Here is a 224,099-nt window from a genome sequence, read left to right as displayed (position 1 = left end):
TCGCCCATAGCTACCCGCTGGTCGGCCGTCGCGAAGACGAACTACTGACGCTGCTGACCGGCTATGAGAAGGGCGGCTCGATCGCCGTCGGTATCTTCTTCGTCATGAGCGGCTACCTGATCGCCTCGTCCTGGCTGGCCAGCAGCAGCCCGAAGAGCTTCCTGATCAAGCGTGCACTGCGCATCTTCCCGGCGCTGATCGTCGCGGTGCTGCTGTCGGTCTTCGTCATCGGACCGATGGTCACGCAGTTCAGCCTCGGTCGCTATCTGGCCGCCGACGGTACCTGGACCTACCTGCAGAACATCCTGCTGGTGACGCGCTACGAACTGCCTGGCGTGTTCACCGGCAACATCTATCCCGATGTGGTCAACGGTTCGCTGTGGACGTTGCCGCTGGAAGTGCTGATGTACATCGGCGTGATGATTCTCGGCCTGACCGGCTTTCTCAAGCGCCGCCTGATCTTCCTGCCGATCGTGGTGCTGGCGGTCGGGCACTTCTGGCTGCTGGGCAAGCTGGGTATCGAGTCCTACTTCATCAAGAACATCTTCAAGCTCGGTCTGCTGTATTACAGCGGCTCGGCACTGTTCCTCTATCGCGACGACATTCCCTGGCGCGGCTGGATCGCGGCGCTGCTGTTCGCCGCGCTGGTGGCGACCTTCCGCACCGACATCGGCCCGCTGGTGTACTTCGTCGCGCTGCCATACCTGGTGCTCTACCTGGCCTACGCGCCGCTGCCCTGGGTGTCGCGTTTCGGCAAGTACGGCGACTTCTCCTACGGCCTGTATATCTACGCCTTCCCGTTCCAGCAGCTCACCGTCTACCTGTTCGGTCCGCAGGTCGGCGTGCTCGGCCTGACGCTGATCGCCTTCGTGCCGACGCTGATCCTCGCCGCGCTGTCCTGGCACCTGATCGAAGCGCCGGCGATGAAGCTCAAGCGCCTGTTTGCCTCGCCACCGCAGCCGGGACGGGCGACGCCGAAGGTTGAGGGCTGAGCGAGCCTGGCACCGAAAAAGAACCCGCCACTCGGCGGGTTCTTTTTTATCAGCGGTGCGGCTGCGTAAGCGCTGGCGTGGCGGTGACCGCTGTCTGTCGTGAGGCCGCGAAGCAGAATCGTTCGGCGTGCGCCTTCACCTCCGGCGCACCTGCAGATCACGATAACCGGCGGCGGGGTCGCCCCGTAATTCCAGATGCCCCGCGGTAGTCAGCTCGCGGGCGCGCCAGTAGAGGAAGAGGTCGGTGGCGAAGAAACCGTCGCAATGGCCCATGACCTCGGCCATCGCACGCGCCAGCGGTGCGAATTCATCCGGGCTGGCGGCGATCAGCGCCGCGTCGATCAATTGATAGTCTTCGCCGCTAAAGGTCCCATTGTCCCAGCGCCGAATGCCATAGGTGCCGGCGCATTGCTGATGCCAGACCGCGGCAAGCTCGGTCTGGCGGGACACCGAAACGGCCTGTGGCCGGTAGAGCGCCGCCAGCGCCTCGGGCGAATGCATGGACACCGCTTTGCGCCGACCGGCGCGGCTGTCGCCTGTACCGCAGGCCACTTCTTGCAACCGGCAGCCCTGCAACGCCGCGCAGACCCGTGCCAGCAGCAGCTGTTCGGACGCACTGTCGCCATGCCAGACGATCACGCCGTCGGCTTGCCCGGCGAGCTCTGCCAGCCAGCGCGCATCGGCAGCCAGGTCGTGGGCGAACAGCGGGCGCGGCGTCAGCTCGTCAGGCCACAGCTGCTCCCAGAAGGCGACACGGGCGGCGCACGGCGGGCTGTCCACATCGCTCAGCGGGCCGACTGCCAGGTCATCGCGCAGCACCCGGACCTCCGCACCCGGTTCGCGGTCGGCCAGCAGGTTGCGAACACCATCGCCGGCCAGGTCACCGCAGGTCAGGTGCAGCACCCCTTACTCCGGCTTCTTCAACTTCGGATTAGGAAAAAACTGCACCGACTGCACCTGCGGGTTGGCCGGCTTGGGCTGGACCTTGTTCACTCGTGTGCCCAGCTCCATGGGTACCGACTGGCCCTGGGCGTTGAGGGTGTCGGCATAGCCGCAGTCGATGCATTCGCGGTGCGGGACACCGTCGACATCCCACATCTTGATGCAGTCCGTGCCGCTGCACGCCGGGCATACGGCCCCGGCGATGAAGCGCTTGGTCGTGACTCGGGATACTTCGTTGCTCATGCTGCGGCCTCCGCTACCAGCCCGAGGTGGCGCAGCAGGGCGTCGATGGACGGCTCGCGGCCTCGGAAATCGACGAACAGTACCATCGGCTCCTGGGAGCCGCCACGCGCCAGGATGGCCTCTCGGAAGGCGCGGCCGGTCTCGGCGTTGAACACCCCTTCCTCCTCGAAGCGCGAGAAGGCGTCGGACGACAGCACTTCGGCCCACTTGTAGCTGTAGTAACCGGCGGCGTAACCGCCGGAGAAGATGTGCGCGAAGCTGTTGGGGAAGCGGTTGTAGGCCGGCGGCCGCATCACCGAAACCTCATCGCGGATGTGTTCGAGCACCTCCAGCACGCTGCGACCGTCACCGTGGGTGGCGTGCAGTTCGAAGTCGAACAGGGAGAACTCCAACTGGCGCGCCATCATCATGCCGGACTGGAAGTTCTTCGCCGCCAGCATCATGTCCAGCTTGTCCTGTGGCAGGGCTTCGCCGGTCTGGTAGTGACCGGAGATCAGTGCCAGGCCTTCGGGATCCCAGCACCAATTCTCCATGAACTGGCTGGGCAGCTCCACCGCATCCCAGGCCACGCCGTTGATGCCCGACGCACCAGCGTGCTCGACCTGGGTCAGCAGGTGGTGCAGGCCGTGGCCGAATTCGTGGAACAGCGTGGTGACCTCGTCATGGGTCAAGAGCGCCGGGCGCTCGCCCACCGGCGGGGTGAAGTTGCAGACCAGGTTGGCCACCGGCGTCTGCAGCGTGCCGTCTGCGGTGCGGCGCTTGTCGCGGGCGCCGTCCATCCAGGCGCCGCCGCGCTTGTTCGGCCGCGCGTAGAGGTCGAAGAAGAAGCGCCCGACGTGCTCGCCGTTCTCGGTGATCTCGAACAGCCGCACGTCCGGGTGCCAGCCGTCGAACTGCTCCAGTTCATGGATCTGGATGCCATACAGGCGCTGGACGATGCCGAACAGCCCGGACAGCACCTTGTCGATCGGGAAGTAGGCGCGCAGCTCTTCCTGGTTCAGGCTGTAGCGCTGCTGGCGCAGCTTCTCGGCGTAGTAGCCCAGGTCCCAGCTCTGCAGGTCATCCAGACCCTGCTCGGCGGCGAAGGCGCGCAGTTCGGCCAGGTCGCGTTCGGCGAACGGCTTGCTGCGCACCGCCAGGTCGCGCAGAAAGCTCAGTACCTGCTCGGTGGATTCGGCCATCTTGGTCGCCAGCGACAGCTCCGCGAAGTTGCGATAGCCCAGCAGGCCGGCCAGCTCGTGACGCAGCTCGAGGATCTCGGCCATCACCGGGCCGTTGTCGAACTGCCCGGCATTCGGGCCCTGGTCCGAGGCGCGGGTGCAGTAGGCGGTGTAGACCTCCTCGCGCAGTCCGCGGTCGTCGGCATAGGTCATCACCGCGTAGTAGCTGGGGAATTCCAGGGTGATCAGCCAGCCGTCGAGGCCCTTGGCCTTGGCCGCCTCGGCCATCTGCGCCTTGGCCGAGTCGGTGATGCCGGCCAGCAGGCCCTCGTCGGTGATGTGCCGGGTCCAGGCCTGCGTGGCGTCCAGCAGCTGGTTGGAGAACTTGCTGCCCAGCTCGGCAAGCTTCATCTGGATGGCGCCGAAGCGCTGCTGCTCGACCGGCGGCAGGTCGATACCGGACAGGCGGAAGTCGCGCAGCGAATGCTCGAGGATGGTCTTCTGTGCCACCTCGAAACCGGCCGCCGCGGGGCCGGAGGCAAGCGCCTGGTAGGCCTCGAACAGCGCGCGGTTCTGCCCCAGTTCCGTGTAGTAGGCCGACAGCTTGGGCAGGCAGGCCTCGTAGGCGGTGCGCAATTCCGGGCTGTTGCACACGGAGTTGAGGTGACCGACCGGCCCCCAGGCACGGGCGAGGCGATCATTCAGCTCGTCCAGCCCGACCACCAGGGTCTGCCAGTCCAGGCTTTCGGCCGGGCGGCTGAGCAGCTCCTGGATCGCCACGCGGTTGTCGCCGAGGATGGTGTCGACGGCCGGCTCGACGTGTTCCGGACGGATTTCGGAATAGGGCGGCAGGTCGAATTGTTGCAGCAGGGGATTGTTCGCGCTCACGGGGACACCTTGTGACGAAGAGGGTTGCAGGCCGCTCGCTGGAGCGAGGCCGGACGTGGCAGGCAGATGTCCTAGATGGACGCGCTGTCGTGCTTTTTCAACGCCGGTCGGCCGGTTGTTACTCTGACCACGGCGGGCGGCATGCTGCTCAGCCCGGCTCCGCAGCGGCAATGCCGGCCATCTTAATTACAATCGACCCTTCCCGCAGCCAAAGAGGTTTCTATCGTGGCGATACGCAGCTACCAAAACAGCACTCCGACACTGGGCGAGCGCGTGTTCGTCGACGACTCCGCCGTGGTCATCGGCGATGTGGAAATCGGCGCCGACAGCTCGGTGTGGCCGCTCACGGTGATCCGCGGCGACATGCACCGCATCCGCATCGGGGCGCGCTCGAGCATCCAGGACGGCAGCGTGCTGCACATCACCCATGCCGGGCCGTACAACCCGGACGGCTTCCCGCTGACCATCGGCGACGAGGTCACGGTCGGGCACAAGGTCACGCTGCACGGCTGCACCCTGGGCAACCGAATTCTGGTGGGCATGGGCTCGATCGTGATGGACGGCGTGGTGGTCGAGGACGAGGTGATCATCGGCGCCGGCAGCCTGGTGCCACCGGGCAAGACGCTCGAGTCGGGCTACCTCTATGTCGGCAGCCCGGTGAAGCAGGCGCGCCCGCTGACCGACAAGGAGCGCAGCTTCTTCAGCTATACCGCCGGCAACTACGTCAAGCTCAAGGACCAGCACCTTGCCGAGCGCGGCTGATCCCCCTCACTTGGCGAACAGCTGGCCGATGTCCTTGAACGCCTTGAACTCCAGGGCGTTGCCGCAGGGGTCGAGCAGGAACATGGTCGCCTGTTCGCCGACCTGGCCCTGGAAGCGCACGTAGGGCTCGATCACGAAGCGCGTGCCGCGCGCCTTCAGCCGCTCGGCCAGCGCCTCCCATTGCTCCCAGCCGAGTACCACGCCGAAGTGCGGCACCGGCACGTCGTGGCCATCCACCGGGTTGCTGTGCGCCGCCTCCTGATGCGGCATCTTCGGCGCCTCGTGGATCACCAGCTGGTGGCCGAAGAAATCGAAATCCACCCAGTGATCGCTGCTGCGGCCCTCGGTACAGCCGAACGCCTCGCCGTAGAAGGCACGGGCGGCGGCCAGATCGTAGACGGGAATGGCGAGATGGAAGGGCGAAAGCGTCATCGGGTCGTACTCCGGAAATGGCAAGACGTTTCGAGTGTAGAGGCTTTCTGGCCGTACCGAGCATCGCCGGTGGGCTTCAGCCCGGTAGAAGCGCCTTGATTCACAACCGTCCCTAGAGCCTTTTTCCGCCGATCGGCCTACCCTGCAGCAGACCGGAGACGAAAGGAGAGACGTCGATGCGTGCCATGTTGCTGGAACAGATTGGCCAACCCTTGCAGCTGCGCGAGCTGCCCGTGCCGCAACCGGGGCCTGGCGAGGTCCGCGTGCGGGTGTTGGCCTGCGGTGTCTGTCGCACCGACTTGCACGTGGTGGATGGCGAGTTGCCGGAGGCGCCGCTGCCGATCATTCCCGGCCACGAGATCGTCGGGCGGGTCGACGCCTTGGGCGAGGGCGTGACGGGCTTCGAGCCGGGCCAGCGGGTCGGCATTCCCTGGCTGGGGCACACCTGCGGCACCTGCAGCTACTGCCAGCACGCCGAGGAAAACCTCTGCGACGCGCCGCAGTTCACCGGTTACACGCGGCCCGGCGGCTACGCCGAATACGTGGTGGCCGACGCACGCTTCGCCTTTGCCCTCGGTGAGGAGGGCGACCCCGTGGCGCTGGCACCGCTGCTCTGCGCCGGGCTGATCGGCTGGCGTTCGCTGGTCAAGGCCGGTGACGGCAAGCGTCTCGGGCTGTACGGCTTCGGTGCCGCGGCGCATATCGTCATGCAGGTGGCGCGCTGGCAGGGGCGTGATGTCTACGCCTTCAGCCGCCCCGGTGACCTGGCGGCACAGGACTTCGCCCGCTCGCTGGGCGCGGTCTGGGCCGGTGATTCGGGCGAGCTGCCGCCGGTGCCGCTGGATGCCGCGATCATCTATGCGCCGGCGGGCGAGCTGGTGCCGGCCGCGTTGCGCGCGCTGCGCAAGGGTGGCCGGGTGGTCTGCGCCGGCATCCACATGAGCGATATCCCGAGCTTTCCCTACGACATCCTCTGGCAGGAGCGCGAGGTGGTCTCGGTGGCCAATCTCACCCGCCAGGACGGCCTGGAGTTCTTTCCGGTGGCCGCCCAGGTCGGCATCCATACCGAAACCCACGCCTACCCGCTGGAGCAGGCCAACCAGGCGCTGGATGACCTGCGCAACGGGCGTTTCCAGGGTGCTGCGGTGCTGGTGCCCTAGCGAGATGCGCCAGGGCGCAAAGCCCTGGCGCGGTGCGGCGAACGGCAAGGATCGGATTGGCGATGGCGCAGTCACACTCCAGACAGCCAATGCCAAATGAAGGAGCCCCGCCATGAGCGTTACCGTGAGCAAGCTCCAGGGCGACGAGATTCCCGAGCATCTGCGTGGGCCGGATATCCGGGTGGTCTACCGGGTGACCGATGCCGAGGGCCACAGCCGCTACCTCACCGACGAAGTCGAAGCTGCACAGCTGGCGGTCAGCATCAGCGACCGCCAGCAGCGATAGCCCGGCGTGGGGCCGTGAGCCTCAGCCGGCCAGCACCGAGTCCACCAGCGCCTTGGCATCGGCCTGGATGCGTGCCAGGTGCGCTTCGCCCTCGAAGCTCTCGGCGTAGATCTTGTACACGTCCTCGGTGCCGGACGGCCGCGCGGCGAACCAGCCGTTCGCCGTTTCCACCTTCAGCCCGCCGATGGCTGCACCGTTGCCCGGTGCTTCGGTGAGGATGCGCGTGATCGGCTGGCCGGCCAGCTCCTTCGCCGAGACCTGCGATGCCGACAGCTTGCCCAGGCGTGCCTTCTGCTCGCGATTGGCCGCAGCGTCGATGCGCTGGTACACCGGCGCGCCGAAGCGGTCGGTCAGCGCCTGGTAGCGTTCGCTCGGGTCCTTGCCGGTGACTGCGGTGATCTCCGCCGCCAGCAGACCGAGGATCAGCCCGTCCTTGTCGGTGGACCAGGCGCCGCCCTGCTTGTCGAGGAACGAAGCGCCGGCCGACTCCTCGCCGCCGAAGCCCAGGCTGCCATCCATCAGGCCGTCGACGAACCACTTGAAGCCCACCGGTACCTCCACCAGACGGCGGTCGATGCCGGCGGCAACACGGTCGATCATCGACGAAGACACCAGCGTCTTGCCGATGCCGGCCTCGGCGCTCCAGCCCGGGCGATGGGTGAACAGGTATTCGATGGCCACCGCCAGGTAATGGTTGGGGTTCATCAGCCCGCCGGAGCGGGTGACGATGCCGTGGCGGTCGTGGTCGGTGTCGCAGGCGAAGGCCACGTCGAAGCGGTCCTTGTTCTCGATCAGCCCGGCCATGGCGTGCGGCGAGCTGCAGTCCATGCGGATCTTGCCGTCCCAGTCCAGGCGCATGAAGCGGAAGGTCGGGTCGACCACCGTGGACAGCACCTCCAGCGGCAGGCCGAAGCGCTCGGCGATGCGCGGCCAGTAGTGCACACCGGCGCCGCCCAGCGGGTCGACGGCGAACTTCAGGCCCGAGCCGCGGATGGCGTCGAGGTCGATCACCCGCTCGAGCCCGCCGACATAGGCGTCGATGAAATCGAAGCGCTGGGTCGTGGCGGCCTTGAGCGCCTGGCGGTAATCCATGCGCTTGACGCCATCGAGACCGGCGACCAGCAGCGCATTGGCGCGCTCCTGAATCCACTTGGTCACGCCGGTGTCGGCCGGGCCGCCATTGGTGGGGTTGTACTTGAAGCCGCCATCGCCCGGCGGGTTGTGCGACGGCGTGATGACGATGCCGTCGGCCAGCCCGCTCGCGCGGCCGCGGTTGTAGCTGAGGATCGCGTTGGAGATCGCGGGGGTCGGGGTATAGCCCGGCTCGCCGCCGGTTTCCGGGCAACCGGCGTCGATGCACGTCTCGATGCCGTTGGCCGCCAGCACTTCCAGCGCCGAGACGAACGCCGGCTCGGACAGCGCATGGGTGTCCATGCCCATGAACAGCGGGCCGTCGATGCCTTCCTGGCGGCGGTAATCGCAGATCGCCTGGGTGGTGGCGAGGATGTGCCACTCGTTGAAGCTGCCCTTGAGCGAGGAACCGCGATGCCCGGAGGTGCCGAACGCCACCTGCTGCGCCGGGTCGGACGGGTCCGGTCGGTCGCTGTAGTAGCGCGCCACCAGGCGCGGCAGGTGGGTCAGGGTGTGCGGGTCGGGCAGGCGTCCGGCGTTGGGGGCGATGCTCATGGGGCGGTCCTTTGTGAAGAAGGCGATGCGCCGGCCGATCCGGGCGCGGCGAAGAGCGAATGAAACGCCAGTCGGCGTCGTTTATCCAGAGCTAAGACCGCAGCGACGGTGGCGGTTCCCTGATCGGCAGGTCACGCGCTGCTGCGTCCCGGCCAAGCGCGCTCGTCGCCCCGCCGGAACCTGTAGCGGGCCGGCCTTTCTTCTGCTTAACGGCCGGCAATTCGCCGGCCCGTTACCCGGAGATTTCAGCCATGAACGTCGACGAACGCATCCGCCAGCGCGCCTATGAAATATGGGAAGCCGAGGGCCGCCCCGAAGGCCAGGAAGCCGACCACTGGCAGCGCGCCCGGGACGAGATCGAACCCTTCTACAAGGAAGGCAACGCCGAAGCCGGCGGCATCGAAAGCAGCGTGGCCATTCCGATGCCGAAATCGGGTGGCGACCGATAGCGGCGCCGGCAGGGCGGCGAGGACGCGGCACGCGTCGTCCCGCCCGAATCTGCTGCGACGTTCTCAGCCTTTTCATCCGGATGCCTGGTGCGCTGGAGCCTGTCGAGGCGCGCTGCTAGAGTGCCGCCGCTTGCCAACCACCGGCTGACAGGACGTCTGCCCAGCCGCCGCACAGGATGCTTCCATGAAAAAGCTCGCGCTCGCCGTAGCCGTACCCCTGGCGCTCTTCGGGGCCGCCACTTTCTACACCAGCACTCAGGTCGAATCGACCGCCCGCGATGCCGTCGACCAGGCCAACCTCAAGTTGCGCGAGATGGGCGTCGGCGCCGGTGCCGATGTCAGCCTCACCCTGCTCAGCTTCGAACGCGGCCTGCTGTCCAGCACCGCGCGCTACCAGATCGACATCGACGTAGCGGATGACGAAGGCAACACCGAGCACTACGCCCTGCTGCTGAACGATCGCCTCGAACATGGCCCCTTTCCCGTCTCGCGCCTGAGCCGCGGCCAGCTGATGCCGGTCGCCGCGCAGAGCCACTTCGAACTCGAACGCACACCGCTGACGCAGAAGCTGTTCGACGCCGCCTCCGGCGAAGTGCCGCTGGTGGGCGAGGTGACCATCGGCTACGACGGCGGCCAGGCCGGCGATCTGCGCACGGCCGCGCTGAATATCGAAGACGAGGACGGCAGCGTGCGCATCGCCCCCGCCAACCTCAACTTCGAGGCGAACAGGGACGGCAGCGACGTACGCATGGACGGCGAGCTGGCGGAAATCGATATCGACCTGCAGCGCAGCGACAGTGGCCAGCCGGTACAGGTGAGCCTGCGCGGCATCGGCCTGAGCGCCGACAAGCAGGATTACGACGCCGGTTTCGGCTTCGGACCGTCCGCCATCACCCTGCAGCGCATGGAAATCAAGGCCGGCGACGAACCCGCCGTGGTCATCCAGCAGGCCTCCGTCGAGGAGGCACTGAGCCGCGGCAGCCGTGGCCTCGATCAGACCATCGGCTACCGCATCGGCGAGGTCAGCGCCAAAGGCCAGACCTTCCGCAACCTCGCCCTCGTCTTCAGCCTGCGCAACCTCGAGGAAAGCAGCCTCAAGGCCCTGGTGGCGAGCTACAAGGACATCCTCGACCAGAGCGCCACCCCGCAGGAATCCTTCGCCGGCATGACCAGCGCCCAGCAGCAGGCACTGCAGGCCCACGGCCTGCGGCTGCTCGAACACAAGCCCACCCTGGCCCTCGACGAGTTCGGCTTCGAAACCACCCACGGCGCGGCCCGCCTGTCGGTCGTGCTCGACCTGCAATCGCCGAGCGCAGAAGCCTTCACCCCGGACGCGATGATCACCAGCATGCTCGCCTCGCTCAAGGCCGACGCCGGCATCGACAGGAACCTGGTGCGAGACATCGCCGGGCTGGTCGTGCAGAACAACGCGCGTGACGGCCAGCTCGACCAGGCGGCACTGCAGCAGGAAACCGAGGCTGCCACCGAGCTGTTCAGCGGCATGGCGCTGAACACCGGCTGGTCGCGTCTGGAAGGCGAGCGGCTGGTCAGTTCGCTGCACTACGCCAATGACAAGGTGACCTTCAACGGTCGCGAGATGAGCGTGCCGGAGTTCCTCGGCTTTGCCTTCGGCTCCGTACAGAACGCCGGCCTGCTGGGGCAATAGTCGGCGCTACTGACGCACCTGGGAAACGGCCCTGCCATCGGTGACCGATGGACAGGGCCGTTTCACTTCCTGGCGTTCGACCGGCGCCACCGCTGTGGATACCCGGACGCGCGACCCATGCTCAGTCGTGCGGGGCGCCGGCTCCCAGGCGCTCACTCAGATAATCCAGAAAACAGGTGATGCGCGAAGCCAGCGCGGTGTTGCGGTAGTACACCGCGTTGATCGGCTGGCGCACGTCGACCCGCTGTGCCGCCAGCACCTCCACCAGCTCGCCGCGCTGGCGGTCCCGGCCAGTCATGAAGTCCGACAGGCTGGCGATCCCTTCGCCGGCCAGCGCCAGCTCGCGCACGGTGTCGCCGCTGGAGGCGCGTAGCGCCGGGTTGATCCGCCAGCTCTCGCCGAGCGCGTGGCGCAGCGGCCAGTCGTTGAGACGATCCGGCTCGGTAAAGCCAATCAGGCTGTGCTCCGCCAGGTCCTCGACCTGTTGCGGCGTGCCATGCCGCGCCAGATAGGCCGGGCTCGCCAGCACCCGGCGCGTGGTATGGCACAGCGGCCGTGCATGCAGGCTGGAATCGGGCAGCGGGCCGATGCGGATGGCCAGATCGATGCGCCGCTCCAACAAATCGACGATACGGTCATCGCTATGCAGCTCCAGCTCGATCAGCGGATAGCGCGCGCGGAAATCGCCGATCAGCGGGACGATCACATGCAGCATGAACGGCGACGCGGTATTGACCCGCAAGCGCCCGGCCGGCGCCTGCCGCCGCAGCGCCATCTGCTCCTCGGCTTCCTCGACGCTGGCCAGAATCCGCCGCGCCTGCGCCAGGAACGCCTCGCCTTCCTCGGTCAGCTCGAGGCGCCGCGTGGTGCGGCGCAACAGTGTCACCGCCAGCTTGTCCTCCAGCCGACTCAACGCCCGGCTAACGCCCGAGGCGGTCTGTTCCAGCTGCTCGGCCGCAGCGCTGATCGAGCCACTGTCGACCACGCTGACAAAGGCGAGCATTTCGTCGAGGTTGGTTTTCATCGGTGGGAATCGCATCGAAGGGCGGGAACAACGAGTCTGGCGGCAGCGCCGCGCGGCGGCAACCGGACCGGCGCGGGCCCCCGGCGGCGGATCCGTCGATCAGCCGCTGGCGAAAGGGGCCACGGCCTCAAACGCCCTTTTCATTCGGCCCCGGCACATTCACCCCGTCCAGCGTGGAACGGCTGTCGCCGGCGCCATCGGTGATCACGCTGAAACTGCCATCGGTTTCCAGCACCACCGCCTCGATGCCATCCAGCGCGGCCAGGCCCTGGCTGCGCGCCGCAGCCCGCACCTCATCCTTGGTCACCCGCGCCACGCGCATGGCATCGCCGAGAAAACGCCCGCGAAAGAACAGCAGCGCCGGCTCGCCCGTCACCGTACGCCGCACCCACGCCACCCGCACACTGGACCAGGTGACGGCGTACTGCAGCCCGATCAACAGCGCCAATGCCAGCACCCCCTCGGCCAGCGACACATCGCGATTGAGCAGAATCGTCGCGAAGGTCGAGCCCAGCGCCACCGTTACCACCAGATCGAACGCATTCATCTTCGACAACGTCCGCCGCCCGGACAGGCGCAACAGCAACACCAGGCTGATATAGGCCAGCACACCCACCACCAGCGTGCGTATCAATGTCGTTGCGCTACTGAAAAACATGCCTTCCACGATCACCTCCGCAACTGAGCCATGCAGGGGTGGACAGGGTAGGCGGCGGGAAAGTGCAAACGGCGCGAATGGCCGCGCGTCTGGCGACAGTATGAGAGTCGAGGATTAATCCATCGTCTGCTTTACCCATGCGGAAGCAGTCGCTAATGTGCCAGCACGCGCAGGAATTGCGATTTGTTCGTGGTTCCGCTGTGACATTACGAGCTACTCCGGCCCTTTTGCGCTCGCGGCTCCATCATCAGGGCCAGCGCCCGAGCGAAAGCGGTGGTGCATAAAAAGCAATACGAGCGCTGATATCGCTATTGCCCAAGCTCGGGCAGGGCTGTGCGAAACGAAGAGAATGCTATACACCAAGCCCATTCGGCGTGTTATGCACAAATTGGTGTCTAACTATAGTTATAAGCTCAAGGAAGCATCGTGAGTAAGCCAAAGAAGATCATTGACAATCCGACAAGTGCGGAACTGTTAAAGCAGTTCGCGGCATTTGAAAACTTGGAGACTCTATACAAGGCTCTTCCTTTTGCTCGCAGGCTTTTCCCTAAAATGGAAGATGCCTTCAATGAATTCCTGAAGATTAAAAAACAAGCAGAAATATTGAAGGTGCCAGATCAGTTCAACGAGCGTTTTGCGAACTTAGGCTGGATCGCATATGAATCAATGAACATGGAAGTGATGCAAAAAGCAATAAATGTTCATGACGCTGAAGGAAAGGATGCGGCGGAAAAACTTCTAGCCGATTCGTATGACGAAGAAACATTAAATTGGGGAATATTACGATTCAATGGAAATCGTGATTTTAGAAAAAGAATAAGGCTCACGGAGTTGGCCAGAGAGGATTACTTAGCTGGCAGATATCATGGGTGCATACCTCTATTGCTGAGCTTGCTTGATGGTCTCGTAAACGATGTATCGAAGCACGTAGGCTTTTTTGCTGCGAACGTGGATCTGACGGCTTGGGATTGCATTGCAGCTCATGAGACAGGCCTTCAGACATTAGCTTCAATTCTCACTAAAGGCAGAAATAAAACGAATGAAGATGGCATATCCATTCCATACAGGAACGGGATTCTTCATGGTCGAGAGCTAGGCTTCGATAATAAATTAGTGGCAGCAAAGTGCTGGGCTGCTCTCTTTGCAGCGAGAGACTGGGCCGGAGCGCTTGATGAGGGGAAAAAGGAGCCAAAACCAAAAGAAGAGGTGAGCTGGCGACAGCTATTTAAGCAAATTTCTGAAACAAACCTTATGAAGAAATCCATTGAGGAATGGAAGCCAAGACTATCTGAGGATATTCCATATCTTCCATTTGAAGGGGATATTTCCAGTCTGCCTGAAAACACACCTGAATATGCAGTGGCTGCCTTTTTAGATCATTGGCGCAATAAGCGATTTGGCCCTATCGCTGACGCCCTTTTATACTTTACCGACACTCCTAAGGGAAAAAAAGCCGGCATGGCACGGGAAGATTTTGGTAAGCATGTGCCGATTTCTTTCAAAATATTGAGCGTGGATGACCAAGCTGCTGCCGTCACCCATGTAATAGCAGAGCTTCGTTTTAAAGTTGATGATCAAGAAAAGCTAAAGGAAGTTTCGGTACGCGCAATATACCAAGACTTAGAAAATAACCCTTCTGTCCGATCTATGCCCGGAGGCCACTGGAGAATAGTTCAAAATTCTTTCACTGGCATCATATACGCGCCCAGCTTATAACTAGTGGTTCAAATCGTTCGCTCCGCTCACTGGGACGGGCTAAAGCCCGCCTCTTAACCAAACGTTAAGGGGAAAAGGGAACAGATTTATTTTTCAGGTGGCTACCTTCGTAGACACCCTGTCATTTTCTTCGACGTAGCTCTCCGTAAGGCTAAACCCATGCAGCTAACAACCCTCCTCGTCCCAACCTACACCCAAATGCTCAAGACCCTCTCCGGCTGGCTAAAGAAGGCGCAGGCCCAGCTACCGGAAGCGGAGGCGCAGGCGTTGTTATCCGCGCGGCTGGCGCCGGATATGTTTCCGCTGTCGACCCAGATTCGCTTTGCCTGCGTGCAGGCGCGAGAGGCGGTGTGCCGGCTGAGGGGAGAGGTTTTCCCGACTGTGATCAACGAGTTGCTGGACGAGGGGAGGCAGGCGGGTGAGCGGCCGGGCACGCTGGCCGATGCCTATGCCCGGATCGATGAAACGGTGGCGGTGCTCGACGGCCTTGCAGCCGATGCGCTGGATATGGACGCGGACAAGCCCATCGCCCACGAGCTGGCGAATGGAATGATCTTCGACCTGACCGCGGAGCAATACGCCCGTGACTGGACGCTGGCGCAGTTCTATTTCCACGTGATGACCGCGTATTCGATCCTGCGTAAGGAAGGTATCGAGCTGGGCAAGGCGGACTACGTGGCCCATATGCTGCCCTGTCTGCGGCCGGAATCGGTTCCGAAGGGGTAGCGGCGGCGCTTCCGTCTTTTACGGCCAGCGGATGTATTTTGTGGCTCAGCCGTTCGGTACGACCTCGTAGGGCGTATTGCTGAAGAAAATGTTGCGCCAATCCGGGCGCCATTGAGGGATGCTCAGGGTAAAGGCTTGGGTGTGCTTGTCGAAGGCTATCCAGGTCACGCCCAGGTTTTGGCTGTCCTCGCTCGCCCGCATATCCACCGACCGCGTGGTAAACAGCGGGCTGCGAAATACCTTCGACCCATCCGTACGGTCGACGATGCGTAGATAGGACAGTCCTCCACCGGGAGCTAGGAGGCCCCGTACCGGCACGCTCTCTATGAGATGACCACCTTGCGGGCTGACTTGTGACACCGACGGAGGCGCGTTCAGAACATCGTTCAGGCTCCAGCCAAAGAGCAGGGCGAACGCGGCGAGAAGGCTGCAGACGGTGAGAGCGGGTTTCTTCATATCAGCGTTTCGGCAGGGTGATGGCGGGCGTGCCGGGTGCAAAGGTTTGCGTAGGAGATCGGAGAATACTCGGAAGTCTCCGCTTCGTTATGTATCTGGCCCGGAGTCGGGGAAATGACTGTTCAGCACAAGCAATGCAGCGAGGTGGTCTGAACGTAACGCGTGGAAAAGGCTTCGCCGTTTTCCACCCTACGCGTGCGCGGTGTCGGCAGAGGAGGCCGAGTGGCGTAGGGTGGACAACGCTCTGCTTGTCCACCAATGCGAATCGACGGGCAGGGTAGGTGGTTGGCGAAACGCTCGCGGGTTCGGGGCGTCCAACCGGATGCCGCGCCCGAGCGGTCGAATTCGGGAAAGACGCCCGCCCACCCCGCCACAAAGCAGACCTCCCATGTTGTTCCGCCGTTTCGAAAACCTGATCGATGTCTTCAAGCCCAGCCCGGACGTTGCGCCGCCGGCCGGAATGCTGCGCTTCTATGCCCATTACCTGAGGCAGGTCTGGCCGTTGATGACGGCCGTGCTGGTGGTGGGCTTCTTCGCGGCGCTGATCGAGGTGGCGCTGTTCAGCTTTCTCGGCCAGTTGATCGATATGGCTCAGGCGACCGATGACGCGCGGACCTTCTTTGCCGAGCACCGCAACGCGCTGCTGTGGATGGCAGCGGTGGCGCTGGTCATCCGGCCCCTGGTATTCGGCCTGCACAACCTGCTGACGCATCAGGCGATCAACCCGGGGCTGACCAACCTGATCCGCTGGCAGAACCATCGCTATGTGCTCAAGCAGAGCCTGAACTTCTTCCAGAACGACTTTGCCGGGCGCATCGCCCAGCGGGTGATGCAGACCGGGCCGTCGCTGCGCGATTCGGCCATGCAGGTGATCGATGCGCTGTGGCATGTGGTGGTCTATGCCGGCAGCGCGCTGTATCTGTTCGCCGCCGCCGATCTGCGCCTGATCGTGCCGTTGCTGCTGTGGATCGTCGGCTACAGCGCCGCGCTCTGGTACTTCGTGCCGCGTATCCGTGCGCGCTCGGCGGCGGCGTCCGCGGCGCGTTCGAAGGTGATGGGGCGGGTGGTAGACGGCTACAGCAACGTCGCCACGCTCAAGCTGTTCGCCCACTCGCGGGAGGAGGAGAGCTACGCCCGCGAGGCGATGCAGGAGCTGCTCGGCAAGTTCCGCCTGCAGTCGCGGGTGATCACCAGCCTGGATTTCCTCATCACCTGCATGAACGGCCTGTTGATCGTCGGCACCGGCGCGCTGGCGCTGTGGCTGTGGAGCGAGGCGCTGATCACCACAGGCGCCATCGCCCTGGCGCTGGGCCTGGTGATCCGCATCAACAACATGGCCGAGTGGATCATGTGGGTGGTCAACGGCATCTTCGAGAATGTCGGCACCGTGCAGGACGGCATGAAGAGCATCGTCCGGCCGCGCGATGTGCTCGACCCCGAGGACGCCAGGCCGCTGCAGGTGGAGCAGGGCGGCGTGCGCTTCGAGGATGTGCATTTCCACTACGGCAAGCAGGGCGGGGTGATCAGCGGGCTGACCATCGACATCCGCCCGGGCGAGAAGATCGGCCTGGTCGGGCCGTCGGGTGCGGGCAAGTCGACGCTGGTCAACCTGCTGCTGCGTCTCTATGACCTGGAGAGCGGGCGCATCCTGATCGACGGGCAGAACGTCGCCGAGGTCAGCCAGGAAAGCCTGCGCGCCAATATCGGCGTGGTCACCCAGGACACCTCGCTGCTGCACCGTTCCATCCGCGACAACCTGCGCTACGGCAAGCCCGACGCCACCGAGGAAGAACTCTGGGCCGCGGCGCGCAAGGCCCGTGCGGATGCGTTCATCAAGACCCTGGACGACAGCCAGGGCGGCAAGGGCTTCGAGGCGATGGTGGGCGAGCGCGGCGTGAAGCTCTCCGGCGGGCAACGGCAGCGCATCGCCATCGCCCGGGTGCTGCTCAAGGACGCGCCGATCCTGGTGCTCGACGAAGCCACCTCGGCGCTGGATTCGGAGGTCGAGGCGGCGATTCAGGAGAGCCTGGATACCCTGATGGAAGGCAAGACGGTGATCGCCATCGCCCACCGGCTGTCGACCATCGCGCGCATGGATCGGCTGGTGGTGATCGACAAGGGGCAGGTGATCGAGACCGGCACCCACGCCGAGTTGATCGCCCGCGGTGGCCTCTATGCGCGGCTGTGGCAGCACCAGACCGGTGGCTTTGTCGGGGTGGATTGATAGGAAACGGGCAAGCCAGGGGTTTTTCGCCCACTCTGCTTGTCGGCCTGTTGGAAGGCGCGGCGCGGCGCGGCAGCGCTGAGCTGTCCCGCCGTGTTCTCAATAACCAGGGGCGGGGTGGGCGAGCCTGAATCCAGTCGAGCGCAGAGGTGCATATGAACATTTTCCTGACATCCTCCTTTGCTGAAGTCGTGGACTTGTTTGTCAGGTTCACCGGAGGCGAGTGCAGCGGCAGGACGGTTACGTTGATTCCTACCGCAAGTCTTGTTGAGGAGGTCAATTCCTACCTTGTTGCGGCCAGGGAGGCGCTCGTCGAAGCCGGTCTGGTGATCGATGAACTCGAGGTTTCAACCGCAACTCAGGACGAAATCGTCAGCAAGCTCGAACGCGGCGATTACATCTATGTGTCCGGCGGCAACACCTTCTTTCTGCTGCAGGAGCTGAAGCGCACAGGCGCGGACCTGCTGATCGCCGAACACGTCAGAGCCGGGAAGTGCTACATCGGCGAATCCGCCGGCTCCGCGATACTCGCCCCCAGCATCGAATACATAATGGCGCTGGACGATGTTTCTGCCGCGCCTGATCTCGGGTCCTATGCCGCCTTGGGGTTGGTCGATTTCTACCCGCTGCCGCATTACCGAAACGAGCCGTTTGCCGAGGCTGTCGAGCAGGTGCTGAAAGAGCATGGGGATGCGCTGGATCTCCGACCATTCAGCAATAACCAGGCGATCGCCTTGTCGGGCGGCCATGCCGAGCTTCAAACCAGCGGTGATTGAGTTTCATACCCGGCCCGAGCCTACTTGCGGCCCACCTTGGGCGACTCGGCGCAGGGCGTTTCGTCGTCGATCCATCTGAACCCTCCCACACTGCGTCCACTCGTACCTCTAGCCACAGCCAAAGAACCGAGAGGGAATCTGCCATGACCGATAAACAAGCCAGCGTCCGCCACGATGCTGCGCAGCAGCGCTATGAACTGCTGGTGGAGGGCCAGCCACTCGGCTTCGCTGCGTACAGCGAGCAGGGCGAGCGGATGGTCTTCACCCATACCGAGGTCGACCCCAGCCTGTCCGGGCAGGGGCTGGGTAGCGTGCTGGCCAAGGGCGCGCTGGACGATGCACGGCGGCGCGGCAAGCGCGTGGTGCCGCAGTGCGAGTTCATCGCCAGGTACATCGAGCGCCACGAGGAATGGCAGGACCTGGTCGATCCGCTCTGAGGTCGATATGCAGCGGCGGGCTTCAGCCCGCCAACGGTCGCGACCGGGGTGATGGTCGTGGTGTGCCGCCTGGCTTAGCAGAGGGCAATCGCGTGGATGGTCGAGAGTTTGTCTGGGCGCATTTCAAGCTCAATGCCGAGCAGCGCCTGCGGGGCTTCAACTTCTTCGTGGTGCTGGCGATCTTTGCCGATGGCGGTGTGCTGGCGGCCCTGCAGCAGGGCTTCTCGCCGGGGCTGCTGATTCTGCTGGGCGCCTTCACCGTCTTGCTGGCGCAGGTGTTCTGGCTGGTGGACGCGCGCAGCCGGCAACTGCTGGAGCTGACCATCGTCGCACTCAAGGAGATGGAGGCCGACTATCCCGAGAGTTACCGGCTGTTCGCCGCCGATGCGCTGGGGCAGAGCCGGGTGATCAGCTACACCTTCGCCATCCGCGCACTGCTGCTGGCGCAGATGGGCTTCGGCCTGGGTGTGGTCGGCTACGGACTCTGGCAATGGTGATGGCGCCGCGCGACCTGTGGCGGGTCACGCGGCGATGGCGCGGTAGCTCGTTGCAGCTACGCGGGGGATGGCGGGTGGGCTGACGCCCGGCCCTACGGGGTGTCGGCCTCGTTTGTTCCGGCTTCAATCCACCCGCTGGATACGCCCCTCGACGCTGGCGCTGAACGGTTGCGGCAGGGCTTCGATGTAGCCCACCAGCGCATCCAGATCCACCGGGCCGACGACGCGGTTCTGGCCTTCGTTGAGGATGGTGAAGTTGTCGCCGCCGCCGGCCAGGAAGGAGTTCACCGTGACGCGATAGGTTGCCGCCGGGTTGATGGGGGCGCCGCTGGCGTCGCGCATTTCGATCACGCGGTTGCCCTCGGGGCGGTTCGCGGCCCAGCTGTACAGGATGCCGGAAGGCTTGAGCAGACGCGGGTAGCTCTGGCCGATCCACTGCTGTTCGAGCAGGGTCTTGATCTGCGCGCCGGTGAGGTCCATCGAGACCAGGTCGTTGGCGAACGGCTGGATGGCGAACAGTTCGCCCCAGGTCACTTCGCCGCCGTCGAGATCCGCGCGGATGCCGCCCGGGTTCATGAAGCTGATCTGCGCATCGGTGGCCACGCGCTGGGCGTCGGCAATCAGGTTGCCCAGTGCGGATTCACCGGCGGGTGTCTCGGTGCGGGTGATGGCCCCTTGCGCCAGGCCGACCACCCGCGCCACCAGCGGCTCGACGCGGGCATCGGCCTGGGCCACCAGCGCGGCGACTTGCGGGTCCGGCGTGAGGCCTGCGCCCTGGTCGGCCCAGGTGGTGGGGATCGCAGCGGATTTTTCGACGACGTCGCGGCTGCGGCGGCTGACCAGAAGCTCGATGTCGGCATAGGCGGTGCCCGCCGAGAAGGCCTGCGTCACCAGGATCGGCTTGCCGTTGGCGTTGGGTAGCAGCGCGTTGGTGAAGCCGTGGGCATGGCCGGAGATGACCACGTCCACCTCGTCATCCAGGCGCTTGACGATATCGACCACCGGGCCGACCACGGTGTCCGCCTCGGCGTTGGTCGGGCCGTTGTAGCTGGTCTGCTGGCCGCCCTGGTGCAGCGCGACGATGATGGCGCGCACGCCCTGGCGGCGCAGTTGTGCCACCGAACGGTTGATGGCGGCCGCTTCGTCGATGAAGCGCAGGCCGGCCACGCCGCTGGGCGAGACGATGGAGGGGGTTTCCTTCAGCGCGGCGCCGATCACGCCGATGCGTACGCCGCCGGCGTTGTAGATGGTGTGCGGCGGCAACAGCGATCGGCCGCTCGACTGATTGATGACGTTGCTCGACACCGTGGGGTAGCGCGCGCCCTGCCAGTTCTCTTCGAGGTAGGGACCATTGGCATGGTTGCCACCGGTGAGCTGGCGCAGCAGCTCATTCTTGCCATAGTCGAACTCGTGGTTGCCAAGGGTGCCGACCACGTTGCAGCGCTGCTGGGCGAGGGGCTGGGCGCTGCGGGGCAGCTTCATCTGCCAGCTGAACGGACGGCAGAACGGATTGGCCAGCAGATTGAGCAGGCTGATCGCTGGTTCGTCGCGTAGCAGGGCGGAGTTGGGTGGCGAGGCGCCGACCTGGTCGCCGTCGTGAACGATGAGGGTGTACTCGCGGCTGGCCGATCTGAGGTAGGACGCCAGCACCGCCGCGCCGCCTGCCGGCCTCCCGGCAACGGTGCGCGGCGACAGCTGACCGTGGAAGTCGTTGATGCCGAGGATGTTCACCGACACCACCGGCTCGGGGCGCCAATTCGGTGCGCGCCAGCGGCGTCGCTCGCTGGCCTGCTGCCGGGCCTGCAGTCCTTCCTGGCGCTCCTCGCGGTAGTCCTGCTCGGTGGAACCGTGCTCGGGCTGATTCTGGGTCTGGGCCAGCGTTGGGGCGGCAAGGCCGATCAGGCCTGCGGCGAACAACCAATCCAATACGCGCATACGCATTGTTGTTTTCCTCGGGTGCGGTGGGATGGGCAGGGACCGAAACTAGGAAGCTCAGGTGGCAGGTTGATGACGGCCGGTTTGCGTTATGACGAGCGCCGACGTGCGGCTTCGTAGCGAAGTGCCATGTCTGTCGCGTCCTGGTGTCGCCCGTCGATGCCCGGCAGATGGCGCCGAACGCCTGCTGCCCAAGGCCGGTCGGTATTAGCAACCACCGGGAGATCTGACGATGTCGACTTCGAGCAATCTGATATGGGCCGCGCTGGCGATCGGGGCGGTGACGGGCATGCGCAGCATGCTGGCGCCGACGCTGGTCAGCCGGGCGTTGAGCGAGCGCGATGATCTTGCCGGGGCGGGGGAGGCCGCGCAGTTGCTCACATCGGATACGGCGCAGACCTTCCTGCCAGTGCTCGCGGCCAGCGAGATGATCGGCGACAAGATGCCCTTCGCGCCGGACCGCACCATCGTGCCGTCGATGATGTTCCGCGCGCTTTCCGGCGGTGCGAGTGCGGCGGCGCTGGCGGGTGTGCGCCGCGAGCCCGTGCTGCTGCCCGCGTTGCTCGGTGCGACGGCGGCGCTGGTCGCCGCCAGGGTCGGGCTGGGTCTGCGCAAGCCGTATCAGCCCAGGCCGCTGGTCAATGCCGCGCTGGGTGCAGTCGAGGAGTGCCTGGCGTTGACGGTTGGTCGAGCCGGGCTGCGGCGCGCATTGGGAGACGGCCGGGGCGAACGTTGAGGCGTGCGAAAGGTGGAAACGGCGCTGCCGTTCCCCCCTGGGCGTTTGCCGGGCCTCAGTCGGCGCGGCGGCCGGGCTTGTGCGGGTTGCTGCCTAGCAGACGCGTGTTCGCATCCGGGTAGCGATAGGCAAAGAGGGCGTGCTGCTTGGCCAGTTCGGCCTGCATGGCTTGCTGCTCGTGGGCGGGCAGCTTGGCCAGGTATTTCCGGATGATGGCGTACTTGGCGAACATCAGTTCGTCGAAGGCTTCCTGCTGTTCGATCTCGTACGCTCTGGCGCGGCGCTCGCGCAGTGCGGCCTGGTCGGTGTGCATGTTGCCGCCCTCGTGCAATACGAACGCACGCTGCGAATCGCCTTCGGTCTGCTCCATGGCAAGCCGGGCGGCCCAGGCAGTCGGGACGAAGGATAGACAGAGCAGCAGGCAGACAGTGGTTCTCGGCGCAAGCATGGCGCGGCCCTCGGCAAACACGCGGCCGACGGGCCGCTCGAGGTGCAGATTACGCCAGCCCCGAGCTGCGCTTCACTCACGCTGGCTGATGCCAATCGCCGCAGGGTGGCAGCGGCGACGACAGGGTGGGCTGCAGCCCACCCACGCCGTTCCTCGCTCACGCCTGGCGACGACCGCTTCAGCTCGGTCGCTGGATCACGCAGATCCGGTCACGGCACAGCCCGGCTTCGCGCGTGCCGACGCCGGGCGCGATCTCCGGCGCATCGCTGTTGCTGCCGTGGCCGGTGATGCCGGCACCGGTCGGGTGGCTGGTGGCGGTGGTTTCCGGGTAGTCGGTGCCGGCGCGCTTGGCCGCGCTGCCGATGTCGTAGCGCCCGGTGTCGGCGGTGTTGCTGTCGTGGTAGGCGCTGGGGGTGGAGGCGTGGGCACCGACTTCGGCCGCAGCGCCGGTGCCGGCGTTGTCACCGAAGCGTTCGCTGGCCGAGTGCAGGCCGGCGCCGGTGGTGGCGCCCGTCGTGCCGCTTGTGGGTCGGATGAAGTGCTTGTCCAGGTGGCTGTCGCCGCCGGTGGCGCCGGCGTAGGGGCTGCTGGGGCCGGGATAACCGTCTGCGGTGTCGCTGCCGCCGTGCTCGTCGATATCGATAGCGCCGTTGTACTCCAGCGCATCCCGCGCCCTGGCCAGCTGGTCCTCGTCGACCACGTCCACCGCTATCACCAGGGCGCCGCGGCGTACCGCGTCGGGATAGGCGGTCGCGTAATGACGGTGTTGTTCATGGGGCTCGTGGCCGAACAGCGATTTGAAGAAGTGCGCGACCTTCGATTCGTGCTCATGGCGGTCCACCGGGACGTCCGGGCTGGTGCCGTAGGGTGCGTCGTAGGCATGGATATCGGCGCTTTCGGCGCCCACCGCATGGATCTGCTCGCGGGGAATGCCCCGCGCCATCAGGTCGCCGCGGGTGCGATTGGCATCGGTCAGCGTGGCGAACGCTGCTACCAGTGTGTGTTTCATGGTTCACCTCACGTTGTGTCGAACAACCGGGTTTGCGAGCACGGCGGGGCATCGGCCAACGCGGCGCTCATAGAGGTTGGGTCGAGGCGTACCGGCAGAGTTCAGCGGCGGGGATCAGCGGTCGGCGCTGAGGGAGAGGGCGTGCGCGCGTCCGGCGCATGTGGAACAGGCAGGCCGTTGCTGACCTGCACACCGATGCGGGTGGGCGACGCCGCGCCACCCGCAGGGAAGTGATCAGTCGAGGTCGGCGGCGCTGTGACGCTCGGGCGCCTGTTCGGATTCGTCGCCCCAGGTGCGGTTGACCTTGCGTCCGCGGATGACCGCCGGGCGCTCGGCAATCTCGCGGGCCCAGCGCTGCACATGCTGGTACTCGTGCACCGAGAGGAACTCGCCGGCGCCGTACAGCTCGCCCAGCACCAGCCCGCCGTACCAGGGCCAGATGGCCATGTCGGCGATGCTGTAGTCGTCGCCGGCCACGTAGCGATGCTCCGCCAGCTGACGGTCGAGCACGTCGAGCTGACGCTTGACCTCCATGGCGTAGCGGTTGATCGGGTATTCGTATTTTTCCGGTGCGTAGGCGTAGAAGTGGCCGAAGCCGCCGCCGAGGAAGGGCGCCGATCCCATCTGCCAGAACAGCCAGTTCAGCGTCTCGGTGCGTGCACGGACCTCGGTCGGCAGAAAGGCGCCGAACTTCTCGGCGAGGTAGACCAGGATCGAGCCGGATTCGAACACCCGCAACGGCTCGCCGTCGATGCTGCGGTCCACCAGCGCGGGGATCTTCGAGTTCGGGTTGATCTCGACGAAGCCGCTGCCGAACTGGTCGCCTTCGCCGATGTTGATCAGCCAGGCGTCGTATTCGGCACCGCGGTGACCGAGGGCGAGCAGCTCCTCGAGCATGATGTTCACCTTCACCCCGTTGGGCGTGGCCAGCGAATAGAGCTGCAGCGGGTGCTGGCCCACCGGAAGCGCCTTCTCCTCGCGCGCACCGGCGGTCGGTGCGTTGATGCTGGCGAACTTGCCGCCCGACGGGGCGTCGTGGGTCCAGACCTTCGGCGGTACGTAGGGGGTATCAGGCATGGCGATCTCCTCGAACGGGAAACGGGGGATGTGCCGGGCATGCTACGCGCTCTGCCGGCATGGTCGAAATCGAGCCGGTCGATATTGGTCATCGACGGAGGATGATTCGTTCGTCGTGAAGGCGCGGGCGAGCCCTCGGTTTACCGGTCCGATCTGGCCGTTTCGCTGAACTTCCGCGCTGCTTCGCGGGCCTCAGTCAGACAGGAAGCGTCATCAATCGAGCCGGAGGCTCCTCAGACCAGAAGGGGACATTCATGTCGGATCATCACACCTACAAGAAGGTTGAAATCGTCGGTTCCTCGCGTAACAGCGTCGACGAGGCAATTCAGAACGGTATCGCCGAGGCCTCCAAGTCGCTGCAGAACGTCGAGTGGTTCGAGGTCGGCGAAATCCGCGGCCATGTCGAGAACGGCAAGGTCGGGCATTTCCAGGTCACCATGAAGGTCGGCTTCCGCCTCGCCAACAGCTGACCTGCCTGCAGGCGACCCGCGGCTGGCCAGTCGGCCGCGCGGGATGGCGTCTCAACCGTGGCGGGTAGGCGCCTGGCCACGGCTGCGTTCGTAGCGCCGCAGCAGCGGCTGGGTGCTGAGGCCGTGGATCAGGATGCTCAGCGCCACCACCGAGATCACCAGGGAAATGATCACTTCCGTCTCGTCCGGCAGCAGCCCGTGGGTGACCGCGTAGCTCAGGTAGTAGAGGCTGCCGATGCCGCGGATGCCGAACCAGCCTACCGTCAGGCACTGGCCACGATCCAGGTAGCGCCGTGGCATCAGCAGCCAGACGGCGAGCGGGCGGATCAGCAGGAACAGCGCCAGCGCCAGGGGTATCGCCCGCCAGTCCCAGTGCACCGAGACCAGCACGCCGAGCATGGTCACCAGCAGCACTTCCAGGCTGCGTTCCATCTGCCCGCCGAAGGTCAGGATGTCGCCCATCATCACCCCGGCGGCGACCTTGGGCTCGGCGATCTTCTGACCTTCCAGCGGCAGTTCCCGTGGCGACAGTCCGCCTTCGACCAGGTGCGGCACGGCGTGGGCGATCAGCTCTTCGGAGGGCGTGTCCGATTCGTGGGCGGCGTCCTTTTCCGCATGGCGCAGGCCGAGGCCGGCGGCGAACACCGCGAGAAAGCCCCAGGCACCGATCAGCTCGGCGCCGACGTAGGCAAGCGCGATCAGCGCCAGGGCGAGGGAGTCGTTGGGTGACATGGAGGTGTCGGCGTGCCGCGCGCGCAGGTAGATCGCCAGCTTGCCGATCAGCCGCCCGAGCAGGTAACCGAAGCCCAGGCCCGCCGGCACCGCCCACAGCAACCGGTGCAAGGCCCAGTCGCCGACCCAGCCGGACGACAGGCTGCCCTGTTCGATCAGCAGCAGGCCGAAGACGACGAAGGGAAAGGCGGTGCCGTCGTTGAAGCCGGCCTCGCCGGACAGCCCGTAGCGCACGTGGTCGCTGTCACGCGAGTTGTTGACCTGCACCAGGCTGGCGAGCACCGGGTCGGTGGGCGCGAGGATGGCGCCGATCAGCACGGCGATGCCCCAGGGCAGCCCGAAGAGGTAATGGCAGAACGCGGCGACCCCGGCGATGCAGGCCAGCATCACCGGGCCGGCCAGCACGTAGGCGCTCTTCCAGGCCGGGTGGCGCAGCGGCATGCGCAGCTTCAGGCCGCTGACGAACAGCGACACCAGCACGGCGATTTCGGTGAGGTGCTCCATCCAGCTGGCGATGTGCAGGAATTCCATTTCCCACAGGCCGACGCCGAGCTGGCCGATCAGTAGGCCGAAGCCCAGGTAGATCAGCGAGGTGGTGACCGGCAGCCAGCGCAGATAGGCCGATGCCAGCGCGAGGATCAGCAACAGGATGCCGAGAACGGCCATCCATTCGAGAAAGCTCATGGGGGATTCCGATGGCGGGGCGTGCAGTGCCCGGAGGCTGTGTAGCCATTGGAACGGAGGCCGGCGGCAGGGTTCGCCGCCGGCACCGAGGCAGGCCGCCGCCGGTCAGGTCGCGGGCGGTTACGCGCGCAGGCCGGCGACGATCTCGAAGGCGCGGTGGCGGTCGGCGGTCTCGTAGAGGTCGCAGGTGAAGATCAGCTCGTCGGCCTGGGTCTGCTCCAGCAACACGTCGAGGCGCGCGCGCACCTTTTCCGGGCCGCCGATCAGCGCGAGGCCGAGAAAATCGCCCACGGCCTGCTGCTCGTGGGGCAGCCACAGACCGTGCATGCTCTCCACCGGCGGGCGCAGCACCAGGGACTGACCGCGGATCAGCGAGAGGATGCGCTGGTAGACGCTGGTGGCCAGGTGTTCGGCCTGCTCGTCACTGTCGGCGGCGATCAGCGGCACGCCGAGCATCACGTAGGGTTTGTCGAGCACGGCCGAAGGCTGGAAGTTGTCGCGGTAGAGCCTGATCGCCTGATGCATGTAGCGCGGCGCGAAGTGCGAGGCGAAGGCATAGGGCAGACCCTTGGCGGCGGCCAGCTGAGCGCTGAACAGGCTCGAACCGAGCAGCCAGATCGGCACGTTGCTGTCCACCCCGGGCATGGCGATCACGCGCTGATTGGGCTGCCGCGGGCCGAGCAGCAGCTCCAGTTCCTCGACATCCTGCGGAAAGTCGTCGGCACTGCCCATACGGTCGCGGCGCAGGGCGTGGGCGGTGAACTGGTCGGCGCCCGGTGCACGGCCAAGGCCCAGGTCGATGCGGCCGGGATACAGCGCCTCCAGCGTGCCGAACTGTTCGGCGATCACCAGCGGCGCATGGTTGGGCAGCATCACCCCGCCGGCACCGAGGCGGATGCGCGTGGTGTTGGCCGCCAGATAACCGATCAGCACGGCGGTGGCGGCGCTGGCGATGCCGTCCATGTTGTGGTGTTCGGCGACCCAGAAACGCTGGAAGCCGAGCCCTTCCACGTGCCGCGCCAGCGCCAGCGCGTTGTGCAGCGCCTGGGCCGGCGTGCCGTCGTCACGGATCGGTGCCAGGTCGAGGGCGGAAAAGCGGGTCTGGGCAATGCGGGACATCGGTAACCTCATGCGGATGGCGGACCTGGACGCGCGCGTTCAGGTTCGGTCGGTTGGCGCTGGCGTGCCGGCTCTAGCGGCAGTGCTCGGCCTTGGCTTCGACCAGCACGTTGCGCTCCTCGTCGAGCAGCCAGCCCTGCGGCGTGAAGCCCAGCGAGCGGGCCTGGAACAGGTAGCGCTTGCCCGCTTCGAACTGGTCGTAGCGCACCACCATGGTGCAGCGCATGGTCTGGGTTTCGGCGAACAGGTTTGGCCCGCCGCCACTGACTTCGAATTCATAGTTGGCTTCGAGTTCATGGCTGCCCGGCGGAACCTGGAAGTAGCGGCCGTCGTGGGTGCGCTTGCCATCCAGGCGATCGGACATGAATACATCGATGGTCTGCGCGCGCAGGTCGACCCAGGCCATGTTCGGGTCGTGTTGCGGCAGGGGCCCGGCACAGCCCGCCAGAAGCAGGCTGAACAGAGCGAGGGAAAGTGGCTGGCGCATGGCTGGATTTCCTCGGCGGCTGGGCGAGGGGCTCTCGGCGCCTCACCTCTACTGCCGAGCGTGCGCCAGATGGCGGCGCATTTCAACGCGGCTCAGCGGCCGGCGAGGTCGCCGCAGCCCTTTTCCTCGGCACGGGCCAGCACGTACTGGTGCTGGTCATAGAGCTTGGCCCAGGGGCGGAAGCCGTAGCCTCCGGCCACCAGGCGATAGCGCGCGCCGGCGGTGAACTGGTCGTATTCCAGGGTCAGCTTGCAGTCGCGGGCCAGCGAGCTGCTGCCGGGGCCGATGTTGGCGCCGTCGACGTCGAAGCGGTAGCGCATCTCCAGGCGGCGGCTGCCGGGCGGGACCTGGAAGAAGCGGTCGTCGTCCAGTGTCCTGCCGTCCACGGCCACGGCCTGCAGCGTGGTTTGGCCGTTCGGGTCGAGGTCGACCCAGGCCTGTTGCGGGTCGGGCTTGGGCATCCAGGACGAGCAGCCAGCGAGGAGGGCGATCAACGGGACAAGAACGAAACCGCGCATGTGAGAAGCTCCGGCCGCAACCATCCGGCCCGGTGAGAAATCGAAGTGGAGGCGCATGCTGCCGCGGTTGCATTGCACGGCAGGGCCTTTGTAGGGTGCGCCAAGCGCGCCGGCGCCAGCCCCGACCACCGACCGGTTCATCCGATGACCAAGCCCAACGCCGCCTTGATCGACAGCCGCACCCTGCGCTGGGTTCCCCTGCTGCTTGCCGTCTGTCTGAATGGCTGCGCCTATTACACCCAGCTGGCGGTCGGCCAGGTCGAGCTGCTGCGCCAGCGGGAAGCGATCGAGACGCTGCTGGCCGACGAGTCGCGCGATCCGGCGCTGCGCCGGCGCCTGGCTGGGGTGCTCGAGGCGCGGGGCTTCGCCAGCACCGCGCTGGGCCTGCCGGACAACCGCAGCTATCGCGTCTACGCCGATATCCAGCGGCCCTATGTGGTGTGGAACCTGTTCGCCACCGAGGCCTATTCGGTCAAGCCGGTGGAACATTGCTTCCCGATCGCCGGCTGCGTCGCCTATCGCGGCTACTTCCGCCAGGGCGCCGCCCGCGGCGAGGCGGCGCGCCTGCGCATGGCCGGGCTGGACACCCACGTCGCCGGCGTCGAGGCCTATTCCACCCTCGGCTGGTTCGCCGACCCGCTGCTCAGTTCGATGCTGCGGCGCAACGACGAGCAGCTGGCCGCGCTGGTGTTCCACGAACTGGCGCACCAGCAGCTGTACCTGCCCGGCGATACGGCGTTCAACGAGTCCTATGCCACCTTCGTCGAGCGCGAAGGGCTGCGGCAGTGGCGCGCCAGTCGAGGCCTCGCCGAACCGGACGAGCAGGGTCGCGAGCGTTATAGGCAGCTGGTGCAACTGCTGCTCGACACCCGCGAGCGTCTTGCCTCGCTGTATGCCTCGGGGCGGCCGGCGGCGGAACTGGAGGGCCTCAAACAGGCCGAGTTCGCTGCGCTGCGCCAGCGCTATCGCACCCTACGTGATGGTTCGTGGGGTGGCGACGCGCGTTTCGACCGCTGGTTCGCCCAGCCGCTGAACAATGCCACCCTGGTGCCGTTCGGCCTGTACGACCGCTGGGTGCCGGCCTTCGCCGCGCTGTTCGACGCGAATGGGCGCGACTGGGAACGTTTCCACGAGGCGGTCGCGGCACTGGCCAAACGCCCTGCCGACGAGCGGGAACAGGCGCTTACGCAACTGGCCGAGTGAACAAGCGAAACGGCGCGCCCGGCAACCGCGCGGGTTACGTCGTCTGATGCCCTGTGTTTCGAAAATCTGCAATTTACCGTTCATCGGCTGCGATCTGGTGACCCGCTGAACGGCGCGAATCATTATTCAGCCCCTCCGGTCCCCTCTATAGGTCGCGCAATTTTCACGCGGCGATCCCCCTATGCCTGATTCCCACGCATAACAACGGAGGCTCCATGGAGACCATTTCCGGAATTCTCGACAACAAAGGCACGCCACTGGAGAAGCAGAAATTCACATGGAAGGAAATGGCCGGCAAGCCGATCAGCAAGCTCGATGATGATGCGTTTACCCGTGTGCGCATCATCCTCATGAACGGCGTCGAGACCGACGCCCTGCGCCTCAAGCACGGCATTGCGCGCTTCAACAAGGAGCTGCGCCTGCCGCTGGCCGAGATCCGCCGCGTCGAGCAACACCAGGCAACCATGGTCAACTGGCTGATCGGCGCCGACCACTCGCCACTGGAAACCACTGTGGCCTACGAGCAGGTGGCCATCGAGGTGACCGCCGCCGTGGCGCAGAACGAGCCTGACCCCTACCAGGCGCAGACCTATCGCTTCGGCCTGCTGGAAGACTTCGATCACCTGTACCGCTACTCGGCGATGCTCGATCGCCTCGAGGGCAAGGATGCCAACAACATCCTGCAGGGCTATACCGACATCGTGCCCGGGCGGAAAACATCGGAGCACCATCGTCATCCGGAAAACGACATCCGGGACAACTACGAGAAGGACTCCGCCGCGCTCATCACCAAGATCCACGCAGCGCTGATCACCGGCGCGGAATACCAGACCCACGACTACTACATGAACATCGGCCCGCTGTTCGCCGACCCGCTGGCGCGCCAGCTGTATGCCGAGATCGCCTCGGTGGAAGAGCAGCACGTGACCCAGTACGGCTCGCTCTCCGACCCCAGCGAAAGCCATATGGAGAAGTGGCTGGTGCACGAGGCGATGGAGGTCTACATGTACGCCAGCTGCGCCGAGCAGGAGACCAACCCGCGCATCAAGGCCATGTGGGAGCGCTTCCTCGACTATGAGCTGGGCCACCTGAATGTCGCCTGCGAATGGTTCAAGAAGCTCGAAGGCCGCGACCCGGCCGAGGTGCTCGCCGGCCCGCTGCCGAAGATGGTCGAGTTCAAGAGCCAGCGCGATTTCGTGCGCCAGGTGCTGGCCGCCGAGGTCAACCTGCGTACCGCCGGCCCCGCCTACGTGGACAAGGCCAAGGAGCCGCAGTCCTCGCTGGATTACCGCAACCACCTCGCCTCGGAAGGGCTCGCCTCGGACATCGTCTCGGCGGGCTACCAGTGGGCGCCGGGTGGCGAACTGATGCGCAAGGCTTCCTGAGGAGACGATCATGGCTACAGCAGCGAAAGTGGGTTCCAACTTCACCGGCGTGCAGATGTCCCCGAAGGACACCAAGCGCCTGCTCGAGGCGGTCAACGAGATTCATCCGGACGTGCCGGGTGATGAGCGCGGCATGCTGGTCGAGCGCACCGAACGCGCCGCCGAGGCCGACCGCATCGGCTCCGTGCCGGTGCCGGGTTCGGCCAAGGGCATGCTCAAGACCGGCTTCGACATGATGCGCGGCAAGAGCCCCGAGGTGTTTCTCGACAAGCTGGGCGAGCGCCTGGCCTACGAGCGCAACGGGGTGCGTCTGTACGAAGCGATGATCGCCAAGGTCAAGGCGCTCGACACGCCGGACACCGCCCTGGTCGATACGCTCATGCACATCCGCAACGAGGAGCACGAGCACATGATGCTGGTGCACCAGGCGATCGAGTCACTCGGCGCTGACCCGACGGCGCAGACCCCTTGTGCCGATGTGGTGGGGGCGATGGCGCTGGGGATCGTCAACGTGCTGACCGACCCTCGGACCAATGTCCCGCAGTGTCTGAATGCGCTGCTTACCGCGGAGCTGGCTGACAACGCGGCCTGGGAGCTGCTGATCGAGCTGGCGCAGGCGGCGGGCCATCCGAACATTGCCGATAGCTTCACGAAGGCCAAGACCCAGGAAGACGACCATCTGGTGAAGATCAAGACGCTGATGCGCCGCGATCTGATCATGCAGACCAAGTAACAGCGTGCGAGCGGGACGCTTTGGCGCACACCGCCGAAAGGGGTGTGCGTCTTTTTTATGGGCTCAGGAATGTGGTGAGTGAACGTTTTTAGCCCTTGCCGATTAGCGAGCTGCTTGAGGGTTTAGTTTCGCCCTGCTGGGCGAGTTTCTTTGGCAGTCGCCCCAAAAGAAACCAAAAGGTCTTGCCCCTCCATCCGGGTTTCGCTGCGCTCGACTTCCCTCGTTCCATCGTTGCTCCGGGGGCCGGCGTACAAGGGCCATCCATGGCCCTTTACGCCTCTCGCGGCATCCATGCCGCTCGCTCCCCTCCGCAACGATTCCACTCGGCCTCCTGAAAGGGGCGAATGGCATCGCCTGATAGCGTGTGCACAGGAAACCAAGTAAAGCGGACGACGGTGGTCACGCTTCTGCCTGAGCATGCCGTAGAGATGTTCGCGCCCTTGATGCAAGTACGAGGGTGAGCCCGCGCACGCATATGAACGTGGAGCTTTGGAGCCAAGTGAACATCTGAACGCCGGGTAAATCGGTCCATCTGTTCATCTTGCACAGCCTACCAGACGACTCCAAACGCCCCTTCAGGAGGGTGAACGGAGCCGTCGCGCAGAGGGGCGAGCCGCAGGGATGCGGCGAGAGAACTGGGCGTCCCCCCGTAAAGGGCCATGGATGGCCCTTGTACGGCGACCCTCGGAGCGGCGGCGTAGTGAACGCACCCGGAGCGAAGCGCAGGGCCGGATGCAGGGGCAAAGCGTTTTTGGTTACTTTTTCGGCGTTTGGAAAAAGTGACTCGCCCATCAGGGCGAAACCAGGCCTTCAGGCGACTCGCCAATGATCATGAAGCAAAAAATTTCATTCAACGCAGCATGTCGCTGATGAAATGGTGAAAAACCAAAAGAAAAAGGGGTGCCGCCTGCGCGAACACCCCTCCTCAACGATCACCGGCGAGCCGGTCAATCGTTCCCGACACTCGCCGTTTGCACGGTACAGCCCCAGACTTCCAGCGCCGGCTGGTCCGCTTGTGGCGGGCCGAGCCATTCGCTCATGGCGTGGCAACGCTGGTCAAAACACAGTTGGTAATCCCCTGCCTCGGGGGTTCGCCCCAGGCGCAGGAGTGGCAACGCAGGCATCTGGCGCTGGTAGTGCCAGGCCCCGTCGCGCAGTCCGGCGTCATCCGGGATTTCCATCCCGGCACCAGAACCCTTGACCCGCGCTTCGCCGAGCAGCAGCCCGTCCGGCGTCACGCGGTAATCCTCTTCCCAGCGGATCTTCTCGATGGTGTGGTTCCACGCCAGGGTGAAGGCGGGGGTGGGCACTTCGGCCCACACCACGCCTGCCAGCCCCAGGCACAGACCGATCACGCCGCCGCCGGCTCGGCGCGACGGGCGCGCCAGAAGTGCTGGATAAGGAACAGCGCGCCCAGGCCGAAGCCGATTTCATCGCTGATCGGCATCGCCAGCACCATCGAGGCGGCTGCGGCGAAGGCGAGGACCTTCTCCCACAGCGCCATGGGCCGCTGCAGGTAACCGGTGAACACGGCGCCCCACAGGCCGACGGCGAAGGCCGCCTTGAACAGCATGTACAGCGTGGCGCCCCAGTCGCCGCCCTGCATCATCAGCGCCGGGTTGTACACCGCCATGAACGGCACGATGAAACCGGCGATGGCGATGCGGATGGCCCACATGCTGATCTTCAGGCCCCTCTCCTTGGCAATCGGCGCGGCGGCGAAGCAGGCCAGCGCCACCGGCGGGGTGAGGTCGGCCATGATGCCGAAATAGAAGACGAACATGTGCGAGACGATCAGCGGCACACCCAGGTCCAGCAGCGCGGGCGCGGCGATGGAGCTAGTGATGATGTAGTTCGGGATCGTCGGGATGCCCATGCCCAGCACCAGGCAGGTCAACATGGTCAGCAGCAGCGAAAGGAACAGGTTGTTCTCGCCGACGGCCAGGATGTAGCCGGCGAAGGTCGAGGCCACGCCGGTCAGCGAGACCACGCCGATGATCACACCGACCAGGGCGCAGGCGATGCCCACCGGCACCGCATGGCGCGCGCCTTCCACCAGCGCGTGCAGGCAGATGACCAGGGTGTCGCGACCGCCCTTGATGAACCAGCACACCACCACCAGCGCGGCGATGACGCCGAAGATCACCCCGATGCCGAGCTGGAAGAACCCGGCGCAGAGCAGGCCGAGGGCGATCCAGAAGGCAATGCGCAGGCCGAACGACGAGACCTTGAGGATGATCGCCGAGCCGAGGATGACGATGGCTGTCAGCGACAGGCCAATGGTGCCGGCGAACATCGGGGTGCGCCCGGAGAACAGCAGCCAGACCAGTACCAGCAGCGGGATCAGCAGGTACCAGCGCTCCTTCACCGCGGCCCAGGCACTCGGGCATTCGTCTTTCGGCAGGCCCTTGAGACCGGCGCGCTTGGCTTCCAGGTGGACCATCCAGAACACCGAGCCGAAGTACAGCAGCGCCGGAATCAGCGCGGCCTTGGCGATCTCGACGAAGGGCACGTTGATGGTCTCGGCCATGATGAAGGCCACCGCACCCATCACCGGCGGCATGATCTGGCTGCCCATCGAGGACGTGGCCTCGACGCCGCCGGCGAAGGCCGGGCGATAGCCGAAGCGCTTCATCAGCGGGATGGTGAACTGGCCGGTGGTGACCACGTTGGCCACGCCGGAACCGGTGATGGTGCCCATCAATGCCGAGGACACCACCGACACCTTGGCCGGGCCGCCCAGCTTGTGGCCGAACAGGCCCATGGCGAAGTCGGTGAACAGCTTGATCATGCCCGCCTGCTCGAGGAACGAGCCGAACAGGATGAACAGGAAGATGTAGGTCGCCGAAACGTAGGTCGGGGTGCCGTACAGGCCTTCGGTGCCGAACGACAGCTGGTTGACGATCTGATCCAGGTAATAGCCGCGGTGCGCGAGATCACCGGGCAGGTACTCACCGAACAGGCCGTAGGCGAGGAACAGCCCGCAGATGATCGGCAGCGCAATGCCCATGACGCGGCGTGCGGCCTCGAACACCAGCACGATCAGCGTCAGGCCGACCACCATGTCGGTGGTGGTCATGTCGCCGGAGCGCTGGATCAGGTCCGCCTCGAAATACCACTGGTAGAAGAAGGTGGCGAAACCGGCCAGGCCGAGCACCCAGGCCACTGGCTGGAACGGCTTGCCGGTGCCGCGCGCCGGGTAGCAGAGAAACACCAGCAGCAGCAGGAAACCGACGTGACCGGCGCGCAGCACCTGGCTGGACACCGGATGGAAGGCGGCGGTGACGATCTGATAGATGGAGAACAGCAGGGCGACGTAGAACAGCGCCCTCGGCCATTCGCTGGGGCTGGCATGCAGCCCTTGGCTTTCGCTCATGGGTATCACTCTCTCACTGCAAGGGGATGCCTGTAGAAGCAGGCTTGCCAACGAGGCGACGCGGGCAAGCCTGCTGCTACAAGGAGCGGGCTGGAGCAGGCGCTAGGGCCTGCTCAGCCCGTCGTTCAGCGCTGGGTTACTTGAGAACCCCGGCTTCCTTGTAGAAGCGCTCGGCGCCCGGGTGCAGCGGGATCGGCAGGTTCTTGGTGGCGTTTTCCAGCTTGATGTCCTTGGCAGCGGAGTGGGCGTTACCCAGGGCGGCCAGGTTGTCGAACATCAGCTTGGTCATCTGGTAAGCCACTTCATCGGAGACCTTTTCGTGGGTCACCAGAATGTTGGTGATGGCCACGGTGGGAACGTCGGCGTCCTGACCGTCATAGGTGCCGGCCGGAATCACGCCCGCCAGGTAGGCATCGCTCTCGATCTTCTCGACCACGGCGGCCGGAATCTCGACGAAGGTCACCGGCATGGTGCTGGCCAGGTCGCGGATGGCGGCCATGCCCAGGCCCGAGGACTGCAGGGTGGCGTCGAGCTGGCGGTTCTTGATCAGCTCGACCGACTCGGCGTAGGGCAGGAACTCGACGCGGCCCATGTCCTTGTAGTCCAGGCCGGCGGCCTTGAAGATCGCGCGGGCGTTCAGCTCGGTGCCGGACTTCGGCGCGCCGACGGAGATGCGCTTGCCCTTCAGGTCTTCCAGGGTCTTGATGCCGGATTCGGCGCTGGCGACGATCTGGATGTAGTTGTTGTAGGTGCCGGCAATGGCGCGCAGGCGCTTGAGCGGGGCCTTGAAGCCGGCATCCTCGACACCGTTCCAGGCATCTTCCACCGAGTCACCCAGGGAGAAGGCCAGCTCGCCGCGACCGGCCTGCAGCAGGTTGAGGTTTTCTACCGAGGCCTTGGTGGCCTGTACCGAAGTCTTGGCGCCGTCGATCTTGTTGTACTGCTGCGACAGGGCCACGCCGATCGGGTAGTACACGCCGCTGGTGCCGCCGGTGAGGATGTTGATGAAGGTCGGTGCAGCGACGGCCGCGGTGCTGGCGGTGAAGGCCGCAGCGGCAGCGAGCAGGCCCAAGCGTTTGGTCAGTCTCATGGATGGATCTCCGTTTCGTTTTTATTGATTGGCGCAGCATGTTGACGATAGACGATGCCGCGTTCGGGGAACGCGCCAGACGTACAAGCAGAGGGGCGATGACACCGGGGCCGGGCCCGGGAGGTGGGTATCGCTGGCAGCTCTTCTTGTCGTTGGAATCGCATCGAGCACATTGCCAGTAGCAGAAGGCGTGCCAGCCTGTGCGAGCCCCCTGCTACAGGGGCTGTTGCCTCCCTGAAGGGAAGCGTTAGGCAAGAATCCGCCTATCGGATGAACGGTATAGGCAAGAAACCGCTCATCAGGACTCAGGCAAGGGGGAAACTTGCCCGAAAGCACGGCTTCGAATGCAGACAATCGTTCGAGGGGAGGGCGCCTGATGAGCGCGGAAATCAGCGCCAAAGATCTGGGCATCGACATGGCCGACGGCGAGCCCGCGCTGTTCAAGTGGTTCGTCGCCAGCTTTCTGTTCGGCAAGCGCATCCAGCAGGACATCGCCGCCGAGGCGTATCGCGTCATCGTCGACAAGCACAAGCGCGATACGCCGCGAAAACTGGGCAACTGCAGCTGGCAGCAGCTGGTGAACATGCTCGGCGAGGGGCGCTATGTACGCTACGACGAATCCACCGCCGAGCGACTGCTCAAGCTCTGCGAGAAGCTCAACCACGAGTATGGCGGCAAGCTCGGGCGCATCCATGAGCTCAGCGAGAACCGCAAGGAGCTGGAGCGGCGGCTGGCGGAGTTCGAAGGCGTCGGGCCGAAGACCGTGGAGATCTTCATGCGCGAGGCGGCCAGGGTCTGGTACTGAGCGCGCCGGACGGCGCTTGCCATGCACGGCGGATGAATTACAGTGGCGCCATCGTTCCGTCGAACACCGCCATGCGCACTTTCCTGACCGCCTTCTGCCTGCTCCTGTCCGTCGCCGCCAGCGCTGCGCCGGCACCCTATTACCGTTGGCAGAGCATCGTCGACGGTACTGTCATCTGCCGCCAGACGTCGCCCGGCGAAGGCTGGCAACGGCTCGACGACCAGCCCTTTCGCGACCTCAACTGCAGCATGCCGGCCGCCCGTGTCGACCGCCCGAGCGGCGTACCGGGTTTTCGTCCGCAGCCGGGGCGGTGAGGCAGCGCATTCAGGGGTGGCTCTGGTTGACGCCGGGTAGTGCTGTGAGGCCCACCGGGGCGCCACGCTCAGTCCCTCGGCACATGCTCATCGATCAACGCCAGCAGGCGTTCGACGCTTTCAGTCAGCGGCGTCGAGTTGTCCAGGCGGATGTAGTCGTCCAGTTCGCCGGCGAACAGCGCGTTGCGCGCCAGCCGTGACTCGATCTGTTCCGCCGTCTCCCGCCCGCGTGCATGCAGGCGCTGGCGCAATACGTCCTGCTCGACGCTGAGCAGCACCGCCAGCAGGTCTGGATAACGCTCCCGTGCCGTTGCCAGGTAGCCGCGCGAACCATTGACCAGCACCTGCTCGCCGGACGCCAGCCACTCATCGATCTCTGCCGGAATGCCATACGCCAGACCGTTGGCCCGCCAGCTGAGGGCAAAGGCGCCCTGCGCCTCGAGACGCTCGAATGCCTGCGGCGACACCGAATGCGCCGCCTCGCCGACGGCTTCGGCCGAGCGGGTGATGACCCGTCGCGCGATGCGCACACCACGGCCAGCCAGCAACTCGCGGGCGGCGTCTAGCAGGCTGTCCTTGCCGGCACCGGATGGCCCGATCAGGTAGATCAAGCGGCCTCGCATCATTGGGCTCCTGATTTCGGGCAGATGGGCGCGAGTATAAGGCGGCTGCGCGACGGCGGCATGGCCGCATTTCGGGCGATCAGCGCACGCCGTGCTTTGCCTGGCGCAGCAACGCCCCCTAAGCTGGACGCCGTCACTGCGCCCCTGTGCCGCGTCGCCTACACGACAGCTGGCATTTCAGAGAAAGAGGAAAAGCATGAAACAGAAGATCGTATTCATCACCGGCGCCACCTCCGGCTTCGGCCGTGCCACCGCCCGCCGCTTCGCCGAGGCGGGCTGGGCGCTGGTGCTCACCGGGCGGCGCAGCGAGCGTCTGGAAGAACTGAAGGGCGAGCTGTCGGCGAAGGTGCCGGTGCATATCGCCACGCTCGACGTGCGCCAGGCCGGCGCGGTGCAGGAGGTGGTGGCGCAGCTGCCGGCCGAATTCCGCCAGATCGATTGCCTGGTCAACAACGCCGGCCTGGCACTGGCACCGCAGCCGGCGCAACAGGTTGATCTCGCCGACTGGCACACCATGATCGACACCAACATCACCGGCCTGGTCAACGTCACCCACGCGCTGCTGCCGACGCTGATCGCCACCGGCAAGGGCGCCAGCATCGTCAACATCGGCTCGGTGGCCGGCCACTGGCCGTATCCGGGCGGCCACGTCTACGGTGCGACCAAGGCCTTCGTCGAGCAGTTCGGCTACAACCTGCGCTGCGACCTGCTCGGCACCGGCGTGCGCGTCACCGACATCGCGCCGGGAATGGCCGAAACCGAATTCACCCTGGTGCGCACCAAGGGCGATCAGGCCGCCAGCGACCGGCTGTACCGCGGCACCACGCCGCTGACCGCCGAGGACATCGCCGAGCAGATCTTCTACGTTGCCACCCTGCCGGATCACATCAACATCAACCGCCTGGAAGTGATGCCCACCCGCCAGGCCTGGTCGCCGTTCAATATCGATCGCGACAAGTAACGGGCTCCAGGAGGCGTGGCGTGCAACGCGCCGCGCCTGCTGCATGCCTCGCGAACCGGCCGTTCAGACGTATCGTTAACCTGACCGTAACGATTGCATCCGCTGCTTGATTGATGACCCTTCGGTCACGTCCCTACTGTGCGCTCCACAAGCGGAAAAACTGTGGAGTCGCCATGACAACAACAATCTCCCCACCGCCGCAGTGGTCGCGTCGTCGCGCTGAAAAAGCCCGTCGTCTCGATCAGGTGCAGAGCCTCGCCGATGGCGTGGTACTGCCCAGCGAGCGGATCGTCGAGGCCCTGGAACTCTTGATCGCCCCCGGTGATCGCGTGGTGCTCGAGGGCAACAACCAGAAGCAGGCGGACTTCCTCTCCCGCTCCCTGGCCAAGGCCGACCCCGGCAAGCTGCACGACCTGCACATGATCATGCCGAGCGTCAGCCGCGCCGAGCACCTGGATCTGTTCGAGCGGCAGATCGCGCGCAAGCTCGACTTTTCCTTCGCCGGTCCGCAGAGCCTGCGCATCAGCCAGCTGCTCGAGGACGGCCTGCTGGAAGTCGGCGCCATCCACACCTACATCGAACTCTACTCGCGCCTCTTGGTGGACCTGATCCCCAATGTCGCGCTGGTGGCCGGCTTCCAGGCCGATCGCCACGGCAACATCTACACCGGCCCCAGCACCGAAGACACCCCGGCGCTGGTCGAGCCGACCGCCTTCAGCGACGGCATCGTCATCGTCCAGGTCAACGAGATCGTCGACGAGCTGCCGCGCGTGGACATCCCGGCGAGCTGGGTCGATTTCGTCGTGGTGGCCGACAAGCCCTTCTACATCGAGCCGCTGTTCACCCGCGACCCGCGCCACATCAAGCCGGTGCACGTGCTGATGGCGATGATGGCGATCCGCGGCATCTACGAAAAACACAACGTGCAGTCGCTCAACCATGGCATCGGCTTCAACACCGCGGCCATCGAGCTGATCCTGCCGACCTACGGCGAATCCCTCGGCCTGAAAGGCAAGATCTGCCGCAACTGGACGCTCAACCCGCACCCGACGCTGATCCCGGCGATCGAGACTGGCTGGGTCGAGAGCGTGCATTGCTTCGGCACCGAGCTGGGCATGGAGAACTACATCGCCCAGCGCCCGGACGTGTTCTTCACCGGCCGCGACGGCTCGATGCGCTCGAACCGCATGATGTGCCAGCTGGCCGGGCAATACGCCGTGGACCTGTTCATCGGCGCCACCCTGCAGGTCGATGGTGATGGGCATTCCTCCACCGTCACCCGCGGCCGCCTGGCCGGTTTCGGCGGTGCGCCAAACATGGGCCACGACCCGCGCGGTCGCCGCCATCCGACCCCGGCCTGGCTGGACATGGCCATGCCCGGCGGCGAGGCCCCGGTGACCATGCTCGAGCGCGGCAAGAAGCTCGTGGTGCAGATGGTCGAGACCTTCCAGGAAGGCGGCAAACCCACCTTCGTCGAGCAGCTCGACGCGGTGGAGGTGGCGAAGAAGAGCGGCATGCCGCTGGCGCCGATCATGATCTACGGCGACGACGTCACCCACCTGCTCACCGAGGAAGGCATCGCCTACCTGTACAAGGCCCGTTCGCTGGAGGAACGCCAGGCGATGATCGCCGCGGTGGCCGGCGTCACCAGCATCGGCCTGCGGCACAACCCGAAGGACACCGAGCGCATGCGCCGCGAAGGGCTGATCGCCCTGCCGGAAGACCTCGGCATCCGCCGCAACGACGCCACCCGCGAACTGCTCGCCGCCAAGAGCATCGCCGAGCTGGTCGAGTGGTCCGGCGGCCTCTACAACCCGCCTGCCAAGTTCAGGAGCTGGTGATGAGCGCACTCATTGCACGACAGGCGCCGACCGCGGCCGAGCGCCTGGCTGATCTGGCGGTGCAGGCGCTGGTCGACGAGGCCGACCTGTCGCCCAAGCCGGGGCTGGTCGACCGACGCGGCAGTGGCGCGCACAGCGATCTGCACCTGGGGCTGATGCACGCCTCGGCGCAGTCGCTGTGGCCGGCGTTCGCCGCCATGGCCGATGCCGCGCGGAGCGAAGGTCGGGTCAGCCAGGCGCTGCGGGAAACCCTCGGGCAGCTGGGCCGCGACGGCGAAGCGGAGATGCTGCGCGTCACCGCCGGGGTCAACACCCATCGCGGCGCGATCTGGGCGCTGGGGCTGCTCAGCGCGGCGGCCATGCTGGAAAGCGGCGCTTCGGTCGGCGGGATCGCCGCCAGCGCGGCCGCCCTGGCGCGGCTGGACGACCCGGCCGCCCCGCACAACCCGGACAGCCACGGCGCGCGGGTCTGCCGTCGCTACGGCGTGCTCGGCGCCCGCGAACAGGCGCAGCACGGCTTTCCCGCGGTCATCGAACACGGCTTGCCGCAGCTGCTGGCCAGTCGCCGCGCCGGCGCCGGCGAGCAGAACGCCAGGCTCGATGCACTGCTGGCGATCATGAGCAGCCTGACCGACACCTGCGTGCTGCATCGCGCCGGTCTTGAAGGGCTGACCCGCATGCAGGCCGGTGCCCGCGCCGTGCTCGAAGCCGGTGGTGCCGCCAGCCTCGCCGGTCGTCGCCAGCTGCGCCTGCTCGATCGCGACATGCTCGCCCTCAACGCCTCGCCGGGGGGCGCCGCCGACCTCCTGGCCGCCACCCTTTTCCTCGACCGTCTGGCGCCGCATGCGCCGGCGCCGACTGGGAGCAACTGAACATGGAAACCCTGTCTTTCGAATTCGCCGCCGGGCAACCCGCCCGCGGCAAGGCCCTGGTCGGCGTGGTCGGCTCGGGCGACCTGGAAGTGCTGCTGGAACCCGGCCAGGCCGGCAAGCTGGCGATCCAGGTAGTCACCTCGGTCAATGGTGCCGAGCAACGCTGGAAGAGCCTGTTCGAGCGGATGTTCCGCGAGCAGACGCCACCGGCATTGAACATCGATATTCACGATTTTGGGGCCACGCCCGGCGTAGTGCGTCTGCGCCTGGAGCAGGGACTGGAGGAGGTCGGCCATGACTGATGTGTCCGCTAACACCGTGGCCCGTTTACTCGCGTCGCGCAGCTTCGTCGAACTCGGTGCCCGCCAGCGTGCCCGCGCACTGCTGGACGAGGGCAGCTTCCGCGAATTGCTCGATCCGTTCGATCGCGTCACCTCGCCCTGGCTGCCGAAGCAGGGCATCGTCACCCAGGCCGACGACGGCGTGGTGGTCGCCAAGGGCACCCTTGACGGCCAGCCGGCGGTAATCGCCGCCATCGAAGGCGCCTTCCAGGGCGGCAGCATGGGCGAAGTCGGCGGCGCGAAGATCGCCGGCGCGCTGGAGCTGGCTGCCGAAGACAACCGCAACGGCATCCCGACCCGCGCCGTGCTCCTGCTGGAAACCGGCGGCGTGCGTTTGCAGGAGGCCAACCTGGGCCTGGCCGCCATCGCCGAGATCCAGGCGGCCATCGTCGAGCTGCGCGACTACCAGCCGGTGATCGGCGTGGTCGCCGGTTCCGTCGGCTGCTTCGGCGGCATGTCCATCGCCGCCGGTCTGTGCAGCTATCTGGTCGTCACCCGCGAAGCCCGCGTCGGCCTCAATGGCCCGCAGGTGATCGAGCAGGAAGCCGGGCTCGACGAGTACGACTCGCGCGACCGCCCCTTCATCTGGAGCCTGACCGGTGGCGAGCAACGCTATGCCTCGGGTCTGGTGGACGCCTACGTGGCCGACGACACCGACGCCATCCGCGCGCAACTGCACGAACTGTTCGCCCTCGGCAAGCCGCTGCAGCCGCGCAGCCGCCGCCACGCCTGGTATCTCCAGCGCCTGGCCGACGTCGACACCCGCACGCAGCTCGATGCCGCCGCCGTGCGAGCCCTCTACGAAGGAGATGCCCAATGAGCCGTGGACTGAACTGGTTGCAAGCCCTGGCCGGCGGTCAGGCACTGGCGGGCTATCCGGCCTCGGTGAAGGTGGTCGACGGCACGCTCGGTGAGCGCGCCGCCCGCTATATCGCCGTGGTGCCGGACGCCGAGAATCCCTTTCCGCGCGCGCGCAATGGCGAGGTCGGTCTGCTCGAAGGCTGGGCCCTGGGCCAGGCGCTGGATGAGGTGATCGCGGCCGATCGCGACAAGGCGGACAAGCGTGTGGTGGTCGCCGTGGTCGACGTGCCGAGCCAGGCCTATGGCCGCCGCGAGGAGGCGCTGGGCATTCACCAGGCGCTGGCCGGTGCGGTGGATGGCTATGCCCGCGCACGGCTGGCCGGGCACCCGGTGATTGCGCTGCTGGTGGGCAAGGCCATGTCCGGCGCCTTTCTCGCCCATGGCTATCAGGCCCAGCGGATCATCGCCCTGCGCGATCCGGGCGTGATGGTGCATGCCATGGGCAAGGCCGCCGCGGCGCGCATCACCCTGCGCAGCGTCGAGGAACTGGAAGCCCTGGCCGAATCGGTGCCGCCGATGGCCTACGACATCGACAACTACGCGACCCTCGGCCTGCTCTGGGAAACCCTCGCCGTGGACAGCATCGAGCAGCCCTCGGCGGATGATCTGGCGCGTGTGCGCGACTGTCTCGCCAAGGCCGTCGCGGACATCGGCGGTAGCAGCGACCTGCGCGGCCGCCTCGGCGCGCCGAACCGCGAGGCGTCGTCGCGGGTGCGCGAACTGTTGCGCGCGCAGTGGTAGCGAACACCTGACGCGGCCCTATTCGCCACTCCGATCAGCGACTCGACAACAACAATCACGAGGAGGCTGTAGATGCACGACACACCTCGCCCCCACGACCTGCTCTGGGGTATGCGTCCCGAGCAGTTGCCGGCCGATGCCCCGGCCTGGGCGGTGGCCGTGCTCGCCGCCGGCCAGCCGGTGGTGGTGCGCCGTGCCGTCGTCGCGCCAGGGCAGGTGGCGGTCGGCCTGCGTGGGACCACGCGAGACCAGCGTCTGGCCGCGCTGATGCCGATCGCCGCGATCAGCCATCGGCTGACGCCGGAGCAGCTGCTCGATCGTCGCGCCAGCGAAGACCTGCCGGTGTTCCGCGTGCTGGCTGGCCTGCGTCCGCTGCTCAATGCCCTCGGCCATGCCTGGGGTGTCACCGGCTCGGCCGGCTTCCAGCTCGCCACCGGCTTGTCGGCGGCGCATCCGGACAGCGATCTGGACCTGCTGCTAAGGGCCGAACAGCTGCTGCCGCGCAGCGAGGCGCGCCCGCTGCTGCAGCTGCTCGAAGGCCGCGCCTGCCGCGTCGACCTGCAACTGGAAACCCCGCTGGGCGGTGTGGCGCTCGGCGAATGGGCCGGTGGCGCCGCACGGGTGCTGGTCAAGACCGCCGAAGGACCGCGTCTGGTGAGCGATCCCTGGGCTGCGGAGCGGGCCGCATGAGCAGCCTGTTCGCCTTTCCCGGTCAGGGCGCGCAAAAGCCCGGCATGTTGCAACGGCTGCCCGAGGCGCCGGAAGTCGCCGCGACCCTGGCCGAGGCCAGTGCCGTGCTCGGCGAGGATGCGCTGCTGCTCGATTCGGCCGAGGCGCTGCAATCGACTCGCGCGGTGCAGCTCTGCCTGCTGATCGCCGGGATCGCCGGGGCGCGCCTGCTGATGCGCGATGGCCAGCGTCCGGACTACGTCGCCGGGCTGTCCATCGGCGCCTATGCCGCGGCGGTTGTCGCCGAGTCGCTGACGTTCGCCGACGCCCTGCGCCTGGTCGCCCTGCGCGGCGAGCTGATGCAGCAGGCCTATCCCGAGGGCTACGGCATGACTGCCATCCTCGGCCTGGCGCTGGGTACGGTCGAGTCGCTGCTGGCCGAAGCCGAGGGCCCGGTCTACCTGGGCAACATCAACGCCGACAACCAGATCGTCATCGCCGGCAGCGATGCCGCCATGGCCACGGTCGCGGCGCGGGCCAAGGTGCTGGGCGCCTCCTGCACGCGGCGCCTGGCGATGAGCGTGCCCTCGCATTGCGCGCTGCTCGAGCAGCCGGCACGGCGGCTGGCCGAAGCCTTCGCCGGCGTCAGCCTGCGCGCTCCGCAAATTCGCTATCTGAGCAGCTCGTCCGCACGCCCGATATTCGATAGCGAGCGCCTGCGCGACGACCTCGCCTTCAACATGTGCCGCGTCGTCGACTGGCACGGCACCCTGCGCACCGCCTACGAGCGCGGGGTGCGGCTGCACATCGAACTGCCGCCAGGCCAGGTGCTGACCGGGCTGGCACGGCGGGTTTTCGAACAGGGTACGCTGGTTGCCTTCGACGGCGCCCGGCTGGACACACTGGACGCCTTGCTGCGTCAGGAGGGCAGCCAGAGCCGATAGACCGCGTGCAGCACCCGGGTGAGCCTTCGCCCAGATCGATGGATAACAACAACGACCTCGACAACACGCGCGTGGCCCTCTGCAGCCAGCGCAACCAAAAAGGACAAAAACAATGATCATCTTTGGTGTGGCCTTCCTGGCCTTGTGTACCCTCACCGGCATCTTCGTCGGCGAGTTGCTCGGCAAGCTCCTCGGCGTGCCGGCCAACGTCGGCGGCGTGGGTATCGCCATGGTGCTGCTGATCCTCATCGGCAGCTACCTGAAGAAACGCGGCCTGTTCAATCCGGAGTCCGAGCAGGGCATCAAGTTCTGGAGCGCCGTGTACATCCCGATCGTGGTCGCCATGGCCGCGCAGCAGAACGTCTACGGCGCCCTGGCTGGCGGCCCGATGGCGATCCTCGCTGGCGTCGCCGCGGTTGCGCTGGCCTTCGCCCTGGTGCCGGTACTGGACCGGATCGGCCGAAAAAAGCTTGAGGCCGCCCCGTCCGATCCGAGCGATCCGGTGGATCAAGCCAAGCCGCTCACCAGCAGCGCACGGGGGTAACGGCCATGTACGAATCCCTCATGAAAGTGATCACCGGCTATGGCCTGATCAGCGGCTTCGCCATCATCGGCGCGACCATGTGGATCTCCTACTGGCTGTCGGACAAGCTCACCAAGGGCCGTCTGCATGGCTCGGCGGTGGCGATCCTGATCGGCCTCCTGCTGTCGTACATCGGCGGCGTGGTCACCGGCGGGCAGAAAGGCCTGGTGGATATCGCCCTGTTCTCCGGCATCGGCCTGCTCGGCGGCGCCATGCTGCGTGATTTCGCCATTGTCGCCACCGGCTTCGGCGTCAGCGTGGAGGAGCTCAAGCGGGCCGGGATGGTCGGCGTGCTCGCGCTGTTCATCGGCGTGCTCGCCTCGTTCGTGGCAGGCGTGGCGGTGGCCATGGCGTTCGGCTACACCGATGCGGTCAGCCTGACCACCATCGGCACGGGCGCTGTGACCTACATCGTCGGGCCGGTCACCGGGGCGGCAATCGGCGCCAGCTCGGAAGTGATGGCGCTGTCGATCGCGGCGGGGCTGGTCAAGGCGATCGTGGTGATGGTCGCCACGCCCTTCGTCGCGCCTTCCATCGGGCTGAACAACCCGCGCTCGGCGGTGATCTTCGGCGGCCTGATCGGCACTTCCAGCGGCGTGGCCGGCGGCCTGGCGGCCACCGATCCGAAGCTGGTGCCCTACGGCTGCCTGACCGCGGCGTTCTACACCGCACTGGGCTGCCTGCTCGGGCCATCACTGCTGTTCTTCGTCATGCGCGGGCTGCTCGGCTGAGCCGTTCCCGTCGTCACTTACCGTCATCCGCAACGCGCCCCCATCGGGGCGCGCTTGCGTTCATCAAGGAAGGTCGAAAGATGAACACCCTCAAGGTCAGCCACAAACTGGCCCTCGGCTTCGCCGCCGTTCTGGCGCTGACCCTGGCCGTCGCCCTGATCGGCAGTTACGGCATGGACGCGCTGATCTCCCGCAGCGACGGGGCGCAGAGTGCGGCCCGCCTGCTGGATGAGGCCAACCGGATCCGCTACGCGCAGGTCAGTTTCGAAACCCGCGGCGATCCGCTGCATGTCGAAGCGGTGGAGCAGTCGGTCGCGCGCATCGTCGAACTGGTGCAGCAGCAGAAGGGGGAATTCAGCGACCCACAGGATCTGCAGCGCCTGCAGGCGATCGCCGCCGACGTGCAGCATTACCGCCAGCGTTTCCTCGATCTGGCGGCACTCTGGGAGCGCAAGGTGAAGACCCGCAGCAGCTGGGTCGAAGCCGGCAACACCTCGGATGCGCTGATCGCTGCGCTGGAGGCACGCTGGGCCGGCACACCGGACGCACCGGTCCTGCATGAGGACACTCGTAGCGCAGCCATCGGCCTGCAGGCCGGGGAAGTCTCCAAGCACAACCGCATGGTGCGCTTCATGGTGCGCGGCTATCTGATGACCGAGACCGAGCAGTCGCTGCAGCAATTGCAGCAACAGTTCAGCACGCTGCAGGCGGCGGTCGACAGGCTCGATGCCCAGCTGGCCGGCACTCCCGGCGTGGACCTGCAGCCGTTGCGTGACTCGGTGGCGACCTACATCCGCCAGTTCGGCCAGCTGCCGCCCATCGTCGCCGCTCAGGTGCAGGCGCGTCAGGAGATGCAGGAAATCTTCGACAGCATCTACCGCAACACCAATGAAATCGTGCAGTCGCAGACCGAGCGACGCAGCGCCGAAGCCGGCGAGAAGAAGGCCCTGCTGCTTGCCATCACGCTGCTGGCGATAGCCCTGGGGCTGGTCATCAGCTGGCTGATCGTGCGTCAGCTGACGCAACCGCTGGCCCAGGCGGTACGCATTGCCGAGCGCATCGGCGCAGGCGATATGACCGAGCAGCCGCGGCAGCCGCGCAGCGACGAGTTCGGTCAGCTGCTCGATGCGCTGGAGCGCACCCGCGGCAGCCTGCGCGACCTGATCGGCCGGATCAGCGCCATCACCGGCCAGCTGGCCAGTGCGGCGCAAGAACTGTCCACGGTGACCGAGCAGACCAGCGCCGGTATCCAGAGCCAGCGCCTGGAAACCGATCAGGTCGCCACTGCCATGCACGAGATGGCAGCGACCGTGCAGGAGGTGGCGCGCAACGCCGACGAGGCCTCCAGTGCCGCCCAGCACGCCGACCGCCAGGCGGCTCAGGGCGACATCGTGGTGCAACGGGCGTTGGCGCAGATCGACCGGCTGTCCTCCCAGGTGGGCCTGTCTGCCGAAGCCATGGCCCAGCTGAACCGCGAGACCGCTGGGATCAGCACGGTGCTCACGGTGATCAATGGCATCGCCGAACAGACCAACCTGCTGGCACTGAACGCGGCCATCGAGGCGGCCCGTGCTGGTGATGCCGGGCGCGGTTTCGCCGTGGTCGCCGACGAGGTGCGCAGCCTGGCGCAGCGTACCCAGCAGTCTACGGCGCAGATCGAGGAGCTGATCGGCAACCTGCAGAAGGGTGCGCTGCATGCCTCGTCGCTGATGGACAGCAGCCGCGGGCTGGCCGACGAGACGGTCAGCCTGGCGCGGGATGTCGGCGAGGAGCTGCAGGCCATCACCCGCACCATCTCCACCATCCAGGCGATGAATCTGCAGATCGCTACCGCGTCGGAGGAGCAGAGTTCGGTGGCCGAGGACATCAACCGCAGCGTGCTCAGCGTGCGCGATGTGGCTGACCAGTCGGCCGCCGCTGCCCAGCAGACCGCGGCCTCGACCGTGCAGCTGGCCCGTCTGGGCGGCGAGCTGCAGGCCCTGGCGGCGCGCTTCCGGGTCTGAGGGCGCGGCGCGACCGCTCGGCATTCTCGTCGCGAGCGGACTGGCGGCCGGCATTCGGGGGGTTACAGCGGCGCTTTTTTCTGGCAGGGTGTCACCTGCGATGCGCGACCATTTGCCACAGCTGGCCAGTGGCGCGCATCGATGTGCTAGCGGGAGAGACTGCCGTCAGGGCAGCGCCGAAGGAGCAACCGCCCCGGAAACTCTCAGGCAAAAGGACCGCTACCACCGCTGAAACTCTGAAGAGCCGCCCGGTTTTCGTCGCCGGGCGCACCGAAGGAGCAAGCGAGCCGTCATGCGCTCGTGAATCTCTCAGGTCCAGAACAGAGGGGGCGCCCGCCGCGCGTTGGGCGCACGGGCTATGACCCCTCGACGTTCTGGAGCGCAACAATGAAAACAATCGCAGTCATCGGTGGCGGCATCACCGGCGTCACCACCGCCTATGCCCTGGCCAAGCGCGGCTTCTCGGTCACCCTGCTGGAAAAGCACCGCTACGCGGCCATGGAGACCTCGTTCGCCAATGGCGGCCAGCTGTCGGCGTCCAATGCCGAGGTCTGGAACCACTGGTCGACGATCGTCAAGGGCCTCAAGTGGATGCTCAAGAGCGACGCGCCGCTGCTGGTCAACCCCAAGCCCAGCTGGCACAAGCTCTCCTGGTTCGCCGAGTTCATCGGCTCGATCCCCAACTACCGCAAGAACACGGTCGAGACCGCTCGGCTGGCCATCGCCGCGCGCGAGCATCTGTTCGCCTGGGCCGAAGCCGAAGGCATCGACTTCGACCTGAAGAAGAAAGGCATCCTGCACATCTACCGCGACAAGGCCGGCTTCGATCATGCCGCTGAGGTTTCGCGCCTGCTCGCCGAAGGCGGCCTGCCGCGGCGCAGCGTGACGCCCGAGGAGATGCGCGCCATCGAGCCAACCCTGGCTGGCAGCTACTACGGCGGCTACTACACCGAATGCGACTCCACCGGTGATATCCACAAGTTCACCCACGGCCTGGCCACCGCCATCGAGCGGCTTGGCGTGCGCTGCCGCTACGGTGCCGACGTGAAGTCGGTGGCCAGCGACGGCAAGCGTGCCAGCGTGATCCTCGCTGGCGTTGGCGGTGACGAGCGGCTGGAGTTCGACGGCCTGGTGGTTTGCGCCGGCACCGCCAGCCGTGCATTGGCAGCCCAGCTCGGCGACCGGGTGAACATCTACCCGGTCAAGGGCTACTCGATCACCGTCAACCTGACCGACGAGGTCAGCCGCGCCTCGGCTCCGACCGTCAGCCTGCTGGACGACGAAACCAAGCTGGTCAGCAGCCGCCTGGGCGACGACCGCTTCCGCGTCGCCGGAACCGCAGAGTTCAACGGCTACAACCGTGACATCCGCGCCGATCGCATTCGCCCGCTGGTGGAGTGGGTCAACCAGTGCTTCCCCGGCGTCAACACCCGCAGCGTGGTGCCCTGGGCCGGTCTGCGCCCGATGATGCCGAACATGATGCCCAAGGTTGGCCGCGGCAGCTCGCCCTGCGTGTTCTACAACACCGGCCACGGGCACCTGGGCTGGACGCTGAGCGCGATCACCGCCGATATGGTTGGTGACGTGGTGGCGCAAAGCCTGGGCCGGCCGGCTCCGGTGGCATCCGGGCAGACAGCCGTCGCCTAGTCATGCAGTCGTAGGGTGGAAGACGGCGAAGCCTCTTCCACCACTGCGGCGCCGATCATGCCGATCCGGCTGGCCATATGCCAACGCGTGGAAAACCGCTGCGCGGGTTTTCCACCCTACGTCGTTTCAGGCTTGGCATCCTCGTTCTGCTCCAGCGCGCGCCGGGCATACATCCGGCATTCGGCGAGCAGCGCCAGCAGGTTCGGGTCGCGCTCCTTGGCCTTTAGAAACACCACGCCGATGTGCTGCTGCAGGTGATAGCGCGCCTGCAGCGGTATCAGTCGCACCCGCGATTCGTAGACCATGCCCACCCGCCCCGGCAGCAGCGCGTAACCGACCCCGGAATTGACCATGCTGAGCAGCGTGAAGATGTCGTTCACCTGCATCGCCACCTTCGGCTCGAAACCCGCTAGCTGGAACACCCGGTTGCCGTCCTGATGGGTGGCGAAGCCTTGGGACAGGGTGATGAAAGTGGCGTCACGCAGATCGCTGAGATCCACTTCGCTCTGGTTGGCGAACGGCGAGTCGGCTGGCGCGGCGAGGAAAATGTCGTCGGAAAACAGCTGCACCTGGGCACAGTCCGGGTCGGCGACGCTCTCGTTGAGCGACACCAAGATGGCGTCCAGCTCCATGTTCTTCAGCTTGTAGAGCAGGTCCACGTTGGAGCCCAGGATCAGGTCGATGTTGAGCTCGCTGCGGCGCAGCTTCAGGCCCATGATCAGCTGCGGCACGGTCTTCACCGTCAGCGAGTAGAGCGCACCGAGCTTGAAGCGCTCGGCCGAGAAACCGGCCGCCTCGCGGGTACGCCGCACCGTCTCGAGCACGTCCTTGACCAGCTGCTGGGCACGCTCTTCGAGTACATAGGCACTTTCCAGCGGAATCAGGTTGCGCCCCTCGTGCTTGAACAGGGGGCATCGCAACGCGCTTTCAAGCGAGTGGATGGCGCGATGCACGCTGACGTTGCTGGTGTTCAGCTCGACCGCGGCCTTGCCCAGATTGCCGCTGCGCATGAAGGCCAGAAAACACTTCCAGCTTCTTCAGGGTCAGCTCTTCGTCGATCTGCATGGCCGTTGCTCCGCGGTCGGGCAGACGATTATGCCGAACTCGTACTCAGGCGGGGCGCGAAAGCGGAGCAGTGCAGGCGATCAGGGCAGGGCGAGTTCTTCGTCTTCCGGAATCTCGTCCGTGACGTACACGCGTGCGTGTTCGCTCTGGGCGTCCTCGATACGCAAGCCGAAATAGGTTTCGTCATTGGCATCCCAGAACGCCTCGACCTGCTCAAGCGAGGCCTGCTCCAGCAGGACCTGCCCGGAGTGTTCGAGGATGATGGAATAGCGGCGATTGGCGGGCATGTGAGTGACTCTGATCATCGAAAGGCTGCAGGCGCAGATGTGATGTCATTTTGTCACTTCAGCGGGCTTAATCCGCGCCCGTTCATCGGCCGCCAGCGTTTGGCTGCCGAACGGTTACCCCGCACATCCGTTCGCGGAGTCAGCTCCTAGACAGCTAGTACTGCATGACTAAGCGACTCTTCAGCGCGCGGGGATTGCGGTGACGGATACGCCCAACAGGTGCTGCTGGCCCGGCTGCAAGACCACGGCGTCGTCCAGTACGTTGGCTGTCTCGATGCAGGCCATGCGCTGCCAGGCGTCGTCGGCGAAGCTTGACAGGCGCTTGGCCTTGTCGATCCACGGGTTCCACAGCACCGCGGAGCGCGAGCCGCGAGTGGTCAGCCGGATGCTGCGTTTCCATGCCGGGTCGATGAGCTTCAGGGTCGTCGGGAGCTGCAAGTAGATGCGGTCGGTTTCGCCGTTGAACGCCAGGTCTCCGTTCTGCTGCTGGCGCTGCTGCCAATCCAGCAGCGTATCGATGTAGGGGCAGCCGGCCAGGCCTTCGACGCGAACCTGATGGATGTCGCTGACGGCGAAGTAGCTGTGCAGGGCCTGGCTGATGGTGACTGCCTCCGTGCCGACGTTACGGCTGCTGAGGCTGAGCTCCAGCTCGTCGGCCAGGCGGATCTGCAGTGTCAGTTCGACCCGGTGCGGCCAGCCCGGCAGTGCGCCGAGCGCCTGCGGGCAGTGGAACTCGAGAATCGCCGTATCGCCTTCGCCGCGCTGCTCCCGCAATTGCCAGGGCAGGGCGCGCACCAGGCCGTGGAAGGGCGCGGGTTGCTCGCCGTGGTAGCTCGCCTGGACCTCTTGTGGGTTGCGCGCCAGATCGCCGAACCACGGCCAGCATACGGGTACGCCTCCGCGTACCGATTGGCCCTGTTCGAAGGCGGCCTCCTCGCTGAGCCAGATGATCGGCGGCGCATCGCCCTGGCGATAGCTGAGGATCTGCGCGCCCTGTTCGGCGATCAGCAGTTCGTCCTCACCGCGGCGTACTCGCCAGCAGGCGAGCTGGTTCATTTCGATGCGTTGGATATCGACAGGCATGGGGAATCTCGTAAGGGTTCGGGATCTGCGTCTGACCGCAGAGTGAGGGCGGGATTCAGAAAGGGTCACTGCCTCCTTGCACAAGGAGGCAGTGCGGGAATCAGCGTCCCTGGCAGGCGTCGACCCGCAGCCAGCGCTCCAGCAGTTTGAAGCCCTGCATCAGCACGAAGGCGATCAGCAGATAGATCAGGCCGGCGGTGAGGAACATTTCCTCGTGCAGGTAGGTGCGGGCGGCGATCTTGCGCGCCATGCCGGTCAGTTCCAGCAGTGTGATGGTGCTGGCCAGCGCGCTGGCCTTGAGCATCAGGATCACCTCGTTGCTGTAGGCCGGCAGGCCGATGCGCGTAGCGCGCGGCAGGATGATGTGCAGCAGTGCCTGGCTGCGCGACATGCCCAGCGCGCGGGCGGCTTCGACTTCGCCATGGGGCACGTTCTGGATCGCGCCGCGGATGATCTCGGCGATGTAGGCCGCGGTGTGCAGGGTCATGGTGATGATCGCGCACCAGTAGGGGTCACGCAGGTACGGCCAGAGCGCGCTTTGGCGCACGATGTCGAACTGCGCCATGCCGTAGTACACGAGAAACAGCTGGACCAGCAACGGCGTGCCGCGGAAGAAGAAGATGTAGCCGTAAGGCAATGCCCGCACCGCCAGATGCCGGGAAGAACGGGCGATGCCCAGCGGTACGGCGAGGATCAATCCGGTGATGACCGACACGCCGACCAGTTGCAGGGTCAGCCAGGCGCCGTCGATGAAGCTCGGCAGCCATTTGATGAAGATTTCCCAGGTCATGCTGCGCTCCGCACGAAGCCGCGGCCGGCACGTTTTTCGAGGAAGTGCATGCCGATCATGGCAACGATGGTCAGGCACAGGTAAATGAAGGCCGCCACCAGGAAGAAGGTGAAGGGTTCCTTGCTGGCGGTCACCGCGATCTGCGAGCGGCGCATGATCTCCTCGAGGCCGATCACCGAGACCAGCGCGGTGTCCTTCATCAGGATCATGAACAGGTTGCCGAGGCCCGGCAGGGCCAGGCGCCACATCTGCGGCAGGATCAGCCGCAGGAAGATACGGCGCTTGCCCAGGCCCAGTGCCAGGCCGGCTTCACGATGGCCCTTGGGAATGGCCAGCAGCGCACCGCGGAACACCTCGGTGGCATAGGCGCCGAAGCACAGGCCGAGGGCGATGGTGCCGGCGGCAAACGGGCTCAGGGCCAGGTTGGCGATGCCGAACAGTTCGCCAAGGCCGCGAATCAGGTTGATGGTGCCGAAATAGATCAGCAGCACCCAGAGCAATTCGGGTACGCCGCGCACGATGGTCGAGTAGGTGCCGCCGATCCAGCGCAGGGCGCTGTAAGGCGACGTCTTGGCCAACGCGCCGAGCAGGCCGAGCACCAGCCCCAGCGCCAGGGAGGCGAGGGCCAGTTGGATGGTCATCCAGGTGCCGGCGAGCAGGGCCGGACCGAATCCGTGAAGGTCAGGAATCATAGAAGCTCAAACACCGAAGCCCGGTCGGCCAGAAGGCTGGCGACCGGGCTTCGGCTCGGTTGGATCAGTAAATGCTGAACGGGAAGTACTTGTCGTTGATCTGCTTGTAGGTGCCGTCAGCGATGATCTCCGCCAGTGCCTTGTTCAGCCGCTCGCGCAGTTCATCGTTGCCCTTGCGCACGGCGATGGCGATCTTGTCGTCATCGAATACCGGCTCGCCCTTGAACTCGAAGTTCTTGCCGGCATCGCTCTTGAGCCATTCCCACTGCACGAAGGTGTCGGCCAGGATGCCGTCGACGCGACCGGAGGCCAGGTCCAGATAGGCATTTTCCTGGGTGTCGTAGAGCTTGATGTCGACGACGCGATCCAGGTTGTCTTCCAGCCAGGTGCCGGCGATGGTCGCGCGCTGCGCACCGATCACTTTGCCTTTCAGGTAGCTCTCGTCGGTCTTGAAGTCGACGTTCTTCGGCGCCACGAACTGCAGCTTGTTGGTGTAGTAGTGGTCGGTGAAGTCGACGGCGTTCTTGCGCTCTTCGGTGACCGACATGGAAGCGGCGAGGAAGTCGAACTTGCCGGCGTTCAACGCCGGAATGATGCCGTCCCAATCAGAGGTAACCACCTCGCACTCGACCTTCATCTTGGCGCACAGCGCGTGGGAGATATCCAGGTCGAAGCCGACCACCTTGCCGCTGGCGTCGATCAGGTTGAAGGGTGGGTAGGCGCCTTCGGTACCAATCCGTAGTTTTTCCGCCGCGAATGCCTGGGTGCCGATGATCAGCGAGGCAGCAGCGGTCAGCAGGATCTTCTTATAGCTCTTCATGCGGTGTTGCTCCATTAGCGATGGCTGGACATGAATTGTTTACAGCGCGCCGATTGAGGATTGTCAAATACCTGCTCGGGCGTTCCCTGCTCCTCGACCAGACCCTGGTGGAGGAACACCACTTCGCTGGATACCTGCTTGGCGAAATTCATTTCGTGGGTGACGAGCAGCATAGTCCGGCCTTCCTCGGCGAGCGACCGGATCACCGCAAGCACTTCTTGTACCATTTCCGGGTCCAGCGCCGAGGTGGGCTCGTCAAACAGGATCACCTTGGGCTGCATCGCCAGCGTGCGGGCGATCGCCGCGCGCTGCTGCTGGCCACCGGAAAGCTGATTGGGGTAGACGTGGCGCTTGTCGGCGATGCCGACCTTGGCCAGCAGGGCTTCGGCCACCTCGGTGGCTTCGGCCTTACTCTGGCCCAGCACGCGGCGCGGCGCCTCGATGATGTTGTCGAGGATGGTCATGTGCGGCCAGAGGTTGAAGTTCTGGAACACGAAGCCCAGCTCGCTGCGAATCCGGTTGAGCTGCTTGCCGTCGGCGGCGACCAGGTCACCCTGCTTGTCGCGCTTGAGCTTGAGCTGCTCGCCGGCCACCAGGATCTCGCCCTCGTGGGGGTTTTCCAGAAGGTTGATGCAGCGCAGGAAGGTGGACTTGCCGGAGCCTGAAGAGCCGAGGATGGAAATCACATCGCCGTCACGGGCGGTCAGCGAGATGCCTTTGAGAACTTCCAGATCGCCGTAGCGCTTGTGCAGGTTGCGGATTTCCAGTGCAGGGATGGCCTCGGCCATGAAGGGTCCTCTTTCAGACCGGCGATGGCCGCCAGGGTCCGGATATTCTGTTGGTGCGCTCCGCGCGAACTGCTCGCCATCCTGGCGAGGCGCAAACCTAGCATGCACCGCGGCATGCGCCAAGCGCCGATAAAGCGAGGCGCACGGGCTGTGGGCATCGAAAAGCTGCCATCTGTCGTCAACCACCGTTTTCGCTGGCGGCTTCGTATCGTCTGCGCCGGGCCGCCGTCGACCGGCCCCTACTGCGGCGCGACCTTCGGCGGCTCCGATTCGTTACCAAGCATTTCGTCGTGTTCGTCCATCTTCCACGGCAGGCTGCCGGGCGAGATATGCAGGAAGTGCAGGTACTTCTCGAACTGATCGAGGATGTCGCTGATGATCTCCGCCTGGTCATAGCCATAAATGTCATAGGACTGCCCACCACGGCGCAGGAACACCTCGGCGCGGTAGTAGTGCTCGTCGCCGTCCGGGCTTTGTGGCTGGGCGAAAGCCGGCATGGCGTAGCTGATCAGGCGGATCTCGTAGACGAAGTCGAGCTGGTCGTCCTTGATCACCTCCAGATACAGGCGCGAATTGGCTTCGTCTACCTGGACCTCGGCCGGCCAGCCCTGCTCGGTCAGACCACGCTGCACGCGGCGCATGCCCTTGAGCACGGTACTGGCCATGAAACCTTCCACCTCCTCGCGGCTGGGAAAGGTGACCAGCCCGGCCAGGCGCTTCTTCCACACGCCCGGGCCGGCTGCTGCGCTCTGCCGGTTGGCGGTCTGCACGTGGGTCTGCAGGCTCAGCTGATGCCCCTCGATCACCAGCGCCCGCCACATGCCCAAGGCGATCAGCATCATCAGGATGCAGAACGGCAGGCCGGCAGCGATGGCCATCGTCTGCAGCGCGCTGAGGCCCCCGGCGAGCAGCAGCACGGAGGCCACCACGCCTTCGATCGTCGCCCAGAACACGCGCTGCCAGGTCGGCGTATGGATGGCGCCGCCGGCGGCGATGGAGTCGATTACCAGCGAGCCGGAGTCCGAGGAGGTGACGAAGAAGGTCACGATCAGCAGCACCGCGAGGATCGAGGTCAGTGTGGTCCAGGGCAATAGCTCGAACAGCTTGAACAGCGCCACCGCGTGGTCGGCCTGCACATCCTGGATCAGCGTGTTGTACCCCTCGACCATGATCAGGTGCAGGGCCGTGTCGCCGAACACCGAGAACCAGAAGAAGGTGAACATGGTCGGCACGATCATCACGCCGAAGACAAACTGGCGGATGGTCCGACCACGGCTGATCTTGGCGATGAACAAGCCGACGAAGGGCGACCAGGAGATGGTCCAGCCGAAGATGAACAGCGTCCAGTTGCCGATCCAGTCGCTGCGGCTGTAGGCCTGCAGGTTGAAGGTGCGCTCGACGATGTTGTTCAGGTAGCTGCCGGTGTTCTGCAGGAAGGTCTCCAGGATGAAGATGGTCGGGCCGACTGCGAGCACGAACAGCATCAGCACCGTGGCCAGCACGATGTTGAGCAGCGACAGGTTCTTCACCCCCTTGTCGAGCCCGGCGACCACCGAGGCGATGGCCATGCAGGTGATGATGGCGATGGTGATCACCTGCACCGTGATGTCCACCGGTACGTCCCACAGATAGTTCAGGCCGGCGTTGATCTGGGTGACCGACAGGCCGAGCGTGGTGGCGATGCCGAACAGCGTGCCGAGGATTACCAGCACGTCGACGAAATGGCCGATCGGCCCGTAAATGCGCTCGCCGATCAGCGGATACAGCGCCGAGCGCAGCGACAGCGGCAGACCATGGCGGAAGGCGAAATAGGCCAGCGCCAGCCCGACGATGCCGAAGATGCCCCAGATGTGAAAGCCCCAGTGGAAGAAGGCGATCTGCATGGCCTGCTTGGCGGCATCCACCGTCTCCGGCGCGCCGGCCGGTGGCGTCGAATAATGCAGCACCGGCTCGGCGACACCGAAGAACAGCAGGGCGATGCCGTAGCCGGCGGAGAACAGCATGGCGAACCAGGCAGGGAAACTGTACTGCGGCTCGGAGTGGTCCGGCCCGAGCTTGATGTTGCCCCATTTGGTCAGGGCGATGCCGACGATGAACACCAGGAAGAACGCCACCGACAGCATGTAGAACCAGCCGAAGGTGCGGGTGATGTACGCCAGCACCGAATCGAACAGCTCCCCGGCCAGTTCCGGATTGCTTGCCGTGCCGATCACCAGCAGCAGCGTGATCACCACCGCGGGGATGAACACGGGAAACAGAATGATGGCCTTGGGCAATTTCCTAGCGGCGTCCATGGGCGGTCAGCCTCCGTTTGAGCGGGTGATGAGCGGGATGTACGCGGCGAAACCTTCGGATTGCCCGAACGCTGCCTTCTGGGTAGACGGCCCGAAGCGCCGAATGATTCAGCGAAAAGATGCGATGGAAGGTCGATCGGGGCGGCCGTGGCCGCTAGAAGGCAGGCTGCAGCCCGTGTCGGCGCAGGATGCGCGCGATGCTGCCATCGGCGATCAGTGCCTCCAGGGCATCGTCGAAACGCTGGAAGCGTGTCTCGCTCACCGCCACGCGGGAAAGCCCGATGGCGTAGGAAACGCTTTGCAGCTCACCCGCTTCGTGGATATCCACCAGCCGCTCCTGCTCGATCAGGTGCCAGGCCACATCCTGGTTGACCACCGCCACGCCCTGTCCGCCAAAGCGTCCGGCCTGCAGCATGCGCATCAGGCGGCGGTTGTCCGACTCCAGAATCATCTGCACGTCGTCCACCTGGGCCAGATGTTCGCTCAATACGAACGAGGTACCGGATGGGCCGTACACCGCAACGGTGCGGCCGGCCAGGTCTTGTGCGCGATGGAACACGAAGCCGCTGGCGCCGCGTGCATACACGCCGTAGCGCGAGGTCGCCAACATGCGGGTGAGGTGGAAGGCGCGTTCGCGTTCCGGCGAGCGGATCACGGTGAAAATGCCGTCCACCTCACCCGCCTCGGCCAGGGCCAGCGCGCGGCGCCAGGGCAGCAGCTGGATCGGGCAGTCGATACCCATCCGCGCGCAGACGGCTTCGACGATCTCGACGAAGGGCCCGGCGGCCCTGTCGTCGTCAGTCTTATGCGTGGCTGCGTAGGTGAATGGCGGGAAGTCTTCGGTGACGAAGCGCAGCTGTTCGGCATGGCTGTCGCCGACTGCCAGGGCTAGCGCCATCCAGAGTGCAATTCGGCGTATGGCCATGGTCGAGGTTCCCGGCGCGGCGACAGCAGCAGGTGCGCTCCGTCCGTGAGCGTCAGGCTAGCGCGTCGGGCGCCACAGCGCGACCCCCGGTGACGGTGTCGCGGATCGAGCGGCCGGGGCGAGTCTGCGGGTTACGCCGGTTTGCGAGGTGCGGGTTATCTAGCGCCTGGCGCTGCGCATTTCCTTGCGCCATTCCCATGGCGGTTGCTGTTCGGTCTTGTGCAACGCCCAGAGGCCCCGCTTGAACTCCCGGGCGACCGCCTCGAGATCGAGCAGGGTGCGGTCCTTCAGTTGAGCACGATATGCCCAGGCAGTGCCGGTGCGGACCATCTCGGCGTTGACGTCGGTGTCCCCGGCCCTGACGCGAGCCAGGGTTCGCCCCTGGTCGTCGCGACCCTGGACCGCGAGCTGGACGTTCTTGCCGAACACATAGCCGGAAAGTGCCTGACGGGCCTGGGCGCCATACGGCTGCTTGAGCTCCGGTGCATCGATCTCGGCCATCCGTACCCTGAGCCGATCGCCCTCGGCGGTACGGCAACTGAAGACGTTGCCATCGGCAATGCCGATCACCCGGCAGTCGGTTGTTTGCGCGGACGCGGGAAGGGCGGTGAGCAGCAGGGCGGCGAGTACACAGCGCAGCATGGGAGCGATCGCTTCGGTTGGGGCCGGCGAGGGTAACAGGCCGATCACCGGCCGAACCGGAGCCAGGTCTCAGATGGTCACGTTGGGCCCCGGCGGCAGCTGCGGGGAAGAATCCCATTGGCTATGCAGCCGATTCGGCTGAATTGCAGGCAACAAAAAACCCGCACGGGGCGGGCTTCTTGTGGGCTTTCGGATGATGCTGACACCACCTGAAAACGAAAGGTGGTGCCCAGGGACGGAATCGAACCGCCGACACGGGGATTTTCAATCCCCTGCTCTACCGACTGAGCTACCTGGGCAACGGGGCGCTATTAGACGGATTTGCCTTTTGCCTGTCAAGCGCGGCCCGGAAAATATTTAATCCGGACGGGCGCTTAGCGCAGCCGGGCGGTTATTCGCTGGGCGGCACGTAGCCTTCGGCCTTGGCGTAGTCCTCGCCGGAGAAGAACTTGTCCATCTCGCCCTGGAGAAACTTGCGGTCCTCGGCGTTCATCATGTTCAGGCGGCGCTCGTTGATCAGCATGGTCTGGTGTTTCTGCCAGTCGTCCCAGGCCTGCCTGGAGATGTTGTTGTAGATGTCCTCGCCTTTCTGGCCCGGGAACGGCGGGCGCTCGAGGCCGGGGAGTTCCTGGTTGTACTTGCGGCAGTTCACGGTGCGGGTCATGAGGTCTCTCCTGCATTCAATTCAGCGGCGGCGCGCTTGAGCAGTGTCTTTACCGGCGCGGCAAGGCCGAGGCGCGGCGGGGTGGCGAGGTTATACCAGAGCCAGTCCGCCTCGGCCACGGCGTCGGGCGCGGTCTTGACCCTGATCAGCCAGGGTTCGATGGCCAGCTGGAAATGGCTGAAGGTGTGGGTCAACCCTGGCAGTTCGCGACGGTCTTCCAGCTGCAGCGCATGCCGTTCGGCCAGAGGATCGAGGGCAGCGAGGTCATCCAGTTCCGGCAGGCTCCAGAGCCCGCCCCAGAGCCCGCTCGACGGGCGACGGTAGAGCAGGATGGCGCCGTCGCGATTGGCCAGCAGCGGCATCAGCGTGCGCTTTTGCGGCAGCGCCTTGCGCGGCTTGGGTACCGGGAAGTCGGTTTCGCGCCCGAGCAGGTGGGCGCGGCAGCCGTCCCTGAGCGGGCAGAGCAGGCAGCTCGGGCGGCTGCGCGTGCACAGCGTGGCGCCAAGGTCCATCATCGCCTGGGTGTAATGGTTGACCCGCTGCCGGGGGGTGAGGCGCTCGGCCACCTCCCACAGCTGGCGGGCCACCTTCGGCTCGCCGGGATAACCGTCCTGGGCAACGTAGCGGGCCAGCACGCGTTTGACGTTGCCGTCGAGAATCGGCGCGCGCAGACCCATGCTGATGCTGGCGATGGCGCCGGCGGTCGATCGGCCTATCCCGGGAAGCTCGGCGAGCTTGTCGACATCCGCGGGAAATATGCCACCGTATTCGGTAACCACGCGCTTGGCGGTCTTGTGCAGGTTGCGTGCGCGGCTGTAGTAGCCGAGGCCCGTCCAAAGATGCAGCACTTCATCTTCCTCGGCCGCGGCGAGCGCGTCGACGGTAGGCAGCGCATCCATGAAGCGGTCGAAGTAGCCGAGCACGGTGCTGACCTGGGTCTGCTGCAGCATGATCTCCGACACCCAGACCCGGTACGGCGTGATGTTCTGCTGCCAGGGCAGGTCCTTACGGCCGTGGCGGTCGAACCAGTCGAGGACCGCCGCGCCGAACTGCTCCGGGCTCATCGCTTGAACAGGCCCTTGAGGGCGTCCTTGAGTTCCGGGCTGACCTTGTCGCCGAGCTTCTCCTCGATCTTCTCGTTGAGCCTTTCGCCGGCCAGCCTGGCGGCGATCTTGCCGAGGGCGTCATTGTCGAAACGGCAGGCCTTGGCGCCCAGCTCCAGCGGCCCGCGGCAGCGCAGGGGCCACTCGATGCCGACGTAGCGCTCGTTGACCTGACAGGCAGGGTCCGGCATGGCGCCCTTGTCGCCTTCGATGACGATGCCGACGCGATAGTCCATGCCCAGCACGCGCAGGTCGACATCGCCGTTGCCATTGACCGTCAGGCCGGGGATGCTGGCCTTGAGGTCGGGGTTGCTGGCCACGCCGTTGCGCAGGGTCAGGTTGCCCTTGAGTTCGCGGAAGGGGGTGTCCTTGCTGCGTGGCTCGCTGGACAGCGGCTTGCGGTTGAGCGTGGCGATGGCGCGGCAGAGCTGCTGCTCGAGGTTGGCATCGACCAGCACGCCGTTGTCGATGATGAAGCCGACCTTGCCGTTGAGGTTGTCGACCCAGGCCTTCTGGCTGTTGCCCTGGGTGCGCAGGTCGGCATCCAGGTTCAGCAGGCCCTTGACCACTACCTCTTCGCCCTGGCTTTCCAGCAGGCGCTCGATTGGCACGCCGTTGAAGCGGTTCTGCAGCGTCAGCAGCGGCTGGGCCTGGCGCACGTCGAGGCTGGCGCTGCTGTCCAGGCGTCCGCCGTAGAGGCCGCCGCGCAGTTCCTGCAGGTTCAGCTGGCCGTTGCGGGCTCGGGCCTTGAGGTTGAAGCCCTCCAGTGGCAGTTGCATGGCGGTCAGGCTGCCGATGGCCAGGCTGACCTCGCTGTCGAGCTTGCGCAGCTGATCCAGCGGCAGCACCGAGGCCTCGCTCCAGGCCTGCTGGGTCGGTGCGTTGGGCAGCGGGGTGCTGCCGCTGCCGACCGCGGCGGCCTGGGTGTTCTTCACTTCGCTCTTGCGCGCGGCGCCGGCCGGCTCGTCCTTGCTTGGCGGCGGCAGGTAGCGGTCGAGATTCAGCCGATCACCCTTGAGGTCGACGCGCAGCGCCTGGCGGGCGAAGTCGCTGATGGCGATGCGGCCGGTGAAGGTGCTGTCATCGAGCTTGAGGGTCAGTTCTTCCAGCGCCAGGCTGTTGGCCGTACCGCTCAGCCGGCTGACCAGCTCGGCCCTGTTCAGCGCATTGCCATCGGCCATGGCCGGCAGTTGCTGCCCTGTGCCCTGGAGGAATTCGCGCAGGTTGAACTGCGCCACGGTCATCGCGCCGCTGATCTTCGGTTCCTTGTCCAGGTCGCGCGCCTTCAGCTCGCCCAGCCCGCGCAGCTGGTTGGCGGTGAACTTGAGGCTGTTCCATTCGGCGATCTGCGCGGCGAGATCGACCAGCAGCTGGCCCTGGGCGCTGAAGGTCAGCGTCTGCCCTTGCAGCGGTTCGCCGGAAGCCTCGCCGGACAGGCGCATGTCTTCGAACTGGTAACGCTTGAGCTGGTTGTCGAAGCGCAGTGCACCTTGCAGCTCGGTACGCGCGCGCATCACCGGCTGGTTGCTGCCGAAGAACGCGTTGAGCTTCACCGGGATCGAGCTGCCCTCGCGGATCGCGCCGGTCGTGAGCTCGATGCTTTCGGCGCTGTATTGCTGGCCGGTCTTGGCGTCGTGGTAGGTGACCCGTGCATCGCTGACGGTAAGACTGTCGATATCCAGCGTGAGCGGCTTGCGTGCAGGCGATGCCTCTTCGCGCTGTTCGGTTTGCGGCTCGGCAGCTTTCGGGGTTTCGCCAGCCTGTTCGCTGCGACCGGTCGGCTGGCCGACGCCTTCCCAGTTGCCGCGACCCTGTTCATCACGGCTGAGCGTCAGGTTCAGGCCGTTCACCTTGATATCGCTCATCTGCACTTCGCGGCTGAGCAGCGGCATCACCCGCACGGAGAGACCGAGCATGCGTAGATCGGCGAACGGTTGCGCGGGTGTCTGCGCACTGGCCAGGGTGGTCTCGTGCAGTTCCAGGCCGAGCCAGGGGAACAGGCTCCAGCCGATGTCGCCCTTGATGTCCAGTTCGACGCCGGCCTTGCTGCGTGCCAGGTCGCGGATCTCGTCCTTGTAGTCGTTGGGATCGAACAGGTGGGTCAGGGCGAAGCCTGCCGCCACCAGGATCAGCAACAGCCCGAGAAAGACCAGACCCAGGATTTTGCCGAGCGATTTCATGGACGAGTCCTTGTAGATGAGCGATCTGAAAGGTGCCGAGTATAGCCCCGTGCCTGCACTTGTCGGGAACGCGGTCGGCGTTGGAGTACCGTTGCGGGTGCGGGTTCCGCAGCTGGCCGCCGTACAGGGCAGGTGCGCCCTGTGGCAGTGATCAGGCCTGACGCCGCGAGCGCCGGGTAGCCAAGGAGTGGCTCAGAGCGGGTCCAGCGGCAGATGGGTGCGCGCGGCCAAGGCGCTGGCTTCCAGATGGCCGGCGGGAGCGGCCAGGCGCAACGGTTTGCCGGCTTCACTGGCCTGGCGCTGGGTTTCCTCCAGCAGCCGGCGGCCGACGCCGCGCTTGCGGGTGAGCTTGCGTACGCACAGGTGCGACAGGCGCCAGGCGTCGTCGCCGCGCTGCAGCAGGGCGGCGCCGAGCAGGCGGTCATTGAAGCGCCCGGCGATCAGGCTGCCATCGGCCAGCGCCGCGGCGATCAGCGTGTCGGCGCTGGAATAGGGCGCCAGCAGCCAGTCGGGTGCATCGGCGTAGATTTTCGCCAGGTCGGTAAGGTCCTGCGGGCTGGGCTGGGTGACGGATTCGACGTAGACGGGCATGGCGACCTTGCGACGGCTGGGCGGAATGCCGGCAAGCATACGCCGAACCGCCGCCAGCGCACGAGACGCCGGCGGTGGGCGCGCCCGATCAGTGCAGGCGATGGCGCTCGTGGAGGAAACTCAGCACCGCACGACGGTAGTGGTTGTACTCGGGGTCATCGGCCAGGGCGATGCGGTCGCGCGGGCGCGGCAGTTTCACGTCGAGAATCTCGCCGATGGTCGCCGAGGGGCCATTGGTCATCATCACGATGCGATCGGAGAGCAGCACGGCCTCGTCGACATCGTGAGTGATCATCATCATGGTGTTGCCCAGCTCCTTCTGGATCTTCATCACCTCGTCCTGCAGGTGCGCGCGGGTCAGCGCATCCAGCGCGCCGAACGGCTCGTCGAGCAGCAGCACCTTGGGCTTCATCGCCAGCGCGCGGGCGATGCCGACGCGCTGCTTCATGCCGCCGGAGATTTCCTGCGGGTATTTGTTCAGCGCATGGCCCATGTTCACCAGCGCCAGGTTGTGCTCGATCCATTCGCGCCGTTCGCGCTTGCCCATGCTGCGCTTGAACAGCTTGTTCACTGCCACCTCGACGTTCTCGTAGACGGTCAGCCAGGGCAGCAGCGAATGGTTCTGGAACACCATGCTGCGGTCCGGGCCCGGCCCGCGCACTTCCTTGCCGTCGAGAATCACCCCGCCGAGGCTGGGCTCCAGAAGCCCGGCGACGATGTTCAGCACCGTCGACTTGCCACAGCCGGAGTGGCCGATGATGGATATGAACTCGCCCTTCGCGATGTTCAGGTTGATGTCCTTGAGCACTTGCGAGGCGAGGTTGCCGCGCACGAAACTCTTGTCCAGGTGTTCGATGGAGAGATAGCTCATGGCGTTGCTCCTCAGTTGGCCGGAATGCCGCGAGTGATGCGCTGGCCGACGAAGGCCACCAGGCGATCGAGCACGAAGCCGACCACGCCGATGTAGACGAGCGCGAGGATGATGTCGCTGATGCGCGAGGCGTTCCACGCATCCCAGATGAAGAAGCCGATGCCGACGCCGCCGATGAGCATCTCCGCGGCAATGATCGCCAGCCACGACAGGCCGACGCCGATGCGCAGGCCGGTGAAGATGTAGGGCGCGGCGGCCGGCAGCATGATGGTCTTGAAGTATTCGAAGCCATTGAGCTGCAGCACCTGGGCGACGTTGCGGTAGTCCTGCGGGATGTTGCGGATGCCCACCGCGGTATTGATGATGATCGGCCAGATCGCGGTGATGAAGATGACGAACAGCGCCGAGGGATGGCTGTCCTGAAAGCCTGCCAGCGACAGCGGCAGCCAGGCCAGTGGCGGCACGGTGCGCAGCACCTGGAAGATCGGATCGAGGCCGCGCATGGCCCAGTCCGACTGGCCGATCAGCACGCCGAGGCCGACCCCGGCGACTACCGCCAGCAGATAGCCGACCGCTACCCGTTCGAGGCTGGCCAGCAGTTGCCAGGCCAGGCCCACGTCATTGCCGCCGTTGTCGTAGAACGGATCGACGATCAGCTCCCAGGTTTCCGCGATCACCTGCGAAGGCGGTGGCAGCGCGGCATCGGCACCGGAGCAGAGCATCTCCCAGATCACCCCGAGCACCAGCAGGATGACCAGGGGTGGCAACAGCTGCTGCACCGCGTAGCGGCCGCTACGCTGCATCAGGGCAGCGGCTCTGGATGGGCGGACAATGGACACCGGCTCGGTGCTGGCGGGCTGCAGTTTGACGTTGGCATTCATGGGCTTTTCCTCGCGGGTTGCGGCTATCAGGCCATGGCCTTGATGGTCAGGCTGTCCAGGTAGGCTTGCGGGTTCTCGGGGTCGAACAGCTTGCCGTCGAAGAACTTCTCCACGCCGCGGGAGGTGGAGGTCGGGATCAGCTCGGCGGGCAGGTTCAGCTCGCCGGCCGCGGCGCGCCAGATGTCTTCGCGGTTGACCTTGGCGATCAGCGCCTGGCTGTCGAAGTCGGCCGGCAGGTAGCCCCAGCGCTTGTTCTCGGTGAGGAACCAGAGGTCGTGGCTCTGGAACGGATAGGAGGCGTGGTCGTCCCAGTAGCGCATCTGCTCGGGATGGTTCTCGATGACCTTGCCGGTGCCGTAGGCGAAGTTGCCCTTCATGCGGTCGACGATGTCCTTGTAGGGCGCGCCGATCCACTTGCGTTGCGAGCAGATCTTCGCCACTTCTTCCTTGTTCTCGGCCTTCTCGCAGAACTGTTGGGCTTCCATGATCGCCATGGTCAGCGCCTTGGCCGCGTTGGGGTTGGCCGCCACGTAGTCGCTGCGCAGGGCGAAGGCCTTTTCCGGGTGGTTGTGCCACAGCTCGCCGGTGGTGTTGGCGGTGTAGCCGATCTTCTGGTTGATCAGCTGGGCGTTCCACGGTTCGCAGACGCAGAAGGTGTCCATGCTGCCGACCTTCATGTTGGCGACCATCTGCGCTGGCGGCACGACGATGGTGTTGATGTCGGCGTTCGGGTCGATGCCGCCGGCGGCCAGCCAGTAGCGCATCCACAGGTCGTGGGTGCCGCCGGGAAAGGTCACCGCGGCGCTGACCTTCTTGCCGCCGGCCTTCTTCGCCTCCAACGCCGCCTTGAACGGCGTGCTGTCGAGGCCGATCTTCAGATCGCGATACTCCTCGCCCACCGAGATGCACTGCCCGGCCAGGTTGAGCCGCGCGAGGATCGACATGGGCACCGGCTGGTTGTTCGGCGTGACGATGCCGGCACTGATCAGGTAGGGCATGGGCGTGAGGATGTGCGCGCCATCGATGCCATTCTTCGCCGAGCCGAGCACCAGGTTGTCGCGGGTGGTGCCCCAGGAAGACTGCTTGAGCACGTCGACCTCGGTCATCCCGTACTTGGCGAAGAAACCTTTCTCCGCGGCGACGAACAGCGGTGCGGCGTCGGTCAGGGCGATGAAGCCGAGCTTGGCCTTGCTGGTTTCCACGTCGCCGCCCGCAGCCCAGGCGGCCGAACGCATGCCCAGGGACATGCCGCCGAACAGGGCGACCCCGCTGGCGGCGATGATCGAATGCTTGAGGAAGCTGCGGCGCGAGGCCAGGGTCAGGTCGCTGGGCTGGTCGTTGTTCGGCTTGTCGGTCATGGTCGAATTTCCTTTGGGCGAAAAAAAACGGCGCCACACCGCCCGGCTGGAGCCGGAGAGCGTGGACACCGTTGTCCTGAAAAGTCAGTTGTGGAAGCCGAGCGATCCGGCCTTGAACAGGCCATTGCGAAAGCTGTGCCAGGGCGCACTGGAGGCGCCCGTCGGCGCCGCCGGAATGCTCGAGCGACAGGCTGGTGGGCAGGTAAATCAGGCACTTGGCTCGCGCAGTCGAGGCGCAAGGTTGGCGCGCCGGCGAGGCGAGTCGCCGCCCTCGGCGAGCTGAATGAGCCGGTCGGCTTGCGGGTCGCTGCACAGTCGCGGGGCAGGGCGGGCCCCTGGGCGGCACGGCGTGCCTGTTTTCAGTGCCGGCAACGCTGGCCGCGTGCGGCCGTGTTCGCCGAACCGTCCAACGCCAGCAGGCGCTGGGCGACTTCCTCCAGGCGCAGGCCCTGGTTCATGGCTGCCTGACGCAGCCGGCCGTAGGCCTCGCCTTCCGAGCAGCCCTGCTGGCGCATCAGCTGCTGCTTGGCACGCTCCACCTGCTTGCGCTCGTCCAGCGCCTGGCGTGCCTCGCGCAACTCCTCATTGAGGCCCTGCAGGCGCACGCTCTGGGTCAGCAGCAGCTCCAGCGTCGAGCGCGCCACCATCGCGGTCATGCCATCCGGCGGTGGCGTGTCGAGGTCGCTGGCCTGCACGCTGAACAGCTTGGCCTGCTCGGCGGCGGCGTGCATGTCGGCGATGCCGTCGAGCAGCTTGCGATGGCTCTGCAGGTCCTTGCGGATGCGCTCGATGCTCTGCCGGCACTGCTGCAGCAGGTCCTGCTCCAGGCGCGTCTCGACATGTTTCATGGCGTCGATGCGGCCGGTGTGCAGCTCGAACCAGAGTTCGCCCAGCTGCGCCTCGACCGCCGCGCCCGGGCTGGTCCGGCGGGCGATGTCGCGCAAGCGGCAGGCGTTGATATTGGTATCGCTGGCACACAGGGCTTGCCATAGCGCCTGCGCCGCCGGGCTGGCGAAGCGGCTAAAGGTGTCGAAGCAACGCTCCTGCCCTTCGAGCAGGTGCTCCAGGCGCTCCAGCATGTCGGCGCGGAAATAGCCGCTGGCGAAGCCGACTACCCCCAGTGCGCGCTCCTGGCCGGCCAGCTCCTTGCCCTGCATGAAGTTGAACAGTGCCACCAGGCAGCGCGTGATGTGCGGATCGGAAGCGGTGTCAGCGGCTTCGAAGACGACGGCCAGCAGCCCGCCGATCAGGCGTACCAGCGTCGCCGTGGCGTCCTGCATGCTGATCGCGTGCTCGCGGATGCGTCGGCGCAGCGCGGGCAGCTCGTCCAGGCTGTGCAGGGCATAGGCGATGCGGGTGAACAGCCGGGTCTTGTCCGCCGCGCTGACCGCCTCCAGGTCGATGCGGTCCAGATCCTGGCGCACCGCACGCTCCAGCGCCTCGGCCTCCAGGCTCAGCGCATCCAGCTGCTGGCGCTGGTGAGCGGCATTGCCGCCGAGGTAGATGTTCGAATAGCCGCGTTCCTTCTGCAGCGCGTGAACCAGCTGGCTGATGCGCGTGACCAGCTCGCAGGTGCGGGTCAGATCCTCCAGGCCGAGCAGTTCGCTGCGCCGGGAGGCGAGCATGAAGCGCAGGGTCGCAGGCATTTTCCGTCCGTGCATGGGCGGCACCTCGGCGGTTGGACGACCAGCTTCCTGCAAGATGCAGTCCAGCCGCCCGGCGCATATCCGCGCCCGGGCGTTTGCGCCTATAATGAGCCCCTTTTCGCCCCACGATCAGCGGAGCTGTTGATGTCCGAACGTACGGCTTGCGTAGAGCGCAACACCCTGGAAACCCAGGTCAAGGTCACCATCAATCTCGATGGCACCGGCAAGGCGCGCTTCGCCATCGGTGTGCCTTTCCTCGAGCACATGCTCGACCAGATCGCCCGTCACGGGTTGATCGACCTGGATATCGAATGCAACGGCGACCTGCACATCGACGACCACCACACCGTCGAGGACGTCGGCATCACCCTCGGCCAGGCCTTCGCCAAGGCCATCGGCGACAAGAAAGGCATGACCCGCTACGGGCACGCCTACGTGCCGCTGGACGAGGCGCTGTCGCGGGTGGTGATCGACTTCTCCGGGCGTCCCGGGCTGACCATGCACGTGCCTTACACCCGTGCGGTGGTCGGCAAGTTCGACGTCGACCTGTTCCAGGAATTCTTCCAAGGCTTCGTCAACCACGCCCTGGTGACCCTGCACATCGACAACCTGCGCGGAACCAACACCCACCACCAGATCGAGACGGTGTTCAAGGCCTTCGGCCGCGCGCTGCGCATGGCCATCGAGCTCGATCCGCGCATGGCCGGGCAGATGCCGTCGACCAAGGGGTGCCTGTAATGCAGACCGTTGCCGTCATCGACTACGGCATGGGCAACCTGCATTCGGTGGCCAAGGCGCTGGAGCATGTCGGCGCTGGCCGCGTGCTGATCACCAGCGATGCGCAGGTCATCCGCGAAGCCGACCGCGTGGTGTTTCCCGGCGTCGGCGCGATTCGCGACTGCATGGCCGAGATTCGCCGGCTGGGCTTCGACGAACTGGTCCGCGAAGTCAGCCAGGACCGCCCGTTTCTCGGTATTTGCGTCGGTATGCAGGCCCTCATGGAGCGCAGCGAGGAGAACGACGGCGTCGACTGCATCGGCCTGTTTCCCGGCCAGGTGCGCTTCTTCGGCAAGGATCTGGTTGAGGACGGCGAGCACCTGAAGGTGCCGCACATGGGCTGGAACGAGGTCAAGCAGGCGGTGGATCACCCGCTCTGGCACGCGATCCCGGACAATGGCCGCTTCTACTTCGTGCACAGCTATTACATCGAGGCCGGCAATCCGCGCCAGGTGGTCGGCCGTGGCCACTACGGCAAGGACTTCGCCGCCGCGCTGGCAGAAGGCTCGCGCTTTGCCGTGCAGTTCCACCCGGAAAAGAGCCATACCCACGGCCTGCAGCTGCTGCAGAACTTCGCCGCCTGGGATGGCCGCTGGTAAATGAGCCGGGCCAAGCTCAAGCCGCCGGTCCTGACGCTGGATGCCGCTCAGGAGCAGGCGGCGCAACAGGTCATCAAGCGCTTTCTGCAAGAGCGGTTCGAACTCGAACTGGGCTCGTTCGAGGCGCAGGAAGTGCTCGATCTGTTCGCCCGGGAAATCGCGCCGCTGTATTACAACAAGGCGATCTTCGACGTGCAGAGCCACCTGAAGGAGCGGTTCGAGAGCATCGAAAGCGACTTGTGGGCACTCGAGAAGAGCTGACCCTTAACCGACACTTGATTTGAACAGGTTCAAGCCATGCTGATTATCCCCGCTATCGATCTCAAGGACGGCGCCTGCGTACGTCTGCGCCAGGGCCTGATGGACGACGCCACGGTGTTCTCCGATGACCCGGTGGCCATGGCTGCCAAGTGGGTCCAGGCCGGCTGCCGCCGCCTGCATCTGGTCGACCTCAACGGGGCCTTCGAAGGCCAGCCGGTCAACGGCGAAGTGGTCACCGCCATTGCCAAGCGTTACCCGGACCTGCCGATCCAGATCGGCGGCGGCATCCGTACCCTGGAAACCATCGAGCACTACGTGCGCGCCGGTGTCAGCTACGTGATCATCGGCACCAAGGCGGTGAAAGAGCCGGAGTTCGTTACCGAGGCCTGCCGCGCCTTCCCGGGCAAGGTGATCGTCGGTCTGGACGCCAAGGACGGCTTCGTCGCCACCGATGGCTGGGCGGAAGTCTCCAGCGTGCAGGCCGTCGATCTGGCCCGCCGTTTCGAGGCCGATGGCGTCTCGGCGATCGTCTACACCGACATCGCCAAGGACGGCATGATGCAGGGCTGCAACGTCGAGGCCACCGTGGCCCTGGCCAACGCCAGCCGTATCCCGGTGATCGCGTCCGGTGGCATCCACAACATCGGCGACATCCAGAAGCTGCTCGACACCAACACCCCGGGCATCATCGGAGCCATTACCGGCCGCGCCATCTATGAAGGCACGCTGGATGTGGCCGAGGCGCAGGCGCTCTGCGACCTCAAGCTGAAAGACGAGTAAGCCGTAAGGCGGACCACGCTCCGTGTGCCGCCATGCATTCGGTGACCCGGCGGATAGCGCCATGCGGCCCTGTCCGCCCTACGAGAGAGATCGACCATGGCCCTGGCCAAACGCATCATTCCCTGCCTCGACGTGGACAACGGCCGCGTGGTCAAGGGCGTCCAGTTCGAGAACATCCGCGACGCCGGTGACCCGGTGGAGATCGCCCGGCGCTACGACGAGCAGGGCGCCGACGAGATCACCTTCCTCGACATCACCGCCAGCGTCGACAACCGCGATACCACGCTGCATACCGTCGAGCGCATGGCCAGCCAGGTGTTCATCCCGCTGACCGTGGGTGGCGGCGTGAGGACCGTGCAGGACATCCGCAACCTGCTCAATGCGGGAGCCGACAAGGTCTCGATCAACACCGCCGCGGTGTTCAACCCGGACTTCGTCGGCGAGGCCGCGGACCGTTTTGGCTCACAGTGCATCGTGGTCGCCATCGACGCCAAGAAGGTCTCTGCGCCGGGCGAGCCGGGCCGCTGGGAAATCTTCACCCACGGCGGCCGCAAGCCCACCGGGCTGGACGCGGTTGAATGGGCGAAGAAGATGGAAGCCCTCGGCGCCGGCGAGATCCTGCTCACCAGCATGGATCAGGACGGTGTGAAGAGCGGCTACGACCTGGGCGTCACCCGCGCCATCAGCGAAGCGTTGTGCATCCCGGTGATCGCGTCGGGGGGCGTCGGCAACCTGCAGCACCTGGCCGATGGCATCCTCGAGGGCAAGGCCGACGCGGTACTGGCGGCCAGCATCTTTCACTTCGGCGAGTACACGGTGCCGGAGGCCAAGGCCTACCTGGCCGCTCGCGGCATCGTGATGCGTTGATCGCGGCGCGCCGCCGAGACGGCTGACGCGCTACAAGGACACGCCCGCTGCTGTTGCGGGCGAGCAATCAGGAGATTCTCATGCTCAAGACCATCGCTTCCATTGCCAGTGCGTTGCTGTTCGGCGCCTCGCTGGCTCATGCCCAGGCCCCGGCGAAGATCGACCTGCTGACGGAGAACTTTCCGCCCTACAACATGGCGGCCGACGGCAAGAACTTCGCCCGCGATGAAAACATCAGCGGTATCGCGGTGGACATCGTGCGCGAGATGTTCAAGCGCGCCGGGGTCGATTACACGCTGACACTGCGTTTCCCCTGGGAGCGCATCTACGGCATGGCGCTGGAGCAGGCCAACTACGGGGTGTTCGTCACCGCGCGGCTGCCCGAGCGGGAAGAGCTGTTCAAGTGGGTCGGCCCCATCGGCCCGGACGACTGGGTACTGCTGGCCCGTGGCGACAGTCCGATCAACCTGACCAGCCTGGACCAGGCCCGCCAGTACACGGTCGGCGCCTACAAGGGTGACGCCATCGCCGAGCACCTGGAGGGCCAGGGTCTGCAGCCGTTGCTTGCCCTGCGTGATCAGGAGAACGTGAAAAAGCTGCTCGACGGCAAGATCGACCTCTGGGCCACGGGCGACCCGGCCGGCCGCTACCTGGCCCGACAGGAAGGCGTGACCGGGCTCAAGCGCGTGCTGCGCTTCGACAGCGCCGAACTCTACCTGGCGCTGAACAAGCAGGTGGCCGACGAGACGGTGCAGAAGCTGCAGCAGGCACTGGACCAGATGCGCCGCGAAGGCGTGATCGACGAGATCAACGCGCGCTATCTCTGAGTTGCTTCCTCTCGCCTGACGCGTTTGCCGCGTCAGGCGGGTGATGGCGGCGCGCCAGCAGGGTGCGTCGCACACGCCTCTCGCGCCGTTCTGGCGCACACATCGTGTTCTTGTCAGCCACCGCCCGAGTACCGCGGCGGTGCTGCTGCGCTGGTTCGCATCTTGCTTTCGACCGCTTCGGCCATGATCCGCGGAGGGGCGGATCGGGAATCAGAACCAGGGAGCGAGCCATGCTTAAACGAATCCTAGCCGCCATCGTGCTGCTGCTCTGCAGTCATGCCCATGCCGAGCTGCCCGACGACTATCGCGTCGTGCTGCTGACCGAGAACTTTCCACCTTTCAACATGGCCGAGGACAACAAGAACTACGCGGCCGATGCAAAGATCCATGGCATCAACGCCGACATCGTTCGCGAGATGTTCCGCCGGGCGAACATCCGCTACGAGCTCAGCCTGCGCTTTCCCTGGGATCGCATCTACAAGCAGGTGCTCGAACAGCCCGATCAGGGGCTGTTTTCCACCACCTTCACTGCCGAGCGCGAGCCGCAGTTCAAGTGGGTCGGGCCCCTGGCGAGCATCAGCTGGGTGCTGCTGGCGCCAGCGGACAGCTCTCTGCAGCTGACCGGGTTGGAACAGGCACGCAGCCTGCGCATCGGTGCATACAAGAACGACGCGGTGAGCCAGCATCTGGAGCGCCTGGGGCTGGCGCCGATCAATTCGCTGCGCGACCAGGAGAACATCGGCAAGCTGCTCAAGGGCCAGATCGATGTCTGGGCCACTGCCGATCCGGTCGGCCCCTATCTGGCCAAGCAGGAAGGTGTGACCGGGCTGAAGCCGGTGCTGCGTTTCAATGAGGCGCGATTGTTCCTTGCGCTCAATCGGGCGACGCCGGACGAGGTGGTCGAGCGCTTGCAGCGGGCGCTCGATGCGATGCGTGCCGATGGCACGGTGGACGGCATGCTGCGTCGCTACCTCTGATTTTCAGCGGTAGATACCGCCGCGACCGTGGGCGGCCATGGCGCGATTGCCGCGCGTGGCGATCATCTGGCCAACGTCCACCCACTCGATGCCCTGCGCAGTCAGGCGCGGCAGTTCCCGCTCCAGGAGCGCCAGCGTGCTCTCGTGGGGGTGGCCGATGATCACCACCGAACCCTGCTTGCGCGCAAGCGCGATCGCGGCCTGGAACCGCTCTGCCACCGCAGCGGGGGATGGGTCGTCATCGAGAAAGATATCCCGCGACAGGCTCGCCAGCGCGGTGCGCTGCGCGCTGGCAGCGGCCACGGTGCGAGGGCTGGTGCGGCTGTCGAGGAAGAACAGATGACGACGCTGCAGCTCGCCCATCAACCAGGTCATGGCTTGCGGCTGCTCGGTCATGGCGCTGCCCATGTGATTGTTCAACCCGCGCACGTGGGGCACGGCGGCCAGCGCAGCGTCAAGGCGGCGTGCCAGCTCGTCGTGGGGTAGTTGCGGATGCCAGGCGAAGCGGCCACCGGCGGGCGCCATCGGCATGTGCAGCATTACCGTCTTGCCGGCGCGATGGGCCTGTTCGGCCAATTCCGCGGCGTGGCGCGTACCGGGCAGGATGGCCAATGCGACCGGCCCGGGCAGCTGCAGCACGCGGCGGTCGCGTGCGGGGTTCTGGCCGAGGTCGTCGATGATCAGGGTCAGACTGGGCCGCGCGGCGACGCGCCGGTCTGCATCGGCTTCGTCTGCAAAGCCTGGCTGCCCGGCCAGCGCCAGGAGCAGCGCCAGGCCGGCCGTCCAGCGCGGCATGCTCATTGGCCGCGGGTGAGGTTCAATCCCTTGAGCAGGTTCAGCGCCTGACCGAGCTGGTAGTCATCGTCCTGCGGCCGATCCGAGTCGCTGGCGATCTGCGTGCTGGTTGGCCGATCCGGGCCGCCGTTGCCATTGCCCAGATGCCCGGCCAGATCCGCTTCGCGGAAGCCTTCGGCAGCCTGTTCGCGGGTCAGCTTGGCACGTTCGACGACGATATCCGGCTCGATGCCCTGGGCCTGGATCGAGCGGCCCTTGGGCGTGTAGTAGAGCGCCGTGGTGAGCTTGAGCGCGCGATCGTTGTTCAGCGGCAGCACGGTCTGCACCGAGCCCTTGCCAAAGCTGTCGGTGCCCATGACCACCGCCCGCTTGTGATCCTGCAGGGCGCCGGCCACGATCTCCGAGGCCGAGGCGCTACCGCCATTGATCAGCACGACCAGCGGCACCCCTTCGCTGGCATCGGCCGTATCGGCGTTGAAGCGCAGCTCGGAATTGGCGATGCGGCCCTTGGTGTAGACGATCAGGCCCTTGGTGAGGAAGTGATCGGAAATCTCCACCGCGGCCTGCAGCACGCCGCCGGGGTTGTTGCGCAGGTCCAGCACCAGGCCGTTGAGCTTCTTGCCGCCATTGTCCTTCTTCAGCTTGGCCAGCGCCTTGCCAACCTCCTCGCCGGAGTTGACCTGGAACTGGGTGACACGCAGGTACCCGTAACCGGGCTCCAGCAGCTGGCTCTTGACGCTGCGGACCTTGATCACCGCACGGGTCAGCTTGACGTCGAACGGCTGGCCGCCTTCGCGTACCAGCGTCAGGCTGATGGTGCTGCCGGGTTTGCCGCGCATCTTGGCGATGGCGTCCATCATCGACAGACCCTTGGTCGGCTGCCCGTCGATCTTGACGATCAGGTCGCCGGCTTCGATGCCGGCCTTGGATGCCGGCGTATCGTCGATCGGCGACACCACCTTGATGAAGCCGTCCTCCATGCCGACCTCGATGCCCAGCCCGCCGAATTCGCCGCTGGTGCTTTCCTGCAGCTCGGCAAAGGCTTCTGGCTCGAGATAGGCCGAGTGCGGATCGAGGTTGCTGAGCATGCCCTTGATGGCGTTTTCCAGCAGGGTCTTGTCATCCACCGGCTCGACATAGGCCGCCTTGATGCGGTCCAGGACCTCGGCGAAGGTGCGCAGCTCGTCCAGCGGCAGCGGCGCCTTGGAACTTGGTACTGCAGCCGCTTCCGCCGGAGGCTGCTGGGCCCAGGCACCGCCTTGCATGCCTAGCAGGATGGCCAGGGCGAGCGTGGAAGGGCGGGCGAAACGGCGCAGGTGCAACATGTCGAACTCCAGTAATGAGAGGGCACGCCAGGTGGACCGGGTGGCTCGGCGGGGCCGGATGCCGCCATCGGTCAGCCTTGCGCGCGGCACCATTGGGCAGGGTCGCTGGGGCGACCGTGCTGACGAATGGCGAAATACAGTGCGGCGGTTTCCTGGCCGCCGCTGGTGCCTACCGTGGCAATCGGGTCACCGGCCTTGACGATGTCGCCGGCGTCCCGCAGCAGGCTCTGGTTGTGTCCGTAAAGGCTCAGGTAACCGTTGCCGTGATCGAGGATCACCAGCAGGCCGGCACCGCGCAACCAGTCGGCGAACACCACCCGGCCGCCATGCACGGCACGGACCTGGGTGCCGGCATTGGCGCCGATCAGTACGCCGTCCCACTTGGTTCGAGCATCGCCGCCGCGTGGAGTGCCGTAGCGGGCGACGAGACGTCCGTCCACCGGCCAGGGCAGTTTACCTTTGGCCTGGGCGAACGGCCCGCCAAAGCTGCCACCGGCGCTGGATACCAGCGGGCCACTCGGCGCGGAGCTGCCGCTGGGCCTGGCTTGTTGTTGCTGCTGCTGACGCTGGCGTTCGGCAAGCAGTTCGCGCTGACGAGCCTCCTCGGCCTCGCGTGCCTGACGGGCCAGCGTCTCTTCGATGGTCTTGAGCACCCGCTCGAACTGCGCCTGTTCCTGGCGGCGAGCCTGCAGCCGCTGCTCTCGGCTGGACAGGTCGCTGTTCAGCTTGGCCAGTGCCTGCTGGCGCTCCTTGCGCACTTCGGCCAGCTGATCGCGGCGCTCCAGCAGGCCGTCCTTCTTCTCGGCGAGCAGGTTCTGCTGCGCTTCGATGTCGGCCTCGACGTTGGCCAGCTGGCGCAGTGTCTCGTTGAAGCTGTCGAGCTGCTCGAGGCGGGCCTTGTTGAGATAGTCGTAATAGGTGAGGGTGCGACTGAATTTTTCCGGGTTCTGCTGATTGAGCAGCAGCTTGAGGTATTCCTGGCGACCGTTCTGATAGGCGGCGCGGGCCTGCAGGCCGATCAGGCGCTGCTGTTCCAGGCGAGCACCTTCGAGGGTGGTCTTCTCCTCGTTCAGGCGCTCCAGCTCGGCCTCGCTGCGGTCGATTTCCTGCTGCAGGGTGTCGACCTGCTTTTCCAGCTGGCCCATCTCGCTTTCGGTGGTCTGCAGCTGTTTCTGGACGCCGGATTTCTCCTGCTCGATCTGCTTGAGCAGCTTCTGCAGTTCCGCGATGTCCTGGCGGGCGGCTTCGATCTGCTGGCGCGCGGTGGCGCGCTCGTCCGCCACGGCCGGGCCGAGCAGGCAGAGAAAGGCGAGAGCGAGGAGTGTACGAGGCATGGAGGGCTGTCAACCGAGGGTTATGACCGGCGTAGTATGCCTAAAAAGCGGACGGGAAGCTTGAGGCCCGTCGCGGGAAGCGAAGGCGTGCGCCCCCGGCTTCCCGCCGGCACCCGTCAGTTGAGTTCGACGATGGAGCGGCCGGTCATTTCCTGCGGAACCGGCATGCCCAGCAGGGTCAGCATGGTCGGCGCGACGTCGGCCAGTACGCCGCCTTCGCGGATCGAGACGTTGCGCTTGCCGATATAGATGAAGGGCACCGGCTCGCAGGTATGCGCGGTATGCGCCTGCCCGGTCATGGCGTCTTCCATCTGCTCGACGTTGCCGTGGTCGGCGGTCAGCAGGGCTTCGCCGCCGACCTTGTCCAGCGCCTCGACGATGCGACCGACGCAGCTGTCCAGGCACTCCACCGCCTTGACCGCCGCTTCGAACACGCCGGTATGGCCGACCATGTCGCCGTTGGCGTAGTTGACGACGATGACGTCGTAGCGCTGGTTCTCGATGGCCTCGACGATGCGGTCGGTGACCTCCGGCGCGCTCATTTCCGGCTTGAGGTCATAGGTGGCAACCTGCGGCGAAGGAACCAGGATGCGCTCCTCGCCGGGGAAGGGTTCCTCGCGGCCGCCGGAGAAGAAGAAGGTGACGTGGGCGTACTTCTCGGTTTCGGCGATGCGCAGCTGGGTCTTGCCGTTGTTGGCCAGATACTCGCCGAGCACGTTGGTCAGCGCTTCCGGGGCGAAAGCGGCGGGTGCGGGAATGCTCGCGGCGTACTGGGTGAGCATGACGAACTCGGCCAGTTGCGGCACTCGGGCACGCTCGAATTCCTTGAAACCGGGTTCGACAAAGCAGCGGGTCAGCTCGCGGGCGCGGTCGGCGCGGAAGTTCATGAACACCACGGCGTCACCGTCTTCGACACGTACCGGCTCGCCGATGCCGGTGGCCTTGACGAACTCGTCGCTCTCGCCGCGCTCGTAGGCGGCGATCAGGCCGTCCACCGCGTAGTCGGAGCGGTACTCGGCCTTGCCGTCGACGATCAGCTCGTAGGCCTGCTGCACGCGGTCCCAGCGGTTGTCGCGGTCCATGGCGAAGTAGCGGCCGATCAGGCTGGCGATACGGCCCTTGCCCAGGCGGGTGAAGGTGGCCTGGAGCAGTTCGATGGAGCTTTGCGCGCTCTTCGGCGGGGTGTCGCGGCCGTCGAGGAAGGCGTGCAGGTAGATCTTCTCGGCGCCGCGCTGGGCCGCCAGCTCGGCCATGGCGACCAGATGATCCTGGTGGCTGTGCACGCCACCGTCGGAAAGCAGGCCGAGGATGTGCACCGCCTTGCCGGCACCTACGGCCTTGTCGACCGCAGCGCAGATGGTCGGGTTGGCGAAGAATTCGCCGTCGCGGATCGCCTTTGTCACCCGGGTGAAGTCCTGATACACCACGCGCCCGGCGCCCAGGTTCATGTGGCCGACCTCGGAGTTGCCCATCTGCCCGTCCGGCAGACCGACATCCATGCCGCTGCCGGAGATCAGTCCGTGTGGCTGAGTCGCCAGCAGACGATCGTAGACCGGCTTGCGCGCGGCATAGATGGCATTGAAATCCGGGCTGTCGCTGTGCCCGAAGCCATCGAGAATGATCAGTACCAGAGGTTTGGGCGCGGCGGTAGGGGCGACGGGCATGCTTTCGGGCTCCTTGCACGGGGGCGGAAAAGGGCGGCCAGTCTACTGGCTGGCCGTGGCGAGGTCACGAATCATCAGGGTTCAGCCACTCGGAGGGGCTGTGTATACTGGCCCGCATTTTATCGTCCGGGTACCCGTTGATGCTCGCTAACCTGATTGAATTTGTCTCTAACCACTATGTACTCAGCAGCCTGTTCGTGGCGCTGTTGATCCTTCTGTTCATCACCGAGACACGCAAGGGTGGCAAGAGCCTGAGCAATCGCGAACTGACGGCACTGGTCAACAGTGGCGAGGGCGTGGTGTTGGACGTGCGCGCCAAGAAGGAGTTCGACGCCGGCCATATCGTCGATGCATTGAACATTCCCTACGAGAAACTGGTCAGCCGCACAGGCGAGCTGGAAAAGCACAAGGCCAAGACCATCATCGTGGTCGACGCCATGGGGCAGCACGCCGGAACGGCCTGCCGTGAGCTGCAGAAGGCAGGCTTCACCGCCGCCAAGTTGTCGGGAGGGATTTCCAGCTGGCGCGGCGACAATCTGCCAGTGGTCAAGTAATCATGCCCAACATCGTCATCTATACCACCGCCTGGTGCCCGTTCTGCATCCGCGCCAAGGCGCTGCTCGATCGCAAGGGTGTCGCCTACGAGGAAATTCCCGTGGATGGCAACCCGACCCTGCGCGCCGAGATGGCCAGCAAGGCCGGACGCACCTCGGTGCCGCAGATATGGATCGGCGACAAGCACGTCGGCGGCTGCGATGAGCTGCACGCTCTGGAGCGCGCCGGACGCCTCGACCCGTTGCTGCAGGCCTGAGGCCGGCACCGCGGGTCCGCGAACAATTCAAACGACACGCACAACTGGATAGAAGGTTGCAGAAATGACCGAACAAGCTAACAACGGCGGCGCAGCGTCGCAGAACGAACAGGGTGCGCAGTTCTCCCTGCAGCGCATCTACGTCCGCGACCTGTCCTTCGAAGCGCCGAAGAGCCCGGAAATTTTCCGTCAGGAATGGAATCCGAGTGTCGCGCTGGACCTGAACACCAAGCAGAAGCAGTTGGAAAGCGACTTCTACGAAGTGGTGCTGACCCTCTCGGTCACCGTCAAGACCGGTGAGGAAGTGGCCTTCATCGCCGAGGTGCAGCAGGCCGGGATTTTCCTGATCAAGGGCCTGGAAGCGGCTGCGATGAGCCACACGCTTGGTGCGTTCTGCCCGAACATCCTCTTCCCGTATGCCCGCGAAGCGCTGGACAGCCTGGTGACCCGCGGCTCCTTCCCGGCGCTGATGCTGGCTCCGGTGAATTTCGATGCGCTCTACGCCCAGGAAATGGCGCGCATGCAGAGCGCCGGCGAGGCACCCGCCACCGCCCATTGATCCGATCGGATCGTGCAGGAAGCGTCTGACGCTTCCTGCAGTCCCCTAGGTGCGTTCTTAGCGCACCTGCACCACCAGCTTGCCCACAGCCTTGCGCTGACCCAGCGTGGCGATGGCCTGGCCGGCTTCCTCCAGCGTGAAGCGTTGCGACACCAGCGGCTTGAGCTTGCCTTCGGCGTGCCAGGCGAACAGCTGGCGGAAATTCGCAGCGTTGTCCTGCGGCTGGCGTTGGGCGAAGGCGCCCCAGAACACGCCTATCAGTGCCGCACCCTTGAGCAGCGGCAGGTTGGCCGGTAGTGCCGGGATATCGCCGCCGGCGGCAAAGCCGACCACCAGCATGCGACCGTTCCAGGCGATGCTGCGGAAGGCCTCCTCGAACAGCTTGCCGCCCACCGGGTCGTAGATCACATCCACGCCCTGGCCGCCGGTAAGTTCCTTCAGGCGCTCCTTCAGGCTCACTTCGCTGTAGTTGATCAGCTCGTCGGCGCCGGCATTCTTCGCCACCTCCAGCTTCTCGGCGCTGGAGGCCGCGGCAATCACCCGGGCGCCCATGGCCTTGCCGATCTCCACGGCAGCCAGGCCGACACCACCGGAGGCGCCCAGTACCAGCAGGGTTTCACCGGGCTGCAGGTTGGCGCGCTGCTTGAGCGCGTGCATCGAGGTGCCGTAGGTCATGCTGAAGGCAGCAGCGGTGGCGAAGTCCATGCTCGGCGGAATCGGCAGCGCATTGCTGCCGGCCACCGCCACCTGCTCGGCGAAGCTGCCCCAGCCGGTCAGCGCCATGACCCGGTCGCCCACCTTCAGGTGACTGACCTTTTCGCCGACCGCAGCGACCACGCCGGCCGCCTCGCCGCCGGGCGAAAACGGAAACGGCGGCTTGAACTGGTATTTGCCCTCGATCATCAACGTGTCCGGGAAATTGACCCCGGCAGCATGCACGTCGAGCAGGATCTCGCTCGGTTTGATCTGAGGGGAGGGGGCATCTTCGACAACCAGGCTTTCGGGCGGGCCGAAGCTTTTGCACAGGACGGCTTTCATCGCTTTTCCTTGTTCGACTGGTCGGACGCTTGCCGCCCGACATGGGATGGCTCGACTGCTCAGGGCTTTCAGTCTAGGAGCGCTACGTGGCGAGGCAATCAGCATCGCTCGCTGTAATGGCGGCGTATAAGTGGCAGGCGGTAGTGCAACGGCTTGGGCGTTGTGCTGTGACTGGTTATGCTGGCAGGGTTTCCTCTCTGGAGCCGCAGCGCGTGAGATACCTACTTTCGATGTTTTTCTGCCTGGCAGTTGCCGGAGCCGTTCAAGCCAATGAGTCGGCCGATGAGTCCGCTGCTCCACAGACCCTCTATTACGCGCTGACGCCGGCGATGGTAGGCAACTATGCCTCCGGCGAGCGACTCAAGTACTTCAAGGCCGACGTGGCGCTGCGTATTTCCAGCAAGGAGGTGGAGGATCGGGTCAAGCACCACGAGCCGCTGATCCGCCATCAGCTGGTGATGCTGTTCTCCGAGCAGACCGACGAGACGCTGGGCAGTGTCGAGGCCAAGGAGCTCTTGCGTCAGGAAGCATTGAAACAGGTGCGCGAAGTGCTCGAGCAGGAAGAGGGCAAGCCTCTGGTCGACGATCTGCTGTTCAATAACCTGATCATCCAGTAGCTCAGCGCATCGCCAGGATCGCTTGCCACTCGGTGTCGCTTACCGGCATGACCGAGAGGCGGCTGCCTTTTTTCACCAGTGCCAGTTCCCGCAGCGCCGGGTTAGCTTTGAGCCGAGCCAGCGCGAGGGGAGTCGAGAAGGCTTCGACAAATTCGACGTCCACGGCACTCCAGGGGTTGGCTTCGCTGCTGGCCTTGCCATCGTGATAGGGGCTTTCGGGATCCAGGGCGGTAGGGTCGGGGTAGGCGCTGCGGATGACCCGGCCGACTCCGGCGATACCCGGCTCGGCGCAGCTGGAGTGATAGAAGAAAAAATGATCCCCCTCCTGCATCTGGCGCAGGAAGTTACGCGCCTGATAGTTGCGTACGCCATCCCAGCGTCCGTGGCCCAGTTTTTTCAGGTCCTGGATGGATAACTCATCGGGTTCGGACTTCATTAACCAGTAAGGCATGAACCTTGCTCTCCGTTGGTTCGGTTCGATCAGACCATGATGGCAAAATCTCCGACAATCGGCTGCAATACGGATTTGCGCAGTGCCGAGGCTTCACGGAAAATGCCGCGGCTGTAAGGTGGCCTATCGAGTCCTAGAACGATAAATCACATCGACTCGACGCAAGCATTTCGCCTGGTAGGGGGAGGCGAACACACATGAAACGCAAGCCCGATATTCTCTGGATTCTGGTCTTCATCTTCGGCCTGGGCGTAGTCACCACCGGCTATACGCAGAGCCTGTGGGAGCGCAACGACGGCGCCGCGGGCATGGCCCCGGTGATCCAGGTGCAGCAGACCCAGCAACGCTGACCGAGCGCCGCATGGACGCGGCGTTTCAGCGCTCGACGTACCAGCCCCGGTCCGTCACCGTACCCAGCAGGGGTACATCCCAGCTCTCCAGCGGCAGTCGATCGACTCGCTGGCATTCATGGGCCAGGCCCAGAAGCGTCGGTTTGTGACTTTTTTTGCGCCTGGCGCGGTACGCGAGGCTGCGATCATAGAACCCGCCGCCCATGCCCAGCCGCCCGCCATTCCCATCGAAACCCACCAATGGCATCAACAGCAGGTCCAGCGCCCAGACGCGACGCTGTCGAGCGGTTCGAATCACGGGTTCGAAGATGCCGAAGCGGTTGCGCCGCAGCCGCTCGCCGGGCTCGATGCGCTGGAACACCATGCGCGTGCGCGGCCATGGGTTGAGTACCGGCAGATAGGTCGCCTTGCCCCGGCGTTGCGCGGCGCGCAGCAGCAGGCGTGGATCGATCTCGCCGTCGTTGGGCAGATACAGGGCGATATGCCGGGCGCGACGAAAGAGCGGGTGATGGCTGAGTTGCCGGTAGAGGCGGCGGGCGGCGTGGCGTTGCTGGGCGGGAGAGAGTTGGCGCCGGGTCTGGCGCAGCTTGCGACGCAGCGCCGGGCGCGAGAGGCCTTCGGCTACGATCATCGGAAGTGGCTCCCCAGCATGCCGCTGCCAGCGTAGGCCCTTGAACCCGAGAGTTCAAGGTGGCGACTACAGAGTACCTTAAGGCTTTCCGTCAGGCGGACATGCACACCGGCACCACGTGTAGCCTCCATGGTGTTGCTTATCGGGAGAGGGTCATCGCCGACTGGCGAACATGCCAGGGAGTTGGCCGCAGTATACCTCAACAATCCGGCCTCTGGTCCCGGTTCATCGGGAACCCTGGCGCCGGGCCGGCGACAGGCGGAACGAGCGTCGCGCGAGTCCTGCCACTGCACAGGGCGCCACTCGGTCGGCAACACCGCCAATCAGTTGCCGGATGGGTTGGGGTCGGTGGCCAGGGCGCTGTCCACGCGCTCCAGCAGCATGCGTACATGCTCGCGTGCGCTGCTGGCTTCGGCATCCAGGCGGTCATGCTTGTGCAACAGCTCATGGGTGATGTTCAGCGCAGCCATGACGGCCACGCGATCGGCGCCAATGACTTTGCCGCTGCTGCGGATCTCGCGCATCTTGCGATCCAGGTAGCGGGCCGCGCCTTCCAGGTTGCTGCGTTCTTCCGGCGGACAGGCAATGCAGTATTCCTTGTCCATGATGTGCACGGTAACGGTGTTCGGCTGGGTCATGAGTCCTGCTCCAGGGCTTTCAGGCGCGAAATCATTGATTCGACCTTCAACCGGGCCATTTCGTTCTTTTCGATCAGATGAGCGCGCTCTTCGCGCCAGGCCCGCTCGTTGGCCAGCAGCAGGTGGTTCTGCGCCTTGAGTTGTTCGATGCGCTGAATCAGCTGCTCCAGCTTGGCGGTCAGCGCTTTCAGATCGGCGTCTTCCATGGGATTCCTGTTGGGGCTCGGCTGAAGACGGAGGAGATGCCCGGGGGCTTCGATGGTCTTGCCGCGGCCGCCGGTGCTAGGATACGAAGCCTTCATTCTAGTCATTGCGCCACCGTGCGCCTAGCCGCCATGTCCATTCAGAACTCCCCTTATGCTGCTTTCGCCACGCTTTTGGCAGGCAGTCCACAAAGCGTATCGCCGGCCGAGCTGCACGGCCTTTTGCTCGGGCGCAGTTGCGCCGGTGCCGGTTTCGACGTCGAGCCCTGGTTGCTCGATGCCTCTGACCTGCTCGGCGAAGCGCCGCAGGACAACGTGCGTCAGGCGCTTATCGGCCTGCAGGAAATGGTCAAGGGCGAGCTCGCCGGTGACGACATCGCCATCGTGTTGCTGCTGCCCAGCGACGATGCGCCACTGGCCGAACGCGCCGTGGCCCTCGGCCAGTGGTGCCAGGGCTTTCTCGCCGGCTTCGGCCTGACCGCCGGCGACCGTGCCCTGAGCAGCGAAGCCATGGAAGTGCTGCAGGATCTCTCGGCCATCGCGCAGATCCAGGACTCGCTGGAAGAGTCCGAGGACGGCGAGACCGACTATATGGAAGTGATGGAATATCTGCGCGTAGCGCCGCTGCTGCTGTTCACCGAATGCGCCAAGCCGCTGCCCGCTGCCGCGAAACCTTCCCTGCATTGAGGACACCGTTGCGCCCATGACTCGCATCCCCAGATCGGAATACGCCCGTCGGCGCAAGGCGCTGATGGAGCAGATGGAACCCAACAGCATCGCCATCCTGCCGGCGGCGCCGATGTACATCCGCAACCGCGATGTCGAGCATGTCTACCGCCAGGACAGCGACTTCCAGTACCTCTCCGGCTTCCCCGAGCCGGAAGCGGTGATCGCCCTGATTCCGGGCCGCGAGCATGGCGAGTACGTGCTGTTCTGCCGCGAGCGCGATCCCGAGCGCGAGCTCTGGGACGGCCTGCGTGCCGGGCAGGACGGTGCCATCGCTGAATACGGTGCCGACGATGCCTTTCCCATCGGCGATATCGACGACATCCTGCCCGGCCTGATCGAGGGCCGCGATCGGGTCTACTACGCCATCGGCACCAACGAAGCCTTCGATCACCGGCTGATGGAGTGGATCAAGACCATCCGCGCCAAGGCGCGCCAGGGTGCGCAGCCGCCCAGCGAGTTCGTCGCCCTCGATCACCTGCTGCACGACATGCGTCTGTACAAGTCGAGCAGCGAGGTGAAAGTGATGAAGCACGCCGCGGAGATTTCCGCCCGTGCGCACATCCGGGCCATGCAGGCCAGCCGCGCCGGCCTGTTCGAGTACCACCTGGAAGCCGAACTGGACTACGAGTTCCGCAAGGGTGGCGCGAAGATGCCGGCCTACGGCAGCATCGTCGCCGCCGGCAGGAACGCCTGCATCCTGCATTACCGGGAGAACGATGCGCCGCTCAAGGATGGCGATCTGGTGCTGATCGACGCCGGTTGCGAGATCGACTGCTACGCCAGCGATATCACCCGCACCTTCCCGGTCAGCGGCAGGTTCTCGCCCGAGCAGAAGGCCATCTACGAGCTGGTGCTCAAGGCCAACGAAGAAGCCTTCAAGCACATCGCACCCGGCAAGCACTGGAACGAGGCGCACGAGGCCACGGTGCGGGTGATCACCGCCGGCCTGGTGGAGCTGGGTCTGCTGCAGGGTGAGGTCGACCAGCTGATCGCCAGCGAGGCCTACAAACCTTTCTATATGCATCGCGCCGGCCACTGGCTGGGCATGGACGTGCACGACGTCGGCGATTACAAGATCGGTGGCGAGTGGCGCGTGCTCGAGCCGGGCATGGCGATGACCGTGGAGCCTGGCATCTATATCGCCGCGGACAACCAGAACGTCGCCAAGAAATGGCGCGGCATCGGCGTACGCATTGAGGACGACGTGGTGGTGACCAAGAACGGCTGCGAGATCCTCACCGGTGGCGTGCCGAAGAGCGTGGCCGAGATCGAGGCACTGATGGCCGCCGCACGAGAACAGGCCGCCTGATGCAGAGCCTGGCGATCATCGGGGGCGGACTGGTCGGCGCGAGCCTTGCGCTGGCCTTGCAGGAGGGCGCCCGTGAGCGTGGCTGGCGTATCCACCTGATCGAGCCGTTCGAGCCGGGGCACGAGTACCAGCCGAGCTACGATGCGCGCTCCACGGCGCTGTCCTACGGCACCCGGCTGATCTATCAGCGTCTGGGCCTGTGGGAACGGATCGCCGAGCGTGCCGAGCCGATTCTGCGCATCCACGTTTCCGAACGCGGCCGCTTCGGTGCCGCCCGGCTGGATGCGCGGAACGAGGCGGTCGAGGCGCTGGGCTATGTGGTAGAGAACGCCTGGATCGGACATTGCCTGTGGCAGGCGCTGGACGACGAGGTGGTGGTGCGCCATTGCCCGGCCGAAGTCGAGCGGCTGGAGCCCGGCACCGCCGGTTATCGCTTGAGCTTCACCGATGGCCAGCGGCTGGAGTGCGCGCTGACGGTGCTGGCCGACGGCGGCCGCTCCAGCCTGCGCGAGCAACTCGGCATCCAGGTTGCGCGCAGGCCTTACGGACAGACCGCGCTGATCGCCAACATCACCCCGGGAAAGCCCCATGGCGGGCTGGCTTTCGAGCGCTTCACCGAAGACGGCCCGATGGCGCTGCTGCCGCTGCAGGACCATCGCTGCGCCCTGGTATGGACCCGCTCGCCGGCCGATGCCACGCGCCTGGCCCAGGCCCACGAATCGGTGTTTCTTGCCGAACTGCAGGACGCCTTCGGCTATCGGCTGGGCGCGCTGCAGCAGGTCGGCGCCCGTCATCTGTACCCGCTGACGCTGATCGAGGCCGAGGAACAGGTACGCTCGGGGCTGGTGGTGCTGGGCAATGCCGCCCACAGCCTGCATCCGATCGCCGGACAGGGTTACAACCTCTCGCTACGGGACGTGGATGCGCTGAGTGCCGCGTTGCTGCGCAGCGAAGCGCCGCTGGGCGATCTGGCGCTGCTGCAGGAATACGCCCGCCGGCAACGTTTCGATCAGCGCCTGACCGTGGGTTTCTCCGACCAGGTTACCCGCCTGTTCGGCGATTCCGGACGGCTCGTCGCCACCGGACGTAACCTCGGCTTGCTCGGCCTGGACCTGGCTCCCGTGGCCAAACGCTGGTTCGCGCGCCAGGCCATGGGCCTCGGCACACGTGCCGGCTGACCGCGCCGTACCCGCGGGCTTCCGCATGGATGGGTCCAGGCTGGCGCGCAAGGCGCGATTTCTGCGCTGGGCCTTGAACTTCTACCCGCCGTACCTCGGCGCCGGGGTGCGGGTGCGACATATCAGCGCCGACCTGCGCCTGGTCCGGGTCAAGATGGTGCTGCGCTGGTACAACCGCAACTACGTGGGCACGCAGTTCGGCGGATCGCTGTATTCCATGGTCGATCCGTTCTTTGTGCTGATGCTCTTGGAGAACCTCGGGCCGGACTACATCGTCTGGGACAAGGCGGCCAACATCGAATTCGTCAGCCCCGGACGGGGCGCGGTTTACGCCGATTTCAGCATCAGCCAGCAACTGCTCGACGAGATTCGCATGCGCACCGCCGAAGGCAGCAAGTACCTGCCGCGGATGCACGTCGAAGTGCGTGATGGCGACGGTACGCTGGTGGCGCGGGTGCAGAAGACCCTCTACATAAGACTCAAGCCGCGTGCGCGGCAGGCAGGAGACAACTGATGCAAGCCGATCTGATCATCGTCGGTGCCGGAATGGTCGGCAGTACGCTGGCCCTGGCACTCGAAGGCAGCGGGCTGGACATCCTGGTGCTCGATGCGAGCCCGCTGGAGGCCGCCGATTTCGACCCGCAAGGCGGCTTCGAGCCACGAGTCAGCGCCCTGTCGGCAGCCAGTCAGCGCATCTTCGAGCGCCTCGGCGCCTGGCCGGGGATGTCGGCGCGGCGCGTCAGCCCGTACACCGACATGCACGTCTGGGATGGCTCGGGTACCGGACAGATCCATTTTTCCGCCGCGACCGTGCATGCCGAGGTGCTCGGCCATATCGTCGAGAACCGGGTGGTGCAGGACGCGCTGCTGGAGACGATGCAGCGCCGTGGCGGCCAGCGGTTGCTCGGCGCCGCCCGGTTCGAGCGGCTGGAGCGAATGCCACAAGGCTGGCAACTGACGCTGGACGACGGTCGTCAGCTGAACGCGCCCTTGCTGGTCGCCGCCGATGGCGCCAACTCGGCGGTGCGCCGGCTGGCTGGCTGTGAAACGCGCGAATGGGACTATCTGCATCAGGCCATCGTCACCAGTGTGCGCTGCAGCGAGCCGCATCAGCGGACTGCCTGGCAACGCTTCACCGACGACGGCCCGCTGGCGTTTCTGCCGCTGGAGCGTGATGGCGACCAGCACTGGTGCTCCATCGTCTGGTCGGTTACCGAGCTAGAAGCCAGGCGCCTGATGGCGCTGGATGACGTGGCGTTCCGCGCGGCGCTGGGCCGTGCCTTCGAGCAGCGTCTGGGCGAGGTGGAGGAGGTCGATCCGCGGCTGTGCATTCCACTGCGCCAGCGTCATGCCAAGCGCTACGTGCAGCCTGGGCTCGCGCTGATCGGCGATGCCGCGCACACCATCCATCCACTGGCAGGGCAGGGAGTCAACCTCGGGCTTCTGGACGCAGCGGTACTGGCGCAGGTCATCGAGGCGGCCATGGCGCGTGGTGAGCGGCCGGAAGATATTCGGGTGCTGAGTCGCTTCGAACGCCGCCGCATGCCGCACAACCTGGCGATGATGGCGGCGATGGAGGGCTTCGAGCGACTGTTCCAGGCCGATCCGCTGCCGCTGCGCTGGTTGCGCAACACCGGCCTCAAGGCCGTACAGGCTCTGCCGGAGGCGAAAGCGCTGTTCGTCCGCCAGGCGCTGGGCTTGAGCGGCGACCTGCCTGCGCTGGCGCGGCCTTGATAGCAGACTGATATTTACAAAAGGTTACCGGCACGATTTGTCGCATTGAGAAGGTAAATAACATTCACTACTATTCAGGCCTCTGTTCCATCTCACCAAGAGGCTGTTCCATGCAGGCTAGCAAAGGTTTTCTCGCCGCCCTGGCGCTGACGGCGCTATCGGGCGCTGTCCAGGCTGCCGATGAAGTAGTGGTTTACTCCTCGCGCATCGATGAGCTGATCAAACCGGTATTCGACGCCTACACCAAGAAGACCGGTGTAGCGATCAAGTTCATCACCGACAAGGAAGCTCCGCTGATGGCCCGCATCAAGGCCGAAGGCGCGAACACTCCTGCGGACCTGCTGCTGACCGTCGATGGCGGCAACCTCTGGCAAGCCGAAGAAATGGGCATCCTGCAGCCGCTGAACTCCCAGGTGGTGAAGGACAACATCCCCGCGCAGTACCGCTCCTCCAGCGATGCCTGGACCGGCCTGTCGCTGCGCGCACGGACCATCGTCTACTCGCCGGAGCGGGTCAAGGACGGTGAGCTGACCACCTACGAAGCGCTGGCCGACAAGAACTGGGAAGGCCGCCTGTGCCTGCGCACCAGCAAGAAGGTCTACAACCAGTCGCTGACCGCCACCATGATCGAAACCCATGGCGCCGAGAAGACCGAGCAGATCCTCAAGGGCTGGGTGAACAACCTCGCCACCGACGTATTCGCCGACGACAACGCCGTGGTCATGGCGGTCGACGCCGGCCAGTGCGACGTCGGCATCGTCAACACCTACTATTTCGGTCGTCTGCATGCGCAGAACCCACAGCTCAAGGCCAAGCTGTTCTGGCCGAACCAGCAGGACCGTGGCGTGCACGTCAACCTGTCGGGCATCGGTCTGACCAAGCACGCGCCGAATCCGGATGCTGCGCGCAAGCTGGTGGAGTGGATGACCAGCGCCGAGGCTCAGAGCATTTTCGCGGACATCAATATGGAATACCCGGCCAACCCGGACGTGAAACCGTCCGCCGAAGTTGCGGCATGGGGCGAGTTCAAGGCCGACACCATTCCGGTTGAAGTCGCCGGCAAGCGCCAGGCCGAGGCGATCAAGATGATGGACCGCGCCGGCTGGAACTGATCCGCCTGCCGCCATCGCTGCGGTGACCGCGGCTCAGCCGCCAGGTCTGCCGCTGCGGTTATACTTCGCGCCCCGGCTTGTCCGGGGCGTCGTTTTTCCTGCTGTCGAGGCTTGAGTGTCCCATCCCGTCGAGCGCCGCTGGTATCCCATCTCATTCGCCGTCGCGGCGCTGGTGTTGCTGCCGCTGAGCATTCTGCTGTTCAGCTGGGGCAGCATCGATGGCGAGATCTGGGCGCACCTGTGGGACACGCAGATGCCGCGTTTGCTGGGCAACACGCTGACACTGGTGCTCGGCGTGGGCATCGGCGTGGTGGTGCTCGGGGTCAGCCTCGCCTGGCTGACGGCGTTGTGCGAGTTTCCCGGTCGACGCTGGCTCGACTGGGCGCTGATGTTGCCGTTCGCGATACCCGCCTACGTGCTGGCGTTCGTCTTCATCGGCCTGCTGGATTTCTCCGGGCCGGTGCAGAGCCTGGCCCGCGAGTGGTTCGGCAGCGGTATCCGCTTTCCGCGGGTGCGTTCCACCGGGGGCGTCATCGCGGTGCTGGTGCTGGTGTTCTACCCCTACGTCTATCTGCTGGCGCGTTCGGCCTTTCTGGCTCAGGGCAAGGGGCTGATGGAGGCGGCGCGGGTACTCGGCCAGACGCCCTGGCAGGCCTTCTGGCGCGTGGCGCTGCCGATGGCACGGCCGGCCATCGGTGCCGGGCTGGCGCTGGCGATGATGGAAACGCTGGCCGATTTCGGTGCCGTGGCGGTATTCAACTTCGACACCTTTACCACCGCCATCTACAAGACCTGGTACGGCTTCTTCAGTCTGACCAGCGCCACGCAGCTGGCCAGTCTGCTGCTGCTGGCGGTGATGCTGGTGCTCTACGGCGAGCGCCGGGCGCGCGGCGCGGCGCGGCCGGCCAACGAGCGCGCGCGCTCGGCTGCACTTTATCGGCTGACCGGCGTGAAGGCCTTGGCCGCCAGCGCCTGGTGCGGCCTGGTGTTTCTCTGTGCCTTCGTCATTCCGGTGCTGCAACTGCTGGCCTGGCTCTGGCAGCGCGGGCGCTTCGACCTCGACGAGCGCTACGCCGGGCTGATCCTGCACACGCTCTACCTCGGCGGCATGGCTGCGCTGATCACCGTCAGCGTGGCGCTGCTGCTGGCGTTCGCCCGGCGTCAGGCGCCGGTGCGCTCGATCCGCAGCGCGGTCAGCCTGGCCAACCTGGGTTATGCGCTGCCCGGCTCGGTGCTGGCAGTGTCGATCATGCTGGCGTTCAGTTACCTGGACCGGCACATGGTGATACCGCTGTCGAGCTGGTTGGGCGGGGCCGGCAAGCCGATCCTGCTCGGCAGCCTCGGTGCCTTGCTGCTGGCCTATCTGATCCGCTTCATGGCGGTCGCCTTCGGCCCGCTGGAAAACGCCCTGGCGCGAATTCGTCCATCGCTGCCGCAGGCGTCGCGCAGTCTCGGTGTCGGCGGGCCGGCCCTGTTCTTGCGCGTCTATCTGCCGCTTTTGCTGCCGGGCACGCTGAGTGCGGCGCTGCTGGTGTTCGTCGACGTGCTCAAGGAAATGCCGGCGACTCTGCTGATGCGTCCGTTCGGCTGGGACACTCTGGCGGTGCGCATTTTCGAGATGACCAGCGAAGGCGAATGGGCGCGCGCCTCGCTGCCGGCGCTGACGCTGGTGCTGGTCGGCCTACTACCGGTGATCCTGCTGATTCGTCGCTCGGCCAGGCGCGTCGGCTAGCCTGCCGAGGCTTTCCGGTGGCGCTGCACGCGGTCCGGTAGCGCCCGTGTAAGGCCGTTCGACCTCCAGTCTCCTGCCGCCTGATGCGCCGTGACCTCCTGCCACCTTGGGGCTACAATGCGCGCCATTCGAAAGTCGCCGCTCCCCGCAAGGGCCGGCTTTACTGACTTTTCCAACGCCGATTCGGCGACCTGCCCGGAAGGAGAAACCCATGGGTCAGCGTACTCCCCTCTACGATCAGCACCTTGCGCTCGGCGCCAAGATGGTCGACTTCGGTGGCTGGGACATGCCACTGCACTACGGCTCCCAGGTCGAAGAACATCATCAGGTGCGACGTGATTGCGGAGTGTTCGACGTCTCGCACATGACCGTGGTCGATGTGGCCGGCGACCAGGCCAGCGCTTATCTGCAACACCTGCTGGCCAACGACGTGGCACGCCTGAAGAGCCCCGGCCGCGCCCTTTACTCGGCCATGCTCAATGAGCGCGGCGGGGTGATCGATGACCTGATCGTCTACCTCACCGACTGGGGCTACCGCCTGGTGGTCAATGCCAGTACCCGCGACAAGGACCTGGCGTGGATGCAGGCCCAGGCGGCGGATTTCGCCGTCGAGATCAACGAGCGTCCGCAGCTGGCCATGTTGGCCATCCAGGGGCCGCATGCCCGTACGCGCACGGCCGAGCTGGTCAGCCAGGCCCGCGCCACGCTGATCCAGGAACTCAAGCCATTCCAGGGCCTGGCCGAAGGCGACTGGTTCATCGGTCGTACCGGCTACACCGGCGAAGATGGTCTGGAGATCATCCTGCCGGCCGAGCAGGCGCCGGATTTTCTCAGCGAGCTGGTCGGTGCCGGCATCCCGCCGATCGGCCTTGGCGCTCGCGACACCCTGCGTCTGGAAGCCGGACTGAACTTGTACGGCCAGGACATGACCGAAGAGGTTTCGCCGCTGGCCGCCAACATGGGCTGGACCGTGGCCTGGGAGCCCGCCGAGCGCGATTTCGTCGGCCGTGCCGCGCTGGAGCAGCAGCGCGCCCAGGGTGATCTGCCCAAGGTGGTCGGCCTGGTGTTGGAAGAGCGCGGCGTGCTGCGTGCCCATCAGGTGGTGCGGGTCAACGGTGTCGGTGACGGCGAGATCACCAGTGGCAGTTTTTCTCCTACGCTTGGCAAATCCATCGCCCTGGCGCGCGTGCCGGCCGGCACCGCCGAGCGCGCGGAAGTGGAGATTCGTGGCAAGTGGTATCCGGTGCGGGTCGTGCAGCCGACATTCGTGCGGCACGGCAAGGTACTGGTGTAAATTCGACCGACTGTTTTGCGCGACTGCTGTCAACAGCCTTGAGGATCCAACAATGAGCAATATCCCCAGCGATCTGCGTTACGCCGCCAGCCACGAGTGGGCCCGTCTCGAAGCGGACGGCAGCGTCACCGTCGGCATCTCCGATCACGCCCAGGAGGCGCTGGGGGATGTGGTCTACGTCGAGCTGCCCGAGGTCGGGCGCCAGCTCAATGCCGGTCAGGAAGCCGGCGTGGTCGAGTCGGTAAAGGCCGCCTCCGACATCTATGCCCCCGTTTCCGGTGAGGTGATCGCCATTAACGAGGCGCTGGCCGATTCGCCCGAGCAGGTCAACAGCGACCCCTACGGCAGCTGGTTCTTCCGCCTGCAGCCGAGCGACAAGGCGGAGCTGGACAAGCTGCTCGACGCAGCCGGTTACCAGGCCGCCTGCGACGCCGACGCCTAAGCATCATCCGCAAAAGCCCCGCTCTGTCGGGGCTTTTGTTTTTTTCGAGAGTAGCGACCATGCCGTATATGCCGAGCCTTTCCCAACTCCAGCAAACCGATGCCTTTCTGCGCCGTCACCTCGGCCCGGATCAGGGCGAACAGCAGGCCATGCTCGACGCGCTGGGGCTGGCCAGCCGCGAGCAGCTGATCGAGCAGACCGTGCCGCCGGCGATCCGCCTGCAGGGCGAGCTGAATCTGCCGTCCGCGCTGGATGAACAGGCGGCGCTGGCCAAGCTCAAGGGCTATGCCGAGCAGAATCAGCTCTGGACCAGCCTGATCGGCATGGGCTACCACGGCACCATCACCCCGCCGGTGATCCTGCGCAACGTGCTGGAGAATCCGGGCTGGTACACCGCCTACACGCCCTATCAGCCGGAGATTGCCCAGGGTCGGCTGGAAGCGTTGCTGAACTATCAGCAGATGATCATCGATCTCACCGGCCTCGATCTGGCCAATGCCTCGCTGCTCGATGAGGCGACCGCAGCAGCCGAGGCCATGACCCTGGCCCGGCGCATGGCCAAGAGCAAGAGCAACCGTTTCTTCGTCGACGAGAATTGCCATCCGCAGACGCTTTCGGTGGTGCAGACCCGCGCCGAAGCGTTCGGCTTCGAACTGGTAGTCGGCACGCTGGAAGACCTGGCCGGACACGAGGTGTTCGGCGCGCTGCTGCAGTACCCGGATACCCATGGCGAGATTCGCGACCTGCGTCCGGCGATCGAGCAGCTGCACGCACAGCAGGCGCTGGCCTGCGTGGCGGCCGACCTGCTCAGCCTGCTGTTGCTGACCCCGCCGGGCGAACTGGGTGCCGACGTGGTGCTCGGCTCGACCCAGCGCTTCGGTGTGCCGATGGGCTACGGCGGTCCGCACGCGGCCTATTTCGCCAGCCGCGACGAGTTCAAGCGTGGCATGCCGGGACGCATCATCGGCGTGTCCAAGGACGCCCGCGGCAACACCGCGCTGCGCATGGCGCTGCAGACCCGCGAGCAGCATATCCGTCGTGAGAAGGCCAACTCCAACATCTGCACCGCGCAGGTGCTGCTGGCCAACATCGCTGGCTTCTATGCCGTCTATCACGGTCCGCAGGGCCTCAAGCGCATCGCCCAGCGCGTCCATCGGCTGACCGCCATTCTCGCCGCGGGTCTGGAGCAGAAGGGCGTCGTGCGGCTCAACCGGCATTTCTTCGACACCCTGACCCTCGAGGTCGGTGGTGCGCAGACCGCGATCATCGAAAGTGCCGAGGCAGCGCAGATCAACCTGCGCATCCTCGGCCGCGGCCGGCTGGGCGTGAGCCTCGACGAGACCTGCGACGAGCGCACCGTCGAGCAGCTGCTGGCAATCTTCCTCGGTGCCGATCACGGCCTCGATGTCGCCGCGCTGGATGCCGGTGAGCTGGCCGCGGGCATTCCCGCAGGGCTGCAACGCGAGAGCGGCTACCTGGAGCATCCGGTGTTCAACTCGCACCACAGCGAAACCGAGATGTTGCGCTACCTCAAGCAGCTGGAAAACAAGGATCTGGCGCTGAACCAGGCAATGATCCCGCTCGGCTCCTGCACCATGAAACTCAACGCCACCAGCGAAATGATTCCGATCACCTGGGCCGAATTCGCCAACCTGCATCCGTTCGTCCCGCGGGGCCAGGCGCAGGGTTACAGGCTGATGATCGAAGAGCTGGAAGCCTGGCTCTGCGCGATCACCGGTTTCGACGCCATCAGCATGCAGCCCAACTCCGGTGCCCAGGGCGAATACGCCGGCCTGGTCGCAATCCGCAAGTATCACGAGAGCCGCGGTGAAGGGCAGCGCGACATCTGCCTGATCCCGTCCTCGGCGCACGGCACCAATCCCGCCTCGGCGCAGATGGTCAGCATGCGTGTGGTCATCGTCGAATGCGACAAGGGCGGCAACGTCGATCTCGAGGACCTCAAGCGCAAGGCCGCCGAGGCCGGCGACCGGCTGTCCTGCCTGATGATCACCTACCCGTCGACCCACGGCGTCTACGAAGAAAACGTGCGTGAGATCTGCGCCGCAATCCACGCCCAGGGCGGCCAGGTGTACATGGACGGCGCCAACCTCAACGCCCAGGTCGGCCTGGCGCGACCGGCGGACATCGGTGCCGACGTCTCGCACATGAACCTGCACAAGACCTTCTGCATCCCCCATGGCGGTGGCGGCCCGGGCATGGGCCCCATCGGCGTCAAGGCGCACCTGGCGCCGTTCGTGGCCAATCACCCTGTGGTCGAGCTGGAAGGTCCGCAACCGGGCAACGGTGCGGTGAGCGCGGCGCCCTGGGGCAGCGCGAGCATCCTGCCGATCAGCTGGATGTACATCGCCATGATGGGCCCGCAGCTGCGTGACGCGACCGAGGTGGCAATCCTCGGTGCCAACTACCTCGCCAACCGTCTCGGCGGCGCGTTCCCGGTGCTCTATAGCGGACGCAACGGCCGTGTCGCCCACGAGTGCATTCTCGATCTGCGCCCGCTCAAGGCCGCCAGCGGCATCAGCGAGGAGGACGTTGCCAAGCGCCTGATGGACTACGGCTTCCATGCGCCGACCATGTCGTTCCCGGTGCCCGGCACGCTGATGATCGAGCCCACCGAGAGCGAGTCGAAGGCGGAGCTGGATCGCTTCGTCGAGGCGATGCTGAGCATCCGCGCGGAGATCGCCAAGGTGCAGGACGGCGAATGGCCGGCGGACAACAACCCGCTGGTACGCGCGCCGCATACCCTGGCCGACGTGATCGGCGAATGGGATCGCCCCTACAGCATCGCCGAGGCGGTGACCCCGAGCGCCCACGCCCGTGCGCACAAGTACTGGCCGGCGGTGAACCGTGTGGACAACGTCTACGGCGACCGCAATCTGTTCTGCGCGTGCGTGCCGGTGGACGCCTATCGTGACTGATAGGAGGTGATGGAGAGGGTGGATGTCGTTTTTTGGCATCCGCCCGGTTCGGAGAGGCGGGCCGGCGAACGTCGCGCTCGGGCCGGCAGCCGTTTATTCCCGGCTATGCCGCCGGTGCATCGCGGATAATAGGTGTCGCGTTCGCACCCACCACAGGCGTGCTGGCACGGCGTGTGGATCAGCGGTGCTGAGCGGTCTTACGCTTCAGGTGCCTGGTCTTGCTCGGAGTCGTCCAGCAAACCGAGCCAGCTGGCCAGTACCAGCTGCGCCTCTTCCACACCCTGCCGCTTGGGAGCGGAGAACAGCTGCACACTGACATCGGCACCCCAGCCCTTGCGGATATCGCGTTGGATCGCCAGCAGCGCCTTCTTCGCCGCGCCGAAGGCCAGCTTGTCGGATTTGGTCAACAGGATGTGCAACGGCATGTCGCTGGCATTGGCCCAGTCCAGCATCATGCGGTCGAACTCCGTCAGCGGATGGCGGATATCCATCATCAGGAACACCCCGACCAGACTCTCGCGACTGGCCAGGTAGGCTTCCAGATGGCGCTGCCAATGCTGCTTGAGCGGGATCGGCACCTTGGCGTAACCATAACCCGGCAGGTCGACCAGGCGGCGCTCGTCATCGAGGCGGAAGAAATTGAGTAACTGGGTGCGTCCCGGTGTCTTCGAGGTGCGCGCCAGGTTGGCGTGGGTGAGGGTGTTCAGCGCACTGGACTTGCCCGCATTGGATCGACCGGCGAAGGCCACTTCCAGACCCTCGTCGGCCGGGCACTGATCGACCTTGGCGGCGCTGATCATGAAGGAGGCCTGTTGGCAAAGGCCGAGAATCGGGTTTTTCGGTAGCATGGTCGTTCCGGTGAGTGCACGCGGGTGCGGCAATGGTTCGTTTCCGTTTCAGAAACGGAAGTATATAATGCCGCAGTTTTTATGTGCGCTTTGGCCTGATATCGGGCCGTGCGTGGTGTCCAGCCTGTTGCGGGCGCCTGTGCGGCGGTATCGCCGCCCCGCTGCGGATGCCCTGCGTGCCACTTATAACGAGCGTTGCCCCGGTTCGATGGCCGTGCGTGACCCGATGAATTCCCTTTCAAACCCTTAGCCGTAGTTGGATTAGCTGATGAACAAAATACTCGTGAGTCTGCTGTTGACCCTTGGCATCACCGGTATGGCCCACGCGGCTGGAGACGCCGAAGCTGGTCAGGGCAAAGTTGCAGTGTGTGGCGCCTGCCACGGTGCGGACGGCAACAGCCCGGCGCCGAACTTCCCGAAACTCGCCGGCCAGGGCGAGCGTTATCTGCTCAAGCAGCTCCAGGACATCAAGGCCGGCAGCACGCCGGGCGCCCCGGAAGGTGTGGGCCGCAAGGTGCTGGAAATGACCGGCATGCTCGATCCGCTGAGCGATCAGGACCTGCAGGACATCGCCGCCTACTTCTCCAGCCAGAAGGGCAGCGTTGGCTATGCCGATCCGGCTCTGGCCAAGCAGGGCGAGAAACTGTTCCGCGGTGGCAAGCTGGATCAGGGCATGCCGGCCTGTACCGGGTGCCACGCGCCGAACGGCGTCGGTAACGAGCTGGCCGGTTTCCCCAAACTGGGTGGCCAGCACGCCGCGTACACAGCCAAGCAGCTGACCGACTTCCGCGAAGGCAACCGCACCAACGACGGTGACAGCATGATCATGCGTGGCGTTGCCTCCAAGCTGAGCAACAAGGACATCGAAGCGCTGTCCAGCTACATCCAGGGCCTGCACTGATCGCATCCGCGGGCTGACCGAGAAGGGCGTCCGGGCCGAAAGCCCGGGCGCCCTTCTGCGTTTAGGGGCTGGCTACACTACCTTCGTCACGGCTTGGCACGGGCAGATGAAAAACGCTGGCGAGTCCCGGCGTTTTGCTGCAGCCTGTTGCGCCATCGGTTCGTCGTAAACAGGAGTATTTCATGCGTAACTTCCTACTCACTGCCGTCCTTGCTACCGCCAGCCTGTTCGGCGGGGTGACCCAGGCAGCGGAGTTCCAGGCCGGCAAGGAATATGTCGAGCTGAGCAGTCCGGTGCCCGTTGCCGACCCGAGCAAGATCGAGGTGGTCGAGCTGTTCTGGTACGGCTGCCCGCATTGCTACCAGTTCGAACCGGTGATCAAGCCCTGGGCCGAGAAGCTGCCGGAGGATGTGCAGTTCAAGCGCATCCCCGCCATGTTCGGTGGCATCTGGAACGCGCACGGCCAGCTGTTCGTCACGCTGGAGTCCATGGGCGTGGAGCCGAAGGTGCATGACGCGGTATTCGCCGCCTATCACCAGGAGCGCAAGAAGCTCGCCACGCCGGAGGAGATGGCCGATTTCCTCGAAGGGCATGGCGTCGACAAGCAGGCCTTCCTCAAGGCTTACAACTCCTTCGGCGTGCGTGGTCGCGTCGAGCAGGCGAAGAAACTCGGCATGGCCTACCAGATCACCGGCGTACCGGTGATGATCGTCAACGGCAAGTACCGCTTCGACCTCGGCTCCTCCGGCGGTCCGGAACGCACGCTGCAGGTGGCGGATTTCCTCATCGAAAAAGAACGCGCAGCGCGGTAACCCGGCATGCTGCGCCGTTGGAGTGCCCCACGCCTTGCCGGCCCCGGCAAGGCACGGGTCAATCCGCACTGCCTGGCCAGCACCGGCCTGCCGGCCGATGGCCGGCTGCGCCTGCTCAGCTTCAACATTCAGGTTGGCATCAGCACCGAGCGCTACCACCATTACCTGACGCGCAGCTGGCAGCATCTACTGCCCCATCCGGGTCGGGCCGGCAACCTGCAGCGCATCGGCGAGGTGCTCGGCAACTATGACCTGGTAGCGCTGCAGGAGGCCGACGGCGGCAGCCTGCGGTCCGGCTATGTCAATCAGGTCGAGCATCTGGCCCACCTGGGTGCGTTTCCCTACTGGTATCAGCAGCTCAATCGCAACCTCGGACGCTTCGCCCAGCACAGCAACGGGGTGCTTAGCCGCCTGGAGCCCCAGGGCCTGGAGGACCACCCGCTACCTGGGCCGTCGGGACGCGGCGCGATCCTGCTGCGTTTTGGCGATGGCGCGGACGCGCTGGTGGTGGTGATGATGCACCTGGCACTCGGCGGCGGCGCCCGGGCCCGGCAGCTGGCCTACATTCGCGACCTGATCGGCGACTATCGGCATCAGGTACTGATGGGCGACATGAACACCCACGCCAACGACCTGCTGGAGAACTCGCCGTTGCGCGATCTCGGCCTGTTGGCGCCGCAGGTCGAGGCGACCTTCCCCAGCTGGCGGCCGCAGCGCTGCCTGGACCATATTCTGCTCAGCCCGAGCCTTACGCTTGAACGTGTGGACGTGCTGGCTCTGCCGATTTCCGACCATTTGCCGGTGGCGGTGGAAATTCGGTTGCCCGATTCCCTGCGGGCGGACTCCCTGCCGGTACAGGTGCCTGAACGTAAATGAGCGAAGAAGCCGAACGCTGGAAGGAAAAGTATCTTCAGCTGGCCGAGCGCCAGGAGCAGCTGGACGCCCGCTGGGAGCAGCGCGTCGATCTGTTGCGGCGTAGCCTGGTGCGCAGCAGCCTGGCGGTGGAGGGCGCCGACCCCGCCGTCGAGCACTGTCTGCAGCAGATGCGCGAGGTCCTGCGCGACGGGGATCTGGACGATGGGCTGGGTCAGCTGGTTCCACGCCTGGAAAAGGCGGTGCTGGACTCCGAACGCCACCGCCAGGAGCGTGCCGTTCGGTTGACCGAGGCGCTGCATCGGCTGGTGTCGCAGTTGTTGGGGATGTCGGTGCCCGCCGAGCTGCGCAAGCCGCTCAAACGCTTCGCCAAGGATCTGGACCAGCGTGCGACCAGATTGCGCGAGCTGCCGCTACTGCTCGGCGAGCTGAGTGTACTCCAGGGTCAGGTTCTCAACCTACAGGGCCTGTCCGCGCCGCAGCAGAGCGGCTTTCTGAAGCGCCTGTTCGGGGGGCGGGACAGCCAATCGGCGGCCCCGCTCGAGACGGCGCTTCCAGCGGCGGCGTCGGCCCCAGCGGTCGCGGTCGAAGCAGAGGCGGTCGTCGTCGGCGAGACGGCCGTCGCCTCCACCGTGACCGAGCCGTCTGTAGTGACAACCTTGCCGGAGCCGGCGAACGAAGAGCAGCAGGCCGTCGAGCCTGTCGTCTCGGCAGTTGAGCCGGAAGCGGACGAGCCGGTGGCGGACGCCGAGCTGCCGCCAGCGGCCGAGCCTCTGCCGCAGGAGGCCGCCTATGCGCTGCCGGATTCGCCGGAGCCCGCTTTCAGCGTTGTCGCCGAACGTGTGGAGGCGACGCTCAGCAGTCTGCTCGACAGCCTGCATCTGCCCGAGCAGCATCAACCGCAACTGCAGACGTTGCGCGCGCGAATCCAGCAGGGCCTGAACTGGTACGAGCTGGTGCCGGTGCTGGACGATCTGGCGATGCTGATGATCGCCTTCAGCGATCAGGGTCAGCGCGATTTCGAGAACTACCTGCAGACTCTCAACGAGCGTCTGACAGCGATGCAGGAGAACCTGCTCGCGGCCCACCAGGGCCATGTGGAAGGCCGCGATGCGGCGCAGGCGCTGGACGCCGAGCTGCGCGAACAAGTCGGCGGGCTGCAGCACAGCATGCGTGAAGCCACCGATCTGAACAGCCTCAAGCGGGTGGTGGAGGCGCGTCTGGATGGCCTGCTGGACACCGTGGACAACTACCGTCGCCAGCGCAGCGAGCAGGAGCAGAAACTGGGCGAGCGCCTGCAGCAGCTGGTCAGCCGTGTCGGCAGCCTGGAACAGGCGGCACGGGGGCTGCGCGGCCATCTGGAAGAGCAGCGGCAGAAGGCCCTGCAGGACCCGCTGACCGGACTGCCCAACCGGGCGGCATGGAATGAACGGCTGGATCTCGAATTCGCCCGCTGGCAACGCTACGGTGGCGATCTGCCGCTGGCCGTGCTGGATGTCGATCACTTCAAGCGGGTCAACGACGGCTATGGCCATCTGGCCGGCGATCGGGTGCTGAAGATCATCGGCACGGAGCTGCAGAGGCGGTTGCGCAAGACCGACTTCATCGCCCGTTTCGGTGGTGAGGAGTTCGTCGTGCTGTTGCCCAACACGCCTTACGAGGCGGGGCGGCAGCTGATTGAAACGCTGCGCGAGTCCATCGGCAGTTGCCCGTTCCACTTCAAGGGCGAGCGGGTTGCCATCACCCTGTCCGCCGGTTTGACGGCATTCGTTACTGGCGACACCGCCGAGCGTGCCTTCGAGCGTGCCGACCGGGCGCTCTACCGCGCCAAGGATTCGGGACGCAATCGTGTCGAGCCAGCCTGACCGGCTGGCCTGGCCTGTATCCGGGCGCCCGGTATAATCACGACCCTCGCCGCTCCGGCATCGAATCGCCACCGCATGCCGGGCTCCTGCCCATCTGCGTCATTTGCGCCGTCGACACAGAGGTCGTCCCGATGAAATTGCTCTCCGCTACCCTCTTGCTTCTGCTGCTTGCAGGCTGTGCCAGCGGCCCACGCATCGACACCAGCCACAGCTCGATCGGCCACGACAGCCGCGTCCAGTTCATCGTGCTGCATTACACCTCCACCGACCTGCCGCGCTCGCTGGAGCTGCTCAGTGGGCGCGATGTGAGCAGCCACTACCTGATCGGTGAGTCGCCGGCGACCATCTACCGCCTGGTGGACGAGGATCGCCGCGCCTGGCATGCCGGGGAGAGCGAATGGAACGGGCGTACCTGGCTGAACGCCACCTCGATCGGCATCGAGCTGGTCAATCAGGGCTACGAGCAGAGCGCGGACGGACGGCGGCTCTGGTATCCCTACTCGCAGGCGCAGATCGATGCGCTGGTGGTACTGCTCAAGGACATCATGGCGCGTCATGGCCTGAAACCGGGCGCCATCATCGGCCACAGCGACATCGCGCCGCAGCGCAAGGTCGATCCGGGGCCGCTGTTTCCCTGGAAGCGTCTGGCCGAGGAGGGCCTGGTGCCCTGGCCGGATGCCGGCGCGGTGGCGGCGGCGCAGGCGCACTACGCCGCGGCGGGGCTGCCGGCGATCGGCTGGTTCCAGGAGGCACTGGCGGCGCAGGGTTATCGGGTACCCCGCCACGGCCATCTGGATGACGAGACGCGCAATGTGATCGCCGCGTTCCAGATGAAGTACCGCCCGACCCGCTTCGATGGAGAGCCGGACGCGGAAACCGCGGCGATGCTGCAGGTGCTGGTCGCCCAAGCGAGCCGCTGACCTCAGTAGCGGGTGGTGCCGATCAGTCTCGAGTCGGCCAGGGCCGCACTGCGGTGCTCGGCGGCGGCCTGGTATTCGCGGTCGCTGAGCATGGCCAGGAAGGCTTCCTTGGACGGGTAGCTGACCAGCAGCAGGTCATCCCATTCTTCCTCCGGCGGCGCGATCAGCGTCGCATGGGCCTTGGCGCGCAGCTCCACCGCGCCGCCACCGGCCTGCACCTTGGTCAGCGCCACGCGGCTGTAGCGGGCATAGGCCTCGCGGCCGCTGCAGGGGCTGTGCGGGCTGCCCGGCGGGTAGGTGGCCTGGGCGTTGTAGCGCAACAGATTGAGCATCAGGATCGGCACGCCCGAGGGCATCGCCGCCACATAGTCGGCGAGCTGCTCGGGGCTGGGGTTCAGACTCGGCATGGCAGGTTCCTCGATGGGGCGCCGTCAGATCGGCAGCGCCACGTAGAAGATAGTGCCGTGGCCGATCCGCGAGTGCACGCCAATGCGGCCACCATGCAGCTGGGCAATTTCCTTGCATAAGGCAAGCCCCAGTCCGGCCCCGCCGCGACGGCGGCCGATCTGCACGAAGGGTTCGAAGATGCGTGCCTGCTGGCTGTAGGGAATGCCTTCGCCGTTGTCCTCGACGCTGAGGATCAGCCGCTCGCCATGATGCCGCGCCAGCAGGCGCACCTCGCCGCCCCTGGGCGTGTGGCGCAGGGCGTTGCTCAGCAGGTTGTCCAGCACCCGCTCGATCTGCTGGCGGTCGAGCATCAGCGTTGGCAGTGGCTGCTGCAGCTCCAGCTTGAGCTGCACGTCCTGCTCGGCGGCGTTGACCTCGAAGCGCTGGCGCGCGGCTTCGAGCAGCTCCGGCACGTCGCACTGCTCCAGCTCCAGTTTCTGCTGGCCGCTCTGGTAGCGGGAGAAATTGAGCAGGTCGTTGATCAGCCTGACCAGGCGCTGCATTTCCTCGTGCACCGTATCGAACAGGTCGGATTCGCGACTGTCGGCGGGGTAGCGCAGACGCTCGCGCAACAGGCTGAAGGCCATCTGCATGCCGGTGACCGGGGTGCGCAGTTCGTGGGAGGCGCGCAGCACGAATTCGTTGCGCACGCGTTCGAAGGTGCGCTGGTCGGTGACGTCGTGCAGCACCATCACCGCGCCACTGATGCTGCCGTCGTGGTGGCTGACCGGGCTGATGCGCCAGGCCAGCAGGCGCCGTTCGCCGTCGGCCTCGATGACCAGATCCTCTGGCGGGTCGGACAGCGGCTTGTCGTCCAGTACCTGCCGCGCGGCGTTGTCCAGTTGCGGATAGCCCAGCGCTTCGCCAAGGGTGGAGCCCAGGTGCTCGTTCTCCCAGGCCAGCTGTCGCTGCGCCACCGGGTTGGCGTGCTCCAGGCGACCGTCGCGGTCGACGATCAGCAGGCCGTCGTCGATGCTGTCGAGCAACGCCTGCAGGCGCTGTTGACCGTTTACCAGGGCCTCCACGTTGGTCTGCTTGAACTCGTGCAGAGCCTGCGCCATGAGACCGAAGCGCCGGCTCAGGGACGACAGCTCGGCGATCGGCGGGGTCGGCAGGGCGATGTTGAAATCACCGCGGCCGATCTGGTCGGCAGCGGCGGACAGCCGCTCGATCGGCTCGCCGAAACGTCGCGCGAAGCTGTGCGCGGTTATGAAGCCGATCAGCAGCACGGCTATCGCGGTGAGTCCCAGCAGGCCCGCCAGCAGCGAGGTGCGATCACGGCTGCGCAGCTCGGTGTCGCGGATCTTGTCGTAGGCCGCGCCCTGCATGTCGGTCATCAGGCCGCGGACCTTGTTGAAGGACTGGCTCAGCGGGTTGTCTTCCAGCAGGGTCAGGTTCTGATGGCGGCTGGCTTCGATCTGCTGCAGGAAGGCGGCATAGGCGCTGGCGACTGCACGGAAGGCCTGGCGGTCGACATCGTCGTTGGCCTCTGCGATGCCGCGCTCCAGGGTCTGCTGGAAGCTCTGGCGCAGCGGGGCGAGCGCCTCGCTGCGGTTGTCGTCGGTAAGCATCACGATCAGATGATTGCCCAGCGTCTGACGCAACTGCTGGTTGATCTCGATGATGCTGAAGTTGTCGCGGATCAGCTGCTCCTGGCTCTTGGCCATCTGCATCACGCTGACCAGCGCCAGCAGCAGGCCCAGCAGGGCCACCGTCATCAGTGCCGAGAACCCGAGAAAGAGTCGGGTTCGCAGCTTCATCTGCAGTTTCATAGGCCGTACTGCTTGCGCTTTCTATACAGGGTCGAGGCGTCGATGCCGAGGATGCGTGCGGCCTGCTCCAGGGTGTCACTGGTGCTCAGCACGCCGGCGATGTGCGCCTTTTCCAGTGCCTCGAGGCTCAGCGGCTCGCCGATGCGCGGCGCGTTGCTACCTGCCTGTTCGCCGAGCCCGAGGTGGTTGACCTCGATCATCTGCTGCGGGCAGATGATGCTTGCCCGCTCCACCACGTTGCGCAGTTCGCGCACGTTGCCGGGCCAACGATAGGCCTTGAGCGCCGCCACCGCGGCATCGCTGAAGCCGCGCGCCGGGCGTCCGTAGTTCTTGACGAAGGCGGCGAGGAAGCGCTCGGCCAGGGCCAGTACGTCTTCCGGGCGCTCGCGCATCGGCGGCAGATTGAGGGTGATGACGTTGAGGCGGTAGAGCAGGTCCTCGCGGAACTTGCCCTCGCGGACCATCTCCTCGAGATTGAGGTTGGTCGCCGCCAGGATGCGCACATCGGCGCGGCGGGTGACCGGGTCGCCGACGCGTTCGTATTCCTTGTCCTGGATGAAGCGCAGCAGCTTGGGTTGCAGCGCCAGCGGGAAGTCGCCGATCTCGTCGAGGAACAGCGTGCCGCCGTCGGCCTGGTTGACCCGACCGAGGGTGCTTTCGGTGGCTCCGGTGAAGGCACCGCGGTTGTGTCCGAACAGCTCGCTTTCCATCAGGTCGGCCGACAGTGACGGGCAGTTGATGGTGACGAAGGCCTTCTTCGAGCGCCGGCTCCAGGTGTGGATGGCACGCGCCAGCTCGCCCTTGCCGGTGCCGGATTCGCCGAGGATGAGGATGTTGGCATCGGTGTCGGCGACCTGCCGAGCGGTCTCCAGCACGGCCATCATCGCCGGGCTGTGCGAGCCAAGCGCATCGCTGCGCTGCTTCATCTCGCCTTCCAGTGCTTCCAGGCGCGCTGCCATCTGCCGGACTTCCAGTTGCTTGGCGGCCGACAGACGCAGCTGTTCGGGGCTGCAGGGCTTGAGCAGGTAATCCGCGGCGCCAGCCTGCATGGCATCGACCGCTGTGTCCACCGCCGAGTGGGCGGTGACGATCACCACGCGCATCCAGGGCGCCAGCGTGCGCATCTGCTGCAGCACGTCCAGACCGTTGTCTTCGCCCAGGCGCAGGTCAAGGAAGCACAGATCGAACACCTGGCGTTGCAGGATCGCTTCGGCCTGCGCAGCGCTGGCTGCCGTCATCACCGTATAGCCACGGTCTTCCAGGCAGTAACGAAAGGTACGCAGGATCGCCGCTTCGTCATCCACCAGGAGGATGCGTCCGCCGTTGTCCGTCGTTTGGTCCATGGATGCTCCCATCAAAAGGCGAGTTCGGTCGCTGTAGAGATTCGATTATGGCGTGTCGAGCGCCGTCGCGGCGCCGTTGCGTTGCTGGCGAGTGCTTTAGTCTATGAAAAGTCTTGCAAGTTGCACGGTGCTGGCAAGGCTTTCCTGCATGCTGCATTCCCCTGTGCAGAGGGGCGCGTCCAAGTGCCTGATTTGTCGGGGGCGCCAATGGCCGCGCGGGTGGCATGGCGCTTGCGACCCTCTGGAGACGGGTGCCGACCCATTCACGGGCGGCCACATCTGTCGCAACCACGCAGGAGGTGTCATGAACAAGTCCATGAACCAGCTCAACGAGCTCATCGAGATCACCCGCGACGGGCAGCGTTTCTACCAGCATGCCGCCGAGGAAGTAACGGACGTCGAGCTGCAGCACCTGTTCCGCGATCTGGCCCAGGCCAAAACTCAGATCATCCAGGCCCTGAGCGTCAAGGTCGCCGCCAGCCATGAACAGCCTTCGCAGGGCGGCACGCTGACCGGGCGCATGCGCGAGCTGTACGCCGACACCCGTTCGCGCATCGGCGATCACGACACGCCCTATGTTGATCAGCTCGAGCAGACCGAAGCACACATCCTGGAGGCTTTCGAAGACGCCGTGCAGGACGCCGAGCCGGATGTACGGGCTTTGCTGGCTATTGAGCTGCCCAAGCTGCGTACCTGCCACGAGCGCATGCGCCAGCTCAAACAGGCCCGACACTGATTCGTGCAAAACGCCCGGCTGGCTAGGGGCTGCCTTGCAATTTGAGTTGCATGCAGCGATTTGCCATAAGTACAAGTCATTGATCTTAAAGGATTTTTATATGTTCGGAAGGCTGGCACGACGCCTGCAATAACAGAGTTATCGAAACGAAGTTCGCCACGCTTAGAAGGAGTTGAGGAATGAATCGCCAAGCCCGCTTATCGCTAGCCAGCAAGGGTTTCCTCTCTGCTGCGGTTGTCATGCTGATCATGGGTGCCGAGCGCCCGCTGTCGCAACCGCTCAGCCAGGCGCAACAGAATTCCGCGGAACGAATCGGTATGTACGACGCTCAACCTATTGAGCTCATGCGAACCGGACAAGAACCGCAAATCATCGATTATCGCCAGGCGCCTGCCGAGCAGCGCTGGGTGTTCTGAGCAACGAAGGGGACGTGCGAGCGAACCAGCAGGGATGCGTAACAACAATCGATGCCGATCGGACTGATCTGATCCGCTGAGAACCGTTCCTGAACCAAGAGGAGTCACACCATGCTGAGTTGGGCCATTACCTTCCTGATCATTGCCATCATCGCTGCAGTTCTGGGCTTCGGTGGTATCGCAGGCACTGCTACAGGTATTGCGAAGATCCTGTTCGTGGTCTTCCTGGTGCTGTTCGTGGCATCGCTGATCTTCGGCCGCGGCCGCGGACCGCGTGTCTGATGCGTCGATAGCCGCCCGCAAGGGCGGCTGCATTGGAGTACCAGCGGCATAGGAAGCCAAATTCGCCGGGTCATGTTCGGCCTACGAAGGTGATCCACAAAGCGCGCAGGGTGTAACGACCACGCGCGCTCAACCCCTGCAACGGGGTGAACCATGGGGTCGGGTTGTTCTGCCTGGCGGAACGACCTAGGGGTACAGGGAGTACCTCCATTTACTGGACCGGGTTCTGCAAGCTGCGGCCGGTGGTGGCGTGATCGCCACCCCGGCATGCGGCGACAACCATCCGCTTTTCTCCCGCATATTCCCTCTCTTTACTCGTCTTGCTGCCGATCTGCGGATGACCCCTGCGCGCCCGCACCGCTATCATCGCGGCCAGCTTTGACGGGAGAACGACATGCTCAATGGCCTCTGGCTGGGCTTTTTTCTGGTCGCCGCGCTGGCTGCCCTGGGGCGCTGGCTGATCGGTGGCGATCCCGCGGTGTTCGCCGCGCTGGTGGAGAGCCTGTTCGCCATGGCCAAGCTGGCCGTGGAAGTGATGATCGTGCTGTTCGGCACCCTGACGCTCTGGCTGGGTTTCCTGCGCATCGCCGAAAAGGCCGGGCTGATCGAGCTGCTGGCGCGGCTGCTCGGGCCGCTGTTCCGCCGGCTGATGCCGGAAGTGCCGGCCGGGCACCCGGCGCTGGGGCTGATCACGCTCAATTTCGCCGCCAACGGGCTTGGTCTGGACAACGCCGCGACGCCTATTGGCCTCAAGGCGATGCGCGCACTGCAGGAGCTGAACCCGCTGCCCAGCGTGGCCAGCAATGCGCAAATCCTCTTCCTGGTGCTCAACACCTCTTCGCTCACGCTGCTGCCGGTGTCCATCTTCATGTACCGCGTGCAGCAGGGCGCGGACGACCCGACCCTGGTGTTCCTGCCGATTCTGCTGGCCACCAGTGCCTCGTCCCTGGCGGGCCTGCTGGCAGTGGCGCTGGTGCAGCGCCTGCGCCTGTGGGACCCGGTGGTGCTGGCCTATTTCATTCCCGGTGCGCTGCTGCTCGGCGGTTTCATGGCCCTGCTGGCAGGGCTGTCGGCCACCGCGCTGGCGTCGCTGTCCTCGTTGCTGGGCAACCTGACCCTGTTCGGCCTGATCATCGCCTTCCTCGTCGTCGGAGCGCTGCGCAAGGTGCCGGTGTACGAGGCGTTCGTCGAGGGCGCGAAGGAAGGCTTCGACGTCGCCAAGAGCCTGTTGCCGTATCTGATCGCCATGCTCTGCGCCATTGGCGCCCTGCGCGCATCCGGTGCGCTGGATTTCGGTCTGGAAGGCATTCGCTGGCTGGTCGAAGCGCTGGGCTGGGACACCCGCTTCGTCGACGCCCTGCCTACCGCGCTGGTCAAGCCGTTCTCCGGCAGCGCGGCGCGGGCGATGCTGATCGAGACCATGCAGAGTCAGGGCGTGGACAGCTTCCCTGCGCTGGTCGCGGCGACGGTGCAGGGCAGTACCGAGACCACCTTCTACGTGCTGGCGGTGTACTTCGGTGCGGTCGGCATCCAGCGCGCGCGGCATGCGGTGGGCTGTGCCCTGGTCGCGGATCTGGCCGGCATCATCGCTGCCATCGCGGTGTGCTACTGGTTCTTCGGTTGATCGTGGTGCCCTGGCGCGGGTACGCCGGTGGGAGCACCAAATGAACAACCCCGGCACGCTCGCACGTGACCGGGGTTTCAGACGCTTCCGGGTCGATCAGGTCTGACGGCGGCGGCGCTGCATCCAGACGATCAGGCCGAACAGCAGGAAGCCCGGAATCCACATGAATTCCTTCGGCCAGCGGTCGGTCGGCGCGCGTACCGAGAGAATCTGCTGGTCGAACTCCAGCCCCGCCTCGGCAGCCGGGCTGCCGAACGTGACGCTGTCCACCAGCAGCTTGCCGTCCTGCTCGTAGGTCATCAGGCCGATCTTCTCCAGCTTCTCCTCGCCCGAGGCGCCGTCCGGGATCGCCAGCAGCAGCACGAACTCACGGGCATCGCCCACTGCGTCCTCGCCGAGCACGCGCAGGCGCAGCTGGCTGTCTTCCTCGACGTTGCCCAGTGCCTCCACCAGCTGCGCCGGCGGAATCTCCTGATACGGGTCATGGATGAGATCCATCCAGAAGCCGGGGCGGAACAGGGTGAAGGCCACCAGCAGCAACAGCAGGCTCTCGTACCAGCGGCTGCGCACCAGGAAATAGCCCTGGGTGCCGGCGGCGAAGATCAGCATGGCGATGGTGGCGACGATAAAGATCAGCACGCCGTGCAAGAAGTCCACGCCTATCAGCAGCAGGTCGGTGTTGAAGATGAACAGGAACGGCAGCGCCGCGGTGCGCAGGCTGTAATAGAACGCGGCCACCCCGGTGCGGATCGGATCGCCCTTGGACACCGCCGCCGCGGCGAACGAGGCCAGGCCCACCGGCGGCGTCACGTCGGCCATGATGCCGAAGTAGAAGACGAACAGATGCACCGCGATCAGCGGCACGATCAGCCCGTTCTGCTGGCCCAGCGCGACGATCACCGGCGCCAGCAGGCTGGACACCACGATGTAGTTGGCGGTGGTGGGCAGGCCCATGCCGAGGATCAGGCTGAGGAAGGCGGTGAGCAACAGCATCAGCAGCAGATTGCCCATCGACAGCAGTTCCACCAGATCCGCCAGCACCAGGCCCACGCCGGTCTGCGACACCGCACCGACGATGATGCCCGCCGCCGCGGTCGCGATGCCGATGCCGATCATGTTGCGCGCACCGGCGATCAGGCCCTCGCGCAGGTCGATCACGCCGTCCATGAAGGTGCCGTCCACGTGGCTGCGGTCATGGCGCATCCATGACAGCAGCGGGCGCTGGGTGAGCAGGATGATCACCAGCATCACCGAACCCCAGAAGGCCGAGAGGCCGGGTGACAGCCGCTCGATCATCAGGCACCAGACCAGCACCACTACCGGCAGCAGGAAGTGCAGGCCGGAGAGCAGCACCGGACGGGTTTCCGGCAGCTTCTCCAGCGGCATGTTGGGATCTTCGTGGGGCAGCGGCGGGTTGCTCGCGGCGATCTTCAGCAGACCGAGGTAGACCAGCGCCAGCAGCCCGGCGATGACCCACAGCGCGGCATCGCCGAGGGCCGGCTTGAGCCAGCCGAGGCCGTAGTAGACGCCCAGCGAAAGGCCGGAGATCAGCGCGGCGCCGAAGGCGAAGCCGATCAGCCGCTGCATCCAGGGTTTGGCCACGTTGGCCCGCGGCAGCGCCTGCAGACCGAGCTTGAGCGATTCCAGGTGGACGATGTAGATCAGCGCGATATAGGAGATCAGCGCCGGGAGAAAGGCATGCTTGATCACTTCCACATAGGGAATGCCGACGTACTCGACCATCAGGAAGGCCGCCGCACCCATCACCGGCGGCATGATCTGGCCGTTGACCGAGGAGGCCACTTCCACGGCGCCGGCCTTCTCCGCCGAGAAGCCGGTGCGTTTCATCATCGGGATGGTGAAGGTGCCGGTGGTCACCACATTGGCGATGGACGAGCCGGAGATCAGGCCGGTCATGCCGGAGGCCACCACGGCCGCCTTGGCCGGACCACCGCGGAAATGGCCGAGCATGCTGAAGGCCAGCTGAATGAAGTAGTGCCCGGCGCCGGCTCGCTCAAGCAAGGCACCGAACAGCACGAAGAGGAAGACGAAGCTGGTGGAGACGCCGAGGGCGATACCGAACACGCCTTCGGTGGTGATCCACTGGTGGTTGGCCAGTGCGGTGAAGCTCACCCCGCGGTGGGCCAGCAGGCCGGGCATCCAGGGGCCGGCGACGCTGTAGACGAGGAACACCAGGGCGATGATCGCCAGCGGCGGGCCGAGGGCGCGGCGGGTGGCTTCCAGCAGCAGCGGTATGCCGACGCAGGCCGTGACCAGGTCCAGGGTGGTCAGGTTGCCGGGGCGCTGCGCCAGTTGCGAATAGGCGAGAAACAGATAGGCGGCGCAGGCGGCGGCCACCAGCCCGAGGGCGATGTCCATGAGCGGCACGCGGTCACGCGGCGAGCGCTTGAAGGCCGGGTAGGCGAGAAAAGCCAGCAGCAGGGCGAAGGCCAGGTGAATCGAGCGGGTTTCGGTGTCGTTCAGCACGCCGAAGCCGAGGATGAACGGCAGCGGCGAGGCGATCCACAGCTGGAACAGCGACCAGAGCAGTGCGAGCCCGGCGATGACCGCGGCCATCGGCCCGGCGGGCGAACGTGCACCGACGTCCTGGGCGATCAGTTCCTCGGTGGACAGTTGTTTGTCTTGCATGAAATGAGGCCTGTTTTTTTCAGGTAACGGAACCGCGAAAACCCGTGGCCATACGGCGCACGGGTTCTCAGCTGAGGCGTGGCAATCAGGCCGGCGGACGACGCGGCCTGTCCAACCTTACAGCCAGCCGCGTTCCTTGTAGTAACGCTCGGCGCCTTCATGCAGCGGCGCGCTCAGGCCGACTTCGATCATCTCTTCCGGCTTCAGGTCCTTGAAGGCCGGGTGCAGGCGCTGGAAGCGCTCGATGTTCTCGAACACCGACTTGACCAGCTGGTAGACCACTTCGGCATCGACCTTGGAGGTGGTGGACAGCACGGCCTTGCCACCGATGGACTGGGTCGCCTGGTCGTTGCCCTTGTACAGGCCGCCGGGAATCTCGGCCTTGGTGTAGTAGCTGCGCTCTTCGAGCAGCTTGTCGATCTCCGGGCCGGTGATCGGCACCAGCACCGCGTCGGTGGTGGTGGTGGCTTCCTGGATCGCGCCGTTGGGGTGACCGACGAAGTAGGTCATGGCATCGATGTTGTTGTCGCCCAGTGCGCTGGCCTGCTCAGCCGGCTTCAGCTCGGCGGCCAGGGAGAACACCGACTTGTCCCAGCCCTTGACCTTCATGATCTCTTCGAGGGTGTCGCGCTGACCGGAACCGGGGTTGCCGATGTTGACGCGCTTGCCCTTGAGGTCATCGAGCCCCTTGATGTTGGCGCTGCGACGGGCCAGTACGGTGAAGACTTCGCTCTGCAGGGAGAACACCGCGCGGATGTCGTCCATCTTCCCTTCTTTCTCGAAGGGTGCGACGCCTTCCATTGCCTTGTACTGGTGGTCGGACTGCATGATGCCGAAGTTGAATTCGCCACTGCGCAGACCGTTGACGTTGGCCACGCCGCCGCCGCTGGCCGGGGCGTTGCACTTGATGTTTTCCGCATTGCGGTTGACGAAGCGGCAGATCGATTGCCCGGCCACGTAGTAAACGCCGGTCTGCCCGCCCGTGCCGATGGTGACGAACTTCTCTTGCGCCTGTGCCACTGTGCTCAGGCCGGTTCCCGCCAGAGCAGCGGTAAAGATCCATGCCAAGGATTTGCCTTTCATGGATGCACTCCTTTTTGGTTGTTTTCGGAATCCCGGGCATCCCTTGTGAGTCTGCGCGGAACTTGAGTCTAGCAGGCGGCTGCGCCTGGAACAGCCCACGGACCCCGCCATGCCGATCCGCTAATCCGCGCACCCTTTGCTACGACCGACTTGCCGATCAAGGGTTGCGGAGGGGCGCGCGAAATTTCTTGTTATAAAGCTGTACACATAAGACTTATTTGTACAATATCGATATCACTTTGGCATGCACGGAATAAAAGCCGACCAGCGGAGTAGGACTTCAGTCGCATTGCACGCGGAAAGCAGGTGACATCATTATGGCATCAGTCTCCAGGCGAGGAGACATGCTGACCGGACAGGACCGACGGGCCTGTCGACTGAAGCGCCATCAAGGATCACCCGCAGGGACGGTTCGATGCTGGCGCTTTTTTCATGCCCGTTTTCCGCGCGACAAAAACGATACAAACGACCCGTTGGGCCGTCCGAGGCAGGGACCATCACCGCAGGGTGAGCGATTGGCAGGAGCGCCCGATGCACCCGAGGTGCGTCGACCGAGACGTGCATGGCGGAACAGAACGACAACTGCCTTGCTCACGAGAGCCACCATGCGCATGAATCTGCCGGTCACCGGCCGCGATGTTTCCATCAGCGATACCGCCAATATCCTTTCCACCACGGATCTCAACGGTGACATCACCTATGTGAATCCGGATTTCATCAAGATCAGCGGCTTCGACGAGGACGAGCTGCTCGGCCAGCACCACAACATCGTGCGCCATCCGGACATGCCCCGCGAGGCGTTCGCCGACCTCTGGTCCAGCGTGCGCGGCGGCAATTCTTGGATGGGCATGGTCAAGAACCGCTGCAAGAACGGCGATCACTACTGGGTCAGCGCGTTCGTCACCCCGATCAGCCGCAATGGCCGGGTGGTCGAGTACCAGTCGGTGCGCACCAAGCCGCAGCCGGCGCAGATCGCCGCCGCCGAAGGGTTGTACGCCCAGCTGCGTGACCAGCGGCCGCCGGCGGCGCTGCGGCGTGCGCCGCTCAGCGCGCGCAGTCGCGTGGCGCTGTGCGCCGCGTTGGGTGCGGCCCCGTGCGTGATCGGCGGAGCCCTGCTCGGTGGTGTTGGCCTGGGTGTGGCGCTGCTTACCGCGACGGTGGCGGCCGCGGCGGCCAGCGCTCTAACCTACCTGGCGCTGGCGCCCCTGCAGCGACTCGCCGAACAGGCGCGCCGGGTCGGCGACAATCCGGTGGGGCAGCTGATCTACGCCGGCCGGCGTGACGAATACGGGCAAATCGCTTTTGCCATGAAGATGCTGGAAACCGAAGCCGGCGCCATGGTCGGCCGCATCGGCGACGCCTCGCGCCAGCTCAGCCAGCACGCCCAGGAACTGCTCGGCGCGATGGACAGCAGCACCGAGAGCGCGGCGCGCCAGCAGAGCGAAACCGATCAGGTCGCCACCGCGATCAACCAGATGGCGGTCAGCGTGCAGGACGTGGCGAACAACGCCCAGCGCACCGCGGAAGCGGCCAGCCGCGCCGACAACGAGGCGGCCACCGGCACCGAGGTGGTCAATCGCACCGGCGCCGCCATCGGCCAGCTGGCGCAGGACATCCAGCATGCCGGCGACGTGATCCACCAGCTGGAAGCGCACAGCAACGACATCACCAAGGTGCTCGATGTCATCCGCGGCATCGCCGAGCAGACCAATCTGCTGGCGCTCAACGCAGCCATCGAGGCGGCGCGTGCCGGCGAGCAGGGCCGGGGCTTCGCCGTGGTCGCCGACGAGGTGCGCAGCCTGGCCTCGCGCACTCAGCAGTCGACCCGGGAGATCAACGACATGATCGGCGCGCTGCAGGGCGGTGCGCGTCAGGCGGTGGAAGTCATGCAGCGCAGCCGCGAGCAGGCCATGCAGAGCGTCGACCAGGCCGAACAGGCGGCGCGCTCGCTGCAGGGCATCAACAGCCGGGTCAACGAGATCAGTGCGATGAGCATGCAGATCGCCGCGGCGGTGGAGCAGCAGAGCGCGGTCAGCGAGAACATCAACCAGAACATCGTCAGCATTCGCGGCGGTTCCGATCGTCACGTGGAGAGCGGTCTGCGCAGTCGGCAAAGCGCCTCGGGCGTCGCCGAGCTGGCCGGCAGCATGGAGATGCTGGTGCAGCAATTCTGGACACGACGACGCGGCTGACGTACAGCCGGTGACCCAGCTTGGTGCAGGCCGCAGACGCCGAACGCCGCCGCCTGCACCGGCATCGATGGGCTTGTTACGGCGCATGCGTGCAGGCAGAATGCCAGTAGTTTCGCATGCTGCGAAAGCTGCTTTACCGCTCAGGACAATCGGACCTGATAGCTAAGGCGCCAGCCGTGACATCCCTCCGGGATGAACCTCGACTGGCGCCTTTTTTATTGCTCTGAAACCAGCCGGCCGACCACCGGGGCCAAGCCGGCACCCAATCTGCATGTGGCACACGAAGACGAACCGATGCTGACCGAAGAAGCCCTGCGTACCGCGCTGGAAGACACCATCCAGGAGCTCGAACGCACCCGCCGCTCGTTCAAGTCCCGCGAGCTCGGCCAGTTGCGCCGGCGCCTGATCGATCTGCTCGAACAACTGGAAACCGATACCGGCGAGAAAGAGGAGGGCTGACTGCACAGTCGTCACGACAGCAAGGTAAACAGCAACGCAGCAAGCAGCATGTAAACAAGAAGGTGCTTCGCACCGATCCGAGCGCCGCCACCAGAAGCGGCGCCGAACCTGCCTCGCGTACTCAGACCATTTTTCCAAGGAAGATCTGTTTATGCGCCTCAACCTGCCCGTCAGCGGCCGTGAAGTCATGGTCGGTGAAACGGCGAACATCCTGTCCACCACCGATCTCAAAGGCACCATCACCTACGCCAACCCGGACTTCGTCGCGATTTCCGGCTTTGACGAAGCCGAACTGCTCGGCGCGCCGCATAACCTGGTCCGTCACCCGGACATGCCGGTCGAAGCCTTCGCCGATCTCTGGCAGACGCTGCAGACGAGCCGCTCGTGGATGGGCATCGTCAAGAATCGCTGCAAGAACGGCGACCACTACTGGGTCAGCGCCTTCGCTACACCGGTCAGCCGCGACGGCAAGGTGGTGGAATACCAGTCCGTGCGAACCCGCGCCCAACCCGAGCAGATCCGTGCTGCCGAGGCGCTGTATGCCGCGCTGCGCGATGGCCGTGGCGCGCGGGCACTGCGTTGCACCATGGGCCTGCGCGAGCGAGTGGCGCTGCTGGCCGCCGGTGCCGGTGCGTTCGGTGTGGCCCTCGGTAGCCTGTTGGGTTCGGCTCCTGGCATTGCCACAGTGGTCGGGCTGGCGATGGGTGCGGCCGCCGCCGCGCTTGCGGCATTCACCCTGGCGCCGCTGTCGCGCCTGGCCCGGCAGGCGCGGCGAGTGGGGCACAACCCGGTCAGCCAGCTGATCTACACCGGGCGCAAGGATGAAATCGGCGAGATCGCCTTCGCCATGAAGATGCTGGAAACCGAAGCCGGCGCCATGGTCGGGCGCATCGCCGACTGCAGCCGCCAGCTCAGCGAGCATGCCCGCAACCTGCTCGGTGCGATGCAGGGCAGCACCGAAAGCGCTTCGCGGCAGCAGCGCGAGACCGACCTCATCGCCACCGCCATCCAGCAGATGACCGCCAGCGTGCAGGATGTCGCGCTCAATGCCCAGCGCACCGCCGAGGTGGCGGCACGGGCCGACAGCGAGGCGGCCAGTGGACGGCAGATCGTCGGGCGCACCGGCGACAGCATCACCCGGCTGGCGGGTGACATCCAGCAGGCCGCCGAGGTGATCCATCAGCTCGAGAGTCACAGCCAGGAAATCAGCCGCGTGCTCGAGGTGATTCACGGCATCGCCGAGCAGACCAACCTGCTGGCGCTGAACGCCGCCATCGAAGCCGCGCGCGCCGGCGATCAGGGCCGCGGCTTCGCCGTGGTTGCCGACGAGGTGCGCCAGCTGGCCTCGCGCACCTCCCTGGCGACCACCGACATCCAGCGCATGATCGGCTCGTTGCAGGCCGGCGCGCGCCAGGCGGTGGAGGTCATGCAGCGCAGTCGCGAGCAGGCGCAGCACAGCGTCAGCCATGCGGACCAGGCCGAGCATTCGCTGAGCGGCATCAACAGCCGGGTCACCGAGATCAGCGCCATGAGCAACCAGATCGCCGCGGCGGTCGATCAGCAGAGCTCGGCCAGCGAGGAGATCAGCCAGAGCATCGTCAGCATCCGAGGCAGCTCCGATGAGCACGTCACCAACGGCCTGCACAGCCAGCGCAGCGCGTCCGGTGTGGCGCAGCTGGCCGACGGCATGCTCGAACTGGTGCAGCAGTTCTGGGCGCGACGACGGGCCTGACGGCAGCCTGTCGCCCGGAGCGGGACAACGTGCCATCACAGTGGCATCATGGCGACGAGCGCGTCGTTGGTTAAATGGCGCCGGTTAGCTGGCAGTACGCCGGCCCGTTGCACCCCGAGGCAATCCCATGACACGTCTGCTCCTGCTGCTGTTGGCCTGCCTGCTGCTGTCGCCTACGGTGGCCGCCACCGCGGCCGGCTCGGCGGCGGTCCAGACACGCGGCGCCTCGACCCTGCAGCTCGGCGCCCTGGAGTACGTGCTCGGCATGCCCGCGGCGGACTTCGACGCAGCGGCCAGCGACGCCTGGCCATGGCAACCGCTGGCGCGTCCGACGCTGGGCAAGCAGCCCGACGGTGCCTGGCTGCGCCTGTTCTTGCGCAACGGCGGGACGGATGCGCGGCTCTGGTACCTGTTGCTGAAGTGGCCGGTGCTCGACCGGGTCGCGGTGCGCCTGCACTACCCGGACAGCGGTCGCTGGGGTGCCCCGATGCTGGCAGGCGACGCCCTGGCGCTGAGCGCTCGGCCGCTGGCCGACCATCATTTCGTCTACCCACTCGAGCTGCCGCCGGGCGAGCGGGCGGTGGTCTATCTGCAGGTGCAGGCCCGCGAAACCCTGGCGTTGCCGCTGGAGCTGATCGACGAGAAGCAGTTCGTCGAGGGCCGCCTGCGGGACGTCACCCTGGTCAGCCTGTTCTTCGGCGGCATCCTGGTGATCGTGCTGTACAACCTGAGCCTGCTGGTCTTCACCCGTGACGGCAGCTACTTCTTCTACGTGCTCTATCTGCTCAGTGCGGTGTTCTACGTGCTGAGCATCACCGGCTTCGGCCAGCTCTATCTCTGGCCGGAGATTCCCGAACTCTCGGCACGCTTCTACGGGCTCTCGGCCGCCCTGTGTTTCTTCACACCGATGCTGTTCGCCCTGCGCTTTCTCGGTGTGCGGCGTTACGGCGGTTGGGTCTGGGCAGTTTCGATCACCCTCACGCTGTACTGGGGAGCCGTGGTGGTGATCCTGCTGCTGGCGCCGGCCCTGGCCCGCTATACATTCATGGAAAGCGTCGCGCTGCTGCACTGTGTGCTGACCATGGCGATCACGCTCAATCTTTGGGCGCGCGGCAACCCGTCCGCGCGGCTGTTCAGCATCGCCTGGAGCACGCTGCTGGTGTTCACCGTGGTCAACCTGCTGGCACTCAACGGCGTGCTGCCGCTCAACGCCTGGACCTTGAACGGCCAGCTGATCGGCATGTTCACCGAGTTCGTGCTGCTCTCCATGGCGCTGGCCGAGCGCATCAACATCGAGCGCAACCGGCGTATCGCCGCGCAGCAGCTGGCGCTGCAGACGTCCGAGTCGCTCGCCGCCGAGCGCGCCCTGCACCTGCAGGCCAAGCAGGAGGCGCTGGACCTGCAGCTGCAGGCCAACGAGGTGCTGGAGGCGCGGGTCTACGAGCGCACCCGCGCGCTGGAAGAGGCCAGGCAGGGACTGGAGACCGCCAATGCCGAACTGCTGCGCCTGAGCGCCACCGACGCGCTGACCCAGCTGGCCAACCGCCGGCGCTTCGACGGCGTGCTGGACGAGGAGATTCGCCGTGCCCGCCGCAGCGGCAGCCCGCTGGCAGTGCTGCTGGCCGACATCGATCACTTCAAGCGCATCAACGATAGCTATGGCCATCCGTTCGGTGACGAGTGCCTGCGGCAGGTGGCGGCGGTGCTCATGGCGCATTGCCAGCGTGCCGGCGACCTGGCGGCACGCTATGGCGGCGAGGAGTTCGTCGTGCTGCTGCCGGCATCCGATCAGCGCCAGGCGGTTGTGCTGGCGGAGCGGATCCGCCAGGACATCGAGCGCCTGCAGCTGCGCCACGGCGACCTGCCGGTGGCGTTGACCATCAGCCTTGGCGTCGCCACGCTGGGGTCGACCTGTGCCTCGGCAGAGGCGCTGCTGGCCGCTGCGGATGCGGCGCTGTATGCCGCCAAGCACGCCGGTCGCAATCGGGTGGTCTGTGCGCCCGAGGCGGCGATCGGCGAAACCGGCCCCGGCGTCAGCCCTCAGCCGGTATGAAGCGCACCCGCACCAGCAACCCGCCCAGCGCACCCTGATCGAGGCTGATCTCGGCGCGGTGGGCGCGGACGATCTCGCCGACGATGGCCAGACCCAGGCCGGCGCCATGGCCGCTGGTGTCGCGGCGATAGAAGCGGGCAAAGACGCGATCGCGCTCGGCGACCGGAATGCCAGGGCCGTCGTCCTCCACCTCCAGCACGGCGCCGTCGAGCACCCGCAGCACCACGTTGCCGCCACCGAGGGTATGCGCCAGGGCGTTGTCCAGCAGGTTGCTCAGCAGTTCGCTGATCAACGTCGGCTCGCCGTCGATCCATACCGGCGCCTCGGCTTCCAGGGCCAGGGCGACGCCGCGCTTGTGCGCCAGTGCCGCCATCGCCAGGCCCAGCTCGCGGGCCAGCTGCGAGAGGTCCAGGCGCTGCGCGCCACCCTCGGCGATGGACTGCGCGCCGCTTTCGATGCGCGCCAGGGAAAGCAGCTGATTGGCCAGGTGGATGACCTTGTCGGTGCTCTGTCCGGCGTCCTCCAGGGTGCTGCGCCAGGCGGCGGGATCGGCGTCGCGCAGGCCCAGCTCGATGCGCGCCTTGAGGGCCGCCAGCGGCGTGCGCAGCTCGTGGGAGGCGTCGGCGATGAAGCGTGCCTGGCGTTCGAACTGGCCGCGCAGGCGTTCGGTGAAGCCGTTGAGCGCGACCACCAGCGGGCGCAGCTCGCGCTGCACGCTGACCAGCGGCAGCGGCCGCAGATCGTCCGGTGCGCGTTCCTGCACCGCCTCGCTGAGCCGGCCCAGCGGCCGCAACGCGGCACTTACCGCCAGCCATACCAGCAGCAGCGCGGCGACGGCCATCAGCCCGACCCGCCACAGGGTATCGGTGAGCAGGCTGCGCGCCATGCGCTCCCGGGCGCCGAGGGTCTCGGCCACGCGGATCTCGGCGATGCCGTTGAGCTCCGGCTCGCTGACCGGCTGCAGCAGGCTCACCAGGCGCACGCCCTGGCCCTGGAATTCGCCATCGTAGAAACGCGCCAGGGCCGGGTAATCGTCGGTGCGCGGGGTGTCGGCGGCAGGGGCGGGCAGGTTCTCGTAGCCGCTGACCAGGCGCCCCTGGATGTCCAGCACCCCGTAGTAGATGCGTCCGGCGCTGTCATAGGCGAAGGTGTCGAGCGCCACGTAGGGCACGTTGGCGCGCAGCACACCCTCGTGAGTGACCAGGCCGTCGGCGATGGCTCGGGCCGAGGCGAGCAGGGTACGGTCGTAGGCGGTATCGGCAGCGGCACGGCCGTTCCAGTAGGCACTCCAGCCGCTGAACAGCAGCAGCAGCGCGAGCAGGATCGCCAGCCGGCGCAGCAGCCGGGCGCGCAGGCTGCCGGCGACCTCCGGCTCAGCCATCGAGCGCCTCGAGCATGTAGCCCAGGCCGCGGAAGGTGACGATGCGCACCGGTTGGCCCTCGAGCTTCTTGCGCAGTCGGTAGACATAGATCTCGATGGCGTCGGCGCTGGCGTCCTCGTCCAGGCCGAACACCTGGGCGGCCAGCTGGTCCTTGCTCATCACCCGGCCGGGACGGGCGATCAGTGCCTCGAGCACGCCCTGTTCCCGGGAGGTCAGGGTCAGCGGCTCGTCGGCCAGGCTGAAGCGCCGCGCATCCAGGTCGTAGACCAGTACACCGCAGCGCTGCTGGCGCTCGCCGCCGCCGACGCTGCGTCGCAGCAGCGCCTTGACCCGCGCTTCCAGTTCGGACAGCTCGAACGGCTTGGCCAGGTAGTCGTCGGCACCGAGGTTGAGCCCGTGCACGCGATCGCTGACCTCACCTCGCGCGGTGAGCATCAGCACCGGCAGCGTCTTGCCGCGCCCGCGCAGGCGCGCCAGCACCTGAAAGCCATCCAGCCGCGGCAGCCCGACGTCGAGAATCGCCAGCGCATAGTCCTCGCTGGCCAGCGCCAGGTCGGCGGCGATGCCGTCGTGCAGCAGGTCCACGGTCCAGCCGGCGCCGCGCAGCGCCTGCGCCACGCTCTCGGCCAGCTGGGGGTGATCCTCGACCAGAAGAATCCGCATTGCCTGTCCTCTGCCATTGCGACGGGGCGCCAGTGTAGCGGCAGACGGCAAGAGTCGCCGCAGGCTTTCGACGCTGAAAGGCTGGCGAAAGCTTGACCCCATAGGATCGCTTACAGGTGGCTCGATCCACCTTGCGCGGCGCATGCGCCGTCACAACAAAAACAATAGTGGAGATACCCCGATGCTGACTGCCGTCAGACGCTCACCCGCTCCTGCTCGTCTCGCTCTCGCCGTTGCCGCCGCCTCGCTGGCGCCGCTCGCCCAGGCCGCGTTCATCGAAGACAGCAGTGCAACTCTGCAGACCCACAACATCTACCTGAACCGCGATTTCCGCGAAGGCACCGCCCAGTCCAAGCGCGAAGAGTGGACCCAGGGTTTCATCCTCGACGTGCAGTCCGGCTTCACCGAAGGCACCGTCGGCGTCGGCCTGGATGCGCTGGGCATGCTCGGCGTCAAGCTGGACTCCGGCGGTGGTCGCGCCGGCACTGACCTCTTGCCGGTGCAGGACGATGGCGGCACCCCGGACGAGTTCAGCCGCCTGGGCCTGACCGCCAAGGCGAAGATCGCCGAGACCGAGCTGCGCTATGGCTCGCACATCCCGGAGATGCCGGTGGTCAAGGCCAGCGACAGCCGCACGCTGCCGCAGGTGTTCGAAGGCGGCACCGCCACTTCCAAGGACATCGAAGGGCTGACGCTGATCGGCGGGCGCTTGGACAAGGTCATCGACCGCGCTTCGACCAACTCCCAGGACCTGCAGCTGAACAACAAGAACAGCCGTTTCGCCAGTGCCGCCGAGGCCGATCACCTGACCTTCGCCGGGGCCGAATACGCCTTCAACAAGAACCTCACCGGCCGCTACTACTACGGCGAGCTGGATGATGTATACCGCCAGCATTTCTTCGGCCTGCTGGCGGTCAAGCCGCTGACCGACAACTCCGCGCTGAGCGCCGATCTGCGCGTGATGTTCAGCGACGACACCGGCGCGGCCAACGCCGGCAAGATCGACAACCAGGCCTGGAACGGCATGCTGGGTTACAGCCTCGGCGGGCACAAGGTCAGCCTCGGCTACCAGCAGATGCGCGGCGATACCGGCTATGCCTATATCGATGGCAGCGATCCGTTCCTGGTCAACTTCGTGCAGATCAACGACTTCGCCAACGCCGACGAGCGCTCCTGGCAGGCCCGTTACGACTACAACTTCGCCGCCATGGGCATCCCCGGGCTGACCTTCCTGACCCGTTACATCTCCGGCGACAACGCCGAATACGCGGGCGGCAGCAACGGCAGCGAATGGGAACGCGACATCGAGCTGAAGTACGTGGTGCAGAGCGGCCCGCTGAAGAACGTCGCGGTGCGCTGGCGCAACGCGATGTTCCGCTCGGACTTCGCCCGTGACGCCGACGAGAACCGTCTGATCGTCAGCTACAGCCTGCCGATCTGGTAAACAGAACAAGAACGCGAGGAACACCCGATGAAAACCAGACTCAGCCGTATCGCCCTGCTGTCGTCCTGCCTGCTGCTCTCCAGCCAGCTGCTGGCCGAGCCCAAGCGCCCCGAGTGCATCGCCCCGGCCAAGCCCGGCGGCGGTTTCGACCTGACCTGCAAGCTGGCCCAGAGCGGCCTGAAGGACGCCGGCCTGCTCAAGGCGCCGATGCGCGTCACCTACATGCCCGGCGGCGTCGGCGCGGTGGCCTACAACGCCGTGGTCGCCCAGCGCGCCGCGGAGGCGGGGACCATCACCGCCTTCTCCAGCGGCTCGCTGCTCAACCTCGCGCAGGGCAAGTTCGGTCGCTATGACGAAACCGCGGTGCGCTGGCTGGCCGCGGTCGGCACCGACTACGGCGCGATCTCGGTGCGTGCCGATGCGCCCTACCAGGACCTCGACGACCTCATCGCCGCGGTGAAGAAGGACCCGGGCAGCGTGGTGTTCGGCGCCGGTGCCACCATCGGTGGGCAGGACTGGATGCAGACCGCACTGATCGCCCGCGCCGCCGGCGTTGATCCGCAGAAGCTGCGCTATGTCGCCTTCGAAGGCGGCGGCGAGACGCTCACCGCCATGCTCGGCGGCCATGTGCAGGTCACCTCCAGCGGCCTCGGCGAAGTCACCCCGCAACTCGACGCCGGCAAGATCCGCATCCTCGCCGTGCTCTCCGACGAGCGCCTGCCGGGCAAGCTGGCCGACATCCCCACCGCCAAGGAGCAGGGCTACGACATCAGCTGGCCGGTGATCCGCGGTTTCTACATGGGGCCGGAAGTCTCCGACGAGGACTTCAACTGGTGGAAGAGCCAGTTCGACAGCCTGCTGGCCGACGAGGACTTCGCCAAGCTGCGCGAGCAGCGCGACCTGTTCCCGCTGTCGATGACCGGCGACGAGCTCAAGGCCTTCGTCGAGAAGCAGGTGCAGGACTACAAGGCGCTGGCCGGCGAGTTCGGCCTGGTCAAGTAACGTGAACCGGCCCGCGCCCGCGGGCCGCACGGCGGGCCCGGCAACTGCCGGGTCGCCGAACCCCTGAGGTATCCCGTCATGTACGTACGTGTCTTCGCCGCGGCGTGGCTGCTCGCCTGCGCCGGCCTCGCCCTGCTCGCCTGGGGCTTCGAGGCGCCCTTCGCCTACGACCCGGTCGGGCCGCGCGCCTATCCGCTGCTGCTGCTGTTCCTGATGGCCTGCGGCGCGGCGTGGCTGCTGTTCAAGCCGCACGGCGAGCCGACGCCAGCGTTCGATCGTGCCAAGGCGCAGCGGGCCGTGCTCTGCGTGCTGGCGCTGCTGGCCTATGCCCTGCTGTTCGAAATCCTCGGCTTCGTCATCAGCACTGCCCTGGCCGGTTTCGCCCTCGGCCTGCTGTTCAACGGTCGCCTGTGGCCCAGCGTGATCAGCGGCGTGCTGCTCGGCGTGCTGCTCTACGGGCTGTTCGATTACCTGCTGGACGTACCGCTGCCGCTCGGCCTGCTGCGTCTGCTGGAGAGCTGATATGGAAACTTTGAATTTCTTGATGCAGGGCTTCGATGTCGCCACCCGGCCGACCAACCTGCTGGTGGCGCTGTTCGGCGCCTTCGTCGGCACCGTCGTCGGCCTGCTGCCCGGCCTCGGCCCGATCAACGGCGTGGCGCTGCTGCTGCCGTTGGCCTTTGCCCTCGGCCTGCCGCCGGAGACCGCACTGATCCTGCTCGCCGCGGTGTACCTGGGCTGCGAATACGGCGGCCGTATCTCGGCGATCCTGCTCAACGTGCCGGGTGACGCCGCGGCGGTGATGACCACCCTCGACGGCTACCCGCTGGCCCGTCAGGGCAAGGCTGGCATCGCCCTGTCGCTGTCGGCGGTGAGCTCGTTCATCGGCAGCATCATCGCCACCTGCGGCGTGGTGCTGTTCGCTCCGCTGCTGGCCAAGTGGGCGGTGGCCTTCGGCCCGGCGGAATACTTCGTACTGATGATCTTCGCCATCGCCTGTCTCGGCGGCATGGTCGGCGACAAGCCGGTGAAGACCCTGATGGCCGCGCTGATGGGCCTGGCGCTGGCCACCGTCGGTGTCGACTCGACCACCGGCGTCTACCGTTTCACCTTCGGCAGCGTCAGCCTGTCCGACGGCATCCAGTTCGTCATCGTGGTGATCGGCTTCTTCAGCGTCAGCGAGATCCTGCTGATGCTGGAAAAGACCCACAGCGGGCAGAAGGCGGTCAAGGCCAGTGGCCGGCTGCTGTTCAACTTCAAGGAGTTCTGCCTGACCTTCTGGACCATGGTGCGCAGTGCCGTGGCCGGCTTCGTCATCGGTACCCTGCCGGGCGCCGGGGCGACCATCGCCAGCGCCATGACCTACATGAGCGAGAAGCGCATGGCGGGTGACAAGGGCCGCTTCGGCGATGGCGACCTGCGCGGCCTGGCGGCACCGGAAGCCGCCAACAACGCCTCGGCCTGCGGTTCGCTGATCCCCATGCTGACCCTCGGCGTGCCGGGTTCGGGCACCACCGCGGTGATGATCGGCGCACTGACGCTGTACAACATCACCCCGGGCCCGCTGTTGTTCGAACAGCAGCCGGACGTGGTCTGGGGTCTGATCGCCTCGCTGTTCATCGGCAACGTGATCCTCTTGATCATGAACATCCCCCTGGTCGGCCTGTTCTCGCGCATGCTCAGCGTGCCGAACTGGGTGCTGGTACCGACGATCACGGTGATCAGCATGGTCGGCGTGTATTCGGTGCACAGCACCGTGTTCGACCTGGTGCTGATGGTCGGTCTCGGCGTGTTCGGCTACCTGCTGCGCAAGCTGGACTTCCCGCTGTCGGCGCTGATCCTCGGTTTCGTCCTCGGCGAGATGATGGAAGACAACCTGCGCCGCGCACTGTCGATCTCCAACGGTGAGCTGGGCATTCTCTACGGCAGCCCGATCACCCTGGCACTGTGGGGGCTGACCGTGGCGATGCTGGCCATGCCGGGGCTGCGCTGGTACCTCAAGCGTCGTCGCGGCAACGCGGTCGAGGCACAGGCCTGATATGCACCAGCGGCTGCCGGCCTGGTGGGCGACGCCGCTGATCGGTGCGTTCGGCGGCTGGCTGGCGAGCCTGGCCAACTGGCCGCTGCCGTGGATGGTCGGCTCGCTGCTGGCGGTTATCGCCGTGCGCTGCAGCGGCTGGCTGGTGAGCGAGGTGCCGCGCGGCCGGCAGGTGGGGCAGTGGATCGTCGCCAGCGCCATCGGCCTGCATTTCACCGGTGAGGTGATGCGCGAGGTGCTGGCGCACTTCGGCGTGATCCTCGCCGGCGCCGTCGGCACCCTGCTGCTGGGGCTGATCGGCATCTTCATCCTGCTGCGCAGCGGCAGCGACCGTGCCACTGCATTCTTCGCCAGCATGCCGGGTGGCGCCAGCGAGATGGTGGTGCTGGCCAACCGGCACCAGGCCGAGGCGGCCAGCGTGGCGGCGGCGCACAGCCTGCGCCTGCTGCTGGTGGTGCTGATCGTGCCAGCGCTGTTCACCTGGGGGTTGCCGACCGTCGCGGCGCCGCCCGCGGCCCCGGTGAGCTGGCCCTGGCTCGCCGTGCTGCTGCCAGCCGGTGGCCTGCTGGCGCTGCTCTGGAAGCGCCTTGGCCAGCCCAACCCCTGGATGCTCGGCCCGCTGACCGTCTGCGCGCTGGCCAGCGTGGCGTTCGACCTGCACATCGGCCTGCCGGGCTGGGCCGGCGCGCTCGGCCAGTGGCTGATCGGCTGCTCGCTGGCCTGTCATTTCGATCGGCCGTTCTTCCGCAGTGCGCCGGCCTTCCTGTTGCGCATCCTGCTGTTCACCCTGCTGGCCATGCTGGTCGCCGCCGCGCTGGGCGGTGCCCTGGGCTGGGTGACGGCGCTGGACGAGGTGTCGCTGATGCTCGGCATGATGCCCGGCGGCATCACCGAGCTGTGCCTGACCGCCGAAGCCTTGCAGCTGTCGGTGGCGCTGGTTACCGCGGTGCAGGTGCTCAGGCTGTTTCTGGTGATGTTTCTCGCCGAGCCGTTGTTCCGCCTCTGGCAGCGCCGCGCAGGCTAGGCGGGACGCCCCGGCAGGTGCGGCTCGCTGGGCAGCACCTCACGGTTGGTGTCGCCGGCAGTGCGCGGCTTGCCCGGGCCTTCCAGAGCCGGATAGGCGGCGCTGCAGAACAGCGAATTGAGCCGTTTCATGTCGGCAATCAGCTCCAGATGCGCCGCGCTGGTCTCGATGCTTTCCACCACTTGTCGGTGCAGCCGATGCACATGGGAATGGGCCAGCTCGCGCTCCAGTTTGCGGAACTGGCGCTTCTGCTGCAGAAGCTGGCGCGCACCGTGGGAGTCGCCGGAGATGAACACCGACAGGCCCAGCCGCAGGTTGGCGCTGAGCTGGGCATGCAGCTGGCCGAGTTCCTCCAGCCCGCTGTCGGAGAAGGAACGGCGCTTGGCGGTCTTGAGGTTCTGCACCTTGCTCGCCATGTGCTCGATGATGTCGCCGGCCTGCTCCAGATTGATCGCCAGTTCGATGATCTCCGCCCAGCGCCGGCCCTCCTGCTCGGCCAGGTCCTCGCGGGGCATCTGCGCCAGGTAGAGCTTGACCCCGCTGTAGAGCGCATCGACGTCGTCGTCCAGGCGGCGGATCTCCTCGCCCGGTTCGGCACGGTCCTCGCGCAGCACTTCCAGCAGGCGCGCCAGCATCAGCTCCACCATGTCGCCGATGCGCAGGGTCTCGCGCACTGCATTGGCCAGCGCCAGGCTCGGTGTGTCCAGCGCCGCCGGGTCGAGGTGCCGCGGCTGCGCCACGCCGTTGTCCAGCTGGCGCTCGGGTAGCAGGCGCTCGCACAACCGGCTCATGGGGTGCACGGTGGGCAGCAGGAGCAGGCAGCGCAGGCTGTTGTAGACCAGGTGGAAGCCGATCACCTGGGTCTGCGCGCTGTAGCCGAGGGTGTCCATCCAGGCCACCAGCGGCACCAGGAAAGGCAGCACGATGAGGCCGGCGAGCTTGTACAGCAGGTTGCCCAGCGCCACCCGCCGCGCCGAGGCCGGCTGCAGGCTGGCGTTGAACCAGGCGAGCAGGCCGCTGCCGATGTTGGCGCCGATCACCAGGCCGAGTGCCACCGGCAGGCTGATCAGGCCCGCGCCGGCCAGCGTCGAGGTCAGCAGCACCGCCGCCAGGCTGGAATACGACAGGACGGCGAACAGCGCACCCACCAGCACCGCCAGCAGGGTGTCGCCGGCGAGCGAAGAGAACAGCACCTGCATGCCGCGCGCCTCGGTGATCGGCTCGGCGGCGTGCACGATCAGCTGCAGGGCGAGGATGATCAGGCCGAGGCCGATCAGGACGCGGCCGATCTGGCCGGTGCGGCTCTGCTTGCGCGAGAGGAACAGGCAGACGCCGACCAGCGTCAGCAGCGGCGACAGCCAGGAAAGGTCGAGGGTCAGCACCCGGGCCATCAGCGCGGTACCGACATCCGCGCCGAGCATGATCGCCAGTGCCGTGGGCAGCCCCATCAGGCCCTGAGCGACGAAGGAAATGGCCAGCAGTGCGGTGGCATTGCTGCTCTGCACCAGCGCGGTGACGCCGATGCCGGCGCCGAAGGCCAGCGGCGCGTTGCCCATGCTCTGGCCGAGCATGCGCCGCAGGTGCGAGCCATACACCCGCATGATCCCGGTGCGCACGATATGCGTACCCCAGACCAGCAGGGCAATGGACGACAGCAGGTGCAGCAGGGTCAGCATGGTTCGGGCTCCTGCCCCGGCGAGCGGCAATGACGACAGCCGCGTCATGAAGACGCAGATCTGCACCGGGGATACTCGATTGACCCTGGCCCGCCGGCCCCGTTCACCGAACCGTCACAAACCCTGCGAGTGCCCTCAGGGGCGGGTGTAGTAGCCCACGCCCAGCAGCACGTCGTCGACCCGCTGGATCAGCGTGTGCTTCTGCTCGACCGCATTGGTCGCCGGGTTGCGCCAGACGTAATCCACCGTGCCCGAACCCTGCTTGCGTGCCAGTTCGATCATGTCCTTGAACAGCGGCTTGCCGGCGGCATCGGTGACGCTGCGCACATCGACGCCCACCAGGTTCGGCGAGCTGCCGCTGGCGCGGTAACGGCCGTCGTCGAGGCCGATGGCGAAGACGTATTCATCCTGGAAGACGAAGCCGCCGCGCGGGTCGTTGAAGCTGCGGAAGGCTGCCTCGGCGCCCTTGTCCTTGACCTGCCGAACGGCGCGGTCGAGCAGCGCCTTGGCATGTTCGGCCGTGGCGCGGGGGATGTAATAGCCGACGCAGAGCACATGGTCGCCGACCTTGCGGAACTGGCTGATCTTGTTCTCGACCTTGTTGTCGGCGGGGTTGAGCCACTTGTACTCGACTTCGCCGCTTTCCTGCCTGGCCGACTTGTCCAGCAGCTCGCGCATGAACGGCTTGCCGGAGGCGTCCTTCAGCTCGCCGACGTTCAGTCCCACCAGGCTGGCCGACGGCCCGCTGCTGGCCTGCATGGTGCCGTCCTCGCCGAGCACGAAGATGTAGTACTGGCCGCGGACGAATTCGCCGCTGCGGTCGTTGAAGGCGGCCAGCGCCTGCTCCGGGCCCTTGGCCTGGAAGGTCAGCACGGCCTGGTCGAGCAGGGCGCGAGCCTGGCTGGCGTGGCTGCGCTCCACCGAGCCAAGGGTGCGTTGCGGGGCCTGCTCCTGGGCATGCAGCAGCGGCGTGGCGCCCAGGGTGGCGGAAAGGGAAAGGACGAGCAGCGTCTTGCGGTTCATGAACGACTCCCGAGCGGATGGCGGGCGACCAAGCAGCCGCCCCTCAAGCCCATGCTAGGCAGCCGCGGCGCAATTGATATTGGTCGAGAGAAGCAAAAGGGCAGGGCGAAAGGAGGAGAAATACCGCGACACGGCCTGTCGCATCCGGGATGCAGACTCAAGCGCACGGCTCGCTCCCCTGCGGAGCGGCCTGTAACCTAGCGACTTCTGTTCACGCGGTGCGCCCATGCTCAGCCTCTACCACGCCCCTGATCTCGAAACCCTCGGCGAACTGGCCACCACGCTGCTCGCCCAGCCGCTGGCCGACCCCTTCGCGCCGGCGCGGGTGGTGGTGCCGAGCCAGGGCATGGGCCGCTGGCTGACCCTGGAGCTGGCGCGCCGGCAGGGCATCGCCATGCAGCTCGAGCTGCAGCTGCCGGCGGCCTTCGTCTGGGACCTGAGCCGCACGGTGCTGGGCAGCCTGCCCGAGCAGTCGGCGTTCTCCCCGACCACCCTGACCTGGCGCCTCTACGGCTGGCTGTGCGAGCCGGCCAATCTCGAGCTGGCGCCGCGTTTGGCGCAGTACCTCGATGGCGGCGATGAGCGCCGGCGGCTGTCATTGGCGGCGAAGATCGCCGACGTCTTCGACCAGTACCTGCTCTATCGCGACGACTGGCTGGCGGCCTGGGAGCGCGGCGAAACCCTCGACCTCGGTCCCGACGAAGCCTGGCAGGCGCTGCTCTGGCGCGAACTGACCAAGGACGGCCACCCGCACCGCGCGCGCCTGCTCGGCGACCTGCTGCAGCGCCTGTACCGCGACGAGCCGTTGCCGGACCTCCCCGAGCGCCTGCTGGTGTTCGGCATCAGCAGCCTGCCGCCGCACCATCTTCGTGTGCTCGACGGCCTGGCGCGGCATATCGACGTGGTGGTCTGCGCGCTCAACCCAAGCCGCGAAGCCTGGGGCGAGATTCGCGATATTCGCGAGCTGGCCAGGCAACCGGAAAGCGGTGTCGATGACTGGTATCTGGACGTCGGCCATCCGCTACTGGCGAGTCTCGGCAAGCAGGGTCGCGACTTTTTCGACTCGCTGTTCAGCCTGACCGCCAGCGAAGGCAGTCAGGAATTCGGCCTGTATTCCGAAGACGAGGACCTGCACGACGACAGCCTGCTGCATGCCTTGCAGAACGACATCCTGCGCCTGCGCACCCGCCTGCCCGATGAGCGCATCAGCCTGGCCGAGAACGACCGTTCGCTGGAGGTGCATATCGCCCACTCGCCGCTGCGCGAGGTGGAAATCCTCCACGACCAGCTGCTGGCGCGCTTCGCCGCCGACCCGGCGCTGACGCCGGATCAGGTGGTGGTGCTGACCCCCGACATCGAACGTTATGCGCCTTTCATCGAGGCGGTGTTCGCCCCGCGCGAGGGCAGCCCGCGGATTCCCTACAGCCTCGCCGACCGCAGCCTGCGCGCCGAGGTACCGTTGATCGAGGCCTTTCTCGAACTGCTGTTGCTGGCGCAGAGCCGTTTCGCGGCCGAGGAAATCCTCGCCTGGCTGGAACAGCCGGCCATCGCCCGCCGCGCCGGCATCGAGAGCGAAGACCTGCCGCTGCTGCGTGACTGGCTGCGCGAGGCCGGCGTGCGCTGGGGCCGCGATGGCGAGCAGCGCGCACGGCTGGGGCTGCCGGCCGAATCGGCCTTTACCTGGCGCCAGGGGCTGGACCGCCTGCTGCTGGGCTTCGCTGCACCGCCGCAGCTGGCCGGCGACCGCGCGCCCTTGCTTGGCGAGCACTGGCCGCTGGACGCGCTGGAAGGCGCGCGCGGGCAGTTGCTCGGGCGGTTGGTGGACTTCGTCGAGCGGCTCGGCAGCCTGGCCGATCAACTGGCTCGGCCGCGCCCGCTGGCCGAGTGGGCGGATGACCTGCAAGTGCTGATCGATACGCTGTTCGACGAGCGCGAGGCCGGCGAGACGCTGCTGTTGCTCTCCCAGGCCTGCGCCGCCCTGCGCGATCAGGCCCAGGCCGCCGACCTCACCCGGCCCATCGAGCTGGAACTGGTGCACCAGCAGCTCAGCGCCGCGCTGCAGCAGGGCGGCGGCGCTTCGGGCTTTCTCACCGGCGCGGTGACCTTCTGCACCATGGTGCCGATGCGCAGCCTGCCGTTCCGAGTGGTCTGCCTGCTCGGCCTGGACGATGGCGCCTTCCCGCGGCGCACGCCGCCGTCGGGCTTCGACCTGATCGGCCGACATCCGCGCCGTGGCGACCGGGCGCGGCGCCTCGACGACCGCTACCTGCTGCTGGAGACGCTGCTCTCGGCGCGCCAGGCGCTGTACCTGTCCTATGTCGGCCGCGACCCGCGCGACAACGCCGTGCTGCCGCCCTCGGTGTTGCTCAGCGAGGTACTGGAGGCGGTGGACATGACCGCCGTGCTGGCCGACGGGGCGCGGCCGGTCAGCCAGAAGATCCTCATCGCGCATCCGCTGCAGCCGTTCTCGCCGCGTAATTTCGGCGAAGCGCCCTGTGCCGGCTATTCGCTGCCCTGGTTCCGCGCCGCCCAGCGCCTGGCCGAGCCACCACAGGCGCAGGCGCAACCCTTCGCCAGCCTGCTCGCCGAACCCGATGAGGCCTGGCTGACCATCGAGCCGTCGCAGCTGCTGCAGTGCTTCCGCCACCCGGCGCGCTTCCTGCTCGAACAGCGCCTCGGTCTGCGCCTGGCCGATGATCAGGAATCGCTTGCCAGCGACGAACCGTTCGACCTGGAAATGCCGGCCTGGAACGGCCTGCGCCGCCTGTCGCTGCAAGCGATGGAGCAGGGCTGGAGCGACGAGGAGGAGCGGCGCATGGCCTGCGCGGCGGGCTGGCTGCCCACCGGCGAGCTGGGCCAGGCGCTGTGGGGCAAACTGCGCGGACCGGTGCGTGCCTTTGCACCGCGGCTGTTCGAACTGCGCCCGGACGCCGTGCCCGAGCCGCTGCCGGTGGATATCACCCTGGCCGGTGTGCGCATCCATGGCTGGCTCGATGGCGTGACGCCGGGCGGGCTGTTCGGCTGGAAGCTCGGCCGCCTCGGCGAATGGGACCTGCCGCCGTTCTGGCTGCGTCACCTGCTGCTCAACCTGTGCGCCACGCCCGGCATCGAACGCCACAGCCTGATGCTTTCGCCGGCCGGTGACTGGCAGCTGGGGCCGCTGGCCAACGCCGCCGAGCTGCTGGAGCCCTGGCTGGTGGCCTACCGCAGCGCGATCCGCGAGCCACTGCCGCTGTTGCCGCGCAGCAGCCAGGCGTTCGCCCGCGGCTACCGCAAGCCGAGCCGCGGCAGCGAGCCGCTGGACTGCGCCCGCAAGCGCGCCCGCGAAGCCTGGCTCGGCGCCGAGTTCAGCCCCATTGCCGCCGAAGCCGAAGACCCCTGGAACGCCTTGGCCTTCCGCGATCGCGATCCGCTGGACGAGCGTTTCGAAACCCTGGCCGAACAGCTGATCGGCCCGGCGTTGGATGCGTTGGCGGATGGAGAGGAGCAGAGTGATGACGTCTGAAGCATTGTGTCTCCACTTGCTGCCGTGCCTGTTCGACGGTCAGGGTTTCGCCCCTGACGGGCGAGTCACTTTCTCTTTGCTTGTGCAAAAAGAAAGCAACCAAAGAGAAAGCACACCCCGCATCCGGCCCCGGCTGCGCCGGGGTTCCCTCGTTCCATCGCTGCTCCAGGGGCACGCTCCGAAGGGACGTCCCTGTCCCTTCGGAGCTCTCGCGGCGTCCATGCCGCTCGACCCCTTGCGCATCGACTCCACTCGGCCTCCTGAGGGGCCCCGGTTCGCGGCGCCAGCTCATGTCGGTATACGTGCTTTTCGCGGTGGCATCGGCTTCTTGTTTTTCAGGCGCAGGCGCTGTCAGGCGACTCATGAATCCCCTTCAGGAGGCCGAGCGCAGGCGTTGTGTAGGGGGACGCGAGGCATGGATGCCGAGCGAGGCGCGAAGGGACAGGGACGTCCCTTCGCGGCGTGCCCCCGGAGCAGCGCCGGAGCGAGGGAAGTCTGGCCGCGCAGCGGCCAGACCCGGATGTTGGGGTGCCCTTCTTCTTGCTTACTTCTTCTTGGGCAAGCAAGAAGAAGTAAGGCGCCCGGCGGGGCGCAACCCGAGGGTGCGGCCAGCACTGCAAAGTCGGCTTTGGCTCGGAGGATCAAGCCATGAAACTAGACCTCCTCGACTCGCCCTTCGACGGCCGCTCGCTGATCGAAGCCAGCGCCGGCACCGGCAAGACCTGGACGCTCACCGCGCTCTATGCGCGTCTGCTGCTGGAGCGCCAGCTCTCGGTGGGGCAGATTCTGGTGGTTACCTACACCACCGCCGCCACTGCCGAGCTGCGCGAGCGCATCCGCGCGCGGCTGGCCGATCTGCTGGCGGTTTATGAGGGCACGCCGAGCAGCGATGACTTTCTCAATCGCCTGCACGCCCGCTATCCGGACGACGCCTCGCGACGGCGCCTGTTGCTGGCGGTGCACGGCTTCGACGAGGCGGCGATCTTCACCATCCACGGCTTCTGCCAGCGCGCCCTGCAGGACGCGGCCTTCGAGGCCGGCGGCGACTTCGACAGCGAGCTGACCGCGGATGACCGCGAGATCATCGACGCGCTGCTCGCCGACGCCTGGCGCAGCGAGCTGGCCGATGCCGACCCGGCCTGGGCACGCTTCCTGGCCAAGAGCCGGATCACTCCGCAGTGGTTGCGCCAGCGGCTGCGCAGTCATCTGGGCAAGCCCTATCTGCGGGTCGAGCCGCAGGGCGTGCCGGTCGCGGCCGATCTGCGCCCGGTCGAGGCGGCCTGGCAGCGGGCTGCCGAGTTGTGGAAGCAGGCGGGTAGCGCCTGGGTCGCCGAACTGCTGGCGCATGGCGGGCTCAGCCAGAGCACGCACAAGAACGTCAAGTTTGCGCCATGGCAGGTGGAACTGGACGCCTATTTCGCTGATCCGGCGGTGATGTTCGACCTGCCCGAGGGCGCGGCGAAGTTCGGCGTGCGGGCGCTGAGCAAGGCCTGCAAGAAGGGCTTCGACGCGCCGGTGTGCGAGCTGGCCCAGGCCCTGGACGAGCTGGCCGATCAGGTGGCCGAGGCACTGCCGGCCGGCAAGCAGCGGCTGATCGCCCTGCAGGTGGCGCTGCTCGAGCGGCTCAACCGAGAGTTGCCTGAACGCAAGGCGGCGCAGCGGCTGCTGGCCTTCGACGACCTGCTGAATCGTCTGGATCAGGCACTGCAGGGCCCGGTCGGCGAGGACCTGGCGGCATCGCTGCGTGCGACCTATCCGCTGGCGCTGATCGACGAGTTCCAGGACACCGACCCGATCCAGTACGCCATCTTCGACCGCATCTATGCCAAGGGCCGTGATGCCTCGCTGTGCTTCGTCGGTGACCCCAAGCAGGCGATCTACGCTTTCCGCGGCGCGGACCTGGCCACTTACATGACGGCCAAGCAGCAGGCCGATCGCGAACCCTTCAACCTGCCGACCAACTACCGCTCGACGCCCGAGCTGATCGCCGCGCTCAACCAGCTGTTCGACCATCCGCAGCCGTTCGCCCAACCCGACCTGCGCTACCCACCGGTGGGTGCCGCCGACAAGCCGCGTGCGAGCCTGCGTCTGGCAGAGGAGGGCGAGGCGGCGCCGCTGTCGCTGGTCTGGCTCGGCGACGATCCGCTGGGCAAGGGTGACGCCGCGCAGCTGGCGGCCAGTGACACCGCGCGACGGATCGCCGTGCAGCTGGCCGCCGCCGCCGAGGGACGCGCAGGTTTCGACAAGGATGGCGGTTTCGCCCCGCTCAAGGGCGGCGATATCGCCGTGCTGGTGGCCAATCACCGCCAGGCCGGGATGATCGCCGACGAGCTGGCCGCGCGTGGCGTGCCCAGCGTGCGCCGCGGGCGCGACAGCGTCTGGCGCAGCGAGGAGGCCGGCGAACTGGCCGCGGTGCTTGCCGCCTATGCCGAGCCGGGACGCGAGGGTTTGCTGCGGCATGCCCTGGCGACGCGCCTGCTGGGCCGCAGCGCCGCCGATCTCGCCCGCTGCCAGGATGACCAGCATGAATGGGACGCCGAGCGCGAAGCCGCCGAGCGCTACCACCAGCTCTGGCAGCAGCAGGGCTTCATGCGCGTGTTCCGCGCCTGGCTCGACGAGCAGGCGGTGGCCGAACGCCTGCTGGCGCGGGTGGATGGCGAACGGCGGCTGACCAACCTCTTGCACCTCGGTGAATTGCTGCAGGCCGAGAGCCTGCTGCGGCCCGGGCTCGAGCCGCTGCTCGCCTGGTTCAACGCCCAGCGCGGCAGCGAAGGCGCCGGTGAAGAAGCGCTGCTGCGCCTGGAAAGCGATGCCGAACGGGTGCAGATCGTCACCATTCACACCAGCAAGGGTCTGGAATACCCCTTGGTGTTCTGCCCGTTTCTCTGGGACGGCAAGCTGCTCGGCAAGAACCAGGACAGTGCCCGTTGTCACGATGCCGATGGCCAGCCGCTGCTGGACCTGGGCAGCGGCGAACTGGAGGACAACCTCGAACGCGCCCGTCAGGAGGTGTTCGCCGAACAGCTGCGGCTGGCCTACGTCGCCCTGACCCGCGCGCGTGACCGGCTCTGGCTGCATTGGGGGCCGGTGAGCCTGCCCAAGGCGAAGAAGGATGGCAGTCTGCCCGACGAAGGCTTGCACAGCAGCGCCCTGGCCTGGCTGCTGCACGGCCGCGAACTGCCGGGCGAGCAGCCACTGACGGAGCTGGGCAACCACCTGGCTGGCCTCAACGGCGGTAGCCTGCGTCTGGCCATCGAGCGGCTGGTCGCCACGAGCGACGGGCACATGGCCTGCCTGCCGCTCGAGTCGCGTGAGGCCAGCACCCAGGGCAGCAGCCGCGCAGCGCCGCCCGAGCAGCTGGCGCAGCTCAACCGCAGCCTCTACAGCGCCTGGCGCATCGGCAGCTTCTCCGGGCTGGCCGCCGGCATGCACATGGAAGCGCCGGACCGCGACGCCCTGGCGATGCCCGATGCCGGCGAGCCGGGCAGCGGCTTCTTCGCCTTCCCACGCGGCGCTCGGGCCGGTACCTGCCTGCATGCCATCCTCGAGGACTGGGCGCGGGCCAAGGGCGAGCTGACCCAGCTGGTCGAGCCGGCGCTCAAGGCCTACGGCCTGCCCCTGGACTGGCGGGACATCGCCACGGCTCAGCTGGAGCGGGTGCTGCAGACCGATCTGGATGGCGCCGGGTTGACCCTCGCCAGCCTGCAGGCCGCGCGCCGGCTGCCGGAACTGGGCTTTACCTTCCCGGTGCGGGATCTGGACGTGGCGCGCCTGCGCGCCTTGCTGACCGACCCGGCCAACGGGCTGGCCGCACCGCTGCGCGAGGCCGCAGCGCGGCTGGAATTCGACAGCCTCAAGGGCTTTCTCAAGGGCTTTATCGACCTGACCTTCGAGTACGGCGGCCGCTGGTACATCGCCGACTACAAGTCCAACTGGCTCGGCCCGGACGCCAGCTACTACGGCGGCGAGCGGTTGCTGCAGGCGCTGGCGGGCGAGCACTACTACCTGCAATACCTGATCTATCTGGTGGCGCTGCGCCGCTTCCTGCGCCAGCGTCTGACAGATTTTCGCGATGAGCAGCTGGGCGGCGCCTTCTACCTGTTCCTGCGCGGCATGCCCGAGGCGGGCGTCTACTTCGCGCGGCCGGACGATGCGCTGCTCGATGCGCTGGATCGACTGTTCGAGGAGGGACGGTGATGGTGCGCTTTGGCGGTCTTGACCGCGACAATGGGCGTGGCAGCGCTTTTCTGCCGACCAGGAGCGATATATGACCCTTGCCGATCTGCCCCTCGGCCCGCTGGAGCGCGCCTTTGTCGCCAGCCTGCAACGCCTGGAACCGCAGGCGCCCGAAGCGGTGCTGCTCGCCGCCACGCTGTGCTGTGAGGCGCTGGCGGCCGGCGATGTCTGTCTACCACTGGAACGCCTAGCCGGAAGGCGCCCCTGGCCCGATGTCGATCTCAGCATGCCGGCGCTGCCCGTCTGGCGCGCACAGCTCGAAGCTTCCACGCTGGTCGGGACACCGGACGACTATGCGCCGCTGACCCTGGTCGGCGACCGGCTCTACCTGGCCCGCTACCAGGCCTACGAACAGCAGCTGGCCGAACAGCTGCTGGCCCGCACCGGCGATGCCCCCGAGGTGGACGAAGCACGGCTCGCCGAGAGCCTGGCGCGCTTGTTCGCCTTCAATCAGCAGCGCCCCGACTGGCAGCGCCTGGCCGCCGCGCAGGCAGTTCGGCGGCGCCTGGCGGTGATCTCCGGCGGTCCCGGCACCGGCAAGACCACCACCGTGGTGCGCCTGCTGGCGGCGCTGCTCGAGCAGCCTGGCGGCGAGCGCCTGGCCATCGGCCTCGCCGCACCCACCGGCAAGGCCGCGGCGCGCATGGCCGAGGCGATCCGTAACGCCAAGGCCGAGCTGCCGGTCAGCGATGCGGTGAAGGAGGCCCTGCCGGACGAGGCGCGGACCCTGCACCGCCTGCTCGGCAGCCGCGGCGACAGCCCCCGCGTGCGCCACGACGCGGCCAATCCGCTGGCGCTGGACGTACTGGTGGTGGACGAGGCGTCGATGGTCGACTTGGCGCTGATGGCCAAGCTGGTCGTCGCGCTGCCCCCGAAGGCGCGGCTGATCCTGCTCGGCGACAAGGATCAGCTGGCCGCCGTGGAGGCCGGTGCGGTGTTCGCCGAACTCTGCGAAGGCCGAGGCTTCGATGCCCGGGCGGCAAGCGAGCTGGAGCGCATCACCGGCCAGCCCGTGCCGGTCGAGGCGCCGCGCTCGCGCCTCGGCGATGCGGTGGTGCTGCTCACCCACAGCCACCGCTTCGCCGGCGACAGCGGCATCGGCGAGCTGGCGCGGCGGATCAACGCCGGCGATGCGAAAGGCACCGTCGCGCTGCTGCAGGAAGGTCGTGCGGATCTCGCCTGGAACGCGGCGCCCGGCCCGACCGCCTTGATCGAGCGGCTGGAGCAGGGTTACGGCGGCTACCTGCAGGCCGCGCGGCAGGGCGATCCAGGCGCGGCGTTCGAGGCCTTCAACGGTTTCCGGGCGCTGACTGCGCAACGCGAGGGCCCGTTCGGCGTGACCGGTATCAACGAGGCGCTGGAAACACGCTTCAGGCGTCGCCTCGGCGTGCCGGCCCGCGAGCGCTGGTATCCCGGGCGGGCCGTGATGGTCCGGCAGAACGACTACGCGCTGGGGCTGTTCAACGGCGATATCGGCCTGTGCCTGAAAACCGAGCAGGGCCTGCGAGTGTTCTTCGAGGGTGACGACGGTTACCGCGGCTTCGCGCCGGCACGGCTGCCGAGCCACGACAGCGCCTTCGCCATGACCGTGCACAAGAGCCAGGGCTCGGAATTCACCGAGGTGCTGCTGGCCTTGCCGGATCAGCCGAGCCCGCTGCTGACCCGCGCGCTGTTCTACACCGGCATCACCCGCGCCAAGCGCCGGGTGGAGATCTGGGCGCTGCCGGCGCGGCTGGCCGAAGCGGTCAGCACCCGCGCCGAGCGCGCCGCCGGACTGGCCGAGCGGCTGGTTCTGGCGGGTGCCGTGGCTGATGCCGATGCGGTGCCAGACGCCCCGATCGGTGCGGCGCCAGCCGAGGGCGATCAGCTCAGCCTGTTCTAAAAGCGTGCGCGGCTGCTCGAAGCCGGCACGATCGCGGCTCATCGCCTCCGTTTCGTGAAGCGGTTGTGGGTTTGGCTGGCGCAATTCTGTTCCGATGCGCGTTCGCCGAAAGCCGATACCAGGACTCGCGATGAAAACCTTCTTTCTTCTGCTCTGGGGCGCGCTCAGCCTGACAATCAGTACCGCGGCGCTGCGTGCGCTCTGGCTCGAGCCGTCGCCGGCCAGCGGTTTCGCGCTGCTGCTGGTCGTCTACTACATCGTCTGCTTCTTCCAGCTCATCCGTGCCGCCTATCTGCCGTGGGGGCTGCTGGGTGCCTACCGGCGTGCCGGCTATTGGCTGTGCCTGATCCTGCTGCCGCTGACGCTGATTCCCCTGCATGCCGCCTACGAGATATGGCAGCAGGGCGGCTACGTCGCGGTCGAAGCCTCGCTGCATACTGAGTGGCTGCACCTGCTGCTCGGCTGGTTGCAGGACGCCCTCGGTTACCTCGGGCCGCTGCTGGTGCTGTGCGCTGTGGGCATCGGCCTGGCCCTGATGCTGCTGCGTCTGTTGCGTGGGCAGGTGGCGCGCTGATCAGCCGTTCAGCAGGGTGAGCACCAGCGGCAGGCTAGCCGCGGCCAGCAGTGTCTGCAGGGTGATGATGCCGGCCATCAGGTGGCTGTCGCCGCCGAGCTGGCGGGTCAGCACGTAGGCCGTCGGCGCGGTGGGCAAGGCGAAGAACAGCACCAGGATGGTCGTTTCCATCGCTGGCAGGCCGAGCACGACCGCGACGCCGTAGGCCAGCAGGGGCACGGCGAGCAGACGTACCGCGCAGTTCCAGCCCAGCGCCGGGATTTCCCCGCCCAGTTCCTGCGGCTTGAGCGCCGCGCCGACACAGAGCAGGCCCAGTGGCAGGCTGGCTGCGGCCAGCAGGCCGAGCAGCCGGTCGGTACCACCCGGCAATCCCAGCCCGGACAGATTCACCAGCGCGCCGGTCAGGCAGGCCAGGATCAGCGGATTCTTCGCGATCGGCAGCAGCAGCCCGCGTACGCTGACGCCGCGCTCGGCGGTCAGCGCCCAGACCGACATCACGTTCACTGTCGGTACCATGAGCGCCAGCATCAGTGCTGCCAGGGCCAGGCCTTCCTTGCCGAACAGGCTGCCGACCGCCGCCAGCCCGAGGTAGGTGTTGAAACGCAGCACGCCCTGGGTGATGGCACCGAAGCGGCCAGCGGACCAGCCGCGCAGCCGCTTGGCGATCAGCAGCCCGACCCAGGCCAGACCGAGGCCGAGCATCACCGCGCCGGCCAGTTGCGGCAGGGCGGGGTTGTCCAGCGGCGCGGTGGCCAGGCTGCTGAACAACAGGGCAGGAAACAGGACGAAGTAGTTGATGCGCTCGGCGCCGGGCCAGAACTCCTCGCTGGGAAAGGCCCGCAGACGCAGGAAATAACCAGCAACGATCAGCGCGAAGAGAGGCCAGAGGGCCAGCAGAAGGGTGGTCACGGATACATCCAGCAATGCATGTGGGTCGATCTTCGATGCTGGAAACGTCCAGTGCAAGTCTTGTGTCCAACCAGCCATTCGCCGCTGTCGCTACGCTGGTCGGGCCAGGAACCATCAGTAATGGCTCGGTGATATCATTCATGCCCTGAACCGCGAGCTGCCGATGTCACCCATGATCGACCATCCCTCTGCCGAGGATTTTCGCGATACCCCCTACGGCCGGCAGCTGCACAGCGGGTTTCGTCTCCTGCGCTTCAAGTCCGAGCTGGAACGCGAGTTTCGCCAGTACCTGGATCGGCATGCGCGCACGTCGCAGCGGCTCGCCGCGCTGTTGCTGATCATCGCCGTCTCCGGCTACCTCTATGTCGAGCACCGGCTGTTCAACCTCGCCGACACCGGCTGGCTGGCGACGCTGACGCTGCTGCGCATCCTGCAGATCCTGCCCGGTGTCGTCGTGCTGGTGCTGACGTTCTACAGCCGCACCTTTCGCGCCCAGGCCAACCGCATCTTTCCGGTGCTGCTAGTGCTCATCGGGATCATCGCCGCGCTGATCGACATTCGCTTCGAGGCCCTGGGGACCGAGCTGAACTTCCGCTACGGCGCCGGATTGCTGATCGTCAGCTCGTTCTTCTTCCTCGGCGTGACCTTCTGGTGGGCACTGCTCTGCGCGGTGCTGATCGTGGTGGCCGATGTGCTCATCGCCGGTCTGATTCTCACGCCCGAACAGATGCCCGAGCACTGGATTGCGGTCAGCTACTACCTGCTGCTGCTGATCATCGGTGCCATCAGCCGCTACGTTCACGAGTATTCGCAGCGCGACCAGTTCCTGATGCGCAAGCTGCTGGGCTGGGTGGCCGAGCATGATGCCCTGAGCGGCCTGGCCAATCGGCGCAGTCACGACCTGGCGTTGCGTCAGCGGATCGCCCAGGCGCGCCGGGACCGCCAGCCGCTGAGCCTGCTGTTGCTCGATCTGGATGATTTCAAGGCCTACAACGATACCTTCGGCCATCCGGCCGGCGATGCGCTGATCCGTTCATTCGGCGAGCTGGTGGCAAAGTTCGCCCGACGGCCGTTGGATCAGGCTGCGCGGGTCGGCGGCGAGGAGTTCGCGCTGCTGCTGTACAACTGCGACAACGCGGCGGCGCAACGCATCGCGCGGCAGCTGGTGGCCGCGCTGGCGGCGCTGGAGGTCAGGCATCCGCGCGATCCGGCGTCGCGCGTGGGGGTCAGCATCGGCGTGGCCACGCTGCAGGATGGTCAGCAGGCCGAGCAGCTCTATCACAACGCCGACATGGCGCTGTACCAGGCCAAGACGACCGGCAAGAACCGCTTCGCGGTCGCCCCCGGGCAGGCGCGCCGCGACTAGCTGGCCAACCTCAGCGGCGCGGCGGGACCGAACGCGTGCGGCCGCTGCCGTCGATGGCGACGAAGACGAACACCGCCTCGGTGACCTTGCGCCATTCGCTGGACAGCGGGTCGTCGCTCCAGACTTCCACCAGCATGCGAATCGAGCTGCGCCCGACTTCCAACGTCTGGGTATAGAAGGACAGCTGCGCGCCGACGGCCACCGGCACCATGAAGGCCATGCGATCGATGGACACCGTGGCCACGCGGCCGGCCGCCACGCGGCTGGCCATCGCGGTACCGGCCAGGTCCATCTGCGACACCAGCCAGCCGCCGTAGATATCGCCGAACCCGTTGGTTTCGCGCGGCAATGCGGTGAGCTGCAGGGCCAGGTCGCCCTGGGGAATCGGATCTTCCTGTTCGTATTCTTTCATCGGTCGGACTCGCGGCGCGTTTGTTGTTCTGGCGCGAAATGCCCGCGCTAGCGCGGGCGACGGCGCCGAGTATAGCGGCAGTGCAGACGTACAGCGACCGCGCTGGGTCAATGGGCCGGTTCGTAATCAGATTGTCACACTTGCTTCATAGAGTGTTCACACGGCCTGCAGATACTGGCCCCCGTTCCAACACACTCGAGCACACACCTGCTAGGAGCAAGGTATGAAACTGAATCGTTTGATGGCGGCCCTCACCTTCGTAGCCGCTGGCGTGGGCGCCGCAAGCGCAGTCGCTGCAGTAGACCCGGCACTGCCGAGCTACCAGAAGACCTCTGGCGTTTCCGGCAACCTGTCCAGCGTCGGTTCCGACTCGCTGGCCAACCTGATGACGCTCTGGGCCGAAGAGTTCAAGCGCAGCTACCCGAACGTCAACATTCAGATCCAGGCCGCCGGTTCCTCCACCGCGCCGCCCGCGCTGACCGAAGGCACCGCCAACATGGGCCCGATGAGCCGCCCCATGAAGGACAACGAGATCCAGGCCTTCGAAGAGAAGTACGGCTACAAGCCGACCGCCGTACCGGTGGCCATCGACGCCCTGGCGGTGTTCGTGCACAAGGACAACCCGATCAAGTCCCTGGACATCGAGCAGGTCGACGCCATCTTCTCCAGCACCCGCCTGTGCGGTGGCGAGAAGGACATCAAGACCTGGGGCGACCTGGGCATGACCGGCGAGTGGGCTGCCAAGCCGATCCAGCTGTTCGGCCGCAACTCGGTATCCGGTACCTACGGCTACTTCAAGGAAGAAGCCCTGTGTAAAGGCGACTTCAAGCCCAACGTCAACGAGCAGCCGGGTTCGGCCTCGGTGGTGCAGTCCATCTCCAGCACCCTGAACGCCATCGGTTACTCGGGCATCGGCTACAAGACCTCCAGCGTGCGCGCCGTACCGCTGTCCAAGGGCGGCGAAGCCTTCGAGGCGAGCGAAGAGAACGCCCTGGCCGGAAAATTCCCGCTGGCTCGCTTCTTCTACGTCTACGTCAACAAGGCGCCGAACAAGCCGCTGAGCCCGATCGACGCCGAGTTCCTCAAGCTGGTGCTTTCCAAGCAGGGCCAGGACGTCGTGGTCAAGGACGGCTACATCCCGCTGCCGAAGAAGGTGGTCGACAAGACCATGCAGGAGCTGGGTCTGTAAGACCCGCGTAACGGCCGGCGCCCACTGCGCCGGTCTTGCGCAGATGCCCGCCACGCTGAACGCGCTGGCGGGCATCGTCGCGTCACCTGGCTGTAACTTTTCTGTCACACGGCTTTATTAGATTAGGCGCCCCGAAGGGCCGCTCGGCCCAGGAGCCTGGCATGAACGACATGGACAACATGACCGCGAATTCCGATGTGCAACGGCTGGACTTCAACACGCCGGCACTGCAGCGCAAGCGGCGCATACGCGCGCTGAAAGACCACCTGGCGCGCTGGTACGTGTCCATCGGCGGCCTGGCCGTGCTGGGCGCCATCACCCTGATCTTCTTCTATCTGGCGCAGGTCGTGCTGCCGATGTTCCAGGGCGCCGAGCTGGAGGCCCGCAAGGCTCAGCAGCCGGCGTGGCTGGCCGATGCCGGCAAGCCACTGCTGCTGGCCATCGAAGAGCAGAACCAGGTCGCCCTGCGTCTGGGCGAGGACGGCCAGGCGCGGTTCTTCAGCCTGCGCGACGGTGCGCTGCTGACGAGCAAGCCCCTGCCGCTGCCGGAAGGCAGCCGCATCGTCTCGGTGGGCCAGGACACCCCCGGCACCCGCCGGCTGGTGCTCGGTCTGGACAATGGCCAGGCCCTGGTGCTGGAGCACAACTACAAGGTCACCTACCCGAACAACCAGAAGACCATCACCCCCGAGATCGCCTATCCCTTCGGCGAGGCGCCGCTTGAGCTCGATCCGGAAGGCCGCCCCATCGAGCGCGCCGCCATCAGCCTGAACGGCAAGACCCTGCTGGTCGCCGGCGCCACCGGCAGCGCGCTGCATGCCCAGCGCATCGCCAGCAGCGAGAACCTGCTGACCGGCGAGGTGACCCTCGAGCAGGAGCGCCTGAACCTGCCGCAGCTGGCCGAGCCGATCCGTCAGCTGCTGATCGACCCGCGGCACATGTGGCTTTACGCGATCAGCGGCAAGGCCAGCGCGGATGTCTTCGACCTGCGCCGCAAGCAGCTCAACGGTCGTTACAAGCTGGTCGGCGACGGCAGCGAGATCACCAGCGTCAGCCCGCTGCTGGGCGGCATCTCGCTGATGGTGGGCGACTCCAGGGGCAGCATCGGCCAGTGGTTCATGGTGCGTGCGGCCGATGGCCAGGCCGAACTGAAGAACGTGCGCAACTTCAAGCTGGGCAGCAGCCCGGTCCGCCAGATCCTCCCGGAGGAGCGCCGCAAGGGCTTCCTCGCCCTGGACGACAGCGGCAGTGTCGGCATCTTCCACAGCACCGCACACCGCACGCTGCTCAAGGAGCAGGTCGCCGATGGCGCCGCGCTGGCGGCCATGTCGCCGCGCGCCACACGTCTGCTGCTGGAGTCGGCGCAGGGGCTGCAGCGCTTCGTCATCGACAACCCGCACCCGGAGATTTCCTGGAGCGCACTGTGGGGCAAGGTCTGGTACGAGAGCTATCCGGAGCCCGATTACGTCTGGCAGTCCACCTCCGCCAACAGCGATTTCGAACCCAAGCTGAGCCTCGCGCCGCTGGCCTTCGGCACGCTCAAGGCAGCCTTCTACGCCATGCTGCTGGCGGCCCCGCTGGCCATCTGCGCGGCGTTCTATACCGCCTACTTCATGGCGCCGTCGCTGCGCCGCAAGGTCAAGCCGGTGATCGAGCTGATGGAGGCGCTGCCGACGGTGATTCTCGGCTTCTTCGCCGGCCTGTTCCTCGCGCCGTTCCTGGAGAACCACCTGCCGGGCATCTTCGCCCTGCTGCTGCTGATGCCGGTGGGCATCCTCTTCGCCGCCTGGACCTGGAGCCGCCTGCCGCAAAGCGTGCGCCTGGCGATCCCGGAAGGCTGGGAAGCGGTGCTGCTGATCCCGGTGATCCTGCTGGTGGGCTTCGGCTCGCTGGAGATCAGCGGGCATCTGGAGAACTGGTTCTTCGGCGGTGACATGCGCCTGTGGCTATCCAACGACATGGGTATCCCGTTCGACCAGCGCAACGCCCTGGTGATCGGCCTGGCGATGGGTTTCGCGGTGATCCCGACCATCTATTCGATCGCCGAGGACGCCGTGTTCAGTGTGCCGCGCAGCCTGACGCTGGGCTCGCTGGCCCTGGGCGCGACGCCCTGGCAGACGCTGACCCGCGTGGTGCTGCTGACCGCCAGCCCGGGCATCTTCTCGGCGCTGATGATCGGCATGGGCCGCGCGGTGGGCGAGACGATGATCGTGCTGATGGCCACCGGCAACACGCCGATCATGGAAGCCAACATCTTCGAAGGCATGCGCACGCTGGCCGCCAACGTCGCGGTGGAAATGCCCGAATCCGAGGTGGGTGGCACCCATTACCGCGTGCTGTTCCTCGCCGCGCTCGTCCTGCTGATGTTCACCTTCGTGATGAACACCCTGGCCGAGCTGATTCGCCAGCGCCTGCGCGGCAAGTACGCCAGCCTGTAACCCGATTTCGCCAAAAGGTATCGATCCGTGAAAAAGGATTCGTTGAACAGCTGGGTCAAGAGCGGCACGCCCTGGATCTGGATGAACGCCGGCGCGGTGTCCATCGCCGTGATCATGACCCTGGGGCTGCTGGCGATCATCGCCGTGCGTGGCCTGGCGCATTTCTGGCCGGCCGACGTGATCGTCGCCGACTACAGCATGCCGGGCGCCGAGATGCGCGTGCTGGCCGGCGAGGTGGTGCAGGCCGAGGAAGTGCCACGGGCACGCCTAGCTGCCAGCGGGCTGCCGGTGAACGTCGAGGGCGGCGAGTTCATGACCCGCGAGCTGCTCAAGGTCGGTAACCGCGAGGTGTACGGCGCGGACTTCTCCTGGGTGATCGGCGAATGGCTGAGCAACCAGCGCAAGCCGGCCGAGCTGATGGTGCTGGAGCGTCGCGAGTGGGGCAACTTCTATGGCTATCTGCTCAACGTCAAGGAAGCCGGCCAGCTGGTCGCCGAAGGCGATGCCGCCTGGGGCGAGCTGCAGCGTCGGATCGATCGGGTCGACCAGCTGCATGCGCAGATCTCGCGCATCGAGAAGGTGGAGATCGGCCGCATCAACCATGGCCTCGAACGCCTGCGTCTGAAGACCCGCAAGCTGGAGCTGGACGACCGTCTGGATGCGGCCGCCCAGGCCGATCTGGACGCCGAGCGCGCCCAGTGGGATGCCGAGTACCGGGTGCTGGAAGACAAGCTGGTGGCGCTGCAGCAGCAGTTCAACCGCGACAGCATCACCGTGCGCACCGCCGACGGCCGCGAGCAGGAGATCACCCTCGGCAAGGTGGTGCGGGCGTTCCAGCCCAATGCCATGTCGACCCCGCAGAAGCTGATGTTCTACTTCGCCAAGCTGTGGGAGTTCGTCAGCGACGAGCCGCGTGAGGCGAACACCGAAGGCGGCGTGTTCCCGGCGATCTTCGGCACCGTGCTGATGACCCTGATCATGGCGGTGATCGTCACCCCCTTCGGTGTGATCGCCGCGGTCTACCTGCGCGAATACGCCAAGCAGGGCCTGCTCACCCGGATCATCCGCATCGCGGTGAACAACCTCGCCGGGGTGCCGTCGATCGTCTATGGCGTGTTCGGTCTGGGCTTCTTCGTCTACGTGCTGGGCGGCTCGCTGGATCGGCTGTTCTATCCCGAAGCCGCACCGGCGCCGGTGTTCGGCACGCCTGGCCTGATGTGGGCCTCGCTGACCCTGGCCATCCTTACCCTGCCGGTGGTGATCGTCGCTACCGAGGAAGGCCTGGCGCGCATCCCCCGGATGATCCGTGAAGGCTCTCTGGCTCTCGGCGCGACCAAGTCCGAGACGTTGTGGAAGGTGGTGCTGCCGATGGCCAGCCCGGCGATGATGACCGGCCTGATCCTCGCTGTGGCGCGTGCCGCCGGCGAAGTGGCGCCGCTGATGCTGGTCGGCGTGGTCAAGCTGGCACCGAACCTGCCGCTCAACGGCAACTACCCCTATCTGCATCTGGACCAGAAGATCATGCACCTGGGCTTCCATATTTACGACGTCGGCTTCCAGAGCCCCAACGTCGAGGCGGCGCGGCCGTTGGTCTATGCCACCGCGCTGCTGCTGGTACTGGTGATCGCCACGCTCAACTTCAGCGCGATCTACATCCGCAACCACCTGCGCGAGAAATACAAGGCGCTGGATCATTGATTGGCGCCGCCAGCCGCATCGTGGGCTTCCGAGGGAAGCACCCGGCGCGGATGGCGGCCTGTAGCTTGCAGCCCGAGGCTGCAAACGGAGCGAGCACATGCAAACCACCACCCATTCGATCGACATCTCGGCCCTGGGCCGCGACAAGCGCAGCCTGAGCCTGGCCAACGAGCAGGTCGCCATCGAGGTGCCCGACCTCAGCCTGTTCTACGGCCAGAAGCAGGCGTTGCACAACGTCAGCATGAACATTCCGCGCCAGCGCGTGACCGCCTTCATCGGCCCCTCCGGCTGCGGCAAGTCGACCCTGCTGCGCTGCTTCAACCGCATGAATGACCTGGTTGACGGCTGCCGCATCGAAGGTGCCATCAACCTCGACGGGCAGAACATCTACCAGAAGGGTGTGGACGTGGCCGACCTGCGCCGCCGCGTCGGCATGGTGTTCCAGAAGCCCAACCCGTTCCCCAAGAGCATCTACGAGAACGTGGTCTACGGCCTGCGCATCCAGGGCATCAAGCAGAAGCGGGTACTCGACGAGACCGTCGAGTGGGCGCTCAAGGGTGCGGCGCTGTGGGACGAGGTCAAGGATCGCCTGCACGAATCGGCACTCGGCCTCTCCGGTGGCCAGCAGCAGCGTCTGGTGATCGCCCGTACCATCGCCGTGCAGCCGGAAGTGCTGCTGCTCGACGAACCGAGCTCGGCCCTCGACCCAATCTCTTCGCTGAAGGTCGAGGAGCTGATCTACGAGCTCAAGTCCAAGTACACCATCGTCATCGTCACCCACAACATGCAGCAGGCCGCGCGGGTGTCCGACTACACCGCGTTCATGTACATGGGCAAGCTGATCGAGTACGGCGACACCGATACGCTGTTCACCAACCCGGCCAAGAAGCAGACCGAAGACTACATCACCGGTCGCTACGGCTAGCCGGCCATGGCAAACCGCGCTGCGCGTTGTCGGCGGCGCTTGCCGTACTCGTTTGTACTGTCTGCGCGCCGCCTCCTAGCGCAGCACGCTTTGCCAAGGGCCGGCTCGTCCGGCGAGAGAACCACAGTTTCGCAAGGGCTCGATGATGATCAGCAAAGACAGCCACACCCAACACATTTCCCAGCAGTTCAACGCCGAGCTGGAGGAGGTGCGCAGCCACCTGCTGGCCATGGGCGGGCTGGTGGAGAAGCAGGTCAACGACGCGGTCACCGCGCTGATTCAGGCCGATTCGGGCCTTGCCCAGCAGGTGCGCGAGGTGGACGACCAGATCAACCAGATGGAGCGCAACATCGACGAGGAGTGCGTGCGCATTCTCGCCCGCCGTCAGCCGGCAGCCTCCGACCTGCGTTTGATCATCAGCATTTCCAAGTCGGTGATCGACCTCGAGCGCATCGGTGACGAGGCGACCAAGATCGCCCGCCGCGCCATCCAGCTGTGCGAGGAAGGCGAGTCGCCCAAGGGCTACGTCGAGGTGCGCCATATCGGCGACCAGGTGCGCAAGATGGTGCAGGAGTCGCTGGACGCCTTCGCCCGCTTCGATGCGGACCTCGCGCTGTCGGTGGCGCAGTACGACAAGACCGTCGATCGCGAGTACAAGACCGCCCTGCGCGAGCTGGTCACCTACATGATGGAAGACCCGCGCTCGATCTCCCGCGTGCTCAGCGTGATCTGGGCGTTGCGCTCGCTGGAGCGCATCGGCGACCACGCACGCAACATCGCCGAGCTGGTGATCTACCTGGTGCGCGGCACCGACGTGCGCCACCTCGGCCTGGCACGCATGGCCGAGGAAGTGGAAGACACCAAGGAGCGCTGACAGGCGCGCCGGTAGCGGTGGGCGCCAGCCCACTGTCTGCGGATGCGCGTTGCGCTCAGCTGGCTATCAATGCCTCGCTCAGATAGTCGATCAGCGCACGTGTCTTCGGCGGCAGGTGGTGATTCTGTCGCCATAGCAGCCAGGCCGCGCCCTGGTAGGAGCCGGTGTAGCGCCACTGCGGCAGCACTTCGCGCAGCTGCCCGTCGGCCAGCGCCTGGGCAGCGGTGAAATGCGGCAGGCAGGTGATGCCCAGGCCTGCCAGCGCCACCAGTAACCGGGCCTCGCTGTGGTTGCTGATGTAGCGACCGCGCACCGTCACCGTTTCCTGTTGCTCGCCGCGGCGCAGGTGCCAGCGATTGTCTCCCGCCGTTTCCCCCAGATACAGGCAGCTGTGGCGCAGCAGGTCCTGCGGATGTTGCGGCTCGCCGTGGCGCTGCAGGTAGTCGGGGCTGGCGCAGAGCAGTTGGCGCACCGGCCCGAGCGGCTTGCCGGCCAGGCCTTCGGGTGGGTTGTCGGTGACCTGCACCAGTAGGTCGAAACCGTCCTCGATCAGGTCCGGGCTCTGGTCGCTGATCCGCAGCTGCACATCGACCTCGGGGTAGCGCTGGAGAAAAGCCGGCATCGCCGGTCCGACGACGAACTTGCCATAGGCCTTCGGCACGCTCAGGCGCACCAGCCCGCGCGGGCTGCGCATCAGCCGCTCGCCGATGGCGACGGCGGCGTCGGCCGCATCGAGCATGTCCCGGCAATGCTGGTAGAACTCCGCCCCGGCCTCGTTCAGCCGCAGCTGGCGTGTGGTGCGTTCCAGCAGGCGCAGCGCCAGGGCCTGCTCCAGCCGTGCCACCTGGCGGCTCACCGCCGACGGTGTGCTGCCCAGCAGGCGCGCGGCGCCGGAGAAGCTGCCGGCCTCGACCACCCGCACGAACACGGCCATGTAGGGCAGCAGGGCTGCGCTGTCATTCGTTCCCATGCGGAACAGGTCCTGTGCTGTTTCGCTGGATTATCGACTGCCGCGACAGGCCCGACAATCAGCGCCTGATTGGTGCGGGGATTCGAACATGAAAGGCACGTTGAGACAGGGGCTGTGGCTGGCCGATGGCATGCTGCTGACGGTGGCGCTGATCTGGGGCAGCAGCTATGCGGTGGCCAAGCAGGCGCTGCTGTTCTACCCGGTGCTGGGTTTTCTGGCGATCCGCTTCGGCCTGACCTTTGTCCTGCTGCTGCCGCAACTGCGCGGCGCCGGTCGCCGGGCGCTGCGCCCCGGCCTGCCGCTGGGGCTGGTGATGCTGGCGATCTTTCTCTGCGAGACCTGGGGCGTGATGCTGACCAGCGCCAGCAATGCGGCGTTTCTGATCAGCCTGTGCGTGGTGATCACACCGTTCATGGAATGGCTGCTGCTGCGCCAGCGGCCGCACAACACGCTGTTCCTCGCCTGCGCGCTGTCGCTGGCGGGCGTCTGGCTGCTGACCGGCGGGCCGCAGCTCTCGCTCAATCTCGGCGATGCGCTGATGCTGGCCGCCGCGTTGCTGCGCGCGGTGCTGGTCTGCCTGACCCGACGATTGACGGCCGGCCGGGAAATCCCGGCACTGGCGTTGACTGCGATGCAGAGTGGAGTCGTTGCGGCGGGCTGCATGCTGCTCGGCGTGTCGCTGCCGGGCGGACTGCCGGCACTGCCGGTGGAGCCGGGCTTCTGGTTCGGCACGCTGTATCTGGTGCTGTTCGCCACGCTGTTCGCCATGTTTGCGCAGAACCGCGCGCTGGGGCGCAGCAGCGCAACGCGGGTGTCGCTGCTGATGGGCTCCGAACCGCTGTTCGGCGCGATCATCGCCGGTCTCTGGCTGGGTGAGCGGCTGGGGCCGATGGGCTGGGCGGGTGGGTTGCTGATCATGCTGGCAACGCTGTGCACCCTGGGCATCGGCCGCCAGCCGGCGCCAAGCAGGGCCGGCGATGGTGCGCCGGTCCGTGCCTAGTGTGCAGGCACGGTGAAGCGGCAGGCTGGTCAGCCCTGCCGCAGTTCGGCCTGCAGCTCGTCCAGCGCCGTCTGGCGCTCGCCGTTCTGCAGGCGGGCGCCGGGGTTGAGCGAGGACCACTCGGGATGCGCACGACAGCGTTGCAGGGCTTCGGGCAGCTTGCCCTCGCGCCAGCCCTGATCCTGCGGCGTGGCCAGGCGGATCGCCTCGGTGGCGGCGTGCCCCCGAGTCGCGAGCACGGCCAGCAGTTGACGCTGGCGCAGGGCGAGCAGGCGCAGTACGGCGTCGTCGACGCTCAGCTCGCGCTGCCCCTTGAGCTTGCCGAGCAGGCGATTGCCATAGTGCCGCGCGGTCTGCGCGCCGCCGCCGGCAATGGCGCCGAGCAGCGCCGCGGCGCCGAGGGTGATGCCGCCGACCATCAGGTCGACGCCGGCACCGGCCGCGGCACCTGCGGCCATGCCGCCGCCGATCTTCACGCCCAGCTGCTTGAGGGTCTCGGGGTTGAACAGGTCGTCGCCCCAGCGCCCGTCGAGCAGCGGCAGATCACTGGCCGCTGCATCGTCCTGGCGAAAGGCATACAGGCGCAGCAGCGCCTCGACGCAGCGCTGTTCGCGGCGGCGCACGGCATCGTGCAGTTCACGAATGGCGCCGCGCTCGAGTTCCGGCTGTGCGGCCACGCTGCGTCGGCAGGCGGCGACATCCACCAGCAGTTCGGCGATCAGTCGCTGGCCGCTGGCCAGGCGTGCAGCAGCCTGGGCCTCGTGGTCCTCGATCAGTCGCTGCAGCTTGGGTCGCGCCTGTTCCAGCAGCAGCGCCAGGCTTTCGTACAGCCGGCGCTCACCGTCCACGGGTGGCGCTACGCTGTCGAAGCGCACCAGTGCATGCAGGCCGAGGCGGGCCAGGGCCTGACGCCATTCCTCGTCGCGGTGCCCCGGCTGGGCGACGAAGTTGAGCACCGGCAACAGCGGCTTGCCGCAGCCGGCGAGCACCGCCAGCTCATCCTTGTACTTGGCCAGCACCGGCTCACGGGCGTCGATCACGTAGAGCCCGGCGTCGCTGGCCAGCAACTGACGCAGCACCTTGGCTTCCTGCTCGAAGCGCTGGCGTGCCTCGCTGCCGTCGAGAAAGCGCGCGGTGCGTGCCGGGCCGTCGAGGCGCTCACCGGGGCGCTCTAGCCGTTCGAGGTAGTCGAGCAGGGCGATTGCATCTTCCAGGCCGGGGGTGTCGTAAAGCTCCAGCAGCGGCTCGCCGTCCACCGACAGCCGCGCACCCTCGACGTGGCGGGTGGTGCTCGGCCGGTGCGAGACCTCACCGAAGCCGATGTCGCGAGTCAGGGTGCGCAGCAGGGAGGTCTTGCCGACATTGGTATGGCCGACCACGGCCAGTTTCAGCGCTTCAGTCATGGCCTGTCTCCAGCCAGCGCAGCGGGGCGCAGTTCGAATGCGCTAGCCCCAGGGTATCCAGCGCCTGGTGCCAGTCTTCCAGGCGCGCGCTGTCCAGCGCCTCGCCCGGGGGTGCCTGCAACAGCCAGACGCGAGTCGCCGCCGCGCAGCGCGACAGCTCGCCGATCAGCGCCAGGGTGCCGCGGTCGGGTGAGCGTCGCGGATCACAGGCGACGGCCAGGCGTGCCGGCGGAAAGCGGGTGAGTTGATCGAGCAGCCGTCGGCGCCCCTCGCGGTCGTCGAGGATGCCGGCATCGGCGATACCCTTGGACAGAGCCGGCGGCCACGGGCGGCTGCCGTCCAGCTCGATGGCCACCAGCACGGCGCCAGCGCTGCCATCGAGCTGAGCGCCGGCAGTCGGTGCGTGCAGTTGGGCGGGCGCCGCATCACGGATGCCGAGGCGCTCGCTGGGTGGCTGCAGGCGCTCGCGCAGCAGGCGGTAGGCCGGCAGGTTCAGATCGAGGGTCAGCGCAGCCCGCCCACGGCGCCAGCGCCACAGGCAGAGGCTCGCCAGCAGCAGTCGCGGCAGCAGGCCGTAGACCAGCAGCACGCCGACCAGCCAGCCGGCCCAGCGTTGCCGGGCGCCGTCCAGATCGCCGGCGAGTGCGCCGCTGGCGCGGATCTGCTCGACATCCGGCACGCTGAAGCCGAGCAGGGCCGGTAGCGCGCCGAAGGCCTGGGTCAGGCCGACGAAGGCGTTCTCGCCGAGGATGGTGGTTTCCCAGACGAAGCCGTAGCGGCGGGTCGCCAGCAGGGCGAGGAGGGTGAGCAGGGCGCTGGTCATCGCCAGCAGCCATAGGGCGTGCACGCCTGTTCCCAGCAACCAGCGGCCGAGTCGGCGCTGATGCAGCACGCTCAGCAGGGCTGGGGCCAGCTGCGCGGCGCGGGCATCGCGGGCGAGCTTTTCGCTCAGCCAGAGCCACAGTCGCCCCAGCGCGCCGCTGCTGTCACCGGTCAGCAGCAGGCCGAGCAGCCAACCGAGCAGGGTCAGCAGGTTCAGCCCGAGCAGGCTGCCCAGCGCCCAGAACACGTTGACCGGTCGCTGCCCGTCGCCGAGCGCGGCGAAGGCCAGCCCGGCACCGGTGAAGAGCGCCAGCAGGATCAGCGCAAGCGCGCCCAGGCGGGCGCCCTGACGCCAGTGCCGGAGCGCCTCGATGAGCCCGTCACGGTGCGCCAGCCAGAGCGCGCGGCGCTCGATCAGCGCCGGCAGATCGCCGCCCTGGGTACGGGCCTGGCGGTTGGCCTCGTCGTCGTCCAGCGGCCCGGCATGCTCTTCGCGCAGGCGCACGGCTTCGGTCAGCCAGATTCGGTCGAGCGGAGTGAGATCGGGAGAGGGGCGGACGGTCACGCGGCTTCTCGCTGGCGGGTCGAGCCCTGAGGATAACCGCTGCCGCGCGGAACGGGGAAACGGGGAGCCGTTGCGGCTCCCCGCTGTGGTCGTCAGTCGGCGTTGCGCAGGCGCACGGCGATATCCGGCTGGTCGATGAACAGGCCATCGATGCCGGCATCGAGGAAGGCGCGGATCTCCGCTTCGCTGTCGCCGCGCTCGTGGCGCTTGTCGCTGCTGCGCAGGTTGGCCGGGAGGAAGGCGTTTTCTGCGCGGAAGGTGTACGGATGGACCTTGAGCCCGACCGCATGGGCGGCGGCGACGAAGCCGGTCGGCGTGCCCAGATTGCCGTTGCCGTCACGCGGAATGATGTAGCTCTTCTCCGGGCCGACGCCGGCGGCGTAGCGGGAGATGGCCTTGAGCCCGGCGGGGGTGGCCATCTGCGCGTAGGTCAGCTTGGTCCCGCGCACCTGCTGGTCATACGGCTGGCCGGAGCTGAACAGCTGCACCAGGCGCAGCTGGGTCAGGCGGCTGAGGGTCTTGAGGTTGTCCACCTCGAACGACTGGATATACACCGGCGCGTGGCGCCCGACGTAGCCGTTGCGGGTGAGGATGCGCACCAGCGGCTTCTCCATGGCCAGGCCGAGCTGCTGGAAATGCGTCGGATGCTTGGTTTCCGGGTACAGACCGATGCGCCGGCCCTGGCTGAGCTGCAGTGTTTTCACCAGGTCGATGATCTCCTGCAGGGTCGGGATTTCCAGGCTGCCGTCCATGCGGGCATTGCCCGGGCGGATATCCGGGATGCGCTCGATGGCGCGCAGGGTCTTCAGCTCGGCGAGGGTGAAGTCTTCGCTGAACCAGCCGGTGAGGGTGACGCCGTCGACCTGCTGGGTGCGCTTGCGATCGGCAAACTCGGGGCGCTGGGCGACATCGGTGGTCAGGCCCAGCTCGTTGTCGTGGCGGGCGACGATATGGCCGTCACGGGTCATCACCAGGTCCGGCTCGATGTAGTCGGCGCCCTGGAAAACGGCCAGGGCATAGGCGGCCAGGGTGTGCTCCGGTACATAGCCGCTGGCGCCGCGATGGGCGATCACCAGTGGGGTCGGCTCGCCCCGCGCAGCCTGGTGTTTCGCGGCGTGTTCATCCGGCGCAGCGAAGCCGGCGAGCGGTAGCAACAGGGTGCAGGCGGTGAGCCAGCGGCGAAGGGAAGCGGTGGTCTTGCGGGCCATTTCGGCATCTCCTCGGTTTGGATGTCACAGCCTGCGCCACTTGCATGACCGGACGTTGACGCTGCGTTGCCCCTTGCGTTGCAAAACGGTTAAGCCGACGAACGGCTGGCGCTGCGGGAATCGGGGCCGCTCTGGTATTCTCGCCGCCATGAATCAGACCCGCCTTCCCCTCGCCATGATCGCCGCCCTCGCGCAGAACCGCGTGATCGGCCTCGACAACCGCATGCCCTGGCATCTGCCCGCCGATCTCAGGCATTTCAAGGCCATGACCCTTGGCAAGCCGATCATCATGGGTCGCAAGACCTGGGACTCGCTCGGCCGCCCGCTGCCGGGGCGGCTCAACCTGGTGGTCAGTCGCCAGGCCGATCTGCAGCTCGACGGTGCGGAAACCTTCACCGATCTGGATGCCGCGCTGGTGCGTGCCGAGCAGTGGGCGCGTGAGCAGGGCGTCGCCGAGCTGATGCTGATCGGCGGTGCGCAGCTGTACGCCCAGGCGTTGGGGCAGGCGCAGCGGCTTTACCTGACACGGATCGACGCGCAGCCCGAGGGCGATGCCTTCTTCCCGGTATTCGACGAGCACGAATGGCAGTGCATCGACAGCCAGCCGCATCCGGCCGAGGGCGAGGCGCCTGCGTATCGGTTCGAGACCTGGCAACGGCGCTGATCGGCGCCGTCTTCGCTTGATCGGCGCCAAGTCCTTCCGCCTGCCCAGCTTCTATCCTTCGCAACAACCGTTTTCGAGACCCGGCCGATGCAAACCCGCGAATCCGACGTGCCGCAAGCCGAGCGCGTATCGGCGATCTTCGTTCGTCACCCGCTGTGGGAGGACGCTCTGGCGCTGCTCACCGGCACCGCGCTGGTCGCCCTTGGCATCGCCTTCTACAGCCACGCCGGGCTGCTGACCGGCGGCACCGTTGGGCTGGCCTTTCTGCTCAAGTACCTGGCCGGCTGGTCGTTCGGCCCGGTGTTCTTCCTGCTCAACCTGCCGTTCTATGCACTGGCGATCTGGCGCATGGGCTGGAAGTTCACCCTGCGCACCGTCTGCGCAGTGGGGCTGGTCTCGCTGTTCGCCGAGCTGACCCCACAGTGGGTGCGCTTCGCCGAGCTGAACGTGGTTTACGCCGCAGTGTTCGGTGGTTTCGCCATCGGCATCGGCCTGCTCATCCTGTTCCGCCATCGCGCCAGTCTTGGCGGGGTGAACATCCTCGCGTTGTTCCTGCAGGAGCGTTTCGGCCTGCGCGCCGGTACCTTCCAGATGGGCATCGACGCGCTGATCGTCATGGCCGCGGTGTTCGTCGTACCGGTGGACAAGGTGCTGCTGTCGGTGCTCGGCGCCGTGGCGCTGAATCTGGTGCTGGCGATCAATCACCGCGCCGATCGCTACATGGGCGTCAGCTGAGGCTGATCAGCTCCACCTGCGCCTGGCCGTCGTTCAGCTCCAGCAGTGCCAGGCTGATCGGCAGGCTGAAGCGTCGCGGACCGGCGCTGCCCGGGTTCACGTAGAGCACGCCATCGCGCCGCTCGACCTTCGGTTTGTGCGAGTGGCCGGCGATCACCACGTCGACGCCGGCGGCAAGCGGGTCGATATCCAGCTGCTTGAGGTCGTGCAGCACGTGCAGGGTGAGACCCCCGATGCGCAGGTCGAGGCGTTCGGGCAGCACCTGCGCCCAGTCGGCCGTATCGATATTGCCGCGGATCGCCTCCAGCGGCGCGATGACGCGCAGCCCGTCGAGCACCTGCGGTTTGCCGATATCGCCGGCGTGAATGATCTGTGCGCAGCCCTGCAGCGCCGCCACTGCCTCGGGGCGGAGCAGACCGTGGGTGTCGGAGATCAGGCCGATGCGCATGCCGGTGTTCCCTTTAACTGCTTCGTCAGGTCATCCGACCCTTGGCCGACCGCAGTGGTTGCGGCAGGCTTGGGCTGTTCGGGTCGAGGAGTCTGGCATGGATCGGGTGGATTGCGTGGTGGTGGGTGCGGGAGTGGTCGGGCTGGCGGTGGCGCGTGCGCTGGCGCTGGCCGGTCGCGAGGTGCTGATACTGGAAGCCGAGGCGGCCTTTGGCACCGCCACCAGCGCGCGCAACAGCGAAGTCATCCACGCCGGCATCTACTACCCGCAGGGCTCGCTCAAGGGCCGGTTGTGCGTGGCCGGGCGTCGCCAGCTCTACGATTTCTGCAACAGCCACGGCGTGGCCCATCGACGTTGCGGCAAGCTGATCGTCGCCACCGACGAGGCCCAGATCGCTGCGCTGGAACAACTGCGGCGGCACGCGCTGGCCAATGGGGTCGATGACCTGCAGTCCCTCGATGGGCGCGAGGTGCTGGCGCTGGAGCCCGAAGTACAGGCGGTGGCAGGGCTGCTCTCGCCGAGTACCGGCATCATCGACAGCCACGCGCTGATGCTGGCACTGCTGGGCGATGCCGAGCGCCACGGCGCGGTGCTGGCACTGAACGCGCCGGTAACGGCGATCACCGTCGGCAGCGCGGGCTTGCAGGTCGAGGTGGGCGGCGCCGACCCGCTGCAGTTGCTGGCCCGCACCGTGGTGAATTGCGCCGGGCATGGCGCGCCCATCCTCGCCGCGCACACCGCCGGGTTGGACCCGGCCGCGCGGCCGCGGCAGTTCTTCGCCAAGGGCAGCTACTTCAGCCTGAGCGGGCGCACGCCGTTTCGCCATCTGGTCTATCCGCTGCCCGAGCCCGGCGGCCTCGGTGTGCACCTGACCCTGGATCTGGCCGGCCAGGCGCGTTTCGGCCCGGACGTGCAGTGGGTCGAGGCGCTCGACTATCGCATCGAGCCGGAACGGGCCGAGGGCTTCTATGCCGCGATTCGCCGTTATTGGCCGGCGCTGCCGGACGCTTCGTTGCAACCGGCCTACACCGGCATCCGCCCGAAGATCAGCGGCCCCGCCGAGGCGGCCGCGGACTTTCGCATCGACGGCCCGGCGCAGCACGGCGTCGCCGGGCTGGTGAACCTGTTCGGCATCGAATCGCCGGGCCTGACTGCCTGTCTGGCTATTGCCGAACACGTCCTTGGGCAGCTCGAGCCCACGGCATTGGCGATCTGATCACGGGCTGTCGCGCTCGCGTTGCGGCCCGTGCGGACGGGCCGCACACTGCAACCCGCCGCGATCGGACGGCGCATCACCGGCAAAAGGAACGTGCATGGAACTGACAGGCGAAGCCCGCCCGCTGAAAGTCTATCTGGCGGTCGGATTGCTGCAGGGTTTGGCGCTCTGGGCGGCCAGCGAGGTCTGGCCGCACGCTGCTGGCTGGCGGATTCTGTGTTCGGCGCTGCTGGCCTTCACGGTGATTGGCGGCTGGCAGGTGCAGCTGCTCTGGGGCGGGCTGTGCGAGGCCGGACGCTGGCGCCTGGTACTTGCCTCTGCCGCGCTGCCGGCCGTGCTGGCGGGCGGCCTCGCGCTGCAGTTCGAGCAGCCGCGCTGGTATTACCTGGGTGAATCCGTCGGTACCCTGCTGCTCTGGAGCAACCTGATCCTGGCCTATGTGCTGACACCCTTCATCCAGGCGCGGGATATCGATCATCGTTGGCGTGTCGCCTACGCCGCGCTATACCGGCATGCCATCAACAACGGCCTGCTGCTGTTCATGGCGCTGCTGATGCTGGCGGCGTTCTGGCTGCTGATCTGGCTCTGGGCTGGCCTGTTCAAGCTGGTCGGCATCAGGCTTTTCGCAACGCTGTTCGAGTCGTCCGGCTTTATCTGGGTGGCCAGCGCGACGGTCGTCGCCATCGGGCTGTGGATCGGTCTCGAGCGTGGCCAACTGGTCGATGCGCTGCGCAACGTGCTGCAGGCGATGTGTCGCTTCCTGCTGCCGCTGACGGTCCTGATTCTGCTGCTGTTCGTGGTTTGCCTGCCGTTCACCGGTCTGCAGCCGTTGTGGGAAACCCGCCATGCGACGCCGATCCTGCTGGCCATGGTGTTCGCCCATGTCGCGTTGCTCAACGGCGTCGTTCAGGATGGCCGGCAAGCGGTGCATTACCCGCGTGCGCTGCGCGTGCTGGTCGACGCCAGCTCGCTGTGCCTGCCGCTTCTGGCGGGTCTTGCGGTTTACGCACTGTGGCTGCGGATCGGTCAGTACGGGCTCACGCCTGATCGGGTGGTGGCGCTCGGGGCGACCCTGGTGGCGCTGCTGCACGCGCTGGCGCTGATGGCGGCGGTGCTGCAACGGCGGGATGGCTGGTTGGCGGGCTTGCGCCGGAGCAACCCGCTGCTGGCGCTGGTTTCGGTGGCGCTGTTGCTGCTCATGCATCTGCCACCGTTGAGCCCGTTGCAGCTCAGCGCAGCCAATCAGTACCAGCGCCTGCTCGACGAGCAGGTGCCGGCAGAGCGCACCGATCTCGGCGCGCTGCGCTTTCAGCTGGGACAGCCCGGTCGCGACCATCTCGAAAAACTGCGCCAGCGCCTGAGCCAACCGGGCATCGCCGACGCGCGTCGGGAGCAACTGCAGGCGGACCTGCAGCGACTGGACGGCGCGGACAACTACTGGAACTGGCGACACGCGCACGACATGGCCAACACCGCTCCCGTGCCATGGATCGGCGCGCCTCTCGAAGATGCCGACGGCGCCTTGGCCCAGGCGATCGCGACCCAGGGCTGTGACGGGGACTGCGCCCTGTTTGCCGTCGATCTGGATGACGACGGCCAGCCCGAGGTACTGCTGCTACGCGGTGCGCGGCCGCGAATCGTGACGGTGCTGGGGCGTGAGGCGAACGGCAGCTGGCGCTGGATCGGCCACCTTCGCAGCGCCGACGAGCAGACCCTCGACGGCGAGACCCTCAAGGAGCAGATCGAGCGTGGGGCCTGGCGGGTGGTGGCGCCGCGTTTCAATGCCTTGGAGATTGACGGCATACGGCTGGAGCCGGCGATTACCGAATAGCGCGCATGAAAAAGCCCGACACAAGGTCGGGCTTTTTTGTTGCGGCTGCGGCAGGTGATCAGCCGTCCAGCATCGCCTTGTCGCGCACCGCGCCCTTGTCGGCGCTGGTGGCCAGCAGGGCGTAGGCCTTGAGCGCGGTCGAGACCTTGCGCGCGCGCGGCTGCGCCGGCTTCCAGCCCTTCTTGTCCTGCTCGATGCGGCGGTGGGCCAGCTCTTCATCCGACACCTGCAGCTGGATGCTGCGGTTGGGAATGTCGATCAGTACCTTGTCGCCGTCCTGCACCAGACCGATGGCGCCGCCTGCGGCCGCTTCCGGCGAAGCATGGCCGATGGACAGGCCCGAGGTGCCGCCGGAGAAGCGACCGTCGGTGAGCAGCGCGCATTCCTTGCCGAGGCCCTTGGACTTCAGATACGAGGTCGGGTAGAGCATTTCCTGCATGCCCGGGCCGCCCTTCGGACCTTCGTAGCGGATGATGACGATGTCGCCTGGCTTCACCTCGTCGGCGAGGATGCCTTTCACGGCGCTGTCCTGGCTTTCGTAGATCTTCGCCGTGCCTTCGAACACGTGAATGGACTCGTCCACGCCGGCAGTCTTCACCACGCAGCCGTCCAGGGCGATGTTGCCGTAGAGCACGGCGAGGCCGCCTTCCTGGGAATAGGCGTGCTCGACGCTGCGGATGCAGCCTTCGGCACGGTCCAGGTCCAGGCTCGGCCAACGGGTGGCCTGGCTGAAGGCGATCTGGGTCGGGATGCCCGCCGGGCCGGCCTTGAAGAAGGTATGTACCGCTTCGTCCTGGGTCTGGGTGATGTCCCATTCGGCGATGGCATCGGCCATGCTCGGGCTGTGCACCGTGGAAACATCGGTGTGCAGCAGGCCGCCGCGGGCCAGCTCGCCGAGGATGGAGAAGATGCCGCCGGCGCGGTGCACGTCTTCCATGTGGTACTTCTGGATGTTCGGTGCCACCTTGCACAGCTGCGGCACCTTGCGCGACAGCGCGTCGATGTCGCGCAGGTCGAAGTCGACCTCGGCTTCCTGGGCGGCGGCCAGGAGGTGCAGGATGGTGTTGGTCGAACCGCCCATGGCGATGTCCAGGGTCATGGCATTCTCGAAGGCCTTGCGGCTGGCCACGTTGCGCGGCAGTACGGACTCGTCGCCGTCCTGGTAGTAACGCTTGCACAGCTCGACGGCGATACGCCCGGCGCGCAGGAACAGCTGCTCGCGGTCGGCGTGGGTGGCCAGCGTGGTGCCGTTGCCCGGCAGGGACAGGCCGAGGGCTTCGGTCAGGCAGTTCATCGAGTTGGCGGTGAACATGCCCGAGCAGCTGCCGCAGGTGGGGCAGGCGCTGCGCTCGTATTCGGCGACCTTCTCGTCGGAGCAGGAATCGTCGGCGGCCACTACCATGGCGTCGACCAGGTCCAGACCGTGGTTGGCCAGCTTGGTCTTGCCGGCTTCCATCGGGCCGCCGGAGACGAACACCACCGGGATGTTCAGGCGCAGCGCGGCCATCAGCATGCCGGGAGTGATCTTGTCGCAGTTGCTGATGCAGACGATGGCGTCGGCGCAATGCGCATTGACCATGTACTCCACGGAGTCGGCGATGATCTCGCGCGACGGCAGCGAATAGAGCATGCCGTCGTGACCCATGGCGATGCCGTCGTCGACCGCGATGGTGTTGAATTCCTTGGCCACGCCGCCGTGCTTCTCGATCTCGCGGGCGACCAGCTGGCCCATGTCTTTGAGGTGCACGTGGCCGGGGACGAACTGGGTGAAGGAGTTGGCGATGGCGATGATCGGCTTCTTGAAGTCTTCGTCCTTCATGCCGGTGGCGCGCCACAGCGCCCGGGCACCGGCCATGTTGCGGCCGTGCGTGGAGGTTTTCGAACGGTAATCAGGCATGACGGTTCCTGCGGCTAATCAGGTAATCGGAGGTATGCGTATGGTGAGCAACGCCTGTGCCGGATGCAACGGAGGGTGACCGCGCGTTCGGAAGGGGCCGGGTCGAGGCGGGGTAATCGCTCGTGGGGCCTGGGCTCTGGGTCCGCCGTGTGGTGAATGGCGAGATATCACCGATTCTACGCACGTTCCGGCAGCCGGGCCAGGCGGGACGATTGCCGGTACGCCGGCATGCCGCGAGCTAGCCGCGCGGGGCCGCCTGAACGGCCGTCCGGGGTGCGCATCCGCCGAAATTCGCCGCTTTGACCGCTGGTCCGCTTCTGCCTGCGTGCGACTGGCGGGTCGATTATCGCTCGCTACAGTCCATTCCCGACCGTTTCGCTGGCTGTCGCGCCTCTGCAGATGCGCGCTGCCCGCGGGTGGTCGGTCGCCGGTAGGTGTCCGTTTCGCGGCGGTAGGGCAGCGTTCGACCGGCGATGAATCCTTATACCAATGACAAGAACGAGGAATGCAGATGCACAAGTTCACACTTGGATGCCTGAGTGCCACGGCGCTGGTCGCCCTGTCCGTTTCCACCATCGCCGCTCCGCTGCCCGATACGCCCGGCGCGCCGTTCCCGGCGGTTTCGAGCTTCGACAATTCCGGTCCGTACGCGGTCACCAGCCAGAGCGAGGGGCCCAGTTGCCGTGTCTATCGGCCACGCACGCTCGGCCAGGGCGGGGTCCGGCACCCGATCATCCTCTGGGGTAACGGCACCGGTACCGGGCCGACGACCTATTCCGGACTGCTGACCCACTGGGCCAGCCATGGATTCGTCGTCGCCGCGGCGGAAACCTCCAACGCCGGCACCGGACGGGAGATGCTCGCCTGTCTGGATTACCTGGTGCAGGAGAGCAACCGCACCTATGGCACCTATGTCGGCGTGCTCAATACCGGGCGGGTCGGGACCTCGGGGCACTCCCAGGGCGGCGGCGGTTCGATCATGGCCGGCCGGGACGACCGCGTCCGGGCCACCGCGCCGATCCAGCCGTACACCATCGGCCTCGGCCATGACTCGTCCTCGCAGCGCAACCAGCGCGGGCCGATGTTCCTCATGTCCGGCGGGGCGGACACCATCGCCGTGCCCTACCTCAATGCGCAGCCGGTCTACAGCCGGGCCAACGTGCCGATCTTCTGGGGCGAGCGGCGCTATGTCAGCCATTTCGAACCGGTTGGCAATGGCGGCGAGTATCGCGGCCCGAGCACGGCCTGGTTCCGCTACCAGCTGATGGACGACCAGTCGGCGCGCAGCACCTTCTATGGGCGGCTCTGCCGGCTCTGTACCAGCCTGCTGTGGAGTGTGGAGCGCAAGGGCATCGAGTAAGGCAGGGGAAGCGCAGGGCGGTCCGCCGCCCTGCGCAACCGGATGGCCGATCAGCTGTTGGGCAGGATGCGGCAGGTCAGGCTCTTGATGTAGCGGGTCTCCGGGATCGCCGGATGCACCGGGTGATCCGGACCCTGGGCGCCGCGCTCGAGCAGCTGGATGTTGCGATCCAGATGGCGCGCGCTGCCGAGCAGGATGTTCTGCAGGTCGTCCTCGGGCAGGTGCATCGAACAGCTGGCGCTGACCAGGATGCCGTCCTTGTTCAGCAGCCGCATGGCGGTTTCGTTGAGGCGGCGGTAGGCGGCCTCGCCGTTCTTCAGATCCTTCTTGCGCTTGATGAACGCCGGCGGATCGGTGATCACCACGTCGAAGCGCTCTTCGGCATTCTTCAGTTCCTTCATCGCCTCGAAGGCATCGCCTTCGACGCAGGTCATCTTCTCGGCCACACCATTGAGCGCAGCGTTGCGCTCCACACCATCCAAGGCAAAGGCCGAGGCGTCGACACAGAACACTTCGCTGGCGCCGAAGGCGGCGGCCTGCACGCCCCAGCCACCGATGTAGCTGAACAGGTCGAGCACGCGCTTGCCCTTGACGTAGGGCGCCAGGCGCGCACGGTTCATGCGGTGATCGTAGAACCAGCCGGTCTTCTGGCCCTGCAGCACCGGCGCCTCGAACTTCACGCCGTTCTCTTCCAGCGCGACCCACTCCGGTACCACGCCGAAGGCGGTATCGACGTAGCGTTCAAGGCCTTCGGCATCGCGGGCGCTGGAGTCGTTCTTCCACAGCACGCCGCGCGGCTTGAGCACCTGCACCAGCGCTTCCAGCACGGCATCCTTGTTGCGCTCCATGGTGGCCGAAGCCAGCTGCACCACCAGGTGGTCGTGGAAGCGGTCCACCACCAGGCCCGGCAGCAGGTCGGAATCACCGTAGATCAGGCGGTAGCACGGCTGATCGAACAGGCGATCACGCAGCGACAGCGCGACCTGGATGCGATGCACCAGCAGCGACTTGTCCAGGCTGTGCTTGAGATCGCGCGACAGCAGCCGCGCGCAGATCAGGTTGTTCGGCGAAACCCCGACGATGCCCAGCGGCTTGCCACCGGCCGCTTCGAGCACGGCCTGGTCGCCAGCGGCGAAGCCGGCCAGGGGCGTGGCCGCGGTGTCGACCTCGTTGCTGTAGACCCACAGATGGCCCGCGCGCAGGCGGCGGTCGGCGTTGGCTTTGAGGCGCAGGCTGGGCAGGGTCATCGGCAGGGCTCCGGAAAAAAGACGGGCATTCTAAACGAGCGGCAGGCGGCGCGCGCCGGGTCGGCGGAAAAACGCTCGCCGCTTGCTGCCACTGTCTCGCTCAGGCGGACAGGGCGTCGATCAGCGCCTGGCTGAATGCCGGGATGTCATCGGGTTTGCGGCTGCTGATGAGCTGGCCGTCCACCACCACCTGCTCGTCGACCCACTCGGCACCGGCGTTCTTCAGGTCGTCGGTGAGCGAGGGCCAGCTGGTCATGCGCTTGCCTTTGACCAGGTCGGCGGAGATCAGCAGCCAGCCGCCATGGCAGATCACCGCGATGGGCTTGTTCGCATCCGCCGCCGCCCGGACCAGCTTCTGCGCGGTTTTGTCGGTGCGAATGGTGTCGGAATTGACCACGCCGCCGGGCAGCAGCACGGCGTCGTAATCCTCCATGCGGACGCTGTCGAAGGTGTTGTCGACATGGAACTTGGAGGCCGGGGTGGTGTGGTTCCAGCCGGTCACCTCGCCGTTCTTGGCGGAGATGATCTCGGCGGTTGCGCCGGCCTTTTCCAGCGCCTCCTTGGGTCCGGTCAGCTCGACCTGCTCGAAACCGTCGGTCACCAGAATGGCCACGCGTTTGCCGTTGAGAGATTGGGACATGGGCTTACCTCCGTCTGTCTGTCGGTAACACTCGCCGAATGCGAGTCACTTGAAATGGGACCCACATCTCAGCCAAAGTTCGCCCTTTCCTGCCGATAGCACTTTGCCTTACCTGTCCGAGCGCCCCGCCATGGCCGTTGAACTGTCCGCCGATCAAATCCGCCGGGTGCTGCAAGGCATCAGCGTGCCGCCGCAGCCGCAGATCATGGTCGATCTGCAGATGGAGCAGGTCATGCCGGTGCCCGACCTCAAGGCCATCGCCCGGTTGATCAGCCAAGACCCGGGGCTCTCCGGCGCGCTGCTGAAGATCGTCAATTCGCCGTATTTCGGCCTGACCAACCGCATCGCCTCCATCCAGCAGGCGGTCAACCTGCTCGGCTGCGACTCGGTGATCAACCTGATCAACGCCCAGTCGATCAAGGGCGAGATGAGCGACGAGACCATCGTCACCCTCAATCGCTTCTGGGACAGCGCGCAGGACGTGGCCATGGCCTGCCTGACCCTGGCCAAGCGCATCGGCTACCAGGCGCCGGACGAGGCCTACGCACTGGGGCTGTTCCACAACTGCGGCATTCCGCTGATGCTCAAGCGCTTCCCCGGTTACATGGCGGTGCTGGAGGAAGCCTACGCCAGTACCGGCGAGGGCCAGCGCATCGTCGACATCGAGAACCGCGTGCTCAGCACCAACCACGCGGTGGTCGGTTACTTCACCGCCAAGTCGTGGAACCTGCCACTGTACCTGTGCGATGCCATCGCCAATCACCACAACGCGTTGTCCTTGTTCTCCGACGACTCCGGGCGTGACGCGCCGATCAAGACGCTGCTGGCGATCCTCAAGATGGCCGAACACATCTGTGCCTGTCATCGCGTGCTGGGCGGTCAGCCCGAGGACCACGAGTGGGACAGCGTCTCGCGCCTGGTGCTCGACTATGTCGGCCTGTCGGATTACGACTTCGTCTGCCTGAAGGAAAGCATTCGCGAACTGGGCGTGGGCTGACGCTCCGGCGCCGGCCTGCTAAGGTCGGCATCCCTTCGCTGTAACCGTATCTCGCCATGCCCGAACTTCCCGAAGTCGAAACCACCCGCCGTGGCATCGAGCCGCATCTGGTCGGCCAGCGCGTCAGCCGCGTGCTGGTGCGTGATCGTCGCCTGCGCTGGCCGATTCCGGAGGATCTCGACGTGCGTCTGTCCGGCCAGCGCATCGAGGCCGTCGAGCGGCGCGCCAAGTACCTGCTGATCCGCGCCGAGAGCGGCACGCTGATCGTCCATCTCGGCATGTCCGGCAGCCTGCGTCTGGTGGACGCGGCATCGCCCGCGGCCAAGCATGAGCACGTCGACATCCTGCTGGAGTCCGGTCAGGCCCTGCGCTACACCGATCCGCGGCGCTTCGGCGCGATGCTCTGGAGCGACGAGCCGCTGGCGCATGTACTGCTGGCCAGCCTCGGGCCCGAGCCGCTGGGCGAGGACTTCGATGGCGACCGGCTGTATCGGCTGTCGCGCGGACGCAGCATGGCGGTCAAGCCGTTCATCATGGACAACGCGGTGGTGGTGGGCGTCGGCAACATCTATGCGAGCGAGGCGCTGTTCGCCGCCGGGATCGATCCGCGGCGGCCGGCCGGCAGCATCTCGCGGGCGCGCTATCTGAAGCTCGGCGAGGAGATCCGCCGCATCCTGGCCATGGCCATCGAGCGCGGTGGCACCACGCTGCGCGATTTCGTCGGTGGCGATGGCAAGCCCGGTTACTTCCAGCAGGAGCTGTTCGTCTATGGCCGTGGCGGAGAGTTCTGCAGGAACTGCGGTGGCACATTGCGCGAGATTCGCCTCGGTCAGCGCGCCAGTGTCTACTGCGGTCGCTGCCAACGCTGAGGCGGCGCAACTGCGCGCGCATTGACGGCGTTCACGCCCCGCGGGCCCTGGCCGCTGCTATAGTGGCCGCCACAACTAAAATTGCCGCGTTTCGCACAGCTGAAGGACCACACCATGAATCTGTTCCGCTCCACCGCTGCTGTCTTGGCTCTGACCACTGGCCTGCTGGCAATGCCGGCGCACGCGGAATCGGTCCCGCAGAACGCCAGCGGCGATCCGATGTACACCGTCGAGGCGCCGAAGGCCTACTCCATGATCGGTGACCTGGTCATCGCCCGCCCGCTGCTGATCGGCGCGACCGTGCTGGGCGCCGCCGCTTTCGTCGTCAGCCTGCCGTTCACCGCGCTGGGCGGCAATGTCGGTGAGGCGGGCAAGGCGCTGGTGGTCGAGCCAGGCAAGGCAGCCTTCGTACGCTGCCTGGGCTGCACCACCAGCGGCTACAACGCACAGAATTGACCGGCATCATCCGCACCGCGACTGGCAGGCGCTGAGCCTTCCGATCGCGGTGCCGCTGCAGTAGGCTTCGCCTCCCAGTTCATCTATCCGCGCGAAGCCATCTTGAAACCTTCCTTCTTCAAGATCCTCCTGCCCCTCGCGGGCATATTGCTGCTGTCCTGGTCGTTCTGGGCCAGCAGCGGCTGGCTCGAACTCTGCGCGGGGCTGGCGCTGTTCCTGTTCGGCATGCAGTGCCTCGAGGAGGGCCTGCGTCAGCTGGCCGGCAGCACGCTCGAGCAACTGCTCGCCCGCAGTACCGCGACCCCGTTCAAGGGACTGATGTTCGGCGTCAGCGGCACCATGCTGCTGCAGTCCAGCACGCTGGTATCGCTGCTCACCATCGCCTTCATCAGTACCGGGCTGATCAAGCTCGCCGGCGGTATCGCCATCCTGTTCGGCGCCAACCTGGGGTCCACCACCGGCATCTGGCTGCTGGCGCTGGCCGGCCAGAACGTCAGCCTGAGTCCGCTGGCCTTGCCGCTGCTGGTCTTCGGGGTGCTGGCCAGCTTCAGCGGAGACAAGGGCAAGGCGGCCGGGCGCATCGTGCTCGGTATCGCCTTCATCTTTCTCGGTATCGATCAGATCAAGACCGGCTTTTCCAGCTTCGGTGGCATGGACCTGTCGCAGTATCACGCCGGCGGGTTGACCGGCCAGCTGCTGTTCGTCGGCATCGGCCTGCTCGCCACCGTGGTCCTGCAATCGAGCCACGCAACGCTGATGCTGACCCTGACCGCGTTGGCCGCCGGTCAGCTGGATCTGACTCAGGCGCTGGCCACCGCCATCGGTGCGAACATCGGCACCAGCGTCACCACCGCCTTTGTCGGCTCGCTGGGCGGTAACCGCAGCGGCCAGCGCCTGGCCCTGGCGCATGTGCTGTTCAACGTCACGACCGCCATCCTGGCGATCGCACTGCTGGTGCCCCTGGCCTGGCTGGTGCAGTGGCTGGTCGCGCCGCTGGGGTTGGGCGAGAACCGGCTGATTCAGCTGGCGCTGTTCCACAGCCTGTTCAACGGCATGGGCGTGCTGCTCTTCTGGCCCTGGCAGACGCAGCTGGCAAACGTCCTGCTGCGCGTGCTGCCAGAGCGGGCCGAGCCGACGGTGCTGATCACCGAGCTGACGCCAACGCCGGCGGATGGCGTGACCCATGCGCGCTATCTCAACGAGCGGGCGCTGGATTCGGCCGATGCCGCGGCCAGCGCGGTGGCTCAGGAGCTGCAGCACCTGGCACGCCTGAGCCTGGAGGTGATCTGTCATGCCCTCTACCTGCCGGTCGAGCAGCTGCGTCAGCAGGGCCGGGTCGACGAAGCGCTGCTGCATGCCCGTCCCGAAGCCCAGGCGCTGGACGCCGAACATCTGTACCGGCGCCATATCAAGGGCGTGTATTCCGATCTGCTGACGTTCATGGGCCGCCTGGAGCTGCCGCTGGACGAGAGCCATCAGGCGTTCTGGGTGAACTGCCAGGTCGCCGCGCTGCAGCTGGTGGATGCGGTCAAGGATGCCAAGCACCTGCAGAAGAACCTTGGCCTGTACCTGCGCCAGGACGATTCCGCCGCGCGCCAGGCCTATGTCGAACTGCGCCGGCAGCTGCTGGAATCGCTACGGGAAATTCGCGCGCTGAATCACTCCGAGCTGCCCGATGAGCTCTGGCGCGAGCGGCTGAACTGGCTGGACGAACGTGCCGCACACTTCGACGCCGAGTTTCGCCGGCGGCTGTTCGAGTCGATCCGCAATCACAAGCTGGACGGCCTGCAGACCAGCTCGCTGATGAACGACCTGGGCTATGCCAGCCGCATCATCCAGAGCCTGCGCAACGCCCTGCTGCTGGGTGAGGGCCACGAGCTGACGCGTCAGCTGCGGCAGCTGGCGGCGGACGACGGCCCGGTCATTGTTCAGCCGTGATCGGCTGGCGCCGTGCGGGCACCTTCAGCGCGCGGCCGATGCCGCGCGGGTCGCTGGCCGCTTCGACCTTGCCGCTCGGCTTGTGCCAGTAGAGCACCTGCTGGTTGCCGTAGTCCCGCTCGATCAGCCTGGGCTGGTGGCCGCGGGCACGTAGCGCGTCCAGCTGGGCCGCGCTGAAGGCATCGGCCTCGTACTGCAGCACGTCCGGCAGGTACTGATGGTGGTAGCGTGGCGCCGCCGGCCAGGCCTGCACCGGCTCGCCGTCCAGATAGGACAGGGCCGAGAGCAGCACCATGCTGGGAATGCGACTGCCGCCGGGGGTGCCGAAAGCGGTGAATTCCTCGCGGCTCTCGATAAAGGTCGGGCTCATGCTCGACAACGGCCGCTTGCCCCCGGCGATGGCGTTGGTGCTGCTGCCTTCCAGACCGTAGGCGTTGCTGCCGTCGATGTCGGCGGCGAAATCGTCCATCTCGTCGTTGAGCAGTACCCCGGTGCCGGGCACGGTGAAGGCGGCGCCAAACATCATGTTCAGCGACAGCGTCGCCGCCACCGCATTGCCTTCGGCATCGATCACGGCGAAATGCGTGGTGTGCTCGCCCTCGCGCCAGCGTGGTGCCGGTGGCAGGTCGCTGCTCGGGGTGGCGTGCTCGCGGTCGATGGCGGCGGCCAGCTGGTCCAGGTAGCGCGCGGACAAAAGCCGCTCGATCGGTGCGGCGACGAAATCGGGATCGCCCAGCAGCCCGCGGTCACGGTACGCGCGACGCAATGCCTCGACCACCAGGTGGCTGCGCTGCAGCGGTTCGGCCTCACGCCAGGCGAGGCGTTCGAGGATGCCCAGGCTCTGCGCGAGGATCACCCCGCCGGCCGAGGGCGGCGGCGCACCGATCAGCTCGCGGCCATCGGCCAGGGCGAAACGCAGGGGCTCGCGCTCCACGGTGCGGTAGTCGGCCAGGTCCTCCAGCGACCAGATGCCGCCGGCCGCACGTACGCCCTGGACCAGCTTCTGTGCCAGTTCGCCGCGATAGAAGCCGTTACGGCCGTTGCTGGCGAGTCGCTCCAGGGTTTGCGCCAGTTCCGGCTGGCGCAGCAGATGACCTTCGGCCGGAAGATCGCCCTCGTCGAGAAACAGCCGCGCACTCTCGGGATCGTCACGCAGTGCGGCCAGGCGCCAGCTGGCGCGCTGGCGGTACACCGCATCCACCTCGAAGCCGTCGCGGGCCAGGGCGATGGCCGGCGCCAGGGTCGCCTCGAGTGGCAGGCGACCACGTTGTTCGGCGAGCTCGACCAGCGCCGCTGGCGTGCCGGGAATCGCCGCCGCCAGCGGGCCGTTCAGCGACAGTTCGCGCTGGAACTGCCCGTCGCGCAGATACAGGTCCGGCGTGGCGGCGCGCGGCGCACGCTCGCGGGCGTCGAGAAATACGTGACGGGCCGGTTCGGCGGCCTCGCGCAGCAGAAAGAAGCCACCACCGCCGAGCCCCGAGCCATAGGGCTCGACCACGGCCAGTGCGGCGCTCACCGCGACGGTGGCGTCGAAGGCGTTGCCGCCTGCTTCAAGGATCTGGCGGCCGACTTCGCTGGCCAGGGGGTGGGCAGTGGCGACGGCACCATTGTCGAGCGGGTTGGCCTGGACGCTGCAGGCCAGTAACAGCAGGGCGGCGAACCAGCCGTGGAGCACCCTGAACAGGAGCCTCCGCCGGGTCGGTCGCCGCCAGCGCATCACGCCTTGCCGGTGATGATCAGGTATTTCTGCATCAGTTCGTCCTTGCTCTCGACGTTGTTCTCGTCGAGCGGGATGCAGTCTACCGGGCAGACCTGCTGGCACTGCGGCTCGTCATAGTGGCCGACGCACTCGGTGCAGAGGTTGGGGTCGATGACGTAGATCTCCTCGCCCTGGGAGATGGCGCTGTTCGGGCACTCCGGCTCGCAGACATCGCAGTTGATGCAGTCATCGGTGATTTTCAGGGACATCCAGCGAACTCCTGCCGTGGCTCGAACCACGGCACAGCTAAATTACGACGGCCAATTGTGCCGCATCGACGCTCGGCGTGCACTCGACGCAGGGCCGACGGCGGCCCTCAGTTCTGGCCGAAGCGCGTCTTGAGCGCCTGCATCACGGCCGGATGCACGAACTTCGAAACGTCGCCCTGGAGCGAGGCGATCTCGCGCACCAGGGTCGAGGAAATGTAGGAGTACTTTTCCGACGGCGTGAGGAACAGGCTTTCGACGTCCGGGGCCAGCTGCCGGTTCATGTTGGCCAGCTGGAATTCGTATTCGAAGTCGGACACCGCGCGCAGGCCGCGCAGCAGGATGTTGGCCTGCTGTTCCTTGACGAAGTGGGCAAGCAGGGTCGAGAAGCCGATGACCTTCACGTTCGGCAGGTGCTTGGTCACTTCACGGGCCAGCTCCACGCGTTGCTCCAGCGGGAACAGCGGGTTCTTCTTCGGGTTGGCCGCCACGGCGATGATGACCTCATCGAACAGCCGCGAGGCACGTTCCACCAGATCGGCGTGGCCCATGGTGATGGGATCGAAGGTTCCCGGATACAACACTCGATTCATCGCGGCGTCCTGACGCATGCGTGGGGGTGTGGATGGTAGCGGCTCGGTATCGGCAGCGTAAAGTCTGAATGGCCATGCGGCGATCTGCCGCGAATGCGAGGCAATCTCAGGACTTGTGCAGGCGATCACCCAACTGCGTTGCCAGCTTCGCGCACAGGGCGTAGATCGACAGCTGCGGGTTGGCGCCGACGCTGGTGGGAAACAGCGACCCGTCGTGAATGGACAGATTGCGCAGCTGATGGTGCCGGCCGAGGCTGTCGGTCACCGCCTGGCGCGGGTCTTCGCCCATGGCGCAACCGCCCATGACGTGGGCGCTGCCGAGGCGGGTGCGGTACGGCGCCAGGTCGAGGCGCTCGATCAGTTCGCGTGCCGCACGGGCCGTCTTCACGTAACGGGCATCGGCATGCAGCGGCAGCACCGCGCGGGCACCGGCGGCGAACTGGATCTCGGCCATGGTGAGAAAGGCGCGGCGGATGCCGTCCCAGGCGTAGGCGGTCATGCGGTAGTCGAGTACAGGGCTGCCATCGTCGCGCAGCTCGACGCTGCCCTCGGCACTGTCCGGATGAAAGCCGTCGCGCTGCAGGGCGATCATGGCGTGGGTATGCGGCAGCGCGGCCATGCGCTGCGCGTTCTCCGAGCCGAAATCGCCGAGCAGGGTGGACGCGAGCGCGGGATGGATGGGCGGCACTTCGAGCTTGTAGCCCGCCGGCCCGGCAGCCCCGTCGCGCCACTGGAAGTGATCCGAATAGATCGATTGCGGTGCGCCGCTGAAGGCGTCGATGCGCTGATCGAATTGCGCCGCGCAGAAGTTGGTCAGGTGCAGGAAGGTGCGCTTGCCGACGCGTTGGTGTGGGTCGGGCGCCTCCGAGCGCAGCAGCAACCCCGGCGTGTTGATGCCGCCGCCGGCGAGGATGTAGTGCCGGGCGATGACCCGGATGCGCCGGCCGGTGGGCGCCACGCAGCGCTCGTCCATGCCCAGGCAGTCGAGCCCGACCACCTGCTCGCCACGCACCTGCAGGCGCTCGGCCCGTGCGAGATAGAGCAGCTCGCCGCCCTTGTCCAGCAGTGCCGGAATGCTGGTGACCAGCATCGACTGCTTGGCATTGGTCGGGCAGCCCATGCCGCAGTAGCCCAGGTTCCAGCAGCCGCGCACGTTGCGCGGGATCACCGCCCAGTGATAGTCGAGCCGTTCGCAGCCGCGCCTGAGCACCTGGTTGTTGGCGTTCGGCGGCACTGCCCAGGGTGCCACGCCCAGGCGCTGCTCCATGCGTTCGAACCAGGGTTGCAGCGCTTCGGCCGAAAGCCCGCTGACGCCGTGCTCGCGGGCCCAGTGCTGCAAGGTCTGCGCTGGGGTGCGGAAACTCGAGGTCCAGTTCACCAGCGTGGTACCGCCCACCGCACGGCCTTGCAGAATCGTGATGGCGCCGTCCTTACTGGTGCGGCCGATGGCTTCCTGATAGAGCGAGCGGTAGGCCCGGGCTTCCTGCATGTCGAAGTCGCGGCTGGTGCGCAGCGGGCCTTCCTCGATCAGCAGCACCTTGAAACCGGCGGCGCTGAGGATTTCCGCGCTGGTGGCGCCGCCCGCGCCGCTGCCGACGATGGCGATATCGGCTTCCAGCGTCAGGTCCTGCTGCAGGCGCGAGCCGTCATGGGTGGTCCAGCCACGGGCGAGGCCTTCGGCGAAGAGATCGGGAACGGGCACGGCGGCCTCCTTGGTCAGACGGCCGGTGGCCCGGGATAGCCGCAGTGCGCCCAGGAAGCGGGGCAGGCGTACCAGGCCATGAGGATCATCTGCAGCAGCGAGGCGTGCCCCTGGCGCAGCAACGCGAGCGAGCTGTTCTGCCAGCGCAGAAGGAACGTGCGCAGCTGGTCGTCCGAGGCCTGGCTCCAGTCGCCCCAGATGCCGGTGAGCGGGCCGCGGGTCAGCGGCTGGCCGAGCACGTCGAACAGCTGGCGCACCTGGGCCGCCAGGGCGGGCGAGAGGTGGTCCAGGCCCTGATCGAGGCTGCTCAGCGTGGCCTGCACGGCCTGCGGCATGTGCTCGGCAGCTACCGCCCCGTCCAACAGCAGCGGGACCAGCCGGTGCAGCAGCGGCAGGTCGGCCTCACGCAGCACGGCGAAGCCGCTGGCGGGGCCGGCGGCGGTCGCCCCCGCGCAGCGGCCGAGCAGCCCGCCAGCGGCCAGGATGGCGCCGCCGAGCAGCCCGACCTTGAGCAGGGTGCGGCGGTTCATGGCGAGGTCGTGCATGGGTTCGTCGCGCTTCAGCGGATGAACAGAGCGTAGATCAGCTTCTGCCACCACTTGCCGTAGGGCGGATAGATCAGCCGTGCGGCGTTGAAGCGCTGCTTGGCGAATACCGCCCTGGCCTTGCTGAATGTCAGGAAGCCTTCGTGCCCGTGGTAATGGCCCATGCCGGAAGGGCCGATGCCGCCGAAGGGCAGATCGTCCTGCGCGACATGCAGCAGGGTGTCGTTCAGGCATACGCCGCCGGAATGCGTGCCCTCGAGGACGCGCTGCTGCTCGCCGCGATCGTAGCCGAAGTAGTACAGCGCCAGCGGTCGTGGCCGGGCGTTGACATAGGCCAGCGCCTCGTCCAGCCCGCCATAGGGCACGATCGGCAGCAGCGGGCCGAAGATCTCCTCCTGCATCACCCGCATCTGCTCGTTGACCTCCAGCAGCAGGCAGTGCGGCATGCGCCGCTGCTGTGGCGCGTCGAACAGCGGCATGACCCGTGCGCCCTTGGCCCGGGCGTCGTCCAGGTAGTCCTGCAGCCGCTTCAGCTGGCGGGCATTGATGATTGCACTGTAGTCGGGGTTGTCGGCCAGGCGCGGATACAGGCGCAGCACGGCCTCACGGTAGGCGCTGACGAAGCCCTCGAGGCGCGCGCGCGGCACCAGCACGTAATCCGGCGCAACGCAGGTCTGCCCGGCGTTCATGCACTTGCCGAAGGCGATGCGCTCGGCGGCATCGGCCAGCGGCACCGTGGCCGAGACGATGGCGGGCGACTTTCCGCCCAGCTCGAGGGTGACCGGGGTGAGGTTGTCCGCAGCGGCACGCATCACGTCACGGCCGACAGATGTCGCGCCGGTGAACAGCAGATGGTCGAAAGGCAGGCGGGCAAAGGCGCGGCCGACCTCCACGTCGCCGAGCACCACCGCCACCTGATCCTCGGGGAACACCTGCGCGAGCAGCGTTTTCAGCAGCTGACCGGTGGCCGGTGTCGACTCGCTCATCTTCAGCATCACGCGGTTGCCGGCTGCGAGCGCGCCGATCAGCGGACCGATGGCCAGGTAGAGCGGGTAGTTCCACGGCACGATGATCCCCACCACCCCCAGCGGTTGGTAGACCACCCGCGCGCTGGCCGGCTGGAAAGCCAGGCCGACCCGACGCCGCGACGGTTTCATCCAGCGCCGCAGATGGCGGCAGGCGTGACGGATGCCATGCAGGCTGGGCATGATTTCCGCCAGCAGGGTTTCGTCGGCCGAGCGATGGCCGAAATCGGCGCTGATCGCTTCGATCAGCGCCGGCTGGTGGGTTGCCAGCACATCGCGCAGCGCGTCCAGCCAGCGCACGCGGTCTTCCTCCGAAGGCATGGGCGCAGCGAGAAAGGCCGAGCGTTGACGCTGGAACAGAGCCTCCATGGCGGCAAGCGCCTGCGGGATGTCGGCGGACATGGAGGCTCCTCAAGAAAGATGGCTGGGAGATTTCTAGAGTAATTGCTCTAATCTGTCAACGAGACGTGCTTGCCCGGCCGCTGGCGTGTACCGTTGCCCCTTCGCTCCATCGCCGAGACCCCGCCGCCCATGGCACCCCGAGCCAAGACCCGCGATCGCATCATCGAAGCCAGCCTAACGCTGTTCAACGCCCAGGGCGAACGCACCGTCACCACCAACCACATCGCCGGGCACCTGGGTATCTCGCCGGGCAACCTGTACTACCACTTCGCCAACAAGCAGGCGATCGTCGCCGAGCTGTTCAGGCGTTACGAGGCTCGCATCGACGAGTTCCTGCGCCCGCCGCAACGGGCGTTGACGGTGGCGGACAAGGCCGTCTATCTGGAGGCGCTGCTGGCAGCGATGTGGGACTTCCGTTTCTTGCATCGCGACCTGGAAGCGCTACTCGCCGCCGACGAAGCGCTGGCACAGCGCTACCGCGCCTTTGCGGCGCGTTGCCTGGACAACGCGCGGGCGATCTATCAGGGATTCGTCGACGCCGGCATCCTGCGCATGGGCCCCGCCGAGGTCGACGCGCTGGCACTCAATGCCTGGATCATTCTCACTTCCTGGGTACGCTTCCTCGGTACCGTCGGCGAGCCCTCGGTGCAGCTCGGGCCGGGGCAGTTGCGTCGCGGTATCTATCAGCTGCTGGCGCTGGAGGTCGGCTTCGTATCGCCGGCTGCTTCGGCGGAAGTCTGCGCGTTGCTGCGCCAGTACCTGTCGGATGGTTGTCAGGGTATTTCGTCGGATTAATGGCGTTCGCGCTGCGCCTGATCAATATTCAAGCGTCGAGGCGACGAATAGCTGGCGAATAACCCTGAAAGAACTCGTATAATGATGGCAATCAAGTATCACATAGCCATTATCCGGTTTTCCTTCCCATGTCCCCCATGCCACGCGTCGCTGTCCTTGGTGCGTCTTCTTCCCCTGTTGTCGGTATCGAATACGAGCGGCACCCCGAGTGGTCCGCGCTCGCGGCGCTGCCGGCGTATGACATCGTTCTGCTCGATCTGCCGGCGGTGCGCGCCGGCGAAGCCTTGCGCAGCCTGCGTATGGACAAGCGTTATCGCTTCAGCCTGATCTATTGCTGCCAGGAGCAGGACGCGTCCTGCAAGGCGCTGAGCGACGGCGCGCCGCCGGCTGATCTGAGCGCCCTGGTGCCGCTCTGGCGGCTCTGGCAGGAGCGCTTCGCGCTGTTCAACCGTGGGGTGGCGCCGGAGCGTTTCGAGTCGCGCGTGCTCGCCTGGCTGTGGTTGCGCCCGCACGGCGCCATCCATGCGGTGCGCGATGCCGGCGTGGCGCAGCACTATCACTATCCGCTGCTGGAGGCGCTGGAGGACGACGAGTCGCCGAACGCCTTCGCCTGGCTACAGCTGATGACCCAGCAGGGCTGGCTGGAAGAGGGCGAGCTGGTCGATCGGGTGCGCCTGTGCGTCGGTTGTGGCTCCGGCCGGTTGAACTACGTGGATGTCTGCCCCGAGTGCCAGACGCTGGAAATCGCCCGTCAGCCGTCGCTGCACTGCTTCACCTGCGGCCACGTCGGCGCCCAGGAGCACTTCCTCAAGGATGGCCTGCTGCTCTGCCCGAACTGTTTCTCGCGCCTGCGTCACATCGGCAGCGATTACGACCGGCCGCTGGAGAACTATCGCTGCCGCAGCTGCCAGGCGTTCTTCGTCGATGCCGAAGTCGAGGCGCGCTGCCTGGACTGTGGCCAGGCCCATGCGCCGGACAAGCTGCGCGTGCGCGAGGTGCGTCACTTCCGCCTCGCCGAGGCCGGGCGATTGCGTTGTCGGCAGGGTTACTCGAGCAGCGTCGCCGAGACCGATCAGTTCGGCACGCTCAACCTGCTCAACCAGAAGTCCTTCCACGAGTTGCTCAACTGGCAGCTGCAGCTGGTGCGGCGCTACAAGCAGCCGGCGTTCTCCCTGCTTGGTTTGCGGTTCGTCAACCTGGCGGCGACCATCAGCGCACTCGGCGAGCTGCGCGGCCATGCGTTGGTGGACAGCCTGGTCGAACGCTTGCAGGAAGCCGTGCGCGACACCGATCGCTGCAGCCGGGTCAGCGAAGAGATTCTCTGGATCATGATGCCGCACACCGATGCGGCCGGCCTGGCAGTGGTGCGTAAACGCCTGCAGGAAGGTGCCGAGCGTCTGGCCAGCGAGCAGATCGGCCAGCTGCAGCTGCGTCAGATCGGCTTCACCGCACCGGCCGACCTGCTCGAACAGGAAGATGCCGCGTTGCTGCTGGCGCGCCTGAACGGGGAGCTGGGCTGAGATGGAGGGTTTCTGGCTGCAGTGGCTGGGGATTCTCGGCGAAATCGACAAGCCCGACGGGCTGGGCTATCTGCTGGTGATGCTGTTTCCGGCGTTTCTGCTGCTGGAGGTGCCGCTCAGCCTGGTGATCCTGCTCGGCGTGCTGCGCTGGTTCGTGCGCAAACCCTTCGAGCTGCCGGAAGGCAACAGCTACCAGCCGCGCGTGTCCTGCGTGATCACCTGCTACAGCGAAGGGCGCGATGTGCAGACCACGCTGCTCAGCCTGTGCGAGCAGACTTATCGCGGCGAGATCGAGATGATTCCGGTGGTCGACGGCGCGACGGCCAATCACGCGACGATGCAGGCCGTGCGGGATTTTCGCCTCGATGCGCAGCTGTATCCGCGGCGCTTTCTGCGGCCGATCGCCAAGTGGCAGCGCGGTGGCCGGGTTTCGTCGCTGAATGCAGGGCTGGAATACAGCACCGGCGAGATCGTCATGGCGCTGGATGGCGACACCTCGTTCGACAACGACATGGTGGTCAACGTGGTGCGCCATTTCCAGGATCCGGACGTGCCGGCGGTGGCCGGCAGCCTGCGGGTGCGCAATGCCCGTGCCTCGCTGACCACGGCGATGCAGGCGCTGGAATACCTGCTGTCGATCCAGCTGGCCAAGATCGGCCTCAGCGAGTGGAACGTGGTGAATAACGTATCCGGCGCGTTCGGCGCATTTCGTCGCAGCTTTCTGCAGAAAATCGGTGGCTGGGACACCCATACCGCCGAAGATCTGGATATCACCCTGCGCATCAAGAACTACTTCGGCCGCCGGCCGCTGCGCATTCCGTTCGAGCCGTGCGCCATCGGCCATACCGACGCGCCGGTGACGTTCCGCCAGTTCCTCATGCAGCGCCTGCGCTGGGATGGCGATCTGTTCTTCCTCTATGTGCGCAAGCATCGCCACAGCTTCACGCCGCGCCTGCTCGGCTGGCCGAACTTTCTGGTGGTGCTGGTCAGCGGGTTCTTCTTCCAGCTGGTGCTGCCGTTCATCATCCTCGGCTACTTCATCGTCGGACTGTACTCGCTGGCGCTGTCGACCTTTCTCGTGCTCGCCTGGCTGGTCTATCTGGTGTACCTGGCCAACACCCTGTTGGCCTACGTGGTGGCGGTGAGCATGGTGTCCGAACGGCCGCGGCAGGACCTGTGGCTGTGCTGGGTGGTGCCGCTGTTTCCGCTGTTCATGTTCGTCATGCGCTGCTGGAGCGCGGTGGCGATCCTCAACGAAATGATCCGGCGTGGCCATGAGGAAACCTCGATGGCGCCCTGGTGGGTGCTGCGCAAGGCGAAGAGGTTCTGATGCTGCGAGCGTTCTTTGTGCTCGGTCTGCTGTGGCTGGGCTCGCCCTGTCTGGCCGATGTGCTACCGCTGCCGACGTTGCTGGATCGCGTCGATAGCGCGCCGGCCCTGCGCGCGGCAGAGGCCGAACGCGTGGCCCTCGAGGCGCTGCAGCGGCAGCGCGAAGCCGAGGCCGGTTGGCAGTGGTTCGCTTCGGCAGGGACGGGGCGCTATCGGGAGCTGGTGACCGAAGAGGTGCGCGACGACTACTACGGTCGCGATCTGGCGCTTGGTTTGCGCCATCCGCTGCTGGGCAGCCTGAAACGCCAGCTGGATGCGGTACGCAGCGTGGAAGACCAGCGTCAGCAACAGCAGGCCCGTCTGCAGCTGGCCCGTGTCGAGCAACGGCTGGCGCTGCGCAGCGCCTATGCCGACTGGTGGCGAGCGCAGGAGGAGCTGCGCTGGTGCGACGGGATCGCCGAGCCTGCGCGACGCGCGCGCGAGCAGCTGGCGGTGCGTCTGCGCGAGGGCTGGCTGCTGGCTTCCGAGGCGCGCCTGCAGGATGGCCGCTGGCAGGCGTTGCAGCGTCGTTGTGCGGCGGTTGAGCCGGTGCTGGAAGAAACTCGCTACAGCCTGCAGTCACTCAGTGGGCAGCCCATCGAGCCGCAAAGCCAGGCCCAGACCGAAGCACTGGCGGCAAGCGCGCAGCCTCTGAGCGCCTGGTTGCAGCAGCTCGAGGTGCATCCACGTCTGCAGGAGCGGCGCGGCCAGGTGAGTCAGGCGGAGCGGAATCGGCAAAGCCCTTGGTATGCCGGGGTCGACTCGAATTTCAGCGTGGCGCAGAGCTACGAAGACCGTAACGGTGGCAGCAAGCCAGGCAATGGCCTAGTGGCGAGCATCAGCCTGTCGGCTCCGTTCGATCCGCTGTCCTACGGTCAGGCGCGGGGCAACGAGGGTGAGGCGCGTCATCAGGTGGCACTGGCGCAGCTCGAAGCCGAGCGTGAACAGTTGCTACAGGGACTCGGGCAGGCGCTGCGTGCCCAGCGCCTGGCCGCGGATGAACTGCTGCAGGCGCGCGAGCAACTGGAAGTGGCGGCGTTAGCTGTGCGCGAGCAGCGCCTGCGCCGCGACGGCGATGTCGAGCAAGCCTACCTCGGCAGCCTGGCCGCCGAGCTGGAGCATGGCTACGCCGGTTTGCGCCTGATTGCCGCCTGGCACGGGTTGTGGCTGCGGGAAGCAGCGTTGCGCTTGTTCATTGATGAGGACGGAGGACGTTCGTCGTTGCTGGGGCCAGCGGAGAACGACTGGCAGGCGCTGCAGCCGGACCGGGATAAGCGCGTGGCGACTGACTCAGCAAGCTGGCGCCAGGGTGTGTATGTCTGGAACAGCCGCGCACTGTTCGACGAGCGCCAGCGCGCCGAGGTGCTGGCGCAACTGCGAGCGGCCGGCATGCAGCGTCTCTACCTCGGCCTCGACGCTGCCCAAGTGGCTGAGCCGGAGCGCTTGCGCGGCCAGTTGCGCGTGTTGCTCAGTGCCGCGCGCGAACAGGGATTCGAGGTGCTGCTGCTGCTCGGCGATCCGCACTGGCTACAACCCGAGGGGCGTCAGGGGTTGCTCGATCTGCTCGGTGAGCTGACGACGCTGCCGTTCGCCGGTCTGCATCTGGATCTGGAAGTCGAGCAGCTCGGCTGGCCGGTCCCCGAGGCGCGGCTGCGCGACTGGATGGATACGCTGACGGCGGCCGCGAGCGTCAGTCCCTGGCCGCTTGAGCTGTCCAGCCATCACCGCTGGTTCGCCGCACCGCGCGCCGGCGAATACTGCGTGCCCTGTCGGTTGCAGCAGCGTGGCGTGCATCGGGTCAGCCTGATGATTTATACCCGCAACCCTGAACGCAGCGGGGGGCTGGCGACGGAGATCGCGCGGCGCTGGCCGGGCTTGTCGTTCCGGCTGGCACAGAGCGTGGAGCCGCAGCTGGCGCCGGATGAGAGCTGGAGTGGCGCATCCCGCGCGCAATTGCAGGCACAGACCGAACGCTGGCGTCAGCGTCTGCAGACGCAGGCCATCACCGGCATCGACTGGCAGGACTGGTCTCACTATCCCCATTGAGCACATCGCATGAAGATCAAATTCTCCAGCGCCAAGGAGCAGCAACCGACCCAGGAGCAGGGCCTGCAGGTGCTCTACGCGCCGGGCAAGCGCCTGGCCTTCCGGCTGCGCTGGTACCTCATCCTGTTGGCGGTGCTCAGCCCGCTGTTGTGGCTGGTCGGCCGCTGGATGCTTACGCTCTGGCTGATCGAGGCGCCTGCGCAGCTGCACCTGCCGGGCAGCGAGTTGCGCGCGCGCGACGGAGCGCAGGTCCAGCAGGTGCTGGTGCAGCCGGGGCAACGGGTGACGGCGGGCGACGTGCTGGTTCGTCTGGATAATCCGGAGTGGCGTGCGCGGCGCTTCCTGCTGCAGGCGGCGAGCGTGCCGTCGAATAGTCCCGGCGCAGAGACTCTGGCCGCGGAGCGTGCACTGTTGCAGGGCTTGCTCGCCCGTGCCGAGGCGCGCGTGCAGCAGGTCCAGCGCCTGTTCGAAGCGGGCGCGGCTACCCGTGGCGAACTGTTGGCGGCCACCGACCAGCGTGACGCGCGGCTCCGCGACCTGTATCAGCTGGAGCAGCGGCGCCAGCCGGAGATCGGACCCGAGCAGCGCCAGCGCGACCTGGAGCTTGCCTGGCTGGACAGCCGGTTGCAGGGGTTGGAAATGCATGCCGAGAACGATGGTCGCGTCGGCGAAATCCTCGTCGCGCCTGGCGAGAACGTCGGGCCGGGCACGCCCCTGTTGCGCGTCGAGGGCGACGGCGAGGCGCAGGTCTGGGTTTATCTCGATCCGCGCCACGCTGCCGAGGCCACACCCGGAAAGCTGCTGACGCTGATCTTTCCCGACCATAGTCAACGCCAGGCGGTAGTGATTCAGGCGGTGGACGATGCCGCGCCGGTGCCGGTCGAACTGCGCCCACCGTTCAGTGCGCCGACACGCAGGCTGCGCGTGATTGCGCGGGTGCACGATGGTCTGCCGCCTGAGTGGCGTATTGACCGGCTCGGTCTCAAGGCGCGCTTCCCGCACCGATGGTTGCCATTTGGCGGCTGAAACGTCTCAGCCCGCCAGCCACTGCGGAATGCGCCGATCCAGGTAGTAACGCGGGCGGCGCGGTGTGCCTTCGACAAAGCCGACGTGGCCGCCGCGGCGGTGCAGCTCCAGGGTTGTGGTCGCCGACAGTTCGGTTGGTTCCGGCACGCTGTGGCGAAACACGAAGGGGTCGTCCGCGGCCTGGATCAGCAGGGTTGGTGTCGTGATCTCTGGCAGGTAGTAGCGGCTGGAGGCACGGCGGTAGTAGTCCTGGGCGTCGCTGTAGCCGTGCAGCGGTGCGGTGAAGCGGCCGTCGAAGTCCCAGAAGGTGCGCATGCCCTGCAGCGGACCCAGGCGCTGCAGGGCGCCCAGGTGCTCGGTCAGGCCTTCATGCTGGAAACGCTGCTGCTTGTCCTTCACATAGGCGACCATGGCCTTCATGAAGTGCGCCTGGTAGACGCGGGAGAAACCCAGGCCGATGCGATCGGCGCACTGGTCCAGGCGAAACGGCACCGACACCGCGACCGCCTTGCGCAGCGGGCTGCCGATGCCGCTTTCGCCCAGGTACTTGAGCAGCACGTTGCCACCCAGCGAGTAGCCGACCGCATACAGCGGTGCCAGCGGGCGCTTGGCCTGCAGATGGCCGATGACTTCGGCAAGGTCGTCGCTGGCGCCGGAGTGGTAGGCGCGCGGCAACAGGTTCGGCTCGCCCGAGCAGCCGCGCCAGTTGATGGCGACGCTGGCCCAGCCGCGCGCGGCCAGTTGTTGCTGCAGGCCGAGCACATAGAGCGAGCTGGACGAGCCGGTCAGCCCGTGCAGCACCAGCACCAGTGGCGCCGTGGCCTCATGCGGGCCGTGCCAGTCCAGGTCGATGAAATCGCCATCGGCCAGCCACAGTCGCTCACGCCGGCGTTCGAGACGCGGCGCCTTGCGAAAGAAGGGGTTCCACAAGGTCTGCAAGTGCGGCCCGGGAAGCCACCAGGCGGGTTGGAAGGTTTCGGACACGGTCGCTCGGGTTCCTCGTTTGCTCCGACGTTAGAGCGTTGGCGGCTCGAAGAAAAGCATGATGCAGGCATTGAATGATGCCTGCCGCCCGGCGAATTACGCCTTTGGGGATATGGTCAGCGCCGCCCAAGGGGTGGAGAGTGACGCGATAGTCTTATCCGGAACCCTGCCCATGACGCCTACCCCCTTCGACCAACTGCTCGGCGCCGCACGCCAGGAGCGCGAGCCCCAGCGCCTGCTGTTCGTCTTTGTCAGCGCTGAACTGCCCGAGGACGCCACCGAGGCCGAGCGCCAGCGTTTCGAGGAAAACGCCGGCGGTTCGCTGAAACCGGTGCTCTGCGTCGACAAGCTACCCGAGGAACTGAGCGACTTCGCCGCGCTGCGTGAAGAATCCGAGCGCACCGGCGTGGCCTGGGACCTGCTGTTCGCCGCGGCGCTGCCCGGCCAGGCCGGCATCACGCCGAACGCAGACGAGGCCGAGCAGCCACTGAAGATGATGGTCAGCGCCATCGAGACCGGCAACGTCGGCCGCTTCCTGGCCTTCGATCGCAACGGTCAGACCGTCGACTTCTACTGACGTCGCCGACTTCAAGCGGTGGGTGCGTGGCGCTCCCAGAGTGCGTAGTGCACCTTGCCGGCCTGCTTCTCCCGATGCAGTCGCCAGTTCCCCGGCAGGCCGAGGCTGGACGGCAGCGCCTCGCTTTCGGTGTAGACCCAGGCGTGTTCGGCCAGCCAACCCTTGTTCTCCAGCAGCTCGCAGGCCGGTTGCAACAGATTCTTGTTGAACGGCGGGTCGAGGAATACCAGGTCGAAGGCGGTCGGCGTCTGAGTTTCCAGATAGCGCAGGGCATCGCTCTGCAGCAGTTGGCCGTGGCCGCAGTTGAGCGTGTCCAGGTGCTTGCGCAGGCTGGCGATGGCATTGGCGTTCACGTCCAGCGCCAGGGCCATGCTGGCGCCGCGCGACAGCGCTTCCAGATAGATCGCGCCGCTGCCGGTGAACGGATCGAGCACCCGTGCGCCAGACAGGTAGGGTGCCAGCCAGTTGAACAGGGTTTCGCGCACCCGGTCCGGCGTAGGGCGCAGGCCTTCGGCATCGGGGAAGCTGAAGCGGCGCGAGCGCCACTCGCCGCCGATGATGCGCAGCTGGCCCTGGCCGCCGTGGGCGTTGGGGCGAATGGGTGGATTGGCCATCAGTGCTCCGGAACGCCGCTGGGCTGTTCGGCTGGTTTATCGGTGGGCGGCGGCAGCGGTTGCTGCTCGACGCTGGGCCCGGCTGTGACGATGACGAAGGCATCTTCCTGCAGGTGCTTGTTCATCGCGTTCTTGACCTGTTCGACCGTCAGCGCCTGGATTTCGCCCATGAAATCCTCCAGGTAGGTCAGCGGCAGGCCGTAGAAGCCGATGCTGCCGAGCTGGCCGACGATATCGGCGTTACTGGCGGTGGACAGCGGGAAACTGCCGGCGATCTCGCGCTTGCTGCGCTCCAGCTCGGCCTCGGTCGGGCCTTCGGCGAGGTAATCGCGTACCAGCTGCTGCACCAGTTCCAATGCGCCATCGGTGAGTTCGGCGCGAGTCTGCATGCTGATCATGAACGGCCCTTCGGCGCGCATCGGGCTGAAGCCGGAATAGATGCCGTAGGTCAGGCCGCGCTTCTCCCGTACTTCTTCCATCAGTCGCGTACCGAAACCGCCACCGCCGAGGATTTGATTGCCCAGATAAAGCGCCGCATAGTCCGGATGGCCACGAGGGATGCCGAGCTGGGCCAGCATCAGGTGGCTTTGGTTGGAGGGGAAGTCGATGTGGTGCTTGCCGGCCGCGGGTGGTTGGGGCGAGGGCGTCGTCGGCAGTGCCGGACCTTGTGGCAGCGCGGCGGAAACCTGGGCGGCGAGCGCTTCGGCTTCCTCACGGGAAAGGTCGCCGACCAGCGCGATCACCGCATTTCCAGCCGCGTAGGCACGGGCATGGAAGTCGCGCAGCTGCTCGACGCCGATCGCCGGAATCGACTCGGGCGTGCCTTCGCTGGGGTGGGCGTAGGGGTGATTGCCATATAGCTGGGCGAACAGCTCCAGGCTGGCCAGCTTGCCGGGGTTCTGCTTCTGGAATTCGAAGCCGGCCAGCAGCTGGTTCTTGATCCGCTGCAGCGAGTCCTCGGGGAAGGTCGGCTGGCCGATGACCTGATTGAACAGCGCCAGTGCCGGCTCGCGCTTGTCCGGCGCGCTCAGGCTGCGCAGGCTGACCACCGCCATGTCGCGGTAGGAGCCGTTGCCGAAGTCTGCGCCGAGGCCTTCGAAACCACGGGCGATGGCGCTGACGTCCTTGCCTTCGACGCCCTCGTTGAGCATGGCATTGGTCAGCAGCGCCAGGCCGGGTACGTCACCGTCCTGGCTGCTGCCGGCGGAGAAGGTCAGGCGCAGGTCGAACATCGGCAGCTCGCGAGCCTCGACGAACAGCACCTTGGCACCTTCGGCGGTCTGCCAGCTCTGGATGTCCAGTTTGCGTCGGGCCAGCGGCTGGTCGCTCAGTTCGCTGAGGGACTCGAGGCGGGGTTTCTCCGCTGCCGTGGCCGCTTCGCTCGCTACGGCGGGTTGGGCGGCCTCGCGGGCCACGTCCTGTTTCACTGGTTCGCCGGGGCGCGGCAGGGCGGTGGAGCCTTCATCGCAGCCCGCCAGGCCGAAGCTGGCCGCCAGCAGCAGGCCGAGCAGGCCGTTGCGCAGGGCTTTGCAATCACTCATCTCGGGCTTCCTCGGGCAGAACATGGGCGACGCTCAGGCGCGAGCGGGTGAAATAGCTGCGCGCAGCCTGCTGGATGTCTTCGGGCGTGACGGCCTCGAGCGCCGCCAGCTCCTCGTCCATCAGCCGCCAGGACAGGCCGACGGTTTCCAGCTTGCCGATGGTGGTGGCCTGCTGGGTGATGGAATCGCGCTCGTACACCAGCCCGGCGATGACCTGGGCGCGAACCCGCTCGAGTTCGTCCGCCGAGGGTGGCGCCTCCTTGAGCGCGTCCAGTTCCCGCCAGAGACCGGATTCGACTTCTTCCAGGGTGCGGCCTTTCTGCATGTTCGGCGCGGCGCTCAGGACAAACAGGCTGTCGCCGCGGGCGTAGGCGTCGTACCAGGCCGAGGCGCTGGTCACCAGCTCCTCGCCGCGTTCCAGCCGCTCCGGCAGACGTGCGCTGTAGCCACCGTCGAGCAGGGCGGAGATCAACCGCAGCGCGTGCACCTGGCGGGCGTTCTCCTCAGTCGCGAGACTGGGGGCGTTGAATGCCATCAGCAATGTCGGCAACTGCGTCCTCACGTGCAGCCTGAGGCGGCGCTCGCCCGGCTCGTCCAGTTCCAGCGGCCGCTTGGCCGTCGGCACCTCGCGCCGTTCGATGCCGCCGAAGAAACGCTCGGCCAGCCCGCGTACCTCGTCGGCCGTCACGTCGCCGACCACCACCAGGGTGGCATTGTTCGGCGCGTACCATTGCTCGTACCAGGCACGCAGCTCGTCGGCCTGCATGCGATTGAGGTCGTCCATCCAGCCGATGGTCGGGTTGCGGTAGCCGCTGGCCGGATAGGCGATGGTCTTGAAGCGCTCATAGGCCAGCGAGCTGGGCTTGTCGTCTGTGCGCAGGCGGCGTTCTTCCTTGATCACTTCGATCTCGCGGGCGAACTCTTCTGGCGGCAGCTTGAGGCTGGCCAGGCGATCGGCTTCGAGTTCGAAGGCCACGGCCAGACGGTCGCGGGCCAGCACCTGGTAGTAGGCGGTGTAGTCGTCGCTGGTGAAGGCGTTTTCCTCGGCGCCCAGCTCACGCAGGATGCGCGAGGCTTCGCCGGCGTCGAGCTTGCGGCTGCCCTTGAACATCATGTGTTCGAGGGCGTGGGACAGGCCGGTCTGGCCCGCCGTCTCGTAGCTGGAGCCGACCTTGTACCAGAGCTGGGAAACCACCACCGGGGCGCGGTGATCCTCGCGAACGATCACCTTCAGGCCATTGTCGAGGAAGAACTCGTGGGTCGGCTGGTTGTCTGCTGCAGCCACTAGCGGCAGATAGAGCGCTCCGAGCAGCAGGGCGGCGGCGCGGCGTAACGTCAGAGGCATAGTCGGGACTCGTCCAGGTTAGTGCCCGCCACGGTGGATGGCAGGGCGGCGACACGGCAGCCATGGTAATGGCCGGCGCGGGTCAGGCAAAGCCGGGGTATCCGTACAGCCGGCTCGGTCGCAGTGCCGCGCTTAGCGCACCTGCTTGGCGAGGTGCTAGGATAGAACCCATTTTGAGGCCGGCAGCCTGGCTGCCGGCGTTTCGCATCCTTGAGAATACCTTCTCCATGTTTGGTTCCAACTACGACAAGAAGACGCCGGCCGAGCCCGGCGAGAAGAAAGGCCTGTTCGGCTGGCTGCGCAAGAAGCCCCAGCCCGCTTCGGCAGAGCAGCCGGCCACCGAGCCTCAAGCGGACAGCGAACCGGTCGAGCAGACCGTGGCGAATGTCGAAACGCCTGCCGCCACGCCGCAGCATGAGGAGCCTCGCGCCGTCGAGGCCGATCTGCAGCCGACCGAGGTGATCAAGTCGCCGCCGCCAGACCCTGAACCCGAACCCGAACCCGAACCCGAACCCGAACCCGAACCAGAGCCAGAGCCCGAGCCGGTATCTGCCCCGGTCGTTGCGGCCACGTCGGAAGCGCCGGCCAAGCTCGGCTTCTTCGCTCGCCTGCGCCAGGGTCTGTCGAAGACCAGCGCCAGCATAGGCGAAGGCATGGCCAGCCTGTTCCTCGGCAAGAAGGCCATCGACGACGATCTGCTCGACGAACTGGAAACCCGCCTGCTGACCGCCGACGTCGGCGTCGAGGCGACCACCGCCATCATGCAGAACCTCACCCGGCGCGTCTCGCGCAAGGAGCTGGCCGACAGCGGCGCGCTCTACACCGCGCTGCAGGAGGAGCTCGTCGGCCTGCTCAAGCCGGTCGAGCAGCCGCTGGCGATCGATGCCGGCAAGCGTCCCTACGTGATCCTGGTGGTCGGCGTGAACGGCGTCGGCAAGACCACCACCATCGGCAAGCTGGCCAAGAAACTGCAACTCGACGGCAAGAAGGTCATGCTCGCCGCCGGTGACACCTTCCGCGCCGCAGCGGTGGAGCAGCTGCAGGTGTGGGGCGAGCGCAACGGCATCCCGGTGATCGCCCAGCACACCGGCGCGGATTCCGCCTCGGTGATCTTCGATGCCGTGCAGGCCGCCAAGGCACGCGGCATCGACGTGCTGATCGCCGACACCGCCGGCCGACTGCACACCAAGGACAACCTGATGGAAGAGCTGAAGAAGGTCCGCCGGGTGATGGGCAAGCTCGACGAGTCGGCGCCACATGAGGTGCTGCTGGTGCTCGATGCCGGCACCGGACAGAACGCCATCAACCAGACCCGCCAGTTCAACCAGGCGGTCGAGCTGACCGGGCTTGCGCTGACCAAGCTCGACGGCACCGCCAAGGGCGGCGTGATCTTCGCCCTGGCCAAGCAGTTCGGCACGCCGATCCGCTACATCGGCGTAGGCGAAGGCATCGACGATCTGCGCACCTTCGAGGCCGATGCCTTCGTCAAGGCGCTGTTCGCTCAGCGGGAAGACGCATGATCCGTTTCGAACAGGTCGGCAAACGCTACCCCAACGGTCACGTCGGGCTGCACGAGCTGTCCTTCCAGGTCAGGCGTGGCGAGTTCCTCTTCGTCACCGGCCATTCCGGCGCTGGCAAGAGCACACTGCTGCGCCTGCTGCTGGCGATGGAGCGGCCCACCAGCGGCAAGCTGCTGCTGGCCGGGCAGGACCTGTCGCGCATCACCAATGCGCAGATTCCCTTTCTGCGCCGACAGATCGGCGTGGTGTTCCAGAACCACCAGTTGCTGTTCGATCGCACCGTATTCGACAACGTCGCCCTGCCGTTGCAGATCCTCGGGCTGAACAAGCGCGAGATCGGCCAGCGGGTGATGACGGCGCTGGAGCGGGTCAGCCTCAAGGACAAGGCGCTGCAGTATCCGGCGGACCTTTCCACCGGTCAGCAGCAGCGTGTCGGCATCGCCCGTGCCGTGGTGCACCGTCCGGCCCTGCTGCTGGCGGACGAGCCCACCGGCAACCTCGATCCGCGCCTGGCCGCGGAGATCATGGGCGTGTTCGAAGACATCAACCGTCTGGGTACAACCGTGCTGATCGCCAGCCACGACCTGGCGCTGATCGCACGGATGCGCCATCGCATGCTGACCCTGCAGCGAGGTCGCCTGATCGGTGACGGAGAGGCCAGTTGATGAGCAACGAACGCAACGCCAAAACCAATCCAAGCACGGCCGAGCGCGTCGGTGGTTCGGTGAAGAAGCCGGAGCAGCCGCGCGGCGACGAGCCCGATTTCAAGACGCTGTTCCACGCCTGGCTCGAGAGCCATCGGGCGAGCCTGGTGGACAGCGTCGGGCGCCTGCTCAAGCAGCCGATCGGCAGCTTCTTCACCTGTCTGGTGATGGCCGTGGCGCTGAGCCTGCCCATGGGGCTGGCGCTGCTGCTGGACAACGTCGAGCGGCTCGGCGGTTCCTGGCAGCGCGCTGCGCAGATCTCGCTGTTCATGCAGCTGGACGTCGACGCCGCCACCGGCGAGCGGCTGCGCGACCAGGTGGCCGGAATGCCGGACGTGGCCGAAGCCGACTGGATCAGTCGCGAGCAGGCGCTGGAAGAGTTCCAGCAGCTATCCGGCCTCGGCGAGGCGCTCAAGGAGCTGCCGGAGAACCCGCTGCCCGGCGTCATCCTGGTGACCCCGGACGAGGTGGACAAGGACAAGCTCGAGGCGCTGCGCCAGCAGCTGGCCGAGTTGCCCGGCGTGCAGCAGGCGCAGCTGGACCTGCTCTGGGTCGAGCGGCTGACGGCGATCCTCAAGCTCGGCGACCGCTTCGTCTTCGGCCTCACACTGTTGCTGGTGGCCACCCTGCTGCTGGTGATCGGCAACACCATTCGCCTGCACATCGAGAACCGCCGCACCGAGATCGAGGTGGTCAAGCTGGTCGGCGGTACCGACGGCTACGTGCGCCGCCCATTCCTCTACATGGGGGCCATCTACGGCCTCGGTGCGGGGCTGATCGCCTGGCTGCTGCTGGCATACGGCCTCGGCTGGCTGAACGAGGCGGTGGTCAATCTGGCCGGCCTGTACGGCAGCGATTTCGGCCTGGAGGGCGTGCCGGCCGGCGATGCGCTGTCGCTGGTGATCGGTGCGGTGCTCCTTGGTTACATCGGCGCCTGGCTGGCTGTCGCACGGCACCTCAGCGAGCTTGCGCCAAGGTAAAAGTCCTTTTAATACAATCGCTTAGCGGGTGTGCGGGGGAACTTTTCCACAGGCTTGCAGTCTCATGCGGCAATGCTAAACTGCTGCAGCTTCGTCATTGGAGGTACTGCATGACAACTACTCTGCAACCTGTTCAAGCGCTAGTCCCGGGAGCGAATCTCGAGGCCTACGTGCAGACCGTGAACAGCCTCCCGCTGCTCACCGTCGAGCAGGAGCGCGAGCTGGCCGAGCGCCTTTTCTATCATCAGGATCTCGAAGCGGCTCGGCAGATGGTGCTGGCGCACCTGCGTTTCGTCGTTCACATCGCTCGCAGCTATTCCGGCTACGGGCTGGCCCAGGCCGACCTGATCCAGGAAGGCAACGTCGGTCTGATGAAGGCGGTCAAGCGCTTCAACCCGGAAATGGGTGTACGGCTGGTGTCCTTCGCCGTGCACTGGATTCGCGCCGAAATCCACGAGTTCATCCTGCGCAACTGGCGCATCGTCAAGGTCGCCACCACCAAGGCGCAGCGCAAGCTGTTCTTCAACCTGCGCAGCCAGAAGAAGCGTCTGGCCTGGCTGAACAACGATGAAGTGACTGCGGTGGCCGACAGCCTTGGCGTCGAGCCGCATGAAGTGCGCGAGATGGAAAGCCGCCTGACCGGCCATGACATGGCCTTCGATCCGGCAGCCGATGCCGATGACGACAGCGCCTATCAGTCGCCGGCTCACTACCTGGAAGACCATCGCTACGATCCGGCGCGTCAGCTGGAAGATGCCGACTGGAGTGACAGCTCCACCTCCAGCCTGCACGCCGCGCTCGAGGGGCTGGACGAGCGTAGCCGCGACATCCTGCAGCAGCGCTGGCTGAACGAGGACAAGGCGACCCTGCACGACCTGGCGGCCAAGTACAACGTGTCGGCCGAGCGCATTCGTCAGCTGGAAAAGAACGCGATGAACAAGCTCAAGGGCTCGATCCAGGCCTGACGCCCTTCAGCAGGAATGAATCGCGGGATGCCGACGGCTCCCGCGATTTTTTTTGCCTGTCATATTCTGTCTGTGATCATGGGCTGCCGGGACGGCGGTGCCCACGCGCTTTCTCGACCGCGGCCAGCAATTGCGCATTGGTGATCGGTTTGTGCAGCCAGACGATCTCTTCCGGGAACTGCGCGCGGTCGAACTGGTGGGCGGCGGAGATGACCACGATGGGCAGATCCTGCAGCACGGGCTTGTCGCGCAGTTCGGCGATCAGCTGCATGCCGCTGCCATCAGGCAGGTGCAGGTCGAGGGTCATGGCTTCGTAATGCTCGCTGGCGAGCTTTTCCCTGGCCTGGTGCAGGCTCTGCACGCGGTCCGCGGCGTAACCGCCTTCGCGCAGCATCAGATGCAACAGGCGGCCGGTGTCCGGCTCGTCCTCGACCACCAGAATGCGTGGCAGATCTTCGCCGCCGTCGGTCTCGGCGGAGGGCAGCTGGATCGGCAGCTCGCACCAGAAGGTCGTGCCCTGGCCCGGCTCGCAGTCGAAGCCCACCGTGCCGCCCATGCGCTCGATCAGCTCCTTGGTAATGGCCAGACCCAGGCCAGTGCCGGATTTCTGCCGGCTGTCGGAGGCATCGGCCTGGGCGAATTTCTCGAACACCCGCGAGCGGAACGCTTCGGGAATACCCGGTCCCTGATCGGTGACGCTGATGCGCACGCGCTGGCCGCGCAGGCTGCTGTGGACGCGGATGTGACCACCCGCCGGAGTGAATTTGAAGGCGTTGGACAGGAAATTGCCGAGCACCTGCTGCAGGCGCATGCCATCCACCCAGACCCGCACGTCAGTGGCGTGCTCCAGGCTGCAGCGCACGCCGTGCTGATCGCATAGCGCCTGATTGCTCGCCAGGGATTCCTTGAGCAGCTCGCCGAGCGAGTGTTCGCGCAGTTCGAAGCTCATCTTGCCGGCGGCGATCTTCTCCATGTCCAGCAGGTCGTTGATCAGATGGCCCAGGCGCAGGCTGTTGCTGTAGGCGATTTCCAGCATCTGCTGCATGGACGGCGGCGCCTTGCCGAGCGCGCCACCGACGATCAGCCCCAGCGCCCCGCTGATCGAGGTCAGCGGTGTACGCAGCTCGTGGCTGACGGTGGAGACGAAGTCGTTCTTCATCTGCTCGATGCGCTTGCGTTCGGTCAGGTCCATCAGCGTGCCGCTGATGCGCTGGGCCATGCCCTGCGGGTCGCGCTGGATGTAGCCGCGCAGCAGCACCGGCACGACATGGCCGTGCTTGTGCTGCAGGCGCAACTCGGTGGTGAAGTGGTCGACGTTGGCGAGCATCGTCTGCGCCAGTCTGGCTTTCTGCTGGGCAAGATCCTCGGCGACGATCACCCGCTCCCACAGCTTGAGGTCGCAGGGCAGCTCGTTGGGGCGATAGCCGAGCATTTCCCACGCGCGGGGCGAGGCGTACATGCTGCCGGCTTCCAGGTCCAGGTCCCAGAGCCCGTCGTTGCTGCCCTTGAGCGCCAGCGACAGACGTTCCTCGCTCAGCCGCAGGTCGTGCCGGCTCTGCCGGATATGCCGCGTCATTTCCTCGGCCAGGGCCTGGGCGCGGCCGTGACGCAGCGCCAGTGACGAGGTGAGAAAGAACACCAGCAGGCTGAGGCCGAGGCCGAGGCCGAATACCAGCGCCTCGTTGGCATGGAAGCGATCCTCGAACTCGGGGCGACTGTCCATGCGCAGCGTCCAGGTCTGGCCGTACAGTTCGAGTCGCTGCAGCGCGCTGTAGCGCGCGCTGCCGGGAGCAGGTGCCTCGCGCGAGGCGTGCAGCAGATGCTCGGGTGCCTCGTCGGCGCTGGCGTAGATGTGCAGCGCCAGCGGCAGGTCGGCGGCGCGCAGGATACCGCGCATCAGGTCGTCGACCCGATAGGGGCTGTAGACGAAGCCGAGCAGCGCCTGCATGCGCTCGTCCGGCGTGCTTGTCGGCAGGTGCGGGCGATACACGGGCACATAGAGCAGCACCCCGGCCTGGACCGTGCCATGGGTCTCCTGTACCAGCGTCACCTTGCCGGTGATGCTGGTCTCGCCGAGCTGCGCCGCGCGCTGCATGGCCTGCTGACGTATCGGTTCGGCGTACATGTCGTAGCCGAAGGCCGCCAGGTTGCGCCCGCTGAACGGTTCCAGAAAGATGATCGAGGTGTACAGCTCGCGCTCGCCAGCTGGGTGGATGTCGTAATCGGCAAAGCCCTGGGAGCGGATGCGCGCCACATGGGCGGCTCGCTCAGCTGGACGGATGGCCTGGGTGAAGCCGACGCCCTGGATGCCCGGATAACGCTCGGCCAGGGCCAGTCGTTCGACGTACAGCCGCCATTGTTCGCGGCTGACCTGCTCCACCGCGTCGAACAGGCCGGCGCCGCCGAGCAGGATCTGTTCATGGTCGCGCAGGCGCTTGCGGATCGCCTCGGTGACCTTCTCGCCCAGCATCTGGAACTGCTCCTGGGCGGCCCGGTCCTCATTGGCGCGCAGGCTCTGCCAGACGACCAGCTGCACCAGCAGCGTGAACACCAGCATGCCCCAGGCGATACCGTTTCGCCGGGTGAAGAACTGGCGCAAGCCGCCAGGGGGACTGTGGTGAATCGATGGGTCGCTCATCATGTTCGCTGTGGTACGCGTGTTTACCCGATCTGCCGACCTTCGGCCGACGGGCGGGTCGCTGGTCGATCGGGCCGGGCGGCGCAACGCCTGCCGGTTTCGACCTGGGCTTTCGGAATGCGGTCCTTGACCGTTCTGTCAGCTTACCCCCGGTGATGGCCTATTGATATAAGCGCTTCGTCAGGGTCTCGACGAGCGGCAGCGCTGTCCGTAGTCGAGCGCGGTGGGTTGCCAGTCGATCTCGTCGGCCGGTCTCGGTCGGGCGAAACCGTAGCCCTGGCCATAGTCGCAGTTCTGCTCCAGAAGGAACGCCGCCTGGTCCGCAATCTCGATCCCCTCGGCAACCACTTTCAGGCCGAGGTTATGTGCCAGGCCGATCACCGAGCGGGTGATGGCGGCGTCTTCGCGGTCCGCCGGCAAGCCGCGGACGAAGCCCTGGTCGATCTTGAGCTTGTGCACGTTCATGCGCTTGAGACGCTGTAGCGAGGAATAACCGGTGCCGAAGTCGTCGATGGCCAGCTGAACGCCGAGGGCGCGCAGCCGTTGCAGCAGTTCCAGCGCACCGTCCGGGTCCTGCATGACGGCGCTTTCGGTGATTTCCAGCTCCAGATGGCGTGCTGCCAGCCCGCTGCTGGCCAGGACAGTGGCAATCTGCAGGTCGAGGTCGCCGTTGCCGAACAGCCGGCTGGAGATGTTCACCGCGATGAAGCCGAGTGGGCGACCCTGGCCGAGCCATTCCCGGGCCTGGTGGCAGGCCTGCTGGAGAACCCAGTGGTCGATGGCGCTGATCAGCCCGGTCTCCTCGGCGATGGGGATGAACACGGCGGGCGAGATCAGGCCCTTCTCCGGGTGCTGCCAGCGCACCAGCGCCTCGAACCCGCTGATGCTGCCCTGGCGCAGGTCGTAGATCGGCTGGTAGTGCAGGCGCAGTTGCCCCTGCTCCAATGCCTGGCGCAATGCGGTGACCAGCTCCACGCGCTGGCGCGCCTGGCTGGTCAGCTCCTGAGAGTAGAAAGCGTAGGTGGAGCGGCCGCTGCTCTTGGCCTTGAACAGCGCCGAATCGGCATTGCGCATCAGCTGCTCGACGTTCTGCACGTCGGTGGGGTAGGGGTAGAGCACGATGCCGATGCTGGCGCTGCTGAACAGCTCCCGCTCGCCGAGCCGGAAAGGCTCGTTCAGGCGATCGAGGATGCGTAGCGCCAGGGCGGTTGCCTTTTCCGCGCCATAGTCCTCGCAGAGCAGGGCGAACTCGTCGCCGCCCAGGCGGCCGAGGGTCATGCCGCTCTCCAGCTGCTCGCTCAGGCGCGCGCTGACGGCCTGCAGCAGGGTATCGCCGAGGTTGTGACCGAGGCTTTCGTTGATGTCCTTGAAGTGGTCGAGGTCGATCAGCAGCAGCGCGCCGCTGCGCTTGTTCGCCCGGGCGCGTTCAAGGTCCTGCTTGGCGCGTTCGGTGAACAGCAGACGGTTCGGCAGGTTGACCAGCGGATCGAAATGCGCGAGCTGGTCGAGCTCCTCGCGCGAGCGCTTTAGGGCCGACAGATCGGAGAAAACCGCCACGTAGTGGCTGAGCTGTCCCTCGTTGTCGTAGATGCAGCGCAGATTCTGCCATTGCGGGTACACCTCGCCGTTCTTGCGCCGGTTCCAGATCTCTCCGCTCCAGACGCCATCTTCCTGCAGTGCCTGCCACATCTGCCGGTAGAAGGTGGCGTCATGCTTGCCGGAGGCGAAGAGCTTCGGTGTCTGGCCAAGCACTTCCTCGGTGCTGTAACCGGTGATCCGCGAGAACGCCGGGTTGACGTGCACGATGTGCTGTTGCGGGTCGGTGACCAGCACGCCTTCCTGGGTGCTGTCGAAAACCGCGGCGGCCTGCTTCAGGCTGGTTTCCTGCAGATGCTGGGCGCGCTGCTGCTCATCGAAGCGACGGACGTGCCGGCGACCGAGCACGAACAGCAGGGCGCTGGTGAGCGTCACGAACAGGGCGCCCTTGCCCATCTGCCAGGCCTGGCCGTCACCGCTCACCAGTTGGCCGAGCAGGGTGTCGCCGAGAAGGATCCACAGCATCGCCAGGCAGAAGTAGCCCAGGCTCAGCCGGACGAGAGAGGTGTTCATCGTTGCTCTTGGGTCCGATCGAATACTGCACAGTCAAACCCCATCGCACCATGGCGAGCGGGCGCTAGGTCATCAGGCACCGGTAGTGCTGCGTCCTGCTGCGCCGGTCGTGCTGCATGCCGGCTCACAGCCAGCTCGGCCACCATTCCGGGTGGTTCGGTTTGATTCGCTGCAAGTAATGGCTGCCACCGAGCTGGCGCATCTGCTGTCGAATCCAGGCCGCGCGATTGTTCACATAGCGGCTCGGTTTACCAGCGTTCCATTGTCGCGGGTTGGGCAGCACCGCGGCCAGCAGGCTGGCCTGGTGGGCCGACAGATAGGGCGCGCCGGTACCGAAGTGATGCTGCGCCGCCGCCTGCGCACCGAAGATGCCGTCGCCCCATTCGACGCTGTTGAGGTAGACCTCGAGAATGCGTTGCTTGGGCCACAGCAATTCGATCAGCGCGGTGAACCAGGCCTCCAGTCCCTTGCGCGGCCAGCTGCGGCCGGACCAGAGAAACAGGTTCTTGGCCACCTGCTGGCTCAGCGTGCTGGCGCCGCGCAGAGATCCGCCTCGCTCATTGTGGCTGAGGGCAGCGCGGATTGCAGCGACGTCGAAGCCCCAGTGGTCGGCGAATTTCTGGTCCTCGGCGGCAATCACGGCCATTTTCAGGTCGTCGGGCAGCTCGCGCCATGGTCGCCACTCGCGGGTCAGGTCGATCGCCGCGCCGGTGCGCCAGGATTCGATCTTGCGCTCGATCATCAGCGCGGTGAAGGGCGGCGGCACCCAGCGCAGCAGCAGGACCAGCAGCACCGAAAGGGCGATCAGCCAGAGCAGCAGTTTGGACAGGCGCAGCAGCAGGTTTCGCAACATGGCACGTGGTCGTGGGCGAAAAGAGCGGGCATTATAGCGGCCGCTCAGGCCATCGACCGGAAAAGCAATGATTCGTAGCTATCTCGTGCTTGCCGCCCTGTTCGGTTTGACCGGCGTCGCCCTCGGCGCCTTCGCCTCCCACGGCTTGCGCAGCCAACTGAGCGCCGCCCATCTCGCGGTATTCCAGATCGGCGTGCAGTACCAGCTGATCCATGCCCTGGCGCTGCTCGGCGTCGCGCTGCTCGCGCTGCAACGCCCCGGCCGCCTGCTGAGCGCGGCGGGCGGCCTGTTCGTGGTCGGCATCCTGCTGTTCTCCGGCAGCCTCTATCTGCTCACGCTGACCGGGGTCGGCAAGCTCGGCATGATCACGCCCATAGGCGGCACCGCCTTTCTCGCGGGCTGGCTGTGTCTGGCGCTGGCGGGCTGGCGCATCCGCGGCTGAGCGGGACGAACGGCCGCGGGGTGCGCCTTGGTGCACCGGGTGGTTCGGGCTAGAATGCCGTCCCCTTTCGCAATGGCAGCGAACAGCATGCAGATTCAACTCAACGGCGAACCCTACGAGCTGCCAGCCGGCCAGACGGTGGCCGACCTGCTGGCGCGCCTGGAACTGACCGGTCGCCGCCTGGCCGTCGAGCTCAATCGCGATATCGTGCCGCGCAGCGCGCACGCCAGCACCGCGCTCAGCGAAGGTGACCAGGTCGAAGTGGTGCACGCCATCGGCGGCGGTTAACCGCACCCACTCATCCGAATGACGCCGCCTCTGCGGCGCCCACAGCCCGCAGCAACACGTCCGAACGAGGATTTCCCATGCGCCCAGTTCCGAACGACAAGCCTTTCACCCTGGCCGGTCGCACCTATCAATCGCGCCTGCTGGTCGGCACCGGCAAGTACAAGGACCTCGAAGAGACGCGTGCGGCCATCGAGGCCTCGGGTGCCGAGATCGTCACCGTCGCGGTACGCCGCACCAACATCGGCCAGAACCCGGGTGAGCCGAACCTGCTCGACGTGATCAGCCCGGAGCGTTACACCATCCTGCCGAACACCGCCGGCTGCTTTACCGCCGAGGATGCGGTACGCACCTGCCGCCTGGCCAGGGAGCTGCTCGACGGCCACAAGCTGGTCAAGCTGGAAGTGCTGGCCGACCAGAAGACCCTGTTCCCGAACGTGATCGAGACCCTCAAGGCCGCCGACGTGCTGGTCAAGGACGGCTTCGACGTGATGGTCTACACCAGCGACGACCCGATCATCGCGCGCCAGCTGGCCGAGATGGGCTGCATCGCGGTGATGCCGCTGGCCGGCCTGATCGGCACCGGTCTGGGCATCTGCAACCCATACAACCTGCGCATCATCCTCGAGGAGGCGACCGTCCCCGTGCTGGTCGACGCCGGTGTCGGCACCGCTTCCGACGCCACCATCGCCATGGAGCTCGGCTGCGAGGCGGTGCTGATGAACAGCGCCATCGCCCATGCGCAGAATCCGGTGCTGATGGCCGAGGCGATGAAATACGCCATCGAGGCCGGGCGCCTGGCCTACCTGGCCGGTCGCATGCCGAAGAAGCTCTATGCCAGTGCCTCCTCGCCGCTGGAAGGGCTGATTCGCTGACACCTTTCGTGGCCGGCCTCGACGCTTCGTCGGGGCCGGCTTTTTTATACCTTGCAGGCAGACCATGACTGAGCAGAACCCCGCGGCCGAAGAGCAGCAAACCGAGCACCGCCGCACCATCAAGAGTTTCGTGATGCGCGCCGGGCGCATGACCGAAGGCCAGCAGCGCGGCCTGGAGCAGGGCTGGCCGAAGTATGGCCTGGAGCTTGCCGATGGCCTGCGCGATTTCGATGAGGTGTTCGGCCGCAGCGCGCCGCGGACCTTCGAGATCGGCTTCGGCATGGGCCACTCGACGCTGGAAATGGCCGCCGCGGCGCCGGAGCAGGATTTCATCGGCGTGGAAGTGCATAAACCGGGCGTCGGCGCGTTGCTGAGCGGACTTGTGTCACAGAAACTGACTAACGTCCGGGTCTACAGTTGCGACGCCCTGGAGGTGCTGCGTGACTGCGTGGCCGACGCCAGCCTGGACCGCGTGCTGCTGTTCTTCCCGGACCCCTGGCACAAGAGCCGTCACCACAAGCGCCGCATCGTGCAGCCGGCCTTCGCCGAGCTGGTGCGGCGCAAGCTGAAGGTCGGCGGCGTGCTGCACATGGCCACCGACTGGGAACCCTATGCCGAACACATGCTCGAGGTGATGAATGTCGCCCCGGGCTACCGCAATCTGGCGCAAGACGGACGCTGCGTGCCACGCCCGACGGAGCGCCCGGTGACCAAGTTCGAACGCCGCGGCGAGCGGCTCGGCCATGGCGTCTGGGACCTGAAGTTCCAGCGCATCGACTGAGCGAGGCCAGACAAGCGACACCCGAGACGCCGCGCCGCCGCCTGGCCTGCCTGCCAGCCTACGCGATCGCTCGCCGGATCCAATCGAAGAGCCGCAACAGCGGCCAGGGAAGAGTGCCTGCCAGGACGGCATGCCTGCCCATACCAGACAACAAATGCAATGCCGTCAGCCGGGCATGGCCATGCCCTGCGTCGCGCATAATTGGGGGAGTAGACGATGTACGGAAAGATTGGAATTCTGTTGTTGGCGGCCTGTGCCGCTGTGCAGGCACAGGCCAAGGTGGACAGCACCCAGGCCGCGCGGTTGGGACAGGACCTGACGCCGCTGGGCGCGGAGCGGGCGGGCAATGCCGCCGGCACCATTCCGGCCTGGACCGGTGGCGTCCAGGCACCGGCCGGCTACGAGCCGGGCATGCATCATCCCGACCCGTTCGCCGGAGATTCGCTGCTGTACCGGGTCGATCGCAACAATCTGAAGGAACATGAAAACCAGCTTCCCGAAGGCATGAAGGCGCTGCTGGAGCGCTATCCGGACTACCACCTGCGCGTATTCCCGACCCGCCGCAGCGCTGCGGTACCGCAGCGGATCTACGATGCCACTCGTTTCAATGCCGTCAGTGCCGAGCTGATCGCCAACGGCAACGGCATCCAGGGTGCGGCGGCCGGGATTCCCTTCCCGATCCCGCAGAGCGGCATCGAGGTCATCTGGAACCACATCCTGCATTACAAGGGTGACCAGAGCCACATGATCAACAACCAGGCGGTGGTGATCGGTGGTCGGGCCAATTACATCAAGCGCGACCGGCACGTGTACTACGTCTACAACCGCGAGGGGATGACCTACGCCGATCTGGACAACACCGTGCTGTACTACAAGTACCGCGTCACCGCGCCGGCCAAGCTCTCCGGCACCGCGCTGGTCGTGCAGGACCCGATCGACCAGGTACTGACCACCCGCAAGGCGTGGCGCTACAGCCCGGACGATCGTCGTGTGCGCCGCCTGCCTTCGCTGGCCTACGACTCCCTGCAGCCTGACACCAGTGGCCTGGCCACGGCCGATGTGGTGGACTCGTTCAACGGCGCCCCGGATCGCTACGACTGGGAACTGCTCGGCAAGCGCGAAATGCTCATGCCCTACAACAGCTACGCCGTGCATCAGAAGGGCATTTCCTACGACACCATCGTCCAGCCGCGCACCCTCAACCCCGACCTGCTGCGCTACGAGCTGCACCGCGTCTGGGTGGTCGAAGCCACGCTGCGCAAGGGCTTCAGCCATCTCTACGACAAGCGCCGCTTCTATATCGACGAGGACAGCTGGGCGATCCTGGCAGTCGATCTGTATGACGAGAAGGGGCAGCTGATCGGCCTGCAGGAAAGCCATCCGATCAGCTATTACGACGTGCCGATGTTCAACAGCACGCTGGAGACGCTCTACCATCTCAAGGATGGCAACTACTTCGTCGACGGCCTGGACAACAACGAGCCGATGTACGATTTCAACGTGAAGCTCGGCCCACGCGATTTCTCGCCGCAGGCGCTGCGTCGCGGCAACTGAGGATCACCGGGATAAAAGAAGGGCGCCACTGGCGCCCTTTTTTTCACGCCTGGCACAGGCCTGCGGCCGCCAGGCTGACGCGGGTACCGGCTGCGCCGCGGACAATGGCCTCGATCTGTTCGAGCGAGCCGATCACCGCGACCTTGCCGGTATTACGTGCGAACTGGCAGGCCGCTTCGATCTTCGGTCCCATGGAGCCGGCAGCGAAACCCAGGCCTTGCAGTCGGTCTGGGTGGGCTTCGGCGATCCGCCGCTGCTGCGGGGTGCCCCAGTCCAGGTAGGCGCCGTCGACATCGGTCGCGATCACCAGCAGGTCGGCGGCGAGCTGCTCGGCCAGCAGCGCTGAACACAGGTCCTTGTCGATCACCGCCTCGACCCCTTGCAGCCGTCCGTGCTGGTCGTAGACGGTCGGAATGCCACCGCCGCCGGCACAGATCACCACGCTGCCCTTCTCCAGCAGCCAGCTGATCGGCCTGATCTCGAAGATCCGCTTCGGCCGCGGGCTGGGCACCACGCGGCGGAAATGGTCGCCGTCCGGCGCAATGCTCCAGCCCCGTTGTTCGGCCAGACGCTGTGCCTCTTCGCGTCCGTAGACCGGGCCGATCGGTTTGCTCGGCGCCTGGAAGGCCGGATCCTGCGGATCCACTTCGACCTGGGTCAGCAGGGTGGCGAAGGGCACCTCGAATGGCAGCACATTGCCCAGCTCCTGCTCGATGATGTAGCCGATCATGCCCTCGGTTTCGGCCCCCAAGACGTCCAGCGGATAGCTGGGTACGTCCTTGTAGGCGGCCCCCTGGAGGGCCAGTAGCCCGACCTGCGGGCCGTTGCCGTGGGCCACCACCAGTTGGTTGCCCGGTGCGATCTGCGCGATCTGTGCGCAGGCCCGGCGGATGTTCTCTCGCTGATTCTCGGCGCTCAGCGGCTCCCCTCGGCGAAGCAGGGCATTGCCGCCCAGCGCAATGACGATGCGCATGTCGGTTCCTCCAGGGCGCCCATCACGGGCGCCGGTCACGTCAGATGTCGGCGAGGGTGGAGACCAGGATCGCCTTGATGGTGTGCATGCGGTTCTCCGCCTGCTCGAAGGCAATGCAGGCCGGGGATTCGAACACCTCCTCGGTGACCTCGATACCGTTGGCCAGGTGCGGATAGCGCGTGGCGATCTCCTTGCCGACCTTGGTCTCGCTGTTGTGGAACGCCGGCAGGCAATGCATGAACTTCACCCGCGGGTTGTTGCTCGCCTGCATCAGCGCCGCGTTCACTTGGTAGGGCAGCAGCTGCTGGATGCGCTCGGCCCAGGCGTCCATCGGCTCGCCCATCGAGACCCAGACGTCGGTGTGGATGAAGTCGACGCCTTGCACCGCCGCCTGCGTATCCTCGGTGAGCAGCAGGCGCGCACCGCTCTGCGCGGCGAATTCCTCGCAGGCCTTGACGTGTTGCTCGCTGGGCCAGAGGGCGCGCGGCGCGGCGATGCGTACATCCATGCCCAGCTTGGCGCCGATCAGCAGCAGGGAGTTGCCCATGTTGTTGCGCGCATCGCCCAGATAGGCGTAGCTGATCTGGTGCAGCGGCTTGTCGCTGTGCTCGCGCATGGTCATGACGTCGGCGATCATCTGCGTCGGATGGTATTCGTCGGTCAGGCCGTTGTAGACCGGCACGCCGGCGTAGCGCGCCAGCTCCTCGACGATCTCCTGCTTGAAACCACGGTATTCGATGGCGTCGTACAGCCGTCCGAGCACCCGCGCGGTGTCCTTCATGCTTTCCTTGTGGCCGATCTGCGAGGAGTTGGGGTCGATGTAGGTGACGTTGGCGCCCTGATCGTAGGCGGCCACCTCGAAGGCGCAGCGGGTTCGCGTGGAGGTCTTCTCGAAGATCAGCGCGATGTTCTTGCCCTTGAGATGCTGGCGCTCGGTACCGCTGTACTTGGCGCGCTTGAGGTCGCGGGAGAGATCGAGCAGGTACTGCAGTTCGCGCTCGCTGTGGTGCATCAGGCTGAGCAGGCTGCGGTTGTGAATGTTGAAGGCCATGGGGTGAGTCCTCCGCAATGTCGGTTTGCCGGGGTGGGCCCGGCGCGGTGATCAGTAGTCGAGCGCGTCGCGCGCGATCGGGCAGGTCATGCAGTGGCCGCCGCCGCGACCACGGCCCAGTTCGCTGGCGCTGATGGTGATGACTTCCACCCCGGCCTTGCGCAGCTGTGTGTTGGTGAAGGTGTTGCGGTCGTAGCCGATGACCACCCCGGGTTCAAGGGCGACCACGTTGTTGCCGTCGTCCCACTGCTCACGCTCCACCTCGTAGCTGTCGCCGCCGGTTTCCACCACCCGCAGGGCGGGCAGGCCGAGAGCTTCGGCGACCACCTGGAGGAAGCTGGCCTTTTCCCGGCGCAGGTCGATGCCGCCGGGTTTGCTTTCGTCGGGGCGCAGGCTGAACGCGACGATGCCGTGCACCACGTCGGGGTAGATGGTCACCAGGTCGCGATCGCAGAAGCTGAACACCGTATCCAGGTGCATCGCCGAGCGGGAACGCGGCAGGCCGGCGACGATCACGCGCTCGGCCGCGCCGTGGCGGAACAGCGACTGCGCCAACTGGCCGATGGCCTGCCGCGAGCTGCGTTCGCCCATGCCGACCAGCACCACGCCCTTGCCGAGCGGCATCACGTCGCCGCCTTCGAGCGTGGCCAGACCGTGGTCGAGCTCGGGGTCGCCGTACCAGACCTTGAAGTCCTGGCCGGCGAACTGCGGATGGAAGCGGTAGATCGCGGCCGCGAGCAGGGTTTCCTGGCGGCGCGCGGTCCAGTGCATCGGGTTGAGCGATACACCGCCGTAGATCCAGCAGCTGGTGTCGCGGGTGAACAGGGTGTTGGGCAGCGGCGGCAGGATGAAGCTCGAGTGGCCCAGATAGTCGCGGAACAGGCTGACGACTTCGCCGCTGCGGGTGCCCGGAATGTCGCTGCCGGACACCCCGCCGATCAGGAATTCGGCAAGTTGCCGGGGTTGCTGTTCTTCGAGCCAGCTACGCACCTCGTCCTGCAGGCCGATGCCGACCTGGTTGGCGGTGATCTTGCGGTCGAGAATCCACTTCAGCGCCACCGGATTGCTCACCGTCTCGGTCAGCAGGTTGTGCATTTCCAGCACCTCGACGCCGCGCTCGCGCATCTTGGTGACGAAGTCGAAATGATCACGCTTGGCCTGGTTGACCCAGAGCACATCGTCGAACAGCAGCTCGTCGCAGTTGCTCGGCGTCAGGCGCTGGTGGGCGAGGCCGGGCGAGCAGACCATCACCTTGCGCAGCTTGCCCGCCTCGGAATGGACACCCAGTTTCGTTAGTTGCTGAGTCATGGCATTTGCCTCCGTCAGTCATTGCACCGGTAGGTGCAGAGTGGCTCGCCAACGCTTGTGGCCTTGGCGAGAGAGGGCGCCGGGGCGCCGGTCAGAGGGACAGGAAACCGTCGTAGAGGCCGTAGGCCGCGATCGCCGCCCCGATGAGCACGGCGGCGAAGATCAGCTTCTCGACGCCGCTGAATACCGGCTGCCCCAGTTCGCGCTTGGCCTTGGCGAAGAACAGTGCCCCCGGCGCATAGAGCAGCGCCGACAACAGCAGATACTGGATGCCACCGGCATAGACCAGCCACACGGCATATAGCGTAGCGACGGCGGCGATCAGCGTGTCCTTGCGCCGTTCACCCGCGGCGTTCGCGTATCCCTCGCCGCGAACCCCGAGCAGCAACGCATAGGCCGCCGACCAGAAGTACGGCACCAGGATCATCGAGGTGGCGAGGTAGAGCAGGCTGAGATAGGTGGAGGCGTTGAACAGGGTGATGATCAGGAACAGCTGGATCAGCCCGTTGGACAGCCACAGCGCATTGACCGGAACGTGGCGGGTATTTTCCTTGCGCAGGAAGCTCGGCATGGTGTGGTCACGGGCGGCGGCGAAGAGAATCTCGGCACACAGAAGGGTCCAGGACAACAGGGCACCGGCCAGCGAAACCACCAGGCCGACGCTGATCAGCACCGCGCCCCAGCGACCGACCACCTGCTCCAGCACGCCCGCCATGGAAGGGTTCTTCAGGCCCGCCAGCTCGGCCTGGCTCATGATGCCCATCGACAGGATGTTCACCAGCACCAGCAACGCGAGCACGCTATAGAAGCCGATGACCGTGGCGCGGCCGACGTCGCTACGGCGCTCGGCGCGCGCCGAGAACACGTTGGCGCCCTCGATACCGATGAACACCCACACCGTCACCAGCATCATGTTGCGTACCTGCTGCATCACGCTGCCCAGCTCCGGGTTGCCACGGCCCCAGAAGTCGGCAGTGAACACGTCCAGGCGGAAGGCCACCGCGGTGATCACGATGAACAGGATCAACGGCACGATCTTGGCGATGGTGGTGACCAGGTTGACGAACGCCGCCTCGCGGATACCGCGCAGGACGAGGAAATGCACGCCCCAGAGCACCAGCGAGGCGCCGATCACCGCCGGCAGGGTATTGCCCTCGCCGAACATCGGAACGAAGTAGCCCAGCGTGCTGAACAGCAGCACGAAGTAGCTGACGTTGCCGATCCAGGCGCTGATCCAGTAGCCCCAGGCGGAGGAGAAGCCCATGTAGTCGCCGAAACCGGCCTTGGCATAGGCGTAGACACCGGCGTCGAGTTCCGGCTTGCGGTTGGCCAGGCTCTGGAACACGAAGGCCAGAGTCAGCATGCCCACGGCAGTGATTGCCCAGCCGATCAGGATGGCGCCGGCGCTGGCACTGGCCGCCATGTTCTGCGGCAGGGAAAAGATTCCGCCGCCTATCATCGAACCCATCACCAGCGCCACCAGCGCGCTGAGTTTCAGTTGCTTCGAGGTCGTGGTCATTACCCTGTCTCCTTTCAAGACCGTGCGTAGCGGGACCATTGAATGCCTGCCAGTGCGTTGCGGTCATGACAGACGTCAAGAAAGTGTGTGAGTGATGGTGCAAGGATGCCTTTGGCCGGTTGCGGTGCGATGAACGCAGCCGGACCGGCACAGCCATTGCGCAGTCAGCTTCGAGCGAGGGGAAGCGGTGTTCAGACCCGGACATGTGGAAATCAGCCGGCTGCCGACCGAGGCGCGCCCCGGCTATCACCTGACCCTCGACTATCACGTCGAAGGTGCCGAACCGAGGCCGGAGTGGGCGTGCTTTCACCTGCGCGTCGAGGCACCTCAGGTGCATATCGACGAGCAGTTCCGGATGCATCGGGATGTCGCCTACAACTTCCTGCAGCGCATTCGCCGGTGCCTGCGTGACCATGGCGTACAGGTCAGGCAGGACATCCTGTTCGGCTTTCACGCGTTGTATGACCCGTTGTATGCGGATCTGCGGCAGCAGTTGCACCTGCAGCCCGGCGAGGCGGTCGATCTCGACCGCTTCCTGCGCGAAGGCTGAGTGGCGTCAGTTGCGGTCGGCGATCACGCCGATGAGGAAGAAGATCAGCAGCAGCACCGGCGCCAGGCTGTAGTTGTTCAGGTGCGCCAGGCCCTGGGTCATCCAAGGTGTGAGAAAGACGATGGCCAGGCCGTAGCCCACCGCGCAGACGAGCACGAAGATCAGCGTACGCAGGAAGAAGTTGAGGCTGCTCACCGTGTTCTTGACCCAGGCGTTCACCGCCGGGCCGAACAGCACGAAGAGTGTTGCCATCAGCGCGAGGGAGATATCGGACAGGTGACTGCGGCTCCAGCGCGACAGCGTGACGATCAGGTCGAGTAGCAAATCCATGCAGGGTCCTTAAGGCAGGAAGCTCTGTAGCAGGTCGTTGAGAAACAGCTGGCCTTTGGGCGTCGCCACCAGCCGGTCGGGATCGTTGGACAGCAGACCCCGAGCCTCGGCGTCGCGCCGTGGCTTGGCGATCGCATCCAGCGCCAGCCCTGTGCGTTGAGTGAACAGCACGGCCGGCACGCCGTCGGTGAGGCGCAGCACATTCATCAGGAATTCGAAGGGCAGCTCGTCCGCGGTCAGCTGCTTCTCGCCTGCGCGGAAGGCCTTGGCCGGATCGAGGTAGTCCTTCGGCAGGCGGGTCTTCCAGCTGCGCAGGATGCGGCCGTCGGCATGGCTGAGCTTGGCATGGGCACCGGCACCGATGCCGAGGAAGTCGCCGAAGGTCCAGTAGTTCAGGTTGTGCCTCGCCTGTCGGCCCGGCTGGGCATAGGCGGAGGTCTCGTACTGGCGATAGCCGTGCTCGCCGAGCAGTGCCTGGCCGGCCTCCTGAATGTCCCAGAGGATGTCGTCTTCCGGCAGCTGCGGTGGCTGGCTCCAGAACAGGGTGTTCGGTTCCAGGGTCAGCTGGTACCAGGACAGGTGCGTCGGCTGCTGGGCGATGGCGGTGCGCAGGTCGCTCAGCGCATCCTCCAGGCTCTGGTCCGGCAGGCCATGCATGAGGTCGAGGTTGAAGTTTTCGAAGCCTGCGGCACGGGCCATGTCCGCTGCGCGGATGGCTTCGCCGCCGTCGTGGATGCGCCCGAGCGCCTTGAGCTTGGCGGCCTGGAAACTCTGCACGCCGATCGACAATCGATTGATGCCGAGCTGGCGGTAATCGCGGAACTTGGCCTGCTCGAAGGTCCCGGGGTTGGCTTCCAGGGTGATCTCGATGTTGTCGGCGAACCCGACCAGATGCTCCAGGCCCTCGACGATGGCGGCCAGTGCCCGGGCGGAGAACAGGCTTGGCGTGCCGCCACCGAAGAAGATCGAGCTCAGCCGGCGGCCCTGGACGTGCTCGAGGTCGGCCCGCAGATCCGCCAGCAGCGCGGCCACATAGGCCTCTTCCGGCAGTTCAGGGCCGGCCGTGTGGGAGTTGAAGTCACAGTACGGGCACTTGCGCACGCACCAGGGGATATGGACGTACGCCGCCAGAGGCGGCAGTTCGAAGCGGCCCTGGCCGGTTGCCGGCGCGGCGCTTGCGGCGATCATATCCCCAGCCGCTGCTTGAGCAGGGCCATGGCGCGTGCGCGGTGGCTGAGCTGGTTCTTCTGCGCGGCGGGCAGCTCGGCGCTGGAGCAGTCGCACTCCGGTACCCAGAACAGCGGGTCGTAGCCGAAGCCGTGCTCGCCGCGCGGCGCATGCAAGATGCGCCCATGCCAGAGGCCTTCGCAGATGATCGGCAGCGGATCGTCGGCGTGCCGCACCAGGGCCAGCGCACAGACGAACTGCGCGCCGCGCTCGGCGTCCGGCACGTCGCGCAGCACCTGCAGCAGCTTGGCGTTGTTGGCTGCGTCGCCCTGACCATCGGCGTAGCGCGCCGAGTAGATGCCCGGTGCGCCGCCCAGGGCGTCGACCGCCAGGCCCGAGTCATCGGCCAGGGCCGGCAGGCCGGAGATCCGTGCCGCATTGCGCGCCTTGAGAATGGCGTTCTCGATGAAGGACAGGCCGGTTTCTTCCGGCTCCACGGCGCTGAACTCGGCCACCGAGCGGACGCGCACGGCGTCGCCGAGCATGGCCTGGAGTTCCTTGAGTTTGCCGGCGTTGTGACTGGCCAGCACCAGTTCGGAAAAAGGCATCATCGGTCGGGGAAGAATTCCTGGTTGAACTCGAAACTGAACGGCTGCGCGCCGGTCGGCTGCACGGTGAGGCGGAAGCGCAGGGTTTCCTGGGAGTCGAAGGGGAACTGCGCCAGGTAGTAGATCGCCTCGTCGCCTTCCTTGAGCTGCTTGAAGGTGAGCTGGCGATCCTGGCCGAGCAGGTTCTTCACCTGGCCGCTGACCTGGGCGGCGACCGGCTTGCCATCCTTGACCACCGACACGTTGACCACGCCCTGGGTCTTGCTGCGCACCAGGCCGGCGGCTGCGGCGATGTCCGGCTGCAGGAAGCCGGAATTGAAGGCGATGTAATGGATGTCGTACTCGCCGACGCTGTGCTTGCGCTCGGCCAGTGCCGGCAAGGTGAGCAGTGCGGCCAGCAGGCCGATCAGCATGCGTTTCATGGGTCTACCTCCTGCGTTGGTGGGTCAGCGGGACGGCCCGGTGACACGATAGATGCCGATTTCGCCCAGCAGATTGGGCCAGAGACGGCTCGCCCAGCCGTGCTTGTGGTCGCGGTCCACGGCCAGACGCTCGCGCACCCTGGCACCGCTTTCCTGGCACAGTCGCTCGAAATCCTCGAAGGTACAGAAGTGGATGTTCGGCGTGTTGTACCAAGTGTAGGGGAGGAACTCCGATACCGGCATGCGGCCCTTGCTCGCCAGGTACCAGCGGCAGCGCCAGTGGCCGAAGTTGGGGAAGGTGATGATGCACTCGCGGCCGACTCGCAGCATTTCCTTGAGCAGCTTGTCGGGGTAGTGCACCGCCTGCAGCGCCTGGGTCATCACCACCATGTCGAAGCTGTCGCTGGCGAAGTTGCCAAGGCCGAGGTCGAGGTTCTGTTCGATGACGTTGACGCCCTTGTCGATGCAGGCGGCGATGTTGTCCGGGTCGATCTCCAGGCCGTAGCCGCTGACCTGCTTGTGGTCGCGCAGCCAGGCGAGCAGCTCGCCGTTGCCGCAGCCGAGGTCGAGGACTCGGCTGCCGGCCGGGATCCAGTCTTGGATGATGTCCAGATCGGCGCGCATCTTCGTTCCTTATACGGCTATGCGGTTCATGTAACCGCGGAAGGCTTGCAGGTAGCGGGGGTTGGGAATCAGGAAGGCGTCGTGACCCTGCGGCGCGTCGATCTCCAGGTAGCAGACGTTCTTGCGTGCCGCGAGCAGGGCGTCGACGATTTCCCGCGAGCGTTCCGGCGAGAAGCGCCAGTCGGTGGTGAAGGACATCACGCAGAAGTCCGCCTGAGCGACCTCGAAGGTCCGGGCCAGGTCGTCATCGTTGGCCGCGGCCGGGTCGAAGTAATCCAGCGCCTTGGTCATCAGCAGATAGGTGTTGGCGTCGAAGCGCCCGGAGAATTCCTCGCCCTGGTAGCGCAGGTAGCTCTCGACCTGGAACTCGACGCTGTTGAAGTCGTAGTTGAGCTTTTCGCTCTTCAACCCGCGGCCGAACTTGGTGCCCATGGCATCATCGGACAGGTAGGTGATGTGGCCGACCATGCGTGCCAGCATCAGGCCGCGCTTGGGAATGACCCCCATTTCCTGGAAATGCCCGCCGTGGAACTCGGGATCGGAGAGGATCGCCTGGCGTGCCACTTCGTTGAAGGCGATGTTCTGCGCCGACAGCTTGGGCGCCGAGGCAATCGCCAGGCAGTGACGCACCCGCTCGGGATAGCTGATGGTCCACTGCAGGGCCTGCATGCCGCCCAGGCTGCCGCCGACCACTGCGGCCCACTGGTTGATGCCGAGCCGATCGGCCAGGCGTGCCTGGCTGTGCACCCAGTCCTCCACGGTGACGACCGGGAAGTCCGCGCCGTAGGGTTTGCCGGTGGCCGGGTTGGTGCTGCTGGGGCCGGTGGAGCCGTTGCAGCCGCCGAGGTTGTTCAGGCTGACGACAAAGAAACGATCGGTATCGATGGCCTTGCCCGGGCCGATGCAGGAATCCCACCAGCCGGGCTTGCGATCGTCCTCGTTGTGGTAGCCGGCAGCATGGTGATGGCCGGACAGGGCATGGCAGATCAGCACGGCATTGCTGCGCGCGGCGTTGAGTTCGCCGTAGGTTTCGTAGATCAGTTGGTAATCGGCCAGCGTGCGGCCGCAGGCGAGTGTCAGTGGTTCGGCAAAATGCGCGACCTGCGGACTCACCAGGCCAACGGAATCGGCGGGAATTGCAGTGGGCATCGACCCTGGCTCTTGCTTGGAGAAGGCGGCAAAGTCTAAAGGTAAGCGCGCTGCAATTCATCCTGAAATACAGCGGCGGGCGGGCGCGTTGCCATTTCGCCATCCACGATGGCGGCAAATGGCAGCGAAGCTAGCTGATCTGGACGCTGCTCAGGCTGACCACCTTGCTCTGGCGGCGAAGCGGTGCAGGGCGGCGCAGCGCGCGCAGCATCTCCGCGGCCTGCGTCAGTTGCTGTTCCAGTTCGCCGCTGTAGCGGGTCAGCAGCTGACCGCGCTGGCTGTTCTGCTGACTTTCCTTGGCCAGGCTCTTCAGGCGCAGCATGTGGGTTTCCAGCTGCTGCTTGTGCTCCAGCGAAAACTGCAGCAGCGGCGTCAGGGCATCGCCGGACCAGCGCTCGGCTTCCTGGCGCAGGCGCTGATGCAGGCCGATGACCTCCTGCACCAGGGTGGCGAAGAAGCGCCGGGTCAGCGTGCGCTGCTCGGTCAGCAGCGTCTTGAGCTGCAGGCGGAACTGGTCGGCCTTGCCCTGCAGGGCACGCAGTTCGCGCTGGTAGGGCTGCAGCTGGAACAGTGGCGGGTCGATGCCGTGCAGCGGGTTCTCTTCGCTATGCCGGCGATAGATCGCCGACACCATCTTGTTGGCCCGTTCGGCTTCCTGTTCGAGGATGCCCAGGTCCTGCTCAACCGAGCGGAAGAAATGCAGGATCGCCAGGTTGATCCCCAGCGTGGTCAGGCTGCCGGTCAGGCTGCGGCGCAGGCGGGTCAGGTGCTCTTCCAGCCGCTCCGCGCGGATCGCCGCGCGCAGCAGCTCGCCTTGGCGCTGCAGCAGGCGCTGGTTGGTCTTCAGGTCGAGCAGACGCTTGTGGTGGCGGTTGTGCTCGTGGCGCGTGCGCGCGGTGAGCTCAAGCAGCATCTGGCCGCTGCCCTGCTGGTGACTGGCGAGCAGGTCGCGTTGCTCGATGACCTTTTCCAGGCGCAACCGCAGGGCGTGCTGGCTGTTCTGGATCAGCGCCATTACCTGGAGCACCACCTGATCTTCGAGCAGGCGCTCCTTCTGCGCCAGGATGCGCTGGCTGAGCAGCTGCTCCAGCTCGGCCAGCTGACTGCGTTCAAGCAGCGCCTGGTCGCCACGGATCTTCGCCATCAGCGCCTGTTTGGCCGAAAGCGGCAGGACGTCGGCCGCATCGATGCCCAGCTGTTGCGCGGTGGTCTCGCGGATCTGCTCGATGGCGTTCTGCACGAATGCCTCGCCGGCGACATCGTCCCAGAGCACGTCGATCTTGTTCAGCACGGCGAACAGGCTGTTCTGCGTGTCTTCGTCGAGCTGGCGGATGTGTTGCTGCCAGATCTGCATGTCGCTGGCGGTGACGCCGGTGTCGGCGGACAGCAGGAAGACGATGGCCTGGGCGTTGGGCAGCATCGACAGGGTCAGTTCGGGTTCGCTGCCCAGCGCGTTCAGACCGGGCGTGTCGAGGATGCGCAGACCCTGCCGCAGCAGCGGATGGTCGAAGTTGACCATGGCGTGACGCCAGGCGGGCACCAGTACATTGTCGCCGCCGCCCACGCTCTCCAGCGTGGCGGGATCGAAGCCGAGGGCGATCGCCTGTTCCACCGGCACGGTCTTGGTTTGCGCCACCTGGGCGAAGGCCTCGGCCATGCTCTGCGGGTCACGTGGGTCCAGCGGCAGGTTCAGCCACAGTCGCGAGGTGCGCTTGAGCTGGGCGATGCTGGTGTCTTCCAGGCGCGACTCGATGGGCAGCAGGCGAATATAGGATCGTTCCGAACGCGGGTCGAAGAGCAGCTCGGTGGGGCACATGGTGGTGCGACCGGCGCGGGACGGCAGGATGCGCTGGCCATAGCTGGAGAAGAACAGGCTGTTGATCAGCTCGGTCTTGCCGCGGGAGTATTCGCCGACGAACGCCAGGGTGATGTGATCGGTGCGCAGCACCCGTAGCGCACGTTCCAGGCGCGCGTCGACGGCCTCGCTGCTCAATCGGTTGTGCGCCAGCCAGCTGCGATAGCGGGTGATCTCACGAATCAGATCGCGCTTCCAGGTGACGTAGGCGTCCACGTGTCGATCGAGTCGTTCCATGCTCATCCAGCTCCCGGTGTGATTCGGCGAATTATCGGACCCGCCGATGCGCGGTCAATTCAGTCCAGGCCTGACGCGACCGAACGGGCCTGCCGGTGGCATGGACGGTCATCGCCGGCTCGGGTCGAGTCGATGTCCTCGTTCACATCCCCGCGGTCATGCCGCGAGGCAGGATGGAAACAGCCGAGAAAATGCAGTCTACGTGCTGCCAGGCGGCAAGCCGAGGCGCTTTTCGCGTCGGCCCGCCGCTTTGACTGCAAAGCATGAACGGCGTCTCAGATAAGCATGCGCAGGATGTTCGGCATGTGGGTCATGGTGGCCAGGTTGTTCACCACCAGCATGTCCAGCAGCTTGATCGCGAGGAAGGCGAAGATCGGCGAGATATCCAGCCCGCCGAGGTTCGGCAGCAGGCGGCGGAAGGGCATCAGCACCGGCTCGCAGATCTGGCTGACCAGCTGAGCGCCCGGGTTGTGGCTGCCCGGTGCGACCCAGGAGAGGATCACGCTGATGATCAGCGCCCAGAAGAAGATGTTGAGGAACAGACCGGTGATGCCGACCAGCGCCCAGACAAGGAGCAGCAGCGGATTGCCGGTGGTGCCGTAGGCGATCAGCAGGATCAGCGCCATCAGCACCATCTGCACGATGATCGCGAGTACCAGCGAGGACAGGTCCAGCGAGCCCATGCTCGGGATGACGCGGCGCATCGGGCGTAGCAGCGGGTGAGTGGCCTTGACGATGAACTGGCTGAGCGGGTTATAGAAGTCGGCACGCACCAGCTGGAGGATGAAGCGCAGCAGCACGATCAGCAGGTAAAGGCTGCCCAGGGTCTGGATGACGAGGATCAGGGCTTGCGAGAGTTGGGACATGAATGCTCCTTATTGGCCCAGTTGTTCGGCCAGTTCGGCCGAGCGTTGTGCAGCGGCGTTCAATGCCTGCTGCACCAGCTGCTCGAAGCCGCCAGCCTGGAAGGCTTTGATCGCCGCTTCGGTGGTTCCGTTCGGCGAGGTGACGCGGCGTCGCAGTTCGGCCGCCTCGACATCGCTCTCGCAGGCCATGCGGGCTGCGCCCAGCGCGGTCTGCAGGGTCAGCTGAGCGGCGGTTTCGCGAGGCAGGCCGAGCTGCTCGCCGGCAGCGGTCATCGCCTCGATGAGCAGGAAGAAATAGGCCGGGCCACTGCCGGAAACGGCAGTCACCGCATCGATCAGGTGCTCCTCGTCGAGCCACAGCGCCATGCCGACGGCTGACAGCAGCTGTTCGGCCTGGGACTTCTGCTCGGCACTGACCTTGGCGTTGGCGAACAAGCCGCTGACGCCCTGGCGCAGCAGCGCCGGTGTGTTGGGCATGCAGCGCACGATCGCCTGCGGCCGCGGGCCGAGCCAGCGCTGCAGGCTGTCGCAGCTGATGCCGGCGGCGATGGACACGATCAGCGGCCCATGTTCGAGGTGGGCGGCCAGGTCGCGGCAGACGGCCTGCATCACCTGCGGCTTAACCGACAGCACCACCACATCGGCGTCAGCCAGTGCTTCGGCATTCTGCGCGAAGGTCTGGATGCCGTGTTCGGCGCTGATTTTCGCGCGCTGTTCGGCACCGGGGTCGCTGGCGCGGATGGCTTCAGCGGCGAGGCCCTGGGCACGCAGCCCGCCGATCAGGCTGGCGGCCATGTTGCCGGCGCCGATGAAGGCGATGCGGGGAGAGGTCATAGCGATTCCTTTATTGAGGGCGGCCGTAGTCACGGGCGCCGAAGAGAGCAGTGCCGATGCGAACCCAGGTCGCACCTTCGGCAATGGCAGCTTCCAGATCCTGACTCATGCCCATGGACAGCGTATCCAGATCAAGTGCCAGCTCGTCGCGAAGCTGCCGCAGACGGGCGAAGGCGGCGCGTTGCTCGGCCGGATCCTCGCTGGGGGCCGGGATGCACATCAGACCGCGCAGGCGCAGTCGTGGCAGCGCGGTGATCGCCCGCGCCAGCTGCTGCACCTCCTGCGGTGCACAGCCGGACTTGCTGGCCTCGCCACTGACATTCACCTGCAGGCAGATGTTCAACGGCGGCAGCGCCTCAGGGCGCTGATCGGAGAGGCGCTGGGCGATCTTCAGGCGGTCCACCGAGTGCACCCAGTCGAAGTGTTCGGCGATGGCCTTGGTCTTGTTCGACTGGATGGGGCCGATGAAATGCCAGGTCAGCGGCAGGTCGTCCAGCTCGGCCTGCTTGTCCAGCGCTTCCTGCAGATAGTTCTCGCCGAAATCGCGCAGGCCGGAGGCCAATGCGTCGCGAATGGCAGCGGCTGGCTGGGTCTTGCTGACGGCCAGCAGGCCCACCGTGGCGGGCTCACGACCCACAGCTTGCGCCGCCTCACGGATGCGTGCTCCGACCTTTGCAATATTCTTCTCTATCGTGGACATTACTTGCGCCCGCCGCCTTGGGGTCTGCGCGGCATTCTACCTGCTCGCTTGTAATTGGGGAGTCCCATGGATATCACTGAACTGCTGGCCTTCAGCGCCAAGCAGGGTGCGTCGGATTTGCACCTTTCCGCCGGCCTGCCGCCGATGATCCGCGTCGATGGTGACGTGCGGCGCATCAATCTGCCGGCCATGGACCACAAGCAAGTGCATGCGCTGATCTACGACATCATGAACGACAAGCAGCGCAAGGATTACGAGGAATTCCTCGAAACCGACTTCTCGTTCGAGGTGCCGGGTGTGGCGCGCTTCCGCGTCAATGCCTTCAACCAGAACCGCGGCGCCGGCGCCGTGTTCCGGACCATTCCGTCCAAGGTGCTGACCATGGAGGACCTCAACATGGGTGAGGTCTTCCGCAAGATCACCGACGTGCCGCGCGGGCTGGTGCTGGTCACCGGGCCTACCGGCTCGGGTAAGTCGACCACCCTGGCGGCGATGCTCGATTACCTGAACAACACCAAATACCACCACATTCTCACCATCGAAGACCCCATCGAATTCGTCCACGAGTCGAAGAAGTGCCTGGTCAACCAGCGTGAGGTGCACCGCGACACCCTGGGCTTCTCCGAGGCGCTGCGCTCGGCCTTGCGTGAAGACCCGGACATCATCCTGGTGGGCGAGATGCGCGACCTGGAAACCATTCGCCTGGCACTGACCGCCGCGGAAACCGGCCACCTCGTGTTCGGCACGCTGCACACCACCTCCGCCGCCAAGACCATCGACCGCGTGGTCGACGTGTTCCCGGCCGAAGAAAAGTCCATGGTCCGCTCGATGCTCTCCGAATCGCTGCAGGCGGTGATCTCGCAGACCCTGCTGAAGAAGATCGGTGGCGGCCGCGTCGCGGCCCACGAGATCATGATCGGCACCCCGGCGATCCGTAACCTGATCCGCGAGGACAAGGTGGCGCAGATGTACTCGGCGATCCAGACCGGCGGTTCGCTCGGCATGCAGACCCTGGACATGTGCCTCAAGGGGCTGCTGGCCAAGGGCCTGATCAGCCGCGACAGCGCGCGGGAAAAGGCCAAGCAGCCCGAGAATTTCTAAACGCCTGACAACCCCGGACGCCGCCCGGTGCGGCGCTTGCCACGATTGCGAGTACGACGATGGAATTCGAGAAACTTCTGCGCCTGATGGTCGAAAAAGGCGGCTCCGATCTGTTCATCACCGCTGGCGTGCCGCCGTCGATGAAGGTCAACGGCAAGATCATGCCGGTGAGCAAGACGCCCATGTCGCCGGAGATGACCCGGGAAACCGTGCACGGCGTGATGAACGAGCAGCAGCGCCGCGAGTTCACCGAGAACCACGAATGCAACTTCGCCATCAGTGCCCGCGGCATCGGTCGCTTCCGTGTCAGCGCGTTCTATCAGCGAAACCTGGCCGGCATGGTGCTGCGTCGCATCGAGACCAACATCCCGACCATCGAAGAGCTCAAGCTGCCGGACGTCCTGAAGAAGCTGTCGATGACCAAACGTGGTCTGGTGCTGTTCGTCGGCGCCACCGGTACCGGCAAGTCGACGTCGCTGGCCTCGATGATCGGCTACCGCAACAAGAACTCCAGCGGGCACATCATCTCCATCGAAGACCCGATCGAATTCATCCACCAGCACCAGAATTGCATCGTCACCCAGCGCGAAGTGGGCATCGACACCAGCTCCTTCGAGGTGGCCCTGAAGAACACCCTGCGCCAGGCGCCGGACGTGATCCTCATCGGCGAGATCCGTACCCGCGAAACCATGGATTACGCGGTCGCCTTCGCCGAAACCGGCCACCTGTGCCTGGCCACGCTGCACGCCAACAACGCCAACCAGGCGCTGGACCGCATCATCAACTTCTTCCCGCCGGACCGGCACAACCAGGTCTGGATGGACCTGTCGCTCAACCTCAAGGCCATCGTCGCCCAGCAGCTGGTTCCGACCCCGGACGGCAAGGGTCGTCGTGCGGTCATCGAGGTGCTGATCAATACGCCGCTGGCGGCCGACCTGATCCGCAAGGGCGAGGTGCACGAGCTGAAATCGCTGATGAAGCGCTCCACCGAGCTGGGTATGCAGACCTTCGACCAGGCGCTGTACAACCTCTACGTGCAGGGGGAGATCACCTACGAAGATGCCCTGCTGCATGCTGACTCGGCCAACGACCTGCGACTGCTGATCAAGCTGGGTTCGGAAACCGACGGTGAGCACCTGACCAGCGTATCCCAGGGCCTGAGCCTGGAGGTCAGCAACGAGGACCCGGGCCGGCGCTTCCGTTAAGCGTCCGCGTCCGGTTGCCGGCCGATGCGCTTGCCCTGCCGGGCGGCAACGCGCTCGGCCTGGCCATCACGCTGCGCACCGGCGCGTGCGCGACTCATCAGTTGCGGAATCAGCATGCCTTCGGGCAGGTTCTTCCAGAACCGTACCGGCAGGTTGCTTTGCAGCACGCTGCGGTTCAATCGGGCCGGATTGAAGGTGCTCTCGTAATAGGCCTTCCATAGTTCGCCGCCGGGGTCGGCAGCGCTCTGCGCCAGGCGCTGCCATTGTGGCGGGCAGGGGCGGACGTGATGAAGGGTCTGACCGTTCCAGCAGACACCATCGTCCGGTGTCGCGATCAGCCAGCTGTTCTCGCCCATGCGCTCGGCGAAATGGTGTGCGGCCCATGGCAGCACGTCGTGCGCCGGTTCGAACCAGGCTACATGCCGCGGGCCGTCGCCATCTTCCAGCGGGCTGAAGCGCAGGAAGGCATGCAGATGGTGCGCCTCGCGGCGAACCGCCTTGATTCGGGCATACAGCTCGCTGCCATCGACATCGCCCGCCATTCGGGCGCTGGCGTCGCCCTGTATGACCCGCCAGAGCACGTGATACAGCAGGCTCCAGCGATGCTCGGTGCGAAAGCGTGCGGCCATCTCCAACTCATCGAGGAGCTGCCGAGGTACGCGGATGCGCGGCCCGTCAGTGGCTGCTGGCGCGGACATCGGCTCATCGAACAAGCCGACGTCCCCGCCGCTTGCCCAGTTCACCTCATGCGGTGCGATCTGCTCCTGCAGCAGCACCCGCGCCGCGTCTCGCCAGCCCTGGAAGCTTCCGTCGAAGCGCACCGTGCGCATCACCAGAGCGCCATCTGCGTTGGCGAGCCGTCGCGCAGGTGCTGCCGCAACGCCGCCGATTCCTGCCCGGCGAGGCTGGGGCGGTAGTCATGGGTGACGATGAACGGCTTGGCCTTTTCCAGCGAGCAGCGCAGGCGGGTCAGGTCCTCGAAGCGGATGCGCTTGTGCCGTCGCAAGTCCACCAGTCGCTTGGCGCTGAGCACGCCGATACCGGGAACGCGGGCAATCATGGTCGGTTCGGCACGGTTGAGGTCGATCGGGAAATGTTCCCGGTTGGCCAGCGCCCAGGCCAGTTTCGGGTCTACGTCCAGGGCAAGGTTACCGGGGCCGCTGAGCAGTTCGCCGGCCGAGAAACCATAGCCGCGCATGAGAAAATCCGCCTGGTACAGCCGATGCTCGCGCAACAGTGGCGGTGCGGCGAACGGCACACTTTTCGGGCTGTGCGGAATGGGGCTGAACGCGGAGTAGTAGACCCGCCGCAGGCGATAGTCGCCGTAAAGGGACTGCGCGGTATGCAGGATGGTGCGGTCGTCGGTGTCATCGGCGCCAACGATCATCTGCGTGCTCTGCCCGGCAGGAGCGAAACGCGGTGCACGCTTCTCCGCGCTGGCCTCGGCCTCGCCCTGATGAATGGTGTGCATGGCCTGCTTGATGGTCAGCACCTGTTTTTCCGGGGCCAGGCGAATCAGGCTGCTCTCGGTCGGCAGCTCGATGTTCACGCTGAGCCGGTCGGCATGGCGCCCGGCTTCGGCGATCAGCAGCGGGTCGGCATCGGGAATCGTCTTGAGGTGGATGTAGCCGCGAAATTCATGCTCTTCGCGCAGCAGCCTGGCGACCCGCACCAGCTGCTCCATAGTGTAGTCGGCCGAGCGGATGATGCCGGAACTGAGGAAGAGCCCGCTGATGCAATTGCGGCGATAGAAGTCCAGCGTCAGCTCGACTACCTCCTCCGGCGTGAAGCGCGCGCGGGGTACGTCGCTGGAGCGCCGATTGACGCAGTACTGGCAGTCGTACAGGCAGAAATTGGTGAGCAGGATCTTCAGCAGCGCCACGCAGCGACCATCCGGGGTAAAGCTGTGGCAGATGCCCATGCCATCGGTGGCGCCGAGCCCGCTCTTGCCTTTGGACGAGCGCTTCGGCGCGCCACTGCTGGCACACGAAACGTCGTACTTGGCAGCGTCGGCGAGCACGCTGAGTTTGTCGATCAGTTGCATGACGGGAATCATGAGTACTGTTTGCATATACAGTATCACGGCAGGCGACGGCTTCGGTGGCCGTCTGGCGGCGCTGGCTGAGCGAATTATCGGATAAGCTGTTCGTCATTCACTCAACCGCCTATCGAGGTTCGGATGCGGCAGAACACTCACAGCACGCTGATCGGTTATCTCCTGTGGATATTCGGCTTTCTCGGCTCCCACCGCTTCTACTACGGCAAGCCGATCACCGGCACCATCTGGTTCTTCACCCTCGGCCTGTTCTTCATCGGCTGGATCATCGACCTGTTCCTGATCCCCTCGATGGATCGCGAAGCGGACCTGCGCTTCCAGCCGGGACCTATCGATTACACGGTGGGCTGGATCCTGCTGACCTTTCTCGGCGTCTTCGGCGTGCACCGCATGTATCAGGGCAAGTGGATCACCGGCATCCTCTACCTGTTCACCGGCGGGCTGTTCTTCATCGGCGTGCTCTACGACTTCTGGACGCTGAACACACAGATATCCGAGCGCAATCGCGCGCGGGTCTGAGCGCGGCCGAGAAGCCTTGGGCCGGAGCGGGCGAGCAGCCGCCCCGGCCGTCTGCGCTCAGGCCTGGTAGCTGATGTGGCCGTCGACGAGCGTGTAGCGCACCGAACCCGGCAGGCAATGGCCCATGAACGGACAGTTGCGCCCTTTCGAGTACCAGCTTTCGCCAACCAGGGTCGAGCTGTGCGGGTCGAACAGCACCAGGTCGGCGGGCTGGCCGGCCTGCAGTCTGCCGGCGGACAGTTGCAGCGCGGCGGCCGGGCCGCTGGTGAGGCGCGCCAGCAGGGTCGGCAGGTCGAGCAAGCCGTCGTCCACCAGCGTCATCGCCAGTGGCAGAAGAATCTCCGCGCTGCTGATCCCCGGCTCGGTTTCACCGAACGGCGCCAGCTTGGCGTCGGCTTCGTGCGGTTGATGGTGGCTCGAAATCGTCGAGATCACGCCCGCCTTGACCGCCTCGCGCAAGCCGTCACGATCGGCCGTGCCGCGCAGTGGCGGCTGCACGTGATAGAGGCTGGAGAAGCCGTGCAGCGCCTCGTCGGTGAGGATCAGCTGATACATGGCCACGTCGGCGGTTACCGGCAAGCCGCGCGCCTGGGCCTGGGCGATCATCTCCGCACCGCGGGCGCTGGTCAGCTGAGCGAAGTGCGCGCGCACGCCGGAGCGCTCCACCAGCAGGAGGTTGCGCGCCAGGGCCACGGTTTCCGCGGTATCCGGAATGCCGGACAGGCCCAGGAAGCTGGCGGCGGCACCCTCATGGGCGAGGCCGCCTTCGGCCAGGTCGCTGTCCTGGGAATGAAAGATCACCGTCAGGTCGAAGGTGGCGGCGTATTCCAGGGCGCGGCGCAGGTTGCGGTTGCTGGCGAACTCGGTGAGCCCATTGCCGAAAGCGACGCAGCCGGCCTCGCGCAAGGCGACCAGCTCGGACAGCTGTTCTCCGGCCAGGTTACGGGTCAGCGCACCGATCGGGAAGACCTTGGCATGGCCGGATTCGCGGGCGCGGTCGAGGATCAGCTCGGCCACCGCGGCGGTGTCCAGCACCGGACGCGTCTGCGGTGGGCAGCACAGACTGGTGATGCCGCCGGCTGCCGCAGCCAGGGTTTCACTGGCGATCGTGCCCTTGCGGCTGTAGCCCGGCTCGCGCAGGGCGACCGAGAGATCGACGAGCCCGGGTGCGGCGATCAGGCCTTGCGCATCGATTGTCTGCTGAGCCTCGAAGCCGGCAGGAGCCTGGCCAATGGCCGTGATCCTGCCATCCTGCAGGAAGATATCGGCGACTTCGTCGCGCCCGCTGTTGGGGTCGATAACGCGCGCGCCGAGGATTCTTGTTGCCACCATCACTGCTGCTCCTCGGATACGGATTCGGAATCGATCTGGCGCTGCGCGGTCTGGCCGCTCATCGCCATGGACAGCACGGCCATGCGGATGGCGATGCCGTAGGTGACCTGGTTGAGAATGACCGACTGCGGGCCGTCGGCCACCGCGGACTCGATCTCCACGCCGCGGTTGATCGGGCCCGGGTGCATGACGATGGCGTCCGGCCTGGCCAGCGCCAGGCGCTGGGTGGTCAGGCCGTAGAGCTTGTAGAACTCGCCTTCGCTGGGCAGCAGACCGCCCTGCATGCGTTCGCGCTGCAGGCGCAACATGATCACCACGTCGACGTCGCGCAGGCCTTCGTTCATGTCGGTGAATACGCGCACGCCGTACTGTTCGATGCCTTCCGGCAGCAGCGTTTTCGGCGCGATCACACGGATGTCAGGGCAGCCCAGGGTACGCAGGGCCAGCATGTTCGAGCGCGCCACCCGCGAGTGCAGGATATCGCCGACGATGGCCACCGACAGATTGTCGAAGCTGCCCTTGTGCCGGCGGATGGTGAGCATGTCGAGCATGCCCTGGGTCGGGTGCGCATGGCGACCGTCGCCACCGTTGATCACCGCCACGTCCGGGCTAACGTGCTCGGCGATGAAATGCGCGGCTCCGGAGTCCGCGTGGCGCACCACGAACATGTCCGCCGCCATGGCTTCCAGGTTGCGCAGGGTGTCGGTGAGGGTCTCGCCCTTGCTGGTGGAGGAGGTCGAGACGTTGAGCGTGATGACGTCGGCCGACAAGCGCTTGGCCGCCAGTTCGAAGGTGGTACGGGTGCGGGTGGAGTTCTCGAAGAAGACGTTGCAGACGGTCTTGCCGCGTAGCAGCGGAACCTTCTTCACCGCACGCGCGCCAACCTCGAGGAAGGAGTCGGCGGTGTCCAGAATCTCGGTGAGCAGCTCGCGGGGCAGGCCGTCGAGGGAGAGAAAATGGCGCAGCTGGCCTTGGTCGTTCAGCTGTAGCGGGCGCTTGGCGTCAGTGGGCGTCATCGCAGGATCTCGGTGGGCAGCGGGAGATAGGCGTTAGATGGAGGGTGCCGGCGTCAGGACTGGCTGGCTTCCAGTCGCTGCGGCTCGAGCGCCAGCGGCGCCGGACCAAGCAGCTTGATGCGCTGATCCGGCGCCAGCGACAGCGTCGCCCCGACCACGTCAGGCCGGATCGGCAGTTCGCGGGCGTTGAGGTCGAGCAGGCAGACGAGGGTCACGCTGGCAGGCCGGCCGTAGTCGAACAGCTCGTTGAGCGCGGCGCGGATGGTACGGCCGGTCATCAGTACGTCGTCGATCAGCACCAGGTGCTGGCCCTCGATCTCGAATGGCAGCTCCGAAGGCTGCACCTGCGGATGCAAGCCCTTCTGGGTGAAGTCGTCGCGATAGAAGGACACGTCGAGCACGCCGAGCGGTTCGCTCTGTCCGCGTGCATCGAGCAGCGCCTGGGCGACCCAGACTCCGCCTGTACGAATGCCGATGAAGCGCGGCTCGCGGATGTCGCGCTCGTTCAGGTAGCGCTCCAGTGCGTCGGTCATCTCGGGCAGCAGCTGTTCGGGATTTGGCAGGATCATGGGGTCTCCTTTCGGGATCAGGCGCCGGCGTGATCGTTCAGCCAGCCTTCCAG

The 224,099-nt window shown here is 66.2% G+C and carries 208 protein-coding genes, 1 tRNA gene, 1 other RNA gene, 2 pseudogenes and 1 riboswitch (2 of these 213 only partly in view); of the genes and pseudogenes, 110 read left to right on the top strand and 102 right to left on the bottom strand.

What is annotated here, in order from left to right; translation table 11 throughout:
- Positions 1-992 (top strand): annotated as a pseudogene (locus VF716_RS08720) (acyltransferase family protein) (it extends 78 nt beyond the left edge of the window).
- A 135-nt stretch (positions 993-1,127) separates the two neighbouring features.
- On the opposite strand, the gene VF716_RS08715 reads toward VF716_RS08720, so the two are convergent.
- From VF716_RS08715 to prlC, 3 genes are read right to left on the bottom strand one after another with little or no spacing between them, the layout of a single operon-like run.
- Positions 1,128-1,895: a DUF1835 domain-containing protein gene (locus VF716_RS08715; protein WP_125912701.1), complete on the bottom strand. Its 768-nt coding sequence runs from the start codon at positions 1,893-1,895 to the stop codon at positions 1,128-1,130.
- A gap of 3 nt (positions 1,896-1,898) precedes the next feature.
- Positions 1,899-2,177: a YheV family putative zinc ribbon protein gene (locus VF716_RS08710; protein WP_013984497.1), complete on the bottom strand. Its 279-nt coding sequence runs from the start codon at positions 2,175-2,177 to the stop codon at positions 1,899-1,901.
- Entirely contained in the window at positions 2,174-4,225 is a 2,052-nt protein-coding gene (prlC, locus tag VF716_RS08705) for an oligopeptidase A (protein ID WP_017244945.1), read from the bottom strand. The genes VF716_RS08710 and prlC overlap by 4 nt, the downstream gene beginning before the upstream one ends.
- A 225-nt stretch (positions 4,226-4,450) precedes the next feature.
- On the opposite strand from prlC, the gene VF716_RS08700 reads away from it, so the two are divergent.
- Complete coding sequence (locus VF716_RS08700) at positions 4,451-4,987, top strand: gamma carbonic anhydrase family protein (RefSeq protein WP_013984495.1); 537 nt, start codon at positions 4,451-4,453, stop codon at positions 4,985-4,987.
- 6 nt (positions 4,988-4,993) lie between these two features.
- On the opposite strand, the gene VF716_RS08695 is transcribed toward VF716_RS08700, so the two are convergent.
- Positions 4,994-5,419 carry a VOC family protein gene (locus tag VF716_RS08695; protein WP_079327913.1) on the bottom strand — a complete coding sequence of 142 codons (426 nt, stop codon included), beginning with the start codon at positions 5,417-5,419 and terminating at the stop codon, positions 4,994-4,996.
- Between the two features lie 176 nt (positions 5,420-5,595).
- On the opposite strand from VF716_RS08695, the gene VF716_RS08690 reads away from it, so the two are divergent.
- Both VF716_RS08690 and VF716_RS08685 read left to right on the top strand, forming a co-directional pair.
- Entirely contained in the window at positions 5,596-6,579 is a 984-nt protein-coding gene (locus VF716_RS08690) for a zinc-dependent alcohol dehydrogenase family protein (protein ID WP_340067546.1), read from the top strand.
- A 112-nt stretch (positions 6,580-6,691) separates the two neighbouring features.
- Complete coding sequence (locus VF716_RS08685; RefSeq protein WP_013984493.1) at positions 6,692-6,865, top strand: hypothetical protein; 174 nt, start codon at positions 6,692-6,694, stop codon at positions 6,863-6,865.
- Positions 6,866-6,886: 21 nt separating this feature from the next.
- Here the strand turns inward: VF716_RS08685 and pgm are convergent, their stop codons facing one another.
- On the bottom strand, positions 6,887-8,551 hold the full coding sequence (pgm, locus tag VF716_RS08680; RefSeq protein ID WP_440552515.1) for a phosphoglucomutase (alpha-D-glucose-1,6-bisphosphate-dependent): 1,665 nt from the start codon (positions 8,549-8,551) through the stop codon (positions 6,887-6,889).
- Positions 8,552-8,802: 251 nt separating this feature from the next.
- Between pgm and VF716_RS08675 the strand changes: the two genes are divergently transcribed.
- On the top strand, positions 8,803-9,000 hold the full coding sequence (locus VF716_RS08675; RefSeq protein WP_011915152.1) for a DUF2934 domain-containing protein: 198 nt from the start codon (positions 8,803-8,805) through the stop codon (positions 8,998-9,000).
- Between the two features lie 184 nt (positions 9,001-9,184).
- A complete protein-coding gene (locus VF716_RS08670) occupies positions 9,185-10,666 on the top strand; it encodes a YdgA family protein (protein WP_440552513.1) in 1,482 nt (493 codons plus the stop codon).
- 121 nt (positions 10,667-10,787) lie between these two features.
- On the opposite strand, the gene VF716_RS08665 is transcribed toward VF716_RS08670, so the two are convergent.
- A complete protein-coding gene (locus VF716_RS08665; RefSeq protein ID WP_020308379.1) occupies positions 10,788-11,690 on the bottom strand; it encodes a LysR substrate-binding domain-containing protein in 903 nt (300 codons plus the stop codon).
- A 127-nt stretch (positions 11,691-11,817) separates the two neighbouring features.
- Positions 11,818-12,357: a DUF421 domain-containing protein gene (locus VF716_RS08660; protein WP_440552512.1), complete on the bottom strand. Its 540-nt coding sequence runs from the start codon at positions 12,355-12,357 to the stop codon at positions 11,818-11,820.
- Between the two features lie 417 nt (positions 12,358-12,774).
- On the opposite strand from VF716_RS08660, the gene VF716_RS08655 reads away from it, so the two are divergent.
- Both VF716_RS08655 and VF716_RS08650 read left to right on the top strand, forming a co-directional pair.
- Positions 12,775-14,064: a hypothetical protein gene (locus VF716_RS08655; RefSeq protein WP_440552510.1), complete on the top strand. Its 1,290-nt coding sequence runs from the start codon at positions 12,775-12,777 to the stop codon at positions 14,062-14,064.
- Positions 14,065-14,223: 159 nt separating this feature from the next.
- Complete coding sequence (locus tag VF716_RS08650) at positions 14,224-14,790, top strand: DUF1993 domain-containing protein (RefSeq protein ID WP_440552508.1); 567 nt, start codon at positions 14,224-14,226, stop codon at positions 14,788-14,790.
- Between the two features lie 45 nt (positions 14,791-14,835).
- Here the strand turns inward: VF716_RS08650 and VF716_RS08645 are convergent, their stop codons facing one another.
- Positions 14,836-15,246 carry a hypothetical protein gene (locus VF716_RS08645; protein WP_053527414.1) on the bottom strand — a complete coding sequence of 137 codons (411 nt, stop codon included), beginning with the start codon at positions 15,244-15,246 and terminating at the stop codon, positions 14,836-14,838.
- 388 nt (positions 15,247-15,634) lie between these two features.
- On the opposite strand from VF716_RS08645, the gene VF716_RS08640 reads away from it, so the two are divergent.
- The 4 genes from VF716_RS08640 to VF716_RS08625 all read left to right on the top strand — a co-directional run bounded on the left by VF716_RS08640 (position 15,635) and on the right by VF716_RS08625 (position 19,180).
- Positions 15,635-17,470: an ABC transporter ATP-binding protein gene (locus VF716_RS08640; RefSeq protein WP_440552506.1), complete on the top strand. Its 1,836-nt coding sequence runs from the start codon at positions 15,635-15,637 to the stop codon at positions 17,468-17,470.
- A gap of 155 nt (positions 17,471-17,625) precedes the next feature.
- Positions 17,626-18,246: a Type 1 glutamine amidotransferase-like domain-containing protein gene (locus VF716_RS08635; protein WP_440552504.1), complete on the top strand. Its 621-nt coding sequence runs from the start codon at positions 17,626-17,628 to the stop codon at positions 18,244-18,246.
- Between the two features lie 143 nt (positions 18,247-18,389).
- A complete protein-coding gene (locus VF716_RS08630) occupies positions 18,390-18,683 on the top strand; it encodes a GNAT family N-acetyltransferase (protein WP_013984482.1) in 294 nt (97 codons plus the stop codon).
- 92 nt (positions 18,684-18,775) lie between these two features.
- Positions 18,776-19,180 (top strand): hypothetical protein, encoded by a 405-nt coding sequence (locus tag VF716_RS08625; protein ID WP_013984481.1) that lies wholly within the window; start codon positions 18,776-18,778, stop codon positions 19,178-19,180.
- 123 nt (positions 19,181-19,303) lie between these two features.
- Here the strand turns inward: VF716_RS08625 and VF716_RS08620 are convergent, their stop codons facing one another.
- Entirely contained in the window at positions 19,304-21,121 is a 1,818-nt protein-coding gene (locus VF716_RS08620; protein WP_440552502.1) for a bifunctional metallophosphatase/5'-nucleotidase, read from the bottom strand.
- A 226-nt stretch (positions 21,122-21,347) separates the two neighbouring features.
- Between VF716_RS08620 and VF716_RS08615 the strand changes: the two genes are divergently transcribed.
- On the top strand, positions 21,348-21,851 hold the full coding sequence (locus VF716_RS08615; RefSeq protein WP_011915140.1) for a DUF4126 family protein: 504 nt from the start codon (positions 21,348-21,350) through the stop codon (positions 21,849-21,851).
- Between the two features lie 55 nt (positions 21,852-21,906).
- Here the strand turns inward: VF716_RS08615 and VF716_RS08610 are convergent, their stop codons facing one another.
- The 3 genes from VF716_RS08610 to yghU form a co-directional block, all read right to left on the bottom strand.
- Positions 21,907-22,299 (bottom strand): hypothetical protein, encoded by a 393-nt coding sequence (locus VF716_RS08610; RefSeq protein WP_011915139.1) that lies wholly within the window; start codon positions 22,297-22,299, stop codon positions 21,907-21,909.
- Between the two features lie 178 nt (positions 22,300-22,477).
- A complete protein-coding gene (locus tag VF716_RS08605; RefSeq protein ID WP_440552500.1) occupies positions 22,478-23,308 on the bottom strand; it encodes a hypothetical protein in 831 nt (276 codons plus the stop codon).
- Between the two features lie 234 nt (positions 23,309-23,542).
- A complete protein-coding gene (gene yghU / locus VF716_RS08600; protein WP_019405986.1) occupies positions 23,543-24,385 on the bottom strand; it encodes a glutathione-dependent disulfide-bond oxidoreductase in 843 nt (280 codons plus the stop codon).
- Positions 24,386-24,639: 254 nt separating this feature from the next.
- Here yghU and VF716_RS08595 point away from each other — a divergent pair, with 254 nt between their 5' ends.
- On the top strand, positions 24,640-24,855 hold the full coding sequence (locus VF716_RS08595) for a dodecin (RefSeq protein WP_011915136.1): 216 nt from the start codon (positions 24,640-24,642) through the stop codon (positions 24,853-24,855).
- A gap of 51 nt (positions 24,856-24,906) precedes the next feature.
- Here VF716_RS08595 and VF716_RS08590 read toward each other — a convergent pair whose 3' ends face one another.
- The 4 genes from VF716_RS08590 to VF716_RS08575 all read right to left on the bottom strand — a co-directional run bounded on the left by VF716_RS08590 (position 24,907) and on the right by VF716_RS08575 (position 28,395).
- Positions 24,907-26,271, bottom strand: coding sequence for a cation:proton antiporter (locus tag VF716_RS08590; protein WP_017244211.1), 1,365 nt, complete (start codon positions 26,269-26,271; stop codon positions 24,907-24,909).
- A 120-nt stretch (positions 26,272-26,391) separates the two neighbouring features.
- Positions 26,392-27,390: an LLM class flavin-dependent oxidoreductase gene (locus tag VF716_RS08585; protein WP_017244210.1), complete on the bottom strand. Its 999-nt coding sequence runs from the start codon at positions 27,388-27,390 to the stop codon at positions 26,392-26,394.
- A 73-nt stretch (positions 27,391-27,463) separates the two neighbouring features.
- Entirely contained in the window at positions 27,464-27,877 is a 414-nt protein-coding gene (locus VF716_RS08580) for a PA0061/PA0062 family lipoprotein (RefSeq protein ID WP_045159487.1), read from the bottom strand.
- 92 nt (positions 27,878-27,969) lie between these two features.
- Entirely contained in the window at positions 27,970-28,395 is a 426-nt protein-coding gene (locus VF716_RS08575) for a PA0061/PA0062 family lipoprotein (RefSeq protein WP_013984473.1), read from the bottom strand.
- A 144-nt stretch (positions 28,396-28,539) separates the two neighbouring features.
- Between VF716_RS08575 and VF716_RS08570 the strand changes: the two genes are divergently transcribed.
- The 3 genes from VF716_RS08570 to VF716_RS08560 all read left to right on the top strand — a co-directional run bounded on the left by VF716_RS08570 (position 28,540) and on the right by VF716_RS08560 (position 31,716).
- A complete protein-coding gene (locus VF716_RS08570) occupies positions 28,540-29,598 on the top strand; it encodes an aminopeptidase (RefSeq protein WP_125851010.1) in 1,059 nt (352 codons plus the stop codon).
- Positions 29,599-29,813: 215 nt separating this feature from the next.
- On the top strand, positions 29,814-30,983 hold the full coding sequence (locus VF716_RS08565; RefSeq protein ID WP_014598099.1) for a hypothetical protein: 1,170 nt from the start codon (positions 29,814-29,816) through the stop codon (positions 30,981-30,983).
- Positions 30,984-30,993: 10 nt separating this feature from the next.
- Positions 30,994-31,716: a ferritin-like domain-containing protein gene (locus tag VF716_RS08560; RefSeq protein ID WP_125864975.1), complete on the top strand. Its 723-nt coding sequence runs from the start codon at positions 30,994-30,996 to the stop codon at positions 31,714-31,716.
- Positions 31,717-32,663: 947 nt separating this feature from the next.
- Here the strand turns inward: VF716_RS08560 and VF716_RS08555 are convergent.
- The 3 genes from VF716_RS08555 to VF716_RS08545 form a co-directional block, all read right to left on the bottom strand.
- Positions 32,664-33,071 carry a DUF1850 domain-containing protein gene (locus VF716_RS08555; RefSeq protein WP_014598098.1) on the bottom strand — a complete coding sequence of 136 codons (408 nt, stop codon included), beginning with the start codon at positions 33,069-33,071 and terminating at the stop codon, positions 32,664-32,666.
- On the bottom strand, positions 33,068-35,092 hold the full coding sequence (locus VF716_RS08550) for a TRAP transporter permease (RefSeq protein WP_019405994.1): 2,025 nt from the start codon (positions 35,090-35,092) through the stop codon (positions 33,068-33,070). The genes VF716_RS08555 and VF716_RS08550 overlap by 4 nt, the downstream gene beginning before the upstream one ends.
- Positions 35,093-35,228: 136 nt before the next feature.
- Complete coding sequence (locus VF716_RS08545; RefSeq protein WP_013984467.1) at positions 35,229-36,182, bottom strand: TAXI family TRAP transporter solute-binding subunit; 954 nt, start codon at positions 36,180-36,182, stop codon at positions 35,229-35,231.
- A gap of 376 nt (positions 36,183-36,558) precedes the next feature.
- Here VF716_RS08545 and VF716_RS08540 point away from each other — a divergent pair, with 376 nt between their 5' ends.
- Both VF716_RS08540 and VF716_RS08535 read left to right on the top strand, forming a co-directional pair.
- The gene (locus VF716_RS08540; RefSeq protein WP_048330284.1) at positions 36,559-36,987 is read left to right on the top strand and encodes a DNA methylase; all 429 of its coding nucleotides are present in this window, start codon (positions 36,559-36,561) and stop codon (positions 36,985-36,987) included.
- A gap of 71 nt (positions 36,988-37,058) precedes the next feature.
- Positions 37,059-37,301: a hypothetical protein gene (locus VF716_RS08535; protein ID WP_026006479.1), complete on the top strand. Its 243-nt coding sequence runs from the start codon at positions 37,059-37,061 to the stop codon at positions 37,299-37,301.
- A 68-nt stretch (positions 37,302-37,369) separates the two neighbouring features.
- Here VF716_RS08535 and phnN read toward each other — a convergent pair whose 3' ends face one another.
- On the bottom strand, positions 37,370-37,924 hold the full coding sequence (phnN, locus tag VF716_RS08530; RefSeq protein ID WP_045159619.1) for a phosphonate metabolism protein/1,5-bisphosphokinase (PRPP-forming) PhnN: 555 nt from the start codon (positions 37,922-37,924) through the stop codon (positions 37,370-37,372).
- Positions 37,925-38,120: 196 nt separating this feature from the next.
- On the opposite strand from phnN, the gene VF716_RS08525 reads away from it, so the two are divergent.
- The 12 genes from VF716_RS08525 to VF716_RS08470 all read left to right on the top strand — a co-directional run bounded on the left by VF716_RS08525 (position 38,121) and on the right by VF716_RS08470 (position 50,118).
- Positions 38,121-38,885, top strand: a complete 765-nt coding sequence (locus VF716_RS08525) for an SDR family oxidoreductase (protein WP_013984463.1) — start codon at positions 38,121-38,123, stop codon at positions 38,883-38,885.
- A 173-nt stretch (positions 38,886-39,058) separates the two neighbouring features.
- On the top strand, positions 39,059-40,726 hold the full coding sequence (mdcA, locus tag VF716_RS08520) for a malonate decarboxylase subunit alpha (protein ID WP_011915121.1): 1,668 nt from the start codon (positions 39,059-39,061) through the stop codon (positions 40,724-40,726).
- Positions 40,726-41,598: a triphosphoribosyl-dephospho-CoA synthase gene (locus tag VF716_RS08515; protein ID WP_125871948.1), complete on the top strand. Its 873-nt coding sequence runs from the start codon at positions 40,726-40,728 to the stop codon at positions 41,596-41,598. Before mdcA ends, VF716_RS08515 begins: the two co-directional genes overlap by 1 nt.
- A 2-nt stretch (positions 41,599-41,600) precedes the next feature.
- On the top strand, positions 41,601-41,900 hold the full coding sequence (locus tag VF716_RS08510) for a malonate decarboxylase subunit delta (RefSeq protein ID WP_003281886.1): 300 nt from the start codon (positions 41,601-41,603) through the stop codon (positions 41,898-41,900).
- A complete protein-coding gene (locus VF716_RS08505) occupies positions 41,893-42,759 on the top strand; it encodes a biotin-independent malonate decarboxylase subunit beta (protein WP_061338195.1) in 867 nt (288 codons plus the stop codon). The genes VF716_RS08510 and VF716_RS08505 overlap by 8 nt, the downstream gene beginning before the upstream one ends.
- Positions 42,756-43,541: a biotin-independent malonate decarboxylase subunit gamma gene (gene mdcE, locus VF716_RS08500; protein WP_011915118.1), complete on the top strand. Its 786-nt coding sequence runs from the start codon at positions 42,756-42,758 to the stop codon at positions 43,539-43,541. Before VF716_RS08505 ends, mdcE begins: the two co-directional genes overlap by 4 nt.
- Before the next feature lie 72 nt (positions 43,542-43,613).
- Entirely contained in the window at positions 43,614-44,231 is a 618-nt protein-coding gene (locus VF716_RS08495) for a malonate decarboxylase holo-ACP synthase (protein WP_440552494.1), read from the top strand.
- Positions 44,228-45,154 (top strand): malonate decarboxylase subunit epsilon, encoded by a 927-nt coding sequence (mdcH, locus tag VF716_RS08490; RefSeq protein ID WP_440552492.1) that lies wholly within the window; start codon positions 44,228-44,230, stop codon positions 45,152-45,154. Before VF716_RS08495 ends, mdcH begins: the two co-directional genes overlap by 4 nt.
- A 112-nt stretch (positions 45,155-45,266) precedes the next feature.
- Complete coding sequence (gene madL / locus VF716_RS08485; protein WP_014598089.1) at positions 45,267-45,698, top strand: malonate transporter subunit MadL; 432 nt, start codon at positions 45,267-45,269, stop codon at positions 45,696-45,698.
- A gap of 5 nt (positions 45,699-45,703) precedes the next feature.
- Complete coding sequence (madM, locus tag VF716_RS08480; RefSeq protein ID WP_440552490.1) at positions 45,704-46,468, top strand: malonate transporter subunit MadM; 765 nt, start codon at positions 45,704-45,706, stop codon at positions 46,466-46,468.
- An 80-nt stretch (positions 46,469-46,548) separates the two neighbouring features.
- The gene (locus VF716_RS08475) at positions 46,549-48,471 is read left to right on the top strand and encodes a methyl-accepting chemotaxis protein (protein WP_440552488.1); all 1,923 of its coding nucleotides are present in this window, start codon (positions 46,549-46,551) and stop codon (positions 48,469-48,471) included.
- 140 nt (positions 48,472-48,611) lie between these two features.
- Positions 48,612-48,700: riboswitch (glycine riboswitch) on the top strand.
- A 158-nt stretch (positions 48,701-48,858) separates the two neighbouring features.
- Complete coding sequence (locus tag VF716_RS08470) at positions 48,859-50,118, top strand: D-amino acid dehydrogenase (RefSeq protein WP_011915112.1); 1,260 nt, start codon at positions 48,859-48,861, stop codon at positions 50,116-50,118.
- Positions 50,119-50,234: 116 nt separating this feature from the next.
- Here the strand turns inward: VF716_RS08470 and VF716_RS08465 are convergent.
- The 19 genes and pseudogenes from VF716_RS08465 to VF716_RS08375 all read right to left on the bottom strand — a co-directional run bounded on the left by VF716_RS08465 (position 50,235) and on the right by VF716_RS08375 (position 68,813).
- A pseudogene (locus VF716_RS08465) lies at positions 50,235-51,183 on the bottom strand (LysR family transcriptional regulator).
- An 80-nt stretch (positions 51,184-51,263) separates the two neighbouring features.
- Entirely contained in the window at positions 51,264-51,470 is a 207-nt protein-coding gene (locus tag VF716_RS08460; RefSeq protein WP_013984451.1) for a hypothetical protein, read from the bottom strand.
- Positions 51,471-51,650: 180 nt separating this feature from the next.
- Complete coding sequence (locus tag VF716_RS08455; protein WP_106442526.1) at positions 51,651-52,553, bottom strand: D-hexose-6-phosphate mutarotase; 903 nt, start codon at positions 52,551-52,553, stop codon at positions 51,651-51,653.
- A gap of 100 nt (positions 52,554-52,653) precedes the next feature.
- Positions 52,654-53,343 (bottom strand): ABC transporter permease, encoded by a 690-nt coding sequence (locus VF716_RS08450; protein WP_011915108.1) that lies wholly within the window; start codon positions 53,341-53,343, stop codon positions 52,654-52,656.
- Positions 53,340-54,035 (bottom strand): ABC transporter permease, encoded by a 696-nt coding sequence (locus VF716_RS08445; protein WP_011915107.1) that lies wholly within the window; start codon positions 54,033-54,035, stop codon positions 53,340-53,342. Before VF716_RS08445 ends, VF716_RS08450 begins: the two co-directional genes overlap by 4 nt.
- 64 nt (positions 54,036-54,099) lie before the next feature.
- Positions 54,100-54,855 carry an ABC transporter substrate-binding protein gene (locus VF716_RS08440; protein ID WP_011915106.1) on the bottom strand — a complete coding sequence of 252 codons (756 nt, stop codon included), beginning with the start codon at positions 54,853-54,855 and terminating at the stop codon, positions 54,100-54,102.
- Between the two features lie 14 nt (positions 54,856-54,869).
- Complete coding sequence (locus VF716_RS08435) at positions 54,870-55,643, bottom strand: ABC transporter ATP-binding protein (RefSeq protein WP_003281313.1); 774 nt, start codon at positions 55,641-55,643, stop codon at positions 54,870-54,872.
- A gap of 239 nt (positions 55,644-55,882) precedes the next feature.
- Entirely contained in the window at positions 55,883-57,937 is a 2,055-nt protein-coding gene (locus tag VF716_RS08430; RefSeq protein ID WP_011915104.1) for a BCCT family transporter, read from the bottom strand.
- 154 nt (positions 57,938-58,091) lie between these two features.
- Complete coding sequence (locus VF716_RS08425; protein WP_045157913.1) at positions 58,092-58,835, bottom strand: substrate-binding periplasmic protein; 744 nt, start codon at positions 58,833-58,835, stop codon at positions 58,092-58,094.
- 186 nt (positions 58,836-59,021) lie between these two features.
- On the bottom strand, positions 59,022-59,504 hold the full coding sequence (locus VF716_RS08420) for a thermonuclease family protein (RefSeq protein WP_013984433.1): 483 nt from the start codon (positions 59,502-59,504) through the stop codon (positions 59,022-59,024).
- Between the two features lie 223 nt (positions 59,505-59,727).
- Positions 59,728-59,803, bottom strand: a tRNA-Phe gene (locus tag VF716_RS08415).
- Positions 59,804-59,895: 92 nt separating this feature from the next.
- A complete protein-coding gene (locus VF716_RS08410) occupies positions 59,896-60,168 on the bottom strand; it encodes an oxidative damage protection protein (protein ID WP_011915101.1) in 273 nt (90 codons plus the stop codon).
- Positions 60,165-61,232, bottom strand: coding sequence for an A/G-specific adenine glycosylase (gene mutY, locus VF716_RS08405; protein ID WP_048330234.1), 1,068 nt, complete (start codon positions 61,230-61,232; stop codon positions 60,165-60,167). Before mutY ends, VF716_RS08410 begins: the two co-directional genes overlap by 4 nt.
- Positions 61,229-63,451, bottom strand: a complete 2,223-nt coding sequence (locus VF716_RS08400; RefSeq protein ID WP_125883052.1) for an AsmA family protein — start codon at positions 63,449-63,451, stop codon at positions 61,229-61,231. Before VF716_RS08400 ends, mutY begins: the two co-directional genes overlap by 4 nt.
- A gap of 192 nt (positions 63,452-63,643) precedes the next feature.
- Positions 63,644-64,042 (bottom strand): aspartate 1-decarboxylase autocleavage activator PanM, encoded by a 399-nt coding sequence (panM, locus tag VF716_RS08395; RefSeq protein WP_026012467.1) that lies wholly within the window; start codon positions 64,040-64,042, stop codon positions 63,644-63,646.
- Positions 64,043-64,130: 88 nt separating this feature from the next.
- Positions 64,131-64,913, bottom strand: coding sequence for an ABC transporter ATP-binding protein (locus VF716_RS08390; protein WP_011915097.1), 783 nt, complete (start codon positions 64,911-64,913; stop codon positions 64,131-64,133).
- An 11-nt stretch (positions 64,914-64,924) separates the two neighbouring features.
- The gene (gene ntrB / locus VF716_RS08385; RefSeq protein WP_013984430.1) at positions 64,925-65,794 is read right to left on the bottom strand and encodes a nitrate ABC transporter permease; all 870 of its coding nucleotides are present in this window, start codon (positions 65,792-65,794) and stop codon (positions 64,925-64,927) included.
- Positions 65,795-65,820: 26 nt separating this feature from the next.
- Positions 65,821-67,152: a CmpA/NrtA family ABC transporter substrate-binding protein gene (locus tag VF716_RS08380; protein ID WP_019406013.1), complete on the bottom strand. Its 1,332-nt coding sequence runs from the start codon at positions 67,150-67,152 to the stop codon at positions 65,821-65,823.
- A gap of 359 nt (positions 67,153-67,511) precedes the next feature.
- Positions 67,512-68,813, bottom strand: coding sequence for a nitrate regulatory protein (locus VF716_RS08375; protein ID WP_026006472.1), 1,302 nt, complete (start codon positions 68,811-68,813; stop codon positions 67,512-67,514).
- Positions 68,814-68,942: 129 nt separating this feature from the next.
- Here VF716_RS08375 and hisB point away from each other — a divergent pair, with 129 nt between their 5' ends.
- The 7 genes from hisB (at position 68,943) to VF716_RS08340 (ending at position 73,886) form a co-directional block, all read left to right on the top strand.
- A complete protein-coding gene (gene hisB, locus VF716_RS08370) occupies positions 68,943-69,536 on the top strand; it encodes an imidazoleglycerol-phosphate dehydratase HisB (protein ID WP_013984428.1) in 594 nt (197 codons plus the stop codon).
- Positions 69,536-70,174 carry an imidazole glycerol phosphate synthase subunit HisH gene (hisH, locus tag VF716_RS08365; protein WP_013984427.1) on the top strand — a complete coding sequence of 213 codons (639 nt, stop codon included), beginning with the start codon at positions 69,536-69,538 and terminating at the stop codon, positions 70,172-70,174. The genes hisB and hisH overlap by 1 nt, the downstream gene beginning before the upstream one ends.
- The gene (locus VF716_RS08360; RefSeq protein ID WP_003303327.1) at positions 70,175-70,435 is read left to right on the top strand and encodes a DUF2164 domain-containing protein; all 261 of its coding nucleotides are present in this window, start codon (positions 70,175-70,177) and stop codon (positions 70,433-70,435) included.
- Positions 70,436-70,471: 36 nt separating this feature from the next.
- Complete coding sequence (hisA, locus tag VF716_RS08355) at positions 70,472-71,215, top strand: 1-(5-phosphoribosyl)-5-[(5-phosphoribosylamino)methylideneamino]imidazole-4-carboxamide isomerase (RefSeq protein WP_011915091.1); 744 nt, start codon at positions 70,472-70,474, stop codon at positions 71,213-71,215.
- A gap of 96 nt (positions 71,216-71,311) precedes the next feature.
- The gene (gene hisF / locus VF716_RS08350) at positions 71,312-72,082 is read left to right on the top strand and encodes an imidazole glycerol phosphate synthase subunit HisF (RefSeq protein ID WP_011915090.1); all 771 of its coding nucleotides are present in this window, start codon (positions 71,312-71,314) and stop codon (positions 72,080-72,082) included.
- An 80-nt stretch (positions 72,083-72,162) separates the two neighbouring features.
- Positions 72,163-72,909, top strand: a complete 747-nt coding sequence (locus VF716_RS08345) for a substrate-binding periplasmic protein (RefSeq protein WP_440552481.1) — start codon at positions 72,163-72,165, stop codon at positions 72,907-72,909.
- Positions 72,910-73,139: 230 nt separating this feature from the next.
- A complete protein-coding gene (locus VF716_RS08340) occupies positions 73,140-73,886 on the top strand; it encodes a substrate-binding periplasmic protein (protein WP_017244169.1) in 747 nt (248 codons plus the stop codon).
- 3 nt (positions 73,887-73,889) lie between these two features.
- Here VF716_RS08340 and VF716_RS08335 read toward each other — a convergent pair whose 3' ends face one another.
- The 4 genes from VF716_RS08335 to gpmI all read right to left on the bottom strand — a co-directional run bounded on the left by VF716_RS08335 (position 73,890) and on the right by gpmI (position 79,004).
- A complete protein-coding gene (locus tag VF716_RS08335; RefSeq protein ID WP_041755843.1) occupies positions 73,890-74,687 on the bottom strand; it encodes a divergent polysaccharide deacetylase family protein in 798 nt (265 codons plus the stop codon).
- The gene (locus VF716_RS08330; RefSeq protein ID WP_011915085.1) at positions 74,684-76,006 is read right to left on the bottom strand and encodes a S41 family peptidase; all 1,323 of its coding nucleotides are present in this window, start codon (positions 76,004-76,006) and stop codon (positions 74,684-74,686) included. The genes VF716_RS08335 and VF716_RS08330 overlap by 4 nt, the downstream gene beginning before the upstream one ends.
- 71 nt (positions 76,007-76,077) lie before the next feature.
- Positions 76,078-77,340, bottom strand: coding sequence for a murein hydrolase activator EnvC family protein (locus VF716_RS08325; RefSeq protein ID WP_440552479.1), 1,263 nt, complete (start codon positions 77,338-77,340; stop codon positions 76,078-76,080).
- A 116-nt stretch (positions 77,341-77,456) separates the two neighbouring features.
- Positions 77,457-79,004, bottom strand: a complete 1,548-nt coding sequence (gene gpmI, locus VF716_RS08320; RefSeq protein WP_440552477.1) for a 2,3-bisphosphoglycerate-independent phosphoglycerate mutase — start codon at positions 79,002-79,004, stop codon at positions 77,457-77,459.
- A gap of 140 nt (positions 79,005-79,144) precedes the next feature.
- On the opposite strand from gpmI, the gene VF716_RS08315 reads away from it, so the two are divergent.
- From VF716_RS08315 to secB, 3 genes are all read left to right on the top strand, one after another.
- Positions 79,145-79,558, top strand: a complete 414-nt coding sequence (locus tag VF716_RS08315; protein WP_011915082.1) for a rhodanese-like domain-containing protein — start codon at positions 79,145-79,147, stop codon at positions 79,556-79,558.
- Between the two features lie 2 nt (positions 79,559-79,560).
- Positions 79,561-79,815: a glutaredoxin 3 gene (gene grxC / locus VF716_RS08310; protein WP_045632414.1), complete on the top strand. Its 255-nt coding sequence runs from the start codon at positions 79,561-79,563 to the stop codon at positions 79,813-79,815.
- Between the two features lie 64 nt (positions 79,816-79,879).
- Positions 79,880-80,374 (top strand): protein-export chaperone SecB, encoded by a 495-nt coding sequence (gene secB, locus VF716_RS08305; RefSeq protein WP_011915080.1) that lies wholly within the window; start codon positions 79,880-79,882, stop codon positions 80,372-80,374.
- A gap of 57 nt (positions 80,375-80,431) precedes the next feature.
- On the opposite strand, the gene VF716_RS08300 is transcribed toward secB, so the two are convergent.
- Positions 80,432-81,412, bottom strand: a complete 981-nt coding sequence (locus tag VF716_RS08300; RefSeq protein WP_048330216.1) for an NADPH:quinone oxidoreductase family protein — start codon at positions 81,410-81,412, stop codon at positions 80,432-80,434.
- A 230-nt stretch (positions 81,413-81,642) separates the two neighbouring features.
- Here VF716_RS08300 and VF716_RS08295 point away from each other — a divergent pair, with 230 nt between their 5' ends.
- Positions 81,643-82,029, top strand: a complete 387-nt coding sequence (locus tag VF716_RS08295) for a flagellar basal body-associated protein FliL (protein WP_014598073.1) — start codon at positions 81,643-81,645, stop codon at positions 82,027-82,029.
- Position 82,030: 1 nt separating this feature from the next.
- Here the strand turns inward: VF716_RS08295 and VF716_RS08290 are convergent, their stop codons facing one another.
- A complete protein-coding gene (locus VF716_RS08290; protein WP_440552462.1) occupies positions 82,031-82,480 on the bottom strand; it encodes an EVE domain-containing protein in 450 nt (149 codons plus the stop codon).
- A gap of 197 nt (positions 82,481-82,677) precedes the next feature.
- Between VF716_RS08290 and VF716_RS08285 the strand changes: the two genes are divergently transcribed.
- Positions 82,678-82,830: a hypothetical protein gene (locus VF716_RS08285; protein WP_011915077.1), complete on the top strand. Its 153-nt coding sequence runs from the start codon at positions 82,678-82,680 to the stop codon at positions 82,828-82,830.
- Between the two features lie 25 nt (positions 82,831-82,855).
- Here VF716_RS08285 and VF716_RS08280 read toward each other — a convergent pair whose 3' ends face one another.
- The 4 genes from VF716_RS08280 to VF716_RS08265 form a co-directional block, all read right to left on the bottom strand.
- Positions 82,856-83,461, bottom strand: a complete 606-nt coding sequence (locus VF716_RS08280; RefSeq protein ID WP_011915076.1) for a 5-formyltetrahydrofolate cyclo-ligase — start codon at positions 83,459-83,461, stop codon at positions 82,856-82,858.
- 6 nt (positions 83,462-83,467) lie between these two features.
- A non-coding RNA gene (gene ssrS / locus VF716_RS08275) (6S RNA) lies at positions 83,468-83,646 on the bottom strand.
- A gap of 138 nt (positions 83,647-83,784) precedes the next feature.
- On the bottom strand, positions 83,785-84,099 hold the full coding sequence (locus tag VF716_RS08270) for a cell division protein ZapA (RefSeq protein WP_013984417.1): 315 nt from the start codon (positions 84,097-84,099) through the stop codon (positions 83,785-83,787).
- Positions 84,096-84,305 (bottom strand): TIGR02449 family protein, encoded by a 210-nt coding sequence (locus VF716_RS08265; RefSeq protein ID WP_011915075.1) that lies wholly within the window; start codon positions 84,303-84,305, stop codon positions 84,096-84,098. The genes VF716_RS08270 and VF716_RS08265 overlap by 4 nt, the downstream gene beginning before the upstream one ends.
- A gap of 129 nt (positions 84,306-84,434) precedes the next feature.
- Here VF716_RS08265 and VF716_RS08260 point away from each other — a divergent pair, with 129 nt between their 5' ends.
- The 10 genes from VF716_RS08260 to gcvP all read left to right on the top strand — a co-directional run bounded on the left by VF716_RS08260 (position 84,435) and on the right by gcvP (position 96,768).
- Positions 84,435-84,989: a YecA/YgfB family protein gene (locus tag VF716_RS08260; RefSeq protein ID WP_017244161.1), complete on the top strand. Its 555-nt coding sequence runs from the start codon at positions 84,435-84,437 to the stop codon at positions 84,987-84,989.
- Between the two features lie 16 nt (positions 84,990-85,005).
- On the top strand, positions 85,006-86,340 hold the full coding sequence (pepP, locus tag VF716_RS08255; protein WP_013984415.1) for a Xaa-Pro aminopeptidase: 1,335 nt from the start codon (positions 85,006-85,008) through the stop codon (positions 86,338-86,340).
- Positions 86,340-87,518, top strand: a complete 1,179-nt coding sequence (gene ubiH, locus VF716_RS08250; RefSeq protein WP_011915072.1) for a 2-octaprenyl-6-methoxyphenyl hydroxylase — start codon at positions 86,340-86,342, stop codon at positions 87,516-87,518. Before pepP ends, ubiH begins: the two co-directional genes overlap by 1 nt.
- Positions 87,519-87,543: 25 nt before the next feature.
- Positions 87,544-88,032, top strand: coding sequence for a DUF4442 domain-containing protein (locus tag VF716_RS08245; RefSeq protein ID WP_020308788.1), 489 nt, complete (start codon positions 87,544-87,546; stop codon positions 88,030-88,032).
- A complete protein-coding gene (locus VF716_RS08240) occupies positions 88,032-89,252 on the top strand; it encodes a 2-octaprenyl-3-methyl-6-methoxy-1,4-benzoquinol hydroxylase (protein ID WP_440552458.1) in 1,221 nt (406 codons plus the stop codon). Before VF716_RS08245 ends, VF716_RS08240 begins: the two co-directional genes overlap by 1 nt.
- Before the next feature lie 110 nt (positions 89,253-89,362).
- Positions 89,363-90,364: an extracellular solute-binding protein gene (locus tag VF716_RS08235; protein WP_011915069.1), complete on the top strand. Its 1,002-nt coding sequence runs from the start codon at positions 89,363-89,365 to the stop codon at positions 90,362-90,364.
- Positions 90,365-90,479: 115 nt separating this feature from the next.
- A complete protein-coding gene (locus VF716_RS08230; RefSeq protein ID WP_011915068.1) occupies positions 90,480-92,096 on the top strand; it encodes an ABC transporter permease in 1,617 nt (538 codons plus the stop codon).
- Between the two features lie 211 nt (positions 92,097-92,307).
- The gene (gcvT, locus tag VF716_RS08225; RefSeq protein ID WP_045632406.1) at positions 92,308-93,390 is read left to right on the top strand and encodes a glycine cleavage system aminomethyltransferase GcvT; all 1,083 of its coding nucleotides are present in this window, start codon (positions 92,308-92,310) and stop codon (positions 93,388-93,390) included.
- A 52-nt stretch (positions 93,391-93,442) separates the two neighbouring features.
- On the top strand, positions 93,443-93,832 hold the full coding sequence (gcvH, locus tag VF716_RS08220; protein ID WP_013984409.1) for a glycine cleavage system protein GcvH: 390 nt from the start codon (positions 93,443-93,445) through the stop codon (positions 93,830-93,832).
- Between the two features lie 59 nt (positions 93,833-93,891).
- The gene (gene gcvP, locus VF716_RS08215; RefSeq protein WP_440552455.1) at positions 93,892-96,768 is read left to right on the top strand and encodes an aminomethyl-transferring glycine dehydrogenase; all 2,877 of its coding nucleotides are present in this window, start codon (positions 93,892-93,894) and stop codon (positions 96,766-96,768) included.
- A 197-nt stretch (positions 96,769-96,965) separates the two neighbouring features.
- On the opposite strand, the gene yihA is transcribed toward gcvP, so the two are convergent.
- Entirely contained in the window at positions 96,966-97,616 is a 651-nt protein-coding gene (yihA, locus tag VF716_RS08210; protein ID WP_256045723.1) for a ribosome biogenesis GTP-binding protein YihA/YsxC, read from the bottom strand.
- A gap of 268 nt (positions 97,617-97,884) precedes the next feature.
- Here yihA and VF716_RS08205 point away from each other — a divergent pair, with 268 nt between their 5' ends.
- From VF716_RS08205 to VF716_RS08185, 5 genes are all read left to right on the top strand, one after another.
- Positions 97,885-98,517 (top strand): c-type cytochrome, encoded by a 633-nt coding sequence (locus VF716_RS08205; RefSeq protein ID WP_017244153.1) that lies wholly within the window; start codon positions 97,885-97,887, stop codon positions 98,515-98,517.
- A gap of 182 nt (positions 98,518-98,699) precedes the next feature.
- Complete coding sequence (locus VF716_RS08200) at positions 98,700-99,329, top strand: thiol:disulfide interchange protein DsbA/DsbL (protein WP_011915062.1); 630 nt, start codon at positions 98,700-98,702, stop codon at positions 99,327-99,329.
- Between the two features lie 6 nt (positions 99,330-99,335).
- Positions 99,336-100,205 carry an endonuclease/exonuclease/phosphatase family protein gene (locus VF716_RS08195; RefSeq protein WP_013984405.1) on the top strand — a complete coding sequence of 290 codons (870 nt, stop codon included), beginning with the start codon at positions 99,336-99,338 and terminating at the stop codon, positions 100,203-100,205.
- Positions 100,202-102,067 (top strand): GGDEF domain-containing protein, encoded by a 1,866-nt coding sequence (locus tag VF716_RS08190; protein ID WP_440552452.1) that lies wholly within the window; start codon positions 100,202-100,204, stop codon positions 102,065-102,067. The genes VF716_RS08195 and VF716_RS08190 overlap by 4 nt, the downstream gene beginning before the upstream one ends.
- A 131-nt stretch (positions 102,068-102,198) precedes the next feature.
- Positions 102,199-102,987 (top strand): N-acetylmuramoyl-L-alanine amidase, encoded by a 789-nt coding sequence (locus tag VF716_RS08185; RefSeq protein WP_011915059.1) that lies wholly within the window; start codon positions 102,199-102,201, stop codon positions 102,985-102,987.
- A 2-nt stretch (positions 102,988-102,989) separates the two neighbouring features.
- Here the strand turns inward: VF716_RS08185 and VF716_RS08180 are convergent, their stop codons facing one another.
- The 3 genes from VF716_RS08180 to algB are packed head-to-tail and all read right to left on the bottom strand — an operon-like array spanning position 102,990 to position 106,549.
- Positions 102,990-103,394 carry a DUF1330 domain-containing protein gene (locus tag VF716_RS08180; protein WP_011915058.1) on the bottom strand — a complete coding sequence of 135 codons (405 nt, stop codon included), beginning with the start codon at positions 103,392-103,394 and terminating at the stop codon, positions 102,990-102,992.
- A gap of 24 nt (positions 103,395-103,418) precedes the next feature.
- The gene (locus VF716_RS08175; protein WP_125842364.1) at positions 103,419-105,206 is read right to left on the bottom strand and encodes a KinB sensor domain-containing domain; all 1,788 of its coding nucleotides are present in this window, start codon (positions 105,204-105,206) and stop codon (positions 103,419-103,421) included.
- On the bottom strand, positions 105,203-106,549 hold the full coding sequence (gene algB, locus VF716_RS08170; protein WP_011915056.1) for a sigma-54-dependent response regulator transcription factor AlgB: 1,347 nt from the start codon (positions 106,547-106,549) through the stop codon (positions 105,203-105,205). The genes VF716_RS08175 and algB overlap by 4 nt, the downstream gene beginning before the upstream one ends.
- A gap of 304 nt (positions 106,550-106,853) precedes the next feature.
- On the opposite strand from algB, the gene VF716_RS08165 reads away from it, so the two are divergent.
- From VF716_RS08165 to VF716_RS08150, 4 genes are all read left to right on the top strand, one after another.
- Positions 106,854-107,285 (top strand): PA2169 family four-helix-bundle protein, encoded by a 432-nt coding sequence (locus tag VF716_RS08165; RefSeq protein ID WP_013984402.1) that lies wholly within the window; start codon positions 106,854-106,856, stop codon positions 107,283-107,285.
- 179 nt (positions 107,286-107,464) lie between these two features.
- Positions 107,465-107,701: a hypothetical protein gene (locus tag VF716_RS08160; RefSeq protein ID WP_013984401.1), complete on the top strand. Its 237-nt coding sequence runs from the start codon at positions 107,465-107,467 to the stop codon at positions 107,699-107,701.
- Between the two features lie 111 nt (positions 107,702-107,812).
- Complete coding sequence (locus tag VF716_RS08155; protein WP_003282841.1) at positions 107,813-107,983, top strand: DUF1328 domain-containing protein; 171 nt, start codon at positions 107,813-107,815, stop codon at positions 107,981-107,983.
- Between the two features lie 394 nt (positions 107,984-108,377).
- A complete protein-coding gene (locus tag VF716_RS08150) occupies positions 108,378-109,607 on the top strand; it encodes a nucleoside recognition domain-containing protein (protein ID WP_013984399.1) in 1,230 nt (409 codons plus the stop codon).
- 96 nt (positions 109,608-109,703) lie between these two features.
- Here the strand turns inward: VF716_RS08150 and VF716_RS08145 are convergent, their stop codons facing one another.
- Together VF716_RS08145 and VF716_RS08140 are read right to left on the bottom strand one after the other, a co-directional pair.
- Positions 109,704-112,256 carry a TRAP transporter permease gene (locus VF716_RS08145; RefSeq protein WP_440552447.1) on the bottom strand — a complete coding sequence of 851 codons (2,553 nt, stop codon included), beginning with the start codon at positions 112,254-112,256 and terminating at the stop codon, positions 109,704-109,706.
- A 117-nt stretch (positions 112,257-112,373) separates the two neighbouring features.
- Positions 112,374-113,339 (bottom strand): TAXI family TRAP transporter solute-binding subunit, encoded by a 966-nt coding sequence (locus VF716_RS08140; RefSeq protein ID WP_011915051.1) that lies wholly within the window; start codon positions 113,337-113,339, stop codon positions 112,374-112,376.
- A gap of 605 nt (positions 113,340-113,944) precedes the next feature.
- Between VF716_RS08140 and VF716_RS08135 the strand changes: the two genes are divergently transcribed.
- The 4 genes from VF716_RS08135 to VF716_RS08120 all read left to right on the top strand — a co-directional run bounded on the left by VF716_RS08135 (position 113,945) and on the right by VF716_RS08120 (position 119,775).
- Positions 113,945-115,531, top strand: a complete 1,587-nt coding sequence (locus tag VF716_RS08135; protein ID WP_020305599.1) for a methyl-accepting chemotaxis protein — start codon at positions 113,945-113,947, stop codon at positions 115,529-115,531.
- Positions 115,532-115,825: 294 nt separating this feature from the next.
- Positions 115,826-115,990 carry a hypothetical protein gene (locus tag VF716_RS08130; protein WP_185751350.1) on the top strand — a complete coding sequence of 55 codons (165 nt, stop codon included), beginning with the start codon at positions 115,826-115,828 and terminating at the stop codon, positions 115,988-115,990.
- 151 nt (positions 115,991-116,141) lie between these two features.
- Entirely contained in the window at positions 116,142-117,722 is a 1,581-nt protein-coding gene (locus VF716_RS08125; RefSeq protein WP_440552444.1) for a methyl-accepting chemotaxis protein, read from the top strand.
- 127 nt (positions 117,723-117,849) lie between these two features.
- Complete coding sequence (locus VF716_RS08120; protein ID WP_440552442.1) at positions 117,850-119,775, top strand: sensor domain-containing diguanylate cyclase; 1,926 nt, start codon at positions 117,850-117,852, stop codon at positions 119,773-119,775.
- Here the strand turns inward: VF716_RS08120 and VF716_RS08115 are convergent.
- Together VF716_RS08115 and VF716_RS08110 are read right to left on the bottom strand one after the other, a co-directional pair.
- Positions 119,756-121,156: a sensor histidine kinase gene (locus VF716_RS08115; protein ID WP_011915046.1), complete on the bottom strand. Its 1,401-nt coding sequence runs from the start codon at positions 121,154-121,156 to the stop codon at positions 119,756-119,758. The two genes, VF716_RS08120 and VF716_RS08115, sit on opposite strands and share 20 nt — an antisense overlap.
- The gene (locus VF716_RS08110) at positions 121,149-121,820 is read right to left on the bottom strand and encodes a response regulator (RefSeq protein ID WP_053528249.1); all 672 of its coding nucleotides are present in this window, start codon (positions 121,818-121,820) and stop codon (positions 121,149-121,151) included. Before VF716_RS08110 ends, VF716_RS08115 begins: the two co-directional genes overlap by 8 nt.
- Before the next feature lie 181 nt (positions 121,821-122,001).
- Here VF716_RS08110 and VF716_RS08105 point away from each other — a divergent pair, with 181 nt between their 5' ends.
- The 5 genes from VF716_RS08105 (at position 122,002) to VF716_RS08085 (ending at position 127,328) form a co-directional block, all read left to right on the top strand.
- A complete protein-coding gene (locus tag VF716_RS08105; RefSeq protein WP_019406031.1) occupies positions 122,002-123,264 on the top strand; it encodes an OprD family porin in 1,263 nt (420 codons plus the stop codon).
- A gap of 27 nt (positions 123,265-123,291) precedes the next feature.
- Entirely contained in the window at positions 123,292-124,266 is a 975-nt protein-coding gene (locus VF716_RS08100; RefSeq protein ID WP_013984388.1) for a tripartite tricarboxylate transporter substrate binding protein, read from the top strand.
- Between the two features lie 78 nt (positions 124,267-124,344).
- Positions 124,345-124,788 (top strand): tripartite tricarboxylate transporter TctB family protein, encoded by a 444-nt coding sequence (locus VF716_RS08095; protein WP_011915042.1) that lies wholly within the window; start codon positions 124,345-124,347, stop codon positions 124,786-124,788.
- A gap of 1 nt (position 124,789) precedes the next feature.
- On the top strand, positions 124,790-126,304 hold the full coding sequence (locus VF716_RS08090) for a tripartite tricarboxylate transporter permease (protein WP_013984387.1): 1,515 nt from the start codon (positions 124,790-124,792) through the stop codon (positions 126,302-126,304).
- A 1-nt stretch (position 126,305) separates the two neighbouring features.
- On the top strand, positions 126,306-127,328 hold the full coding sequence (locus tag VF716_RS08085) for an AbrB family transcriptional regulator (protein ID WP_017244141.1): 1,023 nt from the start codon (positions 126,306-126,308) through the stop codon (positions 127,326-127,328).
- Here the strand turns inward: VF716_RS08085 and VF716_RS08080 are convergent.
- The gene (locus tag VF716_RS08080; protein ID WP_014598047.1) at positions 127,325-129,004 is read right to left on the bottom strand and encodes a Na/Pi cotransporter family protein; all 1,680 of its coding nucleotides are present in this window, start codon (positions 129,002-129,004) and stop codon (positions 127,325-127,327) included. The genes VF716_RS08085 and VF716_RS08080 overlap by 4 nt on opposite strands.
- Before the next feature lie 135 nt (positions 129,005-129,139).
- Entirely contained in the window at positions 129,140-130,027 is an 888-nt protein-coding gene (locus VF716_RS08075) for a cache domain-containing protein (protein WP_014598046.1), read from the bottom strand.
- A 226-nt stretch (positions 130,028-130,253) separates the two neighbouring features.
- Between VF716_RS08075 and recC the strand changes: the two genes are divergently transcribed.
- From recC to VF716_RS08055, 4 genes are all read left to right on the top strand, one after another.
- A complete protein-coding gene (recC, locus tag VF716_RS08070; RefSeq protein WP_017244139.1) occupies positions 130,254-133,532 on the top strand; it encodes an exodeoxyribonuclease V subunit gamma in 3,279 nt (1,092 codons plus the stop codon).
- A 648-nt stretch (positions 133,533-134,180) separates the two neighbouring features.
- Positions 134,181-137,729, top strand: a complete 3,549-nt coding sequence (gene recB / locus VF716_RS08065) for an exodeoxyribonuclease V subunit beta (protein WP_020305610.1) — start codon at positions 134,181-134,183, stop codon at positions 137,727-137,729.
- 70 nt (positions 137,730-137,799) lie between these two features.
- Positions 137,800-139,650: an exodeoxyribonuclease V subunit alpha gene (gene recD, locus VF716_RS08060; RefSeq protein WP_020305611.1), complete on the top strand. Its 1,851-nt coding sequence runs from the start codon at positions 137,800-137,802 to the stop codon at positions 139,648-139,650.
- Between the two features lie 130 nt (positions 139,651-139,780).
- Entirely contained in the window at positions 139,781-140,224 is a 444-nt protein-coding gene (locus tag VF716_RS08055) for a hypothetical protein (protein WP_013984380.1), read from the top strand.
- On the opposite strand, the gene VF716_RS08050 is transcribed toward VF716_RS08055, so the two are convergent.
- Positions 140,225-141,133: an AEC family transporter gene (locus VF716_RS08050; protein WP_020305612.1), complete on the bottom strand. Its 909-nt coding sequence runs from the start codon at positions 141,131-141,133 to the stop codon at positions 140,225-140,227.
- 172 nt (positions 141,134-141,305) lie between these two features.
- On the opposite strand from VF716_RS08050, the gene VF716_RS08045 reads away from it, so the two are divergent.
- Positions 141,306-142,499, top strand: coding sequence for a GGDEF domain-containing protein (locus tag VF716_RS08045; RefSeq protein WP_017244135.1), 1,194 nt, complete (start codon positions 141,306-141,308; stop codon positions 142,497-142,499).
- 10 nt (positions 142,500-142,509) lie between these two features.
- On the opposite strand, the gene VF716_RS08040 is transcribed toward VF716_RS08045, so the two are convergent.
- Positions 142,510-142,911, bottom strand: a complete 402-nt coding sequence (locus VF716_RS08040; protein ID WP_003303235.1) for an acyl-CoA thioesterase — start codon at positions 142,909-142,911, stop codon at positions 142,510-142,512.
- 223 nt (positions 142,912-143,134) lie between these two features.
- Here VF716_RS08040 and VF716_RS08035 point away from each other — a divergent pair, with 223 nt between their 5' ends.
- The 5 genes from VF716_RS08035 to phoU all read left to right on the top strand — a co-directional run bounded on the left by VF716_RS08035 (position 143,135) and on the right by phoU (position 150,035).
- Complete coding sequence (locus VF716_RS08035; protein ID WP_011915030.1) at positions 143,135-144,100, top strand: PstS family phosphate ABC transporter substrate-binding protein; 966 nt, start codon at positions 143,135-143,137, stop codon at positions 144,098-144,100.
- 161 nt (positions 144,101-144,261) lie between these two features.
- On the top strand, positions 144,262-146,538 hold the full coding sequence (locus VF716_RS08030; protein WP_049325503.1) for an ABC transporter permease subunit: 2,277 nt from the start codon (positions 144,262-144,264) through the stop codon (positions 146,536-146,538).
- Positions 146,539-146,565: 27 nt separating this feature from the next.
- The gene (gene pstA, locus VF716_RS08025; RefSeq protein WP_011915028.1) at positions 146,566-148,236 is read left to right on the top strand and encodes a phosphate ABC transporter permease PstA; all 1,671 of its coding nucleotides are present in this window, start codon (positions 146,566-146,568) and stop codon (positions 148,234-148,236) included.
- A 97-nt stretch (positions 148,237-148,333) separates the two neighbouring features.
- Positions 148,334-149,161 carry a phosphate ABC transporter ATP-binding protein PstB gene (gene pstB, locus VF716_RS08020; RefSeq protein WP_011915027.1) on the top strand — a complete coding sequence of 276 codons (828 nt, stop codon included), beginning with the start codon at positions 148,334-148,336 and terminating at the stop codon, positions 149,159-149,161.
- A 145-nt stretch (positions 149,162-149,306) separates the two neighbouring features.
- The gene (phoU, locus tag VF716_RS08015; RefSeq protein WP_125876226.1) at positions 149,307-150,035 is read left to right on the top strand and encodes a phosphate signaling complex protein PhoU; all 729 of its coding nucleotides are present in this window, start codon (positions 149,307-149,309) and stop codon (positions 150,033-150,035) included.
- 55 nt (positions 150,036-150,090) lie between these two features.
- On the opposite strand, the gene VF716_RS08010 is transcribed toward phoU, so the two are convergent.
- Positions 150,091-151,005, bottom strand: a complete 915-nt coding sequence (locus tag VF716_RS08010) for a LysR family transcriptional regulator (RefSeq protein ID WP_011915025.1) — start codon at positions 151,003-151,005, stop codon at positions 150,091-150,093.
- 88 nt (positions 151,006-151,093) lie between these two features.
- Between VF716_RS08010 and VF716_RS08005 the strand changes: the two genes are divergently transcribed.
- The gene (locus VF716_RS08005) at positions 151,094-152,005 is read left to right on the top strand and encodes a DMT family transporter (RefSeq protein ID WP_041755839.1); all 912 of its coding nucleotides are present in this window, start codon (positions 151,094-151,096) and stop codon (positions 152,003-152,005) included.
- Positions 152,006-152,034: 29 nt separating this feature from the next.
- On the opposite strand, the gene VF716_RS08000 is transcribed toward VF716_RS08005, so the two are convergent.
- The 3 genes from VF716_RS08000 to VF716_RS07990 form a co-directional block, all read right to left on the bottom strand.
- Positions 152,035-153,408, bottom strand: coding sequence for a DUF3482 domain-containing protein (locus VF716_RS08000; protein ID WP_011915023.1), 1,374 nt, complete (start codon positions 153,406-153,408; stop codon positions 152,035-152,037).
- Positions 153,401-154,795 carry a DUF2868 domain-containing protein gene (locus tag VF716_RS07995; RefSeq protein WP_011915022.1) on the bottom strand — a complete coding sequence of 465 codons (1,395 nt, stop codon included), beginning with the start codon at positions 154,793-154,795 and terminating at the stop codon, positions 153,401-153,403. The genes VF716_RS08000 and VF716_RS07995 overlap by 8 nt, the downstream gene beginning before the upstream one ends.
- Positions 154,796-154,887: 92 nt before the next feature.
- The gene (locus tag VF716_RS07990) at positions 154,888-156,003 is read right to left on the bottom strand and encodes a glycerophosphodiester phosphodiesterase (RefSeq protein WP_043942285.1); all 1,116 of its coding nucleotides are present in this window, start codon (positions 156,001-156,003) and stop codon (positions 154,888-154,890) included.
- A gap of 148 nt (positions 156,004-156,151) precedes the next feature.
- Here VF716_RS07990 and VF716_RS07985 point away from each other — a divergent pair, with 148 nt between their 5' ends.
- Together VF716_RS07985 and VF716_RS07980 are read left to right on the top strand one after the other, a co-directional pair.
- Entirely contained in the window at positions 156,152-156,667 is a 516-nt protein-coding gene (locus tag VF716_RS07985; protein WP_053527612.1) for a dihydrofolate reductase, read from the top strand.
- Between the two features lie 87 nt (positions 156,668-156,754).
- Positions 156,755-157,402, top strand: coding sequence for a YitT family protein (locus VF716_RS07980; RefSeq protein ID WP_011915019.1), 648 nt, complete (start codon positions 156,755-156,757; stop codon positions 157,400-157,402).
- Here the strand turns inward: VF716_RS07980 and VF716_RS07975 are convergent.
- Positions 157,395-157,850 carry a metallophosphoesterase family protein gene (locus tag VF716_RS07975; RefSeq protein WP_053527611.1) on the bottom strand — a complete coding sequence of 152 codons (456 nt, stop codon included), beginning with the start codon at positions 157,848-157,850 and terminating at the stop codon, positions 157,395-157,397. The two genes, VF716_RS07980 and VF716_RS07975, sit on opposite strands and share 8 nt — an antisense overlap.
- A gap of 97 nt (positions 157,851-157,947) precedes the next feature.
- Here VF716_RS07975 and VF716_RS07970 point away from each other — a divergent pair, with 97 nt between their 5' ends.
- Both VF716_RS07970 and VF716_RS07965 read left to right on the top strand, forming a co-directional pair.
- Complete coding sequence (locus VF716_RS07970; protein ID WP_125852712.1) at positions 157,948-159,066, top strand: NAD(P)/FAD-dependent oxidoreductase; 1,119 nt, start codon at positions 157,948-157,950, stop codon at positions 159,064-159,066.
- A gap of 97 nt (positions 159,067-159,163) precedes the next feature.
- On the top strand, positions 159,164-160,897 hold the full coding sequence (locus tag VF716_RS07965) for a DUF4153 domain-containing protein (RefSeq protein WP_125852711.1): 1,734 nt from the start codon (positions 159,164-159,166) through the stop codon (positions 160,895-160,897).
- Between the two features lie 58 nt (positions 160,898-160,955).
- Here VF716_RS07965 and ilvD read toward each other — a convergent pair whose 3' ends face one another.
- Positions 160,956-162,794 carry a dihydroxy-acid dehydratase gene (gene ilvD / locus VF716_RS07960; RefSeq protein ID WP_014598027.1) on the bottom strand — a complete coding sequence of 613 codons (1,839 nt, stop codon included), beginning with the start codon at positions 162,792-162,794 and terminating at the stop codon, positions 160,956-160,958.
- A 511-nt stretch (positions 162,795-163,305) separates the two neighbouring features.
- Here ilvD and VF716_RS07955 point away from each other — a divergent pair.
- Positions 163,306-164,154, top strand: coding sequence for a poly(ethylene terephthalate) hydrolase family protein (locus VF716_RS07955; protein ID WP_185749345.1), 849 nt, complete (start codon positions 163,306-163,308; stop codon positions 164,152-164,154).
- A 50-nt stretch (positions 164,155-164,204) separates the two neighbouring features.
- Here VF716_RS07955 and VF716_RS07950 read toward each other — a convergent pair whose 3' ends face one another.
- Together VF716_RS07950 and VF716_RS07945 are read right to left on the bottom strand one after the other, a co-directional pair.
- Complete coding sequence (locus tag VF716_RS07950) at positions 164,205-165,401, bottom strand: class I SAM-dependent rRNA methyltransferase (RefSeq protein WP_108242430.1); 1,197 nt, start codon at positions 165,399-165,401, stop codon at positions 164,205-164,207.
- 100 nt (positions 165,402-165,501) lie between these two features.
- Entirely contained in the window at positions 165,502-166,041 is a 540-nt protein-coding gene (locus tag VF716_RS07945) for a type 1 glutamine amidotransferase domain-containing protein (RefSeq protein ID WP_014598026.1), read from the bottom strand.
- 130 nt (positions 166,042-166,171) lie between these two features.
- Between VF716_RS07945 and VF716_RS07940 the strand changes: the two genes are divergently transcribed.
- The 4 genes from VF716_RS07940 to VF716_RS07925 all read left to right on the top strand — a co-directional run bounded on the left by VF716_RS07940 (position 166,172) and on the right by VF716_RS07925 (position 170,301).
- Positions 166,172-167,038, top strand: a complete 867-nt coding sequence (locus VF716_RS07940; RefSeq protein ID WP_041755836.1) for an HDOD domain-containing protein — start codon at positions 166,172-166,174, stop codon at positions 167,036-167,038.
- 56 nt (positions 167,039-167,094) lie between these two features.
- On the top strand, positions 167,095-167,907 hold the full coding sequence (gene mutM / locus VF716_RS07935; RefSeq protein WP_017244120.1) for a bifunctional DNA-formamidopyrimidine glycosylase/DNA-(apurinic or apyrimidinic site) lyase: 813 nt from the start codon (positions 167,095-167,097) through the stop codon (positions 167,905-167,907).
- A 114-nt stretch (positions 167,908-168,021) separates the two neighbouring features.
- On the top strand, positions 168,022-168,363 hold the full coding sequence (locus VF716_RS07930; protein ID WP_013984357.1) for a hypothetical protein: 342 nt from the start codon (positions 168,022-168,024) through the stop codon (positions 168,361-168,363).
- 102 nt (positions 168,364-168,465) lie between these two features.
- Positions 168,466-170,301 (top strand): Na/Pi cotransporter family protein, encoded by a 1,836-nt coding sequence (locus VF716_RS07925; protein WP_440552434.1) that lies wholly within the window; start codon positions 168,466-168,468, stop codon positions 170,299-170,301.
- Here VF716_RS07925 and ggt read toward each other — a convergent pair.
- The 6 genes from ggt to VF716_RS07895 all read right to left on the bottom strand — a co-directional run bounded on the left by ggt (position 170,285) and on the right by VF716_RS07895 (position 176,533).
- A complete protein-coding gene (gene ggt / locus VF716_RS07920; protein ID WP_125876247.1) occupies positions 170,285-172,018 on the bottom strand; it encodes a gamma-glutamyltransferase in 1,734 nt (577 codons plus the stop codon). The genes VF716_RS07925 and ggt overlap by 17 nt on opposite strands.
- Entirely contained in the window at positions 172,018-172,269 is a 252-nt protein-coding gene (locus tag VF716_RS07915) for a YfhL family 4Fe-4S dicluster ferredoxin (RefSeq protein WP_003303200.1), read from the bottom strand. Before VF716_RS07915 ends, ggt begins: the two co-directional genes overlap by 1 nt.
- Before the next feature lie 107 nt (positions 172,270-172,376).
- On the bottom strand, positions 172,377-172,859 hold the full coding sequence (gene coaD, locus VF716_RS07910) for a pantetheine-phosphate adenylyltransferase (RefSeq protein ID WP_013984354.1): 483 nt from the start codon (positions 172,857-172,859) through the stop codon (positions 172,377-172,379).
- Between the two features lie 106 nt (positions 172,860-172,965).
- Entirely contained in the window at positions 172,966-174,561 is a 1,596-nt protein-coding gene (locus VF716_RS07905) for a GMC family oxidoreductase N-terminal domain-containing protein (RefSeq protein WP_440552431.1), read from the bottom strand.
- Positions 174,562-174,575: 14 nt separating this feature from the next.
- Positions 174,576-175,106: a twin-arginine translocation pathway signal protein gene (locus VF716_RS07900; RefSeq protein WP_125855929.1), complete on the bottom strand. Its 531-nt coding sequence runs from the start codon at positions 175,104-175,106 to the stop codon at positions 174,576-174,578.
- 14 nt (positions 175,107-175,120) lie between these two features.
- Complete coding sequence (locus tag VF716_RS07895) at positions 175,121-176,533, bottom strand: coniferyl aldehyde dehydrogenase (RefSeq protein ID WP_079328518.1); 1,413 nt, start codon at positions 176,531-176,533, stop codon at positions 175,121-175,123.
- Between the two features lie 129 nt (positions 176,534-176,662).
- On the opposite strand from VF716_RS07895, the gene VF716_RS07890 reads away from it, so the two are divergent.
- The 5 genes from VF716_RS07890 (at position 176,663) to VF716_RS07870 (ending at position 183,288) form a co-directional block, all read left to right on the top strand.
- A complete protein-coding gene (locus VF716_RS07890; protein ID WP_440552670.1) occupies positions 176,663-177,328 on the top strand; it encodes a TetR/AcrR family transcriptional regulator in 666 nt (221 codons plus the stop codon).
- A 137-nt stretch (positions 177,329-177,465) separates the two neighbouring features.
- Entirely contained in the window at positions 177,466-178,848 is a 1,383-nt protein-coding gene (locus VF716_RS07885) for a diguanylate cyclase domain-containing protein (protein ID WP_013984349.1), read from the top strand.
- Between the two features lies 1 nt (position 178,849).
- Positions 178,850-180,178, top strand: coding sequence for a glycosyltransferase family 2 protein (locus tag VF716_RS07880; RefSeq protein ID WP_013984348.1), 1,329 nt, complete (start codon positions 178,850-178,852; stop codon positions 180,176-180,178).
- On the top strand, positions 180,178-182,262 hold the full coding sequence (locus tag VF716_RS07875; RefSeq protein ID WP_013984347.1) for a TolC family protein: 2,085 nt from the start codon (positions 180,178-180,180) through the stop codon (positions 182,260-182,262). Before VF716_RS07880 ends, VF716_RS07875 begins: the two co-directional genes overlap by 1 nt.
- A gap of 9 nt (positions 182,263-182,271) precedes the next feature.
- Entirely contained in the window at positions 182,272-183,288 is a 1,017-nt protein-coding gene (locus VF716_RS07870) for an HlyD family secretion protein (protein WP_013984346.1), read from the top strand.
- Between the two features lie 6 nt (positions 183,289-183,294).
- On the opposite strand, the gene VF716_RS07865 is transcribed toward VF716_RS07870, so the two are convergent.
- The gene (locus tag VF716_RS07865) at positions 183,295-184,272 is read right to left on the bottom strand and encodes a hydrolase (RefSeq protein WP_013984345.1); all 978 of its coding nucleotides are present in this window, start codon (positions 184,270-184,272) and stop codon (positions 183,295-183,297) included.
- 172 nt (positions 184,273-184,444) lie between these two features.
- Between VF716_RS07865 and VF716_RS07860 the strand changes: the two genes are divergently transcribed.
- Positions 184,445-184,849 carry a hypothetical protein gene (locus VF716_RS07860; protein ID WP_013984344.1) on the top strand — a complete coding sequence of 135 codons (405 nt, stop codon included), beginning with the start codon at positions 184,445-184,447 and terminating at the stop codon, positions 184,847-184,849.
- Positions 184,850-184,860: 11 nt separating this feature from the next.
- On the opposite strand, the gene rsmD is transcribed toward VF716_RS07860, so the two are convergent.
- The 3 genes from rsmD to VF716_RS07845 are packed head-to-tail and all read right to left on the bottom strand — an operon-like array spanning position 184,861 to position 188,349.
- Positions 184,861-185,463 (bottom strand): 16S rRNA (guanine(966)-N(2))-methyltransferase RsmD, encoded by a 603-nt coding sequence (rsmD, locus tag VF716_RS07855; protein WP_045632982.1) that lies wholly within the window; start codon positions 185,461-185,463, stop codon positions 184,861-184,863.
- The gene (locus tag VF716_RS07850; RefSeq protein WP_440552428.1) at positions 185,463-187,004 is read right to left on the bottom strand and encodes a M16 family metallopeptidase; all 1,542 of its coding nucleotides are present in this window, start codon (positions 187,002-187,004) and stop codon (positions 185,463-185,465) included. The genes rsmD and VF716_RS07850 overlap by 1 nt, the downstream gene beginning before the upstream one ends.
- Positions 186,997-188,349 (bottom strand): M16 family metallopeptidase, encoded by a 1,353-nt coding sequence (locus VF716_RS07845; RefSeq protein ID WP_020305643.1) that lies wholly within the window; start codon positions 188,347-188,349, stop codon positions 186,997-186,999. The genes VF716_RS07850 and VF716_RS07845 overlap by 8 nt, the downstream gene beginning before the upstream one ends.
- Positions 188,350-188,576: 227 nt before the next feature.
- Between VF716_RS07845 and ftsY the strand changes: the two genes are divergently transcribed.
- The 4 genes from ftsY to rpoH all read left to right on the top strand — a co-directional run bounded on the left by ftsY (position 188,577) and on the right by rpoH (position 192,518).
- On the top strand, positions 188,577-189,869 hold the full coding sequence (ftsY, locus tag VF716_RS07840) for a signal recognition particle-docking protein FtsY (RefSeq protein WP_037004349.1): 1,293 nt from the start codon (positions 188,577-188,579) through the stop codon (positions 189,867-189,869).
- Entirely contained in the window at positions 189,866-190,534 is a 669-nt protein-coding gene (ftsE, locus tag VF716_RS07835) for a cell division ATP-binding protein FtsE (RefSeq protein ID WP_011914996.1), read from the top strand. Before ftsY ends, ftsE begins: the two co-directional genes overlap by 4 nt.
- Positions 190,534-191,553: a permease-like cell division protein FtsX gene (gene ftsX, locus VF716_RS07830; protein WP_011914995.1), complete on the top strand. Its 1,020-nt coding sequence runs from the start codon at positions 190,534-190,536 to the stop codon at positions 191,551-191,553. Before ftsE ends, ftsX begins: the two co-directional genes overlap by 1 nt.
- Before the next feature lie 110 nt (positions 191,554-191,663).
- The gene (gene rpoH, locus VF716_RS07825; RefSeq protein WP_011914994.1) at positions 191,664-192,518 is read left to right on the top strand and encodes an RNA polymerase sigma factor RpoH; all 855 of its coding nucleotides are present in this window, start codon (positions 191,664-191,666) and stop codon (positions 192,516-192,518) included.
- A gap of 76 nt (positions 192,519-192,594) precedes the next feature.
- On the opposite strand, the gene VF716_RS07820 is transcribed toward rpoH, so the two are convergent.
- From VF716_RS07820 to mtgA, 3 genes are all read right to left on the bottom strand, one after another.
- On the bottom strand, positions 192,595-195,156 hold the full coding sequence (locus tag VF716_RS07820) for a hybrid sensor histidine kinase/response regulator (RefSeq protein WP_125855922.1): 2,562 nt from the start codon (positions 195,154-195,156) through the stop codon (positions 192,595-192,597).
- A 180-nt stretch (positions 195,157-195,336) separates the two neighbouring features.
- A complete protein-coding gene (gene dibA, locus VF716_RS07815; protein ID WP_019405541.1) occupies positions 195,337-197,265 on the bottom strand; it encodes a phosphodiesterase DibA in 1,929 nt (642 codons plus the stop codon).
- A 124-nt stretch (positions 197,266-197,389) separates the two neighbouring features.
- On the bottom strand, positions 197,390-198,118 hold the full coding sequence (mtgA, locus tag VF716_RS07810) for a monofunctional biosynthetic peptidoglycan transglycosylase (RefSeq protein ID WP_020305647.1): 729 nt from the start codon (positions 198,116-198,118) through the stop codon (positions 197,390-197,392).
- A gap of 67 nt (positions 198,119-198,185) precedes the next feature.
- Here mtgA and VF716_RS07805 point away from each other — a divergent pair, with 67 nt between their 5' ends.
- The 5 genes from VF716_RS07805 to VF716_RS07785 all read left to right on the top strand — a co-directional run bounded on the left by VF716_RS07805 (position 198,186) and on the right by VF716_RS07785 (position 202,055).
- Positions 198,186-198,560, top strand: coding sequence for a DUF423 domain-containing protein (locus VF716_RS07805; protein ID WP_014598011.1), 375 nt, complete (start codon positions 198,186-198,188; stop codon positions 198,558-198,560).
- A gap of 87 nt (positions 198,561-198,647) precedes the next feature.
- Positions 198,648-198,848: a sulfur carrier protein ThiS gene (gene thiS, locus VF716_RS07800; protein ID WP_003282763.1), complete on the top strand. Its 201-nt coding sequence runs from the start codon at positions 198,648-198,650 to the stop codon at positions 198,846-198,848.
- Between the two features lie 77 nt (positions 198,849-198,925).
- Positions 198,926-199,720: a thiazole synthase gene (locus VF716_RS07795; RefSeq protein ID WP_013984334.1), complete on the top strand. Its 795-nt coding sequence runs from the start codon at positions 198,926-198,928 to the stop codon at positions 199,718-199,720.
- A gap of 64 nt (positions 199,721-199,784) precedes the next feature.
- Complete coding sequence (trmB, locus tag VF716_RS07790) at positions 199,785-200,501, top strand: tRNA (guanosine(46)-N7)-methyltransferase TrmB (protein ID WP_003282761.1); 717 nt, start codon at positions 199,785-199,787, stop codon at positions 200,499-200,501.
- A gap of 216 nt (positions 200,502-200,717) precedes the next feature.
- Positions 200,718-202,055: a DUF1329 domain-containing protein gene (locus VF716_RS07785; RefSeq protein ID WP_011914986.1), complete on the top strand. Its 1,338-nt coding sequence runs from the start codon at positions 200,718-200,720 to the stop codon at positions 202,053-202,055.
- Between the two features lie 43 nt (positions 202,056-202,098).
- On the opposite strand, the gene arcC is transcribed toward VF716_RS07785, so the two are convergent.
- The 4 genes from arcC to arcD all read right to left on the bottom strand — a co-directional run bounded on the left by arcC (position 202,099) and on the right by arcD (position 206,906).
- Positions 202,099-203,028, bottom strand: a complete 930-nt coding sequence (gene arcC, locus VF716_RS07780; RefSeq protein ID WP_014598010.1) for a carbamate kinase — start codon at positions 203,026-203,028, stop codon at positions 202,099-202,101.
- A 40-nt stretch (positions 203,029-203,068) separates the two neighbouring features.
- Positions 203,069-204,079, bottom strand: coding sequence for an ornithine carbamoyltransferase (locus VF716_RS07775; protein WP_011914984.1), 1,011 nt, complete (start codon positions 204,077-204,079; stop codon positions 203,069-203,071).
- 51 nt (positions 204,080-204,130) lie between these two features.
- A complete protein-coding gene (gene arcA / locus VF716_RS07770) occupies positions 204,131-205,387 on the bottom strand; it encodes an arginine deiminase (protein WP_014598009.1) in 1,257 nt (418 codons plus the stop codon).
- Positions 205,388-205,478: 91 nt separating this feature from the next.
- Complete coding sequence (gene arcD, locus VF716_RS07765; protein ID WP_254161967.1) at positions 205,479-206,906, bottom strand: arginine-ornithine antiporter; 1,428 nt, start codon at positions 206,904-206,906, stop codon at positions 205,479-205,481.
- A gap of 187 nt (positions 206,907-207,093) precedes the next feature.
- On the opposite strand from arcD, the gene VF716_RS07760 reads away from it, so the two are divergent.
- Positions 207,094-207,456 (top strand): DUF5064 family protein, encoded by a 363-nt coding sequence (locus VF716_RS07760; RefSeq protein WP_255222867.1) that lies wholly within the window; start codon positions 207,094-207,096, stop codon positions 207,454-207,456.
- Between the two features lie 6 nt (positions 207,457-207,462).
- Here the strand turns inward: VF716_RS07760 and VF716_RS07755 are convergent, their stop codons facing one another.
- The 10 genes from VF716_RS07755 to VF716_RS07710 all read right to left on the bottom strand — a co-directional run bounded on the left by VF716_RS07755 (position 207,463) and on the right by VF716_RS07710 (position 216,248).
- Positions 207,463-207,786 carry a DUF3392 domain-containing protein gene (locus tag VF716_RS07755; protein WP_125852415.1) on the bottom strand — a complete coding sequence of 108 codons (324 nt, stop codon included), beginning with the start codon at positions 207,784-207,786 and terminating at the stop codon, positions 207,463-207,465.
- Between the two features lie 9 nt (positions 207,787-207,795).
- On the bottom strand, positions 207,796-208,974 hold the full coding sequence (hemW, locus tag VF716_RS07750) for a radical SAM family heme chaperone HemW (RefSeq protein WP_125842301.1): 1,179 nt from the start codon (positions 208,972-208,974) through the stop codon (positions 207,796-207,798).
- Positions 208,971-209,564: an RdgB/HAM1 family non-canonical purine NTP pyrophosphatase gene (gene rdgB / locus VF716_RS07745; RefSeq protein ID WP_181090239.1), complete on the bottom strand. Its 594-nt coding sequence runs from the start codon at positions 209,562-209,564 to the stop codon at positions 208,971-208,973. The genes hemW and rdgB overlap by 4 nt, the downstream gene beginning before the upstream one ends.
- Positions 209,561-209,983 carry a DUF4426 domain-containing protein gene (locus VF716_RS07740; protein ID WP_013984330.1) on the bottom strand — a complete coding sequence of 141 codons (423 nt, stop codon included), beginning with the start codon at positions 209,981-209,983 and terminating at the stop codon, positions 209,561-209,563. Before VF716_RS07740 ends, rdgB begins: the two co-directional genes overlap by 4 nt.
- A gap of 24 nt (positions 209,984-210,007) precedes the next feature.
- A complete protein-coding gene (metW, locus tag VF716_RS07735) occupies positions 210,008-210,607 on the bottom strand; it encodes a methionine biosynthesis protein MetW (protein ID WP_011914976.1) in 600 nt (199 codons plus the stop codon).
- A gap of 9 nt (positions 210,608-210,616) precedes the next feature.
- The gene (metX, locus tag VF716_RS07730) at positions 210,617-211,756 is read right to left on the bottom strand and encodes a homoserine O-succinyltransferase MetX (protein ID WP_186416203.1); all 1,140 of its coding nucleotides are present in this window, start codon (positions 211,754-211,756) and stop codon (positions 210,617-210,619) included.
- Positions 211,757-211,886: 130 nt separating this feature from the next.
- Positions 211,887-213,854 (bottom strand): dynamin-like GTPase family protein, encoded by a 1,968-nt coding sequence (locus VF716_RS07725; protein WP_125872070.1) that lies wholly within the window; start codon positions 213,852-213,854, stop codon positions 211,887-211,889.
- Positions 213,855-214,123: 269 nt separating this feature from the next.
- Positions 214,124-214,714: a YggT family protein gene (locus VF716_RS07720; RefSeq protein ID WP_014598006.1), complete on the bottom strand. Its 591-nt coding sequence runs from the start codon at positions 214,712-214,714 to the stop codon at positions 214,124-214,126.
- A gap of 9 nt (positions 214,715-214,723) precedes the next feature.
- Positions 214,724-215,548 (bottom strand): pyrroline-5-carboxylate reductase, encoded by an 825-nt coding sequence (gene proC / locus VF716_RS07715; protein WP_013984325.1) that lies wholly within the window; start codon positions 215,546-215,548, stop codon positions 214,724-214,726.
- Between the two features lie 10 nt (positions 215,549-215,558).
- Positions 215,559-216,248 (bottom strand): YggS family pyridoxal phosphate-dependent enzyme, encoded by a 690-nt coding sequence (locus tag VF716_RS07710; RefSeq protein ID WP_440552421.1) that lies wholly within the window; start codon positions 216,246-216,248, stop codon positions 215,559-215,561.
- Positions 216,249-216,314: 66 nt separating this feature from the next.
- On the opposite strand from VF716_RS07710, the gene pilT reads away from it, so the two are divergent.
- Together pilT and VF716_RS07700 are read left to right on the top strand one after the other, a co-directional pair.
- Positions 216,315-217,349 (top strand): type IV pilus twitching motility protein PilT, encoded by a 1,035-nt coding sequence (gene pilT, locus VF716_RS07705; RefSeq protein ID WP_011914970.1) that lies wholly within the window; start codon positions 216,315-216,317, stop codon positions 217,347-217,349.
- A gap of 59 nt (positions 217,350-217,408) precedes the next feature.
- Entirely contained in the window at positions 217,409-218,554 is a 1,146-nt protein-coding gene (locus tag VF716_RS07700) for a PilT/PilU family type 4a pilus ATPase (protein WP_440552419.1), read from the top strand.
- Here the strand turns inward: VF716_RS07700 and VF716_RS07695 are convergent.
- Positions 218,551-219,384, bottom strand: a complete 834-nt coding sequence (locus VF716_RS07695) for a TIGR03915 family putative DNA repair protein (protein WP_440552417.1) — start codon at positions 219,382-219,384, stop codon at positions 218,551-218,553. The genes VF716_RS07700 and VF716_RS07695 overlap by 4 nt on opposite strands.
- Positions 219,384-220,598 carry a putative DNA modification/repair radical SAM protein gene (locus VF716_RS07690; RefSeq protein WP_013984321.1) on the bottom strand — a complete coding sequence of 405 codons (1,215 nt, stop codon included), beginning with the start codon at positions 220,596-220,598 and terminating at the stop codon, positions 219,384-219,386. Before VF716_RS07690 ends, VF716_RS07695 begins: the two co-directional genes overlap by 1 nt.
- 135 nt (positions 220,599-220,733) lie before the next feature.
- On the opposite strand from VF716_RS07690, the gene VF716_RS07685 reads away from it, so the two are divergent.
- Positions 220,734-221,129 (top strand): NINE protein, encoded by a 396-nt coding sequence (locus VF716_RS07685; RefSeq protein ID WP_011914966.1) that lies wholly within the window; start codon positions 220,734-220,736, stop codon positions 221,127-221,129.
- Between the two features lie 57 nt (positions 221,130-221,186).
- Here the strand turns inward: VF716_RS07685 and VF716_RS07680 are convergent, their stop codons facing one another.
- The 4 genes in view from VF716_RS07680 to ruvX are tightly spaced (at most 53 nt apart) and all read right to left on the bottom strand, a layout consistent with a single transcriptional unit that may run on beyond the window.
- Positions 221,187-222,461, bottom strand: coding sequence for a dihydroorotase (locus VF716_RS07680; protein WP_045159850.1), 1,275 nt, complete (start codon positions 222,459-222,461; stop codon positions 221,187-221,189).
- On the bottom strand, positions 222,461-223,477 hold the full coding sequence (locus VF716_RS07675; protein ID WP_011914964.1) for an aspartate carbamoyltransferase catalytic subunit: 1,017 nt from the start codon (positions 223,475-223,477) through the stop codon (positions 222,461-222,463). The genes VF716_RS07680 and VF716_RS07675 overlap by 1 nt, the downstream gene beginning before the upstream one ends.
- Before the next feature lie 53 nt (positions 223,478-223,530).
- On the bottom strand, positions 223,531-224,046 hold the full coding sequence (pyrR, locus tag VF716_RS07670) for a bifunctional pyr operon transcriptional regulator/uracil phosphoribosyltransferase PyrR (protein ID WP_125855920.1): 516 nt from the start codon (positions 224,044-224,046) through the stop codon (positions 223,531-223,533).
- Positions 224,047-224,063: 17 nt separating this feature from the next.
- Positions 224,064-224,099, bottom strand: the final stretch of a protein-coding gene (gene ruvX, locus VF716_RS07665; RefSeq protein WP_011914962.1) for a Holliday junction resolvase RuvX. The gene runs 393 nt beyond the window's last position; only the last 36 of its 429 coding nucleotides appear in the window; the start codon falls outside the window, past its right edge; the stop codon is at positions 224,064-224,066.

The organism is Stutzerimonas sp. Brlt_14, from assembly GCF_051948915.1.
GTDB lineage: Bacteria > Pseudomonadota > Gammaproteobacteria > Pseudomonadales > Pseudomonadaceae > Stutzerimonas > Stutzerimonas stutzeri.
The sequence above is the reverse complement of the archived record's forward strand: the minus strand, read 5'-3'. Positions and strand labels throughout refer to the sequence as shown.

Bases quoted from the DNA above. Each gene is read 5' to 3' on its own strand.
- VF716_RS08710 (WP_013984497.1), bottom strand. From the start codon at position 2,177: ATGAGCAACGAAGTATCCCGAGTCACGACCAAGCGCTTCATCGCCGGG.
- VF716_RS08695 (WP_079327913.1), bottom strand. From the start codon at position 5,419: ATGACGCTTTCGCCCTTCCATCTCGCCATTCCCGTCTACGATCTGGCC.
- VF716_RS08690 (WP_340067546.1), top strand. From the start codon at position 5,596: ATGCGTGCCATGTTGCTGGAACAGATTGGCCAACCCTTGCAGCTGCGC.
- VF716_RS08685 (WP_013984493.1), top strand. From the start codon at position 6,692: ATGAGCGTTACCGTGAGCAAGCTCCAGGGCGACGAGATTCCCGAGCAT.
- pgm (WP_440552515.1), bottom strand. From the start codon at position 8,551: ATGAGCATCGCCCCCAACGCCGGACGCCTGCCCGACCCGCACACCCTG.
- VF716_RS08675 (WP_011915152.1), top strand. From the start codon at position 8,803: ATGAACGTCGACGAACGCATCCGCCAGCGCGCCTATGAAATATGGGAA.
- VF716_RS08670 (WP_440552513.1), top strand. From the start codon at position 9,185: ATGAAAAAGCTCGCGCTCGCCGTAGCCGTACCCCTGGCGCTCTTCGGG.
- VF716_RS08665 (WP_020308379.1), bottom strand. From the start codon at position 11,690: ATGAAAACCAACCTCGACGAAATGCTCGCCTTTGTCAGCGTGGTCGAC.
- VF716_RS08650 (WP_440552508.1), top strand. From the start codon at position 14,224: ATGCAGCTAACAACCCTCCTCGTCCCAACCTACACCCAAATGCTCAAG.
- VF716_RS08645 (WP_053527414.1), bottom strand. From the start codon at position 15,246: ATGAAGAAACCCGCTCTCACCGTCTGCAGCCTTCTCGCCGCGTTCGCC.
- VF716_RS08640 (WP_440552506.1), top strand. From the start codon at position 15,635: ATGTTGTTCCGCCGTTTCGAAAACCTGATCGATGTCTTCAAGCCCAGC.
- VF716_RS08635 (WP_440552504.1), top strand. From the start codon at position 17,626: ATGAACATTTTCCTGACATCCTCCTTTGCTGAAGTCGTGGACTTGTTT.
- VF716_RS08630 (WP_013984482.1), top strand. From the start codon at position 18,390: ATGACCGATAAACAAGCCAGCGTCCGCCACGATGCTGCGCAGCAGCGC.
- VF716_RS08620 (WP_440552502.1), bottom strand. From the start codon at position 21,121: ATGCGTATGCGCGTATTGGATTGGTTGTTCGCCGCAGGCCTGATCGGC.
- VF716_RS08615 (WP_011915140.1), top strand. From the start codon at position 21,348: ATGTCGACTTCGAGCAATCTGATATGGGCCGCGCTGGCGATCGGGGCG.
- VF716_RS08610 (WP_011915139.1), bottom strand. From the start codon at position 22,299: ATGCTTGCGCCGAGAACCACTGTCTGCCTGCTGCTCTGTCTATCCTTC.
- VF716_RS08605 (WP_440552500.1), bottom strand. From the start codon at position 23,308: ATGAAACACACACTGGTAGCAGCGTTCGCCACGCTGACCGATGCCAAT.
- yghU (WP_019405986.1), bottom strand. From the start codon at position 24,385: ATGCCTGATACCCCCTACGTACCGCCGAAGGTCTGGACCCACGACGCC.
- VF716_RS08595 (WP_011915136.1), top strand. From the start codon at position 24,640: ATGTCGGATCATCACACCTACAAGAAGGTTGAAATCGTCGGTTCCTCG.
- VF716_RS08590 (WP_017244211.1), bottom strand. From the start codon at position 26,271: ATGAGCTTTCTCGAATGGATGGCCGTTCTCGGCATCCTGTTGCTGATC.
- VF716_RS08585 (WP_017244210.1), bottom strand. From the start codon at position 27,390: ATGTCCCGCATTGCCCAGACCCGCTTTTCCGCCCTCGACCTGGCACCG.
- VF716_RS08580 (WP_045159487.1), bottom strand. From the start codon at position 27,877: ATGCGCCAGCCACTTTCCCTCGCTCTGTTCAGCCTGCTTCTGGCGGGC.
- VF716_RS08575 (WP_013984473.1), bottom strand. From the start codon at position 28,395: ATGCGCGGTTTCGTTCTTGTCCCGTTGATCGCCCTCCTCGCTGGCTGC.
- VF716_RS08570 (WP_125851010.1), top strand. From the start codon at position 28,540: ATGACCAAGCCCAACGCCGCCTTGATCGACAGCCGCACCCTGCGCTGG.
- VF716_RS08565 (WP_014598099.1), top strand. From the start codon at position 29,814: ATGGAGACCATTTCCGGAATTCTCGACAACAAAGGCACGCCACTGGAG.
- VF716_RS08560 (WP_125864975.1), top strand. From the start codon at position 30,994: ATGGCTACAGCAGCGAAAGTGGGTTCCAACTTCACCGGCGTGCAGATG.
- VF716_RS08550 (WP_019405994.1), bottom strand. From the start codon at position 35,092: ATGAGCGAAAGCCAAGGGCTGCATGCCAGCCCCAGCGAATGGCCGAGG.
- VF716_RS08545 (WP_013984467.1), bottom strand. From the start codon at position 36,182: ATGAGACTGACCAAACGCTTGGGCCTGCTCGCTGCCGCTGCGGCCTTC.
- VF716_RS08540 (WP_048330284.1), top strand. From the start codon at position 36,559: ATGAGCGCGGAAATCAGCGCCAAAGATCTGGGCATCGACATGGCCGAC.
- VF716_RS08535 (WP_026006479.1), top strand. From the start codon at position 37,059: ATGCGCACTTTCCTGACCGCCTTCTGCCTGCTCCTGTCCGTCGCCGCC.
- phnN (WP_045159619.1), bottom strand. From the start codon at position 37,924: ATGCGAGGCCGCTTGATCTACCTGATCGGGCCATCCGGTGCCGGCAAG.
- VF716_RS08525 (WP_013984463.1), top strand. From the start codon at position 38,121: ATGAAACAGAAGATCGTATTCATCACCGGCGCCACCTCCGGCTTCGGC.
- mdcA (WP_011915121.1), top strand. From the start codon at position 39,059: ATGACAACAACAATCTCCCCACCGCCGCAGTGGTCGCGTCGTCGCGCT.
- VF716_RS08515 (WP_125871948.1), top strand. From the start codon at position 40,726: ATGAGCGCACTCATTGCACGACAGGCGCCGACCGCGGCCGAGCGCCTG.
- VF716_RS08510 (WP_003281886.1), top strand. From the start codon at position 41,601: ATGGAAACCCTGTCTTTCGAATTCGCCGCCGGGCAACCCGCCCGCGGC.
- VF716_RS08505 (WP_061338195.1), top strand. From the start codon at position 41,893: ATGACTGATGTGTCCGCTAACACCGTGGCCCGTTTACTCGCGTCGCGC.
- mdcE (WP_011915118.1), top strand. From the start codon at position 42,756: ATGAGCCGTGGACTGAACTGGTTGCAAGCCCTGGCCGGCGGTCAGGCA.
- VF716_RS08495 (WP_440552494.1), top strand. From the start codon at position 43,614: ATGCACGACACACCTCGCCCCCACGACCTGCTCTGGGGTATGCGTCCC.
- mdcH (WP_440552492.1), top strand. From the start codon at position 44,228: ATGAGCAGCCTGTTCGCCTTTCCCGGTCAGGGCGCGCAAAAGCCCGGC.
- madL (WP_014598089.1), top strand. From the start codon at position 45,267: ATGATCATCTTTGGTGTGGCCTTCCTGGCCTTGTGTACCCTCACCGGC.
- madM (WP_440552490.1), top strand. From the start codon at position 45,704: ATGTACGAATCCCTCATGAAAGTGATCACCGGCTATGGCCTGATCAGC.
- VF716_RS08475 (WP_440552488.1), top strand. From the start codon at position 46,549: ATGAACACCCTCAAGGTCAGCCACAAACTGGCCCTCGGCTTCGCCGCC.
- VF716_RS08470 (WP_011915112.1), top strand. From the start codon at position 48,859: ATGAAAACAATCGCAGTCATCGGTGGCGGCATCACCGGCGTCACCACC.
- VF716_RS08460 (WP_013984451.1), bottom strand. From the start codon at position 51,470: ATGCCCGCCAATCGCCGCTATTCCATCATCCTCGAACACTCCGGGCAG.
- VF716_RS08455 (WP_106442526.1), bottom strand. From the start codon at position 52,553: ATGCCTGTCGATATCCAACGCATCGAAATGAACCAGCTCGCCTGCTGG.
- VF716_RS08450 (WP_011915108.1), bottom strand. From the start codon at position 53,343: ATGACCTGGGAAATCTTCATCAAATGGCTGCCGAGCTTCATCGACGGC.
- VF716_RS08445 (WP_011915107.1), bottom strand. From the start codon at position 54,035: ATGATTCCTGACCTTCACGGATTCGGTCCGGCCCTGCTCGCCGGCACC.
- VF716_RS08440 (WP_011915106.1), bottom strand. From the start codon at position 54,855: ATGAAGAGCTATAAGAAGATCCTGCTGACCGCTGCTGCCTCGCTGATC.
- VF716_RS08435 (WP_003281313.1), bottom strand. From the start codon at position 55,643: ATGGCCGAGGCCATCCCTGCACTGGAAATCCGCAACCTGCACAAGCGC.
- VF716_RS08430 (WP_011915104.1), bottom strand. From the start codon at position 57,937: ATGGACGCCGCTAGGAAATTGCCCAAGGCCATCATTCTGTTTCCCGTG.
- VF716_RS08425 (WP_045157913.1), bottom strand. From the start codon at position 58,835: ATGGCGCTAGCCCTGGCAGTCGGCGACAGCCATGCCGAACAGCTGCGC.
- VF716_RS08420 (WP_013984433.1), bottom strand. From the start codon at position 59,504: ATGCTGCGCTGTGTACTCGCCGCCCTGCTGCTCACCGCCCTTCCCGCG.
- VF716_RS08410 (WP_011915101.1), bottom strand. From the start codon at position 60,168: ATGACCCGCACCGTGAACTGCCGCAAGTACAACCAGGAACTCCCCGGC.
- mutY (WP_048330234.1), bottom strand. From the start codon at position 61,232: ATGAGCCCGGAGCAGTTCGGCGCGGCGGTCCTCGACTGGTTCGACCGC.
- VF716_RS08400 (WP_125883052.1), bottom strand. From the start codon at position 63,451: ATGAAATCGCTCGGCAAAATCCTGGGTCTGGTCTTTCTCGGGCTGTTG.
- panM (WP_026012467.1), bottom strand. From the start codon at position 64,042: ATGCCCGTCTACGTCGAATCCGTCACCCAGCCCAGCCCGCAGGACCTT.
- VF716_RS08390 (WP_011915097.1), bottom strand. From the start codon at position 64,913: ATGAGCTATCTCTCCATCGAACACCTGGACAAGAGTTTCGTGCGCGGC.
- ntrB (WP_013984430.1), bottom strand. From the start codon at position 65,794: ATGAATGCCAACGTCAAACTGCAGCCCGCCAGCACCGAGCCGGTGTCC.
- VF716_RS08380 (WP_019406013.1), bottom strand. From the start codon at position 67,152: ATGACCGACAAGCCGAACAACGACCAGCCCAGCGACCTGACCCTGGCC.
- VF716_RS08375 (WP_026006472.1), bottom strand. From the start codon at position 68,813: ATGCACGGACGGAAAATGCCTGCGACCCTGCGCTTCATGCTCGCCTCC.
- hisB (WP_013984428.1), top strand. From the start codon at position 68,943: ATGTCCGAACGTACGGCTTGCGTAGAGCGCAACACCCTGGAAACCCAG.
- hisH (WP_013984427.1), top strand. From the start codon at position 69,536: ATGCAGACCGTTGCCGTCATCGACTACGGCATGGGCAACCTGCATTCG.
- VF716_RS08360 (WP_003303327.1), top strand. From the start codon at position 70,175: ATGAGCCGGGCCAAGCTCAAGCCGCCGGTCCTGACGCTGGATGCCGCT.
- hisA (WP_011915091.1), top strand. From the start codon at position 70,472: ATGCTGATTATCCCCGCTATCGATCTCAAGGACGGCGCCTGCGTACGT.
- hisF (WP_011915090.1), top strand. From the start codon at position 71,312: ATGGCCCTGGCCAAACGCATCATTCCCTGCCTCGACGTGGACAACGGC.
- VF716_RS08345 (WP_440552481.1), top strand. From the start codon at position 72,163: ATGCTCAAGACCATCGCTTCCATTGCCAGTGCGTTGCTGTTCGGCGCC.
- VF716_RS08340 (WP_017244169.1), top strand. From the start codon at position 73,140: ATGCTTAAACGAATCCTAGCCGCCATCGTGCTGCTGCTCTGCAGTCAT.
- VF716_RS08335 (WP_041755843.1), bottom strand. From the start codon at position 74,687: ATGAGCATGCCGCGCTGGACGGCCGGCCTGGCGCTGCTCCTGGCGCTG.
- VF716_RS08330 (WP_011915085.1), bottom strand. From the start codon at position 76,006: ATGTTGCACCTGCGCCGTTTCGCCCGCCCTTCCACGCTCGCCCTGGCC.
- VF716_RS08325 (WP_440552479.1), bottom strand. From the start codon at position 77,340: ATGCCTCGTACACTCCTCGCTCTCGCCTTTCTCTGCCTGCTCGGCCCG.
- gpmI (WP_440552477.1), bottom strand. From the start codon at position 79,004: ATGCCCGTCGCCCCTACCGCCGCGCCCAAACCTCTGGTACTGATCATT.
- VF716_RS08315 (WP_011915082.1), top strand. From the start codon at position 79,145: ATGCTCGCTAACCTGATTGAATTTGTCTCTAACCACTATGTACTCAGC.
- grxC (WP_045632414.1), top strand. From the start codon at position 79,561: ATGCCCAACATCGTCATCTATACCACCGCCTGGTGCCCGTTCTGCATC.
- secB (WP_011915080.1), top strand. From the start codon at position 79,880: ATGACCGAACAAGCTAACAACGGCGGCGCAGCGTCGCAGAACGAACAG.
- VF716_RS08300 (WP_048330216.1), bottom strand. From the start codon at position 81,412: ATGAAAGCCGTCCTGTGCAAAAGCTTCGGCCCGCCCGAAAGCCTGGTT.
- VF716_RS08295 (WP_014598073.1), top strand. From the start codon at position 81,643: ATGTTTTTCTGCCTGGCAGTTGCCGGAGCCGTTCAAGCCAATGAGTCG.
- VF716_RS08290 (WP_440552462.1), bottom strand. From the start codon at position 82,480: ATGCCTTACTGGTTAATGAAGTCCGAACCCGATGAGTTATCCATCCAG.
- VF716_RS08285 (WP_011915077.1), top strand. From the start codon at position 82,678: ATGAAACGCAAGCCCGATATTCTCTGGATTCTGGTCTTCATCTTCGGC.
- VF716_RS08280 (WP_011915076.1), bottom strand. From the start codon at position 83,461: ATGATCGTAGCCGAAGGCCTCTCGCGCCCGGCGCTGCGTCGCAAGCTG.
- VF716_RS08270 (WP_013984417.1), bottom strand. From the start codon at position 84,099: ATGACCCAGCCGAACACCGTTACCGTGCACATCATGGACAAGGAATAC.
- VF716_RS08265 (WP_011915075.1), bottom strand. From the start codon at position 84,305: ATGGAAGACGCCGATCTGAAAGCGCTGACCGCCAAGCTGGAGCAGCTG.
- VF716_RS08260 (WP_017244161.1), top strand. From the start codon at position 84,435: ATGTCCATTCAGAACTCCCCTTATGCTGCTTTCGCCACGCTTTTGGCA.
- pepP (WP_013984415.1), top strand. From the start codon at position 85,006: ATGACTCGCATCCCCAGATCGGAATACGCCCGTCGGCGCAAGGCGCTG.
- ubiH (WP_011915072.1), top strand. From the start codon at position 86,340: ATGCAGAGCCTGGCGATCATCGGGGGCGGACTGGTCGGCGCGAGCCTT.
- VF716_RS08245 (WP_020308788.1), top strand. From the start codon at position 87,544: ATGGATGGGTCCAGGCTGGCGCGCAAGGCGCGATTTCTGCGCTGGGCC.
- VF716_RS08240 (WP_440552458.1), top strand. From the start codon at position 88,032: ATGCAAGCCGATCTGATCATCGTCGGTGCCGGAATGGTCGGCAGTACG.
- VF716_RS08235 (WP_011915069.1), top strand. From the start codon at position 89,363: ATGCAGGCTAGCAAAGGTTTTCTCGCCGCCCTGGCGCTGACGGCGCTA.
- gcvT (WP_045632406.1), top strand. From the start codon at position 92,308: ATGGGTCAGCGTACTCCCCTCTACGATCAGCACCTTGCGCTCGGCGCC.
- gcvH (WP_013984409.1), top strand. From the start codon at position 93,443: ATGAGCAATATCCCCAGCGATCTGCGTTACGCCGCCAGCCACGAGTGG.
- gcvP (WP_440552455.1), top strand. From the start codon at position 93,892: ATGCCGTATATGCCGAGCCTTTCCCAACTCCAGCAAACCGATGCCTTT.
- yihA (WP_256045723.1), bottom strand. From the start codon at position 97,616: ATGCTACCGAAAAACCCGATTCTCGGCCTTTGCCAACAGGCCTCCTTC.
- VF716_RS08205 (WP_017244153.1), top strand. From the start codon at position 97,885: ATGAACAAAATACTCGTGAGTCTGCTGTTGACCCTTGGCATCACCGGT.
- VF716_RS08200 (WP_011915062.1), top strand. From the start codon at position 98,700: ATGCGTAACTTCCTACTCACTGCCGTCCTTGCTACCGCCAGCCTGTTC.
- VF716_RS08195 (WP_013984405.1), top strand. From the start codon at position 99,336: ATGCTGCGCCGTTGGAGTGCCCCACGCCTTGCCGGCCCCGGCAAGGCA.
- VF716_RS08190 (WP_440552452.1), top strand. From the start codon at position 100,202: ATGAGCGAAGAAGCCGAACGCTGGAAGGAAAAGTATCTTCAGCTGGCC.
- VF716_RS08185 (WP_011915059.1), top strand. From the start codon at position 102,199: ATGAAATTGCTCTCCGCTACCCTCTTGCTTCTGCTGCTTGCAGGCTGT.
- VF716_RS08180 (WP_011915058.1), bottom strand. From the start codon at position 103,394: ATGCCGAGTCTGAACCCCAGCCCCGAGCAGCTCGCCGACTATGTGGCG.
- VF716_RS08175 (WP_125842364.1), bottom strand. From the start codon at position 105,206: ATGAAACTGCAGATGAAGCTGCGAACCCGACTCTTTCTCGGGTTCTCG.
- algB (WP_011915056.1), bottom strand. From the start codon at position 106,549: ATGGACCAAACGACGGACAACGGCGGACGCATCCTCCTGGTGGATGAC.
- VF716_RS08165 (WP_013984402.1), top strand. From the start codon at position 106,854: ATGAACAAGTCCATGAACCAGCTCAACGAGCTCATCGAGATCACCCGC.
- VF716_RS08160 (WP_013984401.1), top strand. From the start codon at position 107,465: ATGAATCGCCAAGCCCGCTTATCGCTAGCCAGCAAGGGTTTCCTCTCT.
- VF716_RS08155 (WP_003282841.1), top strand. From the start codon at position 107,813: ATGCTGAGTTGGGCCATTACCTTCCTGATCATTGCCATCATCGCTGCA.
- VF716_RS08150 (WP_013984399.1), top strand. From the start codon at position 108,378: ATGCTCAATGGCCTCTGGCTGGGCTTTTTTCTGGTCGCCGCGCTGGCT.
- VF716_RS08145 (WP_440552447.1), bottom strand. From the start codon at position 112,256: ATGCAAGACAAACAACTGTCCACCGAGGAACTGATCGCCCAGGACGTC.
- VF716_RS08140 (WP_011915051.1), bottom strand. From the start codon at position 113,339: ATGAAAGGCAAATCCTTGGCATGGATCTTTACCGCTGCTCTGGCGGGA.
- VF716_RS08135 (WP_020305599.1), top strand. From the start codon at position 113,945: ATGCGCATGAATCTGCCGGTCACCGGCCGCGATGTTTCCATCAGCGAT.
- VF716_RS08130 (WP_185751350.1), top strand. From the start codon at position 115,826: ATGCTGACCGAAGAAGCCCTGCGTACCGCGCTGGAAGACACCATCCAG.
- VF716_RS08125 (WP_440552444.1), top strand. From the start codon at position 116,142: ATGCGCCTCAACCTGCCCGTCAGCGGCCGTGAAGTCATGGTCGGTGAA.
- VF716_RS08120 (WP_440552442.1), top strand. From the start codon at position 117,850: ATGACACGTCTGCTCCTGCTGCTGTTGGCCTGCCTGCTGCTGTCGCCT.
- VF716_RS08115 (WP_011915046.1), bottom strand. From the start codon at position 121,156: ATGGCTGAGCCGGAGGTCGCCGGCAGCCTGCGCGCCCGGCTGCTGCGC.
- VF716_RS08110 (WP_053528249.1), bottom strand. From the start codon at position 121,820: ATGCGGATTCTTCTGGTCGAGGATCACCCCCAGCTGGCCGAGAGCGTG.
- VF716_RS08105 (WP_019406031.1), top strand. From the start codon at position 122,002: ATGCTGACTGCCGTCAGACGCTCACCCGCTCCTGCTCGTCTCGCTCTC.
- VF716_RS08100 (WP_013984388.1), top strand. From the start codon at position 123,292: ATGAAAACCAGACTCAGCCGTATCGCCCTGCTGTCGTCCTGCCTGCTG.
- VF716_RS08095 (WP_011915042.1), top strand. From the start codon at position 124,345: ATGTACGTACGTGTCTTCGCCGCGGCGTGGCTGCTCGCCTGCGCCGGC.
- VF716_RS08090 (WP_013984387.1), top strand. From the start codon at position 124,790: ATGGAAACTTTGAATTTCTTGATGCAGGGCTTCGATGTCGCCACCCGG.
- VF716_RS08085 (WP_017244141.1), top strand. From the start codon at position 126,306: ATGCACCAGCGGCTGCCGGCCTGGTGGGCGACGCCGCTGATCGGTGCG.
- VF716_RS08080 (WP_014598047.1), bottom strand. From the start codon at position 129,004: ATGCTGACCCTGCTGCACCTGCTGTCGTCCATTGCCCTGCTGGTCTGG.
- VF716_RS08075 (WP_014598046.1), bottom strand. From the start codon at position 130,027: ATGAACCGCAAGACGCTGCTCGTCCTTTCCCTTTCCGCCACCCTGGGC.
- recC (WP_017244139.1), top strand. From the start codon at position 130,254: ATGCTCAGCCTCTACCACGCCCCTGATCTCGAAACCCTCGGCGAACTG.
- recB (WP_020305610.1), top strand. From the start codon at position 134,181: ATGAAACTAGACCTCCTCGACTCGCCCTTCGACGGCCGCTCGCTGATC.
- recD (WP_020305611.1), top strand. From the start codon at position 137,800: ATGACCCTTGCCGATCTGCCCCTCGGCCCGCTGGAGCGCGCCTTTGTC.
- VF716_RS08055 (WP_013984380.1), top strand. From the start codon at position 139,781: ATGAAAACCTTCTTTCTTCTGCTCTGGGGCGCGCTCAGCCTGACAATC.
- VF716_RS08045 (WP_017244135.1), top strand. From the start codon at position 141,306: ATGATCGACCATCCCTCTGCCGAGGATTTTCGCGATACCCCCTACGGC.
- VF716_RS08040 (WP_003303235.1), bottom strand. From the start codon at position 142,911: ATGAAAGAATACGAACAGGAAGATCCGATTCCCCAGGGCGACCTGGCC.
- VF716_RS08035 (WP_011915030.1), top strand. From the start codon at position 143,135: ATGAAACTGAATCGTTTGATGGCGGCCCTCACCTTCGTAGCCGCTGGC.
- VF716_RS08030 (WP_049325503.1), top strand. From the start codon at position 144,262: ATGAACGACATGGACAACATGACCGCGAATTCCGATGTGCAACGGCTG.
- pstB (WP_011915027.1), top strand. From the start codon at position 148,334: ATGCAAACCACCACCCATTCGATCGACATCTCGGCCCTGGGCCGCGAC.
- phoU (WP_125876226.1), top strand. From the start codon at position 149,307: ATGATCAGCAAAGACAGCCACACCCAACACATTTCCCAGCAGTTCAAC.
- VF716_RS08010 (WP_011915025.1), bottom strand. From the start codon at position 151,005: ATGGGAACGAATGACAGCGCAGCCCTGCTGCCCTACATGGCCGTGTTC.
- VF716_RS08005 (WP_041755839.1), top strand. From the start codon at position 151,094: ATGAAAGGCACGTTGAGACAGGGGCTGTGGCTGGCCGATGGCATGCTG.
- VF716_RS08000 (WP_011915023.1), bottom strand. From the start codon at position 153,408: ATGACTGAAGCGCTGAAACTGGCCGTGGTCGGCCATACCAATGTCGGC.
- VF716_RS07990 (WP_043942285.1), bottom strand. From the start codon at position 156,003: ATGGCCCGCAAGACCACCGCTTCCCTTCGCCGCTGGCTCACCGCCTGC.
- VF716_RS07985 (WP_053527612.1), top strand. From the start codon at position 156,152: ATGAATCAGACCCGCCTTCCCCTCGCCATGATCGCCGCCCTCGCGCAG.
- VF716_RS07980 (WP_011915019.1), top strand. From the start codon at position 156,755: ATGCAAACCCGCGAATCCGACGTGCCGCAAGCCGAGCGCGTATCGGCG.
- VF716_RS07975 (WP_053527611.1), bottom strand. From the start codon at position 157,850: ATGCGCATCGGCCTGATCTCCGACACCCACGGTCTGCTCCGCCCCGAG.
- VF716_RS07970 (WP_125852712.1), top strand. From the start codon at position 157,948: ATGGATCGGGTGGATTGCGTGGTGGTGGGTGCGGGAGTGGTCGGGCTG.
- VF716_RS07965 (WP_125852711.1), top strand. From the start codon at position 159,164: ATGGAACTGACAGGCGAAGCCCGCCCGCTGAAAGTCTATCTGGCGGTC.
- ilvD (WP_014598027.1), bottom strand. From the start codon at position 162,794: ATGCCTGATTACCGTTCGAAAACCTCCACGCACGGCCGCAACATGGCC.
- VF716_RS07955 (WP_185749345.1), top strand. From the start codon at position 163,306: ATGCACAAGTTCACACTTGGATGCCTGAGTGCCACGGCGCTGGTCGCC.
- VF716_RS07950 (WP_108242430.1), bottom strand. From the start codon at position 165,401: ATGACCCTGCCCAGCCTGCGCCTCAAAGCCAACGCCGACCGCCGCCTG.
- VF716_RS07945 (WP_014598026.1), bottom strand. From the start codon at position 166,041: ATGTCCCAATCTCTCAACGGCAAACGCGTGGCCATTCTGGTGACCGAC.
- VF716_RS07940 (WP_041755836.1), top strand. From the start codon at position 166,172: ATGGCCGTTGAACTGTCCGCCGATCAAATCCGCCGGGTGCTGCAAGGC.
- mutM (WP_017244120.1), top strand. From the start codon at position 167,095: ATGCCCGAACTTCCCGAAGTCGAAACCACCCGCCGTGGCATCGAGCCG.
- VF716_RS07930 (WP_013984357.1), top strand. From the start codon at position 168,022: ATGAATCTGTTCCGCTCCACCGCTGCTGTCTTGGCTCTGACCACTGGC.
- ggt (WP_125876247.1), bottom strand. From the start codon at position 172,018: ATGCGCTGGCGGCGACCGACCCGGCGGAGGCTCCTGTTCAGGGTGCTC.
- VF716_RS07915 (WP_003303200.1), bottom strand. From the start codon at position 172,269: ATGTCCCTGAAAATCACCGATGACTGCATCAACTGCGATGTCTGCGAG.
- coaD (WP_013984354.1), bottom strand. From the start codon at position 172,859: ATGAATCGAGTGTTGTATCCGGGAACCTTCGATCCCATCACCATGGGC.
- VF716_RS07900 (WP_125855929.1), bottom strand. From the start codon at position 175,106: ATGCACGACCTCGCCATGAACCGCCGCACCCTGCTCAAGGTCGGGCTG.
- VF716_RS07895 (WP_079328518.1), bottom strand. From the start codon at position 176,533: ATGTCCGCCGACATCCCGCAGGCGCTTGCCGCCATGGAGGCTCTGTTC.
- VF716_RS07890 (WP_440552670.1), top strand. From the start codon at position 176,663: ATGGCACCCCGAGCCAAGACCCGCGATCGCATCATCGAAGCCAGCCTA.
- VF716_RS07885 (WP_013984349.1), top strand. From the start codon at position 177,466: ATGCCACGCGTCGCTGTCCTTGGTGCGTCTTCTTCCCCTGTTGTCGGT.
- VF716_RS07880 (WP_013984348.1), top strand. From the start codon at position 178,850: ATGGAGGGTTTCTGGCTGCAGTGGCTGGGGATTCTCGGCGAAATCGAC.
- VF716_RS07875 (WP_013984347.1), top strand. From the start codon at position 180,178: ATGCTGCGAGCGTTCTTTGTGCTCGGTCTGCTGTGGCTGGGCTCGCCC.
- VF716_RS07870 (WP_013984346.1), top strand. From the start codon at position 182,272: ATGAAGATCAAATTCTCCAGCGCCAAGGAGCAGCAACCGACCCAGGAG.
- VF716_RS07860 (WP_013984344.1), top strand. From the start codon at position 184,445: ATGACGCCTACCCCCTTCGACCAACTGCTCGGCGCCGCACGCCAGGAG.
- rsmD (WP_045632982.1), bottom strand. From the start codon at position 185,463: ATGGCCAATCCACCCATTCGCCCCAACGCCCACGGCGGCCAGGGCCAG.
- VF716_RS07850 (WP_440552428.1), bottom strand. From the start codon at position 187,004: ATGAGTGATTGCAAAGCCCTGCGCAACGGCCTGCTCGGCCTGCTGCTG.
- VF716_RS07845 (WP_020305643.1), bottom strand. From the start codon at position 188,349: ATGCCTCTGACGTTACGCCGCGCCGCCGCCCTGCTGCTCGGAGCGCTC.
- ftsY (WP_037004349.1), top strand. From the start codon at position 188,577: ATGTTTGGTTCCAACTACGACAAGAAGACGCCGGCCGAGCCCGGCGAG.
- ftsE (WP_011914996.1), top strand. From the start codon at position 189,866: ATGATCCGTTTCGAACAGGTCGGCAAACGCTACCCCAACGGTCACGTC.
- ftsX (WP_011914995.1), top strand. From the start codon at position 190,534: ATGAGCAACGAACGCAACGCCAAAACCAATCCAAGCACGGCCGAGCGC.
- rpoH (WP_011914994.1), top strand. From the start codon at position 191,664: ATGACAACTACTCTGCAACCTGTTCAAGCGCTAGTCCCGGGAGCGAAT.
- VF716_RS07820 (WP_125855922.1), bottom strand. From the start codon at position 195,156: ATGAGCGACCCATCGATTCACCACAGTCCCCCTGGCGGCTTGCGCCAG.
- dibA (WP_019405541.1), bottom strand. From the start codon at position 197,265: ATGAACACCTCTCTCGTCCGGCTGAGCCTGGGCTACTTCTGCCTGGCG.
- mtgA (WP_020305647.1), bottom strand. From the start codon at position 198,118: ATGTTGCGAAACCTGCTGCTGCGCCTGTCCAAACTGCTGCTCTGGCTG.
- VF716_RS07805 (WP_014598011.1), top strand. From the start codon at position 198,186: ATGATTCGTAGCTATCTCGTGCTTGCCGCCCTGTTCGGTTTGACCGGC.
- thiS (WP_003282763.1), top strand. From the start codon at position 198,648: ATGCAGATTCAACTCAACGGCGAACCCTACGAGCTGCCAGCCGGCCAG.
- VF716_RS07795 (WP_013984334.1), top strand. From the start codon at position 198,926: ATGCGCCCAGTTCCGAACGACAAGCCTTTCACCCTGGCCGGTCGCACC.
- trmB (WP_003282761.1), top strand. From the start codon at position 199,785: ATGACTGAGCAGAACCCCGCGGCCGAAGAGCAGCAAACCGAGCACCGC.
- VF716_RS07785 (WP_011914986.1), top strand. From the start codon at position 200,718: ATGTACGGAAAGATTGGAATTCTGTTGTTGGCGGCCTGTGCCGCTGTG.
- arcC (WP_014598010.1), bottom strand. From the start codon at position 203,028: ATGCGCATCGTCATTGCGCTGGGCGGCAATGCCCTGCTTCGCCGAGGG.
- VF716_RS07775 (WP_011914984.1), bottom strand. From the start codon at position 204,079: ATGGCCTTCAACATTCACAACCGCAGCCTGCTCAGCCTGATGCACCAC.
- arcA (WP_014598009.1), bottom strand. From the start codon at position 205,387: ATGACTCAGCAACTAACGAAACTGGGTGTCCATTCCGAGGCGGGCAAG.
- arcD (WP_254161967.1), bottom strand. From the start codon at position 206,906: ATGACCACGACCTCGAAGCAACTGAAACTCAGCGCGCTGGTGGCGCTG.
- VF716_RS07755 (WP_125852415.1), bottom strand. From the start codon at position 207,786: ATGGATTTGCTACTCGACCTGATCGTCACGCTGTCGCGCTGGAGCCGC.
- hemW (WP_125842301.1), bottom strand. From the start codon at position 208,974: ATGATCGCCGCAAGCGCCGCGCCGGCAACCGGCCAGGGCCGCTTCGAA.
- rdgB (WP_181090239.1), bottom strand. From the start codon at position 209,564: ATGATGCCTTTTTCCGAACTGGTGCTGGCCAGTCACAACGCCGGCAAA.
- VF716_RS07740 (WP_013984330.1), bottom strand. From the start codon at position 209,983: ATGAAACGCATGCTGATCGGCCTGCTGGCCGCACTGCTCACCTTGCCG.
- metW (WP_011914976.1), bottom strand. From the start codon at position 210,607: ATGCGCGCCGATCTGGACATCATCCAAGACTGGATCCCGGCCGGCAGC.
- metX (WP_186416203.1), bottom strand. From the start codon at position 211,756: ATGCCCACTGCAATTCCCGCCGATTCCGTTGGCCTGGTGAGTCCGCAG.
- VF716_RS07725 (WP_125872070.1), bottom strand. From the start codon at position 213,854: ATGAGCATGGAACGACTCGATCGACACGTGGACGCCTACGTCACCTGG.
- VF716_RS07720 (WP_014598006.1), bottom strand. From the start codon at position 214,714: ATGTCCCAACTCTCGCAAGCCCTGATCCTCGTCATCCAGACCCTGGGC.
- proC (WP_013984325.1), bottom strand. From the start codon at position 215,548: ATGACCTCTCCCCGCATCGCCTTCATCGGCGCCGGCAACATGGCCGCC.
- VF716_RS07710 (WP_440552421.1), bottom strand. From the start codon at position 216,248: ATGTCCACGATAGAGAAGAATATTGCAAAGGTCGGAGCACGCATCCGT.
- pilT (WP_011914970.1), top strand. From the start codon at position 216,315: ATGGATATCACTGAACTGCTGGCCTTCAGCGCCAAGCAGGGTGCGTCG.
- VF716_RS07700 (WP_440552419.1), top strand. From the start codon at position 217,409: ATGGAATTCGAGAAACTTCTGCGCCTGATGGTCGAAAAAGGCGGCTCC.
- VF716_RS07695 (WP_440552417.1), bottom strand. From the start codon at position 219,384: ATGCGCACGGTGCGCTTCGACGGAAGCTTCCAGGGCTGGCGAGACGCG.
- VF716_RS07690 (WP_013984321.1), bottom strand. From the start codon at position 220,598: ATGCAACTGATCGACAAACTCAGCGTGCTCGCCGACGCTGCCAAGTAC.
- VF716_RS07685 (WP_011914966.1), top strand. From the start codon at position 220,734: ATGCGGCAGAACACTCACAGCACGCTGATCGGTTATCTCCTGTGGATA.
- VF716_RS07680 (WP_045159850.1), bottom strand. From the start codon at position 222,461: ATGGTGGCAACAAGAATCCTCGGCGCGCGCGTTATCGACCCCAACAGC.
- VF716_RS07675 (WP_011914964.1), bottom strand. From the start codon at position 223,477: ATGACGCCCACTGACGCCAAGCGCCCGCTACAGCTGAACGACCAAGGC.
- pyrR (WP_125855920.1), bottom strand. From the start codon at position 224,046: ATGATCCTGCCAAATCCCGAACAGCTGCTGCCCGAGATGACCGACGCA.